The organism is Weizmannia sp. FSL W8-1119, from assembly GCF_038008605.1.
In the GTDB taxonomy this organism is placed as follows: Bacteria; Bacillota; Bacilli; order Bacillales; family Bacillaceae_C; genus Weizmannia; species Weizmannia coagulans.
In genome coordinates this window covers 2,067,254-2,297,939 of the sequence record NZ_JBBOZL010000001.1, presented here as the reverse complement: position 1 = coordinate 2,297,939, position 230,686 = coordinate 2,067,254, and the positions used below count along the sequence as shown (strand labels likewise).

Sequence of the window (230,686 nt, the reverse complement as noted above, 5' to 3'; positions counted from 1 at the left end):
CATTCACTTGCCCCCAAAAAACCCTGATCAAATTGATAAGGCACTGGCAGCCAATGAACACCAGTAATGATGGCTGTCAAAAGCCCCTTCCTGTGTAATCGCTTCATAAACGTTCAAAATATATACAAACACAAACAGGGAAAAAGGGGATATGATAGAAAGGCAGTTGTTTGTGATGTTTTTCACAATTTAACATTTTTCAGTTGGAGATGGTGTTTATGTACGAGGCCGTTGAATCTGTTGTTCAAATGGCGTTAAATAAGAAAAAATATCTGGAAGAATCCCTGCTTCGTTATGTGACAAAAGCAGTGTTGGCAAGTATGTTTATCGGTTTTGCCATTATTATTTGTTACCGTCTTGCCGAGCCATTTTTTGATGCGAAGTCTCCGGTTACTTCCTTTATGGCTTCCATATTTTTCGGTGCAGCGCTCGTGCTTATTATGTTTGGCGGCGGCGAGCTATTTACCGGCAATACGATGATGATGACGATGAGCACGGTAAAAAAAGCGACAACTTGGAAAGATGCGCTCACAAACTGGGTGGCAACGTATGCCGGAAATTTGATGGGGGCGGCGATTTTCGCACTGTTTATCCATTACAGCGGACTCTATGCAGATTCGGATAACAGCCAGTTTTTAATGTCGGTTGTGGGCGGGAAAATCAGCCTGACAACAGCCCAAATGTTTTTCCGTTCGATCCTTTGTAACTGGCTTGTTTGTTTAGGGTTCTGGGTTCCGATAAACGTAAAGGGGGACGGGGCTAAAATCGCTTCGATGATGCTGCTCGTGTTTGGCTTCGTCATTTCGGGCTACGAACACAGCATTGCCAATATGGTGCTGTTCGCGCTCGCACTTGCTGCCCCGCACCCGGATACGATTACACTCGTTGGCATTTTGCACAACCTCGGCGTGGTAACGCTCGGAAATATGATTGGCGGCGGCGTCTTTGTCGGTGCCATGTACGCCTTCTTAACGTCAAAGAAAAAAGAAAAGGTGCCGGTTGCTGTTGTGGACACACACACCGTATCCCCTTTTTCTGCTGAAAAAATCAAGTAATATTAAAAAGAGCTGCCTTTTATTCAGGCAGCTCTTTTTAATATGGGATTAACCGCTCCGGCCCGTCAGCTTTGGATCAGCTGCAGGAATTGCTTGGTCCGTGCGTTTTTTGGATGATGGAACACTTCTTCCGGTTTGCCTTGCTCCAGGATGACGCCGCCATCCATAAATATCACCTTGTCCGCAACTTCGCGGGCAAACCGCATTTCGTGTGTCACAACGGCCATTGTCATGCCTTCTTCAGCAAGCTCCTTCATCACATTCAGCACGCCGCTTACAAGTTCCGGATCCAGTGCGGATGTCGGTTCGTCAAACAGCATCACTTCCGGCTCCATGGCAAGCGCCCTCGCAATCCCGGCGCGCTGCTGCTGGCCGCCGGAAAGGCTTGCTGGATACGCCTCTTTTTTATCAAGCAGGCCCACCTTTTCCAGCAGCATTTCCGCTTTTTTTGCTGCATCCTGGCGGTTTTCCTTTTTTACAATGACCGGCCCCTCAATCACGTTTTCGAGAACCGTTTTATGCGGGAAAAGATTGTACTGTTGGAAAACCATGCCGGATTTTTGCCGCAAAGCTGCGAGTTCTTTTTTACCGGGATGCTGGGAAAAGTCAACGGATACATCATCGATCTGTATCCTGCCTTGATTTGGAATTTCAAGGGCATTCATACAGCGGAGCAGCGTGGTTTTGTCGGAACCGGACGGGCCGATGATGACGATCACTTTCCCTTTTTCAATGGTTAAGTCAATGCCTTTCAGCACTTCAAGGTTGCCGAATTGTTTATGTAACCCTTCTATTCGAATCATACAGGTCCCTCCTTACTTGCTGATGTATTTATCAAAACGGCCTTCCAATTTTTGCTGGATTATTGAGAGAATCAAACAAATCACCCAGTACAAAAAGGCGGCTTCGACATACAGCAGCATATATTGATAGGTGGTGGAGGCAATTTCCTGTGCTTTACGGAACAGATCGGCCACCAAAATTAAGGAAGCAAGAGATGTATCTTTTACAAGGCTGATAAACGTATTGGAAAGCGGCGGCACCGATACGCGGACAGCCTGCGGGAGCACAATTCTTCTTAAAGCCTGCGCATAGTTCATCCCGATCGAATACGCTGCTTCCCATTGCCCCTTTGGAATCGATAAAATCGCTGCCCTGATCACTTCTGATGCATATGCGCCGACATTGAGCGAAAAGCCGATAATGGCGGCCGGAAAAGAACCAATGGTAACATGCACGGACGACAGCCCGTAAAAAATGATAAATAATTGCACAAGCAACGGGGTCCCGCGGATTGCTGAAACATAGACGCGGGCGATCCATTCCAGTATTTTAATGCCGGAAATCCGTGCCAGCGCTGTAGCGAGCGCCAGCACAAGACCGATACAGAAAGTGATGATCGTTAATGGAATCGTATAATGCAAAGCTCCCTCCAGCATCGGCAGAAGGGAACTTTGCACCAAATGCAGCTGGTCGCTGCTGATAAACGCAAGGTTATTGGGAAACATCTTCACCAAACCATTTCTTTGAAATTTTTGTTAACGTGCCGTCTTTTTTCATATCTTTCAAAGCATCATTTACTTTGTCTGTCAGTTTCCCTGAATGTTTCCGGAACAAAAAAGCGGATTTGCTTGCCTCGTTTGCTGTAGCGGCAACTTTAATGGCAGCATTCGGTTTTTGTTTTTTGTAGTCCAGATAGGTCAGGGAATCATTGACGGTGGCATCCACACGGTTTGAAGTCAAAAGCTGGACCGCTTGGTAAAAACCTTCCACACTTACGATATTGGCGCCATTTTTCTTGGCAATAGTAGCAAAGTTGCTTGTAAGCGACTGGGCTGATTTTTTGCCTTTTAAATCAGCGAAGGACTTGATATTCGTGTTGTCTTTGCGGACAAGGACAACGGCTTTTGAAATCGTATAGGGTGTTGATAAGTCATATTTTTTCTGGCGGTCTGCACGGATCCCGACCTGGTTTGCGATCATATCAAACCGTTTGGAATTGAGCCCGGCAAACATGGCATCCCACTGGGTTTCTTTAAATTCGGCTTTTAATCCGAGCCGTTTTGCAACTTCTTTCGCCACATCGATATCATAGCCTGTTAATTTCCCGTTTTTATGGAAAGAAAATGGCGGGTACGTTCCTTCTGTTCCGATCAAAAGGACGCCTTTTGATTTGATCTGGTCGTATAAGTCATTGGATTTTGAAGCCTGCTGGTTGTCCGTATTTTTTCCGCATGCCGTTAAAGCAAACAGCAAGCTGAACACGGCCAGCCATTTGATGTATTTTCTCATGTTGCCAACTCCCTTTCATGATTTTTGCAGTCTATGCCTATGCTTTAAACAGCATTTTGTATTGTAAACAAAGGGGTAAAAATATCCAGAAAAAAAGGCTTTGTATCGTAAAATGGGTTAGCGGCAGAAAGGGGGGATAAAGCGGAACCGGCTTGAAAAAAAGCCGGCAGTTTTTCAAGATGTTTGAGCGCACGGTCAGCGGATATTGATGAGCAGATAAAGAAACCAGACGGCGTGATGCTGTTCGTCTTTTGCCGCTTCAAGAAACGCCTGCTTCATGGCAGGGCTATTTGCGGAACGCGCCAATTCTCTGTAAAAATCGACCGTGTTTTGTTCGTCTTTCACGGCAAATTCAAGCCCTCCTTTGTAAGTGGAAGGGCAGGCTTCGCTGATTTGCGACTGCGGCCTTCTGCCTGTGAGGTTCGTGTAAAACTGCGAAAATGTCTGGAAATGGCGGATCTCATCATCACGGATTTCCATAATGATGTTCCGGGCTTCAGCCGACGGGGCTCTTCTTGCGATTTGCTCGTAGCAGGCGATGGCGCTGTATTCGCCGTTTATTGCCCGGATCAGATGGGCGAGCCATACTGCCTGCTGATTTCCGACGTCAGGCTGTGTGTTTCTCAAACCGGCATGATTATCAAACGGATGGACAAACATTGGATTCCCTCCTCACTTTCAACCGGTATATCGTATGACGGGCAAAAGCGGATCGTTACGATTTTTTCTCATCCATCCGGCGGACAATGTTTAAAAATTTTCCCGAAATGTTTTATAATAGGAATGTCTATGCCAGATTTCCGTCATATTTTTTAAGAAAAGGAGCAAAGAAATGGAAAAAGTACTTGTTTTCGGCCATAAAAACCCGGATACGGATGCGATTTGTTCAGCGATTGCGTATGCAGAGTTAAAAACAAAATTAGGTGTTGATGCGGAGGCGGTCCGGTTAGGAGAATTGAGCAATGAAACGAAATTCGTATTGGAAACATTCCACAGGGAAGCCCCGCGCCTTGTCCAAACGGTTGCAAACGAAGTGGAAAATGTCATTCTCGTAGACCATAATGAACGCCAGCAAAGCGCGGACGACATTGGCAGCGTGCGTATCCTTGAAGTCATTGACCACCATCGCATCGCCAATTTTGAAACGAGCGACCCGCTCTATTACCGTGCGGAACCGGTCGGCTGCACAGCAACCATTCTAAAGAAACTTTACAAAGAGAACGGTGTGGAAATCAGCAAAGAAACAGCCGGATTAATGCTTTCTGCGATCATCTCCGACTCGCTTTTGTTCAAATCCCCGACTTGCACGGAAGAAGATGTGAAGGCAGCGAAAGAACTGGCTGAAATTGCCGGTGTGGATGCAGATACATACGGCCTTGAAATGCTGAGAGCCGGCGCGGATTTAAGTGACAAAACGGTGGAACAGCTGATTACCCTTGACTCCAAAGAATTTGATATGGCCGGCCATAAAGTGATGATCGCCCAGGTAAATGCCGTTGATACAAATGACGTGCTCGTGAAACAGGCGGAGATTGAACAGGCGATCCAGGCGCAGATTGCAGACAGAGGGCTTGATTTGTTCCTGTTTGTTGTAACAGATATTTTAACAAACGATTCCGCCGCGCTTGCACTCGGCAAATCGGCGGATATTGTGGAAAAAGCCTTTCATGTCAAGCTGGAAAACCACACGGCCACTTTAAAAGGCGTTGTATCGCGGAAAAAACAAATTGTTCCGGTCTTAACCAAAGCCTTTCAGGGCTGAAAAAAGCCGGTGCCGGCACATGGCACCGGCTTTTTTTAACCCGGAGGAAAGGAACGGGGCTTTCAGATCCCCGTATGTTCCTGGGGATTATGCTGTATTTTTAAATTCTTGCTTGCGGAATACCTGCTGTTACCGAATATGGTACCGGTTTTTTCAACCCATGGGAAAGGAACTGGATTTTAACGGCTTTCCGAAAGAAGTCTCCCATCCTCAAGGAATGTGAAGGTGCGAATAGCACCAATGGGTAGGTGGGAGATGAATTTCGGTTGGCTTTAGCCAAAGTTATTTTTCCAATCCTTTTCTCAACAATTCTAAGATTGCGGCTGTTCTAGTTGGAATCCCATTTTCTTTTTTTTCGTTGGCTAGTAAAAGCAACGATAAGTCGAGAAGCCCCCACTTCAATCAAACCGTAAGGTTGATAAGTGGAGGGTAGTTCACAATACCCGTTTGTATGGATATTGTGCCGTGTATTTCGAATTTCCATGGACCAGATTTTTTACCACCCGGGACCGGAACAGGGCTTTCGGATATCCGTATGTTCCGTATAAGGAAGCGGACTGTTTTACAGCTTCGGGAACAGGCCGTGGATGCCGCTTGCGATCATTTGAACCGCCATGACGGCAAGAATCAGCCCCATCAGCCTCGTTATAATGTTAAGGCCGCTTTGCCCGAGTTTGGAAATAATCGAAGATGAATAATAAAACAATACAAAGGTTAAAGCAAGCACAATCGTATAGCCGACTAAAACACTTGCCAAATTTGGCAGGGAATGGGAAGACGTTTGCGCCATGACGGTTGCGATCGTCCCGGGCCCGGCCAGGATCGGAAGGGCAAGCGGTGTAACGGAAATGTCATCTCGCGCTTCGACTTCTTTCCGCTCATTCGGATGCGGGCTTTGCGATCTTGCATTTTTAGCGTGCAGCAGGCTGTAGGCAATCCCGAAGATTAATATCCCCCCTGCAACGCGAAACGCATGAATCGTAATTCCGAAGACCTCGAACAATAATTTTCCAATCAAAAGAAAAACCGTTAATATGATAAAAGAAACAATGACCGCTTTGCGGGCGGTTTTCCGTTTATCCTTTAAGGAATATCCGCCAGTTAATGAAATGAAGATCGGAATATTCCCGATCGGATTCATCACTGCAAAAAAACCGAGCGTAAGTTTTATGATTTCGCCGAACAATTTCCACCCCCCTTTCCGTTTACTTTCTATAGCATTACCCTGTTGGCGGAAAATGTAACAAGGGCCAACGGTTTTTAGATCGGATCCCGCGTTTGAACGGGCGCCTTTACAGAAGCGGATGTCTTTAATATAATGTTCATATCGTTTTGATGTATGCAAGAAAGAGCGCAGTGTTTCACCCGGAAAGCGGGGGAGGATACCTGCGTTTTTGTTGTGACCATCATTTTTACATTTGCATGATGGCGCTTTTTACAATGGGCAACAAGCAGCAATACTTATTTGTTTTTTATATAGATTGTTTGTTTTTTGGGAGGTGAATTATGGATACGGCCGAATTGAAAAAAGAAATCATTGCCTTCAGCAAAAAGATCGGGATCGATAAAATCGGTTTTGCCTCTCCGGATCCGTTTACGGAGCTGAAGCAGCGCCTTATCCGCCAGCAGGAACTCGGCTACCAGTCCGGTTTTGAGGAAAAAGATATTGAAAAAAGGGTGAATCCTTCTTTGATTTTTGATTCGCCCCAGTCGATTATTGCCGTTGCGCTCGCCTATCCGTCAAAAATCAAAGATCCGCCGAAAGGGAAAAAAGGCGCACGCCGTGGGATCTTTTGCCGGGCTTCATGGGGGGAGGACTATCACACCATTTTAAGGGACAAGCTTTCGAAACTGGAAGATTTTCTTAAAGAAAAAGTGGAAGGAGCCCGCTGCAAATCAATGGTCGATACAGGGGAACTCTCCGACCGGGCGGTAGCCGAGAGGGCCGGCATAGGCTGGAGCGGAAAAAATTGTTCGATCATCACACCGGAATTTGGTTCCTATGTGTACTTAGGCGAAATGATTACCAATATTCCGTTTGAACCGGATACGCCTGTCGAGGACCAGTGCGGGGACTGCCGGAAATGCCTGGACGTCTGCCCGACCGGCGCGCTTGTTTCTGCCGGGCAGCTCAATGCGAAACGGTGCATCAGCTTTTTAACGCAGACAAAAGATTACCTGCCGGATGAGTTTAAAGGGAAGATCGGCAACCGCGTGTACGGTTGTGATTCGTGCCAGACCATCTGTCCGAAAAACAAAGGGATGGATTTTCATTTTCATGAGGAAATGGAGCCGGAACCGGAAACGGCCAAACCTCTTCTGGAACCGATTCTCCGCCTCAGCAACCGCGCGTTTAAAGAACGGTTCGGTCATATGGCAGGATCGTGGCGCGGGAAAAAGCCGATCCAGCGAAATGCGATAATCGCGCTCGCCCATTTTAAGGAAGAAAGCGCGGTACCGGAACTGATCCGGATTTTGCAGGAAGATCCGCGCCCGGTTATTCGCGGGACGGCTGGCTGGGCGCTTGGGAAAATCGGCGGGGAAGAAGCAAAAGCGGCACTTCTTTCCGCACGCGAACAGGAAGAAGATCCGGATGCCCGCAATGAAATCGAAAAAGGCCTTGCCTTTTTCGAATAGCCCATGCCGCAGTGAACGCGGCACCAGCAGGAGAATAAAAACCAGCCGGCGCATATTTTTAGGATAGACAGTGATGCTGTTTCTTTTGGTGGATGCGGGTGAAAATCCGTTGCTGCGTTAAGAAAGCCCGGGGACCGTTCCTTCGGCTGCCGCTTTTTATGTGCCAAAAGCAGAGCCAACGCAAATTTTCAGCAAAACAAAAGAGCCATTGCGCTTTCAAACTAATTTCCCCCGTTTTTTCATCATATAGTGATGAAGAGAGGGGGTTTTCTGATTGAAAGAACAAATCCAGGCACATCTTGAAAACAGGCTTGCCCACTTTACCGGGCGTGGAACAGAGCGGGAATTTGAAGACATTGAACGAAAAAAGACGGGGCTTTCAAATCGGGATGCCCGGATTGTAAAGGTGAAAGCGGAAGCAAAAGTAACCCGGGCTGACCAGGAGGGAAGCCACAACTTTCTTTATTATACGGTGCACATGCAATATATGATCAAACAAAAAGCGGCTTTTTACATCGAAGAAGCAGTGGAGGAAAGAAAAGCATCTTTTTATGATGGAAGGCTTTATGAAGATGAAGAACTTGTGCCGGATATTCCGGAATGGCGCGGCCCTCAGCCGGATGATAAAGAGCAGAAAGCTGTTTCATCCGGCGGCGAACGGATCGCATATGTGTATGACCGCATGAAAGCTGTCCAGTATGCGGAAAAGTGGTGGAACCGTTTTAATCCGACTTACAAATCGTTCACGGATGACTGCACGAACTTTATCTCGCAATGCCTTCACGCCGGCGGGGCACCGATGCGCGGATACCCGGACAGGGCAAAGGGCTGGTGGATGATGCACAATAATTGGAGTTACAGCTGGACGGTTGCGCACTCGTTTAAGACATACCTGCAGTATTCTAAAACCGGTTTGCGCGCAAAGGAAGTTTCGTCCCCGCAGGAGCTGAAGTACGGCGACGTTATTTGTATCGATTTCCAGGGGGACGGCCGGTTTGACCATACGCTCATTGTCACAGGCTATGATTATTACGGCATGCCGCTTGTGAATGCCCATACGACCAATAGCCGCAAACGGTACTGGACATATGAAGACTCTTCCGCCTATACGCCGAATATCCGGTACAAGTTTTTTACCATTGAAGATGACAGTTGAGAAACGTGTTATAATAAGTCCCGAGGTGACAAATGTTGAGCTTGCATGTTGTATTGTACCAGCCGGAAATTCCCGCCAACACAGGCAATATTGCACGCACTTGCGCGGGGACCGGGACAACGCTCCATCTGATCCGCCCGCTCGGCTTTTCAACGGATGATAAAATGCTGAAAAGAGCCGGGCTGGATTATTGGAAGCATGTGAATATTGTCTATTATGATTCACTGGAAGAATTTTTTGAAAAAAATGCGGACGGCGAGATTTACTACATTGAGACGTTTGGCGAAAAGCCGTTTACGGATTTTGACTTCAGCGATCCGGACAAAAATTTATATTTCATGTTCGGCCGGGAAACCTCGGGGCTGCCGAATGACTTGATTGAAAAAAATAAGGACCGCTGCCTGCGTATCCCGATGACAGACAAAGTGCGGTCGCTTAACCTTTCCAATACTGCCGCCATCCTTGTGTATGAAGCATTGCGGCAGCAGCATTATCCGGGATTAAAATGACAAAGGGCCGGGCTGGTTTATCTCCCGGCCTTTCGTTTGCGGAAAAGCTCCAATGCCGAAAATGGTTCGGGAACATCCGGCCTTTTGCCCATGGAAGATGCCCGATACAAAAAAATCTTTCGAACGTTAAGCTTGCACTTAATACTCCGGTTCTTGCTCGCGAAAGTTTTCCCCTTTTTCTTCGTATCCGGCCGTAAAAATGGCAGACAGGAATGAAATCGCTACCAATATAATAAGGAACGTTTTCAATTGGACATTCCCCCTGTTTTTCCTTCTTTGAACCCCATTATAGCCCATTTCACTGAAAGATGCACCTATTTTCAATTTTTGAACGTATCGGTTTCATCAGGATCCACCGGCTCTAAACCAAGTTTTCCCATCTCTGTCTTTCGCCGCCATCCGATGTCCTCCCGCTCCGAATGAGGTTGTCTCTTTTTATCATGTTCCCTCGCTTGGGGGCATAGATTATATAAACGTCTCTTCAACAAGACTAAGGGGAGGTACGAAATGGATATTCTGAGGAAACTCACAAACTACCGTGAAGAAGAGGAAAAACTGAGATGGGAAGGAACGTTCAGGGATTATCTTGACTTGCTGAAAGAAAAGCCATGGGTTGCACAATCCGCTCATTCCCGAGTTTACAATATGATTAAGGATGCCGGTGTGGAGGAAGTAGACGGAGTAAAAAAATACCGTTTTTTCAGCCATCAATTATTCGGTTTGGAAGAGGCGCTTGAAAAATTGGTGGAAGAATATTTCCACCCGGCTGCGAAAAGGCTGGATGTCAGAAAACGGATTTTATTATTGATGGGACCTGTAAGCGGCGGGAAATCCACGCTTGTGACGATGTTAAAACGGGGCCTTGAAGCGTATTCGCGGACTGAACAGGGTGCTGTTTTTGCCATCAAAGGCTGCCCGATGCATGAAGATCCGCTCCACTTGATTCCGCAACATTTGCGGGCGGATTTTTACGGGGAATACGGCATCCGGATTGAAGGTAATTTGTCCCCTTTGAATATGCTGCGGCTAGAGGAAGAGTATGGCGGAAGGATTGAAGACGTGCTCGTTGAAAGGGTCTTTTTTTCCGAAGACAAGCGCACGGGGATCGGCACATTCAGCCCGTCGGATCCGAAATCGCAGGATATCGCGGATCTGACCGGCAGCATTGATTTTTCGACCATTGCTGAGTACGGTTCCGAATCGGATCCGCGCGCTTACCGCTTCGACGGCGAACTGAACAAGGCCAACCGCGGCATTATGGAATTTCAGGAAATGCTCAAATGCGATGAGAAATTTCTCTGGCACTTGTTGTCGCTGACGCAGGAAGGAAATTTCAAAGCAGGCCGGTTTGCGCTGATTTCTGCCGATGAATTGATCATCGCGCACACGAATGAGACTGAATACCGCTCTTTTATTGCCAATAAGAAAAACGAAGCTCTGCACTCGCGGATTATTGTCATGCCGGTTCCGTATAACTTGCGGGTAACCGAGGAAGAGAAAATTTATGAAAAAATGATCCGGGAAAGCGACGTGGCGGATATTCATATTGCTCCGCATACGCTGAAAGTTGCGGCCATGTTCACTATTTTAACAAGGCTGCGCGAACCGAAGCGGGCGGATATCGATTTGCTCAAGAAAATGCGCTTGTATGACGGGATGGCAGTAGAGGGGTACAATTCACAGGATGTAAAGGAACTGAAAAATGAATATCAGGATGAAGGCATGTTCGGGATTGATCCGCGCTATGTCATCAACCGTATTTCCTCTACGATCATCAAAAAAGAAATGAAATCCATCAATGCCCTCGATGTGCTTCTGTCTTTGAAGGAAGGGCTTGACCAGCATCCGTCGATTACCCCGGAATTGAAAGAGAAGTATTTGAATTTCATTTCTTTAGCGCGGAAAGAATACGATGAAATTGCCAAAAAAGAAGTGCAGAAAGCATTTGTATATTCGTATGAAGAGTCGGCGAAAACGCTGATGGACAATTATCTCGACAATGTAGAAGCATTCTGCAACAAAGTGAAGCTGCATGATCCTTTGACAGGAGAAGAAATTAACCCGGATGAAAAACTGATGCGGTCGATCGAAGAACAGATCGGCATTTCGGAAAATGCAAAGAAAGCGTTCCGGGAGGAAATTCTCATCCGCATTTCGGCTTATGCGAGGAAAGGGAAACGGTTTGATTATAATTCACACGACCGTCTCCGTGAAGCGATCCAGAAAAAATTGTTTGCGGATTTAAAAGACGTTGTCAAGATTACAACATCTACAAAAACGCCGGATGAACAACAGTTGAAGAAAATCAATGAAGTGGTGGCACGTTTAATTGATGATTACGGCTATAACTCCACATCGGCCAATGAACTGCTGCGCTATGTCGGGAGCTTGCTGAACCGGTAATCCGGCAGCCGGGCGATATCAGCCCGGTTTTTTCTTACCCGGTAGTGGCCTGTTTTTCAAAGAAAAATGTCAAATATTCTGCTTTATTGCATAAGATGATGTAATCTTAAATGTTATAATCCAATCTGGTTTTTAAACGCCAAAATAGCATATGAATTGATTTCCGGTATGGTGACGGCGCAAGCATTTTCAAAAAAGGGAGGATGAGCATGGATAAACAGGATCAGAAGCATTTTGTTCTTTCACAGGAAGACTGGTCGCTCCACCGCAAAGGGCATGATGACCAGGTCCGCCATCAGGAAAAGGTCCAGGAAGCCATCCGCAACAATCTGCCCGACTTAATTACAGAAGAAAGCATTATCATGTCAGACGGCCGGGATGTTGTCAAAATACCGATCCGGTCATTGGACGAATATAAAATCCGCTATAATTATGATAAAAATAAACATGTCGGCCAGGGGCAGGGCGATTCCAAAGTCGGGGATATCATTGCACGCGACGGTTCCCCGCAGGAAGGCCCGGGCAAAGGCCAGGGAGCAGGCGACCAGCCGGGAGAAGACTATTATGAAGCGGAAGTATCTCTGATGGAGATCGAGGAAGCATTGTTCAGCCAATTGGAACTGCCGAATCTTCAAAGGAAAGAGCGGGATGAGAACACAGTTGAAGCGATTGAATTTAACGATATCCGAAAGACGGGGCTGATGGGCAATATCGATAAAAAACGGACGATGATGTCGGCGTTTAAAAGAAATGCGATGAATGGCAAACCGGCCTTTCACCCGATCGTGCCGGAAGATCTCAAATTCCGCACATGGAATGAAGTGGAAAAACCGGAATCAAAAGCGGTTGTCCTTGCGATGATGGATACAAGTGGAAGTATGGGGATATGGGAAAAGTATATGGCGCGCAGCTTTTTCTTCTGGATGACGCGTTTTTTGCGGACGAAATACGAGACCGTGGAAATTGAATTTATCGCCCACCATACAGAGGCAAAAGTTGTATCGGAGGAAGATTTCTTTTCAAAAGGGGAGTCCGGCGGCACCATCTGTTCATCGGCTTACCGGAAAGCACTCAGCCTGATCAATGAAAAATATGACCCGTACCGCTTTAATATTTATCCTTTCCATTTCTCGGACGGCGACAACCTGACATCAGACAATGCGCGCTGCGTGAAACTTGTCCAGGAAATCATGAAAGTCTCGAATATGTTCTACTACGGGGAAGTGAACCAGTACAACCGCCACAGCACGCTCATGTCGGCCTATAAAAATATTAAAGATGAAAAATTTAAATATTACGTGCTGAAGCAAAAAGCGGATGTATTCCATGCGATGAAAAGCTTTTTTTCAAAGGAAGCGGACAAAGCTTTGGCATAAGAAAAAAGGGGCTGCACAACGGCTGGTGCGGGCCCCTTTTTTGCGGGTGCTGAAACATGGATGATTCGCCTGAGTCGGTATGCGCCGCGCGCTGTGAGCTCATAAGTTTTCTACCCATATCTTATATTTAAGGATGCCATCTTCCCGAAATTCTTCTGTATGAACAAGGTATGTTACATCCGGTAATCCACATAGAGCGTAGGAAAGGACACTTGCAACTTTCAAATCAGGCGTAATGAATCCTCTTCCTTCCCCCATATCACTAACACTAGAGAATCCTACTTCCTCAGCTTCCCAAAATGTATCATAAATTCTGTCATCTATTGTCCATTCCATAGGGATATCTCCTTTCCTTCATGCTATGGCCGTTAAAAATGCTCTTCTCTTAAAATGGAATAGATTTTGATATCCCAATGTTTTCCTTTTCTATAAACGGCTTTGCGCAAAGTGCCTTCATAGGTCATGCCGGATTTTTCCATGACGCGGGCGGAAGCAATATTTTCTGCAAAACAGCGGGCCTGGATGCGGATCAGATACATGCGTTCAAACCCGAAAGCAATCAGCTTTTTAGCGGCTTCTGTCATGATGCCTTTTCCCCAGTACTCAGGAGAAAGGGCATAGCCAATCTCGGCTGTTCCTTCTTCCGGCTTCCACCATACAAAATCGACCGTCCCGATCAGCTTCCGTGTCTTTTTGTCTTCAATTCCCCAGGGGGCAATCCTGTGTTCGCGGTACTGGCCGAGCACAAAATTAATGAAATTTTTCGAATCGCGGACAGACCGGTGTGCATCCCATGTCACGTATTTTGATACTTCACTTCTTGATGCATAGGAAAATAAATCGAGCACGTCATCCCGCTTCAGCTTTCTTAAAACAAGCCGGTCCGTTTCAAGCAGCGGCAAGTTCCGGTATATGTCTTCGATTCTCACGTCTATCCCCCGCAGTTCTGATTGGTTTATTAAAAATGTATCATAAAATGGAAATTCTTCAATTGTTTATGTAAATTTCTTTCGTATAAAAAAAGAGCACGCTGAACGCTGCTCTTTTTTAACCCCGTTTTACCAAAAAAGGCTTACAATATGATAAATCGCACCGGACAAAACGGCTGAAATCGGAAGGGTAATGACCCAAGTGATCACCATTCTTTTTGCAGTATCCCACTTGACCCCTTTAATCCGGTGGGCCGAACCAACCCCGAGAATGGAGGAAGAAATGACATGGGTGGTGCTGACCGGCAAGTGGATAAATGTCGCGCCAAAAATGATGAAAGCTGAACTCAGGTCGGCTGCAACCCCGTTAATCGGCCGGATCTTCATAATATTGCCGCCAACCGTTTTAATGATCCGCCAGCCGCCGATCGAAGTGCCAAGCCCCATTGCCGCCGCACAACCGAACTGGACCCAGAACGGAATATGGTTATCAGCGATATAATGGTTGGCAATCAAAGCCATTGTGATAATCCCCATCGATTTCTGGGCATCGTTTGTCCCATGGGAGAAAGACTGGAGGGCGGCGGTGAAAATTTGAATCAGCCGGAAGTGCCGGTTTGTTTTTGCAAGCTTAAAATTCTGGAATGCAACTTTAAAAATGCTGTAAACCGTAAAACCGACCGTAAAAGCGAGGATCGGGGATAAAAGTAAGGCTTCGATAATGCTGATAAAACCACGGTATTCGATCACATGAAATCCTGACGAGGCGATCGCCGCGCCGGCAATGGATCCGATAATCGCATGGGAAGAACTGCTTGGAATGCCGAAATACCATGTAATCAAATTCCAAATAATCGCTGAAATCAATGAGGACAAAATGACAATCTGCCCGTTTGCAAGGGTGAACGGGTTCACAATACTTTCTGTAATCGTCTCTGCAACACCTGTAAATGAAATGGCGCCGAGAAAATTCATAAGCGCGGCCATTATAATCGCATGCCGGGGTTTTAATGCTTTTGTCGAAACGGCCGTTGCAATCGCGTTCGCCGTGTCATGGAATCCATTGATGAAATCGAATCCAAATGCAAAAATCACAATTAAGACAGTTAATACTAAAATGCTATCCATTCAGCAGACTCCTCACGCATTTTTCATGATAATCGTCTCTAAAATGTTTGCCACCGTCTGGCAGTAGTCGGCCACATCTTCCATCTTTTCATACAAATCTTTATATTTGATCAGGCGGATCGGATCTTTTTCGTTTTGAAAGAGGTGGATTAATGATTTTCTTAAAATTTCGTCACAATGGAATTCAAATTCTTTAATTTTAATGGCATGCGGGCGAATCTTGTCGAGTTTTTTCGAAAAAAGGATGTCGATTGCTTTTTCAATTTCTTCGGTACAGCGGCGGATCATTTCAACGAATTCGACCATAAAATCGTCTGCCTGGTAAATATTGTACAGTTCAAACAATCCGGAAACTTCTTCAATGCCGTCCAACACGTCATCGAGGCTGTTCGTCAGTGACAAAAGGTCTTCCCGTTCAATCGGGGTGATAAAGGCATCGTTCAGTTCCAGAATCATGTCATGGACGTAAGTATCCCCTGTCGTTTCATACTCTTTCATTTTTTCAGTAAAAATTTTTAAATCGTCTTTATTACGGATTTTATAGTCGGCAAAGTAATTGGTGGCTTCCCGGAGGTTGGTCGAAATATGGTCAAACAGCACTGTAAACTTGTCTTTCTTGTTTTTAAATACCATGTAAGAGCCCCCTCATATCCTTTTCATTATCAAACGTCTTTATTTTATCTGATTTCATGCGAAGATAAAAGAAGAATGTCGAAAATAAAATTTTGTATCCGGTTCCAATTTTCGACTTTCATCAAAAATCCGGAACAGGGTGCTTTTATTGGAGGAAAGTCCGGCCATGAGGCTTCAGCTTTTCCGGAAAAAATCCCATCCTTTTGGGGTGCAGGCCATGGTCACATTTACCATACTTTTTTCCTGTTTTCCTATGCTATGCTGTACTTAAATATTGCGCCGGCGATTTGGCTTACATATGGATTTTTTCACAAAGGGTGGGACTGCTGTGAAGATCGTTTATGCTGCTACGGAAGAACAGATGGATAAGATCGCGGAACTGGTCCGCCATATGTTTACGGAAGTATTTCCTGATTACTTTACGGATGAGGAGATCATCGCATTCCAGCGCGACAGGGTGCTTGCCCTGTCGGATGACCTAACAGAACAAATCGGCACTTTAAAAGCAGGGTATCAGATGATTGCCAGCCTGCAGACAATCATTTCTATTTTGGAAACGGAAGAGCATAAGCGGGACGAGCATTACGCCGGCCTGTTTGAATTTAATAAATTTACGCTTGAACAGTTTGGCTTGCACTTTCCTTTTTCGTTTTCCCATTTTCAGAAGAAGCATACGGATACGTTTAGCATGTTTAAAAAAGCAGCCAATCGCCTGCTTGTGTAAGAAATAATGCCCGGAAAACCGGGCATTATTTTTTTGGGGATTTTTACTTCGCAAGCACGCAGCCTTATTTTTTGACATGCGTTTTAAACCATTGGCGGAACTCCTGTTTTGAATGCTCTCCGACAATGCGTGCGGCTTCTTTGCCGTTTTTGTAATGGACGATCGTCGGTGTCGCTTTGATTTTGTAGTCATCCCAGCCGCTTTCAAATTCAGTCAGGTTAAATTCCTTCAAATCGATGCCCATATCTTTCGCGAGCGGTGATACAACAGGCGTAGTCCGTTTGCAATGCGGGCAGGTCGGCATGAAATAATAAACGGTGACCGCTTTGCCGGATTTTAAATCATGATTCAATTCTTTTGGCAAAATAATATTCTGGTAAAGGGGGTCATCCAGCTGGTCGCGCGTTTCCGCCGATAATTTGCCCACACTTTTTGCAGGTGCATACGGGTTGTTTTTCGCCTGCCTGGATTGCTTGTACTTTGTGATTCCGGCAATCCCGCCAAAAACAATGAGAACAATGGCCAAAAAAAGGATGATTTTTTTCATTATAATCCTCCAGTTGTGTTTAATGGGAAGCGCGAGCCTGCTTCCAAACGATGAGACTTGAAATAAAAATCAGCACAAACGCTGTGAGAGCCAAAAAGGGGATGGTGATAAAGCCGAACCAGTTGATGTATTCCGCCGTACAGGGGATGCGGCCGCATGCAGGAAGCCTGTCCGAAAAAAAGGCAAGTTTTTGCAGACAGTAATGGTAAAGTGACACACACATGCCGATTCCGGACAAAACAGCGGTATAAAGCGACATGCGGTAATCTTTCCTGGCAACGGCAATCCCGATCAAGACCGTCATCGGATACATGAGAATGCGCTGGTACCAGCACAGTTCACACGGTTCATACCCTTTAATTTCTGAAAAATAAAGACTGCCGAGCGTGGCAACCACCGAAACCGCCCAGGCAAAAAACCAAACCTCTTCCCTCCGTCCTCTACTCAACCCCTTACCTCCTTTTCATCAATCCCTTCCTTGTAAATTATAGTATCCAACCCAAAAAATGAAAAGCGGAGGCGACTGTTTAGCCCCGGCCGGCGAATGTTTCGGCCGGAATGAAGCCCCTACTTCATGACGGACGGATTATTCGACCCTAGGGGCTAGGAGCCACAGCTGGACAAAGAAAAGCGGAGGGCGTTTGCCCGTGGACGGTGCAATCACTTGTCGAATCAGCCCGGCAAGTTTACAATAAATGATGTCTATCGTTCTGACTTTTTGCATGATTATGCATTCAAGGGAGGGCCTCAAATGAAAATTGTTTGTTTCGGGGATAGTATTACAAGAGGTGTAACTTGTATAAAAGGAAGGCTCCGGATTTTAAAAGACAATTATCCCGCAGTGCTTCAGCAGTATTTTGGCGACAGCAGCACAGAGATTGTCAATAAAGGGGTGTTCAATGATAATTCCGACCTGCTTGTCCAGCGTCTCGGCAAAGATGTAATCGGCGAGCATCCCGATGTCGTGCTGATCTGTATTGGCGGTAATGACTGCAATTTCAAATGGAACGAAGTAGCAGAGAGACCAGATGATACGCATGTCCCGGTTGTGCCCCTTGAGCGTTATGCGGACAATATCAGGCATTTAGTCAAAAATGTAAAAGAACAGGGCATTACGCCCGTTTTGCTAACGCTGCCGCCGCTTGACCCGAAACGCTACTACCAGTCCATCAGCGCCCGCTTTGGGAAAAGCATCGGCCACTGGATTGGATTGTCGGGCGGCATTGAACACTGGCACGGCCAATATAACAGGTGCCTGAAAAAACTCATCAAACAGTTGAACGTCCCGGCCATTGATGTTCGGACAGCGATCAAAAAAGCCGGTGACCTGAAGGGCCTCATCAGTGATGATGGCATCCATTTAACAGCAGAAGGTTATAAAGTAATGGCGAAAAAAATTTATACGGACTTAACTGCACAATTTGCCGGGCAAAAAGCCGGGAGCGGAATTTAAGAAATACAAGCAGGCAGGAGGGGTTCCTGGCCGGCCGTTCCAGAGCGTCACAGATGCTGCCCACCCCTTGCACAAAACAAACCAACCATATTTGCGATCAAAAAGGCCGGTACCGGCCTTTTTGCAATGCTGTTAAAAATCATCTTGGTTTAAATGAATTTTTACCGTTTTGTAATATAAAGTTTGTATAATAGGAACCGCAGGGATTCCTGCATGAATATTGATTCATTTTGCCGTGCAGGGGGTATAGAAAACGGAAGGCGTCGACATCTCGGCACTTGCTGTACAACAGGAACGGAGGATGGCAGATGTCAGCAGCAAAAAGAAATTCGTATTTTGACAATGCAAAATTTATTCTGATTTATCTTGTCGTTCTCGGGCACCTGATCAGCCCGTTTAAAACCGAAGACAATTTCCTCTTTACGCTGTATACCGTCATTTTCCTGTTTCATATGCCGGCATTTATTCTTATTTCAGGTTATTTTTCAAAAGGATACCGAAACAAAGGACATATTTCAAAATCTTTTAAAAAGATTTTGGTTCCGTATTTCATTTTTCAATGTATTTATTCCGTTTATTATTACTATACAGGCGAAGAATCGCACCTGACGGTAAACTTTCTGGAACCGCACTGGACATTATGGTTTTTGCTGAGTTTGTTTTTTTGGAACCTTATGCTCCATTTGTTTGCCCGTTTCCACTTTTTCGGTCTTGCGGCTGCGGCAGCGCTTGGCATTGGGATTGGCTACTGGGATGAGGCCGGAAGTTTTCTGAGCCTCTCCCGCACATTCGTATTTTTTCCGTATTTTTTGCTCGGCTTTTTGCTGGAAGGAAGGCATTTGCAAAAAATTCGCAATATTCCTTACGCGCCGGCAGCTGGCATTTTGATTCTGTGTGCGGTTACGCTTGCAACCAGCCAATTTTTCCCGAAAGATGCCGTGCCGTGGCTCCTTGGCGATACTTCTTACGCAGGCATGGGGATGGAATACTGGTTTAGCGGGCTGATCCGGCTGGTACAATATGCTGTCACGCTGCTTGTTATTCTCGGGTTCTTCCTGTTAATTCCGAGCAAAGGGTACAAGTGGACAAAGATCGGCGAGCGCACGCTCTATGTGTATTTGCTGCACGGTTTTATCATAAAGACAATAGAAGCAGCCGCTTCCCCCAATGTGCTTGACTGGCTGGCGGGCAATTACCTGCTGCTGATTGTCTTTTCACTTGGCATCTGTTTATTTCTTGGCAGTTATTATATCCGGAAATTTACAAGGCCAATTATTGAGCTCCGGTTGTAGAAAAATAAAACATCTGAAAAGCGGCGGAAAATCAAATGGTTTTTCGCCGCTTTTTTACAGGCTGCCCCCAGGCATGAAACGGGGCCCGTGCCTTTTTACAAATATTTTCGTTGCACGCTTCTTCCGTCATAAGAGAAGACAATCGGCTTTTCTTCCACAACCGTTTCGAGGTGGACATTTCTGCCCCATAACTGGTAAAGGTAGGGCAGCACTTTTTCCAGGTATTTTAAATCAAGTTCAATGCCTTCATACCAGTGCTGAATATACAACTCCCCGTTTTTCCGGTAGTCTCCGTCCGTCACGGTTAAATAAGGGAACCCGCCGTTTACGCGCATATTGACAAGCTGGTCGCGTACATGCTCCCACTCTTTGTCCACCACTTTATAGTCCCGCCCCTGTTTTTGGAACAAGTACATATCTTCCCTTGTAGCCAGTTCTTTTGTCAAGTAATTGCGCAGAAATGAAATATCGCTTTCAATTTCGCGCACTTCGAATATTTTTTCACGCCCGGTCCCAGGCCGTACGCCCCGTTTTTTCATTTCTTCTGTCGGGTTGTTCCAGCGTTCTTCAATATCTTCAAAAATTTTGATCCCCAAATAATAGGGGTTGATGCCGGTTTTGGACGGCTGGACAACGCCTGCATTCAGTTTTGCATATTCAATTGCTTCATCTGTCGTCAAATCAAGTTCGCGCATGATCCGCTGATGCCAGAAAGAGGCCCACCCTTCATTCATGATTTTTGTCTCGAGTTGCGGCCAGAAATAGAGCATTTCTTCGCGGATCATGGTCATAATGTCACGCTGCCATTCCGTCAATTCCCGGCTGTATTGTTCAATAAAAAGGACAATATCTTTTTCCGGCTGCGGCGGAAACTTTCTGGTTTTTTTCGCCGCTTTCTGTTCTTGCTTTTTGTCATCAAGCGACCATAATTCATCATACGGCCCTTCTTTGCGTTTCGGTTCCTCATCCCATTCTTCCGCGTCTTCCATCGTCCAGTTTAATTTCGGCCGCATGAGCGACGGATCGATATGTTCTTCAATTGCCAGCACGGCATCAATAAATTGTTCCACTTCCTTTTTGCCGTATTTCAGCTCATATGCCCGGATTCTTTCCGCTGTTGCGGACATGCTCTCCACCATATCCCGCTTCGTATTTTGAAAGCGGACATTGTTTTTGAAAAAATCGCAATGCGCCAAAACATGCGCCACAATCAATTTATTTTGGACAAGCGTGTTGGAATCCAGCAAAAAGGCGTAGCACGGATCAGAATTAATGACAAGCTCATAAATTTTACTCAGCCCGAGATCATACTGTAACTTCATTTTGAAAAACTGCTTGCCGAAACTCCAGTGCGAAAATCTGGTCGGCATGCCGTAAGCGCCAAAAGTATAAATAATATCCGCCGGGCAGATTTCGTAGCGCATCGGGTAAAAATCAAGCCCGAAACCGGACGCGATTTCCGTTATCTCATCAATCGCATATTGCAGGCTTTCATGATCATGCATGAAATGTTCCTCCCCTTTAAAAGTCACCCTTTTTTCCAATGTATGAACGGAAGGGAAAAAACATGAGGACACGAAGAAGGATTTTTCGCATGATCCGCGAAATGAAAACATCCTGCGCACGAGCAGGCACCGCCATTTCCGGGACTGTGAGATCCAAATGATTCGTCCGGCTGCATGGAAGCTTGCCGCGGGCTGAAAACCGGAAAAATACGTTCCAAATGATAACAGCCTTTCGTTTCCCGCAAGGCAAGTTTTTCAACGCGCAAAATCAATAAAAACACATACAATAATGCTGACTCCTTTTATTAGGGTTTGCTTTTTAATAAAGCAAATGCACAAGAAAGGGGGAGCCGGGATGAATCCCATTGATTATGACCGCGCTTTATATTACACACACCGCTCGCAATGGGATAATTTGCTGATTTTGATGGTGCGGACGAAAGATGATTTTCTTTCCAAAAAAATTGAGCATGTTTTACATGCTTATCATTATTCGCATGATTATAACGTCATTGAAAGATGCCTGTTTGCATTGCACCGCTATATTGATCATGCCAACGAAATGGCGGACCGGAGCGGGGCGGCGGAACCGGGTTTTCTGTACCAAAGCGGGGGCCATGCCTGAAGAAGGCGCCTCCGCTTTTTTGCTTCCCCATTGTCCTAGTGCCCGGCTTCATTCCGGGCGGATGCGGGGTATTCAGCTGCCCTCATTTCAGCCAGCCTTTTTTGTAAAACCAGTAAGTCATGCCGACGCCGATCAGAAACATCACAATAAGAGTGACGAAATAGCCGTATTTCCATTCCAGTTCGGGCATATATTTGAAATTCATGCCGTACACCCCTGCAATAAAAGTCAAAGGCATAAAAATCGTGGTGAAAATGGTGAGAATCTTCATTACCCGGTTCGTTTGGTGCGAGTTTAAAGACAAATAACTGTCACGGATATCGGTCGTAAACTCACGATTAGACTCCACCATCCCGGATAGTTTTAGCAAATGGTCATGGATGTCATGGAAGTACGCGAGCTTTTTCTGAATGCCGGGAACCGAATGGGAATTCAGCATCCGGTAGACAAGATCCGTCATCGGCATAATTGTGTTCCTCAACACAAGCAAATCATGCCTTGTTGCATACAGGCTTGCAAGCAGTTCCTCCATCGATTCATTTTTTGAATTGTCTTCAATTTCATTCAGACGGTCTTCTATCTTATACAAATAAGGAAAATAATGATCAACAATCTTGTCCAGCACTTCATAAAGAATAATCGCAGGCCCCCATCTGCCCGGTTCATCCGTTTTTTTCAGTTTATCCCGCACTTCGCTGATTTCTTTTGACGGGAGATGGTGAAAGGTCACGGCAAAATGCTCCCCGAGAAACATGTTCAATTCTTCTTTCTGCAGCCTGTTGGGATTAAGGCTTTGGAACACAAAAAAGACATGGTCTTCGTAATCATTCAGTTTCGGCCGTTGCAGCTTATGCATACAGTCCTCGATGGCCAGCGGATGGAAACCGAGCGGATTGCGCAGTTTTAAAATTTCTTCTTCCGAAGGCTGGTCGAAATCAATCCAATACCATTTCCAGCCGCTCCCTTCCAATTCTTCAATGGAAGCCGGGGCTTTCAGTACATTTTCTTTTGTCATCGCCATAATATGTATCATAAACAGGCACATCCTTTTCACATGGGGTTTGCCAATCTTCCGTTTAGCATTATTTTACTATGCCGCAGACGGCCTTGCATTAAATCAAAATGAAAGGCGGTTCGCCCGTCCTTTTGCCGGGATAACGGGCGCAAAAAAGATGGGCATCCGCTGCGCCGAAAGCGGCAAGAACATAAACGTCACGGCCATTTATGCCGGGCCCGGCAGAAAAGCCAGCCGCAAAGACAGGCGCCCGTGCTGTTAAAACAAGAAAAAGCGAAAGGATGATGAAAAATGAAACCGGTGATCGGTATTACATGCAGCGCCAATCAAACTTCCCAGTATTTGGCCGATGACTACATCAAGGCTGTCCGCATGGCGGGCGGCGTCCCGGTATTGCTTCCGGCCGGCGGGGAAGAAGACATCCCTTTATTATTGTCCAAAACGGACGGAATCCTGCTTTCAGGGGGAGGGGATGTAGATCCATCCTGGTTCGGGGAAGAGCCGGTTCCGGGGCTCGGTGAAATTGAGCCCGGCCGCGACGCATTTGAGATTGCGCTATGCCGGTTTGTGGTCCAGGCGGATATGCCGCTTTTTGCTATTTGCAGGGGCATCCAGATTCTCGCTGTTGCATCCGGCGGGGATATGTTCCAGGATATTTATAGCCAGGGAAAACCCCCGCTATTACAGCACAAACAGCGGGCTGCCCGCTCCCATCTTTCCCACACAGTCCATGTTTTGCCGGGAAGTTTACTGGAAAAGTGGGCAAAAAGCGCAACAATTAAAGTGAACTCCTTCCATCACCAGGCAGTCCGGACCGTGAAAGCGCCGCTTGCGGTTTCCGGCCGTGCGCCTGACGGGATCATTGAAGCGGTGGAAAATCGCAACGCCCGTTTTATGCTTGGTGTCCAGTGGCACCCTGAAGCTTTGGCCACCATACAGGATCCTGTTTCCTTGAACCTTTTTTCCGCTTTTATCGCTTCCTGTAAAAACATTTAGTCCGCTTTATTGTAATCGCGCTTTCCTTATCGCTTTTTGCAAACCGGAAAAATTTGCAGGCTCTTGCTTAACTCCTGACTTCTGCCGGTGGCGGACAAGAAAAAAATAAAAGCGATTTCCATATTCCGAAAATATTACTATTGTAGAATTAAAATAAATATTGAATGCTATTGAATTTTTCGCCTATTTAGTATATAAATAAAAATATAAACACAACAGTATGCCCATTTTAAACATGAGAAGGTGTCTGCATATGGCAAAGTATGTACTCAAAAGGCTCGCCGCCATGGTTGTCACACTGTGGGTGATCACCACCTTGACTTTTATCATGATGCAGGCTATTCCGGGATCGCCTTTTAACCAGGAACGCAACACATCGGAAGCCGTGCAAAGAAATATGGAAACGCAATACCATCTGGATAAGCCGGTTTATATACAGTATTTGTATTATGTGAAATCCATTGTTTTATTTGATTACGGCCCGTCCATCAAACAGCCGTCCCAGACGGTAAACGATATGCTGGGAAGGGGGTTTCCGGTTTCATTTGAACTTGGCATGACAGCACTTCTGGTTGCGGTTTTATCCGGCATCGTGCTTGGCGTTTTTGCCGCTTTGAACCATAACGGCATCATCGACTATCTGGCGATGACCATTGCCGTGCTTGGCATCTCGATTCCGAACTTCATCCTGGCAACGATGTTAATCCAGGAGTTTGCGGTCAATCTGAAAATCCTGCCGGCTGCAACCTGGACATCCCCGGCGCATATGATCCTGCCAACTGCCGCCCTGGCCGTCAGCCCGATGGCCATTATCGCCCGCCTGACAAGGTCAAGCCTATTGGAAGTGCTGACGCAGGATTACATCAAAACCGCCCGTGCAAAAGGGCTTTCTCCAATAAAAATTATCATCAAACATGCCCTCAGAAATGCGCTGATGCCGGTGATTACCATTTTAGGGACATTGACGGCGAGCATTTTGACGGGAAGCTTTGTCATTGAAAAAATATTCTCCATTCCGGGCATGGGAAAGTATTTTGTCGAAAGCATCAATAATCGGGATTATCCTGTCATCATGGGGACAACCGTATTTTACAGCATTTTTTTGATTATCATGCTGTTTCTCGTTGATATTGCGTACGGCATTCTCGATCCGCGGATCAAGTTACATAAAAAGGAACAATGAGCACTGGTTCCGAAAAGAAGCAGCCCGGCTCTGCATAGAGATAGGGCATCAGGCCCCGGCTTTTCGTAACATCCGGCGCCAATGGCCTGCAAAATCATATTTAAAAAGAGCCATCGTCCCGATTCCGCAAAATCTGGTGCATAAAAATAGAGCAGTAAGGGGTGGACATCTTGCAAATAGCCAATCAGGATAAAGTGGATACCGTTTCAGAGATTCCGGATGAATGGTTTGTCCCGAAAAAGAAAGAAGCCGGAATGCAGGAAGCCGTTGTCAGGCCGGGCATATCGTACTGGCATGATGTATGGAACCGGCTTGCCAAAAATAAGCTGGCGATGCTCGGCCTTGTGGTGCTGATTCTTTTGATCATTATGGCCACAATCGGCCCGCTGATTGCGCCTGAGAGCGTGACGAAGCTGTCACTGACGAACCAGAATCTGCCGCCTTCCAAGGAGCATTGGTTCGGGACCGACCAGCTCGGGCGCGATATGTTTTCAAGAACATGGTATGGCGCGCGTATTTCACTGTTTGTCGGGTTTATGGCGGCCATCATTGAATTTTTCATTGGGGTGATATACGGCGGCATTGCGGGTTACAAAGGCGGTCGCATCGACCAGATGATGATGCGGATTATTGAAGTGCTGTACGGCCTTCCTTATCTGCTTGTTGTGATCCTGTTGATGGTTGTGATGGGGCCGGGGCTCGGCACGATTATTGTTGCGCTTACCGTAACGGGCTGGGTCGGTATGGCCAGAATTGTCCGCGGCCAGGTATTGCAGATTAAAAACTATGAATTTGTAATGGCCTCTAAAACGTTCGGCACCAAAACGTCACGGATTATTCGCAAACATCTGCTCCCCAATACAATGGGCCCAATTATTGTCCAGATGACGCTAACCGTGCCAAGTGCCATTTTCAGTGAAGCTTTCCTCAGTTTTTTAGGATTGGGGGTTCAGGCGCCGCATGCGAGCTGGGGCGTGATGGCGGATGACGGGTTGTCAGCGATTTTAACGGGCGAGTGGTGGCGCTTATTTTTCCCGGCGTTCTTTATTTCGCTGACGATGTTTGCGTTTAATGTGCTTGGCGACGGGCTGCAGGATGCGCTCGATCCGAAGCTGAGGAGGTGACGGAATTGAACAAGATTCTCGAAGTGGAAGACCTGCACGTTTCTTTTTCGACATACGGCGGAACGGTGCAGGCCGTGCGCGGGGTGAACTTTTATTTAAACAAAGGCGAGACGCTTGCCATTGTCGGTGAATCCGGATGCGGCAAAAGCGTGACATCGCAAGCGATCCTCAAGCTTCTTCCCAATACCAATGTGAAGAAGTTAAGCGGCTCGATCCGCTTTAAAGGCACGGATATTTTAAAATACAGCGAAAAGCAAATGCGGAAAATGCGCGGGGCGGAAATCTCCATGATCTTCCAGGATCCGATGACAGGGCTGAACCCGACCTTGTCCATCGGGAACCAGTTGCTCGAAGCGGTACAGGAGCATCAAAATCTTTCCCGCGAGGCAGCGAAAAAAACGGTCATTGAAATGTTGCACATGGTCGGCATTCCGGACCCGCACGAACGGTTAAAACAATATCCGCACCAGTTCAGCGGCGGAATGCGCCAGCGGATCATGATTGCGATGGCTTTGATTTGCAATCCGGAGATCATTATCGCGGACGAACCGACTACTGCTTTGGACGTCACCATTCAGGCACAGATTTTTGAACTGTTTAAGAAAATCCAGCGGGAGACGGGCGTATCCATCATTTTGATCACGCACGACCTCGGTGTTGTGGCCCAGGTTGCCGACCGGATTGCGGTGATGTATGCCGGTAAGATTGCCGAAACCGGCACAAGAGAAGAAATTTTTTATCATCCGGAACACCCTTATACAAAAGGGTTGCTAAACTCGGTTCCAAGGCTCGATATGGAAGAGGAAGAACTTATTCCGATTCCCGGCACGCCGCCGGATTTGTTTGCGCCGCCTCCCGGTTGCCCGTTTACGGCGAGATGCCCGATGGCAATGGAAGTATGCAGCCGTGTGGAGCCTTTTCGCGCGAAAAAATCAGCTTCCCATCAGGTTTACTGCTGGCTGCAGGACGAACGGGCCAAATTTGCGGTTTCAACTACGGGTGTACGCCTGTAGATGAAATAGAAAGCAGGCATTGACGGCGCCCGGATACTGCAAGGGGGACAAACGGGTCAGGGCTGCCCGCAATGCGGAAAAGAAAAGGGGGAAATGTATGAAGAAATTTTGGAGTATGGTTATCAGTTTTGCGCTTATTGCTTCGCTTGCTGCCTGTACGAGCCAGTCAAGCTCAAAAGACAGCCCGGGCGGAAGCAGCAAAGAAAAGGTATTAAATTTAAACAACGGGTCTGAGCCCACCTCATTTGACCCGCCAATCGGGTTCGATTCCGTTTCATGGAATGCACTGAACAATTTAATGGAAGGGCTTGTGCGCCTTGGCAAAGACAATAAGCCGCACCCTGCGATTGCAAAAAGCTGGGATGTCACAAATGGAGGCAAGACGTATACATTCCACCTCCGGGACAATGCAAAATGGTCAAACGGGGATCCGGTGACAGCGGGTGATTTTGAATATGCGTGGAAAAGAATGCTCGACCCGAAAACTGCTTCGCCTGCCGCATTTTTAGGATACTTTATTGCAGGCGGGGAGGCGTATAACACCGGAAAAGGATCAAAAGACGGCGTCAAAGTGAAAGCGGCCGACGACAAAACACTGGAAGTCACGTTAACCGGGCCGCAGTCCTATTTTCTGAACGTCATCGCAAATCCTGCTTTCTTCCCGATTAACGAGAAAGTGGCCGAAAAAAATCCGAAATGGTTTGCAGAAGCGAAAACGTATGTTTCAGACGGGCCATTTAAACTCACAGAATGGAAACACGATGACCATTTCATCATGGAAAAAAATGAAAACTATTGGGATGCCAAAAATGTAAAACTTGATAAAGTGAAATGGGCAGAGGTTGACGATCCGAACACTGAATATCAAATGTACCAAAACGGGGAACTGGATGTTTCAGATGTCCCGGCAGATATGGCAGCCCGGCTGTTTAAGGAAGGAAAAGTGAAAGTAGAGGATCAGGCCGGCACCTATTTTTACCGGTTTAATGTCAATAAAGAACCGTTCCAGAATAAAAATATCCGGAAAGCATTCGCAATGGCTATTGACCAGAAGCAAATTGTCAAATATGTCACGAAAAATGATGAAAAACCGGCTTACGGGTTTGTTTCTTACGGGTTTACCGAACCGGACGGCAGCGACTTCCGGAAAAAAGGCGGCAATTTGTATACTTCAAATGCAAAAGAAGCGAAAACCCTCCTGAAAAAAGGAATGCAGGAAGAGGGGTATACAAAACTGCCTGAGGTCACACTCACTTACAGCACGGACCCGGTCCATAAAAAAATTGCGGAAACAATCCAACAGATGCTAAAAGAAAACCTGGGCATCCATGTGAAGCTTGCCAATATGGAATGGAATGTCTTCCAGGCTGAGCAGAAAAAATTGAAATTCCAATTGTCCCGCAGTTCATTCCTGGCTGATTACGGGGATCCGATTAACTTCCTCGAAAGCTTCACAACCGGGCAAGCGATGAACAGGACAGGATGGAGCAATAAGCAATATGACCAATTGATCCAGCAAGCAAAAAATGAAACCAATGAAACGAAACGTTATGAGTTGATGCACGAGGCAGAAAAAATTCTCATTGACGACATGCCGATCTTCCCGCTCTATTTTTACAACCAGGTATTTTTGCAAAAAGATCATGTAACAGGCATCGTCCGCCATCCTGTCGGCTATCTTGAGCTGAAATGGGCCAATGTAAAATAATGCTCTGTTTTTGGCAGGGGGCTGTTTGCCCGGGAAAGCATTTGGTGGGCATTGTCAGCGGCCTGGCTGCCCGGACGAATGGAAAAGAATAGGCACTATCAGCGGGGAAACTCCCCGCCTGATAGTGCCAAAAATGGAAATCTGAGGGAAAGGGGGCGGAACATGGGAAAGCAGGTTTATTTGGTGGATACCCCTGTCGCCACCGTTTGGACTTCCGCACAATCGCCGGGTGCCGGAGACGAAGAAGCCCTCCGGAACCCGGCGAATATGAAGCAATGGCTCACCGGCCTTTCATTGGAACAGCGGCACGAACTTTGGCGGAAAAATAAAATCCAGACACAGGTGCTCTACGGCCGAAAAGTCATTGTCCATAAAACAGAGGGGAAGTGGGCGTATATTTCCGTTCCGGAACAGCCTTCCAGCAAACATCCGGACGGCTATCCCGGCTGGGTCCCCCGCTGCCAGCTGAGGCAGGGAGAAGAATGGCCGCAAGATACTGCTGTTTGTGCCATTAAAAAGCCATTTGCAATGCTCTATGATGAAAATCAACTCCCTTTATTTGAAGTGAGCTTTCAAACACGCTTTTCTGTAGTGGATGAAACAAAGGACCGGTTCGTTGTAAAAACGGTACGGGGGAAAACGGCATCGCTTAAAAAACAGGATGTGCAGTTGAAGGGGAGCAGTCCCGGCAGCCAGGGCAGGCATATGCTTGACGCCGGAAAAATGTTTCTCGGCCTCCCGTATTTATGGGGCGGCATGAGCGGATATGGATATGACTGCTCAGGATTTTCCTATACAATGGTGCTTGCTGCAACAGGCAGGGCCATTGCCCGTGATGCCCATGAACAGGCAAAAGGAGGAACGACCGTCCCGCTCGGAAGCATCGCACCCGGCGATCTTTTATTTTTTGCCCATGAGGAAGGAAAAGGCGCCATCCACCATGTCGGAATTTATGCGGGGGAGGGGAAGCTGCTCCACTCGCCGAAAACAGGCCGGCCTGTTGAACTGCTGGATATGGAAGGAACGATTTACGAAAAAGAACTATGCGGTGCGCGGCGTTACTGGATGTAAAGTCGCGCATAAGATGGGAATCCGCAACGCAACGGGTTGCGAAAGGAATGCAGCGCGGCGTTGGTGGCCGGGAGTATGCGGCAAACCGGCTGCAAAAGCAATACGGGTTGCGGCAGCCGGGTGAAGGGAGTGCGCCATGATGGAAAAACTGTTGGAAGTCAAGCATGTCAAAAAATACTTTGAGATTGGAAAGAAACAATTTTTAAAAGCAGTGGACGATCTTACTTTTGATATTTATAAAGGGGAAACGTTCGGGCTTGTCGGGGAATCGGGATGCGGAAAGTCGACGGCAGGGCGGCTGATGATGGGGATCTACACCCCAACCGAAGGGCAAATCCTTTATGGCGGAAAAGATATCCATGCACTGAATGAGCGGGAGCGTTTTCTGATGAAAAGAAATGTCCAAATGATTTTTCAGGATCCGTATGCTTCCCTGAATCCCCGTTCCACTGTCCGCGAGATCCTTGCTGAACCGCTTGAAGTCCATGGCATTTTTAAAAATAAACGGGAAGAGCTTGAAAGAATATATGAATTGCTCGAAGAAGTCGGGCTAAACAGAGAGCATGCAGGCCGGTACCCGCATGAATTCAGCGGGGGGCAGCGGCAGCGGATCGGGATTGCAAGGGCGCTCGCGCTTGACCCGGAGTTTGTGATTTGCGATGAGCCGATTTCCGCACTGGATGTTTCTGTCCAGGCCCAGGTTGTCAATGTATTGAAAAAACTGCAAAGGGAAAAAAATCTCACCTATTTGTTTATTGCCCATGATTTATCAATGGTAAAGCATATCAGCAACCGGATCGGCGTCATGTATCTCGGCCATCTTGTTGAATTGACGGAGAGCAAGAGCCTGTACCGCAAACCGCTGCATCCTTACACGGAAGCGTTGCTGTCGGCCATTCCGATTCCGGATCCGAAAATTGAAGATAAACGGGAAAGAATTATTTTAAAAGGGGAAATCCCAAGCCCGGTCACGCCGCCGAGCGGGTGCGTATTCCGGACAAGATGCCCGAAAGCAATGGACATATGTGCTCGTGTAAAACCGGAATGGCTGGAGATTGAAGACCGCCATTATGTCGCATGCCATCTTTACGATGGGAAGGGCAGTCCGGCAGCAACCGTTTCTTCCGGCGCAAATCAGGTTGGAAAAGTTTGATTGCTTGAAAAGGCATGCAGCTGCGGCAAGCCGGTGGAACAGCGGGCGGGCAATGGTATGTAGAAGCCGTACGAATGGTTTTCTTGTAAGCGTTTGGAAAAAAGAAGCCGGGCCCGTGCCCAATAAGGCCGGGCCCCGGTTCTTAGAACAGGTAAGCGGCACCGACAATAATCAACAGAATAAACAGCACAACAATCAGCGCAAAGCTGTTGCCGTATCCGCAGCCATAGCCACCGCCATAGCCGCCGTATCCGCCGTATCCGCAGCCCCAAAAGCCCATATTTTTCACCTCCGTCTTTCCGTCGTGCAATGTTAATGTATGCAAGATGGAAGGCAGAAGTTTGGACGTTTATCAAGGAATAGAAAAAAAGCATTCTGATCCGGGCGGCCCTGGCACTGCTTTCCTGCACGTCCGCCCCGGTTTTCCGCCAGAATGCGGCCATGTTTGCCAGTCCGGGATTGTTCGCCGGCAAACAAGTTTTTTTGTCTATTTGAATTGCTTTTCCTACAGTTTTTCCCATGAGCGGTGCCGGTGGCTTATTTTACGACAAGCACATCCACATCCGCATTTTTTACAAGGCTTTTGCTTACACTTCCAATGAACAAACTTTTTACAGCATTTTTTCCGCTGCTTCCGGTAATGATGCAGTCTACATTCTCGTTGCGGGCGAAATCAATGATGCTGTCGGCCACCTTGCCTTCTAAAATATGGGTATCGGCTTTGACCCCTTTTGCATCCAATAATTTGCGGGCATGATTCATGACTTCCTCCGCATCGTTCAGGATGAATTGCTGTGTGGAAGGTTCATCAACAGGCGGCGGGTCAACCGGGTAAACCCGCCCGTCCAGCCCCGGAACGGAAATGGTTGGCGGCACGCCGATGTTTTCATCCGGTACCGGTGCTGCCACTTCACTTTCCTGGTTCACGTGGACAACGGATAATTTTATATCTCTTAAGGCAAGGGCAAATGAACAGGCCCTGTCCAGCGCTTTCCGGCTCCCCTCCGAGTCATCGTATGCAATGGCAATATGCTGATACATGTACCATCATCCTCTCATGTATGGCTTGGAACACCCTCTTTTCTTTACCCGGAACGAGAAGAAAAAAACGGTTTCAGCATATTTTTTTGGTTTTTAAGAACTGCATTTTCTACAGGGGTCATTGATTTTTCCGGCCATTCATAATATCCTTTTGCTTAAGGGCCAATCAGCCGGGTGTTTGAGATAGCAGTTTCACAGATTGGGGAAAGATGAGGACATCGACAGATATGAACAAATTCAAACCTTATATAGATAAATTCAGACCTTATTTCTGGGGATTTTGGAACGGTTTCAAAAAAGTTTGGAAAAGAGCCCATATGACTCAAATTATCATTCTGGCCGCCTCTCTTTCATTGCTTGGCTTTTTAGCTTTTTTTGCTTATTACGCAAAAAGCGCGAATGTCGGGCAGTTAAAAAAAGGGCTGGAACAGACGACCGTTATTTATGACAAAGACGGGGACACAGCAAGCAGAATTTCTGCAAACCGCTCGGAAGGCGTATCGATTAAAAAAATGCCGGAAGACCTGCAAAATGCGGTAGTAGCAATCGAAGACCACCGTTTCTACAAACACCACGGGTTTGATATCATCGGTACCTTGAGCGCTCTTTTAAAAGATATCCGGATCGGCGGGGCGGCTGCCGGGGGAAGCACCATTACCCAGCAATTAACGAAAAATGCGCTACTTTCCCCGGAACGGACATTAAAAAGGAAAATTCAGGAGCTTTTTTTGGCGATTGAAATTGAGAAGCATTACACAAAAAAAGAAATTTTGGAGATGTATTTAAACCAGGTCTATTTCGGGGAAGGCGCCTGGGGTGTTGAAAAAGCGGCCAATAAATATTTTGGAAAAGACGTGGAAGATCTGGACTTATCCGAATCGGCAACTTTGGCGGGCCTTGTTAATTCACCGAATGCACTCGACCCGTACCGCCATTATAACCGTGCCATTCACCGCCGCAATGTCGTGCTTTTCGCAATGAAAGAGTACGGGATGATCACGAAATCCCAGTATGAACAGGCAAAAAGCGAAAAGCTTGCGCTAAAAGATAAAAAAACAGATGCGCTGACGGTCAAATACCCATATTACGTCGATGCGGTGCTGGACGAGGCAATCGATCAATATGGCCTGACACAGGAAGAGATCTTAACAAGAGGGTATAAAATTTATACGGCAATGGATCAAAATATTCAAACGGCATTGGAAAATGTTTACCGGCAATCATCACTCTTTCCGTCCGGCACATCCGGCCAGATCATCCAAAGCGGGGCAATCCTTGTAGATCCGTCAACCGGCGGCGTCCGCGGTCTTGTCGGGGGAAGGGGAGAAAAAGTATTCCGCGGCTTCAACAGGGCAACGCAGCTGAAACGGCAGCCTGGATCGATCATGAAGCCGATTACCGTCTATACGCCGGCACTTGAAGAAGGGTACAACCCCGAATCGATGCTGCAAGATAGAGTAATGACGTTTAAAGGCGGTTATGCGCCGAAAAACTATAACAACCAATATCTCGGTAAAGTGCCGATGTACATGGCTGTCGAAAAATCGCTCAATCTTCCTGCCGTCTGGCTGTTGAATAAAATCGGGGTGGAAAAAGGGTACGAATCGGCGAAAAAATTCGGCATCCCGGTCACCAAGAAGGACAAGCAGCTCGGCATTGCGCTCGGGAATATTCAAAACGGCGTTTCCCCCGAAGACATTGCCGAAGCCTACACCACGTTTCCAAACAACGGGAAACGGTCGGAAGTGCATATCATTACAAAAATCGTGAGCCCGACCGGAAAAGTTTTGGTAGCATATAAAGACAAGCAGGAAAGGGTCATATCGAAAAAAGTTTCCCAGGAAATGACATCCATGCTGCTGAATGTTGTGGAATCCGGAACCGGCAAAGGGGTAGCGGTCCCCGGTTATAAAATTGCTGGAAAAACAGGCTCCACCCAATTGCCGTTCAGCGGGGTTGACGGTACAATGGACCAATGGTTTGCGGGCTATACGCCTAATCTTGTCGGGGTGGTCTGGATGGGATATGACCATACAGACCGGAACCATTATTTATACGGCCTGAGCGAACAGGGCATTGTGCCGGTTTTCAACAGCGTGATGAATGCCACGCTAAAATATACAAAGCCGGGTGACCTCGGGGTGGAATCTATCAATGACCAGAAGGAAAACGGCAACCCGTTAAAAGAAAAACTGCAAAACATCGATGAAACGATAAAAGAACAAGTTGATAAATTGCAGAAAAAAATCGAGGATAACCAGGGATTCTGGAAAGGTGCAGCAGATAAGTTGAAAGAGCAGCTGAAAGGAATTCTTGGCCAGTAAACATACTCATTTATAAAGCCGGAATGTCTTTCAATCAGGGGAGGCGTTTCGGCTTTAATTGTTGATTGCCTTTCAAAAAGGTTGCGGGGGACTGCATGCTTTCCCCCGTATGCTGCTTCATTCCGCAACCTGGGAGAGTGAAAAGCACTTGAAGAACGGACATTTGTCCTATTAAATAAAACTGAAAAATAAGAAAATAATTGGATGCTGGCCCGGTTGGAACTTGACCCGGCAAAAATGAGGCTGTTGTATGGTTTCTTTGATTTTTATTTAAAAGTGAACGAAGAAGAGGAGGCGGAAGTAATGAAAACATTAAAATGCTGGACACGGACGAAGCAGAACAAGTACTGAAGCTGCCAAATTCCTACTTTGACCGCGGGTATAGGAAGGAAAGAAGAGAGAAAAACGATTGTTTCCAGGATGCTCAAGAATGGCCTGGAACTACAATTGATTGTTAAAATGACCGACCTGAGCCGGACAGAAGTGGAAAAAATAAAACAGCAACTGGAGCATTCCTAAGGCGCAACACAATGCAGCGGGAATCTGAAAAATTCCCGCTTTTTAACAGGAGCTGTCCATGAAATTTATCGCAAGGCAAGATAGGCAATCAAGTTTAAAACAAACGGGGCCATCACGATGCCCAAAGCGATGGCAACGATTGCCATAGGCAAATATTGTTTTTTCATAAACCCGTTCATAAATTCCCCACCCTTAGCTGTTTAATCCTCTCTTACAGGGTAGCATCCACAGCCGGTTTATGCAAGCCTCCATCCATGTTTTTTCATTTTTTCGAACCCGCTTTGCCGGATGCAGGGAGCGGGACAAGTCAAGGCAAAGAATAGATGTCCGCGCGCGGCGGCCCCTACAGTTTGGATTTCTTCAGTTTTCCTTGCTCAACCAATTCCCTGATGGCCTTCTCTATTTCACGAGGGTCCGTGTCAAATAAATCGGCCAGCTTGACAGCAGACAGTGCAGTATATTTCGGTTCTTTTGTGGATGATATGATCATGTTTTTGATTCGTTCATACAATTTCGCTTGTTCCATGGTTTAATCCCCTTTTTTAAAAAACTGCTTTTATTATGCACAAAACGGCAAAGAAACAATCCCAAAGCAGTTATAGAAGAAAGCCAATTGGCAATCCTAATAAAAAAGGCATGAAATGGGGGCCGATGATGGAAGAAACAACCTTTTCGATTCGAATAAACGGGCAAGAACTGGCGGCGCGTAAAGGGCAAACGATTTTGGAAGTGGCCAATGCCCACGATATATACATCCCCGCCATCTGTTACCACCCGAATCTCGGATCAATTCAAACTTGTGATACCTGTTTTGTGAACGTGGACGGGAATTTGGTACGGGCATGTGCAACCAAGGCAAAGCCGGGAATGGACGTGGAGTCCGTTTCCAAACCTGTAAAAGATGCCCAATATGAAGCAATGTCACGGATTCTGAAAAACCACGAGCTTTATTGCACTGTGTGTGACAACAATAATGGCAATTGCGTTGTCCATAACACGGCCGAGCATCTTGAAATCGAGCATCAGAAATACCAGTTTGAAGCCAAACCCTACCCGCCGGACCAATCCCATCCTTTTTACCGCTATGAACCGGACCAGTGCATTCTTTGCGGAAGGTGTGTGGAGGCCTGCCAGGATCTGCAAGTCAATGAAACATTGACGATTGACTGGGACCGGGAAGTGCCAAGAGTGATCTGGGATCAGGATGTTCCTATTGATGAGTCCTCATGTGTATCTTGCGGCCATTGCGTCACGGTCTGCCCGTGCAATGCGCTTATGGAAAAGTCCATGCTCGGGGAAGCAGGGTATTTAACCGGCATCCCGCCAAAAGTGCTGGAGCCGATGATTGATCTCACAAAAGAAGTCGAACCGGGGTATAAAGAAATTTTCGCCATATCCGAAATGGAGTCGGCGATGCGGAAATCGAGAATCAAAAGAACGAAAACCGTTTGTACCTATTGCGGGGTCGGCTGCAGTTTTGAAATTTGGACAAAAGGGCGCCATATTTTAAAAGTTGAGCCGCAGGAACATGCGCCGGTAAACGGCATCTCGACATGTATCAAAGGAAAGTTCGGGTGGGACTTCGTCAACAGCGAAGAGCGTTTGACAAAGCCGCTTATCCGCAAAGGGGAAGAATTTGTTGAAGCAAGCTGGGATGAAGCCCTGAATCTGATCGCAAGCAAATTGCAGGAAATAAAAGAACAGCACGGGCCGGACGCGCTTGGCTTTATCGCTTCATCCAAATGTTCGAACGAAGAAAACTATCTCTTTCAAAAATTTGCCCGCGCGATCATCGGTACCAATAATTTGGATAATTGCTCGCGTTACTGCCAGTCGCCGGCAACGTCAGGGCTCTTGCGGACCGTAGGCATCGGCGGGGACTCCGGCACCATCCGGGATATCCAGCAGGCGGATTTGGTGGTTACGGTGGGCGCGAATCCGGCCGAATCCCATCCTGTCCTTGCGACACGCATAAAACGGGCGCACAAATTGCACGGGCAAAAACTTATGGTCGTCGATTTAAGGGAAAACGAACTGGCCAGCCGCGCCAATTTATTTATCCATTCGAAGCCAAGCACGGATTTGATTTGGCTTAATGCTGTGACAAAATACATTCTCGATCAGGGCTGGGAAGACAAAGCATTTCTTGAAGCCAGGGTCAAAGGGTTAGACCGGTTCAGAGCTTCACTGGAAAAATACACGCTGGCATTTGCCGAAGAAAAAACCGGCATTTCCAAAGAGAACTTAATCAAAATGGCAACGATGATCCATGAAGCCAAATCCGTTTGCATTCTTTGGGCGATGGGCATCACCCAGCACATATGCGGGACTGATGCAAGCACGGCCATTTCCAACTTGTTGCTGGTTACCGGCAATTACGGCCGCCCTGGGACGGGGGCATATCCGCTCAGAGGGCACAATAATGTGCAAGGCGCCTGTGATTTTGGAACGATGCCCGCCTGGTTCCCGGGCTACGAACCGGTAGAAGATAACGAAGTAAGGGAACGATACGAAAAAGCTTGGGGGGTTAAACTTCCGGAAAACCCGGGGCTTGACAATCATCAAATGATCGGCGGGATAGAAAGCGGCAAGCTCCGGGGGCTCTACCTGTTCGGTGAAGAAATGGCGATCGTTGATTCCAATATTAATTTTGTGGAAGAACATCTGGAAAAGCTCGACTTTTTTGTTGTGCAAGATATGTTTTTCAGCAAAACGGCCCAATTTGCCGATGTGATCCTGCCGGCTGCGCCGAGCCTTGAGAAAGAAGGAACGTTTACCAATACGGAACGGCGCATCCAGCGCTTTTACCAGGTATTTGAACCGATGGGCGAATCGAAGCCGGATTGGGTCATCTTCCAGGAGCTCGCGAACAAAATGGGCGCCCAGTGGCATTACCAGCATCCCGGCGAAATCATGGCGGAAGCGGCAAGCCTGGCAAAGTACTTTGCCGGCATCAGCTACGAGAGACTGGAAGGCTTTAACAGCCAAATTTGGCCGGTTAAAAAAGACGGTACGAGCACGCCGCTTCTGTATCAAGACCGTTTTGCCTTTCCGGACGGCAAAGCCCGGCTTGTGCCGGTTGACTGGGAACCGCCTTTTTCAGCCGGAGAGGGATTCGATTACCATCTTAACAATGGCCGCCTGCTAGAACAGTTCCATGAAGGAAATTTGACGGACCGTTCCCCGGGCATTCATCACAAAGTGCCGGAGCCGTGGCTTGAAATTTCACCGGAGGCGGCGGAAGAACGGGGGATAAAAGACGGGGCGCTTGTACGGCTGACATCGCCTTACGGAAAGGTGAAAGTGCGGGCTGTTGTGACCGGGCGGGTTCAAGGAAAAGAATTGTACTTAACGATGAACGCCCGGAAAGAGAATGAAATGGTGAACCGGCTGACGAGCAGCTATCATGACCGGGTGACCCATACCCCGAACTACAAAGAAATAGGCGTAAAAATGGAGATTTTGGAAGAAAAAGGAAAAACGCCACTGCCAAAGGTGAACCACCGTTACGGCAACCGGATTCCGCAAATCAGTGTAAGAGTGGAAGAAAAATGGAAGCGGGATGACTTTATCCCGATCACGGCACTATTTTCACCGGGAGGAAAAGCAGATGGCGAAGGTGACCAGGCAAACGGGACGGGCCGGTAATCGGAAAGAATACCGCGGGCGGGAAGGCTCTGTCCCGGCCGTGAAATTAATAAAGCCGGGAGGGAAAGCGTATGGCGAAGGCGATCAGGCAAATTAAACAAGTGGATCCGGCCCCAGAAGAATGGCAGGCAGCGTCTATGTCGGCGGTTGTAAAGGCAGCCGCTGAAAACGGGGAATCACTGATTAAATTGTTGGAGATCATCAAACAGCTGGATGGCATGGGCGTGCTCAACGCGATGGAAGGCCTGCTCCAAAACCGCGTTGATGTTGCCGAAATTGCTTTAGGGCAACTGAACCAGCCCGCCATGTACCATGTCATCAAAAACGGGATGAACGTATTTAAATTTTTAGGTTCCATCGATCCGGAACAACTGCAAACGATCCTTTCAGGCATCACGAGCGGATTTGAAAAAGCAGCTCAATCCGGGGGGCAGGAGAGCCTGTGGAAGCTCGGAAAAAGCATGCGCTCCCCGGAAGTGAAACGGTCGCTTGCTATGATGGCTGGCGTTTTGGCGGGGATGGGGGAAGCCATGGAGCAAAACCATTCGCTTCCTAAAGGAGGAACCGACATTGGCTAAAGGGATGTTGAAAGTAAGTGATATGGTAAATGAAGAAGATGCCGCCAAAGTCCGACGCGCCCTGAATGAAGTCTGGGGCGTCCGCGAAATTGAAATAAGCTTGGCAAGAAAAGAAGCGACGTTTACCTATAATGACCAATCGGCATCCTGCCACGACATGGTGCAAGCCGTGACGGAGCAGGGATACCGTGCCGAAATGATGGAACCATAAAAGGAGGAAGGCACTTGAAAGTATGCGAAATCTGCGGTTCCCAAGCACCGGAAGAAAACGAAGCGGAATCAAGAAGAGTGCTTTATGTCTGTGAAAACTGCCGGACCGACCGGAAATTCGATTTTGAAGATGAAAATTAAGCAAATGGCGTTGCGGCATCGCAACGCCATTTATATGCGCATATTTTCCGAAAAAATAGCGCCTTTATTGCCGGCTGCCCATATCCCCGAAAGCATGGGACTTCTTGCCATTGCATATACTAAAACACAAAAATGTTGTAAAATAAAAAACAAAAGCAAGAGAAGCCTTCTATCATTGCCAAGGGGGGAATGTTATGGATCTTCAAGTCGGATTGTGGCAAAAGCAATCAATGAAACTGGCAATGACCCAGGAATTAAAGCAAGCAATAGAGGTTCTTCAGTTCTCGTCCCAGGAGCTCGCATCTTTTTTGGAAGAAAAAGCTGCAGAAAATCCTCTTATCGAACTGTCCAGCACCAATATTAAACTGGTCGATTCCCGTTTTTCCGGCTTGAGCCGTGCAAAGGGGCAGAAAAAAAGCCAGGACAAAAACTGGATTGAACAAATTCCTGCACAGACGGAAACACTCCCGGATTTTTTGATCAGCCAATTGGATATGAAAGCGTTGCCAAACGCAATCGTGAAAGCGGTCCAACTTTATGCGCGCCATCTTGATGCAAACGGCTATCTTACAATCCAGGTTCAGGAAGCGGCAAAAATGGCTGCCATTTCCGAAGAAGATGCCGAAAAAGCGCTTGGCATTCTCCAGTCGCTGGATCCGGCCGGAATCGGCGCAAGATCGCTTCAGGAATGCCTGCTGATCCAGATAAAAAGGGATCCGGATGCGCCCGGGCATGCGGAAGAATTGATCAGTCGCCATTTTCTCGATTTTGCCGAAAAAAAATGGAGAGGCATTGCGAAAAAACTCGATATCTCCCTGCAGGAAATTCAGCGGGTATCTGATTATGTGCAGACATTAAACCCGCGTCCGGGATCCGGTTTTATGGCGGATCGGCCGCAATACATCGTTCCTGATCTTTTGGTCAAAAATCACGCGGGAAAGCTCGAATTGTATCTTGTAGAAAACCAGGTTCCAAAGCTCCGCTTGAATGAAAGCTATGCAAGCATGAATCCGTCCGGAGATGCCAGCGTCACCCGCTATTTAAAAGAAAAAACGCAGGAATACTACTGGATCCGAAAAAGCATCGAAAGTCGGAAAGAAACGCTGCTGAAAGTCGGTGCAGCACTGCTTGAAAAACAGCGGGATTTCTTTTTATATGGAAAAGGGCATTTAAAGCCGCTTACGATGAAAGAAATTTCGGATGAAATCGGGATGCATGAGTCGACAGTGAGCCGCGCAGTGAGGGAAAAGTATATGGAAACGCCGTTTGGGACTTTTCCATTGAAAACATTTTTCACGACCGCCTTGCCGATCCGTTCTGCCGGCGGGGAAGAAGCGGCATCGAGCGCCGAGGTCAAAAATGAAATTTCAGCACTTGTAAGCAGGGAAGACAAGCGGAAGCCGCTTTCCGACCAGGCAATTGTGGCTGTATTAAATGAAAAAGGGTTTGAAATCTCGCGCCGAACAGTGGCAAAATACCGCGAACAGCTCGGCATTCCGTCATCTTCCAAAAGAAAAAGGTACGAATAAGCAGGAAAAAATTTTTCAAACCGGAAGTTGCGCGTTTCTTCTGCCGGAAAAAAAGGGTGAACCGGACGGGAACGGGCAAACGCGCGCCTTGCGAAAACAAATAACCGAACGGTGCATTTAAAACCATTCCTGTTTGTGTATGCCGGGAGCACAGCCCATGCTCCTGCCACGAATGGCCGGAAAGGGAGATGATTTTAAAATGGAACTGGTGCTGTATACAAGAAAACAATGCCCGCTTTGTGCGGAAGCAAAAGAACAGCTGCAACGCCTGCAAAAGGAAATCCCGTTCCGGCTGATTGAAAAAGACATCGAATCATGCGATGCGTGGACGGAAAAATACGGCCTTATGATCCCGGTTGTCGAGTATAAAGGGGAAATGCTCGGATATGGGCGAATTCACCTTTTTGCCATAAAGGAGCGCTTACATGAAATTCATGAGCAATAATAGTTGAAATGCAAAATTTATCCTGCTAGAATGAAACATGTAGCGAGGGTAATTTTTTTTGAGGCAGGCGGGACAAAAAATGTCTCTATGGGACTCAACACGACCTACATAATTATTTAAGGGAGTACATCGTCTATGCGATCGTTGATAGAGGTTCAAAAAAAATTATACCCCGATATCCTCGCTGTCATGCAAAAACGATACCGGATCCTTCGTTCCATTTCTTTTGCGGAACCGGTCGGAAGAAGAACATTGGCGCAAATGCTCGGCATGTCAGAACGCGTACTGAGGAGCGAAACGGATTTTTTGAAAAATCAAAAGCTCATTGACGTAAAACCCTCGGGCATGTCGGTGACAAATGACGGTGCTGCCTTATTACAAAATATGGAAAGCATGATGAGAGAAATATCGGGTATAAATGAAACGGAAGAAAAGCTGAAACAAGCTTTGGGCCTCGAAGACGTGGTCGTGGTTCAAGGGGACAGCGATAAAGAACCGTGGGTAAAAAACGAGCTTGGAAGGGCTTGTGCTGTAAGAATGAAAGCCGCCTTAACGGGAAACAATATAATCGCTGTAACCGGAGGATCGACAATGGCCGCAGTCGCAGATGTGTTAACTCCCGATATCAGTGCCAAGAGGCAGCTGCTGTTCGTGCCGGCCAGAGGCGGGATCGGTGAAGATGTCGCAAACCAGGCCAACACGATCTGCGCAAAAATGGCGGAAAGGACCGGCGGAAAACACAGGGTATTATATGTGCCTGACCAGGTCAGCCCGGAAGTGTACAAATCGGTCGTAAATGAGCCGTCCATTAAAGAAGTTCTTACCCTTATTAAACAAGCGGATATTGTGCTGCACGGCATTGGCGAAGCCATGACGATGGCAGAGCGCCGCAAGACCGGAAAAGAAGAGATGGAGAAAATCATCCGCGGGCATGCAGTCGGCGAAGCGTTCGGGTACTATTTTAATGAACATGGTGAAATTGTTCACAAGGTCCGGACGATCGGCCTGCAACTTGAAGATTTACACCAGATCCGCCATATTTTTGCGGTTGCCGGCGGGGCATCCAAGGCAAAGGCCATTAAAGCCTACATGAACACGAAGCCGGAATCCACTGTTCTGATTACGGACGAAGGGGCGGCAAAACAAATTCTCGCTTGGCGCTAACCTGTTTTTAAAAGGGATAACCCTTTTGAAATATAAAATTTTTACGACTCAAGGAGGAAATACAAATGGCAGTTAAAGTTGGTATTAACGGATTTGGACGTATCGGACGTAACGTATTCCGTGCTGCTCTAGGCAATCCTAATGTTGAAATCGTCGCAATCAATGACCTGACAGATGCAAAAATGCTTGCACACTTGTTAAAATACGATTCTGTTCATGGAAATCTTGAAGAAGAAGTAACAGTTGACGGCGATTACATCGTTGTAGGCGGCCATAAAGTGAAAGTGCTTGCTGAACGCGAACCTGCAAATCTCGGGTGGGGCGACCTCGGCGTAGAAGTTGTTGTTGAATCAACAGGCCGTTTCACAAACCGTGATGCTGCAGCAAAACACTTGGAAGCAGGCGCGAAAAAAGTTGTAATTTCTGCTCCGGCTAAAAACGAAGATATCACGATCGTTATGGGTGTTAACGAAGACAAATACGATCCTGCAAAACATAATGTCATTTCGAATGCATCCTGCACAACAAACTGCCTGGCGCCATTTGCAAAAGTGCTGCATGAAAAATTTGAAATCAAACGTGGTATGATGACAACTGTTCACTCTTACACAAACGACCAACAAATCCTTGACTTGCCGCACAAAGACTACCGCCGTGCTCGTGCAGCAGCACAAAGCATCATTCCTACAACAACTGGTGCTGCAAAGGCTGTTGCCCTTGTATTGCCTGAATTGAAAGGCAAATTAAACGGTATGGCAATGCGCGTTCCGACTCCAAACGTTTCTGTTGTTGACCTTGTTGCTGAACTTGGCAAAGACGTAACGGTTGAAGAAGTAAACGCAGCATTGAAGGCAGCAGCTGAAGGTGAATTGAAAGGCATCCTGGCTTACACTGAAGAACCGCTTGTATCCCGTGACTTCAACCATACAACGGTTTCTTCCACAATCGATGCGCTTTCCACAATGGTTATCGAAGGGAACATGGTAAAAGTTGTTTCCTGGTATGACAACGAATTCGGTTACTCCAACCGTGTTGTTGACCTTGTTGAATACATCGCTTCTAAAGGCCTTTAATTTGAACGATAAAACGTTGCAGGGGGGTGGGGAAGAATCCCCTCTCCCTTTTTTCAATGCTCGTGAATAAAAAGGAGGTTCGTTTTGCCATGAACAAAAAATCGATTAAAGATGTTGAATTGCAAGGCAAACGCGTTTTCTGCCGCGTCGACTTCAATGTTCCGTTAAAAGACGGCTATGTAACGGATGACACAAGGATCCGCGCTGCCCTTCCAACGATCAAATATTTGGTGGAAAACGGCGCGAAAGTCATTCTTGCCAGCCACCTCGGCCGTCCTAAGGGCCAGGTTGTTGAAGAACTGCGCCTTACGCCGGTTGCAAAACGCCTGAGTGAACTGCTTGGAAAAGACGTCAAAAAAGCAAATGAAGCTTACGGCGAATCGGTTAAGGCGGAAATCAGCAAAATGAATAATGGCGACATATTGTTGCTTGAAAACGTCCGTTTCTACCCGGGTGAAGAAAAAAATGACCCGGAACTGGCAAAGGAATTTGCATCTTTGGCTGAGCTGTATGTAAACGACGCATTCGGCGCTGCCCACCGTGCTCATGCATCAACAGAAGGGATTGCCCATCACTTGCCTGCAGTATGCGGCTTTTTAATGCAAAAAGAACTGGATGTGCTCGGCAAAGCATTGTCCAATCCGGAACGCCCTTTTACTGCCATTATCGGCGGCGCGAAAGTCAAAGACAAAATCGGCGTCATCGACAATTTGCTGGATAAAGTCGACAACCTGATCATCGGCGGCGGCCTTGCTTATACGTTCGTCAAAGCAAAAGGTCATGAAATCGGCAAATCGCTGCTTGAAGAAGACAAAATTGATCTTGCAAATTCTTTTATGGCAAAGGCGAAAGAAAAAGGCGTCAACTTCTATATGCCGGTTGATGCGGTCGTAGCAGACGAATTCTCCGAAACGGCCAACAAAAAAGAAGTATCAATTGAAGAAATTCCGGCTGACTGGCAGGCACTTGACATCGGCCCGAAAACGGTTGAACTGTATGCCAAAGTCATCAAAGAATCGAAACTCGTCATTTGGAACGGACCGATGGGCGTATTCGAAATGGACGCGTATGCCAACGGGACAAAAGGCGTTGCAGAAGCGCTCGCGGCTGCAACCGGCACTTACAGCATCATCGGCGGCGGCGACTCTGCGGCAGCTGTTGAAAAATTCCATCTGGCAGAAAAAATGGACCATATTTCAACGGGCGGCGGCGCATCGCTTGAATTTATGGAAGGGAAAACACTTCCAGGCGTTGCAGCTTTAAATGACAAATAATTTTATCAGGAAAGGGAGTGTCCTTATTGCGTAAACCGATCATTGCGGGGAACTGGAAAATGAATAAAACCTTGCCGGAAGCGCTGGCTTTTGTCGAAGAGGTAAAACATTCGGTACCTGGCGAATCTGTTGTCGACAGCGTCATCTGTGCGCCTGCGCTCTTTTTGGAACGCCTGGTGGAAGCAACAAAAGGCACCCGCGTAAAAATTGGCGCCCAAAACATGCACTATGAAGAAAGCGGTGCTTTTACAGGCGAGATCAGCCCGGTTGCACTCGCGGATTTGCATGTTGAATATGTCATCCTGGGACACTCTGAACGCCGTGAAATGTTTAATGAAACGGATGAAGCAGTCAATAAGAAAGTGAAAGCTGCTTTTGCCCATCATTTAACACCAATCGTATGCGTGGGAGAAACACTGGTACAACGGGAAAACAATGAAACAAAACAAATCGTCGGTTCACAGGTAAAAGCTGCTTTTTCCGGGCTTTCCGGCGACGAGGCAAAACAGGTTGTCGTTGCCTATGAACCAATCTGGGCAATCGGAACAGGCAAATCTTCGACTGCCGAAGATGCCAACGAAGTTTGTGCCTATATCCGCAGTGCCATCGCGGACCAATTCAGCCAGGATGTTGCTGACAGTGTCCGAATTCAATACGGCGGCAGTGTAAAACCCGGCAACATTAAAGAATTCATGGAACAACCAGATATTGACGGTGCATTAGTGGGCGGCGCAAGCCTTGACCCGCAATCTTATTTGCAATTATTGGAGGCGGTAAGCCATGAGTAAAGCACCTGTAGCATTAATCATCTTAGACGGCTTCGGCTGCCGGAAAGAAACATACGGCAATGCTGTAGCCCAAGCAAAAAAACCAAATTTTGACCGTTACTGGAAAGAGTTCCCGCACAATCAGCTCAGCGCAAGCGGCGAATCCGTCGGCCTTCCTGATGGCCAGATGGGGAACTCGGAAGTCGGCCATACAAACATCGGTGCAGGGCGTATCGTTTACCAAAATCTGACGCGCGTAGACATGTCGATCAAAGAAGGCGAGTTTGAAAAGAACGAAACCTTCCTCGGCGCGGTTGAAAATGTGAAAAAACACGGGACAAGCCTCCACTTATTCGGCTTGTTGTCGGACGGCGGCGTGCACAGCCATATCCGCCATATGTTCGCACTGTTGAAATTCGCAGCCGATCAAGGTGTGAAAAAAGTATACGTCCATGCATTCCTTGATGGCCGTGACGTGGGCCCGAAAACAGCGGAAAAATATATCAAAGCAACGGAAGAAAAATTTAAAGAGTACGGCGTTGGCGAATTTGCAACGATTACCGGCCGTTACTATTCCATGGACCGTGACAAGCGCTGGGACCGTGTGGAAAAAGCGTACCGTGCCATGGTATACGGCGAAGGCCCGAAATATCCAAACCCAATGGCGGTGATTGAAGATTCCTATAAAAACGGGATCTTTGATGAATTCGTTATTCCTTCTGTGATTACAAAAGAAGACGGCTCACCGGTGGCAACGGTTCAGGACCATGATTCGGTCATTTTCTACAACTTCCGCCCGGACCGTGCCATCCAAATTTCAAATGCTTTTACGAATGAAGATTACCGTGCATTTGACCGCGGCCCGAATCATCCGAAAGATTTGTACTTCGTCTGCATGACACATTTTTCGGAAACGGTCAAAGGCTATGTTGCCTTCAAACCGGTCAGCCTTGACAATACAATCGGCGAAGTATTGGCACAGCACGGGTTAAAACAGCTGCGGATTGCAGAAACTGAAAAATATCCGCATGTGACGTTCTTTATGAACGGCGGGCGTGAAGAACCATTTCCGGGGGAAGAAAGAATTTTAATCCATTCCCCTAAAGTGGCAACATATGACTTGAAACCGGAAATGAGCGCCTATGAAGTAACGGATGCTTTGCTGGAGCAAATCCGGAATGACAAACAAGATGCCATCATTTTGAACTTTGCAAACCCGGATATGGTTGGCCACTCCGGCAAGCTGGAACCAACCATTAAAGCGATCGAAGCTGTCGATGAATGCCTCGGCAAAGTAGTGGACCTGATCCTTGAAAAAGGCGGCTATGCTATTATCACGGCTGACCACGGTAACTCAGATGAAGTGCTGACACCGGAAGGCAAGCCGATGACAGCCCATACGACAAATCCGGTTCCGGTCATCATCACGAAAAAAGGCGTTGAAGTGCGTGACGGCGGCATCCTTGCCGACCTGGCACCGACCATGCTTGATCTGTTGAACATTGAAAAACCGAAAGAAATGACAGGCACAAGCCTGATTAAAAAATGACCCTGGGAAGCCTGATAAAAGGAAAATCCGGCCAAATGCGGTGAAAGTGACGCCCTGAAAACGGGAGCGCCATGCCTGAATGGTGCTTGGGGCATGGAAAGGGATGACACCCGGGGGCATGCCGGGAAAATTTGCCGCGGACATGCCCTTAGCGCCATGCCTGGAAAGTACCGCTTTGTACGATTTGAATGACGAATGGTGCAATGAATATCTGCAAAAAGCATCTGAATGAGCTAAAGGTTCAATCAGTAGTGGTGTTGGACATGCCAACAGTGTATACGTTCAACGGACATCTGTTCATTGCGTAGAACTGGAAACTTGACATTTTAATAGCGGGTAGTTCACAAAGTGATGAAAACCCCCATTTATGCATTGAAAAAGGAGAGATAAGAAGATGTCTTTAATATCTGATGTTTATGCACGCGAAGTATTGGATTCGCGCGGCAACCCAACTGTTGAAGTAGAAGTTTACACAGAAGACGGCGGTTTCGGCCGCGCATTGGTGCCAAGCGGTGCCTCTACAGGTGAATACGAAGCTGTTGAACTCCGTGACAACGACAAAAGCCGTTTCCTCGGTAAAGGTGTCGAAACAGCTGTTAAAAATGTAAACGACACGATCGCTGAAGCCATTATCGGCCGTTACGATGTGTTTGACCAAGTCGGCATTGACAAAGCAATGATCGAACTGGACGGCACACCGAACAAAGGCAAACTTGGCGCAAATGCCATCCTTGGCGTTTCCCTTGCTGTTGCCCGTGCTGCAGCAAACGAATTGGATTTGCCTTTGTACAAATACCTTGGTGGATTCAACGCAAAACAACTGCCTGTTCCAATGATGAACATCTTAAACGGCGGTGCGCATGCTGACAACAACGTGGACATTCAAGAATTCATGATCATGCCTGCCGGCGCTTCGACTTTCAAAGAAGCGTTGCGCATGGGTGCTGAAATTTTCCACAACCTGCGTTCTGTTTTGAAAGCAAAAGGTTATAATACTGCTGTCGGGGACGAAGGCGGTTTTGCACCAAACTTGAAATCGAATGAAGAAGCCCTTTCTACCATTATTGAAGCCATCGAAAAAGCCGGCTACAAACCAGGCGAACAAGTTTTGCTTGCAATGGACGTTGCCTCTTCCGAAATTTACAGCGACGAAGACCATAAATACCATTTAGCCGGCGAAGGCAAAGTTTTGACTGCTGAAGAAATGGTCAACTGGTATGAAGAATTAATTTCGAAATACCCAATCATCTCCATTGAAGACGGTTTGGATGAAAATGACTGGGAAGGCTTCAAAATGTTAACAGAACGCCTTGGCAAGAAAGTCCAATTGGTGGGCGACGACCTGTTCGTAACCAATACTGAAAAACTTGCCCGTGGTATTGAAGAAGGCATTAGCAACTCCATTCTGATCAAAGTAAACCAAATTGGTACTTTGACGGAAACTTTCAATGCGATTGAAATGGCAAAACGTGCAGGCTATACTGCAATTGTTTCCCACCGTTCTGGCGAAACAGAAGACAGCACCATTGCGGACATCGCCGTTGCAACAAACGCCGGCCAAATCAAAACAGGTGCGCCATCCCGTACCGACCGCGTAGCAAAATACAACCAATTGCTCCGCATCGAAGACGAACTGGCTGAAACAGCCGAGTTCCTTGGCAAAAAAACTTTCTACAACTTGAAAAAATAATTGGTTTTGGTACGCTGCCCGGTGAGAGCCGGGCAGTTTTTGATTGTATGGGAAAACCCGGAACCCAAAAAACGTCCTTCATCACCGGACCCCTAAAAGACAAAACGGGGGCCGGATCAGAAAGACGCTGTTCCTTTTCGGACAATTGTTCCAATGTAGTTGAACCCCGCTCCCCAATATGGTACACTCAAGATTAGGTATTGCCCGTCTCAGGAGGTGTGCAGTTGTGCATACATTGTTATTAACGTTACTAATCATCGATTCAATTCTGTTGATTGCAGTCATTCTGCTCCAGCCCGGGAAAAGCACGGGATTGTCCGGCGCCATTTCCGGCGGTGCTGAACAGCTTTTCGGGAAACAAAAAGTGCGCGGTATTGACCTGATCTTACACAGGATTACAATTGTGCTCGCTGTTTTATTTTTCCTGCTGGCCATCGGACTTGCATATGTAAACCTATAAGGGTATGCAAATCAGGCAACTTTTCAGAAGCCTTATCCGCACATGCCTGTAAACTTTAAGACACCCATCCCGGTCCCAAAATCCAGGCCGGGTATTTTTATGCGGATTGCTGGCAATTCCGAAACGTCTTTGTTACAAATAAAATGAACAAAGGCCCCAAAGAAAAACAGCAGGAAAGAGGCGTTTTTTACGGATGATGAGAATAGTACCACCCAAACCGTTTTTATTTGAAGCCGGCAAGAGGGCTGTACTGCTTTTGCACGGATTTACCGGAAACAGCGCCGATGTCAGGATGCTCGGGCGCTTCCTTGAAAAAAAAGGATACACTTGCCATGCGCCGCAATATAAAGGGCATGGGGTACCGCCTGAAAATCTTTTGCATACGGGCCCAAGCGACTGGTGGCAGGATGTCATGAACGGCTACCAGTTATTGAAAGAAAAAGGGTATCATGAAATTGCAGTGGCCGGATTGTCACTGGGCGGGGTATTTTCCTTAAAATTAGGTTACACTGTACCTGTAAAGGGAATTATCACCATGTGCGCGCCCATGTACATAAAAAGCGAGCAAACGATGTATGAAGGCGTGGTTGCGTATGCCCGCAAATATAAACAGTTCGAAGGGAAAAGCGAAGCGCAGATCGAACAGGAAATGCGGGAATTTAAAAAAACGCCGATGCATACGCTGCAATCGCTGCAAGAGCTTATTCAGGATGTGCGCAACCATGTCGATCACATTTATGCGCCTGTTTTTGTTGTACAAGCGCGCCATGATGAAATGATCCGCCCGGAAAGCGCCAATATTATTTATTCAGAAGTGGAAACAGACCATAAGCAACTCAAATGGTATGAGAACTCCGGCCATGTCATTACACTCGATGGCGAAAAAGACCAACTTCACGAAGATGTATACACATTTCTGGAGTCGCTTGACTGGTCGGTTTAAAATTTTCCCGAAAAAGGAGGGAAATAAATGGAACAAGACCAACTACAGCAAGATGTTGAAAAAATTTTATCATATATGAAAGAAGAGACGTACAAGCCGCTGACGGTTCAGGAACTGGAAAAAGCGTTCGGCATTGACGATTCTTCCGAGTTCAAAGCATTTGTAAAAGTGCTCGTTTATATGGAGGAAAAGGGCCTCATTGTCCGCACGCGAAGCAACCGTTACGGCCTGCCGGAAAAAATGAATCTCGTACGCGGGAAACTGATCGGCCACCCGAAAGGCTTTGCTTTTGTCGCACCCGATGAACCCGGGATGGACGACATTTTTATCCCGCCGCATGAAACGAACCATGCATTAAATGGAGACACCGTTATTGTCCGTGTGTCCACCAAAAGCTCAGGCCAGCGCCAGGAAGGAACCGTTGTGCGCATTCTTGAGCGCGGCCAGACAGAACTTGTCGGCACATACGTCGAAAGCAAACATTTCGGATTTGTCGTACCCGATGACAAACGGTTCGGCAGCGATATTTTTATTCCGAAAACAGCAAACGGCGGTGCTGTCGAAGGCCATAAAGTGATTGTCCATATTACCGCCTATCCGGAAGGCACGAAAAATGCGGAAGGCGAAATCATCAAAATTCTCGGCCATAAAAATGATCCCGGTGTCGATATTTTGTCGATTATCCATCAGTACGGGCTGCCCCAGGCATTTCCGGATGAAGTGCTCGAACAGGCAAACCGGGTGCCGGAAGTAATTGATGAGAACGAGATTGGCAGCCGCCGTGATTTGCGCGGGGAAATGATTGTGACGATTGACGGGGCCGATGCAAAAGACCTCGATGATGCCGTTACCGTGAAAAAACTGGCAAACGGCCATTACAAGCTCGGCGTCCATATCGCAGATGTTAGCCATTATGTACGGGAAGGATCACCGATTGACCGTGAAGCATTTGAACGCGGGACGAGCGTGTACCTTGTTGACCGCGTCATCCCGATGATCCCGCACCGTTTATCAAACGGCATCTGTTCCCTGAATCCGCAAGTCAACCGGTTTACGCTGTCATGCGAAATGGAAATTGATGAAACAGGCCACGTTGTCCATCATGAAATTTTTGAAAGCATCATCAAAACGACCGCGCGGATGACGTATGCGGACGTTAACAAAATCCTTGTTGACCGCGACGAAGCGCTCAGAAAACATTATGAACCACTCGTTCCAATGTTTGAGCAAATGGCCGAACTTGCGGAGATTTTGCGCAAAAAAAGGATGGAGCGCGGCGCCATTGATTTTGATTTTAAAGAAGCAAAAGTCATTGTCGATAAAAATGGCAAACCGACGGATGTTGTGCTGCGGGAGCGGTCGGTTGCGGAAAAACTGATCGAAGAATTTATGCTCGCTGCCAACGAAACGGTTGCCGAACATTTTTACTGGCTGGACGTGCCGTTTATTTATCGGATCCACGAAGAGCCGAAAGCGGAGAAACTGCAGCGGTTCTTTGAATTTATTACCAACTTCGGCCTGATTGTGCGCGGCACAGCCAATTCAGTGCATCCGCGCGCGCTGCAGGAAATCATTGATACGGTTTCCGGGCGGCCTGAGGAAATGGTCGTGTCGACGGTCATGCTGCGGTCGATGCAGCAGGCGAAGTACGATCCGGAATGCATTGGCCACTTCGGCTTATCAACGAAATTTTACACACATTTCACCTCGCCGATCCGCCGTTATCCGGACCTGATTGTCCACCGGTTGATCCGCGCTTATTTGATCAGCGGAAAATTGGATGAAAAGACAAAAGAAAAATGGAAAGCATTGCTGCCGGAAATTGCGGACCATGCCTCGAAAATGGAACGCCGGGCAGTAGAAGCTGAACGGGATACGGATGAGCTGAAAAAGGCCGAATTTATGGAAGACAAAATTGGGGAAGAGTTCGACGGGATTATCAGCTCGGTTACGAATTTCGGCATGTTTGTCGAACTGCCGAACACCATTGAAGGGCTTGTCCATGTCAGCTATATGACAGATGACTATTACCATTACAATGAGCGGCAATATGCCATGATCGGCGAGCGGACAGGAAATGTATTCCGCATTGGCGATGAAATCCGCGTCCGCGTGCTCAATGTGAACAAAGACGAACACAATATTGATTTTGAAATTGTCGGCATGAAAAACAACCGCCGCGAAAAAACGGAAGAACGCCCGAAAAAGATCGTCAAAGTGCGCGGCGCCCATTCTGCCCGGCCGCAAAAAACGCGCCATGCCGGCGAAGACTGGGCGACAAGGCCGCCGAAAAAGAAAAAGAAAAAAGTAAATCGAAGGTAATCGGATTTTTCCGGGAACCTTCACCGGAGGGGAAACGAAATGCCAAAAGGCGAAGGGAAAGTGCTGGCGCAAAATAAGAAAGCAAGCCACGATTATTTTATCGAAGAAACATATGAAGCAGGCATTGTCCTGCAGGGGACAGAAATCAAATCGATCCGGGCCGGCCGCGTAAATTTGCGCGACTCGTTTGCCCGTGTGGAAAAAGGGGAAGTCTTTGTCTACGGGATGCACATTAGCCCGTATGAGCAGGGGAACCGGTACAATCATGACCCGCTTCGCCCGCGGAAAATTTTGCTGCACAAGAAAGAAATTGACCGGCTGGCCGGTGTGACAAAAGAAAAGGGTTATGCTTTAATCCCACTCAAAATCTATATTAAAAATGGGTATGCAAAAGTGCTGCTCGGCGTCGCCCGCGGGAAAAAGAATTATGACAAGCGCGAATCCTTGAAGAGGAAAGAAGCCGCCCGCGAGATTGAACGCGCCTTTAAAGCCCGCCAGCACTAAAAAAACAGTATGGCGGCTCCTCTGAACGAAAAAAAGGGAAGGCGCCGGATAGAAGATTTGCGCGCTTCCCTTAAGAAATGGCTTTTTTCAATCGTGGGAGAGAGGCCTGCCGGGTTCCGCCTTGCCAATGCTCCAACCGTTGCGTTCATTTGTTATTTCTGTCTGGTGCGGGCCGGCCATCCTTCAATCAATGGCGGCTCCGATTCTCTCGGCTATTGTTCGCTATCATTCTTCCCGCCCTTTTTCCAATCCTGTTTTATACCCGCGATCAAAGTAGGAATTTGGCAGCTTCAATACTTGTTCCGCTTCATCCGGGTCCAGCATTTTAATGTTTTCCATTACTTTCGCCTCCTCTTTTTCGTTCAGTTTTAAATAGAAATCAAAGAAACCAAATCGCATACTTCCTTTATTTCAATTCTTTTTGTTCTTGTCCGGTATTATGAAATGCTAAAAAAATTGCTTTTTAACGGCTTTCCGAAAGAAGTCTCCCATCCTCAAGGAATGTGAAGGTGCGAATCGCACCAATGAGTAGGTGGGAGATGAATTTCGGTTGGCTTTAGCCAAAGTTATTTTTCCAATCCTTTTCTCAACAATTCTAAGATTGCGGCTGTTCTAGTTGGAATCCCATTTTCTTTTTGATATTGCTCCAATTTTTCTAATATCGTCTTAGGCATACGAATTTCTACACGTTCTTTCTCTTCTCTCATGATTATCACCTCATATTGATTGTACGGATTTTTTACGATATAATCAATATATACGAAATTTTTCCGCACAAAGTGAGGTGAATTGATATGGCCAAGCAAAACAAAGCTTTCAAGTTTCGTTTGTTACCAAACAAAGAACAATCCGCATTATTAGCTAAGACATTTGGTTGTGTTCGCTTTGTCTACAATAAGATGTTAGCTGAACGCAAAGAAACGTATGAAAAGTTCAAGGATGATAAAGAATTGCTTAAAAAGCAAAAGTTTCCGACCCCTGCAAAATATAAAAGTGAATTTCCATTCCTAAAAGAAGTGGATTCTTTCGCTTTGGCAAATGCACAAATGAACTTACAGACTGCTTATAAGAATTTCTTTGAAGGAAATGCGGATTTTCCAAAGTTCAAAAATCGTAAAGCAAAACAATCCTATACAACTAATATGGTCAACGGAAATATTAAGCTAGAAAATGGTCATATCAAACTGCCAAAAATCAAAAAGCCAATAAAAATGAAACAGCATAGAGAGATACCTGCTGATTATAAAATCAAATCTTGCACTATTTCTAAAACAAAGACAGGCAAATACTACATTTCAATTTTGACAGAATATGAGAAAGATATTCGTCCAGTTAAAATACAGAAAGTTGTTGGTTTGGATTTTGCTATGGATGGTCTATATGTCGAGAGTGAACAGGGTAAGAAAGCCAATTACCCACGTTACTATCGGCAAGCCTTAGATAAATTAGCAAAAGCACAACGAATTCTTTCTCGAAGAAAGAAAGGTTCTGCACGTTGGAACAAGCAACGACTAGTAGTGGCTAAGTTACATGAGAAAGTGGCGAACCAACGCATGAATTTTCTTCATCATAAGTCAAAAGAATTAGCTTCTAACTTTGATGCTGTCGTGATTGAGGACTTGAACATGAAAGGGATGTCTCAAGCCCTTCACTTTGGGAAAAGCGTTCATGATAACGGCTGGGGTATGTTCACTACTTTCTTAGCGTATAAGCTAAAAGAACAGGGGAAACAACTTGTGAAAATTGATAAGTGGTTTCCCTCCACTAAGAAGTGTTCATGTTGCGGCAAGGAAAAAGAAATGCCATTATCTGAACGTGTATATAAATGTTCTTGCGGCTTTGTATTAGATCGCGATCACAATTCAGCAATCAATATCAAAAATGAGGGATTACGCTTATTAGCGTTATCATAAGTAACAAAACTCTTGGAACAAGAGGGTTAGCTCGGTCAGTTTTCGTTGGCTAGTAAAAGCAACGATAAGTCGAGAAGCCCCCACTTCAATCAAACCGTAAGGTTGATAAGTGGAGGGTAGTTCACCATGTTTATCACAAAGAGACTCGATCCGATGGCCCAAAGCAGCACAAATGGAGCCAACCACCAGCCCGTTAATTACAGGCAAATCCAGAACGTCCAAAAATCCAAAAAACCGGAAAAAAGGGAAATGCCAGAAGAGGCCAAAGTTGAAACCTGCCAACATGCCGAAAAAGAAACCAGTTAAATGTGTTGCTTTTTTTGGCTTTTTCAACCCCAATGATGCCAATCTCCGGTTAATGGATACCGACTTGTTAAAGGCTTGCCAGAGGGAGAAGCAGTAAACGGCAGGAAAAAAATCCCCCACTCGGGATGGAACAGTTCACCGGCTAGGCTGAAATTTCCTTTGAACGCAATTTAAGCCGACAGATTGAGGTTCGAACCGAAATTGATGGCTGCAATCCAAAGCATGATCAAAAGCCCGATGAAATAATCACCGTTGTAAAGCTGTCCGAATCCGGGAAAAGCAACCGACCACAGCACGGCAGAAAAAGGGGACTTATACAGTTTTCTTTCATCCATTCTTTTCACCTATGAGGTATTGTATGTGTTTTCTTCTTCTGCCATACTGCCGGGAAAAACTTGACACATACCGGAAAAACTGAACAATTGCATCTTGCAGGATTCATGTTATAATAGTATGTGCAGACCAGTTATATGTAAAATCTGCAGCGCCCTTTTTATATCGGGGACGTTACGGATTCGACAGGGATAGATCGAGCTCAGGCTGCGAGCCGGGGGGTCGTCCCCGTAAAAACGCAACGCCTAAAAATAACTGGCAAATCTAACACTAAACTCGCTTTAGCTGCCTAATAAGCACTAAGCGGATCCTCCCTCCATCGCCCATGTGGTAGGGTAAGGGTCTCAAATTCAGTGGGATACGCCGGCTGTCCTCCGCCTGGGGACGAAGGAAGAGACCAATCAGGCTAGCGCACCGGACGCCCGCTGGCAGGCAGATGGCTGCGCGAAACGCAAATATGCCGGCTACGCTCGTAGACGCCTGAGTGGCGATATTTCTGGACGTGGGTTCGACTCCCACCGTCTCCATAAAACGAAATCAATGGATTTCAAACTGATCCAAAGCCCTTGTATATCAAGGGTTTTTTTATTTTTACCATTTCATTTGATTTTATTGAATATCAAACATCCGTAGTCAAAAACGTATTCAAGAAATCATTAGATGTTAGATTAAATTAGATTGATGGGCAGCAAAATCGGTGTGGTAAAATTGAGAAAGACAATGATATTTTACTCTAATATTTTGGGGTCTTGGAGGTATTTAGAAATATGGAAGAAACAGTTAGCTATCAAGTGAAAAGCCATTCATTAGATGATATTATCTCCAATTTAGAACGGGAAGACATGGCACAACGTGATTGGATTTAAGTCAATATTTTGGACACCAATAAGTGAAATTTAATTTTGATCTCATGCCATATTTTTCATGACATCGCTGGTCGCTTGACATGGAGCCTCTGCGGGCGTGGTGTTATGCGAAGGGCGAAAGGGGCAATGATTTCTTTCGCATGGCAAACAAGCCTGCCACACCCGCCACTCCATGTAAAGCGGATGCTTGTAAAATTGTGAAGAGCACTACGCTGCCCCTTTGATACTGTCTTCTGTCTCTTGTGGCGTCATATAGCCCAAGCAGCTATGAATCCGTTTCCGATTGTACCAGCCTTCTATAAATTCGAATAAGGCTCTTTTGGCAGCTTGAAAGTTCAAATAGTTGACTCTGTAGATCTCTTCCTTTTTCAGAATTGCATGGAAAGACTCAATGCAGGCGTTATCGTATGGGCAACCTTTTTTACTGAAGGAGTGTTTGAACTGCTTCTTTTCCATGTATTCTGCAAATTTCTCGCTTGTATACTGGGATCCCAAATCAGAATGCAAGATCAATCCCGGACCTGGACGTTGTGCCTGATAAGCGTTTTCTACTGCCTTTAAAGCCAGTTCAGTCGTCATGTGGCGGTCAAAAGCGTAACCGACAATCTTTCTGGAATGTAAATCCATTACGGAAGCCAGGTAGCACCAACCGTCTCTCAAAGTATGAATGTACGTAATATCCGTAACCCATTTCTCGTTGATGGTTGTCGTTGAGAAGTCCTGGTTCAGCAGGTTATCGTGTTCTTCCATCTTGCCCTTATTGGAATGGGGACGGTACTTTTTTCTGATAATGGAATAAATGCCTGCAGCCTTCATCAAACGCTGAACCCGTTTCAGGCTGACTTTGAGCCCTTCTTTTTCAAGCATATGGCGGATCTTCGGCGCTCCGTACCTCTGCTTGCTTTCCGTATGGATTTTTCGTATTCTGTCTGTCAACTCCCGGTTTTCCCGTTTTGTTTTTGACTCTTTTTTTTGTTTGGATTGATAGTAGGTACTTCTCGGCACGCCAAGGACCGTACACATGGTTTTAAGGTCATAATGGTGTTTGGCTCTTATCTCGTCAATCATGGATATAACAGTGGTTTGATCTACTTCTTTGCGAATATGGCCATAGCTTTTTTTAAGATTTCGTTTTCCTCTTTCAGCCGGTGCAATTCTTTTTGCAGGTTCAGAAATTCTTCCGGGGTAAAAGAGCTCCCGTCATCCAGCTTAACCGGTTTTTGTTTTCTGATCCATTTGTAGATTGTCGTTTCAGACAGGCCATATTCGCTGCAGATCTGTTTTACTGGTGTTCCAGTTTGATAAAGCTCAACCACCATTTCTTTAAATTCAGCATGATAACTTTTACGTTTTTCGCTTGTGTTACCCATATCAGGACACATCCCTTCGTTAATATTATATTTCACTAAAGGGTGTCCATGAAACTATACTAGCATCATTTGATGCTGTCGTGATTGAGGACTTGAACATGAAAGGGATGTCTCAAGCCCTTCACTTTGGGAAAAGCGTTCATGATAACGGCTGGGGTATGTTCACTACTTTCTTAGCGTATAAGCTAAAAGAACAGGGGAAACAACTTGTGAAAATTGATAAGTGGTTTCCCTCCACTAAGAAGTGTTCATGTTGCGGCAAGGAAAAAGAAATGCCATTATCTGAACGTGTATATAAATGTTCTTGCGGCTTTGTATTAGATCGCGATCACAATTCAGCAATCAATATCAAAAATGAGGGATTACGCTTATTAGCGTTATCATAAGTAACAAAACTCTTGGAACAAGAGGGTTAGCTCGGTCAGTTTTCGTTGGCTAGTAAAAGCAGCGATAAGTCGAGAAGCCCCCACTTCAATCAAACCGTAAGGTTGATAAGTGGTGGGTAGTTCACTGCAGGGCAATGCGATCTGCTCCATTCAGATGCAAAGCCTCGGGGACAATGACGGCCTGCCGACGCGGGCAGCATTGGACGCATTTATGAAATCGATCTCCCTGGTATCGGCGAGGTAAAAAATCCGGCATTTCCGCTTTTTCCGGAGCCGCAATAAAATACACGATAATGGCGAAAAAAGCCCGGCACACTTGTTTTTCCTGGTGTGTGCCGGGCTTTTTGTTTTGGGATGTATCTCTGCGGCATGATCGTTTTACATGCCAAAGTGGTTTGGGGCGGACAAGTGAAATGCCGCATCCCTTTCCAAACCTTTTTGTGTGAAAAATACAAAAAATACTTGACCAAAATTTTAACTGTCATATAATTTTAAATGTAAACCATAAATTAATTTAGGTTGACAAATAAAAAGGGGTGACTTTCGTGGATTGGACGAATTTGGCAGAAAAGGTGATTGAAGGTTATGTGATAAGAGAAGAAGAGGCCAGGGAAATTTTAACGGTTAGTGATCATGAAGTATTAGCACTTGTCCATGGAGCCTATCAGATCCGCCGGCATTTTTATGGAAAAAAGGTAAAGCTGAATTTGATTATTAACGCCAAAAGCGGTCTTTGTCCAGAAGATTGCGGCTACTGTGCACAGTCAATTAAGGCGGCAACAAAAATCGACCGGTATCCATTAGTCAGCAAACAAACGATTGTGGAAGGGGCAAAGGAAGCGAAAAAGAATAAAATTGGTACATATTGCATTGTGATGAGTGGACGAAGACCAACCAACCGTGAAGTGAACACAGTAATTGGGGCGGTTGAGGAAATTAAGCGGGATGTGGAACAATTAAAAATTTGTGCCTGTTTAGGGCTCGTTACTGAAGAGCAGGCGTTCAAGCTGAAGGCAGCGGGTGTGGACCGGTTTAATCACAATATTAATACAAGTGCAAACCACCATGCGAATATCACAACCACACATGGTTATGAAGACAGAGTCAACACAATCGAAAACGTAAAAAAGGCAGGCATCTCCCCTTGCTCCGGTGTGATTTGCGGAATGGGGGAAACGGATAAGGACATTATCGATATGGCATTCGCGCTCAAGGATCTGGACGCTGATTCTATTCCGGTCAACTTTCTGCATCCTGTTAAGGGAACAAAGCTTGAAAATATGGACGAATTGACACCGATTCGTTGTTTAAAAATTTTGTCCTTGTTCCGGTTTGTCAACCCCACAAAGGAAATTCGGATTGCTGGCGGGCGGGAATATCATTTGCGTTCTTTGCAGAATTTGGGGTTATTTGTTGCCAACTCTATTTTTATAGGTGATTATTTAACGACAGATGGTCAGGACGCAAAAGAAGACTACCAGTTAATTAAAGATCTCGGATTTGAAATAGAAGAAAATCCGTTCGAAACAGAAGGCCAGCAGTTCACTTTGTATCATTCATAGATACTTTACTCAAGTTTTACACTTAAACATCACCCATTCATGCTTGGCGTACTTGCTTTTTCATAGGGAATGATTTAAAAAAGCATTCTTTTTTTGGTGCTGAACAACTTGCAGTCAAAGGAAAGGAATGCTTTTTAGCTATGGAATGGCAAAAACTGTTGCGTCCCCCAAACCTTTCTCTCGTGATCTCGCGGAAATGTTCCGGTACAAATTGTTTCATTCTCCGGTTGCAGCGGATAAATATCTTCTCTCCATCCAGTCAATCCCAATTGTCCGGTAAAACTTTGGACTTTGGAGCGGTATTTGGCAATTTTGCTTTGATCGATCCCTTTCAAACAGGCAAACTAGAACCCGGTATAGGTATATAGACTCATTATGAAAGATTGTTCACTATTTTTTTCAAATTCGGGATAAAATTTACTGGATTTATTGATTATAATTGTGTTTGATACATAGAACAAAAGGAGGAGACAGATTGCGAAGATTGATTTTTTTCGGGGGTGCGGGCTTTCTGTTGCTGTTCGTGCTAAGTTTTGCGAAGCCTGCTTCAGCCGCCTCGTCCACCATGTATACGTGGACGCCGTCAAAGCTCTATAAAACGGCGTCTGGCGCGGCTTACTCCGGCAATGTGAACAGCGGCACAGCGGTAACTGTCTACAGCAAATCGGGCAAGCGCTATAAGGTGAAGACAGGTGGGAAAACAGGTTACATTTATGCTGATAACCTGACAAGCAGCAAAGTGAAAAAAGAGGACTATTTTGGTTCGAAAATTTATAAACAGGCGGCAGGCGGCCCGTACGTTGCTTCCGTGCCGGCTGGGAAGATGATGTATATCAAAATGGAAGCAACGAAAAACGGCATGTATCTGGTCCACGTAATCGGAACCGGGTACAGCGGCTATGTTGACAAAACCCATTTTATCAAGCCGGTTGTAAAATATACGTGGATGCCGTCTAAATTATACACATCCGCAACCGGCAATTCGTATAAAAAGACGATTAAAGATGGGCAAAAAGTATCGGTTTTTAACGGGTCGCACGGCCGTTACCAAGTAAAAGCAGGCAGCAGTTCCGGATATATTTACGCGAATAACTTAACCGGCACGCTGGCGAAGAAAACGGTCTATGTTTCTTCCAAACTGTATACCACTTCGTCCCATACAAAGTATACGGCTGTCATCAGGCCGAATAAGCAGGTATATGTGAAAGAAAGCACCCAAAATATGTCCCATGTCTGCGTTGTTGGGACAGCCCAAAGCGGCTGGATTTATACGAGCCACTTCACAAAACCTGCACCGGCAGCGGGCGGAACAACCAGCACGCCGAAGGCAACGGCAGGGACAAGCCAAACGGGGTCTTCCACAGCGGGCGGGACAACGACGGGAACAGCAACCGGCAGCACGTCTGGATCTGCGTCCAGCATAACAGGGGCTGCCGCAGCAACAAGCGGCACAACCGCAACGACCACAACAGGCAACACTGGATCGGGTTCCGCATCCGCAACGGGCAACACTGGATCGGGTTCCGCATCCGCAACGGGCAACACTGGATCGGGTTCCGCATCCGCAACGGGCAAGACCGTATCGGGTTCCGCGTCCGGGACGACTGCAACGAGCAACACTGGATCGGGTTCCGCGTCCGGGACGACTGCAACGAGCAACACTGGATCGGGTTCCGCGTCCGGGACGACTGCAACGGGCAACACTGGATCAGGTTCCGCATCCGGGACGGCTGCAACAGGCAGTACCGGAGCAGCCGCTGCGTCTGCCACGACGGCAAAGGGACTGGATGTCAGCCATTATCAAACATTGACACAGAGTAGTTTTAACCTTATGAAAAGACAGGGCTACAGTTTTGTCATCCTGAAAGCAACGGAAGGAACCGGGTATACGGACTCTAAGTTTTATACATATTATAAGTATGCCAGAAACGCCGGCTTGTCGGTCCATGCTTATCATATGATCGGCAATTCCACCACCACTTCCGCACAGCATATTGCAGAAGCCAAGCATTTTTATCAAGTGCTGGCCCAAACAAAGGCGAAAACCGGCTATGCGTTTACGGGCTACGCTTTCGAAGATATAGAACCTACCGGGACGAATAGCATTACAACAACTTGGTGGGCAAATGCGGCCCCGGCTTGTGCTGGCTATTTCTTAAATGAAATGCAGACGCTCGGGCAGACGAAAGTGGGCATTTATGCCGGCTACTTTAATTGGAAAAGCTATCTTGAGGGCCATACAGATTCTTGGCCTAGCAATACCAAAATCTGGCTGGCACGGTATAACATCACGCTCGGTACGAATGCAGACGTTTGGCAGTACACCGAAACCGGAACGATCGATGGCATCACCGGCCATTTTGACCTTGATATCAGCTATGATCCTGATTTTTAAAAGATGTTCTCAAAAAAAAACGGCGAGAAACTGCTCTCGCCGTTTTGATTTGGCTTCCATCAGCATTGGAACATCCGGGCCAGCGCGCGGTATGATCGCAGAAATTTTCCCCGCCCGCTGGTTCAGGCCTCCACAAGCTTCCCGTTTGTTGCCGGCTCAGGTCTTTCGCATCTGCCAACTTTTCTATTGATCAAGCGCCGGGCTGCCAAACGGCTCAAGCGGGTGATCAGGCATCCACAAATTCGCGGATTTTTTTAGCTGCTTTTCTGCTTGCCCCTCCCGGCAGGACAGTAAGCCCATAGAGTAAAAGCATAAAGAAAGCACATCCAAACAGCCATCTGTACAGGTGCCGGTTTATATGGGGACCGGTAATCTGTTTTGATACGGTAAACGTAAGGTCTGTTTTTGCCATCGGTTTGCCGTTTTGGTAAAATTGGCCCCCTCCGTACAAATCCATCTGCTCAAAATGTCCGCCCTGGCCGTTCGCATGAAGGAACATCCGGGCATGCGCCGGTCCGTGGAGCTGTTCGATCCGGAGCGAATAATGCCTGTTTTCGCCGGGCAAGGCTTTTTTCAAAAGAAATGCCTCATAGCCGTTTGTTTTTCGCTTATGGTTTGTAAATTTTCGTTCAAACACCATTTTTTGCCGCCCGCCGCTTTTATGCCATAAAGAAACGCGGTATGCGGCTTTACCGTGGAATCGGGCAGGCATAAAAGCGACTCGGTCGAAAGCTTTGTCTGCGATAAACGTTTGGGTAACGGTATGATGCCGGTCAACAAGCGCAACAGGTTTTCCTCTGGCCGCCTGCTGGTTGACGATATAATCCTCGTATTTTTCGGTTGTCCCTGTGAATGCTTTTTCATTCCATTTGGCGCAAACGGCGAGCAGGACAATAAGGCTTAAAACGAGCAGCCAGTTTCCTGCTGTTTGCAGTTTCCATCTTTTTTGTGCCGGCAGCCATTTTTTTGCTTCCAAGAACTGATGCATCTTTTCAAGACCCCGTGCAGCGCAAAAAATCATCAATGGCGTGAACAGGAGGGAGTAGCGCGGTTCTGCTTCCCAAATCAAAATGAAAAACAAATAGCTGCCAAATAAGCAAATTTGCATGAGTAATTGAACATCAAATCTTATTTTACGGAAGAACGTTAAGCCGGAAACGGCCAGCAAAAAGAGCGTTGCGATATGAAATACCTGGATGATAAACAACAGCACTTTATTCTGGTCTCCGTAAACATAGCGGTATGCGGCGTTGTAATGGTCCATCCGCTGATTGTACTTGGCGTAGGCCTGATCGCCTTGTGAAAATGTGCGGAAGGCTTTTACCGCCCAAAGCTTGAGTAGACCGGATGGCCCCCTCGTTTCGATCCGCTGTTTGATCAGTGCATAATCCGCCTGTTTTTTTGCCTGTTGGGTGGGAAGACTTTCTGACAATCTCGTATCCGCGACATTGTATCGGCCTTCATTTGAAAGGCCAAGCGCCAGCCAGTGGGTTACCGGCGCCTTGATGGTTGCGTTTTCCCGGTAGCCGAGATGGTGGTAATACGCCTCTGCCCCAAAAGTGACAGGCAAAAAAACAAGCATAATGAACGCTATTCGCAGCACGGTTTGTTTCAGCCGGAGCGTGTAGAGCATGTAGATCAGAAGGGCAGGCAAAAGTAATACCATATTTTCCCTTAATTGGCATCCAACAGCAAGCGCTGCACCGAGCAGAAAAAGGTATACCGGGCGCCCCGTACGGCTGTGGCAGTACCAAAAATACACCGCCATGGACGGAAAGGCGATCGCAAGGCTTTCTGTATAAAAATACGGGATATAAAGAAAGAGCGGCAGCCATGTAATCGTAAAAACAAGCAGCAAATTTCCCGTTTTGCGGCCGGATGTTTTCACCGCTAGCAGCCAGAGAAAAAAGATCCCGATATTCAGGAATAAAGCCGCTGCCAGCTTATCTACAATCAAAAACCAGTCTGGATTTCCAAACGCTAGGTAGCGGTAAAGCAGGTAACGGGCAATGGTAATCGGTACATTGTTCGGGTAGAGCTGCAAATAGTACTCATTTCCGAGCAATGTCCCGTGCTTTAATAAATACAAAGCTTCCAGATAAATATGGCCACCATCCACCTTGGGCGGCTGCACCCCGTGAAACAGGATAAGAATCGCCGTTTCAATAGACAAAATAACGGCAAACAAAAAGGCTGCCATTCTTTTCAGCCCTTTGTCTGAAAGCCTTGCAAAAATGCGGAAACAGCCAAGATAAAACAGGATGGCGACTACAGCAAAGAGGAACAGCGCTGCCATCTGCCCGGTTGAAATATTCCATTTTCCATCAAGCAGCACGAAATGCGGGTCATTTTTTTCCGCCCACAGCGGCGCGATGAAAAAGCTGCCGATCGTGATAAGAGCGCATGATACGGTAAAAATGACACTGAAAAGACTGATGGTTATCTTTTTCACGAACATGGAGGGCTCACCTCATGGATTATCTTTCCGCGCAATCTCCATTCTCATTGCGCAAGTTGTGTGTTTGGTTAGTGGTGCATGAAAACATTCTTTTTTATCATGCCCCGCCGCCTGCACTTCGTATTCTTGCATAATTTTCCAGATTTCTCAAGGGACCAGTATAGCAGCTTATTCTGAATAAACCGTGAGAATTCAATGAAAAAACCCGCAGTTTTTTCAGCGGTACGCGGGAAATTGCGGCCAGCCGGCAGGTGTTTACGTGAAGGGTTTTCCGGGCGAAATGCCGCGCAGCACGGTTTTATCCTGAACCATCCTTTTGCCGGATTGGCCGTTTTTAAGGCGGTGAAATTCCGGCCGAAAAATGCCCGCAAAAACCCTGCAGGCGGCTTGCTGCTCAAAATACGGCCAATATTGGCAAAATACTTGTTGGAAAACACCCATCCGGTATACAATTCAATTGTTTAAAATCTGCTTTTTTGGTAAAAATCAGAATGAACTTCCCGGCAATTGCGGAAGTCTATTTATTATAAAAAGAACAGGCTTCCGGAAAAGGAGGAAGACAGCTTGGCTAAAGTGCTCATATTACCGCTTTTAAAAATGCCGTCCGGCCATCACCAGGTCGCAGAGACGTTAATGCATAAATTGAAATGTATGGACAGTACCATTGAAATGAAAAAAGTTGATTTGATTTCCTATACGAGCGGGATGCTGGAAAAAATCGTCACGAAAATGTATTTGAATTGGATTCAAAAAGCACCGCGGACATACCAATGGGTGTACAAACATTTTATTTATGCGGATGCCGACCAGACCGCATTAATGAAACTCTATGAACTCTCTTTTATTAAGCAAATGGAAAAACTGATTGCCGAGGAAAATCCGGATCTCGTCATTTGCACGCACAGTTTTCCGTCGATGCTGCTCAGCCGGCTGAAATCAAAAGGAAAAATCGATGTCCCGGTTATCAATGCGTACACCGATTTTTTCGTCAACGGTTTGTGGGGAAAAAAAGAAATTGACATCCATTTTGTGCCGAACCAAACGATCAAAACGACGCTCATCTGTAACGGCGTGCCTGAACAAAACATTTTTGTCACCGGCATTCCGATTCATGAAGCGTTTAAAGAAAGAACGGCTTTGCGCCATACATCCCGGAAAAAAATCTTAATATCCGGCGGCAGCAGCGGCCTCGGTGATCTGTACCGCCTTCTGAAGGCATTGAAACGGGAACAGCCGGGCAGGGCCGATTATTATGTGTTATGCGGAAAAAACGAAAAATTGTATCACAAGCTGAACGGATGGGGGATGAAACATATCATCCCGGTTCCGTATATCCAGTCCAGAAAGGAAATGAGCCGGCTGTACGATGAAGCGGATGCGATCATTACAAAGCCGGGCGGTGTCACGATCAGCGAAGTGATTCAAAAAAAACTGCCGATTTTTATCCACTCCGTCCTCCCCGGCCAGGAAGAAATCAATCTTGCTTTTTTGAAACAACACGGGCTTGTCTTTGAATTGGACTTCACCAAACCGGTAGAGGAACAGGTGATGGAAATTTTGGAAGACGGGAAGCAGCTGGCCCGGTTTTACCGGCGGCTGCGCCAATACGGGAGCGAAATCGAACTCCGGGGGAAAGAATTTGATGTATTGATCCGCGGTCTGCTCGGCCGCAAAGCAAACCAAACGCCGGATAAAGTGCTGAAGGACCAGTACTTTGTTTCAACCTCTTATTGATTTTTTGCGGGCGTCTATGTTCCTGGAAGGGGCTACCGTTCGTTTCCGGGGACTTTTATCATCATTTCCTGCCGGTGAAAACCGGGCACATGTTTCAGTCCGGCCCAAAGCTTGCATCGGCATTTTGCCGCCCGTCTTTCCGGCCGGTACGGGGAAACTTCTATCCAAATGGGGCGCTAAGTGGATGATAAAAAAACTTCCTGATGGCGGAAAGGAAAATATGCCATAATGAACATGGAATGAAATGGGCGTGTGCACCTGCAATTTCCTTGCCGCTTTTGCACATGCCCGGGCAACGGCAAAAGACCGCGTTGCTTAAGCAGGGAGTTGAAAATGGTGGAGCAGGATTTAACACAGTTGATCCGGCAGGCAAAAGCAGGAGATACAGATGCGTTTGCCGTGCTGGTGGCCCAGTTTAAAGGGGAGGTGTTCCGGCATGCATACGCCATGACAGGCGACCGGATGGAAGCGGAAGATATCGCCCAGGAAGCGTTTGTGAAAGCCTGGTACGCCCTGGATAAACTGGAACATGCCTATGCTTTTGCTTCTTGGATGTCGAAGATCGTCTCTCATTTATGCTATGACCGGCTGAAAAAATTGCGAAAAAAAGCGGCACTTCAGGCGGAAATAGAAGAGGAGCCGCTGAGGAGGGCAACTTCCAATATCGACAGTGCCAATTTGAGATTTGACATCCGCGGCGCGATGGAAAAATTGTCGCCGGAACACCGGGCAGCGATCGTGCTGCGCGATATCCAGGGCTATTCCTATGAAGAGATCGCAGACATCTTGAACATCCCGCTTGGTACCGTCAAGTCGCGCATCAACACAGCGAGAAATATTTTGAAAAAAGAACTTTCAAGAGGGTGATCACATGGAAACACACGTCCGGGATTTATTGCCGGCCTTCATGGATGATGCGTTAAGTGAAACGGACCGAAAAAAGGTTGAAGCCCATCTTGCCCTTTGCCCGGATTGCCGCCGCGAACTGGAAGAATTGGAGGCGGTCCAGGCGGAAATCAGCCGTTTTTACCATTCGGTTGAGGTGCCGGGAATCCAGTTTGAAAAGGCGGTTCTGGCTAAAATTATGCCGCAGGAAAAATTGGCGATGCATTACCGCGTGTTTGCCTGGTTCTTTGCGGTTTGCTGTGCCGCTTTTGTGCTTGCCACCTACCCGGTGATGAGAAAACCGTTTTATGTCGGCATGAATATTTTTCAGGCCCTCTTCAATATTCTTTCAAGCGGCTTTCATATTGCGCTTTCCATTCTTTCCGCGCTCCCGGCTTTGTCTGCGGGGATCATGGTGGTGATGGCGGTGATTTTGGCTGTCTGTATCTGGATTTTGTTCGGCCTTCTCACCATGAAGCCGGTGAAGGATTAGGGGATGGAGAAAAAAATGAAAGCCACAAAAACATTGATTTGCTTATTGTCCTTGCTCCTGCTTTTTCTGAGCGCAGGGGCGGGTTTCCACCCTGCGTTTGCAAAGGAAAAAAGAATGAGAATCATCATCCACGACCGGCATACGGTCATCCCGAAAAATGAAAAAGTTGAAAATGTCGTTGTGATCGGGAATAACGCGACCGTCGGCGGATATGTCAAAACAGCCGTCATTGTGATCAACGGGAATTTGAATATTCGAAAGTCAGCGGATATCCGCGGCTCTGTATTTGTGCTCGGCGGAAATATCAAACAGCAGCCGGGTGCCCGTGTAGCGAAACATGTCCTGTCTATCAATATGAACAATAAAACGCTTGACAGTATGATTTTTGCCGCTGTCATGCTTCTTGCCCTCTGGTTTTTCCGGCTTTCCGCAAGCCTGCTGTTGATTGTGTGCACTGTTTTGTTCGGCTTAGTCGCGCAAAAACCGCTTTTTTCCGGGATCCGGTCCTTCTACACGCGGCCCGGAAGGATGATCATTACCGGCTGCCTGCTGTCGCTTGTCGTCCTTGCGCTCAGTCTGTTTTTGACGATTACGGTGGTATTAATACCGGTTGTCCTTCTGTTATCCCTTGCTGTTTTTGTATCCCTCCTGGCAGGGCTCGTGTTTCTTGGCAGGGAAATCGGCAGCACCTTTGACGTTTTAAACGGCAGGCAGGAATGGCTGAAATTGTTAACGGGCGTGACCATCCTGGTTGCCCTTTGCAGCATCCCGCTGGTCGGGGAAGTCATTTTCCTGATTTTGTTCTGGTACTCGCTCGGGATTTCGGTCACATGGCTATTTCAAAAATGGAGAAACAGGAAAAAACGTGCGGCCGCAAAATAAGCGGCCGCATGTTTTTTCGTGAGTACCCGGCTACGTTTTTTCATCCGGGAACCGGGCAGATCCCGATGAAAAAACAGGGAAATGCCAAAACGGTGTTTTTGTTTCCGGAAAAAAGTCTTGCATTGTTTCAATTTTTCGCAACAAATTTTTACAGTATTTTTCAAAATACGTTTAAATGGAAGAGCAGGAAAACAATGGCCGCAAATTTTTATCGCCTGTAAATGAACTTTTCTTTTTCCCTCAAAGTCTATTGTATTGTATCGAAAGGAAGCCGCATGAGAAAGAGAAGCGGCGCGTTTCCTGTAAACAGACCGAAAAGCAGAGGGGAAAAGAAAATGGCCAACAAGAAAAAAGACAAAGTGTTGATATTAACAGGCGCTTTTGGGGAAGGGCATTTGCAGGCCGCCCGGGCAATTGAACAGGCGATGAAAATTCGTTCCCCAAAAGCAGACCCGGTTGTCGTCGATTTCATGGAATGGGTCCATCCCGCATTATGCCCGGTCAGCCACTATGTTTATATGAAAGGTATTGAAAAATTCCCGAATCTTTACGGGTATCTGTACCGTAAAACGTATGGAAGGAATGCCCTGTCGAAAACATTGACCGGCTTATTTTCTACAGGGATGAGAAAGACACTACGGATGCTCGAAACGATACGCCCGTCCGTCATTGTCAGCACCTATCCTTTTGCGTCTGCCATGATTTCAAAATTAAAGGAATACGGGCTGTCCGATATCCCGCTCGTCACCGTCATTACTGACCATACACACCACAGTTCGTGGCTGCATCCGTACACAGATCATTATGTCGTCGGTTCGCATATGTTGCGCCGGCAGCTGATCAGGCTCGGCATTCCTGGCCAGAAAATTTCCTGTACAGGGATCCCGATCAAACCGAGTTTCCTGAAACCAGTGAACAAGCAGGCTTTATACAAAAAATACAGCCTCGATCCGGCGTTGCCGGTTGTGCTTGTCATGGGCGGCGGGGAAGGCCTGTTCGGGGACGGGCTGTTCACGGCTGAAAAACTGGACGCGGTGCCTTTCCGCATGCAGCTGTTGATCGTGTGCGGGCATAATGAAAAACTGCGCGCCCACCTGATGGATGATCTGAAAGGGACGAAACACAAGGTTTTCGTGCTCGGCTATATTGATTATGTGTGTGATTTAATGGCCGTCTCGGACGTCATGATTACGAAACCGGGCGGCGTGACAACTGCGGAAGCATTGGCCATGGAACTGCCGATGATTTTATACAAAGCGTTGCCGGGCCAGGAAGAAGATAACGCAGCCTTTTTAACACAAGCAGGCGCAGCAGTTGAGGCACCAGATGAAGGAACGTTAATCCGGTGTTTAGCCCACCTGAATGAAAACAGGGCACAGCTTGCGAAGATGAAAAGAAATACGCTTTCGATTCAGAACAGGGAAGCCGCTTTTCGGGTGCTTTCCGTTATTGACCAGGCAAAATATGCGCGGCTCATTCACTCGCCTGATCCGGAAATGCCGGATACCGCGCACGGAAAGTATGCAAGGATGCGAAAAAAGGCTTTGCTTGTGCATCACCCGCATGAATCTCTGGATGAAAGGAGCGGCACGGTGTGGAAGTCATCATCTGGGTATTGATTTTATTGCTTTTCATATATGCTATTATTCCATATTTTTTAGCGGCCAAACTCGGTTTCTGGGTATGTTGGAAAGGAAAAAAAGATGCGGAGATTGCGCTCACCTTTGATGACGGGCCGGACCCGGTATATACGCCGGTACTGCTTGATCTTTTAAAGCGGGAAAGAATTAAGGCCACTTTCTTTCTCGTCGGGGAAAGGGCGGCCCGGTACCCGGAAATCGTTTTGCGCATGTCGCGTGAGGGGCATTGTATCGGCCTTCATAATTATAAGCACCAGTGCAACTGGCTGATCAGCCCTTGGAAAAATGCACGCACGCTTGAGCAGTCGGCACAAATTATTGAAAATATCACCGGGGAGAGGCCGGTTTTTTACCGCCCGCCGTGGGGGATGATGCATCTGCTGGACTTTTTTCTGCACAAGCAGTTCTGCATGGTGCACTGGTCGAAAATGTTCCGTGATTGGAAGAGAAAAGGCGGTTCGGAAAAAGTTTCAAACGGCCTGATCACCCGGGTGGAAAGCGGTGATGTGATTTTGCTGCATGATTGCGGCGTCACGCCGGGCGCAGATGAAGATGCCCCGCAGTATACAATTGAAGGTTTGCGGGTTGCCATCCCGGCATTAAAAGCGCGCGGCTTCCGGTTCGTGCGGATGGACGAGATGTTTGACAAACATTCTTCTATCAAAACCAGCCATAGAAGAAAGGAAAGAAAATAGAGCCATGAATGAGAATGCCAGATTGTTTTTTATGGTCCACAACTTGTCAGGGCATGACAAATTACTGGATGGCATCATGATTTTTTTTACACAGGATGCCTTGCCGCTTTTTGCCGCTGTTTTATTGATTGTGTGGTTTTTGGGCAATGATAAAATGAAAAATATGGTGCTTTATGCCGGGATTGCCGGGATTGCCGCTTTGCTGGTCAATTTTTTGATTACGCTTGTTTATTATGAACCACGGCCATTTGCCACGTATCATACCAGCATTTTAATTCCGCATGCGGCCGATGACTCGTTTCCGAGCGACCATGCGACAGGCACGTTTGCAATGGCTTTCGCCTTATGGGTGCGGAACCGGAAACTCGGGTCAGCGATGATTCTCTGTGCCGTTTTGACCGGCATTTCCCGTGTATGGGTCGGGCACCATTATCCGGGGGATATTGCGGCAAGCATCATTGTTGCCTTGTTCACCGTATGGGCCATTCAAAAAATGAAAGGGTTGTTTGATCCGGCTTTTAGCATGCTGATCGGCTGGTATCATGACATATGCGCAAAATTTACAAAAAAAGGATATAAATGAACAATCACTCGAAAAGAGGGCGGGACACCATTTGGCACTGTGTCCCGCCCTTACCCTAAATCAATTAAAATGACGTTTGGGCACCGTTACTATTTGCGCCTCAACGTCTTTTTACATTTTATATCTATATAAGTGAACAAAATATTGCCGCGCTTTTGCCTGCTGCAAAAAGTCATCATCAGGCAAATTGGTGCCCGGGCTTTGCAAAAACTTAAGATCATTTTGTATCATGTGCATTTTAGCGTCACCGCAAACCTTTATCTGCCGGCTATTTTCTCGAAACAGCCGCCTCGACTTCGCTCATCGGAATACCAAGTGCGCGCGCGACGCCCTCGCCGTATGCCGGATCTGCATAATAACAGTTCGCAATATGGCGGAGCTGGACTTCTTTTGTCGTTCCCTGCATGCTACGTGCCGTGTTTGCAAACAGCCTGTGCTGTTCTTCCGCCGTCATCAGCCTGAACAATTTGCCGGGCTGTTCGTAATATTTGTCATCATCTTCACGGAAATTGTGATAGTCGGCTGTACCTAAAATATCGAGTGCCGGTTCTGCGTGTTCCTTGCTGTCTTCCCATTCGCCATAACTATTCGGGCTGTAGGAGACGGAGCCGCCTTCAGCCGGATTGAAAACCCGCATTGCGCCATCGCGGTGGTACGGATGGAAGTGTTCCGCTTTTTTCGGATAGTTGACAGGGATTTGCCAGTGGTTGACGCCTAACCGGTAACGTTGCGCATCGCCGTAAGAGAAAAGGCGGCCCTGCAGCATTTTATCCGGCGAGAACCCAATGCCTGGTACAATATTGGTCGGGGCGAATGCGGCCTGTTCGACTTCCGCAAAATAGTTTTCCGGGTTGCGGTTCAGTTCGACGACACCCACTTCAATGAGCGGAAAGTCTTTATGGTACCACACTTTTGTCAAGTCAAACGGATTATACGGCAGGTTTCTTGCCTCTTCTTCCGTCATCACCTGTATGTACATCGTCCAGCGCGGATAGTCGCCGTTTTCAATCGCTTCGTACAAATCGCGCTGATGGCTGTCACGGTCGCGGCCGATCATTTCCTGCGCTTCTTCGTCCGTGAGGTTTTTGATGCCCTGCTGTGTTTTAAAATGGAATTTGACCCAGACACGTTCGTTGTTGGCGTTGAACATGCTGTACGTATGGCTTCCGAACATATGCATATTCCGGTAGCTTGCCGGGATGCCGCGGTCGCTCATCGTAATCGTCACCTGGTGGAGCGCTTCAGGCAGCAGCGTCCAAAAATCCCAGTTTGCCTGCGCGCTGTGCATATTGGTGCGCGGGTTGCGTTTGACGACATGGTTCAAATCCGGGAAACGTTTCGGGTCTCTGAGGAAAAATACAGGCGTGTTGTTCCCGACAAGGTCCCAATTGCCTTCTTCTGTGTAAAATTTCATCGCTGTCCCGCGGATATCGCGTTCGGCATCCGCCGCGCCGCGTTCACCGGCAACGGTTGAGAAGCGGATGAACATATCGGTTTTTTTGCCGACTTCTGAGAAGAGTTTTGCCTTCGTATATTGCGTTATATCGTTTGTCACTGTGAACGTCCCGTACGCGCCGGAACCTTTTGCATGCATCCGCCGCTCCGGGATCACTTCCCGGTCGAAATGGGCCAGCTTTTCAATAAACCAGACATCTTCCATCAATAACGGGCCTCTTTTGCCGGCGGTTTTTGAATCTGTGTCATTCGGAACCGGGGCACCGAATGCAGTTGTCATTTTTTTGTTGTCTTTTTGATCACTCATCATGTTCCCACCTTTTGCTATTTGATATCTATATTATAACTGGTTCATTATAAAAATCAATATTTATTTATAATAAATTTAAAGTAAAGATGATCATATCAAAGGAGGACTAATAGAAGTGTGAGGGAAATGTGCTATTCATAGTAGCTTTGCCGGGCATTTTTTGGTATAAATAAGTTAAACGACTGGATGAGGATGAATCACATGCTGAATGAGAAGCCAAACCTGGAGAACGATGCATCTTTTCATATTCCGGAAAGCGGTGTATTATACATACAAAAAACGCAGGCTGTCATTGAATATATGACGCAGAAATCCTGTGTATACGAAGTTCTTTCGGAGTATTTAATGATTCCGTTTGAAGCAAAGGATACTTTATTTGATATCATAAAAGATATGCCCGAAACGGTTGATCTTTTCACCAGTGTCCATCCGTCCGGATCCGGATTTTCGACGCTCTCCCTGCCGCTTTCTCAATTGAAAGAGCGCATCCGCTATGAGATGCTTGTGAAAGTGATTATTTCCGACAGCCTGACAAGTTATTTTCAGCCGATCATCCGCATTCAGGACAACCAAATATACGGCTATGAATCTTTGCTACGCACCCGTTTGCCGAACCGGAACATTCCCCCAGGCCTGTTATTTGATGCCGCCCATAAAACCGGGCTGCATTCGTTATTGGATTTGCGCGCCAGGGAAGCGGCACTGAAAGCCCGTGCTGAGAAACTGTCCCGCGGCGTGAAGAGCTTTATCAATTTTTTGCCCGCTTCGATTTATGATTACAAGTTTTGCTTGCGGCATACGTTCACTTTGATTGAACAGTACGATATTTCCCCCGAGGACCTTGTCTTTGAAGTCGTGGAAACCGAGAAGATCAACGATATCCACTTTTTAAAAATGATACTCGGGATTTACCGTGATCTTGGCGTCAGCGTGGCGCTCGATGATCTCGGTTCGGGGTACGCAACGCTTGAAACTTTGAAAATCTTAAATCCGAACTATGTGAAAATCGACCGTTTTTTTATTTCCCATTGCGACGAGAATAAGGTCAAACAGCGCTTTTTGCAGGAAGTCATGAAAATTGCGGGAGAAACCGGCATTTATGTGCTGGCGGAAGGAATTGAACGCGAAGAGGAACTGCTCTATTGCAAATCGATCGGCATGCATTTGGCGCAAGGGTACTATATTGGAAAACCTGCCCCTGAACCTGCTGCGGTCATTCCTGGAGGAAATTAGGGGCTTTCGGGTTTTGCAATGGCCGTTTTTGTAGCGTTTGCTAAAAAATGAATCTTCATTGCGTTTACGAGGCTGGACCTGAAAGATAGGTCGGCTTTTTTAATTGCTTCAGCAAGGATGCGAATCAGCGGACCTGGCAAAAAAAGAGAAACAAGCCGTACAGTGAGGTCAAATTGTTCTTTTGCGTGATGTAAAAGGACCAAAAGGAGTCGCGTTTGGGTCCGAAATGTCTTTTTGAAGCTGTCAAAAGGACAAAACACGTTGCATCCGGGTCTGAAATGTCCTTTTGAAGCCGTCAAAAGGACAAATTGACCTCCACCCGGGCCCAAAATGTCTTTTTGAAGCTGTCAAAAGGACAAAACACGTTGCATCCGGGTCTGAAATGTCCTTTTGAAGCCGTCAAAAGGACAAATTGACCTCCACCCGGGCCCAAAATGTCTTTTTGAAGCTGTCAAAAGGACAAAACACGTTGCATCCAGGCCCGAAATGTCCTTTTGAATCTGCCAAAAGGACAAAAGGAGCTGCATCCGGGCTCGAAATGTCCTACTTGGGGCTTGCTGAACGAATCCGATTCTGAGTTTGTACCCAATTTGTTAGCAAGCTCTTTCTCAAAATATAGAAGAATCCATCTTTAACCCTTGCACCTTGTATTAAGTTTTTCCAAATCTAGGAAGTTTGGTGATTCAGCAAGCCCTATGTTAAGGAAGCGTGGAAAAAAGTCGTTGTTCCTTCGCATAGAGCGCGTCTACGTTAAGGAAGCGTGGAAAAACGAAGGTCTTCCTTCACATAGGGTCCGTCTACGTTAAAGAAGCACGAAAAAAAGCCGGCCTCCAGCATTTTTACCAAATCTAAGAATTTTGCTTATTCAGCCCTACTTGAAAGAAGCTAAATCGAACAGGAACGGGGGTTTGAAGATAAATCCCGGCTTTCCCAAGTTTTGCCGGCTCCGACGCAAGCGCCGGTGCTGCTTCCGTTCATGCAGAAAAAAGAGGCTGCCCGGGGGCAACCTCTTTTTTCATGCTTCTTCCGGATGTTTTTCTTTTTTCCTGAACTTCATTAAAAATTCGTAGACAACCGGGACGATGATCAAAGTCAGTAAAGTGGAGCTGGTCAAGCCGCCAATTACTGTGATGCCGACCCCTTTCGAAATGAGTCCGCCGCCGCCGTAGCCCAGAGCAAGCGGGATCAGGGCAAAGATTGTTGCGAAGGCGGTCATTAAAATCGGCCGCAGCCTTGTTGCGCCTGCTTCAAGCAATGCTTCGCGGGTGGACAGCCCCGCCTTTTCTTTATGCACCACCCGGTCGATCAGCACGATGGCATTCGTCACCACGATGCCGATCAGCATCAAGGCGCCGATCATGGCGGTGACGCTGATCGTTTCATGCGCCAGGAACAGGGCTATGAGTGCACCGATCACGGCAAACGGCAGCGAGAAAAGGATGGTAAACGGCGCGAGAGCCCCGCCGAATGTAATCACGAGCACAAGATAAACGATCGCGACAGCAACCAGCATCGCGTAACCGAGCTTTGTAAACGAGTCATTGATGTCTTCCGTTACGCCGCCGGTTTCGACATGGATGTATTTTGGAATATCGAGTTTATCCACTTTGTTTTGGACTTGTTGTGTCACTTTCGCAACGTCAGCTGTCTTGATCTTGCCGGTTACACTGGCATAGATTTTGCCGTCCCGTTTCGTAACCGCATCCGGTGTTTCGCCTTTTTTCACGTCCACGACATCTTTTAGCGCTACTTTTGTGCCGAGCGGCGATGTGACTTTTTGATTGGTCAGGTCGCCAATATTGCCGTAATGCCCGGTTTTGTTCTGTTCATATACGTTTAATTCCTCTCCGCCTTTTTCAATGGTTGTCAGCACGGTCCGGTTGCCGGTTTGCGCAAGGCCGGTTCCGAGCTGGCCGGCTGTTAACCCGAGGGCGGCCAGTTTGTCCTGGTTGGCGACAAGCGTGTATTGCTGATACGTTTCGGAAAGGCTGGTTTCAACATTTTTCAAGTTGTCATTGTTTTTCATGACTTTTTCAATTTTATGGATGACCGGTTTGATTTCATCCAGATCATTGCCATAGACATACATCGTTAATTCATCATTCGACATGGACGCGAAGTCCTGTGATTTCCATGTCCCCTGGTCCGTTCTTTGTTGCAGAGCTTTGATGACCTTTTCCGGTTCGCGGTCGAAATTTTTGGTGCCCTGGTCATATTCGACAACAAAGATGGCGGAGTTGCTGTTTGTGCTGAAAGCCGACTCCCCAATGGAATACTGCACATTTTTTACATTTTTACGGTGGATTAAGTAATCCTCCGCTTTTCCTGTAATCTTCTTCACGTCGGAAAGGGTTTCCCCCGGTTCCGGCGCATAGGTGGCATACACGACTTTCTGGCCTTCGTTTTCAATAAAGCTGACGCCGATAAGCGGGATTAAAAACAGACTGCCGATCAGAAGCAGGCATGCGGTGCCGAACGTGGCCAGCTTATGGTTGAGCGACCAGTTCAGAATCCTTTTATAAAACAAAGCGAGCTTGCCGTGGCCTTCGTTCGTGGTCCGCGTGTTTTTCTTCAGCCCGTTCTTAAATAACGAATGGGCAAACATCGGCACCACCGTGATGGCCACAAGAAGCGATGCCAGCAGGGCAAAAATCAGCGTCAGGGCAAACGGCATGAACAGCTCCCCGACCATTCCTTTCACAAGTGCAAGCGGGAGAAAGACGATGACCGTTACGATCGTGGAAGACATGACCGGTTTAAAAACTTCAACCGTCGCTTCACGGATCAGCGCTTTTCCGCGCAGTTTTTCTTCCCGCAGCGTCAAGCGCCTGTAAATATTTTCAATGACGACAATCGAGTCATCAATAACGCGCCCGATTGCCACCGTCATGGCCCCAAGTGTCATCACGTTTAATGTGATGCCAAGCTGGTGCAAAATAATAAAAGCAACCAGCACTGACAGCGGAATCGAAATGACTGCGATAATGGTTGAACGCACATTCCGCAAAGACAGCAGGATGACCACAATCGCAAACACGGCCCCGATGATTGCTTTTTCAAACATCGTTTTGACGGAGTCTTTGATAGGTGTTGCCTGGTCTAAAATGGTGGAAATTTGCGTGCCTTTATAGTCCGCTTTAAACTGTGCGGCTTTTTTATTTACTGCATCGGCAACATTCACCGTGTTTGCATCCGGAGCTTTTGTAATCTGGATGCCGATTGAATCTTTCCCGTTCGTTTTTGAAATCGATTCATGCTTGCCGACAACTTTGATATCGGCGATTTCTTTTAACGCAACGGCCGGCATACCGGTGTTGGCTTGCGTTCCTGAAGCCTGTGCACCCGAGGCCTGTGTCCCTGAGGCTTGTGCAGCACCCGGGGATTGTGTCCCTGAAGCCTGTGCGGCTGCGGACGAAGCGGAAGCTGCACCCGTTTTCGGGGTGTACGGGATTTTCAGATTCTCAAAATGCTTCAGCGATTTCACGTTTCCATCGATTTCTACTGATTTGTTTTCTTTCCCGAAGTTGATGAGGCCGAGCGGTACCGAAACGTTTGAGCCCTGGATGGCCTTTTTGACTGTATCCTCATCGAGCCCCAATGCATTCAATTTGTCCTGTTTAAAGGCCAGCTGGACTTCCTGCACATACTGGCCGGAAGCCTGAACATCGGATACGCCGTCAATGCTCTGCAGTTTTGGAACAAGATCTTCTTCGACAATTTTCGTTAAGTGCTGGAAAGACCGGCTTTTGTCCGAGACACTTAAAGACAGGATCGGAAAATCATTGATGCTGATCCTTGTTACGGACGGCTTGTCAATATTATCCGGCAGGTCCACTTTTTCCAGCGCGTCCTGGATGTCTTTTTTCGCTTGATCCATATCCGTGCCATATTTATACTCAAGCTGGATCTGGGAATTGCTTTCCGTCGAGGAAGTGGAGACCGTATTGACGCCGGTGAGGTTTTTCAGCCGTTGTTCGATCGGTTGCGTTATTTTATTTTCGACTTCTTCCGGTGTGGCACCCGGATCAGAGGCTGTCACCAGCATGTATGGCGCGTCGATATTCGGAATGGTTTCCATTTTCATATTCATGCCGGCATAAATGCCCGCACCAGCCACAATGAGGGTCATCAGCCAAATGGCAAATTTGTTGTTCAGGCAAAACTGGATGGTCTTCTTCACAGTGTTTACAACACTCCTTTGTCTGTTCGTTACAGGTCCGGAGAAAAATGGGCGACCTATCTCCATAATAGTTATACCTTTAAACCCGGAAATGCGCCAGTATTTTCCGGTATGTTTTATCAATACAGGAGAGAATGGCAGTACTTGATGCATCGCTTAAGAAAAAATATTGGAAATGAAGGACTGCCTAAAAAAAGAAGGTTGAAGCCTTTGCGCCTCAACCTTCTTCCTATGTCATTAGCCTTTTACCGGCTGTTATTTCCACGCATGCCTGAAAAAATTTTAAACAGCAGCACAATTGCGGCGATGACAAGCAGAAGATGCACAAAGGCACCGGCAATGTGAAAAACGATGCCCAAAATCCAAAGTACGAGCAAAATCCCGATGATTGTCCAGATCATATAGCCTTTTCCTTTCTAAATTAAAGTACTTTTATGTTACCCGTTCCGTTGCTTTTCAAACTTTTGCTTGCATGTTTGCCGGGCATGCGGGTGGGGAAAGATACTGGGAAACGGGGGGATTGTAATGAAAAAAAGCGGAAAGAAATGGCTGTTATGCGGGTTCCTTGTCCTGCTTGCCATTTATGCGGCTGTGATGTTGTACCATACATATAAGCCGCTGCCAAAAGGGATTTCCTATGAAGGCAAAACATATACCGTCCATGATCAAGACATCCGTTTTCTTTCGGATTTAACATACCGGGAAAAGGGGACGGGAAAAAGAAAGGTGGAGCAGGCCGTCTATCCTGAAATTTACCGGATGATTGACCAGGCCCATCAATTTATCGTCGCGGATTTATTCCTTTTTAATGGCTACCATGATCAAAAGATGAAAGTGCCGCCGCTGGCTGAAAGGCTTGCAGACCGGCTGATTGCCAAAAAAGAAAAAGAACCCGGTGTCCGCATCATCGTGATCACCGACCCGATCAATACCTCCTACGGGTCCCATGAAGCCGGCATTTTAAAACGGCTCAAGGAACATGGCATTCGTGTGGTCTTTACGCATTTGGACCCGTTACGTGACCCGACGCCGCTTTATTCCGGTATTTGGCATATGTTTTTCCAGTCGTTTGGCCAGGGCGGGACCGGCTGGCTGCCGAACGCTTTCGGGGACAATGCACCGAAAATGACGCTCCGTTCGTACCTTGAACTTTTCAATATTAAGGCGAACCACCGCAAAACGTTTACGACCGAAAACGGCACGGTCATTGCATCCGGCAACCCGCATGACGCAAGCGGCTGGCATTCCAATATCGCTTTTCTTGTTAAGGGGCCGGTCATCCGTGATGTTCTGGAATCGGAGCAGGCGGCTTCCAATATGTCGGGCGGCCCGGAACTGCCGCAATATAAAGGGAAAGAGAGGGGAAAAGGCAGGATTGCCGTCCAGCTGTTAACAGAGGGGAAAGTTTACGGCCGGATCATGAAAGAAATCAAAGCGGCAAAAAATGGTGATTCGATTTCAATGGCAATGTTTTATCTGGCTGACCGGAAAGTGGTCCGTGCGCTTGAGGAGGCATCTTCCCGCGGCGTCCGCATCCGGCTTATCCTCGACCCGAATTTAAATGCGTTCGGGCATAAAAAAATCGGGCTGCCCAACCAGCCTGTTGCACAGGAACTCGTAAAGAAAACGGATGGAAAGATCAAAATCCGCTGGTACAACACCGGGATCGAGCAATTCCATCCGAAGCTGGTCTGGATTGAAAAGCCCGGCCGTTCGCTCTTTTTCGGCGGGTCGACCAATTTAACGCTGCGCAACCTGGGCGATTATAATTTGGAGACCGATTTATTTGTGAAGGCACCGAATGATGCGGCCATCACAAAAGATATCCGCCAGTACTTCGGGCGGCTGTGGAACAATGAAGATGGCACCTTCACTGTCTCCTACAAAAAACACGAAGGCTTCTCCACTTATTTGTTAAAAGGCCTTTACCGCCTTCAGGAAGTGCTGAAACTGACAACGTATTAAAAAAGCCCGGAAAGCCTTCCCCGGCTTCGGGCCCTTTTTTTACAATACAACATCATTTAAAAATTCGCGTACCTCTTCCGGCGACTTTGCATTTGCACTGTGTAGATGCGCTTTTTTCTCGCCGTTTTGGAAAACGAGCAGGCTCGGAATCCCCATCACCTGGTTTTTATCCGCAATCGCACGGAACTCGTCACTGTTGATTTCATACCATTTATATTGCGGATAGTCTTTGATCACATCACCAATAAACATATCCATCACTTTGCAATCCGGACACCAGTCTGCATAAAATTTCACGATAACCGGCGCTTCTCCTCCCGTTACCGTGTTAAATTCTTCCGCACTTTTAATCGCTTCCACTTCCAGACCATCTCCATCCTTTATCATTTCTTTCTTATTGTATAAAGAGCGGCAGGCGGATTTCAACATTTTTCAACCTGCCAAAGAAATATTTCCAAAACGAAAAGGATTGTGCTTCGTCATGTATGATGTATAATAAAGCTTGTATGAAAAAATGATGGGGGCCGGTTGTTTTGGATCCGTATCATTTATTTTATTTTACGGCCGGCGGTTCCGGCATTGAGAAGTCAGGTGATGGAATTGTCTTCGCGGGATGAAGGTTCTAAAATTGATTACGGGCTGGTTTTAACGCTGATGTTGTTCTGCATTGTCAGCCTTGTTGCCATTTATACGGCTAACAGCAGTTATCTGATAAAACAAGTCATCAACTATGTGGTCGGAGCAATCATAATAGCATTGGTGATCCGCCTTGACTCCGACCAGCTGAAAAAAATATCGTGGTACGGTTACGGGTTCGGGATTTTGCTGCTGATCTTGCTGATTCTGGCGCCAGCCAGCATTGCTCCGGAGCGTAATGGCGCGAAAAACTGGTTTGTGCTCCCGGTGATTGGGACATTCCAGCCTTCTGAAATCATGAAGCCATTTTTAATTTTAGCAATGGCACGCCTTATTTCGGATCATAATGAAAAAGTGCTGAACCGGTCAGTGAAATCGGACTTCTGGCTGTTTGTGAAACTTGGCATCTGCTTGTTCGTGCCGCTCATGTTGACCATTCAACAGGATTTAGGGACGTCACTTGTGTTTATTGCCATTTTTTTCGGGCTTGTATTTGTGTCGGGCATCACATGGAAACTGATGCTTCCAATTTTCGGCAGCGGCGCGGCACTGGCGGGACTGATTTTTTATCTCGTCCTCTGGCAGCCGGCACTTCTCGAAAAATATCTTGGTGTCCGTTCGTACCAGTTTGGCCGGATCTATGCCTGGATTGATCCTTATAACTATTCCAATACGGACGGCTACCACTTGATTCAGTCTCTTTTGGCCATTGGTTCCGGCCAGACGTTTGGAAAAGGGCTTGGCACAACCGAAGTGAGCCTTCCGGAAAACCAGACGGACTTTATTTTCAGCGTGATCGGCGAGCAGTTCGGCTTTATCGGCGGTAGCATTGTCATCGGCTTGTTTTTTATGCTTATTTACCATATCATAAAAGCAGGGCTTGAGACGAAAAATGATTTTTATTCCTACATTTGCGCGGGTGTCATTGCGATGATTACGTTCCACGTGTTTGAAAATATCGGCATGACGATACAGGTGCTGCCGATTACCGGGATCCCGCTGCCGTTTATCAGCTACGGGGGGAGTTCGCTGATAGGGAATATGCTTGCGGTCGGATTTATTTTTTCAATCCGTTACCATTACAGAAAATATATGTTTTCCAACGAAAAATAAAAAAACAGGCGGCCCCGTGCCGCCTGTTTTTTGCGGCTATTGCACCTTCCCGCCGTACGGGAACTGCGAAGCATAGCCCTGGTGCTGCTGGTAAGACTGCTGCAGTTTTTGCTGTTCTGCTGCTTCCATACTGTACCAGCCTTTTTGGAACATCGTCTCATACAATTTGCGCTGCTCATTCTGTGTTTCCGTAAAAATGGCCAGGAGATCGCGATACAGTTTTTCGTGGCTCGCTTCGTTCATGGCGGTATGATAAGAAGCAGTCATGTATTTTTCCATCGAAAGCAGGTCATTGGCAAGATCGCGGTCGTTCATTTCCGGTGTTTCAGGAAATTGTGTTTTCGGGTTTTGAATTTTTTGCTGCTGCTGTTGGGAATCCATATGTTGTACCTCCTTTTTAAAATGGTCGTATGACGCGCGCTCCGCATTCAGGTATCTCTGCCGCCAAACCCGGGCAGGGATTGGGCTGGCGAGCTCCCGTTTTCCGTTAAGCCCGGCTGCCGGAGCAGTCAGTGCTTGCTTCAGGCTGGGAAGTGCGGTTGCCCCGGACGGACAGCCTCCCTTCATGCAGGCTTTTTTCTAGGGATCGGGCTGTGCGCGCATTCCGGGGCGGGCTGCGAACGCCTGCTTTTCATGAACTGGAAAAGCGGGTTTCGCTTTTTGTGGCGGGCCGGCATTCTTTTTTGTTATTGCAAGTGGCTTTTCAAATGCCCCAAAATCTGGTTGTAGTGGCGCTGGTGCATTTGCCCGCACGCTTCAAAAACGGCTTTCAATTCATTGTCCTGGCAGCGTGTTGCCGCATCATGCGCTTTTTTCATCGCCAGCAGATTCCAGGCCAGCATATCATCCACATAGGCCAAATCTTTTGTTGACATACGATCGGGCGGAGCGTTGTAAACCGTTTGCCCGCTTTGCTGCTGTGAAAAAGGCTGTTGTTGCATTCCATTTCCTCCTTTATCCAAGTCTCCCTTTATTGTTTGAAGGAGCTGCGGATCCTATGCAGCCGCCTGCTTATTTTTTGTACTGGTTGTTTTGGCTGTTTACTTTTCCGCCGCCGTCACGCTCCACTGTCGGGCCGGCATTTCCTTTTACGCTTGCCGCGCTCACACCCGCTTTTGACGGGTTTTTCTTCAGCTTCGCCATTGGTTCACCTCCCCGCGATTTTCGTTTAGCTTGCCCAAAATGGTATGGGCATATAAAAAATTTTAAAAAAATGGCGATTTTTTGAGATGAAGTGATTGATAGAATGAAAAAATTCGTATATATTATTATTAAAGATGAAAGCGTTATTTTTTTAAGCGCTTAATGAATGAGCATTCATTCAAAAGAAAGGGGATGCACTATGCGGTATACCATTCAAAAAGCGGCTGTCATCGGTTCCGGCGTGATGGGATCGGGCATCGCCGCACATCTGGCAAACATCGGGATTCCGGTATTTTTGCTTGACATCGTCCCGAACGCACTCACGGAAGCGGAGAAAGCAAAGGGGTACACATTGGAGGACAAAGCCGTCCGAAACCGCTTCAGCCAGTCTGCGCTGCAGAAGCTGTTAAAACAAAAACCGGCCCCGCTCACATCGAAAAAAAGCCTCGCGCTCATCGAAGCGGGCAACCTGGAAGACGACCTTGAACGGCTGAAAGAAGCAGACTGGATAATTGAAGTGGTCACAGAACGTTTGGATATTAAAAAATCAGTATTTGAAAAAGTGGAACGCTTCCGCCGGCCGGGGACCATTGTAAGTTCAAACACATCCGGCATTTCGATCGAAGCGATGGCAGAAGGGCGGAGCGAAGATTTCAGAAAGCATTTTCTCGGGACCCACTTTTTTAACCCGCCGCGCTATTTGAAACTGCTCGAAGTGATCCCGACCGCTGACACCGACCCGGACGTCACTTCATTTATGAAGCAGTTCGGCGAGGACGTGCTCGGAAAAGGCGTCGTGCTTGCAAAAGATACGCCAAACTTTATTGGCAACCGCATCGGTACATACGGCCTGCTTGTCACCGTGCGGGAGATGATGAAAGGCGGCTACACGGTCGGCGAAGTCGATTCCGTGACAGGCCCGGTGATCGGCCGGCCAAAAAGCGCAACATTTCGGACGCTCGATGTGGTCGGGATCGATACGTTCGTCCATGTTGCGAATAACGTGTATGAAAAAACGGAAGGCGAAGAAAAAGAAGTTTTTAAAGTGCCGGCATTCATGCACAAACTCGTTGAAAACGGCTGGCTTGGCAGCAAAACCGGCAAAGGCTTTTATGAAAAAAAAGGAAAAGAAATCTATGAATTAAATCCGGAAACATTGGAATACGGCGAACGCACGAAAATGAAAGCGGCTTCTTTGGAAGCGGCCCGGCAGGCAAAAGGAACCGCCAATAAAATCAAAACGATTGTGTATGCGGATGACCGTGCCGGACAGCTGCTCTGGAATATTCTCGCGCCTTGCCTTGTGTATTCGGCAGAACTGGCCGGCGTGATTGCCGACGATATTCTCGCCATCGACCAGGCGATGAAATGGGGCTTCGGCTGGAAATTCGGCCCGTTTGAAACATGGGATGCAATCGGCGTTGAAAAATCCGTGCAAAAAATGGAGCAGGACGGCCTTCAAGTGCCCGGCTGGGTGAAAGGCATGCTGGAAAAAGGCTTTACGTCTTTTTACAAAGAAGAAAACGGCGCCGTCTCGTACTATGACAACGGAGCATACAAGCCGGTTCCAGCCAATCCGAAAGAAATCAATCTCAAAACTTTGAAAACGCAGGGCAAAGTGCTGAAAGAAAATGCCGGCGCAAGCTTAATCGACATCGGCGACGGGGTGCTGCTGCTTGAATTCCATTCAAAAAGCAACGCAATCGGGCTCGACATTTTGCAAATGATCAATTATGCCGTGGACGAAGCAGAGAATCATTACAAAGGGATTGTGATCGGCAACCAGGGCAAAAACTTCTGTGTCGGCGCAAACCTTGCTTTGATGCTGATGGAAGCGCAGGATGACAATATCTTTGAACTTGACATGGTCGTCCGCCAGTTCCAGAACACGATGATGAAGATCAAATACAGCCAAAAACCGGTTGTTGCAGCACCGTTTGCGATGACTTTGGGCGGCGGCGCGGAGGTGTGCCTGCATACGGCGCATATCCAGGCGGCAAGCGAAACGTATATGGGCCTTGTCGAAACGGGCGTCGGCCTGCTTCCGGGCGGAGGCGGCAACAAAGAGCTGTACATCAAGCATTTGAAAAACATTCCGGAAGGCGTACAGTTCGACTTGCAAAATGTCGTGAACAAAGTCTTTGAAACGATTGCGATGGCGAAAGTGTCCACTTCTGCTGAAGAAGCGCGCGAGTACGGCTTCCTTGACCGGACGGACGGGGTCAGCTTTAACCAAGACCATCTGATTTATGATGCAAAACAGGCTGTGCTGCGCCTTGCTGACGCAGGGTACAAACCGCCTGTCCGCGAAAAAGTGCCGGTCACAGGCGAATCCGGTTATGCAGCGTTGTTGCTTGGGGCCCAGCAATTGCATCTGTCGGGCTATATTTCCGACTATGACTTTGAAATCGCGAAAAAGATCGCCTTTGTGCTTTCAGGCGGGAAAGTGCCGTTCGGGACAAAAGTGGATGAACAATACCTGCTTGATTTGGAAAGGGAAGCGTTCCTGAGTCTGATTGCACAGCCAAAAACACAGCAGCGGATGCAGCACATGCTGTTAAAAGGAAAACCGTTACGGAATTAGAGCCCCGCGGATTGGCGAATGCCGGTCCCCTGGCAGGAAAAGATTCCGCCCGAATTTTTCATATACAACATAAAGGGGTTTTCCCGGGGAATGCAACTGTATATGGGAAAACCCCGATCCATCACCCCGGGCGGTGATGGAAGGGCCTTTTACAAAAACACGGAAAGAGGGGAATGTGATGAGGGAAGCTGTCATTGTTGCAGGGGCGAGAACGCCGGTCGGCAAAGCGAAAAAAGGGACGCTCGCACAAACACGGCCGGATGATCTAGGTGCACTTGTCGTAAAAGAAACGTTGAAACGAGCCGGCAACTATGAAGGAAATATTGATGATTTGATTATCGGCTGCGCCATGCCGGAAGCGGAGCAGGGGCTCAATATGGCGCGCAATATCGGGGCCCTGGCAGGATTGCCGGATACGGTGCCGGCCATTACGATCAACCGGTACTGCTCGTCCGGGCTGCAGGCGATTGCCTACGGCGCCGAAAGGATCATGCTCGGCCACGCTGACACGATCATTGCCGGAGGTGCGGAATCGATGAGCCTTGTCCCGATGATGGGCCATGTCGTCCGCCCGAATGTGCGCCTCGCAGAAACTGCGCCGGAATACTATATGGGCATGGGGCATACGGCCGAAGAAGTCGCCAAAAAATTCGGCGTCAGCCGCGAAGACCAGGATGCCTTCAGCGTGCGCAGCCACCAAAAAGCGGCAAAAGCGATTGCAGAAGGCAAATTCAAAGACGAAATTGTGCCGGTTGAGGTCACATTGCGTTCGGTCGGCGAAGACAACAAACTTGTTGAAAAGAAAGTCGTCTTTTCGCAGGATGAAGGGGTCCGGCCGGATACAAATGTGGAAACGCTCGGAAAACTGCGCCCGGCATTCTCGGTAACCGGAACCGTTACGGCCGGGAACTCGTCGCAAACAAGCGACGGCGCGGCTGCGGTGATGCTGATGGATAAAGAAAAAGCTGAATCGCTTGGGCTCAAAGCACTGTTGAAATTCCGCTCGTTCGCGGTTGCCGGGGTGCCGCCTGAAATCATGGGGATCGGCCCGGTGGAAGCTGTGCCGAAAGCTTTGAAACTGGCAGGGTTGGAACTTGAGGATATCGGGTTGTTCGAACTGAATGAAGCCTTTGCTTCCCAGTCCATCCAGGTGATCCGCCAGCTCGGCCTGAATGAAGACATCGTCAATGTCAACGGCGGCGCAATTGCCCTCGGCCACCCGCTCGGCTGCACTGGCGCCAAGCTGACGTTAACGCTTGCCCATGAAATGAAGCGCAGAAACGTGCAGTTCGGCGTCGTCACGATGTGTATCGGCGGCGGTATGGGTGCAGCTGGTGTATTTGAACTCGTGTCTTGATGGCAATGGACCAAAGCAGGCGGCCAGCCGGTTTCAAATGGAAACGTGCAGGTACCGGACCATGGCAAGGTTTTGAAATGGATGGATACCAGGGCTAAAAGCAGAGCAGCAGGTTCCAAGCGGCAAGAGACCGGACCAGGGTAAAAAGCGGATCAGCTGTCTCTATCCTAAAAATATACGCTGGATGATTTTCATTTTTCCGCTGGTGCCGCGTTCACTGCAGAATGGGCGTTTAAAGGCAAAACGCCGGAGCCGGACCTGGCCTGTTGAATTGTTTTTAATGGAGATAAGAGCCGCGGAGCACATCTGCGGCCGCTCATTACAGATAAAAGGGAGAGGAATTGTAAATGGCGAACAAAACGGATGCATTTGTAAAAGGCGGCAGTTTTTTAATTGATGACATTACACCGGATCAAGTATTTACGCTGGAAGAGCTGACAGAAGAACAAAAAATGATCGCCAAAACGGCGGAAGACTATACGAACAATGAAGTGGTCCCGCAAATTGAATATCTGGAAAACCATGAATTTGACCGCTCTGTTAAATTGCTGAAAAAAGCAGGCGAACTCGGGCTTTTGAGCGCCGATGTGCCGGAAGAATACGGCGGCCTCGCCCTTGATAAAGTAAGCTCCGCCCTGATTTCCGAAAGGCTCGCAAAAGTCGGCGGCTTTGCCATCTCCCACGGCGCGCACGTCGGCATCGGCTCGCTTCCGATCGTTTTGTTCGGCAACGAAGAACAAAAGAAAAAATATTTGCCGAAACTCGCAACCGGCGAATGGCTTGCGGCTTATGCCTTAACGGAACCAAGCTCGGGGTCGGACGCACGGAGCGCCAAAACCGTTGCAAGATTAAACGAAGCCGGCACGCATTATATTTTAAACGGGGAAAAACAATGGATCACGAACGCCGGCTTTGCTGATGTTTTCACCGTGTATGCGCAGATTGACGGCGACAAGTTCACGGCCTTTATCGTGGAACGCACATTCCCGGGCGTTTCAACGGGCGCGGAAGAAAAGAAAATGGGGATTAAATCTTCTTCCACAAGGACGCTTATCCTGGAAGACGTGCCGGTGCCGGTTGAAAACGTGCTTGGGGAAATCGGCAAAGGGCATAAAATTGCATTTAACATTTTGAACATCGGCCGTTATAAACTGGGCGTCGGCGCGGTCGGCTCCAGCAAGCACGTGCTCGAAATCGCCGTCAAATACGCGAACGGCCGCCAGCAGTTCAAAACGCCGATCTCGCAGTTTAACCTGACAAAAGAAAAATTCGGCACGATGGCATCCAAACTGTACGCAGCCGAAAGTTCCGTCTACCGGACAGTCGGATTGTTTGATGAAAGAATGAGCCATTTTACGCCGGAAGAAGAAAAAGACGGGCGGGCAGTGGCCAATGCGATCGCCGAGTATGCGATTGAATGCTCGCTGAACAAGTTCTTTGCTTCCGAAGTGCTGGACTATGTCGTCGATGAAGCGGTGCAAATCCACGGCGGTTACGGCTTTATGGATGAATACGAAGTCTCGCGTGCCTATCGCGATTCCCGGATTAACCGGATTTTTGAAGGGACAAACGAAATCAATCGCCTGATCGTGCCGGGCACATACGTGAAAAAAGCGTTCAGCGGGGAACTGCCGCTGTTGCAAAAAGCGCAAAGCCTGCAGGAAGAGCTCATGATGATGATGCCGGAACAAGTCGGCGACGCGCCGCTCGAGCAGGAAAAATATCTCGTCCGCAACATGAAGAAGGTTACCCTGCTTGTTGCCGGTACCGCCCTGCAAACGTACGGCAAAAAATTCGAAAACGAACAGGAACTGCTTGCCAACGTGGCAGATCTCGTTTCGAATGTATATGCCGCAGAGTCATGCGTGCTCCGGACGGAAAAAGCAATCAACAAAGACGGTGCCGAAAAACATAACCAAAAGCTGCTCTATACCCAAATTTTCACTCAGGAAGCGTTCAATCAATGCGAACAAATTGCAAAAGAATCGCTCGCAGCCTGCCTTGAAGGCGACCAGCTGCAAATGACGCTTTCCGCCCTCCGCAAGCTGGCACGCCATACGCCAACCAACGTCATTGCGAAAAAACGCGAAGCCGCGGATAGAATTATCGAAGCAGAACGCTATGTGCTGTAATGCAAAAAGGGATTTCCGGCCCGCCGGAGTCCCTTTTCTTTTGCATCGCCGGGGAAAATCGGCTAACATACAGATAAGACAAGATGATGACAGGAGTGGACAAAATGGCCCTTACTTTCTATTGGTATCCGAAATGTGGGACTTGCCGGAAAGCGAAAAAATGGCTGGACGAACATGGCATTGCCTATGAAGCGGTGCACATTGTCGAAAATCCGCCTTCAAAAGCGCTTCTTAAGGACTTTTATGAAAAAAGCGGGCTGCCGATCAAAAGGCTGTTCAACACAAGCGGGCAGAAGTACCGCGAACTCGGTTTGAAAGATAAGATCCCGGAAATGAGCGATGAAGAAGCGCTTGAACTGCTGGCTTCCGACGGCATGCTGATCAAACGGCCGGTTCTTGCGGGCGATGCCTTTGCCATGTTCGGCTTTAAAGAAGATGCCTATGAAAAATTATTGAAAAAGTGATTGATTTAAGTGCTTGTTTTCGGTAATTTAAAACTGAAGGCTATTACGGATACATAACGGAGGGATTGAGATGGCGGTACCTGAAGAACTGCGGTATACGGATGATCATGAGTGGGTGAAAGAAGAAGACGGCCATGTCCGGATCGGCATCACTGATTTTGCCCAGGCCGAACTCGGCGATATCGTATTTGTTGAACTGCCAGAAGAAGGCGATGAAGTTTCGGCGAAAGAACCGTTTGGCAGTGTCGAATCCGTGAAAACGGTATCGGAACTGTACGCGCCGGTCAGCGGCAAAGTCGTTGCGGTTAATGCCGACTTGAGCGATAACCCGGAATTCGTCAACGAATCCCCGTATGAAAAAGCGTGGATGATTGTCGTTGAACCGGCCGACTCTGCTGAACTGGATGATTTGCTGACGGCGGAACAGTACGAGGAAATGATCAACGAAGCATAAAATAACTGGCACTGCACTCCAAGCTGCGGTGCCTTTTTGTGTAAAGGATGGATTGCCATGCAGGACTGGACAAGGGAAAAACAACTGGAGGAACGGATTTTGCAGGAAGAAAAACTCGCCCTGTACTTTTACACGCCATTATGTGGCACATGCCAGCTGGCGGGGAGGATGCTGGAGATTGCAGAACAGGCCGTCCCCCGCTTTCCTTATGCCAAAGCCAATCTGAATTACGTGCCACAAATGGCGGAAAAATACAAGATCGAAAGCGTACCGTGCCTGCTCCTCCTTGAAAACGGGAAAGCAATAGACAAAGTGTACGCTTTTCAATCCGTCCCGGCATTATTTGAAAAATTGTCTTCTTTTTAATGAGAAAACGGCGGAACATCCGATTTGGGCATTCATAAACGGAAACACCGCTTGCATGGCGGAAAAAAACGGGCAGGCTTTTGCGCAAAAACGCCGTTCAAACCGCAGAAAAAACTTTTTTCAGACACTGTTCGAGCATTGCCGCCAAAACCGGCCGGAAAAGCGCGCGATTTGTTGAACGATTCCGGCAGGATCAGCGCTACCCGTGCAGAATAGGTAAAGGAAATGAGGATTGGAGCGTGTTGCCATGAAACGGACCATCCAGTTTTTCCTGAACAGCCTGGCACGGAAAAAACAATTGCGGATGCTGCTGCCGGCGGTGCCTGTTACCGTATCGTTCCGCACAGGGGAAGAATGCTTGCTCGTTGCTTTTTCCAAGGAGTGTTGCGTGCAGCTTGAAACCGGCAAAGCGGATTTTGAACTGGAAATGGCGCTCCGGCAATTCGAACAGCTTCTGTCCCGCCGTGCGCGCCTCGGGACATTTCTGAAAATGGGCGAACTCCGGTACAGGGGAACGTATCGCCATTTTTTATTGCTGGAATCTTTATTCTGGCTTGCGGGAACTCCGCAACCTGTGCCAAAAAGCAAAGCCAGATCCGCCTGATTATCAAATAACAGACTGAAAATGAGAATCACAGCATAACCGGGATTGCAAAACAAATCCCGGCTTTTTTATGCCGTTTCAGGCGGCTGCCCGGATTCCCAATGCGCAATCCAGGGAAATTCAAGAAATCTGTATCAGGAATTTTATACCGGCTCTATTTTGTGCTATTATTAATGAATAAACAAGACCGGAAAACCGCGGAAAAAAGATGGCATGCCATGGTTATCCACAGGTTTTTACTAGTTGCGCATAGTTTTCATTTGTTATAAAATAATAATGAGAATAAATTAAGAATAAATTGGATCTGAATATACAAACAACGGAGGAATTTTTTATGGCAGGATCAAAACTCGTAATAAAAGATCTTCACGTCGAAGTAGAGGGAAAAGAAATTTTAAAAGGGGTCAATCTGGAAGTAAACAGCGGTGAATTTCATGCGATCATGGGCCCGAACGGAACAGGGAAATCGACGCTGTCTTCTGCCATTATGGGGCACCCGAAATACATCGTTACCCAAGGGACCATCACGCTTGACGGAAAAAATGTGCTGGAAATGGAAGTCGATGAACGTGCGAAAGCCGGCCTGTTTCTCGCGATGCAATATCCAAGCGAAATCAGCGGCGTGACAAATGCGGAATTTTTGCGCTCGGCGATCAATGCGCGCCGCGGCGAAGGCAATGAAATCCCGCTGATGAAATTTATCCGCGAGCTCGACAAAAAGATGGAATTTCTTGAAATGGATACGAACATGGCGCAACGCTATTTGAATGAAGGTTTTTCCGGCGGCGAGAAAAAACGGAACGAGATTTTGCAGCTTATGATGATTGAACCGAAAATTGCGATTCTCGATGAAATCGACTCCGGCCTTGACATCGATGCATTGAAAGTTGTCGCAAAAGGGATCAACTCGATGCGCAGCGAAGATTTCGGCTGCATTATCATTACCCACTACCAACGATTGTTAAACTATATTACACCGGATGCCGTCCACATCATGATGCAGGGGCGCATCGTCAAATCAGGCGGCCCTGAACTGGCAAACCGCCTTGAAGCGGAAGGCTACGAATGGATCAAACAGGAACTTGGCATCGAAGACGAAACGGTCGGCCAGGAAGCTTAAGCAGGGGGCGAGAGACTTGATGACAGAAACGAAATTAGCAATGAATGAGCAAGATGTCCGCACCTTTTCCGAACAAAATGGTGAACCGGAATGGCTGAAGGAGTTCCGCCTCCAGGCATTAGCCCGGGCCCAGGTCCTGCCGCTTCCGGAAGTGGACAAGACGAAACTGAATAAATGGAACTTTACGCAATTTACCGATTTCAGCATGGAAAGCGCAGCCTACAGCACTTTGAATGAACTGCCGGAAAAAGTAAAGGTACTCGTGGATCTTGAAAACGCGAAGCAAAACTTGTATATCCAGCATAATCAGACACCGGCTTATCTGTCCTTGTCGGAAAGCGCGAAAGCACAAGGCGTCATTTTGGCCGATATTTTGACAGCAGTGAGGACACATCCTGAGCTCGTCCAAAAATATTTGATGACAGAGGCGGTTAAGCCTGATGAACATCGTTTGACGGCGCTCCATGCTGCGCTGATGAACGGCGGGACATTCTTATATGTGCCAAAAAACGTTGTGCTCGAAGAACCGGTTCAGGCCATTTATGTACACGACCATGAAACAGCACCGCTTTTCAACCATGTGCTGGTGGTCGCTGAAGAAAATAGTGCCGTCACCTATGTGGAAAACTATATTTCGGCAAACGATGGTGCAAAAGGCATTGTGAACATCATAACGGAAGTCATTGCCGGCCCCAATGCAAAGATCGAATACGGCGCGGTTGATGCGCTTGCAAAAGGGGTCACCACATATGTGAACCGCCGCGGTTACACCGGGCGCGATGCCCAAATTGAATGGTCGCTCGGCATGATGAATGACGGCAATACGATTTCAGACAATACGACCAATCTTGTGGGCGACGGATCCGTTTCCCATTCCAAAACCGTTGTGGTCAGCCGCGGCAAACAGACGCAAAACTTTACAACGCGCATTACCCACTTCGGGAAAAATACAGAAAGCTTCATTTTAAAACATGGCGTTGTCAAAGACGCGTCCACGATGATTTTTAACGGGATCGGCAAAATCGAGCACGGCGCGAGCAAGTCGGACGCCGAGCAGGAATCGCGTGTCCTCATGCTAAGCGAAAAAGCGCGCGGCGATGCAAACCCGATGCTGCTCATTGATGAAGACGACGTCATGGCCGGCCACGCTGCATCTGTCGGCCGTGTCGACCCGGTCCAGCTTTACTATTTGATGAGCCGCGGAATTTCAAAAACTGAAGCGGAAAGGCTGATCATCCACGGCTTCCTTGCACCGGTTGTCACACAGCTCCCGATCGAAAGTGTAAAAAAACAATTGACGGAAGTCATTGAAAGGAAAGTCAGATAATGGATATCAAAGAAGTTCGCCGGCAGTTTCCCATATTGGACCAGGAAGTAAACGGCCACCCGCTTGTTTATTTAGACAGTGCTGCGACTTCACAAAAGCCGCTCCGTGTCATTGAGGCCGTCAACCAATATTACCGGGAATATAATTCGAATGTCCATCGCGGCGTCCATACGCTTGGGACAAAAGCGACCGACCATTACGAAGGCGCGCGCGAAAAAGTCCGCAAATTTATCAGCGCCGAATCAACGGAAGAAATAATTTTTACAAAAGGGACGACAGCCGGGCTGAACCTTGTTGCCCGCAGTTTCGGTGATGCACAAGTACAGGAAGGCGATGAGATCGTCATTACCTACATGGAGCACCACAGCAACCTGATTCCGTGGCAGCAGCTCGCCAAAAGAAAAGGCGCCGTTTTGAAATATGTGCCGATGCAAAAAAACGGCACGTTGCGGCTTGAAGATGTGGAAAAAACGGTCACGGAGCGGACAAAGATAGTGGCAGCAGCACTTGTCTCCAACGTGCTCGGCACGATTAACCCGGTAAAAGAGATGGCGAAAATTGCACACAGCCGTGGTGCTTACATGGTCGTGGATGCCGCCCAGGGTGCGCCGCATATGAAAGTGGACGTAAGGGATCTTGACTGCGACTTTCTTGCATTTTCCGGCCACAAAATGTGCGGTCCGACCGGCATCGGCGTCCTGTACGGCAAAAAGGCGCTGCTTGAAGAGATGGAACCGCTCGAGTACGGCGGCGAAATGATTGATTTTGTCGGCCTGTACGATTCCACCTGGAAAGAACTTCCGTGGAAGTTTGAAGGCGGCACCCCGATCATTGCCGGTGCAATCGGCCTCGGGGAAGCCATCGATTTTCTCGAAGAAATCGGGCTTGATGAAATCACCGCGCATGAACAGGATTTAAGTGCTTATTGCCTCGGGCAGCTTTCTGAATTAGAAGGGATTACGGTGTACGGCCCGGAAAGCGCAGACGAACGCGCCGGCCTTGTGACATTTAATCTGGAAAACGTGCATCCTCATGATGCCGCGACCATTCTCGATGCGGAAGGAATTGCGATCCGCGCGGGGCACCACTGTGCGCAGCCGTTGATGAAATGGCTGGACGTGACAGCGACCGCACGCGCAAGCTTTTATTTATATAATACGAAAGAAGATATTGACAAACTTGTTGCCGGTATCGTCAAAGCAAAGGAGTATTTCACAAATGTCTTCTAATCTTGATGCGCTTTACCGCAGTGTGATTATGGACCATTATAAAAATCCGCGGAACAGGGGCAGTTTGGAAGATGGAAGCCTGACAGTCGACATGAATAACCCGACTTGCGGCGACCGGATCCATTTGACGATGAAAGTGGAGGGCGGCCTCATCCGGGATGCGAAATTTACCGGTGAAGGCTGTTCCATCTCGATGGCGTCGGCCTCCATGATGACACAGGCCGTCAAGGGAAAGACAGTCGATGAAGCGCTGAAACTTTCCCACATTTTCTCGGAAATGGTGCAGGGAAAAGACTATGAAGAGTCGGAAGATCTTGGCGATATTGAAGCATTACACGGCGTATCCAAATTCCCCGCCCGGATCAAATGTGCAACTTTGGCATGGAAAGCAATGGAAAAAGGGGTAAGAAGCGAAAAAGGATTGGAGGAATGATGGCTGATGGCTAAAAAAATGCCGGAAATCGGCGATTACAAATACGGCTTTCATGATAAAGACGTTTCCATTTTCCGTGCAAAACGCGGATTGACGAAAGAAATTGTGGAAGAAATTTCAAAAATGAAAGAAGAACCGCAATGGATGCTTGATTTTCGCCTGAAGTCTCTTGAACATTTTTACAATAAACCGATGCCGCAATGGGGCGGCGATCTGTCCGCGTTAAATTTCGACGACATAACGTATTACGTCAAACCGACGGAACATGCCGGCCGCTCGTGGGATGAAGTGCCGCAGGAAATCAAAAACACATTTGATAAGCTGGGCATTCCGGAAGCGGAACAAAAATATCTGGCCGGCGTTTCTGCACAGTACGAATCGGAAGTTGTCTACCATAACATGAAGCAGGATCTCGAAAAACTCGGGATTGTGTTCAAAGATACGGACTCCGCTTTAAAAGAAAATGAAGATATTTTCCGCAAATACTGGGCAACCGTCATTCCGCCGACGGACAATAAATTTGCGGCTTTAAACTCGGCTGTCTGGTCGGGGGGATCTTTCATTTACGTTCCGCCGGGTGTAAAAGTGGATACCCCGCTGCAAGCTTACTTCCGGATCAATTCGGAAAATATGGGGCAGTTTGAAAGGACGCTTATCATCGTTGACGAAGGTGCCTCTGTCCACTATGTCGAAGGTTGCACGGCGCCGGTTTACACGACAAACTCCCTCCACAGCGCAGTCGTTGAAATTATTGTCAAGAAAAATGCCTATTGCCGTTATACGACGATCCAAAACTGGGCGAACAACGTTTATAATCTTGTAACGAAACGTGCTGTTTGTGAAGAGAATGCGACAATGGAATGGATTGACGGCAACATCGGTTCGAAACTGACGATGAAGTATCCTTCCGTGCTGCTGAAAGGCGCAGGGGCACGCGGCATGACGCTGTCGATCGCGATCGCCGGAAAAGGCCAGCACCAGGATGCCGGCGCAAAAATGTACCACCTGGCGCCGAATACGTCGTCTACGATCGTATCCAAATCGATTTCAAAACACGGCGGAAAAGTCACATACCGTGGCATGGTGCATTTCGGCCGGAAAGCGGACGGCGCACGTTCCAATGTCGAATGCGACACGCTGATTATGGATCACCTGTCCACATCAGACACCGTGCCTTACAACGAAATTTTAAACAACAATATTTCGTTGGAACACGAAGCAAAAGTCTCAAAAGTGTCGGAAGAACAGCTCTTTTACCTGATGAGCCGCGGCATTTCCGAACAGGAAGCAACGGAAATGATTGTGATGGGCTTCATCGAACCGTTCACAAAAGAACTTCCGATGGAATACGCCGTTGAAATGAACCGTTTGATCAAGTTCGAGATGGAAGGCTCGATTGGATAACCTTGATATATCAACGTTTATAAAGGGTGAACGTAGGGTTGCGATTGACCCCGCGAATCGCTCCTGCTGATATCCTGCTGTAAAGCACGGTTTTAAACGTGATGGCAGAAAAAACAGCCGCTTGCGGATTCCGCGCGGCTGTTTTTTTCATGGGGCGCCGATTTGAAAATCGTGGTAAAATAAACTGCATAAGCATAAAGGATAAAAAGCGGCCGTATGAAACGGCATGACGAGATTACCCTCATAACGATAAGGGGACCAAACATGAACGAAATTTTACATATATACCATACAAATGATATCCACAGCCATTTTGAAAACTGGCCGAAAATCCGCCATTTTCTTGAGCGGAAACAGGTGCAGCATGCCCGGCAACATGAAGAGATGCTACTGTTTGATCTTGGCGACCATGTCGACAGATGGCATCCGTATACAGAAGGGACCATGGGCAAAGCAAATGTCCGGCTTTTAAATCAACTGGGGTATTTGGCTGCAACCATCGGCAATAATGAAGGAATTACGATGCCGCACGAGGCGCTTGACACATTGTATGGGGAAGCGCAATTTGACGTGATTCTTGCCAACCTGTATAGAGAAAACGGGAAACGGCCACAGTGGGCAGCGCCGCGGAAATTGTACATGACAAAAAGCGGTGTCAAGATCGGGGTAACCGGTGTGACGGCAGGATTTTATAAACTGTACCGGCTGCTTGGCTGGCAGCTCTCCAATCCGCTGGAAGAACTTGGGAAACAAATGGATATTTTAAAAAACGAGGCGGATATCCTTATCGTCTTGTCGCATCTCGGCATTCATGACGACCGCCTTATTGCAAAGCTGTACCCGGAAGTGGACCTTGTTTTGGGCGGGCATACGCACCATGTGCTGGCAAAAGGCGAAATGGACGGACGGACGCTGCTTGCTGCAGCCGGTAAATACGGCTATTATATCGGTCATGTCAAGCTTGAAATCGATCCGGCTGCCAAAAAAATAGTCTATCAGTCCGCCCGTGCTTTACCGACCGGAAACTTCCAGGAACCGCCCGGAGAAACGGCCGAGATTGAACATTACTATTTTGAAGGAAAAAAATTATTGAATCAAGAACTTGTGTATTTACCGGAAAAATTGGAATCGGACTGGTTCAGGGAAAACCGGCTTGCGGGCTTGCTTTGCGATGCGGTAATGGAATGGTGCGATGCCGATTGCGCGTTTTTAAATGCCGGCCTTGTGCTTGACAGTCTGGAACACGGGCCGGTCACGAAATTTGATCTCCACCGTATTCTCCCGCACCCGATCAACCCATGCCTGGTCGAGCTGACAGGCGAAAAACTTCAGGAAGTGCTTCTTTCCACGCTCGACCCGAAATGGCCGCATCTGGAGCTGAAAGGGCTCGGTTTCCGCGGGAAAATCATGGGCCGGTTTATTTACCGGAATATCGGCTTTAATCATGCTTTGCAGAAAATAGAGGTGGGGGGCAGGCCGCTGGAGCCGGACCGCATCTACAGGCTTGGAACGATTGATATGTACACATTTGGCGACTTTTTCCCGCATATCCGTGAGGCGAAAATCCATTATTTTATGCCGGAATTTTTGCGTGACGTAATGGAATGGAAGTTATTGAAGGAATACGGCCAGCAGGATTAAATACCCAGACGCAAAGCAAGGCAGCAATGCATCAATCGAAGTTTCCTGGCCCCGAGAATCAGTGATGCCAACGGAGTTTCCAAGGGCCTTTTTGCGGAATGGGGATATGGCAGCACAGCGGCTGGCAGGAACTTTTCACCGCCCTTTTCATAAAGTATAAAAGAAAGGGGTGGATGGAAATGGTAACCGTAACGCCTGTTGAGATCGGGGGACATACGTTTATCGCGACAACTGTCCGGCTGCCGAAAACAACCTTGCTGGCCGTATCGTGCGACAAGGGCTATATTATGTGCGGTGCGCTTGATGTGAGCTTGTTGAATGATCAACTAAAAGACCGCCAAATTATCGCCGGCAGGGCAGTCGGTGTGAAGACGATCGAACAATTGCTGGAAGCACCGCTCGAGTCGGTCACCCATGAAGCGGAAAAACTCGGTATTACCGCCGGCATGATCGGGAAAAAGGCACTGTTAAAAATGATCTAAACGTTCGATCAGACTGAAGCACAAAAAAAGGTGTTGCATGCGTCTTTCCCGGGCGATGAAGGACAAAAAGCAGGGCCCTAAGTGTCGAAATGTCCTTCATCGGGGTGATGAAGGACAAAATGGAGACCCGGGAACAGCGAAATGTCCTTCATCGGGGTGATGAAGGACAAAACATGTGCCGGGAACAGCGAAATGTCCTTCATAGGGGTGATGAAGGACAAACCGCATTGCCGGAACCGCCGAAATGTCTGTCATTCACAGATTAGGAAAGACAAACCGCACCGCAGCCGGAAAACATAAAAATATCCTTCAGCACACCAACCAGGACCGCGTTTTTTGATCATAATCCCTCCTGTACAGACATATATTTGCTTTCAGGGGGGATTTTTTATGCGAAAATTCCGCACCTCAAAACGGCGGGGACCATTGCCGGCGCGGTATGTGCTTTTGCTTTCCATCGCATTTTTTACGGTGACTACCATTATCAGCATTATCATTATTGACGAAGGCATAAAACCAACATTAATGCGGTACGCCGAGTCGGAAATGAAAAAAATCGCCTCGTATGTCACGAACGAAGCAATTAAAGACCATGTGAGCGGCGGAAAAAACAGCAAGTTGGATACGATTGACCCGCGGGAATTGGCCGCCACCCAGTCTGAAATTGAAAACCAAATTACCCGCCAATTTAAAGAAGTGGAAGAAGGAGACATTACGTCTCTTGAAGAAATATCAAACGACGGCATGCTCGGCAAAAAGAAAAAATCAAAACCCGAAATTTTTTCCGTTCCGCTCGGGAAAGTAACCAATATCGCCCTGCTTGGGAACATGGGGCCGGATATTCCCGTGACCTTTCAAATGGTGGGGGATGTTGAAAGCTCCAATATTAAAGTAAAAAAAGAAGAATACGGCATTAACAACGCATTTTTTTATATTTATGTTCAAATCAAAATCAAAATGCAGGTCATTATCCCGTTTGCCTCGGATGTCATCACTTACACTCATGATGTCCCGCTTGCAATGGGCAACTATAATGGCGATGTCCCGCAATTTTATAACGGAAACGGCGGCGGTGCGCAGCCGCTCATCGAACTGCCGAAAAGCACGAAATAAGGAGCGCCACATTCGCATTGTAGTGCTCCTTATTTCCGCTGTTTCTCAAGCGATTCCCATCTCCTTAAGTACGGGTAAGGATCAAAAGACCATTCGTTTCGGCCGTTGTCTTTGTATATGCCGTAGTGCAAATGCGGCGGGAATTTTCCGGATGTGCCGGGCGGGCCGTAACCGGTGCTGCCGACGCTGCCGATCAGCATGCCCGGTTTGACGACCTGGCCGACATGCAAATTTTTGGCATAACCGCTTAAATGGGCAAAATAATGATACGAATTGTTCAAATCACGGATGCCGATGCGCCAGCCGCCGTACTTGTTCCACCCTTTCAATTCAATGACCCCGTAACAAGTCGCGCGTACCGGAACGCCGTAATCGGCAAAAATATCCGTCCCTTCGTGGATGCGGCGCCCGCCCCAGCCGCGCCGGTCGCCCCATGTGCTCCGGTAGCTGTAATTGTATCCGGGCGGGATCGGGAACGCCTGGTCTGTCAGCTGAATGGTGCCGAATGTCTTGTAAATCTTCGCCTTTTCCGTAATCAGCTGCACGGCTTTATCCCGTTTGTAATAATGCCACAGCGCAATTTCAAAGCCGTCGTCGTCCGTTCCATACTGCAGCAAATAGTCGCTCATCGTAAAAAGCACGTCCAGATCATGGTTGCGGTCAGCTTTCCCATCTCCGTTCCCGTCCTTGCCGATCCCGCCGAAAAACGCAATCGAAAGCGGGCGGGTATCATTGTGGTTCGGATTGGAAAGCCCGGACCACTTTTCAGGGGGAAAATAAATGGAAATAAGGCCGGCCGGTTTCGGCAGGTCGGAACGGACAAACCGGATGCTCCGTTCATACTGGTCGATAGCTGCCAAATTGTACCACGGAATCTGGGTAAATGCCTCCATATGCTGATAAAGTTCCATCCGTTTTTTGTACATTTCTTTATCGGGCATTTCTTTTGCTTGGGCATGAATGGCAGAAAATGAAAGCCCCGTTACAAGGCAGAAAAGCAAAGCAAACCGCAATGTGAAAACCCTCTTTCTGTCAATGTTGTCGATTTGGCACCGTACAAACAGAAAATCGCAATATGAAAATCTTCTTATGCTTATTGTGGAAAGAGCAGCGGATTTTCATCAATATTAAATATTGGAAAAACCGGTGGCGTTTTCTTTTCAAAGAAGTGCCGAATGTGGTAAAGTGAGAGAGAACAAACCCGGGAAAATGGTGGGAGAGATGGAAAATGAACAAACAGGAAGAGATTTTACGCAAACCAGAATGGCTGAAAATCAAGCTTAATACGAATGAAAATTATACAGGATTAAAAAAATTAATGCGCACGGAAAACTTACATACTGTTTGCGAAGAAGCGAGATGCCCGAATATCCATGAATGCTGGGGAACAAGGCGGACTGCAACTTTCATGATTCTGGGCGATACGTGCACACGCGCCTGCCGTTTTTGCGCCGTAAAAACAGGGCTGCCGTCCGAACTTGACTGGCAGGAACCGGAACGGGTTGCTGAATCGGTGCAAAAAATGAACTTGAAGCATGTGGTTGTGACGATGGTGGCCCGTGATGATTTGAAAGACGGCGGGGCAGCGGTAATGGCTGAAACGATCCGTGCGATCCGCCGCATAAATCCATTTACGACCATTGAAGTGCTGCCTTCCGATTTGCAGGGCCGGTACGAAAGTTTAAAAACATTGATGGATGCAAAACCGGATATTTTAAACCATAATATCGAAACGGTCCGGAGGCTGACAAGAAGGGTCCGCGCCCGCGCCACGTACGACAGGTCGCTTGAATTTTTGCATCGGGCAAAGGAAATGCAGCCGGAGATTCCGACAAAATCAAGCATCATGGTCGGCCTCGGCGAAACGATGGAAGAACTGGCGGAAGCAATGGATGATCTGCGCGCCAATAATGTGGACATCGTGACGTTCGGGCAGTATTTGCAGCCGACGAAAAAACATATGAAAGTGGTCAAATATTACCACCCGGATGAATTTGCCGAATTAAAACGAATAGCGCTTGAAAAGGGATTCAGCCACTGCGAATCCGGCCCGCTTGTCCGCTCTTCATACCATGCGGATGAACAGGTAGGTGCCGCTGCAAAAGCAAAGCATATTTTAGGGAACATGGAACAAACGCAACAAATTTGAGAAACAGGCTGCGCACTTGATGGGCGCAGTTTTTTTCACGGAAAATTCCGCTCAATGGAGTTGAAAAAATTTTTCGCGTTCCGCTTAGAATTTGGGCGTTTTTTCGCTATAATAAAATTAGGCAGGAAGGCACACGGGGAAAATGGAGGGATTGAACTTGGTCACCATCCACCGCCATACGTACGAGATTATTGACAATTACCGGAATGGCTACAATGAAGAAGCATTCCGATGCAGATATAGTGAAATACTGGAAAAGTACGACTATATTGTCGGCGACTGGGGTTACGGACAGCTGCGGCTGCGCGGCTTTTTTGATGACCGCAATCCGAAATCCACTTTTGACACCAGAATCAGTACACTCACGGAATATCTTTATGAATACTGCAATTTCGGCTGTGCCTATTTTGTCGCAAAGAAAGTCGTTGCCAAATAAGTGTTGCCCGGCACCGCCAGTTGATAAATTTTAGGCAGAAGGTGACAGGATGTATTTTGTGGATCGTGAAAAAATAAACGGGATATTGTCATTTATGGAAAAGCGGCTTGCCTTGTTTCAAGCGCAACCGGCCTGGCAGACCGAAATCGAAAAGGCTGCTTTGGAAAGAATTGCAGAAACAGTCATCGAATCGGTCCTTGATGCCGGAAACGCGATCATTGACGGGTTTATTATGCGCGATCCGGGGAGCTACGAAGACATCATTGACATTTTGGAAGATGAAAATGTGGTTTCAGCCGAATCGGCAAAGCAGCTGACGGCTGTCATCGCGCTCAGGAAGCAGCTTGTCCGGGAATATACGGATCCGGATTACGCCACTTTTCAGGAAGTGCTTGCGGCTAACTTCAAGGCGCTCGAACGGTTTCCGAAAGATGTGCGCACTTACCTGGCAAACGAACTCGGCCCGGTTAACGCTTTTAAAGGGGAATAAGCAACGAAACAGAGAGGAATTTCAGCATGAAAAAGTATAAAGCCTATTTGATTGATTTGGACGGCACTATGTACCGCGGAACGGAAAAAATAGAAGAAGCCGGCGATTTTGTCAGCCGGTTGCAGGAAAAAGGGATCCCGTATTTATTTGTTACAAACAATTCTTCGAGGACACCAGCCCAGGTTGCCGAAAAACTGCGCGGATTCGATATACCGGCAAAAACGGAGCAGGTCTTTACGACATCCATGGCAACCGCCCGCTATATTTATGAGGAAAAACCGGATGCTTCTGTATATGTGATTGGCGAAGAAGGCATTAAAACGGCCATCAAAGAAAAAGGTTTTACGGTCACATCCGATCACCCCGATTATGTGGTGCTCGGCATCGACCGGGAGATTACTTACGAAAAGCTAGCCCTCGGCGCCATTGCGATCCGTAATGGGGCAAAATTTGTTTCCACGAACGCCGATATTGCGCTTCCAACTGAACGCGGGCTGCTCCCGGGAAACGGGGCTTTAACCTCGGTGCTTGCGGTTGCGACCCAAACCAAGCCGGTCTTTATCGGCAAACCGGAACCGATCATTACCGAGCAGGCACTTGAATATCTAGGTTCGAAAAAAGAAGAGACGATCATGGTTGGGGACAATTACGATACGGATATTCTGGCGGGCATCCGCACGGGCATTGACACCCTGCTCGTCCATACCGGCGTAACGACAAAGGAAATGTTGAAAACAAAAGAAGTCCAGCCAACCTATACGGTTGATACCCTTGACCAGTGGGAAGTGTGACAAGCGCGGGGCAAAAGGAGGAGCCATATGCCCGCCTCGGCAAAGTCCGCGTTATTTGGAAAACGAAGACCGAAAAAACGGCAAGATACAATAAAACGTATCTTGCCGTTTTTTCTGTTTTTACGGCTGCACACGCGCCACTCTGTGTGCATGGCGGCTTGCGGCTGCAGCGGCAATGGCCCCGACGATATCATCGAGAAACGTATTGCATGAGCCGTCGGAATGGTTATTAAGCTTTGCCAAAATGCCCGGTTTTTGTTTGTCAATATACCCGTAGTTGGTAAAGCCGATCGAACCGTACACGTTCACAATCGACAAAGCCATAATTTCATCAATGCCGTAAAGGGAATCATCGACCGCAATCGTGCTTTGCAGCGGTTCGTCAAGCATCCCTTTTTCCGCCAGCACATCCAGCTGGATCCCGGTTAAAATGGCGTTTTGCACTTCGCGTTTGGACAGAACGGCGTTGACACTTTCCATGCAATCCTCCAGTGTCATTTCCGGAAAGTACTTTTCTTGCAAATACAGGACGAGTTTCGCAATATCTTCCACTTCTACGCCCCGTTCTTTCAACCTCTGCCTTGCAATTTGTTCTGACACATCCATATTTTTCTTGTTTTCCATGTTCTCACCTCAACTATTCGACATTTTCTTTAGCATGATCATTCTAATGGATTTTATGAGATCAAGCAAGAATACACGTTCCTTCACATATAATGTAGAAAGTGCAATGTATTTTTTGGGGGAGGGAAGATGATGGCACAGGCCATTTTGAAAAAATATTACGGCATTGACGCCGGGCAGCCTTTTTTTGACGGAAAACGGGTCCACTATGAAGCAAACGGTAATCTTTATACGCTCGTTCCTGTGACAAATGTTCCTGAAAATGTGCTTGTTGAATTATATGAAATGTCCCGGCACCTCGTGACGAATGGCGACCGCTATGCCTCCGCCTTTTATCCATCTAAAGAAAAGAAGTTTCTCGTAACGGACGGGGATAGCGATTATGTTTTACTGGAAAACCGCTATAAAAAAGCGCCCGGAAATATGCGCACGGGCAGGAAGCTTGCGAAATTCCACCTGCGCGGCCGCACGCTTTCCGCCACGATAACGGAAACAAACCGGATGGGCGAATGGAAAAATTACTGGGAAATGCGCCTTGAACAAATGGAAAAGGCATGGTACCGGACAGTGGAAGAGCACCCCGACCGCCCGTTTGAACGCCTGTTTGCCGAAACGTTTCCCTATTACATGGGGCTTTGTGAAAATGCGATCCAGTATGTCGTCGATACGGAAATAGATGAGGCGCCTGCCCCGGGGGATGCCGGCACCATTTGCCATGAACGGTTTTCAAACGAAACATGGGGCCGGAAATTTATCATCCACCACCCGTTTGACTGGGTGTTTGACCACGCAGGCAGGGACATTGCCGAGTGGATCCGCGCGCAGTATTTTAAGAAAACACACACGTTCCGGCCTGATGTCCGCGCGTTTTTGCAGCAATATGTTTCGCTTTCGCCGCTTTCGCCTTTTTCGTGGCGGCTGATTTTCGCGCGCCTGCTGTTTCCCCTTCATTATTTTGAATGTGTGGAAACCTATTTTCTCACCCGGTCCGAAAAGGAACAAAACATGCATGAGGAACAGCTTTGGAAAATTGTACGGGGGATAGAGGCATACGAAGCATTTCTGGGTGAATTTTATGAGCTCTCGGAAGTCCCGATAAGAAAATACCATATTCCCCGGGTGGCATGGCTAAAAGCCCGATAAAAGAAAGAACGGCAAGCACCTGAACCGCACCGCCGGCCATGCCCGTCCGTCGTGAAGGCAAGCGGGGATGCCGGGCATAGTGTGAATGGCCCCGGAGAATCGCCCACGCCAAGAATCATTTTATCCCAGCAAAAAAGCGGCTCCTTGATAGGAAACCGCGTACTGCCCGTTAAAAAACCTGTTCAACTTCCACAACGCCGGGAACCTCTTCAAACAATGCGCGTTCTATCCCGGCTTTCAACGTGATCGTGGAACTCGGGCAGCTGCCGCATGCCCCTAAAAGGCGGAGTTTGACAATGCCGTCTTCCACGTCGATCAGCTCGCAATCGCCGCCATCACGGAGCAAAAACGGGCGCAATTTATCCAATACTTCCTGAACTTGTTCTGTAATTGTATCTGCAGGCATATGATCGCTCCTTTCTTACCTCTCATTATATACAGGATTACGAGAAAAATCTATTATAAAAAAGGGATATAGTGTTTTCCTTTTTGCAGGCTGTTGTGTACAATATGAATAAGAAATCCACGGAAGAGGTGCGGGTTTGATGGAGAAAAAAGTGACGATTCAAGTTTACGGGGCGGAGCAAATATGCGCAAGCTGCGTCGGCGCGCCGTCTTCTAAAGATACATTCGAATGGCTCAAAGCAGCACTTTCGCGGAAATACCCGGGCCAGCCGTTTGACATCCAGTATATCGATATTTTTGCACCCAGTAATGATCAAAAAGTGCGTGCTTTTGCGCAAAAAGTGATGGATGAAGATCTGTTTTACCCGGTTGTTGTCATTGAAGGCGAGCCGGTGGCAGAAGGCAATCCAAGGCTAAAGAAAATTTATGCGGTTATGGAACAATACGGTTATATCCCGGAAAATGCGTTTGCAGCGCACGATTAAAAATTTTTCATTAAAAAACGTTTACAACAGCGGCTTTGTTGAATTTTTCGAGATGCACTGCAATTTTAAAATAAAGCAGCCCGCATTTTAAGACTGCCCGGCGCCCGGAAGATACGCAATCATTGTTTTGCACGGTGTAAATGGTTATAATCAAGGAAAGGAGGTTCGGAAAATGAGTGAAGTGATTCATCTTACAGAAGCAGCTGCGTTTCAAATTAAAGACATGATGGAGCAAAACGATGAGCAGGACGCATATTTTCGTGTGTCTGTAAACGGCGGGGGCTGCAGCGGCCTGTCGTACGGCCTGTCGCTTGACCACGAAATCAAAGAAGGCGATGCGGTCGGCGAACAGCACGGCATCCGGATTCTCGTCGATCATGAGAGCGCCCCGATTTTAACCGGCACGGTTATCGATTATAAGCAGTCGCTTTTAGGGGGCGGGTTCACGATCGATAATCCGAATGCGATTGTCACTTGCGGCTGCGGCTCCTCATTTAAAACCAAAACAAAAGCCGGCACACCGGAAAAATGCTGAAGCATTTAAAGTGATGCTGCAAAAACAGGATATTTATACGCCAGCAAGGTTCCCATTTCATTGCAGCAGCGCAGGATATCCCGCCAATGACAGGCGGGGGTTTTGCGCTGCTGAAGTGATTTTTGCTTGACTTTTTTCGGCAAGGAACTAAAAAGTTGAAAAAAACGTTTACATCCGTCCTCAATTATGTTATAATTAAAAATAAATAGATAAAAGGTGGTAGGAGAAATGGTTGGAAAAAAGAAGACTTTTTTTAAAGGAGCCCTTTTAGCGTTAACAGTAATTTTATTGGTGAGTTTGACTATTCCATTTGAAGCTAGTGCAGAAAGTAATAGTAACACCTCAACGAAAATTAATACGGATGCTACAAATTTACAAGATGATTCGGTCAACTCTCCGGCAGGTTTGAATAGCAATGATAGTACAGAGGCTAAATTTGATTTGAATTCAAATGAAACTCAAGTACAAAATGTAACTTTACCTGATGGTAAGCAAGGGACATTTGTTGTTGAACCAGAGGAACAAGCTACTAATCCAAAAACTTCTGTAGTACGAGCATCATCTGTAAAAGCTACATCAGGAGTGCATAAAGTTTCTTTTTATTCTGGACCTGTAAACGCTAGCTTTAAAGTTAAAATTTCTAATTACAAAATAACTAAAGCATATGGTAAATGGTATTTAATAATCGGTTCTTCAGTAAAATCAAGTAAACTGAAAATAGATAATTCTAAACAAGCAACTTTGTACTTTACCTTTGGAACTCCAATTTGGGATTTTGGTGGTTGGAATGGTTGGCTAAGGGCAAAGATTAAGGGAAAAACGCTGTACACCTCTATAAAGTAAAGGAGATAACACGATGATAATTACAGGGATAGTATCTGTATTATTTTTTGCAACAGTAATATTTGGAATAATTAAGATTACTAAATTAATTAGTGGTAAAAAAATCTAATACCATAATGAGAGATTGAAGAGGACTCCTACAGGTATGGGAATCCTCTTTTTGTGTGCGCCCAGCCTGGGCGTAGTCTATAGGATGCAAGTCCAGAGCTGTGATGGCAGAAGTAACGGTTAGCCTAACGCAAGGGTGTCCGCGGTGACGCGGAATCTGAAGGAGGCGGGAGGCAAACCTCCTGTCCGAGGAACACGAACTTCATATAAGGCTGGATATGACTGGGTGAGTCTGTATAACAAGGCAAAGCCCATTCTGCCGAAGGTCATACCAAGTAAATGGAGCGGATAGATAGAGGGAAAGACTGCTTTCTTACCTGTAGAACACACGAAAAAGCAGGCCACCGGGTCAGGAACTCTCTTACCTCATTTATCGAGGGAAAACTCAGGCTGAAGGTGATCGGACAAAATCCGCCGTCGACCTCCCATGGAAGAGAAAGTTCCTTGGATTCAGCTTCACTTTTCACCAGAAACCGCAGATACGGATTGCCATAGAAAGTGTGAAACGGGTGAAAAATAAAATCTGTGATATCACTTCAAGAAAGAAGCCCTATCCGATAGAATATAGGATAGAGAAACTAAACCAATACCTGATGGGCTGGTGCGGTTATTTCGCGCTGGCAGACTCGCCCAGCGTATTTAAGAAATTTGATTCATGGATCATAAGAAGACTCCGGATGTGCATGTGAAAGAATTGGAAGAAGCCAAAAACGAAGATAAGAAAACTTATCGGTTTAGGTGTTCCGCTAGAAAAAACATACGAATGAGGCAACTCACGCAAAGCTTACTGGCGTATATCCTAAAGCCCCATACTGCTCAGAACCCTTAGAAACCCCTACTGGAGTTCCCAAGGGCTCAAAAGTCTTTCATCACGTTATGAAACTTTGTGTCACTTATCCTAATTGAATCGCCGTATACCGAACGATACGTATGGTGGTGTTATCCCTACTTCTGGATTAGTCCGGCTTCCTCTTTGTATCAATATTTTTCTTTTGGGCTATCTGATAATAGATTTGGTTAAAAAACAAATCTATTATCAGTGGAGGTAAATATTTTATGAATGAAGTAGCAATCCAAGAATTAATTGAGTTGGCTACCGCAAGGTTGTTCGAACTTCAGTTGTATGATGGAAGCAACGGCTCCTATCGTCGCCTTGCTTTTCATCCCATTTCAGGTTTTTACAGTAAGAAATCTGAAACATACTATCGTGTTGGACTGATGGATGAATTCAGCCGTCATTACCAGGAAATTTTCCATAGTGGTAATATTTCACGAAAGGCTTTACGTTGGCGCTTGTGAGGTCTTGGAATTCTTCATGAGCTAAGCAAAACTGGCAGCTTTGAGTGGAAAGTCTTTATAGCCAAAAATGAATCTCTACTTTCCCGCTATTATGAGCATATCCTGAAGAGGTTTCTTTCAAGTCTCAGTGATATACGCCGAATCAGTATATATAGATCTATTGCAAAAAGGTACTTACTTTTTCTGATGACACAAGGGTGCCAAACTATTGAGGGTGTCTCACCAGTAGAAATTTGCCTCTTCATTGTTGGTATGTTAGGGTCCGAGACTTTTTAGAAACATATAAGAGGATTCTGACATTGGTCTGCCTTTAAGGATATAATCATTATGGCATTGCTAGCATATTCTTCCAAAGGAAGTGATAGCGGCTGTTTTTTTTCCTTGTATCAGATGAATCTCATTGTTTTTCCAGTCAACATCCGTCAGCTTTAGTTTGTGATGTCATGTCACCTGCACGGAGTCCATGGGGATACCAAGTTGGATAATGGCGTAATCCCTTTTTCCTGCCACAGTACGTGTATACGATCTACGTTACATATTCGCATCGGCAGCTGAAGAGTTAGAAGGTATTTCATAGCTCTAGATACCTATTGCATTCAGATATTTTCCGAATCCCCTTAAAGTGGAAAGTCTTCTGCGGAATCCTGAATGACTTTCTGTTCGCCGCCTTATTCCCCACGTAAGGACAAATTCCATGGTCAGTCTGTCCCTTCCGGATGTCCTCTTCCGGAATTTGCCCTGCAGTAACTGCTGAAATCTCGAAGAAACCAAAAGTTATTCTGTTTTTTTAACCTACGAGTCATCAAAAACATACAGAAATCCTGTGTTTTTTTGAAGGCTACCTAATAAAAGTCGGGATAATTAAGAAGTAGGGATAAGTGGTGTGAGAGGTTGGGGGTTAGTCCACCTCCTCCTACTCGATTTTTTTTGCCGGGAGAAAGCAAATTATGGGGAAGTGCCAACGGTAAATCGGACTGAGCTAGAGACGTGCGTGGCAAACCCCACAAAAATCTTTTCAAAAAATCCAGCCAGCGCCTGTCTTCCGGTTTTCTTCCTGTCCGGGCACGCCAATTTCCTTTGCTGTTTGCACATTAAGAGCGATATTTAATCAAAAATCCCGGTTGGGCAGCCATCCGGGATTTTGATTTTTCCTTATTCAAACAGCGAAGTGCTGTGCATCGGCTGGACGCGGGCTTTCGGGTCAAGATATGTTTTCGCGTTGCTGACCGCGGTGGTGGCTTCCCCGAACCCCGTTACAATTAACTTCACTTTGCCTTCAAACGTGCAAACATCGCCGGCCGCATAAACGCCTGGGATGTTTGTTTCCATTTTGGAGTTGACGACAATGGAATTTTTTTGAATCTCTAGGCCCCAGTTTTTAATCGGGCCAAGTGACGAAATAAAGCCGTAATTGCAAATAAGGGCATCAATATCAAGCGTTTCTTTCGCCTCGCCTTTTACTTCTTCAATCACAAGCCGGGAAATGTTTTCCCCGTCGCCAATCACTTCGCTCGCGACAAACGGTGTTTTAATCTCCACGCGCGATTGCTTCAACTGTTCCACCGTGCGTTCATGGGCACGGAATTTGTCACGGCGGTGGATGAGCGTCACTTTTTCGGCGACCGGTTCCAGCATAAGTGCCCAGTCGACCGCGGAATCGCCGCCGCCAAGGATGGCAACGCTTTTGCCGGCAAACTGGTCCATATCATTTACAAAATAAAACAGATTGTTTCCTTCGTATTGTGCAGCATTTTCCACTTCAAGGCGGCGCGGCTGGAATGCGCCGACACCGGCAGTGATGATGACTGCTCTGGAATGGTGGATTTCTTTATCAGTTGTCAGCGTAAAAATGCCGTCTTCACTCTTTTCAAGCTTTTCTGCGGACTGGCCCGTGCAGATCACCGGCTGGAACATGGAGGCCTGCGCTTCTAATTGATGCACGAGATCAGCTGCCTTCACTTTTGGAAAACCGGCGACATCGTATATATACTTTTCAGGGTAAAGCGCAGCCAGCTGCCCGCCAAGCTGTGGCAGGCTTTCAATGATTTTTACAGACATTTTCCGCAATCCGGCGTAAAAAGCTGTAAACAAGCCGGTCGGCCCGCCCCCGATAACAGTTATATCATAAATGGTTTGATCTTCCTTCAACGAAACCCCTCCAATACGCTTCATTCTCCTTCATCATAGCACATTTTGACACAAGCGCACAGGCTAAAAACCTCTGCGGGCAAGGCAGGCAGGTGTTCCTGCGTCCGGAAAAAATTTTAGGCACCATGTTATATATTAGAATATTTTTATTATTATTTTAGTACAGTTTTCAATTGAAAATAGCGGGTAAAAAGCATATGATTGAAGTGGAGATATGTATTTTTTGTGACAATTTGATGGAGATCATGTGACAAATTTGGCGTGCCAATTGTCGTGAATAAAATCACAAATAATGGATGATGTTGCCATACAGGCGCCGGCCTGTCCAAAATAAAGAGATGGAAGTGAGAAAAATGGAGAAACCGAAAGTGGTTATACTGGGTGCCGGTTACGGCGGGCTCATGACCGTGACGCGTCTGCAAAAACAGCTTGCAAAAGGGGAAGCGGACATCACACTCGTGAACAAAAATGATTACCATTACGAAACAACATGGCTTCATGAAGCTTCCGCCGGCACATTGCACCATGACCGGGTCCGCTACCCGATTCAAAACGTCTTAAATAAGAATAAAGTGCAATTTAAACAGGCGGAAGTCAAGCGGATAAACAAAGACGCGAACATAGTAGTTTTAAAAGACGGGGAAGAATTGCCATATGACTATCTCGTCATTGCGCTCGGTTCCAACGTGGAAACATTCGGAATCGAAGGTTTGAAAGAGCATACTTTTTCGATTACAGATGTAAGCGCTGCCCAAAAAATCCGGGAACATATTGAGCGCCAGTTCGATGCCTACCGGAGGGAAAACGATAAAGATGACAACCGGCTCACCATTGTGGTCGTCGGTGCGGGTTTTACCGGCATCGAGTTTCTTGGCGAGCTGGTGAACCGGATTCCGGCGCTTTGCAAGGAATACGGGATTCCACGCGATAAAGTGCGGATCGTTTCGATTGAATCCAATCCTATCGTTCTCCCGCAATTTGACCGTGAACTTGTCGATTACGCCCTTTCGTATTTGGAAAGCAAAGGCGTCGAGTTCCATATTGGCACGGCGGTCAAAAAAGCGACAAAAGACGGGGTATGGGCCTGCAAAAAAGGCGGAGAGCCGTACGAAATCAAGTCTGGCACCGTCATCTGGTCCGCGGGTGTGCGCGGGAATAGCGTGATTGATGCGTCCGGGTTTGAAACGGTGCGCGGCCGGGTGAAAGTCAAACCGGATTTGACCGTTCCGGGGCATGAAAATGTTTTTGTAATTGGGGACTGTGCGCTGATCATCAATAAGGACACAAACCGCCCGTACCCGCCGACAGCGCAGATGGCGATGCAGCATGGGGAAGTATGCGCACGGAACCTCCTGAAAAAGATCCACGGTGAAGAAAGCCTGGAAGCTTTCACTTTTAATGACAAAGGCACCGTCTGCTCCCTCGGGGAAGACAATGCGATCGGCATTGTGTTTGGCAAAAAGCTGAAAGGCACTTCTGCTTCTGTTATGAAAAAAGTCGTGGATGACCGTGCCCTGTTTATGATCGGCGGCACGAGGCTTGTTTTAAAGAAAGGAAAATTTAATTTTATATAGCAAAAATATGATCGCGTTACTTTTGACGAAATTCAGTTTTTTCAGTAAACTGGATGTACAACGGGGATGCGGAGGGGCTCATGAGTATACCGGTATTGATTATTTCGATGGTCCTTTTTCTTGTTTTGTTTTTCGGTATCGGTTTTATTGCCAATATGCTTTTGCGGATGACCTGGATTCTCTGTTTTATTTACCCGGTCATTGCGCTTTCGATGATTGACCGGATCGCTTTTTCCCGGTATTTTACCGATCCTGGGACGGCTTTCCGGAAACTTGGGGAGCATCTTAGCTCCATCCATTTATCTGATGCCCTCGTGTTATCGAGCGGCCTTGCGGGGGCACTTTTGGCTGGTGTTGCGATAAAAGCGCTCCGGAAAAACGGATACCGGATGTTTTAAAACTGCCTTGAGGGCAGCTTTTTTTTGCCTTTAAATCGGAGGCGGGCCGGCCGGCAAAAGCCGGCGCAAATTTTCCGGATAAAACAACCAGTGCTTTTTGGAAGCGCCATTTGCAGAACAGGAGAATGGGCGGCGCGAAAAAGGGCAGACGGATCAGCTGTTTTTTTGCCAATATGCCCGCATATTTTGGAACGGCGTGGGAGACAATAGCCCTAAGAGGAGTGAGACCAATTGAACATGAAAAAATGGATGATCCGCTTATTGATGGCCATTTTGTTCATATGGGCAATGATTTCCACTTTCCAGGCCATTTCGGGGATAAAAGCAGCAGCTGCAAAAGCGGCACCTGCCCGGGCATTGGAAAAAGGATTGGCCGCCATTGCCGCGAGCCAGCCGCAGCCATCCCTTGATGCCTATGACTGGAGCAATTACCCGAAAAAGAAAGTGACAGCAACGGGGTATACGGCAGGGGCCGAATCGACCGGGAAAAGTCCAGACCATCCCGGCTACGGCATCACCTATTCCGGGGTGAAAGTGAAACGGGATTTATATTCAACGATTGCCGCTGATACATCCATTTTTCCAATCGGGACGGTCCTTTATATCCCGGGCTATGATTTCGGTGTTGTTGCCGATACAGGATCTGCCATAAAAGGGAACCGGCTCGATCTGTATTTTGAAACGGTTTCGGATGTTTACAAGAAATGGGGAAAACAGACGCTTGATGTGTATATTATTAAAATGGGGGACGGGTCCCTGACGGAAAAAGAACTGGCTGAACTGAACGAAAACAAAACGATGCAAGTGTTCCGGCAGCAATATATCAAGCCGGAAACGAAAGAATAGCGCAAAATCGCCGGTTGCGCTTTTTTTGTGCGTTTTTTTCAAGCTGGCGGCTATAATGGAACAGAGGTGGTTGTATGTTTGAACTGGGGAAAGGAGATCCGCTTGAATGCCTTGAAGACTGCCTTGTGATTGGCTTGCAGCAAGTTCCTAAAAAGTTTGGCGGCCTGCTTGGCGGCCTGGACAACCGTTTCGGCGGGGCATTGACGGAACTGGTAAAATCCGGCGACCTGTCCGCACGCGCCGGCAGCCTTTCTGTCATTCACACCCTCGGGAAACTGCCAGTAAAACGGCTTTTGTTTATCGGGCTTGGCAACCCGAAAGAACTTAGAAAAGAACATTTGAAAAAGATGTTTGGAAAAGCAGTGAAACACATCCGGAAAATGAGATGGCCTACGGCAGCAGTTTTCCTCGATACGTTTTGCGCCGGCACAGTCAGCGTGAAGGAAGCCGCGCAAATGCTTGGCGAAGCCGTTCCGATGGCCACATACCGGTTTGCCGGTTACAAAGGGCAACCAAATATTCCGGAAGTGCAGCTCGAAAAAGTAGCGGTTTACATCCAGGCTGCCGGGAAAAAACCGGAACCGGCGGAACACGCCACGCCGGTCCATTCCAGTGTCGCCGAGGAAGCAGAGATCCGGCCGGGGAATGCCGAGCATGTTAATGCCGCCGGGAAAACAGAGGGCCAACCGGTTAAAAACGCCAATCTTCAAACGGGTACATACCGTAAAAATAACGGTTCCCCCGAAGAAACAACAGGCGCTGCCCTGCACCGCGGGTACGTGTATGGCAAAGCCGTGAATACGGCACGGACGTTTGCCAATATGCCGGTGAATATATGGACGCCGGCCCGTCTCGCGGAATATGCCGCATCACTTGAAAAAAAATACCCTTTTGAAGTGGAAATCCTTGAAAAAATGGAGATGGAGAAGCTTGGAATGGGTGCGGTTTTGGCTGCGGCGGGGGAATCCAAAGAGCCGCCGATCCTGGTCATCCTGAAATACGCGGGCAAACGGGAATGGGGCAATGTGCTCGCACTTGTCGGACCCGGTGCCGCAGCCGATTGTTGCACACCAGGTGAGAACACCGGCATGGCAGGGGCGGCAGCTGTTCTGGGCGCCATGGAAGTGATCGGGGAACAAAAGCCGGCCCGAAACGTCGTGGCGGTGATTCCTGTGGCCGGCAATCGCATCACCGGCACTGCAACCAATGGGCAGGACAACATGCGCACTGAAACGGCTGTGATCACAAGCATGAACGGTAAAACGATTGAAATGCGGGATACCGGTGCTGCCGGTTTGCTGATGCTCGCGGATGCCGTAACGTATGCGAAGCAATATGGTGCAAGTCAAATTGTAGATGTTGCAACCTTGACTGCGGACGTGATCCCGGCGCTCGGCCGCGATAAAACGGGCGCTGTCGCCAATTGCGATGTTTTTTTTGAACGGGTGCTGGAATCCGCAAAAGAAGCAGGAGAATTCATCTGGCGCCTCCCGGTAACGGAAGCGGACAAAGAAAACGCACGAAGCAGCAAGATCGCCGACTTGAACGGTTCACCAGGCAGAGAGGGCGGCGTGATGGTGAACGGGGCTTTTATCGGGGAATTTGTGGAAGACACCTCGTGGGCCCATCTGGAGATTACAGGAACAGCCATAACAGGGAAAGAAACCGATCTTGGCCCGGCCGGTGCAACCGGCGTAATGGTACGGACACTGGCCTTGCTGGCTGAGAAGATGGCAGAACAGGATTAAAGGGGGGCGCGCTACTCCAAGCGAAATGAATGTGCTGAAAGGCGTGCCGCCCCCACGACCGCAGTTTTAATGAAGCGCTGTAACGAAGGAGCGCCCTCCGGCTGCCTGCAGATACACGCGAATGAAGACGAAACGGCAAATGGTGCAGGCCGGATCTTGCCCGGCCTTCCGCTAAAAAGCTGAAATTAAAAATAAGGCAAAAAAGAGCACTACGCTCTTCTTTGCCTTATTTTTGTGTCCGTCCTTTCTGTTTCAACACCTCGATTGCTATTTTAAAAATAAGCACCATGATGCATATCAGGAGTACGCCTTTTTCGACACCATAAAAGGTATCGAGGATGCCGATCGGATGATGGACAGATCCCATAAAGTCCCTTGTCATATAAAAATCGATTCCGGCAATGAAGGCATAGAGGACCAGTGCGGCAATGCCGGTTAAAAAAGCGATTTTCATGCGTGCCAATTCCTTTCATATTTTTTTCGAATCGAAACATACTAACAACAAGATATCTTCATCAGTAGTTTGCGCTCCGTTACAAACAGCCATGCACGGGCGAAAAGGAGGATCGGTATGCCATATTGGTGGAAAAAGCAGAGAAACGCTGCAAAAACTGATAACAAAAATGAAAAGAAAAGCGGGGGCGTGCAGAAAACACCTGTGCGCGGAGACGATACGAGCGGGACTGTAACGGATATCCCGTTTTTGACCATGGGCACCGATTTAAAAACGCGCCTCGGGCAGTTGAAAAAAACAACCGGGAACAGTTCCGACATTGTCATCCATCAAATCATGCTTGGAAGCGGCAATGATTTTCCGGCTGCCGTTATTTCCGTCGATGGCCTGGATGATCCGAAAATGATCAATGAAAACCTGCTTGAAGTCTTGATGGGCAATCCGGAAATCGACGGGTATTTGGGAAGTGAAAATATACTCGACAGCATCATGAAGCACGTCATTAAAATTGACGGTGTAAAAAAGGTCATGAATTGGAATGACTTGTTTTCGGAGCTGTTGAGTGGCCAGTCCATTTTACTGATTGACGGGGTATACGGCGGATTAAGCATCAGCACAAGGGGCGGGCAACAGCGGGCGATTGAAGAGCCTGCAACCGAAGTGACTATACGCGGGCCGCGTGATGGTTTTACTGAATCATTGCGCGTCAACACCTCATTGATCCGCAAACGGATTAAAGATCCGAATCTGTGGATGGAGAACTTTAAAATCGGGGAAGTGACCCGGACCGATGTTGCGCTCATGTACATAAAAGGAATCGCAAACGATAAAGTCCTTGAGGAAGCCCGTAAACGGTTAAACATGATTAAAATCGATGCCATTCTGGACTCGGGCCATATTGAACAGCTTATTGAAGATAAAACGTATACCATTTTCCCGACGATATACCATTCGGAAAGGCCGGATGTGGTGGCGGGCAATTTATTGGAAGGCCGTTTCGCCATTATTGTGGACGGTTCGCCGTTCGTTTTGCTCGCACCTGCTGTTTTTATCCAATTTTTCCAGTCGGCGGATGACTATTATACACGGTTTGATATTGCGACAGCGCTCCGCCTTTTGCGGGTGCTCAGCTACTTAATCTCGCTTGTTGGGCCTGCTGTATATGTCGCCGTGACCACTTTTCATCAGGAACTCATCCCGACACAGTTTGTTTTTGCACTTGCGGCGCAGCGGGAGACGATTCCTTTTCCGGCTGTTGTCGAGGCAATTGCGATGGAGATTGCATTTGAAATTCTGCGGGAAGCCGGACTCCGTCTGCCGCGCCCGATCGGCCAGACGGTGTCGATTGTCGGGGCGCTTGTCATCGGTCAGGCGGCAGTGCAGGCCGGGATTATTTCGCCCGCAATGGTCATTGTCGTCTCGATTACGGCTATTGCCAGTTTTGCCACCCCGTCTTTTTTCATTGCCATTTCAGCCAGATTATACCGTTTTGTTTTTATGTTTCTGGCGGCCACTTTCGGTTTTTTTGGCATCATTATCGGAATGATTACGCTTGCTGTCCATTTGACCAGCTTGCGGTCGTTCGGCGTGCCATACACGGCGCCGATTGCCCCTTTCATCCGTTCTAACTCCGGTGATACAGTGATCCGGGTGCCGATTTGGTCGATGAGCGCCAGGCCGCGGCTCTTCAGCCAGAAAAATATCATCCGCCAGGCCGAAAACCAAAAGCCGATGCCGCCGAAACAAAAAAGTGTGAAAAATGGGGAGCAACCATGAGAAGAAGACGATGGAAAACGGCCGTTGCCCTTTTTACGGTATCTTTTTTGCTGGCAGGCTGCTGGAGCCATAAAGAATTAACGGATATTGCTTTGGTAAGCGCCATCGGCATTGACCGGCTTGAAAACGGGAATTATTTGCTGACCTATCAAATTGTCAATTCCTTAAATATTCCAAGCGGCATGCAAACAAGCGGCGGGCAGGGCACCACTGTCACCATCTTCCAAACGGAAGGCAAAACGGTTGAGGACGCATTTCTCGCTGCAGGCCGGGGATTTTCGAGGAGGTTATATTTTTCCCATACAAGCGTTCTCCTGATTGGCAAAAGCACGGCGGAAAATGGGATTTATCCGATTATTGATATTTTTGACAGAAATAAAGAATTCCGCAACACTGCTTCCGTTCTGATTGCCCGCAACGGCAAGGCAGAGGATGTCCTTAAAGTGCTGACTCCGATTGACCGTATTCCTACCAATAAAATCAATAAAACATTGGAATATGCACAAGAAGATGTCGGCGGGCGGGTAAAAACAGATCTTTCAGATCTCCTATATGATCTTACAACGGAAGGAAAAGAAGCAGTAGTAGGAAGCTTCAAGCTGATAGGGGATAAGAAAAAAGGAGAGATGCAGGAAAGCCAGAATCAGACAGAACTGGACGCATACTTAACGAGCGGGGGGATCGGGATCCTAAAGCATGGAAAACTGATTGACTGGGTAGGCGGACAGGATGCGCTTACGATTACATGGCTATTGAAAAAAACAAAAATGACTTATCTTGATTTAGACTGGGCGCATCATCCAAATGCGCTCGGGCTGCAGGTAAGAAAAACGATTATCGGTATGAAACCGGCCATGAAAAACGGAAAGCCGGAAATGCATATCCACATCAGCCTTGTGGGCCAGCTGCAAGAAATCAATGTACCGCTTGATGTAATGGATTCAAAGGAAATGGCCCGGATTGAAAAAGCATACGAAAAAAATGTGGAGCAGCAAATTAACCATGGCATTCGCCATATGCAGCACGACCAATGTGATGTGTTCGGCTTCGGGGAAATGATTTACCGCCAGTACCCGAAAGAGTGGCACAGTTTAAGGCACCATTGGAATGAAAAGGGCTTTGCCCATTTAAATGTGAAGGTGCATGCAAACGTCGTCATCGCCAATTCTGGAATACGGACAAATCCATTCCATTCAAATTTAAAATAACAGGGCCTGGTGATATATGGAAAAGGCAAAAATTTCCTCGTACCAATTATTTGTGTTAATCTTTATGTTTGAACTTGGCAGTGCCCTTTTGCTGGGAATCGGAAGCGGCGCAAAACAGGATGCATGGCTTGCAATTTTAAGCGGTCTGAGCGTCGGGTTTTTCCTGTTTTACGTTTATTACAAAATATTTTCCTTTTATCCTGGCATTTCGCCGGTCGAATGGTTGCGGGCGATTTACGGAAAAGGTATTGGCTGGTTTTTCGGCTTTGCGATGGGCATTTACTTCCTGTACCTTTCTGCCAGGGTGCTGCGCGACTTTGGAGAAATGCTGATCATATCGGCTTATCCGGAAACACCGCTGTTTATTATCACGGTGATTATGGCTTTGTGCGTCATGTATGCAGTAAAAAAAGGAATGGAAGTGATGGCCAGAACCGGGGAGATCTTTATTATCTTCTTTTATTTTCTGGCGATTGCGAGTTTCGTATTGATTACTTCATCAGGGCTCGTCAAGCTCAATTATTTGAAACCAGTACTGGAAAACGGGCCCATGCCTGTCCTAAAAACAATGGGGAAGGAGACGATTTATATTCCTTTTGGCGAAACGATTGCGTTTTTGTCCATTTTTCCGCTTGTAGATAAGATAAAAAGTGTAAAAGTAGCCGGGCTGTCAGCTATGTGGCTAAGCGGCACAAATTTGGCGATTTCGATGCTGATCAATATTTGTGTGCTTGGCGTGGATGCGATGATGCGATCCCCGTTTCCGCTGCTTGCGACCATCCAGGAAATTCAAATTGCCCATTTTCTGGAGCGGCTGGATGTGTTTTTTATGGTGGCTTTAATCGTTGGCGGGTTTTTTAAAGTGGGGATTTTCTTATATGCGGCTTGTATTACGTTTACGGAGCTGTTCCATGTAAGCAGCTATAGGAAAACGGTCTATCCGCTCGGCCTGATTATGTTGTGCGCATCGGCAATGATTGCCTCAACATATGCGGAACATATCGATGAGGGCATCAAAGTGGTGCCTGTTCTGCTTCACTCCCCTATACAAGTGGTTTTTCCGGTTGTAACGCTCCTAATGATTTTATGGAAAGAGCGGCGCAAAAAAAAGAACAGGAAAAAGCCAGCGTCTGCGTAACGCCCAGTCCGGTACGGGCGGGATGTATACACTAAAAATAGAAGGAGAGGAGGTTATTTGATGTATCCGCATGCACATTACCCGGCACGTTCACCATTTTTTGTCGGACCGCTTTTGGGCGGTTTTCTCGGCGGCTTGCTTGGCGGCGCACTGGTAAGGCCGCGCCCGTATTTCCCATATCCTCCGGTGCCATACCCGCCGGTTCCGTACGGAGGATATCCGCCATTCCCGTATTATTAAAAAATAACCCCCCGCTTTTAAGCGGGGGTTATTTTTTCGGGCGGCAGGATCCCGGGGCAATGGACAAGCCGCAAGTTATGACCAGCACATTTTCAACCGGAGCTCGCAGCAAGGTGCCTGGTTGCCCGCGGCCTGGCAGACAAACTGCAATACAAGGCCGTCCGGTGTATAAAAAACACGCGGAATATGCTGGATACCGGTTCCCGCCAGCATGCGGCCGACACCAGCTGAATCTGATTTTTGTGCGGCAGACATGAGTTGTCCGGCAAAAGCCGCAGAGCGGGAAATCCGGTTAAGCAAAAGCTGTGCATCTGCCAAGAGTTCGTGCGTGTGTATGGCCGAATCCATAAATTTTTTCGGGTGGACGGCAGGATATTGGCGGTAAGGCATGGAATAGTATGGAAAGGAAGGAACAACATAATACGGATTGTAGTACAATATTCTCACCTTCTTTCTCAGGTGGGAAACATCATTTTTTACATAGTATGAAAGAAAGGCTTGAAAGATGTATGGGCAATCCGGACCGGGGGGGAAAGAGATGGAACTGGAACATACAATGATCGGCGCGCTTGGCATAAAACTTGTCCAAATGGAGCCCGGGAAAGTGGTGGCGACCATGCCGGTGAATGAAAAAACGATACAGCCGCTCGGATACCTGCACGGCGGCGCATCCGTCGCACTCGCGGAAACCGCTGCAAGCCTAGGGGCTGCGATGCTGATCGATTTAGAAAAAGAAGTCTGCTTCGGGCTTGAAATCAATGCCAACCATATCCGTTCAAAACGGAACGGCACCGTAACCGCAGTTGCCGAAGCCGTGCACCGGGGCAAAAGTACCCAGGTTTGGGAGATCAAAATCAAAGACGAAGACGAAAACTTAATTTGCCTGTCGCGCTGTACGATTGCGGTCGTACCGAAAAAAAGCTAAAAGTTTCACGGCCCGGCAAGAAAAAGTAAAAACAGCAAGATACCACCAAACTGGTATCTTGCCGTTTTAGCTTTCCCGGACGGTGCGTCGCTGTTCTGATTTTACACTGTAAAGAAGGAGCGCAAATGCGAACAGGAACAAAACTCCGGTTACATAAAACACAGATGAAATGCCGGAGATGACGGATACGTAACCGCCAATCAGCGGCCCTGTTACATTCCCGAGAAACCGGAAACTTTGGTTATAACCGAGCACTTCGCCTTGCATGCTGAGCGGCGCTTCGAGGCGGATAAACGCCACAATGCTCGGGTTCATCCCGCCGATCACCATGCCGAACAAAAACCGCAAAATAATCAGTTGCCATAAATGGCTTACGAGAGCTTGCGGCACCATGAAGGCACAGGCAAGCACAAGCAAAATCAAAAGAATCCTTGCATGCCCGTATTTATCGCCAAGCATGCCCCACTGCCTTGCCAAAAGCAGGTTGCCGAAGCCGGTGGCGGAAAAAGCAAGCCCAGATAAAAATGCAATATTGCCTGAACTTGTCAAATGGCTGACATACAGTGCCAAAAGCGGCTGAACACAAAAGTTCGCCATTTGGATCAAGAGTGCAATCACCATAACAGTAATCAAAATCCGGCGGCTGACAATTTGTTTCACAACAGCGAGGGGAGAAACAGGTTTCCCTTTTCGCCGGGCAGGATCGGCACGTTTTTCTTTAATGCCGAAAACAACGCCAAGCGCGGCAATCGAAATGGCAACGGCTGTAATCATAAAAGTGTATTTAAAACCAAAATTGTCCGCAATCGATCCGCCAATCAGCGGCCCGAATAAGTTTCCGGAAACATTGCCCATTTGCAAAGTGCCGAGCACCTTGCCGGCTTCCTCCTTCGAGGTCTGCTTGGAAATGAGCGCCATGGAAGTCGGGATAAACCCGGTCACGATCCCCATGAAAATCCGGGTCAAAAATAAAGTGGCGACATTGTCCGCAAGTCCCATAAACAACAGGCTCGCGGCAATGCCGAACCCGGTAATAATAAGCGTCGGTTTAAAGCCGTATTTGTCGCCGATGCGCCCCCAGATTGGTGACATAAAAAAAGCAACCAGAAAGGTCACGCCAAAAATATATCCGGCCCAGCGCTGGACATAGCTGTCGCTGAAGTGGCCGAATGTTTGAATATATAACGATAAAAACGGAACGACCATCGTTAAGCTGGCACCTACTAAAAAGTTACAGACGAACATAATATACAAATTGCGTTTTTCCTGGCTCATCAGATGAGAAAATCGCCTCCTTGCGCAATAAAAAAAGATAAAAGTATATAGAGTAAATATTTCGTTGACCTAAATATTATTATAAAACTTATCACCGAAACTTCAACAAAACCGGCTTGTAAAAAAGGTGTCCGTTTTTTGACGGAGGAACTTTACCCTTGCATCGTATGCTTGAAACGCACTTTTGTATAGGATGGCCCGCACATCTAGTATATGTTTGAAATCCGAACCCCATTTTGGAAAAGTTTGGATCCCGACCGTTTTGCCACAAACAGTTCCGGCCGGTCCATGTACGCGCAATTTATCAAGTAAAACGGCAGAGAAATGTTGGATCGTGTTTGAAAGGGAATGATGAAGGAGGATATCCTATCATTTTCAAAGTAAACGAATACAAAGGCATCCGGCTGATTTAAGGCTGGTATATCAGAACATGGAAGGCAAAATCCGGATCCACGGATTTGGGCATCGGCATTTGGCACTGGATATTTACACGCGGCTTACAGGAAGGAAGTAAAAAGAAGCATTCCCCGATTCCCTTTTTGCTGCAGAAAAAAGGGGATATCACGTTTTCCCTAACAGTATCATTGCCCCTGCCATCAGAAAACCCGCTGGGAAAATCATCCAACGGGTGATATGCCATATTCTTTCATCAAACTTTTTAACGCGGCGATGCTTTTCCGGCTGTAAAGTGTGTCCTCTTTTTCAAGCTTTTCCATCAGTTCGCAGACAGCGGTTTTCAATGACGCGTCATAATCCGGAATCTCGCCGTTGTACGGTTTTGCCGTTTTTCGCGGAATATTCGCCTGTTCCCCGAAGGCCAAAGCTTTCCGCTCGTGAAAAAACGGCACATCCCCTTCATTCGGGTGGTGCAAATCCCCTTGGGCGGGATGCTTTAACACGGCCAGCACCTTAAATACATAATGGTCGGGAAACACTTGCGTAATTTCGCCAATATATTTCCCGGTTTTTTTCGTTGTCACAATCTTATCGCCAATTTCCAAACTGATTCCCCCTTGCGCTTTTACTACCATTATGGTGAAAAAGCCGAAAAGAAGCAAAAGAAAACGTTTGGACTTTTTGCCCGGATTTTAGTAAAGTAGACAAGAATAGTGAAACAAATGGAGGTTTCAAACATATGGCAGAAGACACAATGTATCCGCAGCTTCAAGCGGAAGTGCATGAAAACGAAACGGTTGCAGACATGCAGACAAATATGGGCACCATCACGATCAAGCTGTTTCCGGCCTTTGCGCCGAAAACGGTCGAAAATTTTGTCACGCACAGCAAAAACGGTTATTATGACGGCTTGACGTTCCACCGTGTGATCGACGGGTTCATGATCCAGGGCGGGGACCCGAGCGGAAACGGGACCGGCGGCGAAAGCATCTACGGCGCCCCGTTCGAAGACGAATTTTCAGAGCGGCTTTTCAATTTCCGCGGGGCTTTGTCCATGGCCAACGCCGGCCCGAACACAAACGGCAGCCAGTTTTTCATCGTCCAAAGCAAAACGGTCGATCCCAGCATGAAGGGGCAGATGGAACAGGCGGGTTACCCGGCTGAAGTCGTGGAAGCTTATATGGAAAAAGGCGGGACCCCGTGGCTTGATTTCCGCCACACCGTATTTGGCCAGGTCATTGAAGGCATGGAGGTTGTCGATGAAATCGCCGGCGTCCGGACAGGCCTGCAGGATAAACCGGTGCATGATGTCATCATTGAAAAAATCACCATCCGTTAATCATGGTTCTATGGCGGCCTTCCCTGCGGCTCTTTTCGGAAACCTGACCATCAGCACCGCATGAAAAATGCGGTGCTGTATCCGTTTTCTTTGTGGCTTTCGGCTGTTATGATCGATTAAAAGGGGGAGATACCATTGTTTCCATACCTCATCGGATTTCTGGTTCAATTTCCGCAGGAGAAAAAGTATTATATCCCGGCTTTGATTTCACTTTCATTTTTTGTGCTGCTTGCGGTACTCGTGTTTTTCATTTTCCGGAAAATCAATGAAAAGCAGGCAAAAAAACTGGAAGAAGAAATCATGAAGAAAAATCGCTTTCCACATTCGGAGTAGCGTTTCTTTTTTTATAGGCGGCAGATGCCCGGCGTTTCCGGTAAAAAGGCAGGAAAGGGTGTCATGTTGCTTCCCCGATGAGTTGTGAACGTTGGATGAAATGAAATAAATGGCTTGTATAACCGGGCGGATTCATATATCTTATATGTAAATGATGTAATCTTTTTGTAACATAAACTACTTTATTGGGGTGATCGGCCATAACCAGGAAGAAAGGTCTTCTCATTGGCATCATTGCGGCAGTTGTCATCATTCTTTTAGGCGGTGCCGGCTATTACCAGGCTACCCGTTTTAACCCGCATGTCAAAATCAACAGCGTCAAAGTCGGCGGCATGACCACTGAACAGGCGATGGAAAAATTAAAGTCTATGACATTAACAAATAAAGTTTATGTCGGAAACAAAGTTTTGGTGGACGGAAAAGATACAAAGGTCCGTTTTACAGACGGCGATATGGCGAAGGTTAAACGCGTTTTCAAAACCCAGCGCACATGGATTCCGTCTTTTAAAGAGAAAGATTATATGATCATGCCGGGGCGGACGGACCACTACCGCAATGTGACACTGAAGCAGGAAGTTTCCAAAAAACTGGAACAGCAAAATAAAAATCTGCAGGCGCCAAAAGATGCACAGGCTTATATGAAGGACGGAAAAATCGGCGTATCGAAAAGCAAAAACGGCAATCAATACGACATTTCCGCCATGTTAAAGGCATATGACAAGCAAAAATACAACAGTGAAATTCATTTGCGCCCGGTGAAACTTCAGCCGGTCCGGGAAAACAGCAGGATTGTAAAGCAGGAAAAGCAAAAGCTTGAAGAACTCTCAAACAAGACGGTCAACTATCTCCTGCAGGAAAAGAAATACCCGTTCAAGGCAAGCGAACTGATTCAAAATGCATCCATCTCCAAAGATATGAAACTGGCAATTGACCCGTCCGGCATCCAGTCGCGGCTGGAAGAGTTGAACAAGGAGAAATCGACGCTCCATAAAAACTTCAGTTTCAAAACGCATGCGGGCTCCGTCATTTCCGTAAAAGGCCAGTCGTATGGCTGGGCGATCGATACGAAAGCGGAAGCGAAACGGATTGCGGACGCCTTCCAAAACGGCAAGGACACCGTCAAGGCCTACAATATTTACGGCGAAGGGTACAGCACGATCGGCGTCGGCTACCATGTCCTGGCCAAAAACGGGATTGGCGATACGTATGCGGAAGTGTCGATTTCCGACCAGCGCATCTGGATTTATAAGGATGGCAAGCTGAAAGTCACAACCCGGGTTGTAACGGGAAGGCATGACACAAATGAAGATACGCCAAAAGGGGTCTGGTATATCGAATACAAAGAGTCCCCGTCTGTACTGGAGGGCAGTGAAGCGGGCAACCCGAATTATTCCGTCAAGGTAAAATATTGGGCACCTTTCACGCTCGGCGGTGTCGGTTTCCATGATGCGGGCTGGCGGAAGAACTGGGCCATGGACGCCTATCTCCACCACGGCTCCGGCGGATGTGTGAACACGCCGCCAAGTGTCATGAAAACCGTCTATGACAACCTGGAACAGAATGAACCGGTCATCGTTTATTAATGGCCGGGACGGCTTCTATACGGGCCGGTTACTGTTTTAGATAAAGGGGCTGTCCCTAAAGCCCCTTTATTTGGATCATAAAATTCATGAAGCTCTTGTGGGCATAGTGACGGAAATTCATAAACGCTTGTATCAAAAAAGGGGGCTCCCATCAGCCGTTTAACGGTTTTTGGGGCAGCCCCTTTTTTACATGGGTTTAAAATTCTTCATAGGTTGCCGGATCCTGCCCAAAAGTCCTGCCGTCCGGGTGGCTTAATCCGGATATGGTGCGCATCTCTTCTTCAGAAAGCGAAAAATCAAAGATGGACAAGTTTTCCAGCTGCCTTTCCGGGGAAGCCGATTTCGGGAGCGGAATGGCGCCAAGCTGTGTATGCCAGCGCAAAATCACTTGTGGAACGGATTTCTGATGGGCCGCAGCAATTTTTTGAATCGCCGGATCTTCAAGCAGATGGTTCGCTCTTCCAAGCGGGCTCCATGATTCCGTTACAATTCCGTGTTCTTCATGCCAGGCGCGCTGCTCCTCCTGTGCGAAATAAGGGTGAAGTTCCACCTGGTTTATGCTCGGCGCAACCCCGGTTTCTTTTATGATCCTTTGCAAATGCTCCGGCAAAAAGTTGGAAACGCCGATCGAGCGGACAAGCCCCCATTTTTGCGCATCGACAAGCGCCTGCCACGCTTCCACATATAAATCTTTGCTTGGGTTCGGCCAGTGGATGAGGTAAAGGTCAAAGTAATCGAGGCCGGACCTGTACAATGATTCCTGAATGGTCTGGACCGCTTCTTTATAAGCATGGTGCCGCCCCGGGAGTTTCGAAGTGATGCGCAGCTGTTCACGCGGAACGGAAGAGCGCCGGACCGCTTCGCCGACCGCTCCTTCGTTTTCATAATTAAATGCCGAATCAATCAGGCGGTAACCCGCATCAATGGCGCTTACGATCGCCTGGACGCCTGCCGCCCCGTTCAGTTTGTATGTGCCGAATCCGACGGCCGGAACGGTCATCCCGTCGTTCAGTTTGATTTCAGGAATGGAAATGGACAATTTCTATCGCTCCTTTCGTATTTTGTAATCAGTATACCATTGGCTGGAAAATGCATCCATTTTGATGATTGATCTTGCTGCCTTGGGGCAGAGAAAAACCAGCGTAAAATTTAAACCAGCGGGTTCAGGCGAAAAGATCCAAAACAACAGGCACAGCCCCCCGCGAAACGGCGGGCATGAACCTCCCATGGTGGCTTCGCATTCGCTGAAAAAAAAGCAGCCGGCATGAAAGGTACAGCAAAACCAAAGGGGATCTCTGGAAAAATCAATCAATCGCCGGAAAGCCGCAAGAAATTGGCGATGGGAGGCGCTCCGGGAGAAACCGGTATCATTTCCGGAAAAGCAATTAAAAAAGCAGCTGCCCAGAGGACAGCTGCCCGTCTTTATTCTGGCCTTACGGAAGTTTGTGCTAAAAATTCTTCGTCATCCGGATTCCTTCCGTACCGTTTCCCGGTGTTCAATGAAGCGATTTTTTCCATGTCTTCCGGGGTTAACGAGAAATCGAAAATCTCGCTGTTTTCTTTAATCCGGCTCGGGGTCACCGATTTTGGAATGACGACAATGCCTCGTTCCACGTGCCAGCGCAGCACAATTTGCGCCGGGGTTTTGCCGTATTTTTTCCCAAGCTCAACCAAAACAGGCTGCTCAAGCAGGTTGTTTTTGCCCTGGCCGAGCGGGCCCCATGCTTCATGTAAAATATGATGCTGTTTCAGAAATGCATGCAGTTCATTTTGCGGAAATTCCGGATGTGTCTCAATTTGGTTGATCACCGGCACCACTTCGCTATGGGCCAGCAAATCTTCCAAATGGTGGATTTGGAAATTCGATACGCCGATCGCTTTTACTTTGCCTTCATGGTAAAGTTCTTCCATTGCTTTCCATGTTTCAATATATTTCGGTGACGGCCAGTGGATCAAGTAAAGATCCAAATAATCGGTGCCAAGACGGTCGAGGCTCGCCTGGAAAGCGGCTTTTGTTTCTTCATAGCCGTGGTCGTAGTTCCACACTTTCGACGTAATGAAGATTTCTTTCCGGTCTACGCCGCTTTCCCGGATTGCATCGCCGACATATGTTTCATTCCCGTAAATCATCGCAGTATCAATATGGCGGTAGCCGGTTTCCAGCGCGGCTTTCACAGCGTTTTTCAACTCATTTTCTTCTTTTACAAGAAAAACGCCGAGGCCGAGTTGCGGGATTTCAACGCCGTTATTGAATGTTAATTTTGGAATCGTTTGAGCCATCCTTCATTCCTTCTTTCGCTTAGATATGTAAGTGTATGAGGATTTTAACACAATCAGGCAGAATTTTGCACGCACAAGGACTGTGAGCGCAAGTTTTGACGGTTGGAACACCGGTTTGTTATATTTGGAACGAACTTTTCCGCCATTTACATAGCGGTTCAGGTGCAAAAATATCAGGCGTAAGGAGTAGTTTTGCAATGAATGATTTATTTACCCCGTACAAGCTGAAATCGCTTGAAGTGAAAAACCGTATTGTCATGCCCCCTATGTGCCAATACTCCGTTGAGAAAAAAGATGGCGTTGCCACTGACTGGCATTATGTCCATTACGTCAGCCGTGCCATCGGGGGTGCCGGCCTGATCATTATTGAGATGACCGATGTGGAGCCGGACGGCAGAATTACCGACAACGATCTCGGCTTATGGTCTGATGAACAGATCGCCCCGCTTGCCAAAATTGTGGAAGCGTGCCATCAGTACGGCGCCAAAGTCGGGATTCAAATCGGACATGCCGGCAGAAAAGCACAGGACGCAAAACAGCCGGTTGCCCCTTCCCCTATCCCTTTTGATGACAATGCAAAAACACCGAAGGCATTAACGAAGGAAGAAATCAAAGAAGTCGTCCGCAAATTTGGCGAATCTGTCCGCCGCGCCGTCCAGGCCGGCTTTGACACGATCGAACTCCACGGCGCGCACGGTTATCTGATCCATGAATTCCAGTCGCGCTATACAAACAAACGGTCAGATGAATACGGACAGGATTTGGCATTATTCGGAAAAGAAGTCATCGCCGCTGCCAAAAAAGAAATGCCTGCTGACATGCCGCTTATTATGCGCATTTCAGCCCGTGAATATGTCGATGGCGGGTATGGCATTGAAGAAAGCATTGCATTTTCGAAGGCGTATAAGGAAGCGGGTGTTGACCTGTTTCATATCAGTTCCGGAGGCGAGGGCCCTATCGGTGCAGACGGGCGCCCGGGGACGCACGCTGCTTACCAGGTGCCGCTTGCACGCCGGATCAAAGAGGCTTTAAACGTTCCGGTCATTGCTGTCGGCCGGCTGGAAGACCCGGTTCTTGCCAATGCGGTAATCGGAAACGAAGAAGCAGATCTTGTTGCGGTCGGCAGAGGCATGCTGCGCAACCCGTACTGGGCGCTCGAAGCCGGTATCGTGCTCCGCAAAGACGCAGGTATTCCGGTCCAATATACAAGAGGATTTCCAAAAAGATAAGGAAGGCTGTTTGCAGCGGCCGCCCGTAGAAGTTCCCGAAGCGAACACTTGAAGCCGGTACCGCGCTGGAAAAACGGTCCAATATACAAGGGAATTTTCAAAACGGTAAGGAAGTCTGTTTGCAGCGGCCGCCCGTGCATTCTGGCTGAAAGGATAAAAAGCGAATCCAAAAAACAGGAAAACAGCGCTCTAAACGAGGCGCTGTTTTTTCTCTTTACAGCATACAAAAAACGGGGCCGGAAAACGGGACCCGCAAAAATAAAAAAAGGGGGAATACTTATGATAGTGCGGCTTCCCGAAAGTCGCCCTCACTAAGGAAAGCATTGTAGTATTAGGATAGCCGTTGTGAATGAAATTTAAACCTCTTATAAAATTATTTTTTTCCGAGCGCTTCCAAAAATACGGAAGCGGCTACATCAAGAACAGTGGAGAGTTTTAATATTGTCTGTGTGGTCGGAATTTGTTCCCCGGTTTCGTACTGTTCGAGTGTATGTTTGCCAATCCGGGCTTTCACGGCCAGTTCTTCGATGCTCATCCCGTTTAATTCACGGTAAAATTTCAACTTCTCGCCAAAGCTATTCATGAGACGCCCTCCCTTAACGAGTATTTTAAATAAAAATACTTCCTTTCCATATTCATTTCTTTATTTTATTGTAGCATATGGGCGGGTGGCAGGCTGAAGCAAATTTTTGAACTTTTTTAAACACGGGCAAGATAAAAATGATAAATAAAGGTTCCGGGTGCCTGCCGGGGCTAGGCCTGAAAAATATGTATGTGTAAAATTTTACTCGACGGGGCATATGAGTGGAAAAAAATGGGAAGACGCTCTATCATCTAATTGTACACTTCAAGATGAACATCTAGAGAGAGAGGTCTTCCCATGGATATTATATCAATAATTGCTGGATTATTAAAGGATACAAAGAGTCTTATCGAATTTGAAGAACAGCTTAAACTTCTGATGCAGAAGGCTTTTACACAATGGGTTGGGGAAATATTTGAAGAGTTAGATAAAACAATTAAACAGGAGAAGTTAGAGGAGGGCTGGGTGTACTGCCGGAGTGATAACAGAAACATTCAGTTTCTATTTGGAAGTGTGACCTTTAAACGCTCATTAATGCATGACAAGAGAGGAAATTCCCATTATCCTCTGGATGAATGGTTAGGGCTGGTACCACACCAACGATACAGCCCGTTAGTGGAATTAAAGGTGGCAGAGTTGGCAAGTGAGAACACCTATCGGGAAGTAGCTGATATTTTAAAAGAGTGGACAGCAGTGAGTCTTAGTCACACAACTGTAGGGAACATGGTAAAACACGTAGGGAAAACTCAGGCGGAAGCCGATAAGGCACTTGTAGAAGAGCTAGAAATAGCTGTTTCCCTGCCTGAGGGGAAGAAGGTAGACTACCTGTTTTCTGAAGCAGATGGTGTATTCGTTCGGGGACTAAAAAAGAAACAGAGTATGGAAGTCCACCACGCCATTCTCTATGAGGGATGGCAAACCAATGGTAAAAGGGTCTCCCTGCGTCAGCCCACAGTCATCATGACAACGGAAGCCATCCAGACATTTTGGGATGAAGTCCAAGCCACAGCTGCCAACACCTACTCCCTCGAAAAAACGCATGTCATTACAAACAGTGATGGAGGTGCGGGATACACAGCTGAACGGTTTCAAACAGCTTTCTCACAGTCGGAATTTCCGGTGCTCAACCAGCTGGATACCTACCACGTTGCACAAGCCATCATAAGGACATTTGGGGGCGGAAAGAGCGAGATCAAGGAGCAAATTAGAAAAGCGATTAGAACGCATGACCTGGACCAATTCACGTTATATTTGGATACGCACGAAAGCACCTTGACGGATAAAAAGGCTCTCAAGAAAATCAAGGAATTCCGTTCGTATATCTTGAAAAACTGGGACCGCATTTTTGACTGGAGAGACAGGGTGAAAAACGTGCCGGAAGGTGCGAGAGGCCTAGGAGCGATGGAATCGAATCAAAGGCATATCTCCTTCAGGATGAAAAAAAGGGGCATGCATTGGAGTGAACTTGGCGCAGAAGCCATGGTGAAAATCAAACAAGGCATACTCAATGGGACATTGAGAGAAGTCTATCTGAAACACCGTTCAAGAAGCGAGAGAAAGCAACGGAACTTGAAACAATTAATCAGGATGTCTCAACTACTCAAGCAGCCTGTACGCCCGTCAGTGGGCGTAAAGCACGGATCAGTTGCCCTGCATTCAAGCAGTTCATCGGCAATGGGACATTTAAGCAAAATATTAGAGCTTTCGTTTTAAGCTTGGCTCAGTGGGGACTGATCGTTGAGGCGCGCGAAATTTACGAGACTCCTGCGGGAAAAGCGAGCCAGGAGAGACCCCGCAGCGAGGTACGAGCGAGGAGGCTCGCCGGCCGCCCGCGGAAAGCGAGTGAATTTCGCGCGCCTCAACATCCCCGTTATCCATCTTTATACGGAAATATTACATCTTTTCCGAAAATTACACCGAGCAAGTAAAGCACGGTAGCCGAAAGTGTACAAAAAGAGTGTCTTGGAATACCCGATATTTAAACCTTGTCGAGAAAAACTTGACACATACGAAAAATATTTGGGGAATGACATGCACTCGTGACTATGATATAATATTTTATTGCGTATAACAGGAAAAAACAATACTAGGAGTGTTTTCATGTCAAATTATGAAGCAGGAAATGTATACACCGGAAAAGTGACTGGAATTAAGCCGTTCGGCGCGTTTGTAGCGCTTGATGAAGAGACACAAGGCCTTGTCCATATTTCCGAAATTAAACACGGGTATGTCAAAGATATTCACGATTATCTCCACATCGGGGATGAAGTCAAAGTAAAAGTGTTGTCGGTAGACGAAGAAAGCGGCAAAATCAGTCTTTCCATGAAAGCAACGGAAGAAGCGCCGCATCAAGACACAAGGAAACCGCGCCGGCGCCAAGGTGCCGTGAAAGCCGCCGAAGAGTCCGGAGAAGGTTTCAACACGCTGCGCGATAAGTTAAAAGAATGGATTGAAAAATCAAAACGTGAAGATTTGATTAAAAAATAATCGGGCGATTCCGGGCATACAGATTGTCCGGATTTTTTTTATCCGAAAAACGCCGGGTCTGCGGGGGATAAATCCGGTGTATGGATCTCAGTTCCGCCGTGAGCTGGCTACAAATCCCACTTACGCCGCTGCCCAATTTAAAGTGCGATGCAAACCGCTTGTACGCGCAAGCCCGCCGGATGAATGGCGGGCGCCGCCGTTTCTATGCAGAATAGTTTCTTACCACGATTTGCCGGGTGAATCCGTCTGAAACCACGTGCCATGTTGCTATGCAGAATAGTTTGCCTAACGCGGGGAAATCTGCCCGCGTATTATTCTATATATAGCGGGATATAAATGGTCAATTCCGGTTCATCGCTTAAAGGTTCGTATGTTGCCGGATAATCTTCACGGTGCTCAAGCTGCCCCTGAAAGACGGTATAGCCGTTTTTCCTGATCCATTTATACAATTCGGCATACGCTTTTTGCACGCCTTTGCCTTTATATTTCGCAGCCGCAAATGTATACGAAGGAACAGTCAGGGCTGTCATGCCTTCCGGAACCGCTTCTATGTAGGCCACTTCGCGGACAAGGTAAAAGGAAAACAAGCCATCATCATCCTGCGGGTGGTAGGAAAGCCCGATCACAACACCGGGATCGGTGCAATGACGGATTTCCCCCATTTTTTGCTTAAATTGATGGAAAAATCTTTTGATATCACCGTTTGCCGCCTGCTCGAAGGTACCGGTCCATTTGCTCCCGACCGCGTTAAATGCGTGTTTCTGAACAATTTGAATTTCCAAGCTGCACACTTCCCTGCTAATCTTTATAGCTTCATTTTAAATGAAAAAAGAAGCGGGCGTAAAGGGAAAAAAGATAAAAAAACACCAAAAAAGGCAGGCATGCTGCACTGCCTTTGCTACAATGAATACGGTTTCCCACGGCCGGATCACTTATCTCGTCGGTTTTGCCTGGGTAGTACGTTCCACTTCGGCATCCGGTTTGAAAAGCAGGCCGAGGTTAATCAGGCCGCAAATGCCGACAATGCTATAAATGACCCGGGAGATCGCGGAATTGTCCCCAAAAATGGCCGCTACCAGATCAAAGTTGAAAAAACCGATAAGGCCCCAATTGATCGCGCCGATAATCGTGAAAATTAACGCAATTCTTTGTACAATGCTCATTTTTTTACCTCCTTGTTCAATGTACAGGAATAGCATGGCAAGAATCCGCAAACATTATGCATGCAGGAAATGTGAGAAATTCGTTACATTCCTTGCGAAAAGGGTAAAGATTCGATAAAGTGGAGATGGTAAATCGATAACAGGAGGATCTGGACAATGACGCATATTCAGTTTGATTATTCAAAAGCGCTCGCGTTTTTTAACGAACATGAAATTACATACTTAAGCGAACCGATTCGATTGGCCCATAAGCTTTTACATGAAAAAACCGGTGTCGGCAATGATTTTACCGGCTGGCTGACATTGCCAAAAGATTATGATAAAGAAGAATTCGCCCGTATCCAAAAAGCAGCGGCAAAAATCCAAAGTGATTCCGACGTGCTGCTTGTGATCGGCATCGGCGGTTCTTATCTTGGTGCCCGTGCCGCAATTGAAATGCTCAACCACAGCTTTATGAACGTGCTGCCGAAAGAAAAACGCAAAAACCCGCAAATTTTCTTCGTCGGCAACAGCATCAGCTCCACCTATATGAAAGATTTAATGGACGTTCTGGAAGGCAAAGATTTCTCCATCAATGTCATTTCCAAATCCGGAACAACGACAGAACCGGCGATTGCTTTCCGTATTTTCAACAAACTGCTCATTGAAAAATACGGCGAAAAAGAAGCAAAAGGCCGCGTCTATGCGACAACGGACCGCGCAAAAGGAGCATTGAAAACGCTGGCTGATGCGGAAGGCTACGAAACATTCGTGATTCCGGATGATGTCGGCGGCCGTTACTCTGTTTTAACGCCTGTCGGTCTGCTGCCGATCGCAGTAAGCGGCGTCGATATCCAAGCGATGATGGACGGGGCGGCAAAAGCCGTTGATGATTTCTCGAACCCTGAAGTAGCGGAAAACATTGCCTACCAATATGCGGCTGTCCGTAATATCCTGTACCGCAAAGGCAAAACGATCGAAATGCTGATCAACTACGAACCGGGGCTGCAATATTTCTCCGAATGGTGGAAACAATTATTCGGCGAAAGTGAAGGGAAAGACCAAAAAGGCATCTATCCTTCTTCCGCAAACTTCTCGACCGACTTGCATTCCCTTGGCCAGTATGTCCAGGAAGGTCGCCGCGACTTGTTTGAAACGGTCGTAAAAGTAGAGCAGGCGCGCGAAGAACTGACAATTGAAAAAGAAGAAAACGATTTGGATGGTTTGAACTACTTGGCCGGCCGTACCGTTGACTTTGTGAATAACAAAGCATTTGAAGGTACATTGCTTGCCCATACAGACGGCGGCGTACCGAACCTGGTGGTCTCCATTCCGAAAACCGATGCATACACATTCGGCTACCTCGTTTACTTCTTTGAAAAAGCCTGTGCGGTAAGCGGCTATTTGAACGGCGTCAACCCGTTCGACCAGCCTGGTGTGGAAGCATATAAGAAAAACATGTTCGCACTCCTCGGCAAACCGGGCTATGAAGATTTGAAAGCAGAACTCGAAAAACGTTTGAAATAATGCAGAAAAAAAGCAGGGCAATGCCAGCCCTGCTTTTTTCTTGGATAAGGCAAACGCAAGCCAAAACTTCCAGCTGATTCAGATGAAGCCGCTTCTCAAAACGAAGCAATCTTCGTAGTGCAGCATATCAGATGTAGCATAAGGTGCAAGCCGCTTTATAAAAATGCGCAATCTGCAAGGCACGGGATCAGCTGCCTTACCAATTTGGCCGTCCACTGCTGAACATCCGCCTGCACCGGTTCTCGGTTATTTTATCGCCAATTCGCTGGAAAATTTTCCCGGCAAACTTTTGAATGGTTACTTGCCTTTTTCCAAAACGACAAATAAATGCTCTTCATCCGTAATGGTATAATCCAAGGGCGGATTGATCATGGTGTCATCCCTCGATTGGATGCCGATTAAAATTTTTCGCTCTTTCTGCAGCTGCCGGCTCAAATCTTTTACCGTCAAATTCCGCCACTTCGGCTTCACCGGAATAAAGTCAAGATGGTTTTTTTCCTGCTGGTTCAATAACGACAAAAGCGTATCGGACATCCCGTTTGAAATCAGGCTGTTCAGCATGACAAAGCTTGCCTGTATATTTGCCTGGATCACTTCATCCGCGCCCGCCCGCTTGGCATTTACTACCTGGTCGGCTGTCTGGATTTCCACAATACAATATGCATCCGGGTTCAAGCCTTTGACAGCAAGCAGTGTCAGGACTGCGCCCATGTCTGCTTCCGTCTCCGTTTTATGCTGGTCGGACGTGATCAGCACTGCCTTCGCCGCCCGGACATTTGCTTTTTTCAGCGTCTCGTCCTGATACGGCTTTCCTTTTATAAAATACACATTATCATAAGGATAAGGGTTGGATTCAAGTGTTTCATCCACCAATACAATGGGCTGCCGCTCTTTTAATTCCATGAGCTGCCCGATTACTTTTCTGGCGCGTTCGTTCCAGCCGATAATGACCATTTGTTTTCCTCCCGTAAACGCCGCTTTTCCTTCCAAAAAAGCGTTTTGCCGTTTAGCCGTTGCACCGGCCAGCGCCACGAAATAGGCAGACAGAATGCCGGCACCCGATAAAATGAGGATGATGCCGATCACCCGGCCCGCAAAAGTGACCGGGTACAAATCCCCGTAACCGACTGTTGCTGTCGTGATGACTGCCCACCAAACACCATCAAACACCGTCGGGAAAGTTTTCGGTTCGACAAAATGGATGGCCAGCCCGAATACAAAGATCACAGCAAGGGCCAGGTTCAATATCCGGACAATGATCGGCCAGCGTAAAAAACGGTAATAAAAGAAATGAAACATACCGTCCACTTCCTTTTTTAGTATCTTCATTAGTATTCCCCGGCCGCAATGCGAAAAAACAAGGCGGCAAACGGGAAACTATTTTTTTAAAGTATGTGTAAAATTTTACTCGAAGGGCAGATGAGTGGAAAAAAATGGGAAGACGCTCTATCATTTAAATGTACGCTTGTGGGCGAATACATTTAGAAAGAGGTCTTCCTATGGATATTATATCAATAATTGCTAGATTATTAAAGGATACAAAAAGTCTTATTGAATTTGAAGAACAAGTTAAAATTCTGATCCAGAATGCCTTTACGCAATGGGTTGGGGAAATATTTGAGACGTTAGATAAAACAATTAAGCAAAAAAAGCTGGAGGATGGCTGGGAGTACTGCCGGAGTGATAACAGAAGCATTCAGTTTTTATTTGGAAATGTGACCTTTAAACGTTCACTAATGCATGACCAGAAAGGGAATTCACATTATCCTCTGGATGAATGGTTAGGGCTTTTACCATACCAACGATACAGCCCGTTAGTGGAGTTAAAGGTGGCAGAGTTGGCAAGTGAGAACACCTATCGGGAGGTAGCTGATATTTTAAAAGAATGGACAGCAGTGAGCCTTAGTCACACAACTGTAGGGAACATGGTGAAACACGTAGGGAAAACGCAAGCTGAAGCCGACAAGGCACTTGTAGAAGAGCTAGAAATAGCTGATTCACTACCTGAGGGAAAGAAGGTAGATTACCTGTTTTCCGAAGCTGATGGTATATTCGTCCGGGGACTAGAAAAGAAACAGGGTTTGGAAGTCCACCACGCCATTCTCTATGAAGGATGGGAAACCAATGGCAAAAGAGTCTCTCTACACCATCCCGTTGTTATCATGACGACGAAATCCATCCAGACATTTTGGGATGAAGTCCAAGCTGTAGCAGCCAACACCTATTCCCTAGAAAAAGCTCGTGTCATTACAAATAGTGATGGAGGTGCGGGATACACAGCTGAAAGGTTTCAAACAGCTTTCTCACAGTCGGAATTTCCGGTGCTCAACCAGCTGGATACCTACCACGTTGCACAAGCCATCGTAAGGACATTCGGGGGCGGAAAGAGCGAGATCAAAGAGCAAATTAGAAAAGCGATTAGAACGCATGACCTGGACCAATTCACGTTATATTTGGATACGCATGAAAGCACATTGACGGATGAAAAGAGCCTTAAGAAAGTCAAGGAGTTTCGTTCGTACATCCTAAAAAACTGGGACCGCATTTTTGACTGGAGGGACAAGGTAGAGAACGTACCGGAAGGTGCGAGAGGCCTGGGGGCAATGGAATCAAATCAAAGGCATATCTCATTCAGAATGAAGAAAAGGGGGATGCATTGGAGTAAAGCTGGCGCCGAAGCCATGGTAAAGGTGAAACAGGGCATGCTTAACGGGACATTGCAGGAAACCTATCTGAAACACCGTTCAAGAAGCGCGAGAAAGCAACGGAGCTTGCAACAATCCATCAGGATGTCTCAACTATTCAAGCAGCCTGTACGCCCGTCAGTGGGCGTAAAGCACGGATCAGTTGCCCTGCATTCAAGCCGTTCATCGGCAATGGGACATTTAAGCAAAATATTAGAGCTTTCGTTTTAAGCTTGGCTCAGTGGGGACTGATCGTTGAGGCGCGCGAAATTTACGAGACTCCTGCGGGAAAAGCGAGCCAGGAGAGACCCCGCAGCGAGGTACGAGCGAGGAGGCTCGCCGGCCGCCCGCGGAAAGCGAGTGAATTTCGCGCGCCTCAACATCCCCGTTATCCATCTTTATACGGAAATATTACATCTTTTCCGAAAATTACACCGAGCAAGTAAAGCACGGTAGCCGAAAGTGTACAAAAAGAGTGTCTTGGAATACCCGATATTTAAACCTTGTCGAGAAAAACTTGACACATACTTTTTAAAAAAATAGTTGCACAATCATTTTTTGCATTGTATAATAACATTGTCGCTGATGAAAAACGGTGATCATGACAAAACGGGGCATTAGCTCAGTTGGGAGAGCGCTACATTCGCATTGTAGAGGTCGGCGGTTCGAATCCGCTATGCTCCATTCCCAACTTTATATCACGGGGCATTAGCTCAGCTGGGAGAGCGCTTGCATGGCATGCAAGAGGTCAGCGGTTCGAACCCGCTATGCTCCATCACACAAAACGTCCACCCTGTTACAGGTTTGGGCGTTTTTTCGTATATGCGCCCCTGAGGAAAAATAAAATTAACCCCTGTGAAACTGTCACGTTATAGCCCCCAATCCGACAAAGCTTGAGGTCCGGGACCCAAAGCTGCTTCCCCGGCTGCCAAATCCTTTTTTATCATGATCCTGCTTTGCCTCACATATATTTTTACCAAATCCCTGAAGTAAGGAGGTGCGGCCTTGCTTGTCCTTAACGGAAGTGATGTCCTCAAATCGGCCTCCATGCAGGAAATGGTTGCAGCTGTAGAAGAAGCATACCGCATCTATGAAGAAAACGGTTATCAAATGCCACTGCGCACGCATTTTACCATCCGGAACCACTCCGTCCTTTTTATGCCGTGCAGCACAAATGAGGCAGCCGGCGCAAAAATCGTCTCGGTTTTCCCGGGCAACAAGGACCGGCCGGTGACACAGGGCGCTGTCATTTTGGTTGACAGCAGGAATGGATCCATGAAAACGCTTATGGACGGCACGGTTTTAACCGGGCTCCGGACCGGGGCAATCGGCGGGGCGGCGGCAAAATATCTTGCGCCTGGCGATGCCAAAACGGCCGGGCTTATCGGCACGGGTTATCAAGGGCTGTATCAGCTTGCCGGCGTTTGCACCGCACGCAACATCGAAAACATTTTTTTATTCAACCGGACACCTTCCCACATTCCCCCATTTATTCGCCGGTTCAAAACGCTCATTCCAAATATCCCGGTCCATACAGCCAAATCCGCCCGCGAACTTGCCGAAAACGCCGATATCCTCATTACGGCAACATCATCTGCCACACCTGTACTGCCGGAAGAAGACCTTTACGACGGAAAGCTTGTCATTGGCATCGGTTCATACCAGCCGCATATGCGCGAATTTCCTGATGCGCTTTTGAAAAACTTGAAATCGATATATATCGACTCGCACGATGCCGCAAAGGAAAGTGGGGATGTGGACAGCCGGCTTGAAACCATTCCGTTTTCCAAAATTGTCACGCAAAAAGTAAAGCCGGATCCAAACACGCTACAGGTTTTTAAATCAACGGGCATGGCCCTGTTTGACCTGGTGGCTGCAGAAACGGTTTACGAAAAAGCCATACAGCTCGGGATCGGGCAAATGCTCGATTTTTAAAGGGGGAACAGCGCATGGAAAAATATTTGAATTACATTGACGGCGAGTGGTGCAAACCGTCAACGGGAAAATTTGCCCCGGTTGTAAATCCTGCAAACAGGAAAACATTGGGCGAAGTGGCGCAGTCCGAAGCACCGGACCTTGACCGCGCCGTCCAGGCTGCCAAAAGCGCGCAAAGCATGTGGCGGCTCGTTCCGGCACCTGAGCGCGCAAACTATTTATACAAAGTCGGAGAACTGTTAAAACAAAGAAAAGAACAGATCGCGCGCACGCTTACAAGCGAAATGGGCAAGGTGATCGATGAAGCGCGCGGGGAAGTGCAGGAAGCGATCGACATGGCCTTTTACATGGCAGGGGAAGGGAGACGCCAATTCGGTGATACCGTGCCATCTGAGCTGCAAAATAAATTTGCGATGAGCATCCGTGTGCCGGTTGGCGTTGCCGGGCTGATCACGCCGTGGAATTTTCCGATCGCCATTGCTTCCTGGAAATCACTGCCGGCGCTTGTAACGGGGAATGCGGTGATTTGGAAGCCAGCTACGGAAACGCCGGCCACAGCATGCGCATTTGTAAAAATTTATGAAGAAGCGGGACTCCCAAAAGGGCTTGTCAATCTTGTCCACGGCTCCGGTTCCGTGATTGGCGGAGCGATGGTGGAACATCCGGGCATCGGCCTCATCTCTTTTACCGGCTCGAATGAAGTCGGGCGTAAAATCAATGAACGGGCAGGCGGCCTTCTGAAACGGACTTCGCTTGAAATGGGCGGGAAGAACGCAGTGATTGTCATGGACGATGCGGATCTTGATCTAGCGGTGGACGGCATCCTTTGGGGTGCATTTGGCACGAGCGGGCAAAGATGCACGGCTACAAGCCGGGTCATTGTCCATGAAAAGATCAAAGATGCACTAGAAGAAAAGCTGATCCGGCGAACGGCGGAATTGAAAATCGGCGACGGCCTAGATGAAACGGTGGCAGTCGGCCCGGTTATCAATGCAGAAGCGCTCGACCGCATCCACCAGTATGTTGAAACCGGCAAAAAAGAAGGGGCAAGGCTGCTTACAGGCGGGCGCATTTTGCCGGGAAAAGGATATTACTATGCGCCGACCGTTTTTACGGATGTCAGCCCGGAAATGGTCATTGCACAGGAAGAAATTTTCGGCCCGGTTGTTTCGATCATTCCGGTAGCAGGCCTTGAAGAAGCGATTGCCGTTAACAACAGCGTCACTTTTGGGCTGTCGAGCGGCATTTTTACAAAAGATGTGAATAAAGCTTTTCAGGCGATGCGTGATTTGGATACCGGGATTGTCTACATCAATGCCGGGACGACGGGGGCTGAAATCCATCTCCCGTTCGGCGGGACAAAAGGAACGGGCAACGGGCACCGCGACTCGGGGCCGGCAGCGCTTGATGTATACACGGAATGGAAAGCCGTGTATGTCGATTTCAGCGGGAAACTGCAGCGCGCCCAGATCGACAATCATTAAAGGGGGGATGGGATGAAAAACAAGGCGGATGTGATCATTGTTGGCGGCGGGATTATCGGTTCGAGTGTGGCGTACCATTTGCTCGCGGACGGGTTTACCGGCAGGATCATTGTGTTTGAAAAGGACCCCTCCTATGCATATGCGTCAACCCCGCGGAGCGCAGGCGGCATCCGGCAGCTTTTTACAACGGGGATTAATATTAAAATGAGCCGGTACAGCCTTAAAGCCTATCAAAATTTCACCCGTAACATGGCCATCGGGAACGAAACTTTTGAAATCGATTTGAAACAGCGCGGATACTTATTTCTAGCGGCAGAAAAAATGAGGCCGCTTTTTGAAAAGCAGTTAAAGCTCCAGCACCAAAACGGCGTCTTATCTGAATGGCTTGGGAAAACAGAGCTTGTGGCGCTCATTCCCGAATTAATCACGCGTGATCTTGCAGGCGGGCTGTACTGTGCGGAAAGCGGGTATTTGGACCCGTACACGGCGATGCAAGGGTTTATAAAAAATGCGAAACATCTCGGCGCGGAATATATTTATGAAGAAGCGGACTGCTTTTTGGCGGAAGAGGGCCGGATAAAAGGCGTGCGGCTCAAAGATGGCCGGGCGTTTTTTGCGCCTGTTGTCGTGAACTGTGCGGGCGCCTGGGCTTCCGGATTGAGCAGCAAAGCCGGATTGCCGCTTCCGATTATACCAGTACCGCGGCGGATTTTTATGTTTGATGTGAAAAAACCGCTTACAAAACCGTTGCCGCTGACAATGGATCCGACTGGTGTCTATTTCCGGCACGAGGGGCGCAAAATCATTGCCGGATACGGGGAAGAGGAAAAGCCGGCGATCGACTTCAGCTGGAAGCGGTCCGAATTTGAAGAGCAGATTTGGCCTGTTCTTGCGCAGCGCATCCCGAATTTTGAAAAGGTAAAAGTCGAACGCGGCTGGGCCGGCCTTTATGACTACAATACTGCCGACCATAATGCCATCATCGGCGAGCATCCGGAAATGAAAGGGTATTTTGCCGCGTTCGGGTTCAGCGGGCACGGTATGCAGCAGGCGCCGGCCGTCGGAAAGGGGCTGTCGGAGCTGATCCGGACCGGAAAGTATGAAACCATTGATCTTACACCGCTCCGGGTCGAACGGTTTGCGGAAAACGACCTTGTTACAGAAGATGCCATTTATTAAAAGGGCATCTTCTGTTTTTGCCAAATTTTCCAAACCACATGTTATAGTTATAATAACGGAGAGGGAGGGAATACAATGGAGAAACATTACGATGTTATTGTCGTTGGTACCGGTTCAATGGGAATGGCAGCCGGTTATTTTCTGGTAAGCCAGGGTGTAAAAACGCTTTTGCTGGATGCTTTTGACCCGCCGCATACATCCGGCAGCCACCACGGCGAAACGAGAATCATCCGCCATGCCTACGGGGAAGGGCGGGATTACGTGCCGCTCGTGTTGCGGGCGCAAACGCTTTGGGATGAACTGGAAAAGGCCTCCGGAGAAAAGATTTTTGCCAAAACCGGCGTCCTCAGTTTCAGCCCGGAGGATCATGCGGCCTTTTTAAACGAAGCAGTCGAAAGCGCAAATACATACAACCTCCCGATTGAAACGATGGCCGGCGCGGAAGTGGAAAAACGCTGGCCCGGCATTTCGCTTCCCGCGGGCTACCGTGCCATTTATGAACCGGATGCCGGCGTCCTGTTTCCGGAAAACTGCATCCGCGCCTGCCGTAAACTGGCGGAAGCAAAGGGTGCGCGCCTGCTTGCCAATACCCAGGTTACAGATCTGAAAACCGACGGCCGGACTGTCACTGTTGTAACAGAAAGCGGCACATTCACCGCTGAAAAATGCATTGTCAGCGGCGGTGCGTGGAACGGGAAACTGCTTGAAAACTTAGGGCTCAATTTGCCGCTTCAGCCGGTCCGGAAAACGGTCGGCTGGTTTGAAGCGGACGAAGCGCTGTTCAATGCAGATGTGTTTCCGGCTTTTACAATGGACGGATACGAAGGAACATACTACGGTTTTCCAAGTTTTAATGGAAGCGGCGTGAAAGTCGGGCGCCATGACGGCGGGCAGGCGGCAGACCCTGATACAATGAACCGGGAATTTGGCGCATACCGTGAAGACGAAGGAGATATCCGGGCCTTTTTGAAAACATACATGCGGGGGGGGGGCAGCCGGCCGCTTAAAAAAGGGAAAAGTATGCTTGTACACCAATACGCCGGATGAACATTTCATCATCGATACCCTTCCTGTATATCCCAATGTGGCCATAGCCGCAGGATTTTCAGGACACGGCTTTAAATTTGCAAGCAGTGTCGGAGAGATGCTCAGCCAAATGGTGTTAAAAGAAAATGCCGAAAGCCCATTGCCGCTTTTTTCAATTAACCGGGTGGCTCTTGCATGATCATCATCGCAGCGTACACAGCCGGACAGAAAAAATAGTTTTTTTCATGAAGGAGGAAAAATGTTTTTATCGTATCCGATTTTATCCGCTTTACTTGGAATGCTTGTAGCACAAATCATAAAAGTGCCCATTCATTTCATCACATCAGGGAAATTTGACTGGAGAATGGCGTTCAGTACAGGCGGAATGCCCAGTTCGCATACCTCGATGGTCATTGCCCTTACAACGGCGATCGGGCTGACTTCCGGATTCGGTTCCAATGCCTTTGCCATCAGCATCGTGTTTTCATCCATTGTCATTTACGATGCCACCGGTGTGCGCAGGCAGGCCGGCTTCCATGCAGAAGTGCTGAACCGCCTGCTCGCCGACTTTAACCGCCTCATGGAGACAATGAAAGATCCGGAGACAACAAATGCGGAATCCCGGCAGAAACTGAAAGAACTTTTAGGGCATAAACCGGCAGAAGTATTTTTCGGGATCATTACGGGCATCCTCACTGCCGTGTTGGCATTCATATTTTATCCGTTTTAAAATCGCAAAAAAAGAAAGGCGGCGAAAAGAGACAACGCCATTAAAAAAGTGATTTTGTATTACCGTGCATACAACATATAGAATGCAAAAAGACGTTGAAACACAAATAGCAGGAGTGTGTCAACGTCTTTTTTATTTTTGCAGTGCTTTTTCAGTGGCTTCAAAGAGACAACGCCGCCTTTTAAATTGGGCTTGGAAAGGATGCCAAACATGATTTTAGGAAAAGCTCTGCGCACCTTCAACATGCGGATGGCCGGGGCCGGATGCGTCAATAAACGTTATCCCCGCAGCAGCGATTCCGTCCCGTCGATATAGATGTCTGTGCCGCTAATATGGCTGGAATCGTCCGATGCAAGGAACAAAACGAGATCGGCAACTTGTTCCGGTTTTCCCGGCCCTTCGGAAAGCGGCTGGTCGCCCTCCGGAAATTCAACCGGAATTTGCACTTTCTCGAGCGCTTCCGTACGGTTCGTGTTTTGCTCGATTTTTGTTTCAATCGCCCCCGGGCAAACAGCATTGACCCGGATTTTATAGCGGGCAAGTTCCAAAGCGGCCATTTTCATAAATGCTACCTGCCCGGCTTTTGAACTGCTGTAGGCGGACATGCCGATGTTGGAAAAAATACGGTTGCCGTTGATCGAGCTTGTGATGATAATGCTGCCGCCGCTATTTTTCATATGCGGGATTGCATATTTTGTCAGGAGAAAAGTCCCTTTTAAATTGGTCGACAACGTTTGATCCCAGTCATCCGGGGACAAATCTTCAATCGGTGTCACTGTCCCGTTAATGCCGGCATTGGAGAACACGATATCCAGCCGGTCCCATTCTCCGACTGTCTTGTCAATGGCCGCTTTCACCCGTTCCGGATCAGCGACGTCGACTTCCAAAGCCATTGCCTCCCCGCCATTTTGTTCAATCCGTCTTTTCACCTCATCCGCCCGTTCCTGTTCAATATCCATTACGCAAACTTTTGCGCCTTCTGCAGCCAGTTTCAAAGCGGACGCTTCCCCGATGCCGGAACCGCCGCCGGTTATAATCGCTACTTTATCTTTCAATCTCATCTTCACTTACTCCTCTCCGATGGAATACGACAGTAGTTTACCCGTTCTTCAACTGTTTGTAACAGACAGGATAGAAAAGAGAAGCCGGGCTTTGCCGGAAAAGCATGACGAAGGGGTCAAAATGGAAGAAGGGGACCATTCGATTGGGTGTTTTCCCGGGGCAAATGGGCACGCGCTGCCGTTTATGAATAAGACATTAGCGTTCGGAAAAACGGCCGTTTCCATGCACCGGAGCAATATCACCTCATATTGATTGTACGGATTTTTACGATATAATCAATATATACGAAATTTTTCCGCACAAAGTGAGGTGAATGGATATGGCCAAGCAAAACAAAGCTTTCAAGTTTCGTTTGTTACCAAACAAAGAACAATCCGCATGATTAGCTAAGACATTTGGTTGTGTTCGCTTTGTCTACAATAAGATGTTAGCTGAACGCAAAGAAACGTATGAAAAGTTCAAGGATGATAAAGTCCGGCCTGCAAGTAAGAACAGATGATGAATTCGGCATTTTCAATGAAAACTGCCGGATTTTTTTTTCATACATGTTAAAATAGAAGGTGTATTTAGTTGAAAACAAGGCAGGTGTCCGTTTTGTTTCCATTTTTCCACCGAAAAAGAAAGGAAGAGCATATTTTTGCGCCAATGGGAGGAGAGGTGACGCCGATTGAGGATGTGCCCGATCCCATCTTTTCCAAAAAAATGATTGGAGACGGCGTGGCAATCAGGCCGTTAGAGGGGCGTGCCGTTTCCCCGTTTGACGGCGAGGTGATCCAAGTATTTCCGACAAAGCATGCAATCGGGTTGCGCGGGGAATCAGGGCTGGAAATTCTGATTCATATCGGACTGGAAACGGCTTCGCTTGAAGGAAAGGGTTTTGAAACGATTGTGCAGGCGGGGGACACAGTTAAAAAAGGCGATCCGTTGATTCGCTTTAATCTGGAATTTATCAAAGCCAATGCAGCGGATACGATTACAGCGATCATCATTACAAACGGAGAGCTTGTAAAATCGCTCGAAAAAAGCACCGGGGTTGAGGCGGTTGCCGGGCAGACGGAAATCATGCGGGCTTGTCTGTGAAACCAAAAAGCAGGCTCGAAGCAAGCGGCGGGGAAGGTGGTGCAAGCCGGGGTGCCCTGCGCCGCAAAAAGAAAAAACAGGCTTGTGCAAGCCTGCTTCTTACTTGTATGGTTCGCATGCGTATCCGTCCTTGTCGCCGTCCATATAGGAGCGATAAGCAGGGTTTGAACGCGGCACGCCGTCTGGATATTGTTTGCGCAGTTCCGTACAGTTTTGGAAACCGCTGCTCCCGCTGCTGGAACGGCTCTCCCCGCCGGTAGCACTGGATGCGGAACTGCCTTTTTCGCACCCGTTAAAACCGCGGTCTGTTGCATACCCGGGTTGCGACCAGACCCTGAGCTTTTCGTTTTTAGCCCGCTGTTCGGCTTTTTTGAAAGTGCCCAAATATTGATAGGGCGGTTCATACACATAGGCCACGCGCGCGTACCCTTCTTTCAGCAGCTTTTCCTGCACGGACTTGCCGTTTACGAATACATAAGCGAGGAGCCGCCCGTATTTGTCGCGTTTTGCCCCGTGATCAAATTCGATCGTCAGTTTGCCGCTTGAAACGAGCTGCTTGTTCCGGTAATAGGCCGCTTTTGCATACGGCTGTACGCACATACCCGGTTTTTTTGATTCCGGCGTGTCAACGAGCAAATAGCGGACCGTCTCTTCTTTTCCATGATAATAAATCTTAATCGTGTCCCCATCGGTAACACCGGCAAGTTTAACAGCAATTTGCTTGCCTGCCGTTTGCCGGTTTTCTCCCGGCCCGGTATTTGTTTGTTGCGCTGTTTTTGGTTCTGTGCCCGTTTTTGTGCTGTTTTGATGCAGCCCGCACCCTGCAACGGCGAGCATCATAGCCAAAAAGAGCGTGAACCAGCCTGCTGTTTTTGTCTTCATTTCCCCTTCTCCTTGCTTTTAAAAAATGTAGCGCCCTTATTTTACCATTTCAAGCGGGTTTCTTTAAGCAATCCATTTGACAATAATACCACCTGGGGTATATGATGGGGATTGTAACCGAACTACGGGCAGGAGGTCATCCGTATAAATGTATATTGTTTTGCTCGTTCTTGCGCTCATTCTCACGAAAACCGGCTATACACGTTACGTTCCCGTTCGCGGTACCGTGCGGGCGGATTTAAGAAAAGATGTGATTGAAAATAAAGTGGTGGTCGATGTGAGGGATTACCAGCATGCCGGAAGCGGTACCGGGGATGCCATTGTGATTCCGACGGCTTATTTAAAGCGGTTTTCCGGCGAAATTCCAAAAGGCAGTCTTCACCTCATTGCTTCCAGCCGGCTTGAAGCCAATTTCAGCATCCGTTTATTACGCAGAAAAGGATTTCATATTCATTCTTATACTATCTTGGAACCGGGGAGGGAAAAAGGTGGAATACGATGCGCAAATCAAAAACCGTGTCAAAAGAATCGAAGGGCAATTGCGGGGAGTACTGCGGATGATGGAAGAAAAGGACAACTGCAAAGCGGTCATTGCCCAATTGTCTGCCGCCCGGACGGCAATTGACCGCACGATCGGCGTCATTGTCAGCACCAATCTGGTGGAATGTGTGAAAAATGCCGAACAAAACGGGGAAGACGCGGGAAGCCTTGTAAAAGAAGCGGTCAACCTGCTTGTGAAAAGCCGCTGACATCGGATTTTCCGCAAAATCATCGCTGGCAAGGCCTGCGCTTTTCGAAAAAGAGGGGATTTTGTTTTACGAGGGAGGAATTTTGATGAAAGAAATTTCTGCGAAGGAAGTCGAGGAAAAACTGAACAAGGGTGAAAAACTCAATATTATCGATGTGCGCGAAACGGAGGAAGTGGCGGAAGGGAAAATTCCGGGCGCGCTGCATATTCCGCTCGGTTTGCTGGGATTCCGCCTAGAGGATCTTGACCGTTCCAAAGACTATATTGTCGTTTGCCATTCCGGCGGGCGGAGCTATATGGCATGCCAGTTTCTCGAAAGCCAGGGTTTTGATGTCACAAACCTGGAAGGCGGCATGATGGCCTGGACCGGTGAAACGGAATGAAAAATTTTCCTCTTGATCTTGCGGTGCATAAAGCGTAGTATAAGAGTACAAGCTGCGTTGTACGTAATATTAATAAAGTTTTAACCTTTAAAATGTTATAGGGAGTTTAACATTATTGCGGGAATGCCGAGCCTTTTGCCGTTTGGCAGGGAGGATGGCAGGAACGCTTTTGCGGACACCCACTTTGAGGAGTGTGGTTCTAAAACTTTCTTAGTTTAATTACGGCAACTGCGGCACATACATAATCTGTTAAACCCCGTCCTTCTTAGAAGGGCGGGGTTTTCCCATTCAAGAACCGGATATTCCAAGCAAACCGGAGGCATTAGCTGAGCCTGTTATCCTTGCGCCCCGGATGCAGTGCCCGGTCCATTTTTTTCACGTTTATCTGCGCTCGGTATTACGGGGTGTATAATAAAACTAACAATGTTTTGACATGCAGGAGTGGGAAAACGTGAACCAAATGAAATACATTGAGCCTGCCGTGATGTTTATTACCATGATCGTCTATGTCGCTATAGCCGTACTGATTGGCATTGTGGCCGGAACCACGGTCGGTTTGTTTTTGAAATCTTTAAATTTTTTAAGCGGAAAAACAGGTGCGCTGCCCGTGCCTTATAAGATGCTGCTGCTTCCGGTCGGCGGCCTGTTGAATGGCCTGTTGCTGTATAAAATGAAACCAGGGGCGCTCTATATAAAGGAAGCCTGCCAAGTTTTCCGCCTATCTTGACATAGGAGTGTTCTGCACAGAGGAAGGGTACTATATATTTACGCACAGACGCCCTAAGAAAAGAAAGGCCGCTGAAATGCGCGTCTTCTTAACAGATTCTGCGTAAAAGAAGCGTGCCAAAATCGCGCCAATCTTAACGTTGGGCAGTTTTGCGTAAAAGAACTTCGCGGACCGGCTGATCTTTTGCAAGAAGCGTTCAAAAAACCGTTGAGGATCGTCTCAACGGTTTTTGCGGCAGCCTTCTCGCTTTACTCGGTTTCCCCGAGTCCGGTGACTTTGTTCATCACATTTTGAATGGTATCAGCCAGCCCTTTTTCCTCTTCGCTGCCGGTATTTTGCGACTGGACATTTCCTTCGAGCTGGTTATTGTACGAGTAAGTATTGGATTTGTAACTTTTTTCTTCTTCCATTTTTATCACCTCCCAAACATAGGGTGTGTTAATCGGAAGTTTTTTAACCAATTTATGGCTTAACCGGTTTTCTATCCAGCCTATTAAAAATGCGATATAGCGGAACATTTATTCACTAAGTACGTAGACAACGCCATATTGCCCTCATCGGCTCTGCTCCGAATCATTGTGCCAACTGCTTTTTATCCTTTTTTGGTGTGCTTTCATCATGGCATGGATCTTTTTGTCAATGACAAAGCAAATAAAAAAGAAGCGTAATGATACGCTTCAAAATGGAGGCTGCCTGAGTGGAGGGGGACTTTTTTCTCTCTAGTTTGCTGATTATGCTTAATATCCGGAGCCACCCATATAAAACGCTCCTACAATAATAAGCAGGATAAAGAGAACGACAATCAGGGCAAAAGATGTGCCCGTGCTGTAACCACCATCTGTCATTGACTTTCACCTCCTTTCCTTAAGATATCTTGTATTTAAAATATGATGTTTCGAAGAAAGGTGTAAAGGACAAACGTGAAAGGGATGAAGAAAAGGCGAAGTGGCTTTGCTGGCACTACCAAAAATGCCGGCATGGAAAAGGACGATTGTGATAGACCACTTCATTTTTTCTGATCGGTTTCAACATATGCCTAGGAACTGTAACGACATTTGTACGGTTCACTTCCACGAGTGGATGGATGATGGGTTGGAAACGCGGGACAAAACAATTGTGAATTATGTATCTTGGGGTAGCAATTATTGGTCTGCAATACAATTGACACACCTCCTCATCGTAAATTCTCTACATTAAATGAATGAATCACTGGATTGGAATGGACAAACATCTTAATGAAAAAGAAATATACGTTTATGGATGGATGGAAGGACAGAGACAGGGGGCATTCCATCCGGACAAGCAGCAAGAAGTTAATACGCATAAAGCATGAAGGAATGATGGGCCATAATGGGTGAAGAAAAAAGTGGCTTTTTATCCCCACTGGAATTTTAATCAAAGGGGCATTCAGTTTTAATGCTGAATTGTTGACGGAATGCGTAAACAACGGGCAAATCACCCCGGCTGAAAACGAAAAAAACCTTGATGCATCCGCGATACATCAAGGTTTTTAGTAGTCGGGAAGACAGGATTTGAACCTGCGACCCCTACGTCCCGAACGTAGTGCTCTACCAAGCTGAGCTACTTCCCGATTATTTTATTTTTGCTTGCCAGCTCCTTAGCTCTTGCTGACAAATATTATTCTACGACAATAAATTTCGTTTGTCAAAGCCTTTTTTTATTTTTTTTAAAGAAATTTTTTCCGGCTTGGTTTCGGGCCGGCAGCCATTCCTTTTTCAACTGGAAAATAAGAAGGTTTTGCCGCTTGGGAAAAGCTTAAAGGTTTTTTTAGGGGGAATATCATCGGGAATCACCGCCGCCGGTATGATGTCGATTCCCGTATTTTCCAGCGAAGCCAACATTGTTTCTTCATTCGGCATTTCTTTATGTTTGATGGCGCGGTCCAGTAAAATTCATGCAGCTAACGCCGGGCAATCCGGAAACTGAAAGGCCATAAAAAATCACGCATCGTGCTTTTAAAATGACCTTCATTTTCATCACCTTCAGCTTTATCATTCGCCATGAGTGGGTTGTGCTGCCTTTTACAAACAGGCAGGGGGAAAGGCGGGAGGGTTCAGGAATAAGGGAAGGTGCTTAAGTGGAACGTTTTTTCAAAAATTCTAAGGGAATAAAAACAAAAAAACGGCCATAGCAGGGATAAGCACGCTATTCGCGTTTCACTCTGTCGAAATTTGACTGCAGCAAGATGTAGAATAAAATGATCAAACAATTAAGATTTTGTAGAGTATGGTAAAATTGTGGATATTCGTGTATACTGAATCATATATGTTTGACAGTTTTTGCGGATGATGTCGGAAGATGGCAGCAAATGAAAAATACGGTGAGCCTTTGAGCAGGGGAGAGAGATATGCGCGGCAGGAAATTAAATTTCAAGGGAAAAGTTGTGTCGGCGCTCTTATTTACGTTGATTGTTGTTGTTTTGGCCGGACTCGTTGGCAAAGGGGAAAAGATGTCAGCGAAAGACAAAGGAAAAGATGCGCATGCTGTATCACTGCGCACTTTATCTTTTTCGCCTGCGCCAATGACAGTGTTTGCGGGTTCTCCTTTGTACAAATCGATGATCGGGCAACAGCGGCAGAAAAAAGAAGCGGAGAGACAGAAAGAAGTGGCGAAGCAAAACGAGAAAGATTTGAAAGAAAATGCCATTTACTTAACATTTGATGACGGCCCGTCGAGTGCGGCCAACCAGTTATTGGATCTGTTGGAAGCTTATCAGATGAAAGCGACCTTTTTCATGCTCGGGCCAAGAATAAAAGAGCATCCGGCAGTCGTAAAACGCATGTACAAAAATGGAAACGGGCTTGCCTTGCACGGGATCACACATAAAGCAAGAGCGATCTACAGCAATACATCCGCGCCATTACACGAAATGGCTGAGGATCAAAGAATATTGGAAAACGTCACGGGTGTAAAATCTTATATGGTACGCCTCCCGTATGGAAGTATTCCGTATTTAACAGATGAAATGCGCGATTTACTGGATAAAAATGGGTTCCATATTTGGGATTGGAATGTGGACAGCAGCGACTGGGAGTTAAAAGATGCACGGTATGTCCAGTATACGATTCAGCAAATCCGGCAAAAAAAACAGGCAGGGGAAACGCCGGTCATCCTTTTGCATGACAAACCGGAAACCGTTAAATATTTGCCGAAGTTACTAAAGTTTATCAAGAAGCAGGGCTATAAAACAAAAGTACTGACCAATAAAACGCCCGCGGTAACGTTTCCGTGTGAAGGCCGCTGTCATCCAATCCGTCATCCAGTTGAAACGGGGAGAAGATGAGGGTGAAAAGATTTATTGTATTCGGAATGATGTTGCCGGGGCTTCTTTTGCTTCTTGCCGGGTGCCATTCAGACAAAAAACAAGCGGACAGCATATACGAAGAATTAAAGAAATCCGCATCCTATGAAAAAGATTTTGTCGCGAACCAGGAGAAGCTGGACCAATATAAAGAAAAAGTGGCGTCCATTTATGCTGATTTAAACCAACTTGAACTGAATGACGAAAACCGCCCGGAAGTGAAGCGGAAATTAAAAACGGCGGACAGCTATACCGAAAAGCAGTGGAAAGAGCTGAGGAAATCCAAAAAGAATTTCCAAAAGGCATATGAACAATCGACATCCATAAAAGAAAATGTGGAAAAAATTAAAGACGGCGGGCAGCGGAAACAGGCGCAGAAGCTGCTTACCATCATGGATGAGCGCAAAAAATATATGAACACTTTTTTTGGTGATTATAAAAAACAATTGGCATTACAAGGCAAATTTTATAAAAATCTGGAGAAGTTCAGCCCGGACGAGTTAGATAATCAAATAAAAAAAATAAATGAATACAATGGGGAAATGGAACAAACGATTCGCCAATTCAACCAGGATACGAAACGGTATAACCGCGAAAAAGACAAGTATTTTAAAAAAGCAGGGCTTTATTAAATTGGGCGTTTTTTTAAAGAGGCCCGGGACCGGCATTATGCCGGTCCCGGGCTTCTTTTTTTGGGACAGGAAAACGGCTGGAAAATTGGGTGATACGATGAGATTGGCAACCCGGTCAGGCGTAATGCCATATTGCTCATACAGTGCCGTCATGCCTTGTGATGTATTTTTATCCGTGATCGTTTCCAGCAATTCCGTGTTAATGGTCGCCGGATAAATTGTCGCAGTCCGGATGTTGGTCCCTTCCTGTGCGGATTCCATGCGCAATACTTCCATTAAATCGCGTACCGCCCATTTCGTTGCGCCGTAAACTGCCCCGCCCGGGTAAGCTTTAAGCCCGGCTACGGAAGAAGTTGTAATGATATGCCCTGATTTTTGCGCGATAAACGTTGGCAATACTGCCGCAATCCCGTTTAAAACCCCTTTAATGTTAATGCCGATCATGCTGTTCCATTCGTCCGTTTTTAATGCGGAAAGCGGGGAATCCGGCATAATGCCGGCGTTCAGGAAAATCACAACTACACCGCCGAAAGCATCTTTGGCAAGCCGGACAAGCTCCCGGGAATCTTCCGGTTTGGTCACATCTGTTACCCGGTAAACCGCCTGGTCGCCATTCGATTTGATGAAACCCTATTCAGATGTATTTGAAAGCCATATTGAAAACAGCGTTGAGTCCTGGAGTAAGCCGTGAAACTACCGTATTCACGCAATATTTTTCTTGTGTAAACAGTAAAATGCACAATTTCTGCACAAATGCCGGGTATCTTTAAAAGAAAGGATAAGCGACAAGGGGGACGTAAGATCATGAAAAAAGTATTAGCAGGCATTTTTTCTCTCGCAATTCTCTTTTCTTTAGGGGCATGCGGCAACAGTGAAACAAAATCTGCGGATAGCAAAAGCGCGGATTCCCATTCACACATGGAAATGAATCATTCCGGCTCGAGCGAAGTACCAAAAGGAATGAAAAAAGAAAGTAACCCAAAATATAAAACAGGCAGCCAGGTTGTCATCCACGCTGACCATATGGAAGGGATGAATGGCGCGAAAGCAACTGTAAAAGCTGCATACGCCACAACCGTTTATGCGGTGAATTATAAGCCCGTAACAGGCGGAGCCGAAGTAAAAAACCATAAATGGGTTGTTCAGGAAGAAATTAAAGGGGCGGGGAATAAAGCGTTAAAGCCAGGAACAAAAGTGACATTGGAAGCAAATCATATGGAAGGCATGAAAGGGGCATCTGCTGAAATTGTTTCGTCAAAGAAAACAACAGTCTATATGGTGGATTACACGCCGGCGAATGGCGGAGAAAAGGTAACCAATCATAAATGGGTAACAGAAGATGAACTTTCCGCCAAGTAATTTTAAATAGGATTAAAAGGGGCTCTTCAGGCAGCCCCTTTTTTGCCGTGTTCAACGTTAAATTTCATTTTTCACCATACCCACTTATATCCAACGCCCCAAACCGTCTGCAAATGGCTGTCAACCGGGAATCCCGCATTTCTTAATTTATCCCGTACATTGCGGATATGAGAGTCAATGGTCCGGTCTTCTGTTTCCACTTCATATCCCCAGATAGAAGTTAATAATTGCTCGCGGGAGAAAACCTGATTCGGATGCTGCAGAAACAGCCCAAGCATCGCAAACTCTTTCGGTGTCACGCTGACAGGCTGATTCTGGCAGAATACTTGAAAAGATACCGGATCCCATTTTAATCCGTTTTTTTCAATGGTTTCATTCTGATTTTGGTTGGAACGCCGTAAGACTGCATCAATTCTGGCGAGAAGTTCTTTTTCGTCAAAAGGTTTGGATATATAATCATCAGCACCGATTTTCAGCCCTTTGACAACATCCGGTTTATCTGTACGCGCCGTTAGCATGATCACCGGCACCTGGCTCATTTTCCGGATCTGTCTGCAAACTTCCCAGCCGTCCGTTTCTGGCATCATGATATCCAGAAGAATAAGATCGTAAGTTTCCTCCTGAATATACCTGATTGCCTCCGGTCCCCGTGTTACCTTGTCGCAGGCATATCCTGCCGGTTCCAAATACAACGCAAGCAAATCCAGCATCCTTTCTTCATCATCTACGAGCAGCAGCTTCTTCAATGATATCTCCTCCTTGAAACCGGATTTCCATAGTGGTCCCAATACCTTCCCGGCTGTCAGCGTGAATATGCCAATTGTGAGCCTCTACAATTTCTTTTACAATCGCAAGGCCTAACCCCGTACCGCCGAAAGACCTTGATCTGGACTTATCAACCCGGTAAAATCTTTCAAAAATATAGGGAAGATCCTCTTCGGGTATCCCTTTTCCATGATCCTGCACAATGAGTTTCCATGCTCCATCTGCTTTTTTTACGGTAAGAAAGATATTCGTATGTGGCTCTGAATATTTATAAGCGTTATCCAGCAGGTTGATGACGACTTGTTCAAAACGGACCGGGTCTGCAATCAGCAGGATGGAAGGATGACACTTCACTGTCAGGATGATCCTTTTGTTTTGGAAAGCCGGGCTTAATTTATGTTCAATTTGCTTTAGCATTTGAAACAGCGGGAAGTTTTGCTTTTGGATTTGAAATGAATTCCGGTCCATTTTCGCCAAATCAAACAGATTTTGAATCATATCTGACAATTTCGCGGCTTCTTCATAAATAATATTTAAATAGGTTTCGTTATCCGCACAGTTGTTTTTCCGCGCAATATCTGCATAACCTTTGATGTAAGTTAATGGCGTGCGGAGTTCATGAGAAATGGAAGCCAAAAATTCGCTTCTTTCCTCGCGAAGATGGTTCCACTCGCGGGCCAACGTGCGGATCGATTCAGCAAGCTGTCCGAGTTCATCTTTACTGTAAACCGGGATTTCAACAGATAAGTCACCTTTCGCAATTTTCTTTGTCGCTACTTTCATATTAATCAGCGGCCTCGCCAGAATGCGGGATAAAAGGATGATCAAAATCAGCGTAATGCCGAATGCGAGAAGGCCGGCGATCCAGAAGTGGTGGTTCATTTGTGAGATCAGCTGCTGAACTTGTTTTGTATCCTTAAACATGTAGACATAGCCGTTTTTAAACGGGCTGACGGATGCAATGTACTTTTCATCTTCCCAATGCTTTTCTATGATTTTTCCCTTGTGTGTGATTTTGCCAACGGGCTTTGAAATGATGTTTCGCATTCCCCGGTCGAGCGGGCGTGAAGCAATGATGGATTTTTTATTGCCATTTAATACAATCACGATGAGATCGGATTTGGATTCCATTACAGCAACACGGTGGATGGAATCCGGGTCATTGTATTGTTCCAGCACATCCCGGTGGCTGTTGCTTCTCACTAAAAGCGAATTGAATTCATCTTTTACACGCTCTTTGACTATATTTTGGTGCAAAAAGTAAATCACGAATCCTTCCAAATCAATCATAATCACAAAGAAAATCAAGCCAATTTTAAAAGAAATATGATTTAAATGCTTCAGCTTCGTCACCCCCGCCCGTTTGGAATTCTCTGCAAAAAATTAACTTGCTTTTGAGGATGTGTTGACCCGGACATAAGTTTGCCCGTCTTTTCCCGGTATGACAGTCACTCTTTCCCCAATATTATAGCACCGATAATATTTCATATTATGTGGCGTAATCACCTTCATCACGCTTTCATCCGCCAACTTGATTTTCGATTTACAGCGGCTCACGCCTTTGATGTCCGCAGTGCAGTCTGTATCCGTCAGTACTTTTCCGGTTGTTTTTGTGCCGAGCTTTCCGGATACTAAGTTGACAGCATAGAGATTATTTTTGCCGTTTTGCTGGACGTTGATTTTGGCTTCCACTTGTTTTTCGCTCAGCCCGGGGTCTTTGTTAGGGCTGGCATCTTTCCCCTGGCTGGTTTTGCTTTGGCAGCTTGCAAGAATGAGTATGCAACTCAAAATGGCTGCCAATCCTGCCAACCTTTTGCTCATGCTTTTCATCTCCTGTAACTTTATAATTTGCCGTCTGCAAAAAATGATCAAAGATAGTATAAATCATAAATTTGAAGAAAGTATGCATATTCGTGTGCTTTTATAAAAGATATAAGGGGTTGTGAACAAAGCGTGAAGAGGGGGCGTTCCTCGAAAATCTCCACATTTTCTGCACAGGAAAATTTTACGATTGATGCAAAGAAGGGGGAAGTACAAATGGAATGGTTAAATGCTTTGCTGTTTCTTGCATGCCCGCTCATGATGATCTTCATGATGTTAGGGGGACATGGCCATGGAGGCGGGCACGGAAAAAAAGCCCATCTGGAACATAGCCATGGGATGCATAAGAGGATTCAGAAGTTGGAAGAGGAAAATCAAAGATTGAAAAAAAGGCTGGATGCATTTGATAAATATGATCAGAAGAAAACATCATGAAGATAAAGTGGCAGGAGAAAAATGATCCTGCCTTTTTAGTTAAGCGAGGAATGCAGGAAATACAGCCATGACCATTGTCAAAAATGCGCCGAAGCATGCTTGCGCTGTGCGGAAGCTTGCCGGAAAATGGCCTGACACAAAGCCGGTTCCCTTATCAAAAAGGGAACCGGTTTTTGGCAAAATCAATAAAACGGGAATGATGTGTTTAAGTTTAAGCGAACGGAAGAAAATAAAAATTGGATCGCCGGTTTAAATCAAGGTAAAAACCAATTTTTCTCGTGGCGCTCCTAACATCATGAAATGGATGGCCGGCAGAAAACAATTCGATGTATTTGTTTTATATTTCTTGGTCTCCGGAACAATGCGGCAGGAAATTTAATATCAACATAAAAAAGCAAGGATCCCAGCCATAAACTGAAATCCTTGCTTTTTGTGATGCGGATGAAGGGACTTGAACCCATACGGTGTTTCCACCACTAGAACCTGAATCTAGCGCGTCTGCCGATTCCGCCACATCCGCATTGTTTTGTTTTTGTTTTTGTTTTTGTTCGCCTCATCAGCGACAAATTTATTATATAATGCCCGGTAGAAAAAAGCAATACCTTTTTTAAAATTTTTTTGGATCCCTGGAAAGCTTGTTAAAAAAGGAGCCGTGCATGCACGGCTCCTTTTTGGGAAATAGTTTACGCAGCCATTTCAACGCTTTTTTGTCTGTCTCTTGTAAAAGCACTCACGGCAAAGGTTACAATCAAGTTCAAAACCATGGCGATGATCCCGGTATTTAAGTCTTTGACTGCTTGCGGCATAAACGGCAACAGCGTCGCAACCGTCTGATTCGTGATCGTCACATAGGAAACGACAAGTTCGCCCGCAACAATTCCAGCAAATGCGCCTGCTTTTGAAATCGGGTTATTTTTCATAAAGCTGAATACGATCGCCGGGAAAAATTGCGTAACCATGCTGTACCCCATCAACAGCAGGGCAACAATGGTTTGCCCGCCGTTAAATGTGAAGTAGAGGGCAATTAAAGATACGACCGGAACCAAATATTTGGCAACATTGGCCACTTGTGTTTCATTGGCGGTCGGTTTAAATACTTTAAACAAGTTTTTCGAAATCATTGTGGATGCGCTCATCAACAGCATCGACCCCGGTACCAGCGCACATAACAGACCGGCAGCGCCGATGACACCGACAAACCAGTGCGGGAAGCTTTCAATAGAAAGAACGAGCAGGGCATTGTCGGTTGCTGCTCCTTCAAGTGCCGGCTTTACAGTCAGAATCGCCGCAAAACCGGCAAAGAATACGAACAACAGGATCAACTGATACAGCGGAAAAATCACCGCATTGCGGCGGAACGTTTTTTCATTTTTCGCTGTAAAGGAGGCGGCAAAAGAATGCGGCCACGTGTAAAAACCGAGTGCCGTCAGCAAAACGGTCGAAATGAACCAATATACACTCATCCCTTGGTGCGGGAGCGCAAGAAAGCCGGGTTTTGCCTGGTCAATAGCATGAAACATATCTGAAAAGCCGCCAAAATAATGAACGGGGAGATAAATGCCGAGAAAAACGACGACGGCCAAAACCAATGCATCTTTCATGACGGATGTCCAGGCTGTTCCGTGTACGCCTGAAATCGTGGTGTAAATGGTTACCGCAATCACGCCGATCCAGATGGCGACGCCGGAAGAAATCGAGCCGTAAGAAGTAATGCTGACGATACTGCCGAGCCCTTTTAACTGCAAAACAAGGTACGGGATCATGGCAATGATGCCGATAATCGAAACAAGGACACCGAGTGCGGGACTATTGTATTTTTTCGCGAAAAAGTCGGATTGGGACAACAGCTTATGTTCTTTTGCATAACGCCAAATGGCCGGAAGCAGCCAATAGGAAAGAACATAAGCCAATGAGCCGTACCAGAGTATATAAAGCGTCGGCCCCCCTTTGCCGTAAGCCCATCCGCTGCCGCCGAGAAAAGTGAAAGTCGTGTAAATTTCACCGGCGCTTAGCAAGAATACAAACAATGTTCCAAAACTTCTGCCGCCGGTTGCCCACTGTTCAAGGTTCATTTGCTTGCCCCGGCGCGCCCGGATGCCGAGATAGAGTGACACCAGCAAAAAGATGAGGATAACAAGAAGTGCGCTGTTCATTCGGCATCCCCCCTTTGGTTTTTCGGATCGGTTTTATAGATAATGAACATTACAACCGTCGATAAAACAACCCACAACACGGTCCAGAACATGATAAAAGGCATTCCGAGAATCATCGGATTGGTACGGTTTGCAAAAAACATGCCAATGATTAAAGCAAGAAATGGGAGTGATGCAAGGACGAATTTCATTTGAAAACCTCACTTTTTTTAGTGTAAAAGGCCAACCGGTGAAAAAGCGGCTGATCCTTTTCAGGCAGTTAACGTCAGGCTGGCGGCGACGAACGCTTTCACCCCGTAAGGCAATACATCCTCATCCACAGTAAAGCGGGCGTGATGGTGGGGATAAACGATGCCTTTGTCCGCATTTCCGGCTCCAATAAAAAAGAATGTGCCGGGTGCCTTTTGCTGGAATCCGGAAAAATCTTCCCCGCCCATGGTTGGAACGCCGTCTTGAATGGCATCTTCACCAAACGTCTCAACCAGTACTTCACGCAGCTTTGCCGTGACTTCCGGATCGTTAATAACGGGACGATAACCTTTCACGTATTGAAAATCATAAGTCGCCCCGTGCGCTTCTGTTACGCCTTTCACGACGCGTTCCATCAGCCGGATCACTTCTTCCTGCAACGCCGGCTTAAACGTCCGGACGGTGCCGCTGATGAAAACCGAACCGGGAATGACGTTATGCGCAGTACCGGCTATAAACTGGGTCACGGAAAGAACAACGGGATCTAAGGGATCAATATTTCTTGAAACAATATGTTGAAGGTTTGTTACAACTTGTGCGCCAATTGCAATGCTGTCTATTGCTAAATGCGGCTGTGCCCCGTGTCCGCCTTTTCCGTTAATCGTGATATAGAAAGCATCTGGTGCCGCCATCATCGGTCCTGACACCAACTCGATTTTTCCAGCTTCAAGCGGTGACCATAAATGAGCGCCAATCACCTGGTCCACGCCGTCCATGACACCGGCTTGGACCATTTCTTCGGCACCGCCTGGCAATTGTTCTTCGGCATGTTGAAACAGAAAACGGATTTCACCGGCGATTTGGTCTTTTAAGCCGGCCAGAATTTTCGCGGCCCCAAGCAGCATCGCGGTATGCCCGTCATGACCGCAAGCATGCATCACACCGTCATGCTTTGAGACGAAATCAAATGCATTTTCTTCTTGAATGGGGAGCGCGTCCATATCGGCGCGAATGGCTAAAACACGGCCGGGCTTTGCTCCTTTCAGCCGGGCTACCACACTCGTTTTTGTCGGGCGGGACAACGCCAAACCCCCGAAAGACGCAAGCGTATCGTAAATAAATTGCGATGTTTCGACTTCCTGGAAAGAAAGCTCCGGGTTTTGGTGCAAATGCCTCCGCCAATGGATTACATCTTCCCTGACTTGTTCGACCAATGCATCGATTTTTTCAACTTCCAAAGATAATGCCATATCAGAATCCCTTTCTTATCCTATATTTCTATTTTCTTTATCTATTTAAAGAATTTAGAGTATTATAACATCACACAGTCTTATATTGCAATAACAAGTTGGTTTCATGTTTAGCTTTTTTCCAAGAAAGTATAAAATGAACGGAATATTTTGGCTCTGTTGCCTGCTGCAAAAAATAGTCACCGCGCAAATAGAAGTTTGGTTTTGGAAAGATTACGTACAATGCATGTCTTCTAATAACCATTGGTTCCATCAGCGGGACTTCCCACTGATGGAAATTTCACTTATCTTGGCGCTCCCCCAGCTGCATGAGGGCGCCAAAATATTGGGATGCTGTTGTAAAGCAAATAAAAGCAATCAGCTCACTTATTTCCGCATCTGTTAAATACTCCTTCAAAACCGCTGTTACATTTGGAGAGGTTTGCCCTTTGCCCGCAAGAAAAGCTTCTGCAAATCCGGTACATACCGCTGTTTTTTCATCATAATCAACGGGGTTCGGTTTGCCTTTTGCTTTACAATACAGGCAGCCATTTTTTTGTGCAAGTGTACGCCGGACTTCTTCTTTTAACTTCGCTGGCAACCGGCCATCCTTTTCAAATTCATGGCTGAGTTTGTTCCAGTATTTCAGAATGGACGCGTTATATCCCAGCAATTGTTGAAAAGGCGTATTCCCTCTTTCATGTAATGGTATCAGTGTCATGCTCATCCCTCCCAAAAATAGTGTAAAATAAAGCATGCAGCTTTTACATATCGATTAAAAGGTATTTGATTGATTTGAATTTAAAAATGGAAAGGAATTTCAAGAAATGGATTTCATTGATGAACAAATCATACATGAATTGAAAGAAGACAGCCGCTTATCAATGAGCGAGCTCAGCAGGCGTGTTCATCTATCTGCCCCGGCTGTGAGAGAACGGGTACGGCAATTAGAAGAACAGGACATCATTAAACGCTATACAATTGAACTGAACCAAAAAAAGCTGGGATATCCCATTGAAGCCATCATTGAAGCGACAATTAAAAATAATCGTTACGAGGATTTTAAAAAGCAAATATGCCAGTACTCGAATGTCGATTTTTGTTATCGTATTGCTGGCGAGGCATGCTTTATGTTAAAAGCCCGCTTCCACTCATTTGAAGACGCAGAGCAATTCATTGATGAATTGCAGTTATTTGCACATTCTAAAACGAACTTTATTTTTTCAAAAGTAATTTAGGCCTTACTGAACGAATCCGATTCTGCGTAAGCTCTAGAAGAATCCATCTTTAAAAATTCGATTTTGTTTTCTCTATAATTGAATCAGCTTCAAGTGCAAATTTTATAACACCCTTGCATTTAAATTTTTGCCAAGGCTGTCAGCATCCTTGCAGTGTTTTGTCTTAAAAGGACATTTCGGGTTCGGATGCCGCGTGTTTTGTCCTTTTGGCATGTTCAAAAAGACATTTCGAGCTCGGATGCAACGTGTTTTGTCTTTTTGACAGGTTCAAAAAGACATTTCGGGTTCGGATGCAACGTGTTTTGTCTTTTTGGCAGGTTCAAAAGGACATTTCGAGCCTAGGTGCGGCTTGTTTTGTCCTTTTGGCAGGTTCAAAAAGACATTTCGGGCCCGGATGCCGCGTGTTTTGTCCTTTTGGCATGTTCAAAAAGACATTTCGAGCTCGGATGCAACGTGTTTTGTCTTTTTGGCAGGTTCAAAAGGACATTTCGAGCCTAGGTGCGGCTTGTTTTGTCCTTTTGACAGGTTCAAAAAGACATTTCGAGCTCGGATGCAACGTGTTTTGTCTTTTTGGCAGGTTCAAAAGGACATTTCGAGCCTAGGTGCGGCTTGTTTTGTCCTTTTGGCAGGTTCAAAAAGACATTTCGGGCCCGGATGCAGCGTGTTTTGTCTTTTTGGCCGGTTCAAAAGGACATTTCGAGCCTAGGTGCGGCTTGTTTTGAGTCTACGTTAAGGAAGCACGCAAAAACGAAGACCTTCCTTCACATAGGGTACGTCTACGTTAAGGAAGCGCGGAAAAAAGGCGGCCTTCCTTAACATAGAGCCCGTCTATGTTAAGAAAACGCGGAAAAACGAAGACCTTTCTTCACATAGGGCGCGTTTCGAGTGCAAGCTTTTCCCTGCATTTTTAAAAAACTTGCATTAAATTGATGCCAAAGCTGTCAGCATCCTTGCCAAATTTAGGAATTTGGCTTATTCAGCAAGTTCCAATTTAAAACAAGATCGCTTATTTGAAAAGGTGATCAACATTTCCGTATGTGTCAAGTTTTTCTCGACAAGGTTTAAATATCGGGTATTCCAAGACACTCTTTTTGTACACTTTCGGCTACCGTGCTTTACTTGCTCGGTGTAATTTTCGGAAAAGATGTAATATTTCCGTATAAAGATGGATAACGGGGATGTTGAGGCGCGCGAAATTCACTCGCTTTCCGCGGGCGGCCGGCGAGCCTCCTCGCTCGTACCTCGCTGCGGGGTCTCTCCTGGCTCGCTTTTCCCGCAGGAGTCTCGTAAATTTCGCGCGCCTCAACGATCAGTCCCCACTGAGCCAAGCTTAAAACGAAAGCTCTAATATTTTGCTTAAATGTCCCATTGCCGATGAACGGCTTGAATGCAGGGCAACTGATCCGTGCTTTACGCCCACTGACGGGCGTACAGGCTGCTTGAATAGTTGAGACATCCTGATGGATTGTTGCAAGCTCCGTTGCTTTCTCGCGCTTCTTGAACGGTGTTTCAGATAGGTTTCCTGCAATGTCCCGTTAAGCATGCCCTGTTTCACCTTTACCATGGCTTCGGCGCCAGCTTTACTCCAATGCATCCCCCTTTTCTTCATTCTGAATGAGATATGCCTTTGATTTGATTCCATTGCCCCCAGGCCTCTCGCACCTTCCGGTACGTTCTCTACCTTGTCCCTCCAGTCAAAAATGCGGTCCCAGTTTTTTAGGATGTACGAACGAAACTCCTTGACTTTCTTAAGGCTCTTTTCATCCGTCAATGTGCTTTCATGCGTATCCAAATATAACGTGAATTGGTCCAGGTCATGCGTTCTAATCGCTTTTCTAATTTGCTCTTTGATCTCGCTCTTTCCGCCCCCGAATGTCCTTACGATGGCTTGTGCAACGTGGTAGGTATCCAGCTGGTTGAGCACCGGAAATTCCGACTGTGAGAAAGCTGTTTGAAACCTTTCAGCTGTGTATCCCGCACCTCCATCACTATTTGTAATGACACGAGCTTTTTCTAGGGAATAGGTGTTGGCTGCTACAGCTTGGACTTCATCCCAAAATGTCTGGATGGATTTCGTCGTCATGATAACAACGGGATGGTGTAGAGAGACTCTTTTGCCATTGGTTTCCCATCCTTCATAGAGAATGGCGTGGTGGACTTCCAAACCCTGTTTCTTTTCTAGTCCCCGGACGAATATACCATCAGCTTCGGAAAACAGGTAATCTACCTTCTTTCCCTCAGGTAGTGAATCAGCTATTTCTAGCTCTTCTACAAGTGCCTTGTCGGCTTCAGCTTGCGTTTTCCCTACGTGTTTCACCATGTTCCCTACAGTTGTGTGACTAAGGCTCACTGCTGTCCATTCTTTTAAAATATCAGCTACCTCCCGATAGGTGTTCTCACTTGCCAACTCTGCCACCTTTAACTCCACTAACGGGCTGTATCGTTGGTATGGTAAAAGCCCTAACCATTCATCCAGAGGATAATGTGAATTCCCTTTCTGGTCATGCATTAGTGAACGTTTAAAGGTCACATTTCCAAATAAAAACTGAATGCTTCTGTTATCACTCCGGCAGTACTCCCAGCCATCCTCCAGCTTTTTTTGCTTAATTGTTTTATCTAACGTCTCAAATATTTCCCCAACCCATTGCGTAAAGGCATTCTGGATCAGAATTTTAACTTGTTCTTCAAATTCAATAAGACTTTTTGTATCCTTTAATAATCTAGCAATTATTGATATAATATCCATAGGAAGACCTCTTTCTAAATGTATTCGCCCACAAGCGTACATTTAAATGATAGAGCGTCTTCCCATTTTTTTCCACTCATCTGCCCTTCGAGTAAAATTTTACACATACAACATTTCCGGGCCATTTGACGTACGCTTCAGAAATAGGAGCATCTCTATTGACATAGTATACCGGGGAGAGGTATATTTTACATATACAAGGAGGCCAGGATATGGAGGAATTGGATATCATGATGGATGCCGCCCGGGATGAAGCTTCCGTTTGCCCCGCCCACAGTGAACGTAAAAGCCACCATTCGGAAAAAGTGAAAAAGAACCTGGTCAGCAGGTTGAACCGTATTGAAGGGCAGGTAAGAGGGGTAAAAGGCCTCATCGAAAAAGATACCTATTGCGATGATGTCATTACCCAAATCGCTGCCATCCAATCTGCCTTAAACAGCGTGTCGAAGATCCTGCTCGAGGGCCACTTGAAAAATTGTGTCTTGGAACGGATTCAAGAAGGGGACCTTGATGTGCTGGATGAATTTTTAGTAACCATACAAAAAACAATGCGAAAATAAAGGAGCGAATGGATCATGGAAAAAGTAACCTTAAATGTACAAGGCATGTCATGCGAACATTGTGTAAAAGCGGTTAAAGGAAGCGTCGGCGAATTGTCAGGCGTGAAAAATGTAGACGTTCATTTGGCAGAAGGAAAAGTGGATGTTGAATTCGATCCGAATAAAGTTACGCTTGATAAGGTAAAAGAAGCCATTGAAGACCAAGGCTATGAAGTAGCGTAAATCCGGACAAAACGGGCTGTGCTTTCGGGCACGCTCTCTTTTTTCAAAAAAATATACCTATAGAGGGTATAAAAGGCGTCAGGAGGAATGGATATGGCCGCATCACTACAGGAAAAAAAGGACGCCAGCGTCACGCTTGGCATTACCGGCATGACGTGTGCAGCTTGCGCCAACCGGATTGAAAAGAATTTATCAAAAGTGGAAGGCGTCAAAAAAGTAAGTGTGAACCTGGCAACAGAAAAAGCTGCCATTCAATACGATACGAAACAGGCGACCGTCGAAAATTTGATCGAAAAAGTGGAGAAAACGGGTTATGGCGTATTAGAAGAAAAAGCGCAGCTCAATATTATAGGCATGACATGTGCGGCATGCGCCAACCGCGTGGAGCGGGCGCTGAAAAAAACCCCCGGTGTTGTGAGTGCCGCCGTCAACCTGGCAACGGAAACGGCAAGTGTTACATACCTGCCGGGGCAGGCAAGCGCTGAACAAATGATTGCCGCTGTAAAAAAGGCCGGCTATGACGCAAAAGTAAAAGGCGAACTCGATCCGGACTATGAAAAGAAGATGCGTGAGAAAGCATATAAAAAGCAAAAAATAAAATTTGCAGTTGGTGCTGTTATCTCAGTCTTTTTCCTGTTGCAAATGATTTCGGATATCGCTATGCATTACGGCGGCAGTTTTTCATTCCATATGAACCCGTGGCTGCAGCTTTTGCTTGCTACAATCGTGCAAATCTTTGTCGGCGGCCATTACTACAGGGATGCTTACCATGCAATCCGGGGCGGGAGTGCCAATATGGCCGTTTTGGTTGTGCTTGGGACGTCTACGGCCTATTTATACAGCCTTGTCCTCACCATCCTCGGTTCCGGGCGCATGCTTTACTTTGAGGCATCCGCCATTGTGATGACGCTGATCGTTCTTGGCAAACTGATGGAAACGAGGGCAAAAGGCCAAACATCAGAAGCGATGAAAAAACTGATGGGCCTGCAGGCAAAAACGGCTCGAGTCAACCGGGGCGGAAAAGAAATTGAAGTACCGGTTGAAGAAGTCGTCCCCGGCGATATTCTTTTTGTCCGCGCCGGAGAAAAAATTCCGGTTGACGGCGTCATCACAGAAGGGGCTTCTTCTGTCGATGAGTCCATGCTGACCGGCGAAAGCATGCCTGTTTCAAAAAAAGCGGGCGATGCCGTCATCGGTGCGACATTGAATAAAACCGGTTCGTTCCGTTTTAAAGCCACAAAAGTCGGGAAAAATACGGCGCTCAGCCAGATCATTAAACTGGTGGAAGAGGCGCAAGGTTCAAAAGCGCCGATCCAGCATCTGGCAGACCAGATTTCGGGTATTTTTGTGCCGATCGTCATATTGATTGCACTGGCGACATTTGCGGTGACGTATTTTGCGGCCGGATTCACCCCGGCGATCATCAGCATGGTTGCTGTGCTCGTCATCGCCTGCCCTTGCGCCCTCGGGCTTGCTACCCCGACAGCTGTTATGGTCGGAACCGGCCTCGGTGCCGAAAACGGCGTGCTGATTAAGAGCGCCGAGCATTTGCAAAGCGCCCATCGCATTACGACTGTTGTACTCGATAAAACCGGCACGATTACAAAAGGAGAGCCGGAAGTAACGGATCTCATCCCATACGGCGGTTTTTCAGAGGAAGCACTGCTCGCCATTTCCGCTGCAGCCGAAAAAGGATCGGAACACCCGCTTGGTGCAGCCATTGTAAAAAAAGCGGCTGAAAAAGACCTGCAACTGCCGAATGTTGCGGAATTCGAAGCGGTACCAGGCCATGGCATCCGGGTTAAAATAGAGGATAGAGAAGTTTTGATCGGAAATAAAAAAATGATGCAGGATGCACGTATCCGGATTGATGATGTGATCAGCCAAATGGAAAGACTTGAGGAAGACGGCAAAACGGCCATGCTGGTTGCAATGGATGGCGCGCTTTCCGGGCTGATTGCCGTTGCTGACACGGTGAAAGAAACATCGGCAAAAGCCATTCGCATGTTGAAAGAAATGGGCATTGAAACGGTCATGATTACAGGCGATAACCGCCGCACTGCCGAAGCGATTGCCCGGCAGGTCGGCGTAGACCATGTGCTTGCGGAAGTGCTACCGGAAGATAAATCTAAAGAAGTTGAAAAATTAAAGCGTGCCGGCAACATCACCGCAATGGTCGGCGACGGGATCAATGATGCCCCAGCTCTTGCTGCAGCCGATGTCGGGATTGCGATTGGAACCGGGACGGATGTTGCGATGGAGGCCGCTGATATTACATTAATGCGCGGCGACCTGATGGGGATTGTCAACACAATCCGCTTGTCGAAGGCAACGATGCGGAAAATCCGCCAGAACCTGTTCTGGGCTTTTGCTTACAATGTGGTTCTGATCCCGGTGGCAGCATTCGGGCTGTTAAATCCGATCCTGGCCGGAGCTGCCATGGCCTTCAGTTCTGTGTCAGTTGTGGGCAATACCCTGTTCTTGCGCAAATGGCAGCCGGTATAAAACGACATATAGAAAATAAATAAGCCGTTATTTTGGTCGATCAAAATAACGGCTTTTTTGTTTCATTGCTGATGACAGAATGGACATGTCCAAATGGATTAACAATGTTTGTTTTAACCGCGGCCCTCGTTGTGGAGAAGATTGCATACGGGCAAGCAATCATAGCGGGCATCGGCGGTTTCTCATATGATATTGGATATCCTGGGAGTGGTGAATGAAACTTGAATAGGATTCAAAGAATTAAAAACACCTATTATGCGTTCAATATTTTGTATAACATGGGGATTATGGTGTTTGGCGAGACGTTATATTTATATATGAAGTCCATCCATGATAGTTATGCTGATATTAATCTGTTTTTATCCATTTTTTGGATTGTTGGTTTTATTACGGAAATCCCGTCCAACGTGATTGCGGATACTTTTGGAAGGAAAAAACGCTGATTAGCAGTTGCGTGATCAGGAGTATTGGCCTGTTCCTGCTGTTTTTTGATTGGGGAAATATGGTTTTTCTTATTCTAAGTGCGATTTTTACCTTGCCTGGCGAATCTTTAAGATCGGGCACAGTGGATTCATGGATGATAGATAGCATTCGTGAGGAAGAATAGGATTATCCGTTTGAAAAAGTATTTTCTAATAACCAAGTATTCGGGACAACTTTCACCTTATTAGCTGGATATGTTGGTACACAAGTTTTAGGGAATATCGATTTAAGCTATCCTGTTTTAGCGGGGGCTATTTTACTTTTATGTCCCATGGCCGTAGCCGTATTCTTTATGAAAGAACTGGCGCCGGTGGAACAAAAACAAGCAGGCACTTGAAAGCTGATTCAGCATCACCATGCATTTTCGCAGATGCCTGATTTTAAATATTGAGGCAAAGCTTGCTGGCAAATCGGATTCGTTCAGCAAACCCTAATGATTGGGAAATGAATCATTCGTATCATCAATCCGTTAAGATAAAAGAAGATCAAATTTTTTGCAATTGATGGAATGTACACCATTGCGCCAATGCGGGATAGATGTTATCATAGATAGAGCATTACCGTGAAACGCGAATGGTTTTGACAATGGAATAGATTGTCTTAAAGGAGGAGCCTGTCACCAAGGGATACGTATGTCCCGCGGTGGCAGGCTTTTTTGCTTTCCAGAGAAAAGAAAGGGAGTGGTTTGATGGTAATGGGATTGTCGGTTATTTTGTTATTGGTGCTGTGCCTGCCGTTTACAAAAATAGTGGAAAGGAATCTGGAAGCCTTTTTGTTCGTAATGGGCGTGGCAGCTTGTATTGTCAGCCGGTCATTTTCCTGGCATCTAGTGCAGGAAGCGCTACTGCACCCGCTCAATATCACGATTGCTGTGCTTGCGATGGGGCTTTTGTTCCGCTGGTTTGAGAAACCGATCGAAAAAGGGATCAGGCGGATCAGCCATGCGATGCCGTTTCGTTTGTTTATTGCGCTCTTTGTCATCATACTCGGTTTGCTGTCGAGCGTCATCACTGCCATTGTTGCCGCCATCATTCTTGTAGCGGTCATCCGTTTTTTGCGGCTTGACCGGAAGACGGAAGTCCGTTTGGTTGTCCTTGCCTGTTTAGCCATTGGCCTCGGGGCTGTGCTCACGCCGATCGGGGAGCCGCTTTCCACCATTGTCGTGAGCAAACTGGATGCAGACTTTTTTTACTTGCTGAGACTTACCGGCACTTCAGTGATCCCGGCTGTCATTGTTTTCGGCGTGCTGGCTGCTTTGATCGTCAAACCGGGGCAGTATTCAAGCGCCATGGAAACCGCGGCGGGAAAAGAACCGGGCATGGCCACCACGGAGGATGGAGGGTTAAAAGCTGAAACGGCTTCAGAATCATACAAGGAAATTGTCATCCGCAGTTTCAAGATTTACTTGTTTGTAATGGCGCTCACTTTGCTCGGGGCAGGATTTGAACCATTTATTGAAGCCTATTTGCTGGATCTCAGCCCGCGTGTCCTGTATTGGATCAATATGGTTTCCGCTGTTTTGGATAATGCCACCCTTGCCGCAGCCGAAATCAGCCCGGCGATGAATGATAAGGCGATTCAAGATATTTTGATGGGCCTGCTGATAAGCGGCGGAATGCTTGTGCCGGGGAATATTCCGAATATCATTGCCGCGGGAAAATTAAAAATCTCAAGCCTTGAATATGCGCGCTTTGCATTCCCGCTTGGCCTGGCAGCAATGGTCGTTTATTTTGTGATCATCCTTTTCCTGGTTTAAAATAAGGGTTTCGTAACGAAGTCCTTATTTGCCGGCAGGGGCAAAGATGGAGAAAATCCGGCTGCTGCTGAATATCCGGAACCCTTGGGCCTGGCCGGGAAAAGCAAGCGGTTTTTGCCCAGTAAAAAGCTCAATTCAGCTCTCTACTTCTGCAGCCGCAACTTCATCCATGCCGGAAATATGGCGGTATACATCCACCGTTGTATGTTTGTAGCTCGCCCGCGCCTTTAAATCGACTAAATGGGTTTGATCTTTTAAATCTTTGATCCGGATATTTTCAATTGTAATTTGCTGCTTCTCAATCGCATCGAGGACGCATGGTATGGCATCCCTGTTGCGGACGATAACTTTTATAATCAGGTCTTTATTGCGCAACTTTGTTTGCGCTGCTTTGCCCATTAAATAAGGGATGATTTCCACGCTGATGATAATGAGCACGACGCCGGCAATCGCCTCCATATAAAAACCGGCCCCGACAGCAATCCCGATGCCGCTCGCCCCCCAAATCATGGCGGCGGTGGTCAGGCCTGTAATGGTGTCATTGTCTTTTTTTAAAATCACCCCTGCCCCGAGAAAACCGATCCCGGAAACGATTTGTGCGGCAAGCCGGAGCGGGTCCATTGTAATCTGCACACTATGGGCATGGTTGAAAAGATAGGCAGACTGAATGGAAACAATGGTAAGGAGGCAACTGATAATTGAGATGACAAGGCTGGTTTTCAGTCCGAGCGGTTTCCGTTTTAATTCTCTTTCCAGCCCGATAATCAGCCCCAGCACGGCTGTAATTCCCAGTTTATATAAAATTTCCAAATCCCCAAAAACCATCCGGCTTCCCCCCTTGTAAAAAATACTGTTCAATGCTGCTTCTGCGCTATAAAATAAAAGTAAATAATCAAAAAAAGGAGAATTCGCAATTTGAATCCTTATATTGCTTTAATCGCGGGCGTACTTGCTGTCACATCCTCCGCCATTTTGGTAAAATACAGCACGGCGGATGCCGGTGTGATTGCTTTTTACCGGTTATTCTTTACCACCATCATCATGCTGCCAATCTTTCTGGCAGCCAGAAAGAAAGCGAAAATGCGCATGCTGAAAAAAGATTTGCTCTTTTCCATCAGTTCCGGGGCATTGCTCGCTTTCCATTTTATTTTATGGTTTGAATCGCTGGATTTGACATCGGTTGCAAGTTCGACTGTCCTTGTGACATTGCAGCCGGTTTTTGCATTTGCCGGCAGCTATTTTATTTTCCGGGAACCGCTCTCTCTTAAGGCGATTGTTTGTGCTGCATTTTCCATTTTTGGGAGCATCCTGATCAGCTGGGGCGATTTTTTCATCAGCGGAAAAGCGCTATACGGCGATGTTTTGGCGCTCGTCTCCTGCCTTTTTGTGACAGCTTATATGATGATCGGCCAGTACGTGCGGAAAAGGGCAGATGTAGTTCCATACACATTTATCGTCTACCTCGCATCAACGATGGTGCTGTTTTTCTATGTGCTTTTTGCAGGAGAAGCTTTTTACCCGTATTCCGCCCGCAACTGGATCTGTTTTCTCCTATTGGCCGTTTTGCCAACGCTTGCCGGGCACTCTGTTTTTAGCTGGGTTATCAAATGGATCAGTGCATCGGTTGTTTCTGTCGCGATCTTATTTGAACCGGTAGGCGCAGCCATTTTGGCATATTTGCTTTTTGGTGAAAAAATATCCTGGTTCCAGGCAATTGGCGGGATCATCATTTTGCTGAGCATTGCCTATTTTTTGGCCCGGGATCATGCTGAAAACCGCCGCGCTGTCAGGCTGAATGAAAAAAGCGAACCGGCCCGTTAGCCCCGGAACGCTTAAGACTTCGCCGCACTTGCGAGCGTTGAAACGCTTCGTGCACCCCGTGATAAAGCGAAGAACACAAAAACGCAAGAAAGTTTTGTATATAAAAATAGTATACCGTGCCGGGTACTTGGCCTACAACTGATACACTTGCAGCAGCTAAAGGCTGTTTTGGGGATTTACTTGTGCACCCCGGGATTTGGCCGGCAAACGATTATTCCCAATGGATGCTGGCGAATTTCTGGCATTCAATCAAGAAGGCGAATGGAAAAAAGGGAGCAGCGCAACAAGAACGAAAAAAAGAAGTTCCGCGTCTTAATCGGGGGTTGCAAGTCTCTTTCGGAGAGGAAAGGATGGAGAATGAGCAAGAAAAACCAAATTTTTTTAGCGATCCTTTTAATTTTGAGTGCGGCAGGTTTCATTGCCAATATGATCCTTAGCCCTGTCCCCCGCTGGCTTAAGGCTTACAACTTGTTAGTGGTCCTTGCCTGGGGTATGTTGATTTTCCGCACAGGAAAAGAAAAGGGCCGTTATTGGTAAAACTAAATCGATAAAGCCGCATGGTATGTTTGTCCTGTTTTATACAGAAAGGAAATGGAGGCGCCGGGTTTAAAATTTGCCCGCGAATTTCAAAAAAACTATTGCACAAATGCTCACGGCATGATATATTAATACTCGTCCGATAGCGAGCAAACAACATAACGTTGACAAGCTGTCTGGCATTTGATATAATAGAAAAGTCGCAGTCATAAAGATGTGACACAGATTGTTCCTTGAAAACTGGACAAAACGAAACGTCAAATTCTTTTTGAGCTTTTATCAAACATCTTTACTGAGAGTTTGATCCTGGCTCAGGACGAACGCTGGCGGCGTGCCTAATACATGCAAGTCGTGCGGACCTTTTAAAAGCTTGCTTTTAAAAGGTTAGCGGCGGACGGGTGAGTAACACGTGGGCAACCTGCCTGTAAGACTGGGATAACGCCGGGAAACCGGGGCTAATACCGGATAGTTTTTTCCTCCGCATGGAGGAAAAAGGAAAGGCGGCTTCGGCTGCCACTTACAGATGGGCCCGCGGCGCATTAGCTAGTTGGCGGGGTAATGGCCCACCAAGGCAACGATGCGTAGCCGACCTGAGAGGGTGATCGGCCACATTGGGACTGAGACACGGCCCAAACTCCTACGGGAGGCAGCAGTAGGGAATCTTCCGCAATGGACGAAAGTCTGACGGAGCAACGCCGCGTGAGTGAAGAAGGCCTTCGGGTCGTAAAACTCTGTTGCCGGGGAAGAACAAGTGCCGTTCGAACAGGGCGGCGCCTTGACGGTACCCGGCCAGAAAGCCACGGCTAACTACGTGCCAGCAGCCGCGGTAATACGTAGGTGGCAAGCGTTGTCCGGAATTATTGGGCGTAAAGCGCGCGCAGGCGGCTTCTTAAGTCTGATGTGAAATCTTGCGGCTCAACCGCAAGCGGTCATTGGAAACTGGGAGGCTTGAGTGCAGAAGAGGAGAGTGGAATTCCACGTGTAGCGGTGAAATGCGTAGAGATGTGGAGGAACACCAGTGGCGAAGGCGGCTCTCTGGTCTGTAACTGACGCTGAGGCGCGAAAGCGTGGGGAGCAAACAGGATTAGATACCCTGGTAGTCCACGCCGTAAACGATGAGTGCTAAGTGTTAGAGGGTTTCCGCCCTTTAGTGCTGCAGCTAACGCATTAAGCACTCCGCCTGGGGAGTACGGCCGCAAGGCTGAAACTCAAAGGAATTGACGGGGGCCCGCACAAGCGGTGGAGCATGTGGTTTAATTCGAAGCAACGCGAAGAACCTTACCAGGTCTTGACATCCTCTGACCTCCCTGGAGACAGGGCCTTCCCCTTCGGGGGACAGAGTGACAGGTGGTGCATGGTTGTCGTCAGCTCGTGTCGTGAGATGTTGGGTTAAGTCCCGCAACGAGCGCAACCCTTGACCTTAGTTGCCAGCATTGAGTTGGGCACTCTAAGGTGACTGCCGGTGACAAACCGGAGGAAGGTGGGGATGACGTCAAATCATCATGCCCCTTATGACCTGGGCTACACACGTGCTACAATGGATGGTACAAAGGGCTGCGAGACCGCGAGGTTAAGCCAATCCCAGAAAACCATTCCCAGTTCGGATTGCAGGCTGCAACCCGCCTGCATGAAGCCGGAATCGCTAGTAATCGCGGATCAGCATGCCGCGGTGAATACGTTCCCGGGCCTTGTACACACCGCCCGTCACACCACGAGAGTTTGTAACACCCGAAGTCGGTGAGGTAACCTTTACGGAGCCAGCCGCCGAAGGTGGGACAGATGATTGGGGTGAAGTCGTAACAAGGTAGCCGTATCGGAAGGTGCGGCTGGATCACCTCCTTTCTAAGGGGAAAAGCGTAGGGCGCTCGTTCATCGGCGTACGGATTTCGAAGTCTTCGACTGAGATAAAGGAAACACGATGAGCCTTAAAGGCGAATCGATGCCCGCTTATCGTAGGGAGAAGACGTAGAAATACGCTAGCCGATAGCGCCCGGAGCTAGACATAAAAGGAAAACCTTCGGTTTTCCGAAATTAAGTTTGGCGTTTCCGTTTTGTTCAGTTTTGAAGGTCCAATCCTTCAGTATGTGTTCTTTGAAAACCGGATAGGAGAAATAAACCAAGTAAACCGAGAATCGCTTATTTTTGGATTTAAACCTTTTATGGTTAAGTTAGAAAGGGCGCACGGCGGATGCCTTGGCACTAGGAGCCGATGAAGGACGGTACAAACACCGATATGCTCCGGGGAGCTGTACGTAAGCTTTGATCCGGAGATTTCCGAATGGGGAAACCCCCTGTCTTTAATCGGACAGGATTCCTGCCTGAATCCATAGGGCAGGAAGGGCACACCCGGGGAACTGAAACATCTCAGTACCCGGAGGAAGAGAAAGCAATTGCGATTTCCCAAGTAGCGGCGAGCGAACAGGAAACAGCCCAAACCGGAAGGCTTGCCTTCCGGGGTTGTAGGACACTCATATGGGAGTTACAAAAGAACGGGGTAAGTGAAGCGGCCTGGAAAGGCCTGCCGGAGAAGGTAAAAGCCCTGTAACTGAAACTTCGTTCTCTCCCGAGTGGATCCTGAGTACGGCGGGACACGAGGAATCCCGCCGGAATCCGGGAGGACCATCTCCCAAGGCTAAATACTCCCTAGTGACCGATAGTGAACCAGTACCGTGAGGGAAAGGTGAAAAGCACCCCGGGAGGGGAGTGAAAGAGATCCTGAAACCGTGTGCCTACAAGTAGTCAGAGCCCGTTAACGGGTGATGGCGTGCCTTTTGTAGAATGAACCGGCGAGTTACGGTCTCATGCAAGGTTAAGCTGAAGAAGCGGAGCCGCAGCGAAAGCGAGTCTGAACAGGGCGAAAGAGTATGAGGCCGCAGACCCGAAACCAGGTGATCTACCCATGTCCAGGGTGAAGGCAAGGTAACACTTGCTGGAGGCCCGAACCCACGCACGTTGAAAAGTGCGGGGATGAGGTGTGGGTAGCGGAGAAATTCCAATCGAACTTGGAGATAGCTGGTTCTCTCCGAAATAGCTTTAGGGCTAGCCTCAAGCGGAGAGTTTTGGAGGTAGAGCACTGTTTGGACGAGGGGCCCTCATCGGGTTACCGAATTCAGACAAACTCCGAATGCCAAAAACTTATGCTTGGGAGTCAGACTGTGAGTGATAAGATCCATGGTCGAAAGGGAAACAGCCCAGACCGCCAGCTAAGGTCCCAAAGTATACGTTAAGTGGAAAAGGATGTGGCGTTGCTTAGACAACCAGGATGTTGGCTTAGAAGCAGCCATCATTCAAAGAGTGCGTAATAGCTCACTGGTCGAGTGACGCTGCGCCGAAAATGTACCGGGGCTAAACGTATCACCGAAGCTGCGGATGGACACCGTTTGGTGTCCGTGGTAGGAGAGCGTTCTAAGGGCGTTGAAGCCGGACCGGAAGGACCGGTGGAGCGCTTAGAAGTGAGAATGCCGGTATGAGTAGCGAAAGAAGGGTGAGAATCCCTTCCACCGAATGCCTAAGGTTTCCTGAGGAAGGCTCGTCCGCTCAGGGTTAGTCGGGGCCTAAGCCGAGGCCGAAAGGCGTAGGCGATGGACAACAGGTTGATATTCCTGTACCGCCTCTTCACCGTTTGAACGATGGGGGGACGCAGGAGGATAGGGCAAGCGCGACACTGGTTGATCGCGTCCAAGCAGTTAGGCCGGTGCGGAGGCAAATCCTTCGCGCCAAGGCGGAGCTGTGATGGCGAGGGAAATTAAAGTACCGAAGTTCCTGATTCCACACTGCCAAGAAAAGCCTCTAGTGAGGTGAAAGGCGCCCGTACCGCAAACCGACACAGGTAGGCGAGGAGAGAATCCTAAGGTGAGCGAGAGAACTCTCGTTAAGGAACTCGGCAAAATGACCCCGTAACTTCGGGAGAAGGGGTGCTTTTTGGGGTGTATGCCCCGGGAAGCCGCAGTGAATAGGCCCAGGCGACTGTTTAGCAAAAACACAGGTCTCTGCGAAGCCGCAAGGCGAAGTATAGGGGCTGACACCTGCCCGGTGCTGGAAGGTTAAGGAGAGGGGTTAGCCGCAAGGCGAAGCTCTGAACTGAAGCCCCAGTAAACGGCGGCCGTAACTATAACGGTCCTAAGGTAGCGAAATTCCTTGTCAGGTAAGTTCTGACCCGCACGAAAGGTGTAACGATCTGGGCACTGTCTCAACGAGAGACTCGGTGAAATTATAGTACCTGTGAAGATGCAGGTTACCCGCGACAGGACGGAAAGACCCCATGGAGCTTTACTGCAGCCTGATATTGAATTTTGGTACAGCTTGTACAGGATAGGTAGGAGCCTTGGAAACCGGAGCGCCAGCTTCGGCGGAGGCATCGGTGGGATACTACCCTGGCTGTATTGAAATTCTAACCCGCACCCCTTACCGGGGTGGGAGACAGTGTCAGGCAGGCAGTTTGACTGGGGCGGTCGCCTCCTAAAAGGTAACGGAGGCGCCCAAAGGTTCCCTCAGAATGGTTGGAAATCATTCGCAGAGTGTAAAGGCATAAGGGAGCTTGACTGCGAGACTTACAAGTCGGGCAGGGACGAAAGTCGGGCTTAGTGATCCGGTGGTTCCGCATGGAAGGGCCATCGCTCAACGGATAAAAGCTACCCTGGGGATAACAGGCTGATCTCCCCCAAGAGTCCACATCGACGGGGAGGTTTGGCACCTCGATGTCGGCTCATCGCATCCTGGGGCTGTAGTCGGTCCCAAGGGTTGGGCTGTTCGCCCATTAAAGCGGTACGCGAGCTGGGTTCAGAACGTCGTGAGACAGTTCGGTCCCTATCCGTCGCGGGCGCAGGAAATTTGAGAGGAGCTGTCCTTAGTACGAGAGGACCGGGATGGACGCACCGCTGGTGTACCAGTTGTCTTGCCAAAGGCATCGCTGGGTAGCTATGTGCGGAAGGGATAAGTGCTGAAAGCATCTAAGCATGAAGCCCCCCTCAAGATGAGATTTCCCACAGTTTAACTGGTAAGATCCCTGAAAGATGATCAGGTTGATAGGTCCGGGGTGGAAGCGCGGCGACGCGTGCAGCTGACGGATACTAATCGATCGAGGACTTAACCACGAAAAGCGGAGGTGCCTTGTTTAGCCTCGACAAGCGAATGTTCTGACCGGCATGGAGCCGTCTTTTGGCTCCGTGGCGGGCAGGTGATTCGACCTCGAGGGGCTAGGCACCGAAGCTGGACAATTCTCAAAGTTAGAAGCAGAAACGCATTCTCCGTTTACAGTTTTTTCTCCCATCCGGTTTTCAGGGAACACATCCCAAAATTATACAGGTCCGGTGATGATGGCGGAAAGGACACACCCGAACACATCCCGAACTCGGAAGTTAAGCTTTCCAGCGCCGATGGTAGTTGGGGGTTTCCCCCTGCGAGAGTAGGACGTTGCCGGGCCATAATACGGAGGATTAGCTCAGCTGGGAGAGCGTCTGCCTTACAAGCAGAGGGTCGGCGGTTCGATCCCGTCATCCTCCATTTTTATGCCATCCCGGTTCAGGGGCAACCGGCTTTCTATCGGGAGGCCGGGGATACTGCCTTGTGACCGGCACATACTTGCGGGAATCCTGAAAGAAAATAGATATGTACATATTTAACCCAATATAGTATAATTTTCTTTGTGACAAGTAATGTCGTTATCGGAATATGAGCCATTAGCTCAGTTGGTAGAGCATCTGACTTTTAATCAGAGGGTCGCAGGTTCGAATCCTGCATGGCTCACCATTTATCTTATCTGCGGGTGTGGCGGAATTGGCAGACGCACCAGACTTAGGATCTGGCGCCGCAAGGCGTGGGGGTTCGACTCCCTTCACCCGCACTGTTTAGCACGATATGCGGAAGTAGTTCAGTGGTAGAACATCACCTTGCCAAGGTGGGGGTCGCGGGTTCGAATCCCGTCTTCCGCTCCATTTTATCCCGCCGGGGTGGCGGAATTGGCAGACGCACAGGACTTAAAATCCTGCGGTAGGTGACTACCGTACCGGTTCGACTCCGGTCCTCGGCATCAGTACCATGACAAATGCGCCCATAGCTCAATTGGATAGAGCGTTTGACTACGGATCAAAAGGTTAGGGGTTCGACTCCTCTTGGGCGCGCTTATTCCTCTTTCGGGAAGTAGCTCAGCTTGGCAGAGCACATGGTTAGGGACCATGGGGTCGCAGGTTCAAATCCTGTCTTCCCGACCATGAAGATGATCATAGTGGGGCCTTAGCTCAGCTGGGAGAGCGCCTGCTTTGCACGCAGGAGGTCAGCGGTTCGATCCCGCTAGGCTCCACCAAACAGGTCAAATAACGGCGGCGTAGCTCAGCTGGCTAGAGCGTACGGTTCATACCCGTGAGGTCGGGGGTTCGATCCCCTCCGCCGCTATATTTCGTATATCGGACCTTTAGCTCAGCTGGTTAGAGCAGACGGCTCATAACCGTCCGGTCGTAGGTTCGAGTCCTACAAGGTCCACCATTTTTTATTTTTTGCTTATCATACGGAGGAATACCCAAGTCTGGCTGAAGGGATCGGTCTTGAAAACCGACAGGCGGGTTACACCGCGCGGGGGTTCGAATCCCTCTTCCTCCGCCATTTCATTATTTATCATCGCGGGGTGGAGCAGTCTGGTAGCTCGTCGGGCTCATAACCCGAAGGTCGCAGGTTCAAATCCTGCCCCCGCAATTGGTCCCGTGGTGTAGCGGTTATCACGCCTGCCTGTCACGCAGGAGATCGCGGGTTCGATTCCCGTCGGGACCGCTTATTTTGGCTCGGTAGCTCAGTCGGTAGAGCAAAGGACTGAAAATCCTTGTGTCGGCGGTTCGATTCCGTCCCGAGCCACCATTGGTTTTCAATGAAAAATATATGGCGGTTGTGGCGAAGTGGTTAACGCACCGGATTGTGGCTCCGGCATTCATGGGTTCGATTCCCATCATCCGCCCTTTGATGCGGGTGTAGTTTAGTGGTAAAACCACAGCCTTCCAAGCTGTTGTCGTGGGTTCGATTCCCATCACCCGCTCCACTTTGGGCCTATAGCTCAGCTGGTTAGAGCGCACGCCTGATAAGCGTGAGGTCGATGGTTCAAGTCCATTTAGGCCCATCTATTCCGCAGTAGCTCAGTGGTAGAGCAATCGGCTGTTAACCGATCGGTCGTAGGTTCGAATCCTACCTGCGGAGCCATATGGAGAAGTACTCAAGTGGCTGAAGAGGCGCCCCTGCTAAGGGTGTAGGTCGCGATTAGCGGCGCGAGGGTTCAAATCCCTCCTTCTCCGCCATTTCTGGCCCGTTGGTCAAGCGGTTAAGACACCGCCCTTTCACGGCGGTAACACGGGTTCGAATCCCGTACGGGTCATACTGGTCACGAAGCTGTTCCGAAAACTGCCGGAGCAGCTTTTTTTTGCGTGTTTTTTCACTTCTGCAAACCTCTTTGCATCCCGCCAGAGGCTCCGGGCCCCGGTGCGGGAAAAGCGCAAAAAAACGGAGGAGTGCAACACTCCGCCGTTTTTTCAAATAAAATGATCAATTAAAAAACTGATGGATAATAGCAAACCAAAAATCGTGTTTGTCTGTGCGGTTGCTTTCATGGCAGGCAACATTTGCAACGGTTCACTTTTTCCAATAAAGCCTTTAATGGCCCGGACCGGCTTCGGTGTGCTGACAAAAACGAGCAGTACCCACGGGGTTACAACACCGAACAAAACGAGCCCGGCCATCCAGAGATAGGAAAGGGCAAACATTGCGGCCAGAAGCAGGATGGCTCCTTTCCGGCCGAGCAGAATGGCGATCGTTTTTCTGCCATTTGCTTTATCGCCGTCCAGATCGCGGATATTATTCGACAGCATAATGGCACCGATTAAAATCATAATCGGAATCGAAATAAATACAATCGGCCATGTGATCGTTTTTGTCTGGATAAAAAACGATATTAATATAATAATTACACCCATAAAAAAGCCGGAAATCAGTTCGCCAAGCGGCGTTGATGAAATTGGAAAAGGCCCTGCAGTGTAAAGATAAGCAACAAGCATGCAGACAGTGCCGATTACAGCAATCCACCAGGAACTTTGCGAGCAAATGTAAACGCCGATCAGCATGGCTGCACCGAAAAAAGCAAAGGCGAGGTGGAGCACCGTTTTCGGTTTGATGCCGTTTCTGACAATTGCCCCGCCGATCCCGACGGAATGCTCGGTATCAAGGCCGCGTTTGTAATCGTAATATTCATTAAACATATTGGTTGCTGCCTGAATTAACAGGGTTGCAACCAGCATTGCAGCAAACAGCAGCAGATTGATGCGGGCAATGCCCAAAGCCAGTACTGTCCCGAGAATGACAGGCACAAAACCGGCCGTTAAGGTATGGGGCCGTGTTAATTGCCACCAGATCCGCCAGCCTTTGTCAGGGCCGATTGCTGGAGAAGATTGCGCATTCATCTTCTTACTCTCCTTTTATGCTATTCTTATAGAAATATGGCGAAATTAGTACATTTAAAGTTTAGGGAAATCAGGCCTATGTGTCAATGTATTTGGTTGACAATCTCCTGAATCCGTGACGAAATTTCCGCTTAAAGGCAAACAAATCGCATAAAATTTAGTATAATTGGTATATCAGACAAATTAAATTCATTCCACATTCAGGTGATCTAGGGAAATTTTTACATACTGAATCACTAAAAGTGCATTTATCGAATAGTCGGACACCACTATATCCTTACTCTTGGGAAATCTACCTATTAACGGCGTTTGTTATATTTTCGTCACGGATTCAGGAATCTTATTTTAAGCCGTTTTGCTGAATTTAACCGGCAAATTTTATATAATAGATGAGGTATGTTCATAAAAATGTTAAGTTTTCATACGAAAACTGTGATAGATGGCTCGGCAAAAAGCAAGAGAGGTTTGGAGGAGATCTTTTGGCTAATGAGGATATATTAATGAAAGAAAAAACGGCGCCGGCATTAAAACTGGCAAGCAGGATTATAAAATGCCGCACTGCACCGGATCCGCTCCGCCTTTTTACAGCGGGTGCCGCACGTTTTTACGGCAGCCGGTTTTTTTGGCAGGATAAGAATCGCGAAACTGTATTTGTCGGTTTTGGCCGCGTCTGGTCCTGTACGGTCACAGCCTCTGACGGTTTTGCCCAAATGGAAGACGAATGGCGAAATTTGAAGGGGGCGGGCGAAGTTTATCCGGAAACCGCGGAAACCGGAACAGGGCCTGTGCTTTTCGGCGGTTTTGCGTTTGACGGGACGGTTGCCAAGCAGGAGTGGAAAACATTTGGCCAAGGCATTTTCCGCGTGCCGCAGATTCTTTTCACGTTTAAAAAAGATGCCGTCTTTCTTACGGTAAACGGATGCGGCGGAACAGAGAGCGTGCAGGAAGCGGAGAAAACTGCACGAAGCCTTTTAAACGGCAGTACAGCTTTCCCTGCACTTCCGCCTTTAAAAGCTGTACAGGAAATGGGTGCGGACGAATGGAAAAAAAGTGTCGCAACAGCCGTGCAGTTCATCCGGGAAGGGAGAATGGACAAAGTTGTCCTGGCAAGAAAACTGGAGCTTGCTTTTGACGGCGTGACAAGCCCGGATGCGGTGCTTGCGGCGCTTTCCGCCCAGCAAAATGACAGCTACTTATTTGTACTGGAAGAAGGCAGTGAAAGTTTTATCGGGGCTTCGCCGGAAAGGCTGGTAAAAAAAACGGGCCGGCATATTTTATCGACGTGCCTTGCCGGTTCGATCAAACGCGGCCGCAATGAGGCGGAGGATTTGGAACTTGGAAAAGCGCTGCTTTCGGATCAGAAAAATTTAAGCGAGCATGGTTTTGTCGTATCCATGATTCGGCAGGTGCTTGAACCTTTTTGCAACGGGCTGAATGTGCCGGGTGCGCCTGTTTTAATGCGGATGCGCGATATCCAGCATCTGTACACCCCGGTTACCGGGACAGTGAAAGACAAGAACACCACCCTTTTTCAGTTGGTCAAGGCGCTCCATCCGACGCCGGCACTTGGCGGTATTCCGCGGCAGCCGGCCATGGAAGCGATCCGGCTTCTTGAAAAAATGGACCGCGGTTTATACGGCGCGCCGATCGGCTGGGTGGATTACAGGGGAAGCGGCGAATTTTGCGTCGGCATCCGCTCCGGGCTGTTAAAGGGGGACCATGCATCCCTTTATGCCGGATGCGGTGTCGTTAAGGAATCGGAACCTGAAGAAGAATATAAAGAAACAAGCGTCAAATTTACCCCGATGCTGCGCGCTTTAGGAGGCAAATAGAGTGGGACACCAGGAGATCATGACAACTTATTTGGCAGCTTTTATCCGGCAATTGTCCGCAATGGGGATCCGCTATGCGGTGGTAAGCCCCGGGTCAAGGTCGACGCCGATTGCGATGTTGTTAGCAGAACACCCGGATTTTCAAATTTACATGGATATTGATGAACGGTCAGCCGCTTTTTTTGCGCTCGGGCTTGCAAAAGAAAAACGCAAACCGGTTGTGCTTTTGTGCACGTCTGGCACGGCTGCCGCCAACTATTATCCGGCGGTTGCGGAAGCCAATATTTCACGCGTGCCGCTCATTGTGCTGACGGCAGACCGGCCGCATGAACTACGCAATGTCGGTGCCCCGCAGGCCATTGACCAGATCCGTCTGTACGGCACCCATGTCAAGTGGTTTGAGGAAATGCCGCTTCCGGAAGCAGGGGAAGAAATGCTTCAATTTGTCCGGCAGACAGCGGCCAGGGCAGTAGTAACGTCTCTTCAGCAGCCGGCGGGCCCCGTGCATCTTAATTTTCCGTTGCGCGAGCCGCTTGTTCCGGTTCTTAAGCCGTCTCCTTTTGCCGGCGAAGTACCGGTAGCGGCAATTGAAAATTTTTCCGGCACCCTGCAGCTTTCAGAAGAAACGGTTGAAATCGCGGCAAAAGAGATCCGGGAAAAGGACCGGGGCCTGATCATTTGTGGGCCGATGGATATTCCTGGCTTTGCGGAGGCGGTTGTGGCGCTCAGCGAAAAAACGGGTTACCCGGTGCTGGCAGATCCGTTGTCACAACTGCGGAGCGGCCGGCACGGGAAAGAAAGGATCATTGAAAATTATGATTCCTTGCTGAAAGATCCGAAATGGTCCGGCCGCCTTGCACCGGATGTTGTGATTCGTTTCGGCGCCATGCCGGTTTCCAAACCGCTGACCCTTCTGCTGAAAAAAGTGAAAACAGCCGCCCATTATATTGTTGATGGCGGAAACGGCTGGAGAGATCCCGTGAAGCGGGGAACAACGGTTGTTTATTCGGATGAAATTGAGTTTTGTAAAAAATTATCAAATGCAATTGTGATGAACCCGTTTTCGGAATGGTTTGCCATGTGGCGAAAATTGAATCAGCAAGCGCGGCAGATTGTTACAGCTTCGCTGGAGGCGGAAGAAACCTTTGATGAAGGAAAAACGGTAACCGAACTTGCTGCTGCTTTGCCGGATGGCAGCACGCTTTTTGTCGGCAACAGCATGCCAATCCGGGATGTCGACACATTTTTCCAGGCAACAGATAAAAAGATCCGGATTCTGGCAAACCGTGGCGCGAACGGCATTGACGGCGTTGTGTCTAGTGCGGCCGGCGTGAGCGCGGGATGCGGCAAAGCCTTTTTGCTGATCGGCGACTTGTCCTTTTTCCATGATTTAAACGGCCTGTTGATGACGAAGATGCACAAGCTCAATCTTTGTGTGATTTTGATCAACAATAACGGCGGGGGCATTTTTTCTTTCCTGCCCCAGGCGGATGAGCCGGAAAAATTTGAGCAGCTGTTCGGCACGCCGACGGACCTCGCATTTGAATATGCGGTTAAAATGTATGGCGGGAGCTACGTCCAGCCGCAAAACTGGGATCAATTCCGGGCGGCGCTTTCTGCTTATAAAGGCGGGCTGCAGGTGATTGAAGTCCGGACAAACCGGGCGAAAAATGTCGAAAGCCACCGGAAAATCTGGTTACAGGTTTCCCGGGAAATGGAACGGTATTTTCAAGGTGAGCAACAATGAGAATTAACGGATTGGAATACCATGTAGAAACGGCTGGTGACGAGGAACCGTTGCTGCTGCTTCATGGTTTTACAGGAAATGGGAATACCTGGAATGATACGGTTGCGATGCTGCGGGACGAATTCCGCTGCATTGTGGTGGATATCATCGGCCACGGCAAAACCGAAAAACCGGATGATCCCGGCCGCTATGACATTACAAAAGCTGCCGCTGATTTGCGTGCGGTGCTTCAGGCGCTTGGCATCCGCCGGGCGTCTGTCCTCGGCTATTCGATGGGCGGGCGGCTGGCGCTTACGTTTGCCGTCCGGTATCCGCAAATGGTAGATAAACTTGTACTGGAAAGCGCGTCTCCCGGCTTGAAAACGGAAGCGGAACGGCTGGCGCGGCGAGAGCGGGATGAACAGCTGGCGGAACGGATTTTGGCCGGGGGCATTGAAGCATTTGTCAGCCATTGGGAAAATCTCCCGCTGTTTGCATCACAGAAACAGCTGCCGGCTGGGGTGCGGGGGAAAATCCGCAAACAGCGCCTTGAAAATGACCCGGCTGGTTTGGCGAACAGCCTGCGCGGCATGGGGACAGGCGCGCAGCCATCATGGTGGGGAAGACTCTCTGAACTTCATTTCCCCGTCTTGCTTGCAACTGGCGAATGGGATGCCAAGTTTTGCCGGATTGCCGGAGAGATGGAAGAGCGGCTCCCGAATGCCAAAAAAATTATTTTTCCGCATGCCGGCCATGCAATTCATGTGGAAGATCCGAAAAAGTTTGGTACAATGGTAAAGGGATTTTTAAAAAATTGTTGATAAATTGTCGTAAAATGTACATAAAAAAGGAGGAATCATCATGGCAGTTGAATGGAAAACTGAGCATGAGTATGAAGATATTTTATACGAATCCTATAACGGCATTGCCAAAATTACGATTAACCGTCCCCATGTGCGCAATGCTTTCCGGCCGGAAACGGTAACCGAGATGTATGATGCGTTTTCCCGGGCGCGCGATGATGCCAATATCGGGGTCATTATTTTAACCGGTATGGGGGAAAAGGCCTTTTGTTCCGGCGGCGACCAAAAAGTGCGCGGCAATGGCGGCTATGTGGGCAGCGACAATATTCCGCGCCTGAACGTGCTTGATTTGCAGCGTTTGATCCGTGTGATTCCGAAACCGGTCATTGCCATGGTAGCAGGTTATGCGATCGGCGGCGGGCATGTGCTGCATGTGGTTTGTGATTTGACGATTGCGGCCGACAATGCCATTTTCGGCCAGACCGGACCGAAAGTTGGCAGCTTCGACGGCGGTTACGGCGCAGGTTACCTTGCAAGGATCGTCGGCCATAAAAAAGCGCGCGAAATCTGGTATTTGTGCCGCCAGTACAACGCGCAGGAAGCGTTGGAAATGGGGCTTGTCAACGCAGTCGTGCCTTATGAAAAACTGGAAGAAGAAACGATCAAATGGGCGGAGGAAATCCTTGAGAAAAGCCCAATGGCGATCCGTTTCCTGAAAGCCGCATTCAATGCTGATACGGACGGGCTTGCCGGCCTCCAGCAATTTGCGGGCGATGCAACCCTTTTGTATTACACAACGGACGAAGCAAAAGAAGGCCGCGATGCATTCAAGGAAAAACGCAAACCAGACTTCGGCCAGTTCCCGCGTTTCCCGTGATTGGAAAATGGGCTGTCTCGATTGAGGCAGCCTGAATTTTTTCACGGGGAAATTTTTGCTGAATGGTCCATGATTCAAAAAGGCAATTCAGCAAGTGGTTGAGATGTTCTTTAACGTATTTCAAAGAGACGTTTTAACGACTGACAAAGGTAGAAATGTCTTTTAACGGGTTACAAAAAGACAATTCAGGGAGAAACGAAGCGCAGATTGTCCTTTAGAGGGATTCAAAAGGACATTTCGGCAACTGACAAAGATTGAACTGTCTTTTAGCGTGTTCCAAAAGGACAATTCAGGTAGAAATGAAGCGCAGATTGTCCTTTAAAGAGGTTCAAAAGGACAATTCGGGGAAAGCCGAAGAGCAAATTGTTCTTTAGAGAGGTTCAAAAGGACATTTCGGCAAGTGACAAAGGTCAAACTGTCTTTTAGCGTGTTCCAAAAGGACAATTCCGGGAGAGACAAAAAGCAAAATGTCCTTTAGAAGGGTTCAAAAGGACAATTTCGCAAATAAAGAAGCCCGTAATGTCCTTTAAGGCGCTTTTAAAAGACGATCTTGCAATGGATAGGGATAAACTGTCCTGTTGAAAAAGCAAAAGTGGCATGTTCAAAATAGATTTTTATCAGGTGATGTTATGCTACCCAATTTTTTAAAACAGCGCGCGTATTTAACGCCGAACCGGATTGCGCTCATCAGTCAAGGTACAAGCCTGACGTTTGCCGGGCTGTACGAAAAGGCGAAAGAAACGGCGCGGAAGCTGTCCGGCTGCGGCATGCAGGCGGAAGATACGGCAGCGGTCCTTTTAAACAGCCGCGCGGAAACGGCGGTCATTCTCCATGCGCTGCAGCAGCTCCGTGTCCGCACCCTTTTTCTCAACCACCGTTTAACGACGGCGGAAATGCAGTACCAGCTCACCGACAGCGGCGCGAAATGGCTGATTACAGAAAAAGCGTTCCGAGAAAAAACAGAAGTGTTAAACGAAACAGCAACCGTGATTCAAAGCGAAGCACTTGGCGATTTGCCGGCTGCGGGCTACGAAGAACGTGCGGAGTTTGCACTCGGGGATGTCTGCTCGATCATGTACACATCCGGCACAACTGGCAAACCAAAAGGCGTCCTGCAAACATACGGCAACCACTGGTGGAGCGCCGCCGGTTCTGCGCTCAATCTCGGCGTGCGGGAAGACGATACGTGGCTGTGCGCAGTGCCGCTTTTTCATATCAGCGGTTTTTCGATCCTGATGCGTTCTGTTTTTTATGGCATGACGGTTTATTTAATGGAAAAATTTGATGAAAAAGAGACGGCCAAACTGCTGAAGTCCGGCCGCATTACAACGATGTCGGTTGTGGCCAACATGCTGCAGCGTTTGCTTCGTGAACTCGGACACGACAGCCTTCATCCGAACTTCCGCTGCCTCCTGCTCGGCGGGGGGCCGGCGCCGCGCCCGCTGCTTGAAGCGTGTGCCGAAAAGAATATCCCGGTTTTTCAGTCATACGGCATGACCGAAACGGCCTCGCAAACCGTGACGCTTGCCCCGGAAGACAGTCTGCGAAAAATCGGGTCGGCGGGGAAACCGTTATTCCCGGCGCAAATTCGGATTGTTTCCGATGGCAAAGTGTGCGGGCCGTTTGAACACGGGGAAATTGCGGTAAAAGGGCCGAACGTGACAATCGGTTATCTGAACCGCCCGGATGCGAACCGGAAAAGTTTCCGGGAAGGCTGGTTTTTCACCGGCGATATCGGTTATCTGGATGATGAAGGCTTTTTATACGTACTGGACAGGCGCTCCGATCTGATTATCTCCGGCGGCGAAAATATCTATCCGGCTGAAATTGAAGAGGTGCTCCTTGCCCATCCGGATATTCTTGAAGCCGGGGTCATCGGCGTGGAGGACGAAAAGTGGGGCCAGGTGCCGGCTGCGTTTATTGTCACAAAAAGGGCAGTCCGGGAGAGGGAGCTGCAGGCTTTTTGCGAAACGCGGCTCGCAAAATTTAAAATTCCGAAAAAAGTGTATGCCGTTCCCGCGCTGCCTCGGAATGCATCGAATAAGCTGGTGCGCAGGAAGCTGCTGGAGCTGCTGCCGTCATGATCGGGATTGAAAAAGTATCGCTTTCTGTGATCAAAATGCCGCTTAAGTCCCCGTTTGAAAATGCGCTCGAAAAAGTAACGGAGCGGGAAGCAATCCTGCTTGAAGTATTAGATAAGGAAGGGGTGGCCGGTTTCGGGGAAGCTGTTGCATTTTCAACCCCGTGGTACACAGAAGAGACGGTGCAGACATGCTTTCACATGCTGAAAGATGTGCTCGTCCCGCTTCTTCGGGAAAAGCCGGTTGCACACCCAAAAGAAGTGAGCGGCCGGTTCCGGTCCGTCCGGCGCAATCATATGGCAAAGGCGGCAATCGAAACGGCTATCTGGGATTTGTACGCGAAAAAGAAGCAAAAGCCGCTTTGGCGGTTAATCGGGGGCGCACGGGACCGCGTGGCTGCCGGCGTTGCGGTCGGCAGCCATGATACAGCGGATGCGCTCCGGCAAATCGGGGCGTTTGTTGATGAGGGCTATAAAAGGGTGAAAGTCAAAATCAAGCCCGGCCATGATGAAGCGTTTGTCCGCGAAATCCGGGATGCATTTCCTGATCTCACGCTGATGGCGGATGCGAACTCCACGTACACGCTGGCGGATGCGCCGCGTTTGAAAAGGCTCGACCGGTACGGGCTCCTGATGATTGAACAGCCGCTTGCCGCCGATGATATTGTGGAGCACGCGGCATTGCAAAAGCAGCTGGAGACGCCGGTTTGTCTGGATGAAAGCATCGTAACATATCATGATGCGGAAAGCGCGCTCCGGCTCGGCAGCTTCCGGGCGCTCAATATTAAAATTGGGCGGGTCGGCGGGCTCTATCCGGCGATCCGGCTCCATGACCTTTGTGCATCCCGTGGCATTCCGGTCTGGTGCGGCGGCATGATCGAATTTGGCGTATCGCGCGCCTTTAACCTCGCGCTCGCCTCTTTGCCGGGCTTTACGATTCCGGGCGATATTTCTTCATCCAGCCGGTTTTGGGAAAAAGATATCATTGAACCGGAAATCACGGCGGAAAACGGGCAAATCCGCCTGCTGGACAGACCGGGAACCGGGTTTGAGATCGACCGCGCCTATGTAAAAAAAATCCGGACATATACCGAAACGATATGAAAAAACTGCCGCACAAGACGGCAGTTTTTTCGTGAAAACATCGATTCGAATGTCTTATAAGTGCCTTTACGGCTGGACGTTCGAGACCTTTTCATGAAGACATTCGATTCAAATGACCGATAAGTGAAATTGGCCTTTACAGGTGAACGCTTGGTTTTTTTTTATAAAACATCGATTTTGAAAATGAAATCAGCCCACACGGCTGGAAGCTCGAGGTTTTTTCATTCAAGTGTCTGATCAGTGAAATGGCCCTTCATGCCAGGTTTCATGAAAACATCGATTCAAACGTTTTACAATCGGTTTCCTGCTGGTTTTCAGCCTGGGTTCCTGTATGGCTCACGATGTAAATTTCCTCGGCAGAACAAAGATTGCCCTCCTCCCAGAACACACAGTTCCTGACTTCGCATAACACATCTTTTGCCATGCGGGACACCCCCTTAAAACATGCCGTACGCTTTTAGTTTCTGCAGCGTGCGGCAAACCATTACTGCAAAGCTTTTTCCAATCCTTTTAAATTGTCGTCCATCAATGTAAAGTAATCTTTATGCGCTTTGATTTCTTCGTTCGTCCGGACGCCGAGATGGTGGATGTAAACCGCTTTTGTATTCGTTTCCTGTTGGACCACTTTCGCAATTTTGGAAGGCACATTTTTTTCAAACACGATGTAGGAAATATGGTCCTGTTTTACTTTTTGGATAATGTTCTCCAGCTGTTTTTGCGACGGTTCATCCGAAGTGGAAAGCCCGGCGATCGGAATTTGTTTGATGCCGTACCGTTTTACCCAGTAGCCGTATGCTGCGTGGGAAACGACAACTTCTTTGTTGTCTGACTTTAATACCGCCTGTTTGTATGCTGCATTGACCCGGTCCAGTTTCTTTGCCAGCTGATCGTAATTTTTCTTAAAATACGCTTTTTGCTCCGGCATTTTTTTTGAAAGCTGTGTTGTAATCATGCCGGCCATTTGCTTGACGTAAATGGGGTCGAGCCAGACATGCGGATCGGCTTTTGCATTTGTTTTATCCGGAACAGGAAGCCGGTCTCCGAGTGCCATCATTTTCACATTCTGGCCTTCGAGCACTTGTTTTGCCTTGCTCGCAAAGCCTTCAAGCCCGAGCCCGATGTAAAAGAAAAAGTCGGAATCGGCGAGCTTCAGGATATCTTTCTGTGACGGTTCGTATGTATGTTCATCCGTGCCCGGCGGATAAATCGTTTTTACCGCCACATACTTTCCGCCAATTTGCTGTGTAACATATTCCAGTGGATAGACGGTGGTATAAACCGAAATTTTATGATCCTGCTTGCTTTCCTGTTTGTTTGCACATGCCGTAACAAACAGTATGGTAAAAGCGAGCAGTACGGGAAAAAGTTTTTTCAAAGCGGACGATTCCTTTCTTTGTTTAATTCGTAATGATTACGATTTACTCACAAAAAATATATTACTAAAATCCGCTTTATATGACAAGAAAAATTTTTAAGGGACAGCAAATGCTGCCCCTTAATCTTTTTTATCTTCTTCTTCGGTTTCAAGTATGCCGTAAGCGCCGTTCATGGCCTGTTCGTCGGGGTCAGCGCCGAAATCGCCGCCCTTTTTTTGCTGCTCTTTTTTCTCTTCCATACAAAACACCTCCACCTGTAGCGTTTTCCCGAAATGGGAAACGTATACGGGGGAGGCTTGCGGTTTGAATGCAAAATGGTTTGTTTTTTCACCGGCCCGGAGGAATTAACCAGACGTTCAATGTTTTTTCACCGGCCACTGGTCCGGAACGGGATCATACCCGCCGGCGTGAAATGGGTGGCATTTTAAAATTCTTCTGATTGCCAGGTAGCCGCCGCGGAGTGCGCCGAACCGTTTGACCGCTTCAAGCCCGTAATTCGAGCAGGTCGGCTGAAACCGGCAGCTTGGCGGAAACAGCGGGGAAATCGCAAGTTGATACAAACGGATCAGTTTAATGAAAATGAACTTCAGCATCGTTCTGCCCCTTTCTTCGTTTATTTTAGCATGTTTTCAAAAAAGATGTGCAACATATGATTGGGTGTTTGAAGGCCCGGAAAAAGGGTACAAACAAAGCAGGAGGTTGATCAAACATGGCAGAAAACGAACAATTAATGGAAATCTTAAATAAGCAGGTTGCCAATTGGACAGTACTTTATACCAAATTGCACAACTACCATTGGTATGTGAAAGGGCCGAACTTTTTAAGCCTTCACGCCAAATTTGAAGAATTGTACAATCTTGCAAATGACTATCTCGATGAACTGGCTGAACGTCTTCTCGCTTTAAACGGCAATCCGGTGGCGACATTGAAAGGAAGCCTTGAATTGTCCTCGGTACAGGAAGCAAGCGGCAATGAGAGCACAGAGGAAATGGTGCAGGCGACTGCCAACGACTTTGCGATGATCGCGAAAGAACTAGAGGAAGCGATCGGGCTCGCCAACAGAATTGGCGATGACGCAACCGCCGACATGCTTACCAACATCCAGGAAACGCTTGATAAAAACATTTGGATGTTGAACGCCTTTCTTGGAAAGCGGTAATTAAAAGCGGGGTGCGAAACTGGCCGGCCCCCGCCATAAAGGCTGTCCCGCCAAAGCGGAACAGCCTTTATTACTGCAAATATTTTGTTGTCGGGTAAGCGTCAAAGCCTGCGTAATCGGAAAATTTATCTTTTAGTGTCTCCAGTATGTATAATCCGATAAAATGTTCCAGTTCGGCTGTGCTCATTTCGCGCACAATCCCAAGCAGGTCTTTCCGGTTGTAATTTTCGACGACCGCTGCAGAAATGGCGTCCAAGTCTTCTTCATCCCCCGTCAGCCGGTCCCGGTACAGCTCAAACAATTCATCGACTAGCCTCATGCCGTCTCCTCCTTTATTTATTTCTTATTCACTATCCGCAATGGGGCCTTTTTAAACATTTTATGATTATTTTTACGCGATGTACCTCGAAAAATACAAGAGGTTTCAATAAAAATTTCGCCAATTTTTGCACCCGCTTGCGTATAATGAAGAACAGGAGGGATTTGATGTGTACCGGTTTACAGATTTGAACGGCAACCCAGTTACACTTATTTTTGAAAAAAATGCTTTTTCCATAGAGCCGCAGCATGTGCTCGTGCTCGCACGCTACCGCGGAAACTGGCTTTTGACAAGGCATCCGAAGCGGGGGCTTGAGTTTCCCGGCGGAAAAAGGGAAGCGGGCGAGACGGTCCGGGAAGCGGCTCGACGCGAGCTGTATGAAGAAACGGGCGGTATTCCGGAAAACCTTCAATATATCGGGGAGTATTGCGTCTGTGATCAGGCGCGCGGGCCGTTTGTAAAGGCAGTTTTTTACGCGGGCATCGGCCGGCTTGAACCCAAACACGACTATTTGGAAACGGATGGGCCTGTTGTTGTGGAAGGGAATCTTGTTGAAAAATTGCAGTCCCCGTCATTCAGTTTTCTCATGAAAGACGGGGTTGTCGAAACAGCGCTCAGGCATCTTGAAAAATAAGAATGGGGGGAACCCTCATCTGTCTTTTGCCAGCTTTTTCTCCAGCCAGCCGACAAGCTGGTACATCATGGTTGCCACAATGGCAATCAGGATCATCGAAAGCATGACGAGCGTAAAATTAAACACCTGGAAACCATAGATGATCATGTAGCCGAGCCCTTTTGAAGATACGAGATACTCGCCGACAATGACCCCGACCCATGCAAGCCCGACATTGACTTTCAGCGTGGAAATGATCACAGGAATCGATGCCGGGAAAATGGCTTCCCGGAACACCTGTAAACGGGAGGCGCCGAACGAGTGCAACACTTTCGTGTAATTCGGGTCCACATCCCGGAACGCCGTATAAATGACGATGGTTGTCACAATGACGGAGATAATGACGCCCATGGCAACAATAGAAGAGAATCCCGGGCCCATGCTGACAATTAAAATCGGACCGAGCGCTACTTTCGGCATGGCGTTAAGGATGACGAGATACGGATCAAGAATCTTTGATAAAAACGGCGACCACCAAAGAACGGCGGCAAGTGCCGCGCCGAGCACAGTCCCGAGGATAAAGCCCATGATGGTTTCAAAAACGGTAATCCCCAAATGGACGTAAAGCGAGCCGTCTTCCAACTTTGCCACCAATAACGCCCACACTTTGGACGGGGAGCTGAAAATGAGCGGGTCAATCCAATGGAGACGGCTCGCCAGTTCCCAAAGGCAGAAAAAGACAATTAAAATGAAAAGCTGGAAAAAGCGGACCCGGCGTTTTTCTTTGCGTATCGCGGCAAGGTAATCTTCATGCCGGAGCGTTGTATTTTCAGCTGTTTTCAAGGGACTCCAGCTCCTTCCATATGTCGTTGAAAAGTTCGGAATAGGTTTGCCGGCTCCGCGCTTCAAACGGGCGGAGGCGGCGCAGCTCTTCTGGCACATCAAAAATTTTATGGAGCCTGCCGGGTTTTGACGCCAACAGCAGGATCCGGTCGCTCATCGCAATGGCTTCACCGATATCGTGCGTGACAAGCACCGCTGTTTTATGGAATTGCTTCAGCGTGTCAAATACCAGGTCCTCCAGTTTTAATTTTGTCTGAAAATCAAGGGCGGAAAACGGTTCATCCAGCAGCAGGATTTTCGGATCGACCGCGAGCGTCCGCACAAGTGCCGCCCGCTGCCGCATTCCGCCCGAAAGTTGGCGCGGGTATTGGTTTTCGGTGCCGGCAAGGCCGATCGTTTGTAAAAGCCGGAGTGTATGTTTTCTTGACGCCGGATTCAGCTGTTTCTCCAATTTCAGCCCGATCATGATGTTTTCTTCAATTGTTTTCCACGGAAACAAATAGTCCTGCTGAAGCATATAGCCGATGGAAGATTGCCGGGAACCTGGCAATTTGCCGTCAATCTGCACAATCCCCGCAGTCGGTTGCAGTAGCCCTGCAAGAATCGAAAGCAGCGTTGTTTTTCCGCAGCCGCTCGGACCCAAAAGCGAGACAAACTCGCCTTCTTCCATTTGAAACGAAATGTTTTCAAGCGCCTTTGTGGCCTGTTTAGCCGTAAAATAGGTGTGATTGACGTTTTGAACGGTCAAAAAACGCATATGTGCTGCCCGCCTGAAGGGGCGCACCCCCTTTCCGTTATTTTGCTTTTTTCACAATGGATGCGTTGACCAGTTTGTCGTACGGCACAGTATGGTCGAGTTCGCCGGCTTCTTTCATGATGTCCTGGAGCGTGTTCCAGCCGCTTTTGGTTAAAATCATATCGCTGCTAAACGAGCCCTGGCTGCGGTACCGTTCAATAGAGGAGGCGAGCATATCGGTATTCGTGTCTTTAAAATAAGGCTGGACTGTTTTTGCGACCGTTTCCGCATCGGTTTTTTGCACCCATTTTCCGGCCTTCAGCAGGGCGCGGACAAATTTCACCGCTGTTTTTTCATGCTCTTTCAAATAGCTTTGCTTTGCCATGAAGGTCGTGTACGGCACTTTTCCGGACTCTTTGCCGAAAGAAGCCACAATATAACCCTTTCCTTCTTTTTCCATTGTGGATGCGGTCGGTTCAAACAGCTGGACAAAATCCCCCGTGCCGGATGCATAAGCATTGGCGACATTGGCAAAATCGATGTTTTGGATCAGCTTTGTGTCTTTGTGCGGGTCAATACCGTGCTTTTTCAGGACATACTCGCCGACCATTTGCGGCATTCCACCTTTCCTTTGGCCGAGAAAAGTGGTGCCTTTCAGCATATCCCACGAAAAATGGTCGATTTTTTTGCGCGAGACGAGAAATGTTCCGTCTGTCGCCGTCAGCTGCGCGAAATTGATAACCGGGTCTGCCGCTTTTTGTTTGTATACATAGATGGACGTTTCCGATCCGACAAGCGCAATATCGGTTCCCCCTGAAAGCAGGGCAGTCATCGTTTTATCCCCGCCCCATGTGGTCGCCAGCTTAATATCAAGCCCTTCCTCTTTGAAATAGCCTTTCGCAAGCGCGACATAAAGCGGGGTGTAAAAGACGGAACGCGTCACTTCGGCAACCCGCACTTTTTGCAATGCTTTTTTCTTTGAACCTTTACTCCCGCACGCGCTTAAACTGAATGCAAGCAATACGGCAAGCAGAAGCGTGAATCCGGATTTGAGCCACTTTTTCATCATGCAACCTCCTCATTGGGCTTTTTTACAGCCTATGCCGCGTGAGTTGATTGTGTGAACGCCTAATCAATTAAAAATCTATTTTGCCGGGTTGGGGGAGAAAAGATAAAACGAGAACGGTGCCGGAGACCAGCCGGATCGGGATGTTGCGTTTGAACCTGTTCCTGGCTGGGGCCGGGAAAGCACATTTCTGTCCGCGATCGGGGGCAATATTCAAAAAGGCTGCACCCTTTAAACAGCTAAAGGGGCAGCCTTTTTTATGAGCAGGATACCATCGCTTGCCGCGTGTCCATGGCCAGTTGAAACGCCGGTCCTTCGCAAATTTTAAAGCGGAATGGCCGTGTTCCATCCATCCCTGTCTGTATCTTCTAAATTGTTCCATGCGCAAAGCGGACGACCTGGTTTTGCGAAAAGCGCCGCGATTTCAAATCGGCCCAAAAGCAAATGGCACAGCTCCATTGTCTCCCGTCAAATCCATGCGTGTCCGTTGTTTTTGCCCTTCACGCCATTGTTATTTCACCCATTTCCGCTGAAATGCGGCAATGTTGGTGTATTCCCCTTCAAGCAGGCGGGAGATCCGGATGTAAATCGGGAGGATCTCTTCGTATACCGCAGTATTTTCCGGAATCGGGCGATGGGTGTGCGTGGCGCCGATCCAGTCTGAGACGGCCGAGAAATCATCTATTTCGCCGAGCGCATACATGCCAAGGACGATCGCCCCGAGGCAGGAGCTTTCAAAACTTTCCGGCACGACGACTTCCTGGTTGAAAATATCAGCGAGCATTTGCCGCCACAAATCGGAGCGGGCAAAGCCGCCGGTCGCCTGGATTTTTTTCGGGATGCCGATCATTTCCTGAAGCGCCAGCATAACCGTATAGAGATTATAAATCACGCCTTCCAGCACGGCGCGGACCATATGCTCGCGTTTATGGTGCAGGCCGAGGCCGAAAAACGATCCCCTTGCATCCGCGTTCCAAATCGGCGCGCGCTCGCCGGCCAGGTACGGATGAAAGATGAGCCCGTACGATCCCGGGGCAACACGGGCGGCAATTTTCGTCAGTACTTCATACGGATCAATGCCGAGCCGTTTTGCCGTCTCGACTTCGGCTGCGGCCAGTTCATCGCGCACCCACCGGAACGTCATGCCGCCGTTATTGACCGGCCCGCCGACGACCCAGTGGTTTTCCGTTAACGCATAGCAGAAAATCCTTCCCTTTGGATCGGTCACAGGTTTATCCGTAACGGTCCGGATCGCGCCGCTTGTCCCGATCGTGATCGCGACAACACCGGGGTCGATCGCATTCACGCCGAGATTCGAAAGCACCCCGTCACTTGCGCCGGCAACAAACGGCGTGTCTTGCGGAATGCCGGTTTCGGCCGCATATTCCGGCGCAAGCCCGGTGAGGTAAAAGGTTGTCGGCACAGGTTTTGACAGCTGTTCTGCCGTAATGCCGGCCACATCCAGCGCCTCTTTGTCCCAGTCCAGGCCGTGGAGATTAAAAAGGCCGGTCGCAGAGGCAAGCGAATAATCGACGATATACTGCCCGAAAAAGCGATAAAAAATATACTCTTTAATGCCGATAAACTTGAACGTTTTTTTGAACAGCTCCGGTACATCGTGGCGGAGCCATGTCATTTTGGAAAGGGGGGACATCGGATGGATAGGGGTGCCGGTCCGCCTGTAAATGTCCTGGCCGTGCCATTCATCCTTTATTTTTTTCGCCCATTTTGCCGCGCGCGCGTCAGCCCAGGTGATGCAGTTGGTTAGCGGTTTGCCGCCTTTGTCCACTGCAATCAGGCTGTGCATTGCGGAACTGAACGAAACGAGTTTTATTTCGGAAGGATCAACGCCGCTTTTGGCGATCGCTGTTTTCATCGAGTCAATGACGGCGCGGAAAATTTCATCCGGATGCTGCTCGGCGACCTGGGGGGACGGGCTGTAAAGCGGATAGCCTGCATGGTGCATGCTGATGACTTTTCCTTTTTCGCCGAATAAAACAGATTTTGTTGATGTTGTACCGATATCTACGCCTAAATAATAGGTCATCGAAAGTCAATCTCCTTTATGAACCTGCTGCTTCAAAATAATTTTTACAGTTCAGTGTTTTTTAAAAATTTTTTCCAATACCTTTATTTTAACTGAAAGCGCACGGTTTTTAAAAGTTTTTTGGAAAACCGCCGGAATCCGAATTGCTTGACAGGCGCCGGCTGTGGCCGACATACTGGCATAGAAAGTAAAAAGTAAATGGATAAAAGAGGTTACAGCCATGACGATTGCAGTGATTTACGGAAGTTCGCGCCCGCGCGGCAATACAGAGCTGCTCGCGGAACGCGCAGTGGAAGGCATGCATGTGGAGCGCTTTTATTTAAAAGATGCGCGTATTCTTCCGGTCGAAGACAAACGCCACACGGATTCAGGGTTTTCGAAAGTGGAGGATGATTATAGCATTCTCATCCAGCATATTTTAATGTGCGATACGATTATCTTTGCAACGCCGATTTACTGGTACGGGATGTCGGGGCTGATGAAAAACTTCATCGATCGCTGGTCACAAACATTGCGGGATCCGCAGTTTCCGGACTTTAAAAAAAGAATGTCGGAGAAAAAAATTTATGTGATTGCAGCCGGCGGGGATATGCCGCGTGTCAAAGGGCTGCCGCTGATCCAGCAGTTTGCATATATTTTCGGCTTTTTAGGCATGCGTTTTGACGGTTACATTCTTGGAGAGGGCAATAAACCCGGCGATATTGTACATGATAAAGAGGCAATCTTTGCAGCGGATCAATTAAACGAAACACTGAAAAGGTGATGCAATTTGAAGACCGTGATCGAAAAGCAGCTTTTTCCGTCCCCGAATCCGCATGTGCGCATGTATCTGGTGACATACTGGTCGGACGGCCTGAAAGTGAAAGGGTTGCTGGCAGAGCCGGATGACGGGCGCATTTATGACGGGTTTTTATATTTGCGCGGCGGCATCAAAAGCGTCGGCATGGTGCGGCCTGCAAGGATCGGCGAGTTTGCGTCGGAAGGGTTTATCGTTTTCGCGCCTTTTTACCGCGGCAACCGGGGCGGGGAAGGCGATGAAGACTTTGGCGGAGATGATATGCATGATGCGTATTTTGGCTTTGACGTATTGATGGAGCATGAGCGGGTAAGCGGGCGTGTCCACGTTTTCGGATTTTCCCGCGGCGGCATCATGGCACTCGGCACCGCGCAAGCCCGGCCGGCCGCGTCTCTTGTCACGTGGGGCGGCGTTTCGGATGTTGCGCTTTGTTATGCGGAACGGGTCGATTTGCGAAAAATGATGAAGCGCGTGATCGGGGGCACGCCGGAAAAATATCCAGAACGGTACCGGGTGCGGACGCCGCTGTATAAGCTCGGGCAAATTGGTTGCCCCGTTCTCGTCATCCACGGGGAGCAGGATCAAAATGTGTCCGTGGAACACGCCATTCGTCTCGAACGCGGGCTCAAACAGCTTGGAAAACCGGTTGAAACATGGTATTTCCCGGAGCTTGGCCACCATTTCCCGCCGCCTGTAAACCGGCGGGTTGTCCATGATGCCAGCGTTTGGATGAAAAGGCATTCCGCACATGATACAATAGAAGCAACGACGGAGGTGAGCCGAATGGGAATGCCGATGGAACTCGATACGATGCTCGTGACGAACGGGAAAGAAGAGCGTATTGAGCAAAACCTCTTTTTGCTGAAGCAACCGGGTTACTGCGTGTATCCGCTTGATACGCCAGTTGAAATCCGGAAAAAGAAGGAACACGGGCCGAGCGGGAGCGCTGTCATCCGCAAACTGGAATGGGAAAACAATACAACGATCGTTCATTATGAACTGGTTTCTTTGAACACGCCGAATTAAACAGGCGCCGCACCATGATCCGCGGCGCCTGTTTGGTTTATCAGGACGGGCGGACGGGAATTTTACAAGTGCAATGCCCGGCTGATTTTACCGGAGAACGCCGGGATCCGGCCAAAGGGCAATGCCTGGTGAACGGAACTGGATCAGCTTGCGAGTAGCGCGGAGAAAAAACGGATCCGGCGGCGGAATATTGGCAGACGCAACACACGCCTTGCAAGTGCGCCGCCAGCCTGGTTTTTCGGGATGAAATGGGCAAGATTGAAAATACTAATCGTAAGAGAAAAGGCCGGCTTCTGAAGCTGGAAAAAGGAACAGGCCGAAGCGATTTAAAAAGGGCCGGCCCAAGCATCCGCCATAATGGATACTTGAAGGAAAAGGGGCCGGCTTTTGCATTTGCTAAAAAAGGAGGAGGAATGCCAAAGATGGAAACGGGCTACAAAAAAGCTTGCGGCGCATATGCCGTCATTTTTGATGCGAAAAAAGAAAAAGTCGGGGTGGTGCCGTCGGGCAGCGGCTACAGGCTGCCGGGCGGGGAAATCAGCCGCGGGGAGTCTGAACTTGCCTGCCTGATGCGGACAGTCGGCGCGGATCTTGAAATCGCGGGCTTTTTAGGCAAAGCGGCACAGGAAACGGGCGCGCGGTCCATGGATGAAGGCCTGTTTTATTTGGGAAAATGGGGACAGCCCCGCAAAGGAAGCCATAACCTGGAATGGCTCAACCTTCACGAGGCTGCGGAAAAAATGGCCGGCGCCCACCACCAATGGGCAGTGCAGGAAGGAATCAGCGCCGTCCAGGCAAGTACCTGGTTTTAGCCGGGCTCCCGCTTATGCTTAAATAAGCGGGCCGCCGAGTTTTTCAATATCATCCGGCACTGATGAAAATTGCCGGAAATTTTCTTTGAACCGGGCTGCAAGTTCGAACGCTTTTTCACGGTAAGCCCGCTTGTCCACCCATGTATCTTGCGGATAAAGGACTTTCTCCGGCACCCCTTCAATACGGGCCGGGATGTGCAGCCCGAAAATATCATCCTGCCGCGTTTCCACATTTTTCAGTTTGCCGTTTATCGCAGCCCGGACCATGGCCCTCGTATAGCTTAATTTCATGCGGGAACCGGTTCCGTACGGGCCGCCTGTCCAGCCGGTATTGACAAGAAATACCTGGACGTTGTGCCTGCCAATTTTCTCTCCGAGCATTTCCGCATAAACGGCGGGCTCAAGCGGCAAAAACGGCGCGCCGAAGCAAGTGGAGAACACAGCTTCCGGGCGCGTGACGCCGCGTTCGGTGCCGGCCAGTTTGGAAGTGTAACCGCTTAAGAAATGGTACATGGCCTGCTCTTTTGTCAGCCTGCTGATCGGCGGCAGGACACCGGACGCATCAGCCGTCAGGAATATAATGGTTGACGGATGGCCGGCCATGCCGGAACGGGCAATATTGCCGATGTTTTCAATCGGGTAAGCAGCCCTTGTATTTTCCGTCAGTGCATTGTTGCCATATTGCGGCCTACGGGACACCGGATCTACGACTACATTTTCAAGTACGGTCCCAAACCGGATTGCCCGGTAAATTTGCGGTTCTTTTTCTTCTGTAAGCCCGATGCACTTTGCATAGCATCCGCCTTCAATATTGAAGACGCCGCTGTCGGACCAGCCGTGCTCATCGTCCCCTATAAGCGCGCGCTCCGGATCGGCGGAAAGTGTCGTTTTCCCGGTCCCGGACAAGCCGAAAAACAGGGCCGTATCGCCGTTTTTCCCGGTATTGGCGGAGCAGTGCATGGGAAGGATGCTTTTTTGCGGCAGCAAATAATTCATGATGGAAAAAATGCTTTTTTTCATTTCGCCTGCATATTCCGTTCCGCCGATCAGAATCATCCGGCGTTCAAGTGAAATCATGATGAACGCTTCGGAATTCGTGCCGTCAAGCGCCGGGTCTGCTTTAAACAGCGGCGCGGAAAGAATGGTAAATTGCGCATCGTGTTGATTGAGTTCCTCCGCATCCGGCCGGATAAACAATTGATGCGCGAATAAATTATGCCAGGCGAACTCATTCACGGTCTGGATCGGAAGGCGGCTTTTTGGATCGGCACCCGCAAAACCTTTAAACACAAAAATTTCGTCTTTCCCTTTTAAATGCCGGACCATTTTTTCATAGAGCCTGTTGAACACGCCGGGAGATACCGGCTGGTTGATTTTGCCCCAGTCGACACGGTCTTTTGATTCGGAGTCGACGACAATAAATTTATCTTTCGGCGACCTTCCTGTGTATTTTCCTGTTGTAGCAGAAATGGCCCCTTCCGTTGTCAGCACAGCTTCTTTCCGTTCAATAATTTTTTCCATTAATTGCGGCACGGAAAGCTGCATGCGCACATTTTCCCCCGACAACAAAAACTTTAAATCGTCAGAAGCGCCAATCAGATCCATTTTCATAAACCGCCCCTTTGAATAACTTATTTCGCTTTAAACGATATCAGTATAACATATTCATCCGTTTATTACATACTTTTTTCCGGGAAAAATGCAGGGGGCAAAAGGGCAAATGGTGAAAAAAGCATTGACAGCGCCTGCTAAATTGCGTATGATTTTACTTTGAACGGATACTCTTATCCCGAGCTGGTGGAGGGACGGGCCCGATGAAACCCAGCAACCCGCCTCTGGAACAGGCAATGCGCTCGCAACGCAGCTGCCGCTTGACTTCCAGGCAAAGGTGCTAACCTGCAGCAAGGAATGTTTCCTTGAACGATAAGAGTGAAAGGCGCGATTGATTGAAGTCAAAACCTTTCCACTCATATGAATGGGAAAGGTTTTTATTTTTGGCTTTGTACTTAAAATGAATCGAGTTTAGGGTATGAGTACCGTTTCCAATATGTAACCATATAAGGAGGAAAAGCGGATGTTAAAAGGACGGCATTTGTTCACATCGGAATCGGTGACGGAAGGCCATCCGGACAAAATTTGCGACCAGATTTCCGATGCCATTTTGGATGCCATTTTAGAAAAAGACCCGAATGCCCGCGTTGCCTGCGAAACTTCCGTCACGACAGGGCTCGTGCTCGTCACGGGGGAAATTTCCACCAATACATATGTGGATATTCCGAAAGTGGTGCGCAAGACCATTAAAGAGATCGGCTATACGCGCGCGAAATACGGGTTTGATGCGGAAACCTGCGCTGTTTTGACATCGATTGACGAACAGTCCGAAGATATTGCGCGCGGCGTTAACCAGGCTTTGGAAGCCCGCGAAGGCGGGATGAGCGACGAAGAGATTGAGGCAATCGGAGCCGGCGACCAGGGCCTGATGTTCGGGTTTGCCTGCAATGAGACAGAAGAGCTGATGCCGCTTCCCATTTCGCTTGCCCACAAGCTTGCCCGCCGTCTTGCTGAACTCCGCAAACATGAAGTGATCCCGTATTTGCGCCCGGATGCGAAGACACAGGTGACAGTTGAATATGATGAGAACAACCAGCCTGCCCGGATTGATACGATTGTCATTTCAACGCAGCATAATCCTGACATCAGTGCCGGGCAAATTCAGGAGGATATGAAAAAATACGTCATTGAACCGGTTGTGCCGGCAGACTTACTCGATGCGGATACAAAGTATTTGATTAATCCGACCGGCCGCTTTGTTATCGGCGGCCCTCAAGGGGATGCCGGGCTGACCGGCCGCAAAATCATTGTCGACACGTACGGCGGCTATGCACGCCACGGCGGCGGCGCATTTTCCGGGAAAGACCCGACGAAAGTGGACCGTTCCGCTGCTTATGCCGCCCGCTATGTTGCGAAAAATATTGTTGCGGCCGGCCTTGCGGAAAAATGTGAGGTACAGCTTGCGTATGCGATCGGGGTGGCGAAGCCCGTTTCCATTTCCATCGATACGTTTGGGACTGGAAAAGTTCCGGAAGAAGTGCTGATCGAGGCGGTTGAAGCCCATTTTGACCTGCGCCCGGCCGGCATTATCAAAATGCTCGACTTGCGCCGCCCGATTTACAGACAGACCGCTGCGTACGGGCATTTCGGCCGCGATGATTTGGATGTGCCTTGGGAAAAAACGGACAAAGCCGGGGCGTTGAATGAATTCGTCCGCAATCATATCGGAAAATAATGGGAAAAAGAGCGTGCCTGGTATACAGGCCGCTCTTTTTCATGCAGCGGGGGGAATAAGGGAGGCATTCGGAGGATAAAACGCCGGTGACGGGAAGCGCCCACATGCGGGGGCAGAGAATACAACGGATGGGGCTGTTTGACAGAAAGACCGGGAACAGAACCGGGGCGCTTATGATGAGCGTCTGCAACGCGGGCATAAGAACCGACCGGCGCAAAGTTTGGATGATGCGGTCCGGCCCATTTATTAGAAATCCTGTATGTCCCTTTTTTAACAAAATCCCTGCAAACTGCCGGAAAACATGCTAAACTATATTACATGTGCAGATTTTGGCCGTCAAATTTTGGCGGAAATGGATTTGTTTTTTCAAGAAATAAATTTACAATAGAAGTATATCGAAATGATTAAAGTAGGTGACTTTTTACATGTGCGGATTTATTGGCTGCGTCCATGACCATCCCGTTACATTATCAGACGAAGACAGGCAACGGTTTAAACAGATGAACCATATGATCGAGCACCGTGGCCCGGATGATGAAGGCTTTTATGAAGACGAACATATCCAGTTCGGTTTCAGGCGCCTGAGCATTATCGACATCGAGGCGGGGCACCAGCCTTTAACATACGAAAACGAACGGTACTGGATCATTTTTAATGGCGAAATTTATAATTATGTTGAATTGCGTGAAGAATTATTAAAAGAAGGGATGGCATTCGAAACGAATTCGGATACGGAAGTCATCCTTGCCATGTACAGCCGTTACGGCGAAAAAGCAATCGGGCGCCTGCGCGGGATGTTCGGATTTGCGATCTGGGATAAGCAGGAACAAACGCTGTGCGGCGCGCGCGACCCGTTCGGCATTAAACCGTTTTTCTATTATGAAGACGGCGATAAAATGTATTTCGGTTCCGAAAAGAAAAGCATTTTGCTTGCCATGGAAAAACCGGAACTCAATTATGATGCTGTCCAATACTATTTAACCTATCAATTTGTGCCGGAACCTTTCAGCATGACGAGTGGCATCCGAAAACTCGAACCGGGCCATTATTTTATGAAAAAAATCGGCAAACCGATGGAAATCAAACAGTTCTGGAAAGCTTCCTTCCACCCGGTCCATAAGAGCGAGGACGAATTTGTAAAAGAAGTACGCGATGTGCTTATCGATTCCGTAAAGGTACATATGCGCAGCGATGTACCGGTTGGCGCGTTCCTGTCGGGCGGGATCGATTCCTCGATTACGGCATCGATTGCAAAACAGTTCCACCCGGGCATTAAAACATTCTCCGTCGGATTCGAACGTGATGGCTACAGCGAGATCGATGTTGCCAAAGAAACGGCGGAAAAACTCGGTGTTGAAAATATCAGCTATGTGATCACGCCGGAGGAATATATGAAAGAACTGCCAAAAATTATTTGGCATATGGACGATCCGCTCGCAGATCCTGCTTGTGTTCCCCTTTATTTTGTGGCGCGCGAAGCAAGAAAGCATGTGACCGTTGTCCTGTCCGGCGAAGGCGCGGATGAATTGTTCGGCGGCTATAATATTTACCGTGAACCGCAGTCGCTTGAAGTTTTTGATAAAATTCCGGCTGCCGGAAAATCAATTTTGAAGGCTTTGGCGAAAGTGCTGCCGGAAGGGGTAAAAGGAAAGAGCTTTATCGAACGCGGTGTCACGCCAATGGAAGACCGTTATATCGGCAATGCGAAAATGTACACGGAAGAAGAAAAACGCGACTTGCTGTTGACTTATAACAACAGCCTTGACTACCGCGATATCACAAAGCCGCTGTACGATGAAACGAAAGGCTACGACCCGGTTGACCGGATGCAATATATCGATATCCATACGTGGATGCGCGGCGATATTTTGCTGAAGGCGGACCGGATGACGATGGCCCATTCGCTTGAACTGCGTGTGCCGTTTTTGGATAAAGAAGTGTTCCGGGTCGCTTCACAAATTCCGGCGGGCTTAAAAACGTCCCATAACACAACGAAGTATATTTTGCGAAAAGCAGTGGAAGGCATCGTGCCGGACCATGTGCTGAACCGGAAAAAACTCGGGTTCCCGGTTCCGATCCGCCACTGGCTGAAAGATGAAATGCATGATTGGGCGGTAGAGATCATCAAAACGAGCCCGACGGACGATATCATCAACAAACAATATGTATTAAGACTGCTGGAAGACCATTGTGCAGGCAAGCTGGATTACAGCCGGAAAATCTGGACCGTGCTGATTTTCATGCTGTGGCATGCCGTGTATATGGAAGACAAGTACGGTTTTCAAAAAGGAGCACAAGGGCGGCCTACGGGTGCTTCTCTGTAACAGAAAAAAGGGGGTCTGGCCCCGCTTCCGTAATCAATCGGAAACGGGGGCAGGCCCTTTATCGTATAACGCTTTTTTTCGCACATGCCCGCAAGCTTTGCATCGCGGCGGTTTTTAAACCCGGTTAGCAGTATGGCCCTATTTTTATCATGCTTTTTTCGCCTGTTTGCGGCTTAAAGCAATGCGGCTGCCGGTGCCCGCCGTTAACCTTTGTCAGCGCCCGGCGGCATTTTTATAGTACTGCGCTTTTTCAGCATATTCACGGACGATGCGGCGCATATCCTGGATATCTTTTTCGGTAAGCGCGCGGATCACTTTTGCCGGGCGGCCGAATGCAAGCGTATGCGGCGGGATCTTTTTCCCGGGCGTGACAAGGCTGCCGGCGCCAATAAAAGCGCCTTCCCCGATTTCGGCGCCGTCAAGGATGATTGAACCCATGCCGATCAAAGCTTTTGTCCGGACATGGCAGCTATGTAAAATCACCTGGTGGCCGACCGTCACTTCATCTTCCAGTATGAGCGGCGTTTGCGGGCTTTCGTGCAGGACGCAGTTATCCTGGACATTCACTTTTTGCCCGATTTTTACCGGTGCGACATCGCCGCGGATGACGGTCCCGAACCAGATGCCGGACTGGCCGCCGATTTCAACGTCCCCCGTAATGGCCACATTGTCTGCGATATAAGCAGTCGGCGCAATCAAAGGGGTTTTTCCATTGTAAGCATAGATCATTTCGTACCCTCCTATTTTTGATCTTTTCTTTTATCTTAAAGAATTGGGAACAAATTGTGAATAAATCGAGTTAAAAATGGCATATGTTTTTCAGAACAGAAGGATTATGGGTAAAATAAAAGCAGGATGGTTTCGCAGGTTTTGAAGGAGGCAGGAACATGTGGAAATGGGAAGCAGATGAAAACCCAAAAGCAGTCATCGTTATGGTCCATGGCGCGATGGAACATCACCGCCGCTACAGCTGGCTGATTGAGATGTGGAGATCAAGCGGCTATCATGTCGTGATGGGCGATCTTCCCGGCCATGGGATGACGTCGAGAGCAAAAAGGGGGCATATTGATTCCTTTGATGAATATACAACAGAGATAAAAGAGTGGGTGACGGCAGCATACCAGTTCGACCTCCCGATTTTTCTCCTCGGCCACAGCATGGGCGGGCTGGCGGTCATCCGGCTGCTTGAGAAGGAACATCTGAAAATTGCGGGGGTTATGCTTTCCTCGCCGTGCCTCGGGCTTGTCCAGTATCCTTCAAAGCTGCTCGGCCTGCTTTCAATCGGGTTAAACCGGATTGCCCCGGGCCTCCGCTTTAACAGCCCGCTGACCGTGCAAATGGCAACACGGAATAAGGATATTCAAATGCAGGCGGTCAACGATTCATTGATGCTGACAAAAGTGTCTGTCCGCTGGTACCGCGAGCTGCTCGCAGCCATGCGGCAGGCACACATGGATACCGTGCGGCTGCCGGACGTCCCGTTTCTTGTCATGCAGGCCGGAAGTGATAAAATTGTGGACAAGGGAGCTGTCGTGAATTGGTTTAACCAAACTTCCGTGTCCGAAAAATTATACAAAGAATGGCCGAAATGCTACCATGAAATTTTCAATGAACCGGAGAGGGAAGATGTTTTCCTTTATGCGAAAAATTTTGTGGAAAACCGGCTCCGCACGTTAGGCTATATATTAGAATGAGGTGACGCTTGTGACAATCCCATCCTATCCGATCTCATTAATGGCGCAAGTTTACCGCCGGGTGATGCCGGCTGTCCACCATGAACTCCATTACTGGCGGGAAAAGGCACGCCGGATTCCCAATGATGAATTAAAGACACAGGCGCTCGCCAGCATTCAGCATAAAACGTTCCACTGCGAAGGCGGGTCGATTCTCGGCCTTTTGGCAATGGAAGAGCGGACAGCGGCTTTCCGGTTTATTGTCGCATACCAGACGATCAGCGACTATCTTGATAATTTATGCGACCGCAGCACATCGCTTGACCCGGTTGATTTCCGGGCGCTTCACGAGTCCATGTCCGATGCGCTTACGGTCGGCGCACCGTTGAAAAATTATTACCGGCACAGGCAGGACCAGGATGACGGCGGTTATTTGCATGAACTCGTGCGGACATGCCAGGTTGTGTTGAGCCGCATCCCCCAATATAAAGCCATTCAGCCTTATTTGCTGGAACTTTGCCGTTATTATTCGGATCTGCAGGTACATAAACATGTGCGCGTAGAGGAACGGGTGCCGCGGCTAAAGGAATGGTTTTTGCACTACAAGGCGGATTTTCCGGATATGGAATGGTATGAATTTTCCGCCTGTTCCGGCTCGACCCTCGGGATTTTCTGCCTTGTTTCCTATGCGCTCCGGGATGATTTCCGCCCTGAATATGCGAAAATTATCCGTGACGGGTATTTTCCTTATATTCAGGGGCTGCATATTTTGCTGGATTATTTTATCGACCAGGACGAAGACAAAAAAGGCGGGGATTTGAATTTTTGTTTTTATTACCCGGGAGAAGAAGAGCTGTTTAAGCGGCTGAAGCATTTCTTGCAGGAGGCGGATAAACATACGGCCCGGCTTCCGAATGAAAAATTCCATAAGCTGATTAACCGGGGGCTTTTGGCTGTTTATTTGTCAGATGAAAAGGTGAGGAAGCAGCGGAGCGTTCAGAAATTGTCGCGGAAAATGATCAAATTTGCCGGCTCGATCAGTTTATTCTTTTATGTTAACGGAAAAATGTACCGCGCCATCAAAAACATGATCCCGGCCAGCCTGGCAAAAACAATTGTAAAATAAGCCGGCGGATGGAAACGGGAAAGGGCGGATGGTTTGCCTGGTTACAGAATTCATACCGGAGCACATGCATTTTTTCCGTCCGGGCTTTTTGCTAACCAGGAGCCGGCCGTGTTTATACGCGATTGAAAAAAGGGATTCGTACCCGTCCGCTTTGTTACCGTTTTTGGACGGCAATGAGAAAAGGCGGATGGTTTGCCTGGTTAAGGAATTCATACCGGAGCACATGCGCCTTTTTCTGGTCGAGCTGTTTTACATAATCGAGGAGCCGGTCACGTTCGTATGCGCCGCCTTCATGCCCGTGGTAAACCACAACTGCGATGATCCCGCCGGTTTCAAGCATGGGGAAAATCTGCCCGAGTGCGGCAATGGTTGACTCCGGCCGGGTAATGACCGTTTTGTCGCTGTCCGGCAAGTAGCCAAGATTGAACACCGCTCCGCTGATTTTGCCGTGCAGCGATGCCGGGATGCATTCGCCGGCATGTTCATGGCCGGTGCAGAAAAGTTCGGCGCGCGTAACGAGGCCTTCTTTCTCCAGGCGTTCCTTTGTCCGTTTTACCGCTTCCGGCTGGATATCAAAAGCAAACACTTTTCCGCTTTTTCCAACCCGTTTGGCGAGAAAAACGGTATCATGCCCGTTCCCGGCCGTGGCATCAATGGCAAAACTGCCTTCTTTCACGGCTTTTTCCAACAGTGAATGGGCAAATGGAAGAACAGGAAGCATATTCATCTTTGCAACATCTCCATTTTTTGATTGGTCTACAGGCGGAAGTTGAACGCCTGTTTCTTTTTTACCGTAAAAAGGCATAAGTGACACGTTAAAAATCATGTTTTACATCAAATTTCCATTCTAACAGGAATGCCGGAATGAAAACGGCAAAATCGTTCTTATTCTTCAGACATGCAGGCTCGCGCGCCAAAATGGTAATAAACCGTCTTTCTGCAGCGCGCTCTTTTACATTTTACCATGTACGGATGCAGGTGCAAAGGCGGCACGGATTCGGGTATGTGTCAAGTTTTTCTCGACAAGGTTTAAATATCGGGTATTCCAAGACACTCTTTTTGTACACTTTCGGCTACCGTGCTTTACTTGCTCGGTGTAATTTTCGGAAAAGATGTAATATTTCCGTATAAAGATGGATAACGGGGATGTTGAGGCGCGCGAAATTCACTCGCTTTCCGCGGGCGGCCGGCGAGCCTCCTCGCTCGTACCTCGCTGCGGGGTCTCTCCTGGCTCGCTTTTCCCGCAGGAGTCTCGTAAATTTCGCGCGCCTCAACGATCAGTCCCCACTGAGCCAAGCTTAAAACGAAAGCTCTAATATTTTGCTTAAATGTCCCATTGCCGATGAACGGCTTGAATGCAGGGCAACTGATCCGTGCTTTACGCCCACTGACGGGCGTACAGGCTGCTTGAATAGTTGAGACATCCTGATGGATTGTTGCAAGCTCCGTTGCTTTCTCGCGCTTCTTGAACGGTGTTTCAGATAGGTTTCCTGCAATGTCCCGTTAAGCATGCCCTGTTTCACCTTTACCATGGCTTCGGCGCCAGCTTTACTCCAATGCATCCCCCTTTTCTTCATTCTGAATGAGATATGCCTTTGATTTGATTCCATTGCCCCCAGGCCTCTCGCACCTTCCGGTACGTTCTCTACCTTGTCCCTCCAGTCAAAAATGCGGTCCCAGTTTTTTAGGATGTACGAACGAAACTCCTTGACTTTCTTAAGGCTCTTTTCATCCGTCAATGTGCTTTCATGCGTATCCAAATATAACGTGAATTGGTCCAGGTCATGCGTTCTAATCGCTTTTCTAATTTGCTCTTTGATCTCGCTCTTTCCGCCCCCGAATGTCCTTACGATGGCTTGTGCAACGTGGTAGGTATCCAGCTGGTTGAGCACCGGAAATTCCGACTGTGAGAAAGCTGTTTGAAACCTTTCAGCTGTGTATCCCGCACCTCCATCACTATTTGTAATGACACGAGCTTTTTCTAGGGAATAGGTGTTGGCTGCTACAGCTTGGACTTCATCCCAAAATGTCTGGATGGATTTCGTCGTCATGATAACAACGGGATGGTGTAGAGAGACTCTTTTGCCATTGGTTTCCCATCCTTCATAGAGAATGGCGTGGTGGACTTCCAAACCCTGTTTCTTTTCTAGTCCCCGGACGAATATACCATCAGCTTCGGAAAACAGGTAATCTACCTTCTTTCCCTCAGGTAGTGAATCAGCTATTTCTAGCTCTTCTACAAGTGCCTTGTCGGCTTCAGCTTGCGTTTTCCCTACGTGTTTCACCATGTTCCCTACAGTTGTGTGACTAAGGCTCACTGCTGTCCATTCTTTTAAAATATCAGCTACCTCCCGATAGGTGTTCTCACTTGCCAACTCTGCCACCTTTAACTCCACTAACGGGCTGTATCGTTGGTATGGTAAAAGCCCTAACCATTCATCCAGAGGATAATGTGAATTCCCTTTCTGGTCATGCATTAGTGAACGTTTAAAGGTCACATTTCCAAATAAAAACTGAATGCTTCTGTTATCACTCCGGCAGTACTCCCAGCCATCCTCCAGCTTTTTTTGCTTAATTGTTTTATCTAACGTCTCAAATATTTCCCCAACCCATTGCGTAAAGGCATTCTGGATCAGAATTTTAACTTGTTCTTCAAATTCAATAAGACTTTTTGTATCCTTTAATAATCTAGCAATTATTGATATAATATCCATAGGAAGACCTCTTTCTAAATGTATTCGCCCACAAGCGTACATTTAAATGATAGAGCGTCTTCCCATTTTTTTCCACTCATCTGCCCTTCGAGTAAAATTTTACACATACCGGATTCGGAATTGCTGTCCGGAAGAAACTCCCAATGCGCAGGGGAAACAATTTTTCTGCACGGGGCATCATACAAATGAAGCTTGTACGCTTCAAAGCATAAAGGGGGAATCGTGATGGCCACACGGGAAGCAGTCGAAAATTGTATCAACCGCTGCGAGCAAGCCGTTCAATCGGCACGTGAGCAATTTGCGGAAGGCAACCGCCAGGAAAACTACGGCTATTATGATTTTTCGGAGCCGTTAACAGAGCTGGAAGACGCTTATAACGAGCTTTGCAAACTGGCGATCAGTGCCAATTCCCAGCAGCGCGAGCGCCTCCACCGTATGCGCCTTGTGATTCAGCAGCTGCAAAACGAGATGATTTTGCAGGAACATGAACCGACCATGTAATTGCCGGCAAAAACGAAGCTTGCGGGAGCAAAATTGCCGATAAGCAAAACAGAAAAGCCAGGCAAGATACTCCTGCGAAAAATCTGGCGTGAACAACGGGAATATGGGAACGGTTTCAGCACGGCAACTTGGGAAAAACAGCAAGTAAAGCCGGCCGGATTCATGAAAGCGGGATAAGGCACGGGCCTTATCCCGCTTTCCATGCAAATGGCGGCGCAAACAGAGGGCGGGAATTGCCATAATATTTATATTTTGCAAGAATGCTTGTAACTGCCGGGAAAAATCCCTACAATTTCCTTTGACCGATTCATTAGCAGGGGGGCATTCATTTTGCCAAAAACTGTGTGGCTGCTCGTCATTGGCATGGCTGTCAATATGACTGGCGCTTCTTTTTTGTGGCCGTTAAATTCAATCTATATTCACGATCATCTCGGCAAATCGCTGTTTATCGCCGGGCTCGTGCTCATGCTGAATCATTTTACAAGCGTCATCGGCAGTCTTTTGGGCGGCTATTTGCATGATAAAATCGGGGGTTATCGTTCCGTGCTGCTTGGCGGCCTGATTTCCGCCGTTGCGCTTGCCGGCTTGACATGGAACCACGCTTGGCCGGATTATGTATTTTTCCTCGGCGCAATCGGGCTCGGTTCCGGCATGATCGGCCCGGCGATCCTTGCAATGGTGGGCGCGGCTTGGAAAGGCGGAGGGAGAAAAGCGTTCAATGCCATCTATGTCGCCAACAACATCGGGGTTGCACTCGGTGCCGCGCTGGGAGGTGTGATTGCCTCTTATTCCATTGACCTTATTTTTGCAGCGAATCTTGCACTTTTTCTCGTTTTTATGGCGATTGCCATCTTCGGCTACCGGAATATTGCCGAAAAACATGCTGGGTATGCGGGAGCAGCCGCTGTTTCTGCCAAAAGTGCAGGAAGGGCGCAAGTGGCATCCCTCATCATATTATGCTTTGCTTATTTCCTGGCATGGACGGCGTACACGCAATGGACGGCTACGATTTCCACTTATACGCAGACGCTTCATATATCGCTGAACAAGTACAGCTTTCTTTGGACATTGAACGGCGCGATCATCGTGCTCGGCCAGCCGCTCCTTTTGCCGTTTTTAAAGCGGTTCTTGCCGGAAGTCAAACAGCAAATTGTTGCTGGGACGGCCATTTTTATGCTGTCATTCGCTGTCGTTGCCTTTGCCGGGCATTTTCCCGGTTTTGCAGTGGCAATGGGCATTTTAACGGTCGGGGAAATGCTTGTCTGGCCGGCTGTGCCCGCAGTTGCCAATACGCTTTCGCCGAAAGGGCGGGAAGGGTTTTACCAGGGCATCATTAACAGTGTCGCAACATGCGGCAGAATGATTGGCCCTGTTGTAGGCGGGTTTGTCGCAGATGCATTCGGCATGAAGGCATTGTTCGGATTGCTCATTTTCTTTCTCGCCGTTTCCCTTTTACTGGCCTTGTTGTATGACCGCCCGCTCGCAAAAAAACCGTATTCTGAGGTGGCAGGAAAATAATGTTGAAACCGGGAATGAATTTCTGTAAAATAGGTTATAAATTGAATAAACGATAGAAGAACGTTGACAAGGAGCAGTAACGGCGGCACTGAAACAAGAGAATTGGCGGGAGGTGCAAGCCAATCAGGGAACCCCGTGAACTCGCCTTTGAGTTGCAAATATGAACCCGTTTTAGTATTTGCCGTATTCCGCGTTAAGGACTTAAAGTGAGTGCTTGCACTAATTTGGGTGGTACCGCGGGAGAACCCTCTCGTCCCTTTTTCCTGGGATGGGAGGTTTTTTGTGTTGCTTTGTTGTCAATGTCGATACATAAAAAAGGAGGAGTCTGTCATGAGTTTTGACCACCGGAAAATCGAAAAGAAATGGCAGCATTACTGGGAAGAATATCAAACGTTCCGTGCCGGTGAAGACGAAAATAAACCAAAATTTTACTGCCTGGATATGTTTCCGTACCCGTCGGGGGCGGGCCTCCACGTCGGACACCCGGAAGGATATACGGCGACCGACATCATCTCGCGGGCGAAACGGATGCAAGGGTATAATGTGCTCCATCCGATGGGCTGGGATGCATTCGGGCTTCCGGCTGAGCAGTATGCGATTGATACCGGCAATGATCCGGCTGCTTTCACGATTCAAAATATCCATACATTCCGCCGCCAGATCAAAGCGCTCGGGTTTTCCTATGATTGGGACAGGGAAATCAACACATCTGATCCGGAATATTATAAATGGACGCAGTGGATTTTTCTGCAGCTGTGGAAAAACGGGCTTGCTTATATTGATGAAGTGCCGGTCAACTGGTGCCCTGCGCTCGGAACCGTGCTTGCAAACGAAGAAGTCATTGACGGCAAGAGCGAACGCGGCGGGCATCCGGTCATCCGCAAACCGATGCGCCAGTGGATGCTGAAAATTACCGCCTACGCGGACCGCCTTCTTGAAGACCTCGAGGAACTGGACTGGCCGGAAAGCATTAAGGATATGCAGCGCAACTGGATCGGCCGTTCGGAAGGGGCGGAAGTGACATTCCAGGTTGAAGGCACAAATGAAACGTTCACCGTCTTCACGACCCGCCCGGATACGCTGTTCGGGGCGACCTACGCCGTGCTTGCGCCGGAACACCCGCTTGTGGATAAAATTAAAACGAAAGAGCAGGCCGAAGCGGTCCAGGCTTACATTGCCCAGGTGCAGTCAAAAAGCGACCTCGAACGGACCGACCTTGCGAAAGAAAAAACCGGCGTATTTACAGGGGCGTATGCCGTGAACCCTGCCAACGGCGAAAAAATGCCAATCTGGATTGCCGATTATGTATTAATGAGCTACGGGACAGGCGCAATCATGGCGGTGCCGGCCCATGACGAACGCGACTATGAATTTGCCCGCAAATTCAATTTGCCGATAAAAGAAGTCGTCGCAGGCGGCAATGTTGAAAAAGAAGCCTATACCGGCGACGGCGAACACGTCCATTCCGGGTTTTTAAACGGGCTGGGCAAGCAGGCAGCCATTAAACGCATGATCGAATGGCTTGAAGAAAAAGGGATTGGGCAGAAAAAAGTGACATACCGCCTGCGTGACTGGCTGTTCAGCCGCCAGCGTTACTGGGGCGAGCCGATCCCGGTCATCCACTGGGAAGACGGGACCATAACTGCCGTGCCGGAAGAAGAGCTGCCGCTCATGCTTCCGAAAATGACGGAAATCAAACCGAGCGGAACAGGCGAATCACCGCTTGCAAATGTTGAAGAATGGGTCAATGTTGTGGATCCGGAAACAGGGAAAAAAGGCCGGCGCGAAACAAACACGATGCCGCAATGGGCAGGAAGCTGCTGGTACTTCCTCCGTTTCATCGATCCGAAAAACCGCAAAGCGATTGCCGATCCGGAAAAACTGAAAAAATGGCTGCCGGTTGACCTTTACATCGGCGGGGCTGAGCATGCGGTGCTTCACTTGCTGTATGCCCGCTTCTGGCATAAATTTTTGTACGATATCGGCGTTGTGCCGACGAAAGAGCCATTCCAAAGATTGTTCAACCAGGGCATGATCCTTGGCGAGAACCATGAAAAGATGAGCAAATCGCGCGGCAATGTCGTCAATCCGGATGACATTCTTGAGTCGCACGGGGCAGATACGCTCAGGCTGTACGAAATGTTCATGGGCCCTTTGGATGCTTCGATTCCATGGTCGACAAACGGCCTTGACGGTTCCCGCCGCTTCCTTGACAGGATCTGGCGCCTGTTTGTGAATGAAGACGGCAGCCTGTCAGAAAAAATCCAGGACAAGGCCAATCCGGCACTTGAAAAAACGTATCATCTGACGGTCAAAAAAGTGACGGAAGATATCGATGCCCTTCATTTTAACACGGCCATTTCGCAATTAATGGTGTTTATCAACGATGCCTATAAAGCGGAAGTCATACCGAAAACGTATGTGGAAGGCTTCGTCAAGCTGCTGTCGCCGTTTTGCCCGCATATTGCCGAAGAACTGTGGGAAAAACTTGGCCACAGCTGCACGATCACATATGAAGCATGGCCTTCTTTTGATGCTTCAAAACTCGTCGACAATGAAGTGGAAATTGTCCTCCAGGTGAACGGCAAAGTCCGCAATAAAGTGAAGATCGACCGCAACATGAGCCGCGAGGACATGGAAAAACTCGCGCTTGCGGATGAAAAAATCAAAGAGTTTACGGAAGGAAAAACGATTCGCAAGATCATTGCCGTGCCGGGCAAACTTGTCAACATTGTGGCAAACTAATGGATTTCCGGAAAACGGGGCTTTACGGTGAAATGGCCGTAAGCCCCATTTTTTATGCGTGAAATTCATAATTTGTTTGTGAAATGGCAAACTAGGACTATCAACCACAAAAAAGGGGAAAAAAGATGGTTCTTTTATTTTCACTTTTGGCAGGGGCGGGACTGGCATATTTATCCCGCGCGCTGTTTCAGGCAGAAAAAATGAAATCATTGCTGCTTTACTTATGGTTATATTACTGGACAATCAATTTTTTAAGGATATTGGAAATGAACCTGCACTTTGTTCATGATCACCATACACCGATGTTCTATATTTCCAGGTTGCTTGTTCTGTTTCAGGTTCCCCTTTTGTTTTTGCTGTATTTGCACGTATTTCACATATCACGGACGTCCGGCCGGAAAACCCTGGCCGCTGTATGTTTTTTCCTTGTTTTTACGGGTTATGTCGCCATCCTCGATTTTTTACAAATTCTGTATACCTACGAATGGTCATGGCGGTATGCCCTTGCTTTCTTCTTCACTGATCTTGCGGTGGTACACGTGGGCGATGCGCTCTATAGATGGTTGGACAGGAAAAAGGAGGTGCGCCGGCATACTTCCGAAAAAATTTGACGAGAATGAAATCTTTACCCTTGTTGCTTTGGCAGGTTTGATGCTGGCACTGTATCTTCTTCCAAAAGCCGTTTCATGGAAAGCAGGGCTTGCGACCGGGCTGTTTTTTACAGCAATGGCCTGCTTTGCGGATGAAGTGCTTAGCGGGATGTATCCTTTAAACTTATACAATACATTTGATTCCAAAGATATCGAACTATTCGACTTTATTATTTATATTCCGGTTTTTACTTTGTACGGCTATTTGTTTATTACGGTACAGAGTTTATTCCGGGCGCGGCTTCGCTCTGTGTGCATCGTGCTGTTTTATTTGCTTGTCTGGATTGGATTCACATTATTGATGGAATCCATTTCCGTTCGGTTCGGGGTATTTCATTACTTGGAAGGGTGGGACAATCTCCATTCACTGGTTGCCTATTGCTTCCTTTTCCCGGTATTTTATACTTATGCCAATTGGATTTTAAAAATCGAAGCGCCTGATTAAAATGTTCTGAAATTGGAGATAATAGAAATAAATAAAACAGGGAGGGGCCACAATGGTACAGGTTAAACTTTTTGATTGTGAACATGAGAAAGACCTTGAGGAGAGCATGAATACGTTTTTGGAAAAAATCAGCGAAGACCAGCTCATTGATGTCAAATATAATATTGCCGCCATGGTGGAGCCGGAGGACGACGACCAGATTTACTGTTTTTCGGCGATGATTTTATACCATAAATAAAGCGGGGTTGCCCGGCCCGGATTTTTTTCGTCCACACGATTGTAAAATATGATCCATGGCAGCTGCAGCCCCAACTGCCATCCATCCCGCCGCCTGTCCGCGAAAAAAATTCTTCATAAAAAAATTGTCAAGCGGGTATGTTCGCGGTACACTACATTATAGTGTGTGAAAAAAGGCCCGTCCGCATCAGGGGCGGCCGGAAGATCATTTCGGGCGGGAAGGGATTTTATGTCTTCAAAATTATTGCGCGGCACGTTTATTTTAACACTTGGGACGATCATCTCGAAAATTCTCGGGGTATTCTATGTGATTCCGTTTGATGCGATCATCGGCGGATCGGGACCGGAGGCACTCTATCAGTTCGGATATGTCCCTTACAATATTTTTATCAGCATTTCCACGGCAGGCGTCCCGCTTGCTGTCGCAAAATATGTGGCAAAATACAATGCGCTGGAAGAATATGCGGTCAGCCGGAAGCTGTTCAGGTCGAGCATGTATTTAATGATTGTGACCGGTATTGCCGGCTTTCTTGTGATGTATGTTTTTGCCCCGTATTTTACGGATTTGGCGATGGCCGGCAAGCAGGAAGCGCAGGTTTTCTCAAAAGCCGATGTGACGGTGGTGATCCGGGCGGTCAGTTTTGCGCTGATCATTATTCCGGTGATGAGCCTGATTCGCGGTTTTTTCCAGGGGCACCAGTCAATGGGGCCTTCTGCTGTTTCCCAGGTTGTGGAGCAGGTTGTCCGGATTTTATTTATGCTGATCGGTGCTTACGTGATTTTGCATATCCTTCACGGCAGCATCGTGTCCGCCATCAGCGCGGCAACATTTGCGGCTTTTGTCGGCGGGATGGCGAGCCTGTTTGTGCTCATTTGGTACTGGTTCAAACGAAAACCGCATCTTGACCGGCTGCTTGAACAGGACAAAGGCACAATGCATGTTTCGATCCCCACGCTGTATAAAGAAATCATCCTTTCTGCTTTGCCGTTTGTATTTGTCGGGATCGCCAATTCGCTTTACCAAATGGTTGACCAGCTGACAGTGAAGCGCGGTATGGAAGCGGTCGGGCTCGGGAAAATGTGGCAGACGCAGCTCGGGATGTTGAATTTCCAGTCGCACAAGCTTGTCATCATTCCGGTCTCCCTTGCGACCGCCTTTTCCATGACACTTGTTCCGATGATTACGGAAGCTTTCGCAAAAAGGGAGCGCGATATGCTCGTCCGATCTGTTGACCAGACATTGCAGGTGCTGCTTTTTATTACGGTGCCGGCTGCGCTTGGGATGTCGCTTTTGGCCAAGCCTATTTTTGCGATTTTTTATAATACGGATAACGCCGTCTCGGTCAGCGTGCTGATGCATTATGCACCGGTTGCCATTTTGTTCTCGCTTTATTCCGTGACAGCGGCGATCATGCAGGGGATCAATGAGCAGCGCTGGACGATTTTAAGCTTGCTCGTCGGGCTTTTGTTAAAATTAAGCCTGAATATCCCGCTGATCAAAATGTTTGGGATTCTCGGCGCAATCTACGCCACGGCAATCGGTTATACAGCGTCGATTCTGATCAGCTTTATTGTGATCAAACTTTTCGCAGCCTATCCGTATCGGACAGTGATCCGGCGCACGATCTTGATTCTGATTTTTAATGCCGTCATGCTGGCGGTGACCGGTGCCGTATATAAAGGGCTCACGCTTGTGCTTTCGCCTTCTTCAAGGTGGCAGGCATTGCTGATTGTCACGATTTGCGCCGCGGCCGGTGCGGTTGTTTATGCCTACCTTGGCCTGAAATCGAAACTTGCGGACAAGCTGTTCGGCGTAAGGATTCAACGCGTGAAGGCCAGGTTGCATATGCGGTAAGGAAACGGGGTGTGTGCGGCAGGAAGCTGGCTTGCGGGCAAGACGCGGGATAAAGTTGTGTATCTGGCTGTTTTATCGTGACAGCGGGATTGCAAGCTGCGGTAAAAAGCTGGACTTCCTGGCGTTTTCGGTTGTTCAACCGTTTAGCCGTGGGCTACAAACGGGCGTAAAAAGCTGCCCCCTCTTTAGCGGATAGGTTTCCGGTGTCAGGGTTTAATGCGTGGAGGCGGGTTTTCAAGCGGGAGTAAAAGCTGAATCCCACTTTAGCGGATAGGTGCCCGGTGTCAGGGTTTAATAGATGGAGGCAGGATTTCATATTTGGGTAAAAAGTTGGTGCAGGGAAGGCAAAACGGATATAAGGGTGAGGCGCATTTAACTTGTGAGATGGCGTTGTGGTAAAAGAAAATGGCGGGGATAAAAGGCTCTTAAACATGCTAAAAGCGGCACTGCATGTCTCCGCTGCCGCTTTCCAAAAAAACAATTTGTTTCTTTCTCTAAGATGACATCTTAACTTTTTTGCTGGTTGTTGTCCAAATCCCCCTGTGTGTGCTTTTGACCAAGTCGTTGTATGCCAGCACATTCAAATCTCTTTGAATGGTGCGAGGAGTGATGCCGAACTCATCTACCAGTTCCTGGGTTGTCACAGTCCCTTTCTCTTTAATAAACATATAAATCGACTTAATACGAGTAAGCATACGGTCTGTTGATGGTTTCAAAATACCACTCCCTCATCTTTTTTCCAAAGACAAAGACGACAAACAGCTTTACAACATGTGTTTAGCTTACAGGAATATGCGTGCCGTTCGGACAACTCCTTTTTCTAAAATTTTTTCTAAGATGTCAGACAATTATATTGTACATCTTTTTGCCTGAATTGACAAATATATCAGCTCTTGTTTACACCATATGTTGTGCCTGCTAAGTTTATAACCACTAATGATAGCGCTTTCTTCTCACCACCCTTTTCCCTGGGTTGCTGTAATCCGGCTAAAGGTATGGCCTTTGCCAGCCCGATGAAAGACATTTTGCTGTTTGCTTTTCTGATTAGGCGTGCTAATGGAACAATTGGCGTGTAGTGACTGGCAATTTTGTCTAATTGGGCGCCCGTTCCAATCGGACAGGTCGGATTGGCTGGTATTTTGTTTTTTACCACGCCAATGAAGGACGTTTCGGCAGTCCAGGCACCACGTTTTGTCTTTCATCGCGGTTATGAAGGACAATTCGCCGTTTGCCTTCAACTGTTTTGTCTTTCATCGCGGTTATGAAGGACAATATTTTGATTTCCGGTTCGTGATGTGTCCTTCACCACGCCAATGAAGGACATTTCGACGGTTCCGGCACCACGTTTTGTCCTTCATCCCTCCGATGAAGGACAAAATGCCGTTTGCCGGCCAAAGTTTTGTCTTTCATCCCCCGCCCGCAAAAGATATCAATTCATTTTGTAATCAATGGAAAAAGAAGTAAAATAAAGAACGAATGACAACATAAAGGAGCGACAAAAATGGCCGATATCCACTGGATGGAAGAAGTATTAAAAAGGAAAGAGGATTTGATCCGCGATCTGAAAGGGATTTTGCAGATCAGGAGCGTTCTCGATGAAGCGAATGCAACGGAAGAAGCACCACTCGGGCAAGGCGTCAGGGAGGCGCTCCAATATATGCTCGATCTCGGTGAAAAAGACGGGTTCAAAACGAAAAATGTGCAAAATCTCGCCGGCCACCTTGAAATGGGGGAAGGAGAAGACATTCTCGGGATCCTCGGGCATGTCGATGTAGTGCCGGAGGGGGACGGCTGGACAGTTGACCCGTACAGCGGCACAGTCAAAGACGGGAAAATTTATGCGCGCGGCTCAAGCGACGACAAAGGCCCGACAATGGCGGCTTATTACGGCATGAAAATTGTAAAAGAACTCGGGGTGCCACTTGAAAAAAGGGTGCGCCTCATTGTCGGGACAGATGAAGAAAGCAACTGGAGATGCATGGACGCCTATTTTGCAAACGAGGAAATGCCGGCCATCGGGTTTTCGCCGGATGCCGACTTCCCGATCATTTATGCGGAAAAAGGGATTGCCGATTTTGACATTATCCAGGATCCGGAAAAAACGGAAGACCCGCAGCAGGCGGAACTGCTTTCTTTTGAATCGGGGCGCCGCTACAATATGGTGCCGGACTATGCGGAGGCACGCCTTGTCGCGCACGGCGAGCAGACGGAACTTTTGCAAAAATTCCAGGATTATCAGAAGGAAACCGGGCTTGCCGGGCAGGATTTCGTGGACGGCGGCGTTTTGATTTTAAAGCTGGAAGGCGTTTCGGCCCATGGCGCGGAACCGGAAAACGGAAAAAGCGCGGGGCTTTATCTGGCAAAATTTTTAAACAGTGTGGCGCTTGACCGTGCCGGGGCAAAATTCATCAAAACGCTCAACCAGTTCTTCGGCCGTTCACGCGGTGAATATTTCGGCATCGGGTACAAAGATGAAGTTTCCGGGGAATTGACGATCAATATCGGGATCATGTCCTATCATCAGGAAAAAGGCGGCCGCATAGGATTAAATATGCGTTATCCCGTTACTTTCGATCTTGAAGCAGGAAAAACAAAAATTGTGTCGAAATTAAAAAAAGACGGCTTGCGTTTCGATCATTTTTCCGATCAGAAACCGCATTATGTTGACAAAAATGACCCGCTGATTACGACGCTTGCGAAAGTGTACGAGGAGCAGACCGGAGAGGAAGCGAAGCTATTGGCAATCGGCGGTGGTACATATGCACGTACCCTTAAAAAAGGTGTGGCATTTGGGGCGCTTTTCCCGGGACGCGAAGATGTCATGCACCAAAAAGATGAGTACATGTATGTGGAAGATTTGCTCAAAGCAACGGCGATTTATGCACAGTCCATTTATGAACTGGCCGGGAAGCACGCGTGACTTCAGCTGTGAGCGTCAATGCCGGCGGGATGCAAGCAAGCACAGAAATGGTCGGGAAAGCCGCAATAAAATGAAGAAAGGCAAAGGGGTTACATCATGGAGAAACTGATTTTAAACGGCACCCTGGTCGACAGGGGAGAAGCAAGTGTTGATATTGAAGACCGCGGTTATCAGTTCGGGGATGGCATTTACGAAGTGGTCCGCGTATACGGGGGCAGGCTGTTTACAAGCGAAATGCATTTAAAACGGCTCTATTCAAGCGCGGAAAAACTTTCGCTCCACATTCCGTATACAATGGAGCAGCTGACGGCGCAATTGGAAGCACTGGTTGCGGCAAACCAGCTCCATACAGGGATTGTCTATTTGCAATTTACGCGCGGCGTCGCAAAACGGAAACACCATTTTCCGGAAACAAGCGAAACGACGTTTGTTGCATACACGAGTGAAATGGAAAGGCCGCTGGAAAAAATGAGAAAAGGCGTAAAAGCGGTGCTTGCGGAAGACATCCGCTGGCTGCGCTGCGACATCAAAAGCCTGAACCTGCTCGGCAATGTGCTCGCCAAACAAAAAGCTGCGGAAAATGGCGCTTATGAGGCAATCCAGCACCGCGGCGAAACAGTGACAGAAGGTTCATCGTCGAATGTATTTATTGTGAAAGACGGCGTGCTATTGACACACCCGGCAACGAACCTCATTTTAAACGGAATTACAAGACAAGTGGTCTTTGGCATTTGCGGGAAAGAAGGCATTCCTTTCCGGGAAGAGCCATTTACGGTAGAGGATTTGTGCACGGCGGATGAAGTCCTGATTACAAGCACGACATCCGAAGTGATGCCGGTTGTGGACATTGACGGTAAACCCGTTGCAGGCGGCACACCGGGCACGGTAACGTTAAAACTGCAGCATGCTTTTGATAGGGAGATTCATGCCCTTTCGGCTCAAGCGGTTCCGGGGGCGCCAAACTAAAAGAAGGGGCATTCCTTTAGCCGGAGAAACGGTTAAAGGAAGCCCCTGCTATTTTTGGAGCCTGGCCTCTTCTTCTCCTGCCGGTTCAAGCTCCGACATGCGGGCAAGCACAATCTGATGAAGAAACGGCTTTTTCAGTTCACAATACCCGCTTTTGTAAATAAATACGATTTCACAATTCTCTCCTTTGTACATGACATGGTCGCCAATCTTCACTCCAGCTCCCCCCCCTTAACATATTTATATACCCGATTTTGAAAAATAAAAACATGGAAAATGGCAGAAACCAAGTTTTGCACAGTATACCAGCAGGGCGGTTTTTGTTAAAATAAACACAAAACCATGATGGACAGGGGCGAAAAAAGCGATGGCAAACCATTATTTTTATGCCGTCATGCTGCCGGAAGCGCTCAAACAAAAATTGCAGCAGGCAACTGCCGGCATGAAAAGCAGCCTGCCGTTCCAGCGATGGGTGCACCGCGATGATGCCCATATTACCCTTGCTTTTTTGGGAGCGGCAGAAGAGGCGCAATTGGAAAAAGCGAACCGGCTGATTGCAGATAAAATCAGCACATTCCGCGTGCTGCCGCTTGTGTTCGACCACTTCGGCACTTTTGGAAAAAAAGACGAACCGCGCGTGCTCTGGGCAGGCATACAGGAATCGCAGCCGCTTTTTGATCTCGAAAGAATGGTGGCCGGCTGTTGCCTTGAAGCAGGATTTTCACTTGATCGAAGACCGTTTCACCCGCATATTACGCTGGCGCGGAAATGGGGCGGCGACAGGCCTTTTGCTGCCGGCATGCTGGACAGGTATTTGCCTGAACCGGTGCCTTTTTCGGCAGACCGGATCGTGCTCTACCGGACGAATCTCCATAAAACGCCAAAATACGAAATCGTGCAGTCTTTCAGGCTGGCTGATGCACAGAATTTGAAGTAAGGGAAAAGGAAAATGGGACAGTTATTAAAAATGCAAGACTTTGTATCACGTTATGAAACAGACTTAATCCGTTACACCAACCAGTTTATCCGGCTGAAAAAACAACAGTGGGAAAAATTCCGGGAAAACTGGGAAAACGGGCCGGAGGAAGAAGAGGAAGCGCCTGCGCCGGAAGAATCGCGCCAGGTCCTTTCCCGCATGAAACACTGGCTAAAAAGAAAAGATACGGCTGAAATAGAGGAGCAAGCCGCGCCGGTTTCCCCCGCGCCTCCCGGGGAATTGGATTTTGCCCCGCAGCTTGCCTTTTTGCCGGAGACGGAAGACCAGTTAAAAAAATTATTTCTCGACCAGCTGTTCCGTTTCCAGCTGAAATGGGCCAGTTCCACTTTGCTGCAACAGTCCGAAATCCCGGCTGTCCTTTATTTTGACCCGGATTTAAAATACTTTTTGCAAAGATTTCCGGATACATTTTTATTGATGTACCGGCCAGTTTTTTCATTCAAAAAAGCTGTTTTGGAAATGGAACATCTTTTGATTTCGCCAATGGCGGTGTGGTGTATTGCCTTTGTGGAAAAAGAAAAAGATGCCGTCTTTTTCGGGTCGAACGGCCGTTTCTGGAAGAAGCGGACAGCCAGGAACGAAGAAAAGATTTTAAATCCGGCCATTGCCCTCGCGCGGACGGAAAAAATCGTGCGCAGCATCCTGAAACGGCATGATATCACGTTTCCGGTCGAAAGGGCGCTCATTTGCCGGAACGGGTTTATCCAATGGCCGGATGCGCCGGACGGCCTCCATATTCTTGACAAACGCCCGCATGCCGAATGGTTCCGGCATCAGCGGAATTTGCGCTCGCCGTTTAAATATATGCAGCTGAAGGCGGCGCAAGTGCTGCTTAACGAATGCCTGGCTACAAATACAAGTTCCGGAAACAGCGGGGCTGCCCGTGGCGGGGGCGGGGAATAAAGCGGGTTGTCCCTTGCAAAAATTTGTTCTGCAGCATTGGAAAATTATTGGCATACAAAAAGCCGCCTTACCGGCATTTCAACACTTTCGGGAAACCCGGGCCCGTGCCAAACCAAAATTGCGCTTGACGAAAAAAGTCAAAAAGCGATAAAATTTACTGAAAGGTGGCTATTGTGAATGATACTTGCCAATAGCTGTCTTTTTTTGTTTTTGTCTCCGTTTGCCGCGTTGAAAAATCGGCAGCTGCGGATTTTTCAGCTTTACAAATCCTGCTTTTCCTGGCTTTATAACAGGGACGCAAAGTTTCGTCCATTTTATATCGCTGTTTTTTCATCGGTGTGAGGTTGACTTACTGAATTTGAAGGTGAATATGTTGGAAGATATATTAGGAAAAGGCTGGGAGATCATGCCGGCAGGGGGGGCGACAGGAGAAGCCTTCTATGCCAAATACCAGGAACAATCCCTCTTTTTAAAACGGAATTCATCGCCGTTTCTGGCTGTGTTATCCGCTGAAGGCATTGTCCCGAAGCTTGTCTGGACGAAAAGGCTTGAAAACGGCGACACCATCACTGCCCAGCAGTGGGTGGAGGGCAGGGAACTAAAGCCTTACGAAATGGAAGAAGAACGCGTTGCTAGGATGCTGAAAAAAATTCACGACTCAAAACCGCTTTTAACGATGCTGCAAAGGCTCGGGCTGGAATCGATGGAGCCCGAAAACATGTTGCATGATCTCAAATCCGGCGCAAAAGGGGAATGGCCCGATGCACCGGGTGTTTTGGATGCCCTTGAATTTCTCGAACGCGAACAGCCGAACGTTGCATACGGGGATTGTGTCGTCTGCCATGGCGATATCAATCATAATAACTGGCTTTTATCAAACGAAAATGAATTGTTTCTGATCGATTGGGACGGACCGCTGATCGGCGATCCGGCAATGGACATCGGCATGCTTCTGTACGCTTACATTCCGCCCGAAAATTGGGGAAGGTGGCTGCGCCAATACGGCACGGAAATGACCGCGAGTCTTTCGCTCCGGATGAAATGGCATACCATTTACCAGGCGATCGTGATGATTTGCTGGCATAAAGAAAAAGGCCGGTACGAAGAAATGCAGCACTGGCTTGATTTTTTGCAGAGTGTGCATGGCGGCGTGAAAAAATAAGAGAAGGCTCATCCGCGTTTGCCCGGGACTGCTTTTACAGGGGCTTTAGAGAACGCTGGCTGCGGGCTTATTGCTTTCAAAAAAAGAGTGCCTTGTGTTTCCCGGTTTCGAATGAAAAAGAAGAGAAACCGGGTGATGGTTTCTCTTCTTTTTGCCGCTCCTCATTCTTTAAAAATAGGTGTTCAGCTGGTCAACCCATTCCTCAAGCTTGTTTTGGTGGGCTTCAATATGGTCGTCCAAATGCTGTGCATATTTTCCCGCCTGGCTGTAGCTGTAAACATCTGTCAGCGTTTGTTTCATATCATTTGCGACAGCCGGATTGACGAGCAATGATTTGACCAGCCTTTCCAATTGTTCACATTCTGAAACAGATCCACAGCAGTCTGTTTGATGATCGTACAAAATATCCGTCAATAAGGTTAACTGGTCGCGATGGCTGAGTGCCAAGTGGAACACATCCTTCACTTGAGATATGCAGCTGTTGACATGTGCATGAAGGTCTTGCGCCGGTGCCTCCATACATACTCTATTGTTTAACCTGCCTCTTTTTTTATGCAGGCAGGCCTGGCTTTTGTCAAAAAATATAAGTTGGGGTGTTTTTATGAGATTACGGAATAAGCCGTGGGCGGAAGAAAAATTAAAGAAGTACCCGCAATTCGTCGTACCGGACCCGGAAAAATGGCGCGGCCATTGGCAAGCGCTGTTTGGAAACGGCAACCCGCTCCATATTGAAATCGGAACAGGGAAAGGCCGGTTCATTTCCGAAATGGCGGAACAGCATCCCGAAATCAATTTTCTCGGGATCGAAAAACAGCCGAGCGTGATCGTGTCTGCGCTCGATAAGCTGATTGAAAAGAACAGCCCGAATGTAAAACTGTTGAATGCAGACGGTGCACGGTTGCGGGAATTTTTTGCAAAAGGCGATGTCGAACGGATTTATTTGAATTTTTCCGACCCGTGGCCGAAAAAACGCCATGAAAAACGGCGGCTCACATACCGCACTTTTTTGCAGCTGTATGAAGACATTTTGGCGGACGGCGGGGAAATTCATTTAAAAACCGACAACCAGGGCCTGTTCGAATACTCGCTGCAAAGTTTTTCTGAATATGGCCTGCTGTTAAAAAATATCAGCCTTGATTTGCATCGCAGTGATTTTTCCGGCAATGTCATGACGGAATATGAAGAAAAGTTTTCCGCACAAGGGCAGCGCATTTACCGCTGTGAGGCAAAATACCGCAACGCGCCCGGTGCACTGCAAGGATAATGGCAGTGCGGGGCGCTTTTTTTGCATCGCGGCAGGGGAAAACGCAACGTTATTTTCAATTTTTTGCACGAGGAACAGGCTGGGAAAACGCAATGGCATTTTCAGTTTTTTGCACCGTGCAGCAGGCTGGGGAAAACGCAACAGCATTTTCAGTTTTTGGCATTACGGAACTGGCGGGGGAAAGCCGCAGGGCAAAGCGAGCAGGGAGGATTGCCTTTTTTCGTCCCGGCACAGGCAGGAAAATGGGAAATGGCGGCGAATCCTTTTAAATGAAATCGATTACAGGAGGGAAAAGAATGGAACATTTAACAGTCGGTGAAATGACCCTTTACTGGCTCGATGGCGGCGTCACGCATCTGGACGGCGGGGCAATGTTCGGCGTTGTCCCGAAACCGCTTTGGTCGCGGAAATATCCATACAATGAAAAAAACCAGATCGAACTTCGGACAGACCCGATATTTTTTCAGCTGAACGGGAAAAACATCCTCATTGAGTCCGGCATTGGGAACGGAAAACTGACAGCAAAGCAGAAGCGGAATTACGGCGTCACAGAGGAGTCGCAGATTGACCGCGCATTAAGCGCATTCGGGCTGGCACGTGAGAATATCGACATTGTCCTGATGACGCATTTGCATTTTGACCATGCATGCGGCCTGACCATGCCGGATGATACAAAGGGATATGTCCCTTCATTTCCAAATGCGGCCATCTATGTATCTGAAACGGAATGGGACGAAATGCGCCACCCGAATATCCGTTCAAAAAGCACGTATTGGAAGGAAAACTGGGAAGCGATCCAGCATCAGGTACAAACGTTTAAAGAAGAAGTTACTATTGAAGGCAAAGTCCGGATGGTACATACAGGCGGGCACAGTGACGGGCATGCGATTGTCATGGCGGAGTCCGGCGGCGAAAAATGGATCCATATGGCAGATCTTTTGCCGACGCATGCGCACCGCAACCCGCTTTGGGTGATGGCTTATGATGATTACCCTATGACCTCCATTTTTCAAAAACAGAAATGGATTGAAGAGGCGATCCGGGACAATGCCTGGTTTGTATTTTACCACGACGCTGTCTACCGGGCGCTAAAGTGGGATACGGACGGGAATATGGCAGAAAAAGTGGAGCGTGAAAAAACGCCCGTATAAAGCAGCAAAAAAAACGGTGAACAAAAGGTCCGCCGTTTTTTACTGCCGCGTATGGAAAACGATCTATGCACATATTTTTCTTGCATGGCCATAACCCCCTGCGGCTTCCTGCTAAACTGGCCGGTATTGAGAAGGGCGGCATGAAACCCCGCCCTTAAACCGATTCTGCTTACTGTCCGGTACAGAGCCGGCATGAAAAACCAGCCCTAAACCGGGATATCCGGAACAGAGCCGGGTTTAAATTAAGAAACCCGTG

212 protein-coding genes, 24 tRNA genes, 3 rRNA genes, 2 other RNA genes, 8 pseudogenes, 1 riboswitch and 1 other annotated feature (1 of these 251 only partly in view) are annotated in these 230,686 nt (G+C 47.8%); of the genes and pseudogenes, 172 read left to right on the top strand and 77 right to left on the bottom strand.

What is annotated here, in order from left to right:
* Positions 1–61 carry the beginning of a DUF2705 family protein gene (locus NSQ19_RS15775; RefSeq protein WP_367587342.1) on the bottom strand. It extends 350 nt beyond the left edge of the window, so only the first 61 of its 411 coding nucleotides appear in the window; its start codon is at positions 59–61; the stop codon falls past the left edge of the window.
* A gap of 157 nt (positions 62–218) precedes the next feature.
* Between NSQ19_RS15775 and NSQ19_RS11385 the strand changes: the two genes are divergently transcribed.
* Positions 219–1,055 (top strand): formate/nitrite transporter family protein, encoded by an 837-nt coding sequence (locus NSQ19_RS11385; RefSeq protein WP_013860230.1) that lies wholly within the window; start codon positions 219–221, stop codon positions 1,053–1,055.
* Between the two features lie 65 nt (positions 1,056–1,120).
* Here NSQ19_RS11385 and NSQ19_RS11380 read toward each other — a convergent pair whose 3' ends face one another.
* The 4 genes from NSQ19_RS11380 to NSQ19_RS11365 all read right to left on the bottom strand — a co-directional run bounded on the left by NSQ19_RS11380 (position 1,121) and on the right by NSQ19_RS11365 (position 4,007).
* Positions 1,121–1,858: an amino acid ABC transporter ATP-binding protein gene (locus tag NSQ19_RS11380; protein WP_340702868.1), complete on the bottom strand. Its 738-nt coding sequence runs from the start codon at positions 1,856–1,858 to the stop codon at positions 1,121–1,123.
* Between the two features lie 12 nt (positions 1,859–1,870).
* Positions 1,871–2,563, bottom strand: coding sequence for an amino acid ABC transporter permease (locus NSQ19_RS11375; protein ID WP_340703182.1), 693 nt, complete (start codon positions 2,561–2,563; stop codon positions 1,871–1,873).
* On the bottom strand, positions 2,550–3,347 hold the full coding sequence (locus NSQ19_RS11370; RefSeq protein ID WP_340702867.1) for an amino acid ABC transporter substrate-binding protein: 798 nt from the start codon (positions 3,345–3,347) through the stop codon (positions 2,550–2,552). Before NSQ19_RS11370 ends, NSQ19_RS11375 begins: the two co-directional genes overlap by 14 nt.
* A gap of 195 nt (positions 3,348–3,542) precedes the next feature.
* On the bottom strand, positions 3,543–4,007 hold the full coding sequence (locus NSQ19_RS11365; protein WP_340702866.1) for a ferritin-like domain-containing protein: 465 nt from the start codon (positions 4,005–4,007) through the stop codon (positions 3,543–3,545).
* Positions 4,008–4,179: 172 nt separating this feature from the next.
* On the opposite strand from NSQ19_RS11365, the gene NSQ19_RS11360 reads away from it, so the two are divergent.
* Entirely contained in the window at positions 4,180–5,109 is a 930-nt protein-coding gene (locus NSQ19_RS11360; RefSeq protein ID WP_340702865.1) for a manganese-dependent inorganic pyrophosphatase, read from the top strand.
* A gap of 562 nt (positions 5,110–5,671) precedes the next feature.
* Here NSQ19_RS11360 and NSQ19_RS11355 read toward each other — a convergent pair.
* Positions 5,672–6,295 (bottom strand): MarC family protein, encoded by a 624-nt coding sequence (locus tag NSQ19_RS11355; protein WP_017554411.1) that lies wholly within the window; start codon positions 6,293–6,295, stop codon positions 5,672–5,674.
* Positions 6,296–6,615: 320 nt separating this feature from the next.
* Between NSQ19_RS11355 and queG the strand changes: the two genes are divergently transcribed.
* The 5 genes from queG (at position 6,616) to yhbH (ending at position 13,190) form a co-directional block, all read left to right on the top strand.
* Positions 6,616–7,746 carry a tRNA epoxyqueuosine(34) reductase QueG gene (gene queG / locus NSQ19_RS11350; RefSeq protein WP_340702864.1) on the top strand — a complete coding sequence of 377 codons (1,131 nt, stop codon included), beginning with the start codon at positions 6,616–6,618 and terminating at the stop codon, positions 7,744–7,746.
* A gap of 274 nt (positions 7,747–8,020) precedes the next feature.
* Positions 8,021–8,902, top strand: coding sequence for an amidase domain-containing protein (locus NSQ19_RS11345; protein ID WP_340702863.1), 882 nt, complete (start codon positions 8,021–8,023; stop codon positions 8,900–8,902).
* 35 nt (positions 8,903–8,937) lie between these two features.
* Entirely contained in the window at positions 8,938–9,411 is a 474-nt protein-coding gene (gene trmL, locus NSQ19_RS11340) for a tRNA (uridine(34)/cytosine(34)/5-carboxymethylaminomethyluridine(34)-2'-O)-methyltransferase TrmL (protein ID WP_026104866.1), read from the top strand.
* 507 nt (positions 9,412–9,918) lie between these two features.
* Entirely contained in the window at positions 9,919–11,814 is a 1,896-nt protein-coding gene (locus tag NSQ19_RS11335) for a PrkA family serine protein kinase (protein WP_017554414.1), read from the top strand.
* A 209-nt stretch (positions 11,815–12,023) separates the two neighbouring features.
* Positions 12,024–13,190 carry a sporulation protein YhbH gene (gene yhbH, locus NSQ19_RS11330; RefSeq protein ID WP_013860219.1) on the top strand — a complete coding sequence of 389 codons (1,167 nt, stop codon included), beginning with the start codon at positions 12,024–12,026 and terminating at the stop codon, positions 13,188–13,190.
* Between the two features lie 99 nt (positions 13,191–13,289).
* On the opposite strand, the gene NSQ19_RS11325 is transcribed toward yhbH, so the two are convergent.
* The 4 genes from NSQ19_RS11325 to NSQ19_RS11310 all read right to left on the bottom strand — a co-directional run bounded on the left by NSQ19_RS11325 (position 13,290) and on the right by NSQ19_RS11310 (position 15,880).
* Positions 13,290–13,526: a hypothetical protein gene (locus tag NSQ19_RS11325; protein ID WP_061566479.1), complete on the bottom strand. Its 237-nt coding sequence runs from the start codon at positions 13,524–13,526 to the stop codon at positions 13,290–13,292.
* A gap of 32 nt (positions 13,527–13,558) precedes the next feature.
* On the bottom strand, positions 13,559–14,119 hold the full coding sequence (locus tag NSQ19_RS11320; RefSeq protein ID WP_340702862.1) for a GNAT family N-acetyltransferase: 561 nt from the start codon (positions 14,117–14,119) through the stop codon (positions 13,559–13,561).
* 129 nt (positions 14,120–14,248) lie between these two features.
* Positions 14,249–15,247: an inorganic phosphate transporter gene (locus NSQ19_RS11315; RefSeq protein ID WP_340702861.1), complete on the bottom strand. Its 999-nt coding sequence runs from the start codon at positions 15,245–15,247 to the stop codon at positions 14,249–14,251.
* A gap of 12 nt (positions 15,248–15,259) precedes the next feature.
* Positions 15,260–15,880: a DUF47 domain-containing protein gene (locus tag NSQ19_RS11310; protein WP_340702860.1), complete on the bottom strand. Its 621-nt coding sequence runs from the start codon at positions 15,878–15,880 to the stop codon at positions 15,260–15,262.
* A 328-nt stretch (positions 15,881–16,208) separates the two neighbouring features.
* On the opposite strand from NSQ19_RS11310, the gene NSQ19_RS11305 reads away from it, so the two are divergent.
* Complete coding sequence (locus tag NSQ19_RS11305; protein WP_029142217.1) at positions 16,209–16,604, top strand: YhcU family protein; 396 nt, start codon at positions 16,209–16,211, stop codon at positions 16,602–16,604.
* Between the two features lie 64 nt (positions 16,605–16,668).
* On the opposite strand, the gene NSQ19_RS11300 is transcribed toward NSQ19_RS11305, so the two are convergent.
* Both NSQ19_RS11300 and NSQ19_RS11295 read right to left on the bottom strand, forming a co-directional pair.
* Entirely contained in the window at positions 16,669–17,151 is a 483-nt protein-coding gene (locus NSQ19_RS11300) for a thioredoxin family protein (RefSeq protein ID WP_237348414.1), read from the bottom strand.
* Between the two features lie 19 nt (positions 17,152–17,170).
* Entirely contained in the window at positions 17,171–17,599 is a 429-nt protein-coding gene (locus NSQ19_RS11295) for a disulfide oxidoreductase (RefSeq protein ID WP_035184051.1), read from the bottom strand.
* A gap of 303 nt (positions 17,600–17,902) precedes the next feature.
* Here NSQ19_RS11295 and NSQ19_RS11290 point away from each other — a divergent pair, with 303 nt between their 5' ends.
* Both NSQ19_RS11290 and NSQ19_RS11285 read left to right on the top strand, forming a co-directional pair.
* Positions 17,903–18,604, top strand: coding sequence for an SGNH/GDSL hydrolase family protein (locus tag NSQ19_RS11290; RefSeq protein WP_327076414.1), 702 nt, complete (start codon positions 17,903–17,905; stop codon positions 18,602–18,604).
* A gap of 308 nt (positions 18,605–18,912) precedes the next feature.
* A complete protein-coding gene (locus NSQ19_RS11285) occupies positions 18,913–19,896 on the top strand; it encodes an acyltransferase family protein (protein WP_340702859.1) in 984 nt (327 codons plus the stop codon).
* 95 nt (positions 19,897–19,991) lie between these two features.
* On the opposite strand, the gene NSQ19_RS11280 is transcribed toward NSQ19_RS11285, so the two are convergent.
* On the bottom strand, positions 19,992–21,401 hold the full coding sequence (locus NSQ19_RS11280; RefSeq protein ID WP_340702858.1) for a SpoVR family protein: 1,410 nt from the start codon (positions 21,399–21,401) through the stop codon (positions 19,992–19,994).
* A gap of 355 nt (positions 21,402–21,756) precedes the next feature.
* On the opposite strand from NSQ19_RS11280, the gene NSQ19_RS11275 reads away from it, so the two are divergent.
* Entirely contained in the window at positions 21,757–22,026 is a 270-nt protein-coding gene (locus NSQ19_RS11275) for a YhdB family protein (protein ID WP_013860210.1), read from the top strand.
* A gap of 82 nt (positions 22,027–22,108) precedes the next feature.
* On the opposite strand, the gene corA is transcribed toward NSQ19_RS11275, so the two are convergent.
* Positions 22,109–23,059: a magnesium/cobalt transporter CorA gene (gene corA, locus NSQ19_RS11270; RefSeq protein ID WP_017553687.1), complete on the bottom strand. Its 951-nt coding sequence runs from the start codon at positions 23,057–23,059 to the stop codon at positions 22,109–22,111.
* 273 nt (positions 23,060–23,332) lie between these two features.
* On the opposite strand from corA, the gene NSQ19_RS11265 reads away from it, so the two are divergent.
* The 7 genes from NSQ19_RS11265 (at position 23,333) to NSQ19_RS11235 (ending at position 31,289) form a co-directional block, all read left to right on the top strand.
* On the top strand, positions 23,333–24,037 hold the full coding sequence (locus NSQ19_RS11265) for a gamma-glutamyl-gamma-aminobutyrate hydrolase family protein (RefSeq protein WP_019721259.1): 705 nt from the start codon (positions 23,333–23,335) through the stop codon (positions 24,035–24,037).
* Between the two features lie 253 nt (positions 24,038–24,290).
* Entirely contained in the window at positions 24,291–25,220 is a 930-nt protein-coding gene (locus NSQ19_RS11260) for an ABC transporter permease (protein ID WP_029142223.1), read from the top strand.
* Between the two features lie 170 nt (positions 25,221–25,390).
* Complete coding sequence (locus NSQ19_RS11255) at positions 25,391–26,344, top strand: ABC transporter permease (protein ID WP_302469445.1); 954 nt, start codon at positions 25,391–25,393, stop codon at positions 26,342–26,344.
* 5 nt (positions 26,345–26,349) lie between these two features.
* Positions 26,350–27,357 carry an ABC transporter ATP-binding protein gene (locus NSQ19_RS11250; protein WP_017553692.1) on the top strand — a complete coding sequence of 336 codons (1,008 nt, stop codon included), beginning with the start codon at positions 26,350–26,352 and terminating at the stop codon, positions 27,355–27,357.
* 97 nt (positions 27,358–27,454) lie between these two features.
* The gene (locus NSQ19_RS11245) at positions 27,455–29,065 is read left to right on the top strand and encodes a peptide ABC transporter substrate-binding protein (RefSeq protein WP_013860204.1); all 1,611 of its coding nucleotides are present in this window, start codon (positions 27,455–27,457) and stop codon (positions 29,063–29,065) included.
* 162 nt (positions 29,066–29,227) lie between these two features.
* Positions 29,228–30,136, top strand: coding sequence for a C40 family peptidase (locus NSQ19_RS11240; protein WP_118498937.1), 909 nt, complete (start codon positions 29,228–29,230; stop codon positions 30,134–30,136).
* Between the two features lie 136 nt (positions 30,137–30,272).
* On the top strand, positions 30,273–31,289 hold the full coding sequence (locus NSQ19_RS11235; protein WP_061566471.1) for an ABC transporter ATP-binding protein: 1,017 nt from the start codon (positions 30,273–30,275) through the stop codon (positions 31,287–31,289).
* A 142-nt stretch (positions 31,290–31,431) separates the two neighbouring features.
* On the opposite strand, the pseudogene NSQ19_RS11230 reads toward NSQ19_RS11235, so the two are convergent.
* A pseudogene (locus tag NSQ19_RS11230) lies at positions 31,432–31,509 on the bottom strand (YjcZ family sporulation protein); the annotation flags it as partial.
* Positions 31,510–31,826: 317 nt separating this feature from the next.
* Complete coding sequence (locus NSQ19_RS11225; RefSeq protein ID WP_017553697.1) at positions 31,827–32,330, bottom strand: universal stress protein; 504 nt, start codon at positions 32,328–32,330, stop codon at positions 31,827–31,829.
* 227 nt (positions 32,331–32,557) lie between these two features.
* Between NSQ19_RS11225 and NSQ19_RS11220 the strand changes: the two genes are divergently transcribed.
* Both NSQ19_RS11220 and NSQ19_RS15770 read left to right on the top strand, forming a co-directional pair.
* Complete coding sequence (locus tag NSQ19_RS11220; RefSeq protein ID WP_340702857.1) at positions 32,558–34,654, top strand: transglycosylase domain-containing protein; 2,097 nt, start codon at positions 32,558–32,560, stop codon at positions 34,652–34,654.
* Positions 34,655–34,858: 204 nt separating this feature from the next.
* Positions 34,859–35,173 (top strand): annotated as a pseudogene (locus NSQ19_RS15770) (DUF4351 domain-containing protein); the annotation flags it as partial.
* 343 nt (positions 35,174–35,516) lie between these two features.
* Here the strand turns inward: NSQ19_RS15770 and NSQ19_RS11205 are convergent.
* On the bottom strand, positions 35,517–35,699 hold the full coding sequence (locus NSQ19_RS11205) for a PCI domain-containing protein (protein ID WP_340702855.1): 183 nt from the start codon (positions 35,697–35,699) through the stop codon (positions 35,517–35,519).
* A 128-nt stretch (positions 35,700–35,827) separates the two neighbouring features.
* Here NSQ19_RS11205 and fdhF point away from each other — a divergent pair, with 128 nt between their 5' ends.
* From fdhF to smpB, 16 genes are all read left to right on the top strand, one after another.
* Positions 35,828–38,821 carry a formate dehydrogenase subunit alpha gene (gene fdhF, locus NSQ19_RS11200; RefSeq protein ID WP_340702854.1) on the top strand — a complete coding sequence of 998 codons (2,994 nt, stop codon included), beginning with the start codon at positions 35,828–35,830 and terminating at the stop codon, positions 38,819–38,821.
* 71 nt (positions 38,822–38,892) lie between these two features.
* On the top strand, positions 38,893–39,399 hold the full coding sequence (locus NSQ19_RS11195) for a DUF1641 domain-containing protein (RefSeq protein ID WP_285958805.1): 507 nt from the start codon (positions 38,893–38,895) through the stop codon (positions 39,397–39,399).
* Positions 39,392–39,610 carry a heavy-metal-associated domain-containing protein gene (locus NSQ19_RS11190; RefSeq protein ID WP_013860194.1) on the top strand — a complete coding sequence of 73 codons (219 nt, stop codon included), beginning with the start codon at positions 39,392–39,394 and terminating at the stop codon, positions 39,608–39,610. The genes NSQ19_RS11195 and NSQ19_RS11190 overlap by 8 nt, the downstream gene beginning before the upstream one ends.
* Positions 39,611–39,624: 14 nt before the next feature.
* Complete coding sequence (locus tag NSQ19_RS11185; RefSeq protein WP_013860193.1) at positions 39,625–39,750, top strand: hypothetical protein; 126 nt, start codon at positions 39,625–39,627, stop codon at positions 39,748–39,750.
* A 194-nt stretch (positions 39,751–39,944) separates the two neighbouring features.
* Positions 39,945–41,279, top strand: a complete 1,335-nt coding sequence (gene rpoN, locus NSQ19_RS11180; RefSeq protein ID WP_340702853.1) for an RNA polymerase factor sigma-54 — start codon at positions 39,945–39,947, stop codon at positions 41,277–41,279.
* Positions 41,280–41,478: 199 nt separating this feature from the next.
* On the top strand, positions 41,479–41,724 hold the full coding sequence (locus tag NSQ19_RS11175; protein WP_328013511.1) for a glutaredoxin family protein: 246 nt from the start codon (positions 41,479–41,481) through the stop codon (positions 41,722–41,724).
* Between the two features lie 135 nt (positions 41,725–41,859).
* A complete protein-coding gene (locus tag NSQ19_RS11170; RefSeq protein ID WP_017551321.1) occupies positions 41,860–42,888 on the top strand; it encodes a sugar-binding transcriptional regulator in 1,029 nt (342 codons plus the stop codon).
* Positions 42,889–42,953: 65 nt separating this feature from the next.
* Positions 42,954–43,961: a type I glyceraldehyde-3-phosphate dehydrogenase gene (gap, locus tag NSQ19_RS11165; protein WP_340702852.1), complete on the top strand. Its 1,008-nt coding sequence runs from the start codon at positions 42,954–42,956 to the stop codon at positions 43,959–43,961.
* Between the two features lie 89 nt (positions 43,962–44,050).
* Complete coding sequence (locus NSQ19_RS11160) at positions 44,051–45,235, top strand: phosphoglycerate kinase (protein WP_340702851.1); 1,185 nt, start codon at positions 44,051–44,053, stop codon at positions 45,233–45,235.
* A 26-nt stretch (positions 45,236–45,261) separates the two neighbouring features.
* Positions 45,262–46,023: a triose-phosphate isomerase gene (gene tpiA / locus NSQ19_RS11155; protein WP_340702850.1), complete on the top strand. Its 762-nt coding sequence runs from the start codon at positions 45,262–45,264 to the stop codon at positions 46,021–46,023.
* A complete protein-coding gene (gene gpmI / locus NSQ19_RS11150) occupies positions 46,016–47,551 on the top strand; it encodes a 2,3-bisphosphoglycerate-independent phosphoglycerate mutase (protein WP_029142773.1) in 1,536 nt (511 codons plus the stop codon). The genes tpiA and gpmI overlap by 8 nt, the downstream gene beginning before the upstream one ends.
* A 394-nt stretch (positions 47,552–47,945) precedes the next feature.
* Complete coding sequence (gene eno / locus NSQ19_RS11145; RefSeq protein WP_029142772.1) at positions 47,946–49,241, top strand: phosphopyruvate hydratase; 1,296 nt, start codon at positions 47,946–47,948, stop codon at positions 49,239–49,241.
* 226 nt (positions 49,242–49,467) lie between these two features.
* Positions 49,468–49,701, top strand: a complete 234-nt coding sequence (gene secG / locus NSQ19_RS11140) for a preprotein translocase subunit SecG (protein WP_017551316.1) — start codon at positions 49,468–49,470, stop codon at positions 49,699–49,701.
* A 193-nt stretch (positions 49,702–49,894) separates the two neighbouring features.
* Positions 49,895–50,644, top strand: coding sequence for an alpha/beta hydrolase (locus NSQ19_RS11135; RefSeq protein ID WP_328193453.1), 750 nt, complete (start codon positions 49,895–49,897; stop codon positions 50,642–50,644).
* 27 nt (positions 50,645–50,671) lie between these two features.
* Positions 50,672–52,966, top strand: a complete 2,295-nt coding sequence (gene rnr / locus NSQ19_RS11130) for a ribonuclease R (protein WP_340702849.1) — start codon at positions 50,672–50,674, stop codon at positions 52,964–52,966.
* Between the two features lie 39 nt (positions 52,967–53,005).
* A complete protein-coding gene (smpB, locus tag NSQ19_RS11125; RefSeq protein WP_013860180.1) occupies positions 53,006–53,470 on the top strand; it encodes an SsrA-binding protein SmpB in 465 nt (154 codons plus the stop codon).
* A gap of 566 nt (positions 53,471–54,036) precedes the next feature.
* Here the strand turns inward: smpB and NSQ19_RS11120 are convergent.
* Positions 54,037–54,177, bottom strand: a complete 141-nt coding sequence (locus NSQ19_RS11120) for a ribbon-helix-helix protein, CopG family (protein ID WP_003352379.1) — start codon at positions 54,175–54,177, stop codon at positions 54,037–54,039.
* Positions 54,178–54,264: 87 nt separating this feature from the next.
* On the opposite strand from NSQ19_RS11120, the gene NSQ19_RS11115 reads away from it, so the two are divergent.
* Entirely contained in the window at positions 54,265–55,383 is a 1,119-nt protein-coding gene (locus tag NSQ19_RS11115; RefSeq protein WP_340702284.1) for an RNA-guided endonuclease TnpB family protein, read from the top strand.
* On the opposite strand, the gene NSQ19_RS11110 is transcribed toward NSQ19_RS11115, so the two are convergent.
* Together NSQ19_RS11110 and NSQ19_RS11105 are read right to left on the bottom strand one after the other, a co-directional pair.
* A complete protein-coding gene (locus NSQ19_RS11110; protein ID WP_340702848.1) occupies positions 55,378–55,722 on the bottom strand; it encodes a hypothetical protein in 345 nt (114 codons plus the stop codon). The genes NSQ19_RS11115 and NSQ19_RS11110 overlap by 6 nt on opposite strands.
* A 137-nt stretch (positions 55,723–55,859) precedes the next feature.
* Entirely contained in the window at positions 55,860–56,024 is a 165-nt protein-coding gene (locus NSQ19_RS11105) for a hypothetical protein (protein WP_013860175.1), read from the bottom strand.
* A gap of 165 nt (positions 56,025–56,189) precedes the next feature.
* Between NSQ19_RS11105 and ssrA the strand changes: the two genes are divergently transcribed.
* Positions 56,190–56,552: a transfer-messenger RNA gene (gene ssrA, locus NSQ19_RS11100) on the top strand.
* A gap of 543 nt (positions 56,553–57,095) precedes the next feature.
* Here the strand turns inward: ssrA and NSQ19_RS11095 are convergent.
* A protein-coding gene (locus NSQ19_RS11095; RefSeq protein WP_406601754.1) for an IS3 family transposase occupies positions 57,096–58,258 on the bottom strand; the annotation gives its coding sequence in 2 pieces (ribosomal slippage) (positions 57,096–58,015 and positions 58,015–58,258; 1,164 coding nt in all).
* 56 nt (positions 58,259–58,314) lie between these two features.
* Here NSQ19_RS11095 and NSQ19_RS11090 point away from each other — a divergent pair.
* The 4 genes and pseudogenes from NSQ19_RS11090 to NSQ19_RS11075 all read left to right on the top strand — a co-directional run.
* Positions 58,315–58,644, top strand: a pseudogene (locus NSQ19_RS11090) (RNA-guided endonuclease InsQ/TnpB family protein); the annotation flags it as partial.
* A 112-nt stretch (positions 58,645–58,756) separates the two neighbouring features.
* The gene (locus NSQ19_RS11085; RefSeq protein ID WP_328004554.1) at positions 58,757–58,888 is read left to right on the top strand and encodes a hypothetical protein; all 132 of its coding nucleotides are present in this window, start codon (positions 58,757–58,759) and stop codon (positions 58,886–58,888) included.
* Between the two features lie 301 nt (positions 58,889–59,189).
* Positions 59,190–60,206, top strand: a complete 1,017-nt coding sequence (bioB, locus tag NSQ19_RS11080) for a biotin synthase BioB (protein WP_340702847.1) — start codon at positions 59,190–59,192, stop codon at positions 60,204–60,206.
* A 475-nt stretch (positions 60,207–60,681) separates the two neighbouring features.
* On the top strand, positions 60,682–62,601 hold the full coding sequence (locus NSQ19_RS11075) for a glycoside hydrolase family 25 protein (RefSeq protein WP_340702846.1): 1,920 nt from the start codon (positions 60,682–60,684) through the stop codon (positions 62,599–62,601).
* Positions 62,602–62,827: 226 nt separating this feature from the next.
* Here the strand turns inward: NSQ19_RS11075 and NSQ19_RS11070 are convergent, their stop codons facing one another.
* The gene (locus tag NSQ19_RS11070) at positions 62,828–65,059 is read right to left on the bottom strand and encodes an ArnT family glycosyltransferase (RefSeq protein WP_340702845.1); all 2,232 of its coding nucleotides are present in this window, start codon (positions 65,057–65,059) and stop codon (positions 62,828–62,830) included.
* A 573-nt stretch (positions 65,060–65,632) separates the two neighbouring features.
* Here NSQ19_RS11070 and NSQ19_RS11065 point away from each other — a divergent pair.
* The 7 genes from NSQ19_RS11065 to NSQ19_RS11035 all read left to right on the top strand — a co-directional run bounded on the left by NSQ19_RS11065 (position 65,633) and on the right by NSQ19_RS11035 (position 71,971).
* Positions 65,633–66,793: an MGDG synthase family glycosyltransferase gene (locus NSQ19_RS11065; RefSeq protein ID WP_429903447.1), complete on the top strand. Its 1,161-nt coding sequence runs from the start codon at positions 65,633–65,635 to the stop codon at positions 66,791–66,793.
* A 333-nt stretch (positions 66,794–67,126) separates the two neighbouring features.
* Positions 67,127–67,660, top strand: coding sequence for an RNA polymerase sigma factor (locus tag NSQ19_RS11060; protein WP_017554867.1), 534 nt, complete (start codon positions 67,127–67,129; stop codon positions 67,658–67,660).
* 4 nt (positions 67,661–67,664) lie between these two features.
* Positions 67,665–68,171 carry an anti-sigma factor family protein gene (locus NSQ19_RS11055; protein ID WP_340702843.1) on the top strand — a complete coding sequence of 169 codons (507 nt, stop codon included), beginning with the start codon at positions 67,665–67,667 and terminating at the stop codon, positions 68,169–68,171.
* A gap of 15 nt (positions 68,172–68,186) precedes the next feature.
* A complete protein-coding gene (locus tag NSQ19_RS11050) occupies positions 68,187–69,053 on the top strand; it encodes a hypothetical protein (protein WP_340702842.1) in 867 nt (288 codons plus the stop codon).
* A 335-nt stretch (positions 69,054–69,388) separates the two neighbouring features.
* Positions 69,389–70,672: an MGDG synthase family glycosyltransferase gene (locus NSQ19_RS11045; RefSeq protein WP_340702841.1), complete on the top strand. Its 1,284-nt coding sequence runs from the start codon at positions 69,389–69,391 to the stop codon at positions 70,670–70,672.
* Positions 70,648–71,388: a polysaccharide deacetylase family protein gene (locus tag NSQ19_RS11040; RefSeq protein ID WP_029142160.1), complete on the top strand. Its 741-nt coding sequence runs from the start codon at positions 70,648–70,650 to the stop codon at positions 71,386–71,388. Before NSQ19_RS11045 ends, NSQ19_RS11040 begins: the two co-directional genes overlap by 25 nt.
* A 31-nt stretch (positions 71,389–71,419) precedes the next feature.
* The gene (locus NSQ19_RS11035) at positions 71,420–71,971 is read left to right on the top strand and encodes an undecaprenyl-diphosphatase (RefSeq protein WP_340703181.1); all 552 of its coding nucleotides are present in this window, start codon (positions 71,420–71,422) and stop codon (positions 71,969–71,971) included.
* 268 nt (positions 71,972–72,239) lie between these two features.
* On the opposite strand, the gene NSQ19_RS11030 is transcribed toward NSQ19_RS11035, so the two are convergent.
* A complete protein-coding gene (locus tag NSQ19_RS11030) occupies positions 72,240–73,733 on the bottom strand; it encodes a catalase (protein WP_029142162.1) in 1,494 nt (497 codons plus the stop codon).
* Between the two features lie 204 nt (positions 73,734–73,937).
* Between NSQ19_RS11030 and NSQ19_RS11025 the strand changes: the two genes are divergently transcribed.
* Entirely contained in the window at positions 73,938–74,969 is a 1,032-nt protein-coding gene (locus tag NSQ19_RS11025; protein WP_340702840.1) for an EAL domain-containing protein, read from the top strand.
* Positions 74,970–75,984: 1,015 nt separating this feature from the next.
* Here NSQ19_RS11025 and NSQ19_RS11020 read toward each other — a convergent pair.
* Both NSQ19_RS11020 and NSQ19_RS11015 read right to left on the bottom strand, forming a co-directional pair.
* Positions 75,985–79,149, bottom strand: a complete 3,165-nt coding sequence (locus NSQ19_RS11020) for an efflux RND transporter permease subunit (RefSeq protein ID WP_340702839.1) — start codon at positions 79,147–79,149, stop codon at positions 75,985–75,987.
* Between the two features lie 245 nt (positions 79,150–79,394).
* Complete coding sequence (locus NSQ19_RS11015) at positions 79,395–79,550, bottom strand: lmo0937 family membrane protein (RefSeq protein WP_014097513.1); 156 nt, start codon at positions 79,548–79,550, stop codon at positions 79,395–79,397.
* A gap of 124 nt (positions 79,551–79,674) precedes the next feature.
* Here NSQ19_RS11015 and NSQ19_RS11010 point away from each other — a divergent pair, with 124 nt between their 5' ends.
* Complete coding sequence (locus NSQ19_RS11010) at positions 79,675–81,114, top strand: phospholipase D family protein (protein ID WP_340702838.1); 1,440 nt, start codon at positions 79,675–79,677, stop codon at positions 81,112–81,114.
* A 39-nt stretch (positions 81,115–81,153) separates the two neighbouring features.
* Here the strand turns inward: NSQ19_RS11010 and NSQ19_RS11005 are convergent, their stop codons facing one another.
* Positions 81,154–81,474 (bottom strand): thioredoxin family protein, encoded by a 321-nt coding sequence (locus NSQ19_RS11005; protein ID WP_340703180.1) that lies wholly within the window; start codon positions 81,472–81,474, stop codon positions 81,154–81,156.
* A 168-nt stretch (positions 81,475–81,642) separates the two neighbouring features.
* Between NSQ19_RS11005 and NSQ19_RS11000 the strand changes: the two genes are divergently transcribed.
* Entirely contained in the window at positions 81,643–82,863 is a 1,221-nt protein-coding gene (locus NSQ19_RS11000; RefSeq protein WP_080588400.1) for an FtsW/RodA/SpoVE family cell cycle protein, read from the top strand.
* A 36-nt stretch (positions 82,864–82,899) separates the two neighbouring features.
* On the opposite strand, the gene NSQ19_RS10995 is transcribed toward NSQ19_RS11000, so the two are convergent.
* The 3 genes from NSQ19_RS10995 to NSQ19_RS10985 form a co-directional block, all read right to left on the bottom strand.
* Positions 82,900–83,244, bottom strand: a complete 345-nt coding sequence (locus NSQ19_RS10995) for a spore coat protein (protein ID WP_013860152.1) — start codon at positions 83,242–83,244, stop codon at positions 82,900–82,902.
* 305 nt (positions 83,245–83,549) lie between these two features.
* On the bottom strand, positions 83,550–83,804 hold the full coding sequence (locus NSQ19_RS10990) for a hypothetical protein (RefSeq protein ID WP_017554854.1): 255 nt from the start codon (positions 83,802–83,804) through the stop codon (positions 83,550–83,552).
* A gap of 70 nt (positions 83,805–83,874) precedes the next feature.
* Positions 83,875–84,006, bottom strand: a complete 132-nt coding sequence (locus NSQ19_RS10985; protein ID WP_013860151.1) for a YuzL family protein — start codon at positions 84,004–84,006, stop codon at positions 83,875–83,877.
* Between the two features lie 199 nt (positions 84,007–84,205).
* On the opposite strand from NSQ19_RS10985, the gene NSQ19_RS10980 reads away from it, so the two are divergent.
* The 15 genes from NSQ19_RS10980 to yunB all read left to right on the top strand — a co-directional run bounded on the left by NSQ19_RS10980 (position 84,206) and on the right by yunB (position 100,716).
* Complete coding sequence (locus NSQ19_RS10980; RefSeq protein ID WP_328196087.1) at positions 84,206–86,590, top strand: 3-hydroxyacyl-CoA dehydrogenase/enoyl-CoA hydratase family protein; 2,385 nt, start codon at positions 84,206–84,208, stop codon at positions 86,588–86,590.
* A gap of 178 nt (positions 86,591–86,768) precedes the next feature.
* Positions 86,769–87,947, top strand: a complete 1,179-nt coding sequence (locus tag NSQ19_RS10975; RefSeq protein ID WP_019721391.1) for an acetyl-CoA C-acetyltransferase — start codon at positions 86,769–86,771, stop codon at positions 87,945–87,947.
* 347 nt (positions 87,948–88,294) lie between these two features.
* Positions 88,295–90,079: an acyl-CoA dehydrogenase family protein gene (locus NSQ19_RS10970; protein WP_029142404.1), complete on the top strand. Its 1,785-nt coding sequence runs from the start codon at positions 88,295–88,297 to the stop codon at positions 90,077–90,079.
* A gap of 104 nt (positions 90,080–90,183) precedes the next feature.
* Positions 90,184–90,543 (top strand): arsenate reductase family protein, encoded by a 360-nt coding sequence (locus tag NSQ19_RS10965; protein WP_029142403.1) that lies wholly within the window; start codon positions 90,184–90,186, stop codon positions 90,541–90,543.
* Between the two features lie 70 nt (positions 90,544–90,613).
* On the top strand, positions 90,614–90,997 hold the full coding sequence (gene gcvH, locus NSQ19_RS10960) for a glycine cleavage system protein GcvH (RefSeq protein ID WP_017554848.1): 384 nt from the start codon (positions 90,614–90,616) through the stop codon (positions 90,995–90,997).
* Between the two features lie 57 nt (positions 90,998–91,054).
* Positions 91,055–91,363 carry a thioredoxin family protein gene (locus tag NSQ19_RS10955; RefSeq protein ID WP_017554847.1) on the top strand — a complete coding sequence of 103 codons (309 nt, stop codon included), beginning with the start codon at positions 91,055–91,057 and terminating at the stop codon, positions 91,361–91,363.
* 247 nt (positions 91,364–91,610) lie between these two features.
* Entirely contained in the window at positions 91,611–91,967 is a 357-nt protein-coding gene (locus tag NSQ19_RS10950; RefSeq protein ID WP_019721395.1) for a hypothetical protein, read from the top strand.
* A gap of 334 nt (positions 91,968–92,301) precedes the next feature.
* Complete coding sequence (sufC, locus tag NSQ19_RS10945; RefSeq protein ID WP_017553421.1) at positions 92,302–93,087, top strand: Fe-S cluster assembly ATPase SufC; 786 nt, start codon at positions 92,302–92,304, stop codon at positions 93,085–93,087.
* A gap of 16 nt (positions 93,088–93,103) precedes the next feature.
* Positions 93,104–94,414, top strand: coding sequence for a Fe-S cluster assembly protein SufD (sufD, locus tag NSQ19_RS10940; protein ID WP_340702837.1), 1,311 nt, complete (start codon positions 93,104–93,106; stop codon positions 94,412–94,414).
* Positions 94,414–95,643 (top strand): cysteine desulfurase, encoded by a 1,230-nt coding sequence (locus tag NSQ19_RS10935; RefSeq protein ID WP_013860139.1) that lies wholly within the window; start codon positions 94,414–94,416, stop codon positions 95,641–95,643. The genes sufD and NSQ19_RS10935 overlap by 1 nt, the downstream gene beginning before the upstream one ends.
* Complete coding sequence (gene sufU / locus NSQ19_RS10930) at positions 95,633–96,076, top strand: Fe-S cluster assembly sulfur transfer protein SufU (protein ID WP_017553424.1); 444 nt, start codon at positions 95,633–95,635, stop codon at positions 96,074–96,076. The genes NSQ19_RS10935 and sufU overlap by 11 nt, the downstream gene beginning before the upstream one ends.
* Positions 96,077–96,082: 6 nt before the next feature.
* Positions 96,083–97,480, top strand: coding sequence for a Fe-S cluster assembly protein SufB (gene sufB / locus NSQ19_RS10925; protein ID WP_340702836.1), 1,398 nt, complete (start codon positions 96,083–96,085; stop codon positions 97,478–97,480).
* A 264-nt stretch (positions 97,481–97,744) separates the two neighbouring features.
* Positions 97,745–99,121 (top strand): bifunctional metallophosphatase/5'-nucleotidase, encoded by a 1,377-nt coding sequence (locus NSQ19_RS10920; protein WP_328192393.1) that lies wholly within the window; start codon positions 97,745–97,747, stop codon positions 99,119–99,121.
* A 179-nt stretch (positions 99,122–99,300) separates the two neighbouring features.
* On the top strand, positions 99,301–99,603 hold the full coding sequence (locus NSQ19_RS10915; protein WP_029142400.1) for a YunC family protein: 303 nt from the start codon (positions 99,301–99,303) through the stop codon (positions 99,601–99,603).
* A gap of 390 nt (positions 99,604–99,993) precedes the next feature.
* A complete protein-coding gene (yunB, locus tag NSQ19_RS10910) occupies positions 99,994–100,716 on the top strand; it encodes a sporulation protein YunB (protein ID WP_017554582.1) in 723 nt (240 codons plus the stop codon).
* Between the two features lie 29 nt (positions 100,717–100,745).
* Here the strand turns inward: yunB and NSQ19_RS10905 are convergent, their stop codons facing one another.
* On the bottom strand, positions 100,746–101,729 hold the full coding sequence (locus NSQ19_RS10905; protein WP_035189645.1) for a M23 family metallopeptidase: 984 nt from the start codon (positions 101,727–101,729) through the stop codon (positions 100,746–100,748).
* A gap of 215 nt (positions 101,730–101,944) precedes the next feature.
* On the opposite strand from NSQ19_RS10905, the gene lipA reads away from it, so the two are divergent.
* The 4 genes from lipA (at position 101,945) to NSQ19_RS10885 (ending at position 104,582) form a co-directional block, all read left to right on the top strand.
* Positions 101,945–102,865, top strand: a complete 921-nt coding sequence (gene lipA, locus NSQ19_RS10900; protein WP_013860130.1) for a lipoyl synthase — start codon at positions 101,945–101,947, stop codon at positions 102,863–102,865.
* Between the two features lie 142 nt (positions 102,866–103,007).
* On the top strand, positions 103,008–103,301 hold the full coding sequence (locus NSQ19_RS10895) for a YutD family protein (RefSeq protein ID WP_371729386.1): 294 nt from the start codon (positions 103,008–103,010) through the stop codon (positions 103,299–103,301).
* A 49-nt stretch (positions 103,302–103,350) separates the two neighbouring features.
* Positions 103,351–103,791 carry a DUF86 domain-containing protein gene (locus tag NSQ19_RS10890; protein ID WP_029142398.1) on the top strand — a complete coding sequence of 147 codons (441 nt, stop codon included), beginning with the start codon at positions 103,351–103,353 and terminating at the stop codon, positions 103,789–103,791.
* 26 nt (positions 103,792–103,817) lie between these two features.
* Positions 103,818–104,582, top strand: a complete 765-nt coding sequence (locus NSQ19_RS10885) for a TIGR01457 family HAD-type hydrolase (protein ID WP_017554576.1) — start codon at positions 103,818–103,820, stop codon at positions 104,580–104,582.
* A gap of 120 nt (positions 104,583–104,702) precedes the next feature.
* Here the strand turns inward: NSQ19_RS10885 and NSQ19_RS10880 are convergent, their stop codons facing one another.
* Positions 104,703–105,206, bottom strand: coding sequence for a phosphatidylglycerophosphatase A family protein (locus tag NSQ19_RS10880; protein WP_328196079.1), 504 nt, complete (start codon positions 105,204–105,206; stop codon positions 104,703–104,705).
* 132 nt (positions 105,207–105,338) lie between these two features.
* Here NSQ19_RS10880 and yutH point away from each other — a divergent pair, with 132 nt between their 5' ends.
* Positions 105,339–106,349, top strand: a complete 1,011-nt coding sequence (gene yutH / locus NSQ19_RS10875; RefSeq protein ID WP_340702835.1) for a spore coat putative kinase YutH — start codon at positions 105,339–105,341, stop codon at positions 106,347–106,349.
* A 169-nt stretch (positions 106,350–106,518) separates the two neighbouring features.
* Here the strand turns inward: yutH and NSQ19_RS10870 are convergent, their stop codons facing one another.
* The gene (locus NSQ19_RS10870; protein ID WP_013860124.1) at positions 106,519–106,755 is read right to left on the bottom strand and encodes a NifU family protein; all 237 of its coding nucleotides are present in this window, start codon (positions 106,753–106,755) and stop codon (positions 106,519–106,521) included.
* A 139-nt stretch (positions 106,756–106,894) separates the two neighbouring features.
* Here NSQ19_RS10870 and NSQ19_RS10865 point away from each other — a divergent pair, with 139 nt between their 5' ends.
* The 5 genes and pseudogenes from NSQ19_RS10865 to NSQ19_RS10845 all read left to right on the top strand — a co-directional run bounded on the left by NSQ19_RS10865 (position 106,895) and on the right by NSQ19_RS10845 (position 110,024).
* Positions 106,895–107,239: a YuzD family protein gene (locus NSQ19_RS10865; protein ID WP_133537597.1), complete on the top strand. Its 345-nt coding sequence runs from the start codon at positions 106,895–106,897 to the stop codon at positions 107,237–107,239.
* A 172-nt stretch (positions 107,240–107,411) separates the two neighbouring features.
* Entirely contained in the window at positions 107,412–107,774 is a 363-nt protein-coding gene (locus NSQ19_RS10860) for a HesB/IscA family protein (protein ID WP_013860122.1), read from the top strand.
* A 228-nt stretch (positions 107,775–108,002) separates the two neighbouring features.
* Positions 108,003–108,617, top strand: coding sequence for a DUF5626 family protein (locus NSQ19_RS10855; RefSeq protein ID WP_237348389.1), 615 nt, complete (start codon positions 108,003–108,005; stop codon positions 108,615–108,617).
* 438 nt (positions 108,618–109,055) lie between these two features.
* Positions 109,056–109,627, top strand: a pseudogene (locus tag NSQ19_RS10850) (group II intron maturase-specific domain-containing protein); the annotation flags it as partial.
* A 154-nt stretch (positions 109,628–109,781) separates the two neighbouring features.
* Positions 109,782–110,024, top strand: a complete 243-nt coding sequence (locus NSQ19_RS10845; protein WP_133537601.1) for a hypothetical protein — start codon at positions 109,782–109,784, stop codon at positions 110,022–110,024.
* A 1,152-nt stretch (positions 110,025–111,176) separates the two neighbouring features.
* Here NSQ19_RS10845 and NSQ19_RS10840 read toward each other — a convergent pair.
* Positions 111,177–112,172: an NAD(P)/FAD-dependent oxidoreductase gene (locus NSQ19_RS10840; RefSeq protein WP_019721405.1), complete on the bottom strand. Its 996-nt coding sequence runs from the start codon at positions 112,170–112,172 to the stop codon at positions 111,177–111,179.
* A 353-nt stretch (positions 112,173–112,525) separates the two neighbouring features.
* On the opposite strand from NSQ19_RS10840, the gene NSQ19_RS10835 reads away from it, so the two are divergent.
* The 4 genes from NSQ19_RS10835 to NSQ19_RS10820 all read left to right on the top strand — a co-directional run bounded on the left by NSQ19_RS10835 (position 112,526) and on the right by NSQ19_RS10820 (position 116,738).
* Positions 112,526–113,746 (top strand): NAD(P)/FAD-dependent oxidoreductase, encoded by a 1,221-nt coding sequence (locus NSQ19_RS10835; RefSeq protein ID WP_340702834.1) that lies wholly within the window; start codon positions 112,526–112,528, stop codon positions 113,744–113,746.
* An 80-nt stretch (positions 113,747–113,826) separates the two neighbouring features.
* Complete coding sequence (locus NSQ19_RS10830) at positions 113,827–114,144, top strand: YuiB family protein (protein WP_340702833.1); 318 nt, start codon at positions 113,827–113,829, stop codon at positions 114,142–114,144.
* Positions 114,145–114,375: 231 nt separating this feature from the next.
* A complete protein-coding gene (locus tag NSQ19_RS10825) occupies positions 114,376–114,990 on the top strand; it encodes a 3D domain-containing protein (RefSeq protein WP_017552791.1) in 615 nt (204 codons plus the stop codon).
* Between the two features lie 74 nt (positions 114,991–115,064).
* Positions 115,065–116,738: a M17 family peptidase N-terminal domain-containing protein gene (locus NSQ19_RS10820; protein WP_340702832.1), complete on the top strand. Its 1,674-nt coding sequence runs from the start codon at positions 115,065–115,067 to the stop codon at positions 116,736–116,738.
* Between the two features lie 226 nt (positions 116,739–116,964).
* Here NSQ19_RS10820 and NSQ19_RS10815 read toward each other — a convergent pair whose 3' ends face one another.
* Complete coding sequence (locus tag NSQ19_RS10815) at positions 116,965–117,192, bottom strand: hypothetical protein (RefSeq protein ID WP_017552793.1); 228 nt, start codon at positions 117,190–117,192, stop codon at positions 116,965–116,967.
* A gap of 117 nt (positions 117,193–117,309) precedes the next feature.
* On the opposite strand from NSQ19_RS10815, the gene NSQ19_RS10810 reads away from it, so the two are divergent.
* Genes NSQ19_RS10810 through NSQ19_RS10795 form a run of 4 tightly spaced genes read left to right on the top strand, consistent with a single transcriptional unit; the run spans position 117,310 to position 121,554 of the window.
* Positions 117,310–118,968: a spore germination protein gene (locus tag NSQ19_RS10810; protein ID WP_340702831.1), complete on the top strand. Its 1,659-nt coding sequence runs from the start codon at positions 117,310–117,312 to the stop codon at positions 118,966–118,968.
* A complete protein-coding gene (locus NSQ19_RS10805; protein WP_019721411.1) occupies positions 118,965–120,176 on the top strand; it encodes a Ger(x)C family spore germination protein in 1,212 nt (403 codons plus the stop codon). Before NSQ19_RS10810 ends, NSQ19_RS10805 begins: the two co-directional genes overlap by 4 nt.
* Positions 120,177–120,192: 16 nt before the next feature.
* Positions 120,193–121,314, top strand: coding sequence for a GerAB/ArcD/ProY family transporter (locus NSQ19_RS10800; protein ID WP_340702830.1), 1,122 nt, complete (start codon positions 120,193–120,195; stop codon positions 121,312–121,314).
* Between the two features lie 60 nt (positions 121,315–121,374).
* Positions 121,375–121,554 carry a hypothetical protein gene (locus NSQ19_RS10795; RefSeq protein ID WP_133536789.1) on the top strand — a complete coding sequence of 60 codons (180 nt, stop codon included), beginning with the start codon at positions 121,375–121,377 and terminating at the stop codon, positions 121,552–121,554.
* Positions 121,555–121,629: 75 nt separating this feature from the next.
* On the opposite strand, the gene NSQ19_RS10790 is transcribed toward NSQ19_RS10795, so the two are convergent.
* A complete protein-coding gene (locus tag NSQ19_RS10790; RefSeq protein WP_235801112.1) occupies positions 121,630–122,001 on the bottom strand; it encodes a hypothetical protein in 372 nt (123 codons plus the stop codon).
* A gap of 91 nt (positions 122,002–122,092) precedes the next feature.
* Between NSQ19_RS10790 and NSQ19_RS10785 the strand changes: the two genes are divergently transcribed.
* Entirely contained in the window at positions 122,093–122,479 is a 387-nt protein-coding gene (locus tag NSQ19_RS10785) for a PaaI family thioesterase (RefSeq protein WP_013860109.1), read from the top strand.
* A 66-nt stretch (positions 122,480–122,545) separates the two neighbouring features.
* Here NSQ19_RS10785 and NSQ19_RS10780 read toward each other — a convergent pair whose 3' ends face one another.
* Together NSQ19_RS10780 and NSQ19_RS10775 are read right to left on the bottom strand one after the other, a co-directional pair.
* Positions 122,546–123,754, bottom strand: a complete 1,209-nt coding sequence (locus NSQ19_RS10780; protein WP_013860108.1) for an MFS transporter — start codon at positions 123,752–123,754, stop codon at positions 122,546–122,548.
* Positions 123,755–124,371: 617 nt separating this feature from the next.
* Complete coding sequence (locus NSQ19_RS10775; RefSeq protein WP_013860106.1) at positions 124,372–124,755, bottom strand: kinase-associated lipoprotein B; 384 nt, start codon at positions 124,753–124,755, stop codon at positions 124,372–124,374.
* Positions 124,756–124,889: 134 nt separating this feature from the next.
* Between NSQ19_RS10775 and NSQ19_RS10770 the strand changes: the two genes are divergently transcribed.
* From NSQ19_RS10770 to NSQ19_RS10760, 3 genes are all read left to right on the top strand, one after another.
* Positions 124,890–125,489 carry a peptidylprolyl isomerase gene (locus tag NSQ19_RS10770; protein WP_013860105.1) on the top strand — a complete coding sequence of 200 codons (600 nt, stop codon included), beginning with the start codon at positions 124,890–124,892 and terminating at the stop codon, positions 125,487–125,489.
* A 135-nt stretch (positions 125,490–125,624) separates the two neighbouring features.
* The gene (locus NSQ19_RS10765; RefSeq protein WP_340702829.1) at positions 125,625–125,822 is read left to right on the top strand and encodes a hypothetical protein; all 198 of its coding nucleotides are present in this window, start codon (positions 125,625–125,627) and stop codon (positions 125,820–125,822) included.
* 332 nt (positions 125,823–126,154) lie between these two features.
* A complete protein-coding gene (locus tag NSQ19_RS10760; RefSeq protein WP_340702828.1) occupies positions 126,155–127,405 on the top strand; it encodes a L,D-transpeptidase family protein in 1,251 nt (416 codons plus the stop codon).
* A gap of 196 nt (positions 127,406–127,601) precedes the next feature.
* Here NSQ19_RS10760 and NSQ19_RS10755 read toward each other — a convergent pair whose 3' ends face one another.
* On the bottom strand, positions 127,602–128,444 hold the full coding sequence (locus NSQ19_RS10755) for an aldo/keto reductase (RefSeq protein ID WP_013860102.1): 843 nt from the start codon (positions 128,442–128,444) through the stop codon (positions 127,602–127,604).
* A 383-nt stretch (positions 128,445–128,827) separates the two neighbouring features.
* Complete coding sequence (locus tag NSQ19_RS10750; protein WP_013860101.1) at positions 128,828–129,685, bottom strand: aldo/keto reductase; 858 nt, start codon at positions 129,683–129,685, stop codon at positions 128,828–128,830.
* 197 nt (positions 129,686–129,882) lie between these two features.
* Between NSQ19_RS10750 and NSQ19_RS10745 the strand changes: the two genes are divergently transcribed.
* On the top strand, positions 129,883–130,914 hold the full coding sequence (locus NSQ19_RS10745) for an NADH:flavin oxidoreductase/NADH oxidase (protein ID WP_017553439.1): 1,032 nt from the start codon (positions 129,883–129,885) through the stop codon (positions 130,912–130,914).
* A 373-nt stretch (positions 130,915–131,287) separates the two neighbouring features.
* Here NSQ19_RS10745 and NSQ19_RS10740 read toward each other — a convergent pair whose 3' ends face one another.
* Complete coding sequence (locus NSQ19_RS10740) at positions 131,288–131,497, bottom strand: helix-turn-helix domain-containing protein (protein WP_019721420.1); 210 nt, start codon at positions 131,495–131,497, stop codon at positions 131,288–131,290.
* Positions 131,498–131,794: 297 nt separating this feature from the next.
* On the opposite strand from NSQ19_RS10740, the gene NSQ19_RS10735 reads away from it, so the two are divergent.
* Both NSQ19_RS10735 and yugI read left to right on the top strand, forming a co-directional pair.
* The gene (locus NSQ19_RS10735) at positions 131,795–133,210 is read left to right on the top strand and encodes an ISLre2-like element ISBco6 family transposase (RefSeq protein WP_308928167.1); all 1,416 of its coding nucleotides are present in this window, start codon (positions 131,795–131,797) and stop codon (positions 133,208–133,210) included.
* 387 nt (positions 133,211–133,597) lie between these two features.
* Positions 133,598–133,984 (top strand): S1 domain-containing post-transcriptional regulator GSP13, encoded by a 387-nt coding sequence (yugI, locus tag NSQ19_RS10730; protein WP_133536779.1) that lies wholly within the window; start codon positions 133,598–133,600, stop codon positions 133,982–133,984.
* A 311-nt stretch (positions 133,985–134,295) separates the two neighbouring features.
* Here the strand turns inward: yugI and NSQ19_RS10725 are convergent, their stop codons facing one another.
* Both NSQ19_RS10725 and NSQ19_RS10720 read right to left on the bottom strand, forming a co-directional pair.
* Complete coding sequence (locus NSQ19_RS10725; protein WP_234969587.1) at positions 134,296–134,775, bottom strand: GyrI-like domain-containing protein; 480 nt, start codon at positions 134,773–134,775, stop codon at positions 134,296–134,298.
* A gap of 141 nt (positions 134,776–134,916) precedes the next feature.
* A complete protein-coding gene (locus NSQ19_RS10720; protein ID WP_340702827.1) occupies positions 134,917–135,147 on the bottom strand; it encodes a DUF378 domain-containing protein in 231 nt (76 codons plus the stop codon).
* A gap of 156 nt (positions 135,148–135,303) precedes the next feature.
* On the opposite strand from NSQ19_RS10720, the gene NSQ19_RS10715 reads away from it, so the two are divergent.
* Positions 135,304–136,653: a glucose-6-phosphate isomerase gene (locus NSQ19_RS10715; RefSeq protein WP_013860095.1), complete on the top strand. Its 1,350-nt coding sequence runs from the start codon at positions 135,304–135,306 to the stop codon at positions 136,651–136,653.
* Between the two features lie 297 nt (positions 136,654–136,950).
* On the opposite strand, the gene NSQ19_RS10710 is transcribed toward NSQ19_RS10715, so the two are convergent.
* Positions 136,951–137,952, bottom strand: a complete 1,002-nt coding sequence (locus NSQ19_RS10710) for a potassium channel family protein (protein ID WP_017553444.1) — start codon at positions 137,950–137,952, stop codon at positions 136,951–136,953.
* 200 nt (positions 137,953–138,152) lie between these two features.
* On the opposite strand from NSQ19_RS10710, the gene NSQ19_RS10705 reads away from it, so the two are divergent.
* The 8 genes and pseudogenes from NSQ19_RS10705 (at position 138,153) to NSQ19_RS10670 (ending at position 145,691) form a co-directional block, all read left to right on the top strand.
* Positions 138,153–139,568: an ISLre2 family transposase gene (locus NSQ19_RS10705; protein ID WP_340702407.1), complete on the top strand. Its 1,416-nt coding sequence runs from the start codon at positions 138,153–138,155 to the stop codon at positions 139,566–139,568.
* 380 nt (positions 139,569–139,948) lie between these two features.
* Positions 139,949–140,021: transfer RNA gene (locus NSQ19_RS10700), tRNA-Ala, on the top strand.
* Positions 140,022–140,039: 18 nt separating this feature from the next.
* A tRNA-Ala gene (locus NSQ19_RS10695) sits at positions 140,040–140,112 on the top strand.
* A gap of 230 nt (positions 140,113–140,342) precedes the next feature.
* On the top strand, positions 140,343–141,272 hold the full coding sequence (locus tag NSQ19_RS10690; protein WP_046722000.1) for an ornithine cyclodeaminase family protein: 930 nt from the start codon (positions 140,343–140,345) through the stop codon (positions 141,270–141,272).
* A gap of 14 nt (positions 141,273–141,286) precedes the next feature.
* Entirely contained in the window at positions 141,287–142,756 is a 1,470-nt protein-coding gene (locus tag NSQ19_RS10685; protein ID WP_258921254.1) for an aldehyde dehydrogenase family protein, read from the top strand.
* Positions 142,757–142,768: 12 nt separating this feature from the next.
* A complete protein-coding gene (locus tag NSQ19_RS10680; protein WP_340702826.1) occupies positions 142,769–143,935 on the top strand; it encodes an NAD(P)/FAD-dependent oxidoreductase in 1,167 nt (388 codons plus the stop codon).
* A gap of 75 nt (positions 143,936–144,010) precedes the next feature.
* Positions 144,011–145,160, top strand: a pseudogene (solA, locus tag NSQ19_RS10675) (N-methyl-L-tryptophan oxidase).
* Between the two features lie 60 nt (positions 145,161–145,220).
* Positions 145,221–145,691: a divergent PAP2 family protein gene (locus NSQ19_RS10670; protein ID WP_017554802.1), complete on the top strand. Its 471-nt coding sequence runs from the start codon at positions 145,221–145,223 to the stop codon at positions 145,689–145,691.
* 278 nt (positions 145,692–145,969) lie between these two features.
* Here the strand turns inward: NSQ19_RS10670 and NSQ19_RS10665 are convergent, their stop codons facing one another.
* Positions 145,970–146,752: an SDR family oxidoreductase gene (locus tag NSQ19_RS10665; protein WP_265114946.1), complete on the bottom strand. Its 783-nt coding sequence runs from the start codon at positions 146,750–146,752 to the stop codon at positions 145,970–145,972.
* A 320-nt stretch (positions 146,753–147,072) separates the two neighbouring features.
* On the opposite strand from NSQ19_RS10665, the pseudogene NSQ19_RS10660 reads away from it, so the two are divergent.
* Both NSQ19_RS10660 and NSQ19_RS10655 read left to right on the top strand, forming a co-directional pair.
* Positions 147,073–147,225: pseudogene (locus NSQ19_RS10660) on the top strand (helix-turn-helix domain-containing protein); the annotation flags it as partial.
* Between the two features lie 98 nt (positions 147,226–147,323).
* Positions 147,324–147,833 carry a PTS sugar transporter subunit IIA gene (locus tag NSQ19_RS10655; protein WP_019721441.1) on the top strand — a complete coding sequence of 170 codons (510 nt, stop codon included), beginning with the start codon at positions 147,324–147,326 and terminating at the stop codon, positions 147,831–147,833.
* Positions 147,834–147,932: 99 nt separating this feature from the next.
* Here the strand turns inward: NSQ19_RS10655 and NSQ19_RS10650 are convergent, their stop codons facing one another.
* Entirely contained in the window at positions 147,933–148,715 is a 783-nt protein-coding gene (locus tag NSQ19_RS10650) for a thermonuclease family protein (protein WP_340702825.1), read from the bottom strand.
* Positions 148,716–149,203: 488 nt separating this feature from the next.
* On the opposite strand from NSQ19_RS10650, the gene NSQ19_RS10645 reads away from it, so the two are divergent.
* From NSQ19_RS10645 to NSQ19_RS10630, 4 genes are all read left to right on the top strand, one after another.
* Positions 149,204–149,464, top strand: coding sequence for a metal-sensitive transcriptional regulator (locus NSQ19_RS10645; RefSeq protein WP_029143019.1), 261 nt, complete (start codon positions 149,204–149,206; stop codon positions 149,462–149,464).
* An 85-nt stretch (positions 149,465–149,549) separates the two neighbouring features.
* Positions 149,550–149,846 (top strand): rhodanese-like domain-containing protein, encoded by a 297-nt coding sequence (locus NSQ19_RS10640; protein WP_029143018.1) that lies wholly within the window; start codon positions 149,550–149,552, stop codon positions 149,844–149,846.
* A 46-nt stretch (positions 149,847–149,892) separates the two neighbouring features.
* A non-coding RNA gene (gene ssrS / locus NSQ19_RS10635) (6S RNA) lies at positions 149,893–150,087 on the top strand.
* 210 nt (positions 150,088–150,297) lie between these two features.
* Entirely contained in the window at positions 150,298–150,573 is a 276-nt protein-coding gene (locus NSQ19_RS10630; protein WP_340702824.1) for a hypothetical protein, read from the top strand.
* 248 nt (positions 150,574–150,821) lie between these two features.
* Here NSQ19_RS10630 and NSQ19_RS10625 read toward each other — a convergent pair whose 3' ends face one another.
* The 4 genes from NSQ19_RS10625 to NSQ19_RS10610 form a co-directional block, all read right to left on the bottom strand.
* Positions 150,822–150,983 (bottom strand): hypothetical protein, encoded by a 162-nt coding sequence (locus NSQ19_RS10625; RefSeq protein WP_340702823.1) that lies wholly within the window; start codon positions 150,981–150,983, stop codon positions 150,822–150,824.
* Positions 150,984–151,310: 327 nt separating this feature from the next.
* Positions 151,311–151,418: a YjcZ family sporulation protein gene (locus NSQ19_RS10620; RefSeq protein ID WP_073193886.1), complete on the bottom strand. Its 108-nt coding sequence runs from the start codon at positions 151,416–151,418 to the stop codon at positions 151,311–151,313.
* 672 nt (positions 151,419–152,090) lie between these two features.
* Positions 152,091–152,164 (bottom strand) — tRNA-Pro (locus NSQ19_RS10615).
* Positions 152,165–152,309: 145 nt separating this feature from the next.
* On the bottom strand, positions 152,310–152,432 hold the full coding sequence (locus tag NSQ19_RS10610; protein ID WP_259299144.1) for a hypothetical protein: 123 nt from the start codon (positions 152,430–152,432) through the stop codon (positions 152,310–152,312).
* A gap of 509 nt (positions 152,433–152,941) precedes the next feature.
* Here NSQ19_RS10610 and NSQ19_RS10605 point away from each other — a divergent pair.
* On the top strand, positions 152,942–153,877 hold the full coding sequence (locus tag NSQ19_RS10605; protein ID WP_029143011.1) for a polysaccharide deacetylase family protein: 936 nt from the start codon (positions 152,942–152,944) through the stop codon (positions 153,875–153,877).
* A complete protein-coding gene (locus NSQ19_RS10600; protein WP_029143012.1) occupies positions 153,874–154,527 on the top strand; it encodes a YkyA family protein in 654 nt (217 codons plus the stop codon). Before NSQ19_RS10605 ends, NSQ19_RS10600 begins: the two co-directional genes overlap by 4 nt.
* Before the next feature lie 96 nt (positions 154,528–154,623).
* Here NSQ19_RS10600 and NSQ19_RS10595 read toward each other — a convergent pair.
* A pseudogene (locus NSQ19_RS10595) lies at positions 154,624–155,121 on the bottom strand (SDR family oxidoreductase); the annotation flags it as partial.
* Between the two features lie 210 nt (positions 155,122–155,331).
* On the opposite strand from NSQ19_RS10595, the gene NSQ19_RS10590 reads away from it, so the two are divergent.
* Positions 155,332–155,886: a YdhK family protein gene (locus NSQ19_RS10590; RefSeq protein ID WP_013860065.1), complete on the top strand. Its 555-nt coding sequence runs from the start codon at positions 155,332–155,334 to the stop codon at positions 155,884–155,886.
* Between the two features lie 71 nt (positions 155,887–155,957).
* On the opposite strand, the gene NSQ19_RS10585 is transcribed toward NSQ19_RS10590, so the two are convergent.
* From NSQ19_RS10585 to NSQ19_RS10575, 3 genes are read right to left on the bottom strand one after another with little or no spacing between them, the layout of a single operon-like run.
* Positions 155,958–156,632, bottom strand: a complete 675-nt coding sequence (locus NSQ19_RS10585; RefSeq protein ID WP_017554156.1) for a response regulator transcription factor — start codon at positions 156,630–156,632, stop codon at positions 155,958–155,960.
* On the bottom strand, positions 156,607–158,004 hold the full coding sequence (locus tag NSQ19_RS10580) for a sensor histidine kinase (protein WP_029143013.1): 1,398 nt from the start codon (positions 158,002–158,004) through the stop codon (positions 156,607–156,609). The genes NSQ19_RS10585 and NSQ19_RS10580 overlap by 26 nt, the downstream gene beginning before the upstream one ends.
* Positions 158,005–158,034: 30 nt before the next feature.
* Positions 158,035–158,472 carry a hypothetical protein gene (locus NSQ19_RS10575; RefSeq protein ID WP_118499309.1) on the bottom strand — a complete coding sequence of 146 codons (438 nt, stop codon included), beginning with the start codon at positions 158,470–158,472 and terminating at the stop codon, positions 158,035–158,037.
* A gap of 216 nt (positions 158,473–158,688) precedes the next feature.
* Here NSQ19_RS10575 and NSQ19_RS10570 point away from each other — a divergent pair, with 216 nt between their 5' ends.
* Both NSQ19_RS10570 and NSQ19_RS10565 read left to right on the top strand, forming a co-directional pair.
* The gene (locus NSQ19_RS10570; RefSeq protein WP_013860060.1) at positions 158,689–158,907 is read left to right on the top strand and encodes a DUF2933 domain-containing protein; all 219 of its coding nucleotides are present in this window, start codon (positions 158,689–158,691) and stop codon (positions 158,905–158,907) included.
* A 45-nt stretch (positions 158,908–158,952) separates the two neighbouring features.
* Positions 158,953–159,042: pseudogene (locus NSQ19_RS10565) on the top strand (four-helix bundle copper-binding protein); the annotation flags it as partial.
* 301 nt (positions 159,043–159,343) lie between these two features.
* Here the strand turns inward: NSQ19_RS10565 and NSQ19_RS10560 are convergent.
* The 5 genes from NSQ19_RS10560 to NSQ19_RS10540 all read right to left on the bottom strand — a co-directional run bounded on the left by NSQ19_RS10560 (position 159,344) and on the right by NSQ19_RS10540 (position 163,199).
* Positions 159,344–159,427 (bottom strand) — tRNA-Leu (locus NSQ19_RS10560).
* A gap of 163 nt (positions 159,428–159,590) precedes the next feature.
* Positions 159,591–161,060 carry a sodium:solute symporter family protein gene (locus NSQ19_RS10555; RefSeq protein ID WP_340702822.1) on the bottom strand — a complete coding sequence of 490 codons (1,470 nt, stop codon included), beginning with the start codon at positions 161,058–161,060 and terminating at the stop codon, positions 159,591–159,593.
* Positions 161,057–161,251, bottom strand: a complete 195-nt coding sequence (locus NSQ19_RS10550) for a DUF3311 domain-containing protein (protein ID WP_013860056.1) — start codon at positions 161,249–161,251, stop codon at positions 161,057–161,059. The genes NSQ19_RS10555 and NSQ19_RS10550 overlap by 4 nt, the downstream gene beginning before the upstream one ends.
* A gap of 60 nt (positions 161,252–161,311) precedes the next feature.
* A complete protein-coding gene (locus NSQ19_RS10545; protein ID WP_017551014.1) occupies positions 161,312–162,499 on the bottom strand; it encodes a M20 family metallopeptidase in 1,188 nt (395 codons plus the stop codon).
* Between the two features lie 280 nt (positions 162,500–162,779).
* Positions 162,780–163,199, bottom strand: coding sequence for a carboxymuconolactone decarboxylase family protein (locus NSQ19_RS10540; RefSeq protein ID WP_019720161.1), 420 nt, complete (start codon positions 163,197–163,199; stop codon positions 162,780–162,782).
* A 106-nt stretch (positions 163,200–163,305) separates the two neighbouring features.
* Between NSQ19_RS10540 and NSQ19_RS10535 the strand changes: the two genes are divergently transcribed.
* Positions 163,306–163,716, top strand: a complete 411-nt coding sequence (locus tag NSQ19_RS10535) for an Lrp/AsnC family transcriptional regulator (RefSeq protein ID WP_328013486.1) — start codon at positions 163,306–163,308, stop codon at positions 163,714–163,716.
* Between the two features lie 1,330 nt (positions 163,717–165,046).
* Here NSQ19_RS10535 and NSQ19_RS10530 read toward each other — a convergent pair.
* The gene (locus NSQ19_RS10530; RefSeq protein WP_340702407.1) at positions 165,047–166,462 is read right to left on the bottom strand and encodes an ISLre2 family transposase; all 1,416 of its coding nucleotides are present in this window, start codon (positions 166,460–166,462) and stop codon (positions 165,047–165,049) included.
* Between the two features lie 212 nt (positions 166,463–166,674).
* Between NSQ19_RS10530 and NSQ19_RS10525 the strand changes: the two genes are divergently transcribed.
* The 5 genes from NSQ19_RS10525 (at position 166,675) to NSQ19_RS10505 (ending at position 171,988) form a co-directional block, all read left to right on the top strand.
* The gene (locus NSQ19_RS10525; protein ID WP_014097625.1) at positions 166,675–167,022 is read left to right on the top strand and encodes a metal-sensitive transcriptional regulator; all 348 of its coding nucleotides are present in this window, start codon (positions 166,675–166,677) and stop codon (positions 167,020–167,022) included.
* A gap of 15 nt (positions 167,023–167,037) precedes the next feature.
* The gene (gene copZ, locus NSQ19_RS10520) at positions 167,038–167,244 is read left to right on the top strand and encodes a copper chaperone CopZ (protein WP_014097626.1); all 207 of its coding nucleotides are present in this window, start codon (positions 167,038–167,040) and stop codon (positions 167,242–167,244) included.
* 93 nt (positions 167,245–167,337) lie between these two features.
* A complete protein-coding gene (locus NSQ19_RS10515; RefSeq protein WP_340702821.1) occupies positions 167,338–169,749 on the top strand; it encodes a heavy metal translocating P-type ATPase in 2,412 nt (803 codons plus the stop codon).
* A 221-nt stretch (positions 169,750–169,970) separates the two neighbouring features.
* Entirely contained in the window at positions 169,971–170,192 is a 222-nt protein-coding gene (locus NSQ19_RS10510; protein ID WP_340702820.1) for a hypothetical protein, read from the top strand.
* A 728-nt stretch (positions 170,193–170,920) separates the two neighbouring features.
* Positions 170,921–171,988 (top strand): DUF1646 family protein, encoded by a 1,068-nt coding sequence (locus NSQ19_RS10505; RefSeq protein ID WP_340702819.1) that lies wholly within the window; start codon positions 170,921–170,923, stop codon positions 171,986–171,988.
* Between the two features lie 135 nt (positions 171,989–172,123).
* Here NSQ19_RS10505 and NSQ19_RS10500 read toward each other — a convergent pair whose 3' ends face one another.
* Positions 172,124–172,813 carry an MgtC/SapB family protein gene (locus NSQ19_RS10500; RefSeq protein WP_029142729.1) on the bottom strand — a complete coding sequence of 230 codons (690 nt, stop codon included), beginning with the start codon at positions 172,811–172,813 and terminating at the stop codon, positions 172,124–172,126.
* Between the two features lie 90 nt (positions 172,814–172,903).
* Between NSQ19_RS10500 and NSQ19_RS10495 the strand changes: the two genes are divergently transcribed.
* From NSQ19_RS10495 to NSQ19_RS10375, 25 genes are all read left to right on the top strand, one after another.
* Positions 172,904–173,809 carry a DMT family transporter gene (locus NSQ19_RS10495; protein WP_328013482.1) on the top strand — a complete coding sequence of 302 codons (906 nt, stop codon included), beginning with the start codon at positions 172,904–172,906 and terminating at the stop codon, positions 173,807–173,809.
* A gap of 261 nt (positions 173,810–174,070) precedes the next feature.
* Positions 174,071–174,346 carry a hypothetical protein gene (locus NSQ19_RS10490; RefSeq protein ID WP_235962297.1) on the top strand — a complete coding sequence of 92 codons (276 nt, stop codon included), beginning with the start codon at positions 174,071–174,073 and terminating at the stop codon, positions 174,344–174,346.
* A gap of 288 nt (positions 174,347–174,634) precedes the next feature.
* A 16S ribosomal RNA gene (locus tag NSQ19_RS10485) occupies positions 174,635–176,188 on the top strand.
* A gap of 319 nt (positions 176,189–176,507) precedes the next feature.
* Positions 176,508–179,439 (top strand): 23S ribosomal RNA (locus NSQ19_RS10480).
* A gap of 212 nt (positions 179,440–179,651) precedes the next feature.
* Positions 179,652–179,767, top strand: a 5S ribosomal RNA gene (gene rrf, locus NSQ19_RS10475).
* The 16S, 23S and 5S rRNA genes sit together here with 20 tRNA genes alongside, the layout of an rRNA operon.
* An 8-nt stretch (positions 179,768–179,775) precedes the next feature.
* Positions 179,776–179,848, top strand: a tRNA-Val gene (locus tag NSQ19_RS10470).
* A gap of 170 nt (positions 179,849–180,018) precedes the next feature.
* Positions 180,019–180,094, top strand: a tRNA-Lys gene (locus NSQ19_RS10465).
* A 12-nt stretch (positions 180,095–180,106) separates the two neighbouring features.
* A tRNA-Leu gene (locus NSQ19_RS10460) sits at positions 180,107–180,188 on the top strand.
* 16 nt (positions 180,189–180,204) lie between these two features.
* Positions 180,205–180,279, top strand: a tRNA-Gly gene (locus NSQ19_RS10455).
* Between the two features lie 9 nt (positions 180,280–180,288).
* A tRNA-Leu gene (locus NSQ19_RS10450) sits at positions 180,289–180,374 on the top strand.
* A 17-nt stretch (positions 180,375–180,391) separates the two neighbouring features.
* Positions 180,392–180,465: transfer RNA gene (locus NSQ19_RS10445), tRNA-Arg, on the top strand.
* A gap of 13 nt (positions 180,466–180,478) precedes the next feature.
* Positions 180,479–180,555, top strand: a tRNA-Pro gene (locus NSQ19_RS10440).
* 16 nt (positions 180,556–180,571) lie between these two features.
* Positions 180,572–180,647 (top strand) — tRNA-Ala (locus NSQ19_RS10435).
* Between the two features lie 15 nt (positions 180,648–180,662).
* A tRNA-Met gene (locus tag NSQ19_RS10430) sits at positions 180,663–180,736 on the top strand.
* 13 nt (positions 180,737–180,749) lie between these two features.
* Positions 180,750–180,826: transfer RNA gene (locus tag NSQ19_RS10425), tRNA-Ile, on the top strand.
* 24 nt (positions 180,827–180,850) lie between these two features.
* Positions 180,851–180,943, top strand: a tRNA-Ser gene (locus tag NSQ19_RS10420).
* 16 nt (positions 180,944–180,959) lie between these two features.
* Positions 180,960–181,033 (top strand) — tRNA-Met (locus tag NSQ19_RS10415).
* A 2-nt stretch (positions 181,034–181,035) separates the two neighbouring features.
* Positions 181,036–181,108: transfer RNA gene (locus tag NSQ19_RS10410), tRNA-Asp, on the top strand.
* Positions 181,109–181,116: 8 nt separating this feature from the next.
* A tRNA-Phe gene (locus NSQ19_RS10405) sits at positions 181,117–181,192 on the top strand.
* Positions 181,193–181,216: 24 nt separating this feature from the next.
* Positions 181,217–181,289: transfer RNA gene (locus tag NSQ19_RS10400), tRNA-His, on the top strand.
* 7 nt (positions 181,290–181,296) lie between these two features.
* Positions 181,297–181,370: transfer RNA gene (locus tag NSQ19_RS10395), tRNA-Gly, on the top strand.
* 4 nt (positions 181,371–181,374) lie between these two features.
* Positions 181,375–181,448 (top strand) — tRNA-Ile (locus NSQ19_RS10390).
* A 5-nt stretch (positions 181,449–181,453) separates the two neighbouring features.
* Positions 181,454–181,528 (top strand) — tRNA-Asn (locus tag NSQ19_RS10385).
* Between the two features lie 3 nt (positions 181,529–181,531).
* Positions 181,532–181,623 (top strand) — tRNA-Ser (locus NSQ19_RS10380).
* 5 nt (positions 181,624–181,628) lie between these two features.
* Positions 181,629–181,700, top strand: a tRNA-Glu gene (locus tag NSQ19_RS10375).
* 154 nt (positions 181,701–181,854) lie between these two features.
* Here NSQ19_RS10375 and NSQ19_RS10370 read toward each other — a convergent pair.
* The gene (locus NSQ19_RS10370) at positions 181,855–182,778 is read right to left on the bottom strand and encodes a 1,4-dihydroxy-2-naphthoate polyprenyltransferase (protein ID WP_265114962.1); all 924 of its coding nucleotides are present in this window, start codon (positions 182,776–182,778) and stop codon (positions 181,855–181,857) included.
* Positions 182,779–183,278: 500 nt separating this feature from the next.
* Between NSQ19_RS10370 and NSQ19_RS10365 the strand changes: the two genes are divergently transcribed.
* The 6 genes from NSQ19_RS10365 to menC all read left to right on the top strand — a co-directional run bounded on the left by NSQ19_RS10365 (position 183,279) and on the right by menC (position 191,200).
* On the top strand, positions 183,279–184,610 hold the full coding sequence (locus NSQ19_RS10365) for an isochorismate synthase (protein ID WP_019720645.1): 1,332 nt from the start codon (positions 183,279–183,281) through the stop codon (positions 184,608–184,610).
* Between the two features lies 1 nt (position 184,611).
* Complete coding sequence (menD, locus tag NSQ19_RS10360) at positions 184,612–186,357, top strand: 2-succinyl-5-enolpyruvyl-6-hydroxy-3-cyclohexene-1-carboxylic-acid synthase (protein WP_340702818.1); 1,746 nt, start codon at positions 184,612–184,614, stop codon at positions 186,355–186,357.
* Entirely contained in the window at positions 186,354–187,157 is an 804-nt protein-coding gene (gene menH / locus NSQ19_RS10355; protein ID WP_013860040.1) for a 2-succinyl-6-hydroxy-2,4-cyclohexadiene-1-carboxylate synthase, read from the top strand. Before menD ends, menH begins: the two co-directional genes overlap by 4 nt.
* 40 nt (positions 187,158–187,197) lie before the next feature.
* Positions 187,198–188,016, top strand: coding sequence for a 1,4-dihydroxy-2-naphthoyl-CoA synthase (gene menB, locus NSQ19_RS10350; RefSeq protein WP_013860039.1), 819 nt, complete (start codon positions 187,198–187,200; stop codon positions 188,014–188,016).
* 629 nt (positions 188,017–188,645) lie between these two features.
* Positions 188,646–190,100: an o-succinylbenzoate--CoA ligase gene (locus tag NSQ19_RS10345; RefSeq protein ID WP_340702817.1), complete on the top strand. Its 1,455-nt coding sequence runs from the start codon at positions 188,646–188,648 to the stop codon at positions 190,098–190,100.
* Positions 190,097–191,200 carry an o-succinylbenzoate synthase gene (gene menC / locus NSQ19_RS10340; RefSeq protein ID WP_118498333.1) on the top strand — a complete coding sequence of 368 codons (1,104 nt, stop codon included), beginning with the start codon at positions 190,097–190,099 and terminating at the stop codon, positions 191,198–191,200. Before NSQ19_RS10345 ends, menC begins: the two co-directional genes overlap by 4 nt.
* A gap of 265 nt (positions 191,201–191,465) precedes the next feature.
* On the opposite strand, the gene NSQ19_RS10335 is transcribed toward menC, so the two are convergent.
* The 4 genes from NSQ19_RS10335 to yidD form a co-directional block, all read right to left on the bottom strand.
* Positions 191,466–191,624: a DUF1540 domain-containing protein gene (locus tag NSQ19_RS10335; RefSeq protein ID WP_013860036.1), complete on the bottom strand. Its 159-nt coding sequence runs from the start codon at positions 191,622–191,624 to the stop codon at positions 191,466–191,468.
* Positions 191,625–191,684: 60 nt separating this feature from the next.
* The gene (locus tag NSQ19_RS10330; RefSeq protein ID WP_340702816.1) at positions 191,685–192,575 is read right to left on the bottom strand and encodes a metal ABC transporter solute-binding protein, Zn/Mn family; all 891 of its coding nucleotides are present in this window, start codon (positions 192,573–192,575) and stop codon (positions 191,685–191,687) included.
* 120 nt (positions 192,576–192,695) lie between these two features.
* Positions 192,696–192,815: a DUF4021 domain-containing protein gene (locus NSQ19_RS10325; protein ID WP_340702815.1), complete on the bottom strand. Its 120-nt coding sequence runs from the start codon at positions 192,813–192,815 to the stop codon at positions 192,696–192,698.
* A gap of 117 nt (positions 192,816–192,932) precedes the next feature.
* Positions 192,933–193,169, bottom strand: coding sequence for a membrane protein insertion efficiency factor YidD (yidD, locus tag NSQ19_RS10320; protein WP_017554000.1), 237 nt, complete (start codon positions 193,167–193,169; stop codon positions 192,933–192,935).
* A gap of 116 nt (positions 193,170–193,285) precedes the next feature.
* Between yidD and NSQ19_RS10315 the strand changes: the two genes are divergently transcribed.
* Positions 193,286–193,735, top strand: coding sequence for a Dps family protein (locus NSQ19_RS10315; protein ID WP_061575908.1), 450 nt, complete (start codon positions 193,286–193,288; stop codon positions 193,733–193,735).
* Positions 193,736–193,805: 70 nt separating this feature from the next.
* Here NSQ19_RS10315 and NSQ19_RS10310 read toward each other — a convergent pair whose 3' ends face one another.
* On the bottom strand, positions 193,806–194,054 hold the full coding sequence (locus NSQ19_RS10310) for a DUF6154 family protein (protein WP_013860030.1): 249 nt from the start codon (positions 194,052–194,054) through the stop codon (positions 193,806–193,808).
* Between the two features lie 169 nt (positions 194,055–194,223).
* Between NSQ19_RS10310 and ytkD the strand changes: the two genes are divergently transcribed.
* Positions 194,224–194,688, top strand: coding sequence for an RNA deprotection pyrophosphohydrolase (gene ytkD, locus NSQ19_RS10305; RefSeq protein ID WP_026104708.1), 465 nt, complete (start codon positions 194,224–194,226; stop codon positions 194,686–194,688).
* 15 nt (positions 194,689–194,703) lie between these two features.
* On the opposite strand, the gene NSQ19_RS10300 is transcribed toward ytkD, so the two are convergent.
* The 4 genes from NSQ19_RS10300 to gntK form a co-directional block, all read right to left on the bottom strand.
* The gene (locus NSQ19_RS10300) at positions 194,704–195,510 is read right to left on the bottom strand and encodes an ABC transporter permease (protein ID WP_118498329.1); all 807 of its coding nucleotides are present in this window, start codon (positions 195,508–195,510) and stop codon (positions 194,704–194,706) included.
* Positions 195,497–196,267, bottom strand: a complete 771-nt coding sequence (locus NSQ19_RS10295; RefSeq protein WP_340702814.1) for an ABC transporter ATP-binding protein — start codon at positions 196,265–196,267, stop codon at positions 195,497–195,499. The genes NSQ19_RS10300 and NSQ19_RS10295 overlap by 14 nt, the downstream gene beginning before the upstream one ends.
* A gap of 37 nt (positions 196,268–196,304) precedes the next feature.
* Complete coding sequence (locus NSQ19_RS10290; protein ID WP_340702813.1) at positions 196,305–197,312, bottom strand: ABC transporter substrate-binding protein; 1,008 nt, start codon at positions 197,310–197,312, stop codon at positions 196,305–196,307.
* A 511-nt stretch (positions 197,313–197,823) separates the two neighbouring features.
* Positions 197,824–199,359 (bottom strand): gluconokinase, encoded by a 1,536-nt coding sequence (gntK, locus tag NSQ19_RS10285; protein WP_340702812.1) that lies wholly within the window; start codon positions 199,357–199,359, stop codon positions 197,824–197,826.
* A 220-nt stretch (positions 199,360–199,579) separates the two neighbouring features.
* Here gntK and NSQ19_RS10280 point away from each other — a divergent pair, with 220 nt between their 5' ends.
* From NSQ19_RS10280 to NSQ19_RS10270, 3 genes are all read left to right on the top strand, one after another.
* A complete protein-coding gene (locus tag NSQ19_RS10280) occupies positions 199,580–200,122 on the top strand; it encodes a flavodoxin family protein (protein ID WP_013860022.1) in 543 nt (180 codons plus the stop codon).
* Between the two features lie 15 nt (positions 200,123–200,137).
* Positions 200,138–201,181: a DUF2584 family protein gene (locus NSQ19_RS10275; protein ID WP_235601649.1), complete on the top strand. Its 1,044-nt coding sequence runs from the start codon at positions 200,138–200,140 to the stop codon at positions 201,179–201,181.
* A gap of 413 nt (positions 201,182–201,594) precedes the next feature.
* A complete protein-coding gene (locus tag NSQ19_RS10270; protein WP_235962371.1) occupies positions 201,595–201,993 on the top strand; it encodes a DNA mismatch repair protein MutT in 399 nt (132 codons plus the stop codon).
* Positions 201,994–202,011: 18 nt separating this feature from the next.
* Here the strand turns inward: NSQ19_RS10270 and pckA are convergent, their stop codons facing one another.
* On the bottom strand, positions 202,012–203,598 hold the full coding sequence (gene pckA, locus NSQ19_RS10265; protein WP_340703179.1) for a phosphoenolpyruvate carboxykinase (ATP): 1,587 nt from the start codon (positions 203,596–203,598) through the stop codon (positions 202,012–202,014).
* A gap of 176 nt (positions 203,599–203,774) precedes the next feature.
* A riboswitch (SAM riboswitch) is annotated at positions 203,775–203,923 on the top strand.
* A 144-nt stretch (positions 203,924–204,067) separates the two neighbouring features.
* Between pckA and metK the strand changes: the two genes are divergently transcribed.
* Complete coding sequence (gene metK, locus NSQ19_RS10260) at positions 204,068–205,279, top strand: methionine adenosyltransferase (protein ID WP_340702811.1); 1,212 nt, start codon at positions 204,068–204,070, stop codon at positions 205,277–205,279.
* Between the two features lie 425 nt (positions 205,280–205,704).
* On the top strand, positions 205,705–207,603 hold the full coding sequence (gene asnB, locus NSQ19_RS10255; protein ID WP_340702810.1) for an asparagine synthase (glutamine-hydrolyzing): 1,899 nt from the start codon (positions 205,705–205,707) through the stop codon (positions 207,601–207,603).
* A 213-nt stretch (positions 207,604–207,816) separates the two neighbouring features.
* Here the strand turns inward: asnB and NSQ19_RS10250 are convergent, their stop codons facing one another.
* Positions 207,817–208,332, bottom strand: coding sequence for a gamma carbonic anhydrase (locus tag NSQ19_RS10250; RefSeq protein WP_013860015.1), 516 nt, complete (start codon positions 208,330–208,332; stop codon positions 207,817–207,819).
* 158 nt (positions 208,333–208,490) lie between these two features.
* Here NSQ19_RS10250 and NSQ19_RS10245 point away from each other — a divergent pair, with 158 nt between their 5' ends.
* Positions 208,491–209,297 (top strand): alpha/beta hydrolase, encoded by an 807-nt coding sequence (locus NSQ19_RS10245; RefSeq protein ID WP_013860014.1) that lies wholly within the window; start codon positions 208,491–208,493, stop codon positions 209,295–209,297.
* A gap of 10 nt (positions 209,298–209,307) precedes the next feature.
* Positions 209,308–210,402 (top strand): tetraprenyl-beta-curcumene synthase family protein, encoded by a 1,095-nt coding sequence (locus NSQ19_RS10240; RefSeq protein ID WP_029141463.1) that lies wholly within the window; start codon positions 209,308–209,310, stop codon positions 210,400–210,402.
* Positions 210,403–210,556: 154 nt separating this feature from the next.
* On the opposite strand, the gene NSQ19_RS10235 is transcribed toward NSQ19_RS10240, so the two are convergent.
* Both NSQ19_RS10235 and NSQ19_RS10230 read right to left on the bottom strand, forming a co-directional pair.
* A complete protein-coding gene (locus NSQ19_RS10235) occupies positions 210,557–211,129 on the bottom strand; it encodes a class I SAM-dependent methyltransferase (RefSeq protein WP_061567104.1) in 573 nt (190 codons plus the stop codon).
* Between the two features lie 571 nt (positions 211,130–211,700).
* Complete coding sequence (locus tag NSQ19_RS10230; RefSeq protein ID WP_340702407.1) at positions 211,701–213,116, bottom strand: ISLre2 family transposase; 1,416 nt, start codon at positions 213,114–213,116, stop codon at positions 211,701–211,703.
* A 225-nt stretch (positions 213,117–213,341) separates the two neighbouring features.
* On the opposite strand from NSQ19_RS10230, the gene NSQ19_RS10225 reads away from it, so the two are divergent.
* From NSQ19_RS10225 to NSQ19_RS10195, 7 genes are all read left to right on the top strand, one after another.
* The gene (locus NSQ19_RS10225) at positions 213,342–213,617 is read left to right on the top strand and encodes a YtzC family protein (RefSeq protein ID WP_013860011.1); all 276 of its coding nucleotides are present in this window, start codon (positions 213,342–213,344) and stop codon (positions 213,615–213,617) included.
* A gap of 330 nt (positions 213,618–213,947) precedes the next feature.
* Positions 213,948–215,135: an MDR family MFS transporter gene (locus tag NSQ19_RS10220; RefSeq protein ID WP_340702809.1), complete on the top strand. Its 1,188-nt coding sequence runs from the start codon at positions 213,948–213,950 to the stop codon at positions 215,133–215,135.
* A gap of 54 nt (positions 215,136–215,189) precedes the next feature.
* Positions 215,190–215,396, top strand: a binding site (T-box leader).
* 69 nt (positions 215,397–215,465) lie between these two features.
* A complete protein-coding gene (gene leuS, locus NSQ19_RS10215) occupies positions 215,466–217,880 on the top strand; it encodes a leucine--tRNA ligase (protein WP_340702808.1) in 2,415 nt (804 codons plus the stop codon).
* 125 nt (positions 217,881–218,005) lie between these two features.
* Entirely contained in the window at positions 218,006–218,491 is a 486-nt protein-coding gene (locus NSQ19_RS10210) for a hypothetical protein (RefSeq protein WP_340702807.1), read from the top strand.
* 40 nt (positions 218,492–218,531) lie between these two features.
* Positions 218,532–218,975, top strand: a complete 444-nt coding sequence (locus NSQ19_RS10205; RefSeq protein ID WP_340702806.1) for a hypothetical protein — start codon at positions 218,532–218,534, stop codon at positions 218,973–218,975.
* A gap of 52 nt (positions 218,976–219,027) precedes the next feature.
* Positions 219,028–219,213, top strand: coding sequence for a sporulation protein Cse60 (locus tag NSQ19_RS10200; RefSeq protein ID WP_013860005.1), 186 nt, complete (start codon positions 219,028–219,030; stop codon positions 219,211–219,213).
* 228 nt (positions 219,214–219,441) lie between these two features.
* On the top strand, positions 219,442–221,067 hold the full coding sequence (locus tag NSQ19_RS10195; RefSeq protein ID WP_207369313.1) for a putative polysaccharide biosynthesis protein: 1,626 nt from the start codon (positions 219,442–219,444) through the stop codon (positions 221,065–221,067).
* Between the two features lie 494 nt (positions 221,068–221,561).
* Here NSQ19_RS10195 and NSQ19_RS10190 read toward each other — a convergent pair whose 3' ends face one another.
* Positions 221,562–221,783: a DeoR family transcriptional regulator gene (locus NSQ19_RS10190; protein ID WP_017552518.1), complete on the bottom strand. Its 222-nt coding sequence runs from the start codon at positions 221,781–221,783 to the stop codon at positions 221,562–221,564.
* 785 nt (positions 221,784–222,568) lie between these two features.
* Between NSQ19_RS10190 and pepV the strand changes: the two genes are divergently transcribed.
* Both pepV and dat read left to right on the top strand, forming a co-directional pair.
* Positions 222,569–223,987: a dipeptidase PepV gene (gene pepV / locus NSQ19_RS10185; RefSeq protein WP_133536269.1), complete on the top strand. Its 1,419-nt coding sequence runs from the start codon at positions 222,569–222,571 to the stop codon at positions 223,985–223,987.
* A gap of 96 nt (positions 223,988–224,083) precedes the next feature.
* Positions 224,084–224,953, top strand: coding sequence for a D-amino-acid transaminase (gene dat / locus NSQ19_RS10180; RefSeq protein WP_340702805.1), 870 nt, complete (start codon positions 224,084–224,086; stop codon positions 224,951–224,953).
* Between the two features lie 48 nt (positions 224,954–225,001).
* Here dat and NSQ19_RS10175 read toward each other — a convergent pair whose 3' ends face one another.
* Entirely contained in the window at positions 225,002–225,169 is a 168-nt protein-coding gene (locus tag NSQ19_RS10175) for a hypothetical protein (protein ID WP_019720672.1), read from the bottom strand.
* A gap of 151 nt (positions 225,170–225,320) precedes the next feature.
* On the opposite strand from NSQ19_RS10175, the gene thpR reads away from it, so the two are divergent.
* The 3 genes from thpR to NSQ19_RS10160 all read left to right on the top strand — a co-directional run bounded on the left by thpR (position 225,321) and on the right by NSQ19_RS10160 (position 228,015).
* On the top strand, positions 225,321–225,890 hold the full coding sequence (gene thpR / locus NSQ19_RS10170) for an RNA 2',3'-cyclic phosphodiesterase (protein WP_061567094.1): 570 nt from the start codon (positions 225,321–225,323) through the stop codon (positions 225,888–225,890).
* 12 nt (positions 225,891–225,902) lie between these two features.
* Positions 225,903–226,853, top strand: a complete 951-nt coding sequence (locus tag NSQ19_RS10165) for an NERD domain-containing protein (protein ID WP_340702804.1) — start codon at positions 225,903–225,905, stop codon at positions 226,851–226,853.
* Between the two features lie 370 nt (positions 226,854–227,223).
* Positions 227,224–228,015 carry a phosphotransferase family protein gene (locus NSQ19_RS10160; protein ID WP_315958573.1) on the top strand — a complete coding sequence of 264 codons (792 nt, stop codon included), beginning with the start codon at positions 227,224–227,226 and terminating at the stop codon, positions 228,013–228,015.
* Between the two features lie 168 nt (positions 228,016–228,183).
* Here the strand turns inward: NSQ19_RS10160 and NSQ19_RS10155 are convergent, their stop codons facing one another.
* Positions 228,184–228,462 carry a YtzH-like family protein gene (locus NSQ19_RS10155; protein WP_258921291.1) on the bottom strand — a complete coding sequence of 93 codons (279 nt, stop codon included), beginning with the start codon at positions 228,460–228,462 and terminating at the stop codon, positions 228,184–228,186.
* 154 nt (positions 228,463–228,616) lie between these two features.
* On the opposite strand from NSQ19_RS10155, the gene trmB reads away from it, so the two are divergent.
* Together trmB and NSQ19_RS10145 are read left to right on the top strand one after the other, a co-directional pair.
* On the top strand, positions 228,617–229,279 hold the full coding sequence (trmB, locus tag NSQ19_RS10150; protein ID WP_026104714.1) for a tRNA (guanosine(46)-N7)-methyltransferase TrmB: 663 nt from the start codon (positions 228,617–228,619) through the stop codon (positions 229,277–229,279).
* Positions 229,280–229,575: 296 nt separating this feature from the next.
* Positions 229,576–230,430: a YtnP family quorum-quenching lactonase gene (locus NSQ19_RS10145; RefSeq protein ID WP_061567097.1), complete on the top strand. Its 855-nt coding sequence runs from the start codon at positions 229,576–229,578 to the stop codon at positions 230,428–230,430.
* Positions 230,431–230,686 lie beyond the last annotated feature (256 nt).

Bases quoted from the DNA above. Each gene is read 5' to 3' on its own strand.
- NSQ19_RS10880 (WP_328196079.1), bottom strand. From the start codon at position 105,206: ATGGAAAACAAGAAAAATATGGATGTGTCAGAACAAATTGCAAGGCAG.
- menH (WP_013860040.1), top strand. From the start codon at position 186,354: ATGAGAATTAACGGATTGGAATACCATGTAGAAACGGCTGGTGACGAG.
- NSQ19_RS11370 (WP_340702867.1), bottom strand. From the start codon at position 3,347: ATGAGAAAATACATCAAATGGCTGGCCGTGTTCAGCTTGCTGTTTGCT.
- NSQ19_RS11225 (WP_017553697.1), bottom strand. From the start codon at position 32,330: ATGTATCAGCATATTGCCATTGCATACGATGACTCGGAGGGGAGCCGG.
- thpR (WP_061567094.1), top strand. From the start codon at position 225,321: ATGGCAAACCATTATTTTTATGCCGTCATGCTGCCGGAAGCGCTCAAA.
- NSQ19_RS10145 (WP_061567097.1), top strand. From the start codon at position 229,576: ATGGAACATTTAACAGTCGGTGAAATGACCCTTTACTGGCTCGATGGC.
- copZ (WP_014097626.1), top strand. From the start codon at position 167,038: ATGGAAAAAGTAACCTTAAATGTACAAGGCATGTCATGCGAACATTGT.
- NSQ19_RS10915 (WP_029142400.1), top strand. From the start codon at position 99,301: ATGGTAACCGTAACGCCTGTTGAGATCGGGGGACATACGTTTATCGCG.
- NSQ19_RS11175 (WP_328013511.1), top strand. From the start codon at position 41,479: ATGGAACTGGTGCTGTATACAAGAAAACAATGCCCGCTTTGTGCGGAA.
- NSQ19_RS11300 (WP_237348414.1), bottom strand. From the start codon at position 17,151: ATGAAAAAAATCATCCTTTTTTTGGCCATTGTTCTCATTGTTTTTGGC.
- yugI (WP_133536779.1), top strand. From the start codon at position 133,598: ATGTCAAATTATGAAGCAGGAAATGTATACACCGGAAAAGTGACTGGA.
- NSQ19_RS10295 (WP_340702814.1), bottom strand. From the start codon at position 196,267: ATGCGTTTTTTGACCGTTCAAAACGTCAATCACACCTATTTTACGGCT.
- NSQ19_RS11285 (WP_340702859.1), top strand. From the start codon at position 18,913: ATGTCAGCAGCAAAAAGAAATTCGTATTTTGACAATGCAAAATTTATT.
- NSQ19_RS11035 (WP_340703181.1), top strand. From the start codon at position 71,420: ATGGTCCACAACTTGTCAGGGCATGACAAATTACTGGATGGCATCATG.
- sufU (WP_017553424.1), top strand. From the start codon at position 95,633: ATGTCTTCTAATCTTGATGCGCTTTACCGCAGTGTGATTATGGACCAT.
- NSQ19_RS10245 (WP_013860014.1), top strand. From the start codon at position 208,491: ATGTGGAAATGGGAAGCAGATGAAAACCCAAAAGCAGTCATCGTTATG.
- NSQ19_RS10490 (WP_235962297.1), top strand. From the start codon at position 174,071: ATGGAAAAAAGGGAGCAGCGCAACAAGAACGAAAAAAAGAAGTTCCGC.
- NSQ19_RS10550 (WP_013860056.1), bottom strand. From the start codon at position 161,251: ATGAAATTCGTCCTTGCATCACTCCCATTTCTTGCTTTAATCATTGGC.
- yidD (WP_017554000.1), bottom strand. From the start codon at position 193,169: ATGCTGAAGTTCATTTTCATTAAACTGATCCGTTTGTATCAACTTGCG.
- NSQ19_RS10710 (WP_017553444.1), bottom strand. From the start codon at position 137,952: ATGTTTCATTTCTTTTATTACCGTTTTTTACGCTGGCCGATCATTGTC.
- NSQ19_RS10555 (WP_340702822.1), bottom strand. From the start codon at position 161,060: ATGAACAGCGCACTTCTTGTTATCCTCATCTTTTTGCTGGTGTCACTC.
- queG (WP_340702864.1), top strand. From the start codon at position 6,616: ATGGATACGGCCGAATTGAAAAAAGAAATCATTGCCTTCAGCAAAAAG.
- NSQ19_RS11315 (WP_340702861.1), bottom strand. From the start codon at position 15,247: ATGGATAGCATTTTAGTATTAACTGTCTTAATTGTGATTTTTGCATTT.
- NSQ19_RS10965 (WP_029142403.1), top strand. From the start codon at position 90,184: ATGGCCCTTACTTTCTATTGGTATCCGAAATGTGGGACTTGCCGGAAA.
- NSQ19_RS10885 (WP_017554576.1), top strand. From the start codon at position 103,818: ATGAAAAAGTATAAAGCCTATTTGATTGATTTGGACGGCACTATGTAC.
- yutH (WP_340702835.1), top strand. From the start codon at position 105,339: ATGGCACAGGCCATTTTGAAAAAATATTACGGCATTGACGCCGGGCAG.
- NSQ19_RS10985 (WP_013860151.1), bottom strand. From the start codon at position 84,006: ATGGCGAAGCTGAAGAAAAACCCGTCAAAAGCGGGTGTGAGCGCGGCA.
- NSQ19_RS11280 (WP_340702858.1), bottom strand. From the start codon at position 21,401: ATGCATGATCATGAAAGCCTGCAATATGCGATTGATGAGATAACGGAA.
- NSQ19_RS10310 (WP_013860030.1), bottom strand. From the start codon at position 194,054: ATGAGGCTAGTCGATGAATTGTTTGAGCTGTACCGGGACCGGCTGACG.
- NSQ19_RS11290 (WP_327076414.1), top strand. From the start codon at position 17,903: ATGAAAATTGTTTGTTTCGGGGATAGTATTACAAGAGGTGTAACTTGT.
- NSQ19_RS10210 (WP_340702807.1), top strand. From the start codon at position 218,006: ATGGTTCTTTTATTTTCACTTTTGGCAGGGGCGGGACTGGCATATTTA.
- NSQ19_RS10860 (WP_013860122.1), top strand. From the start codon at position 107,412: ATGAGTGAAGTGATTCATCTTACAGAAGCAGCTGCGTTTCAAATTAAA.
- NSQ19_RS11060 (WP_017554867.1), top strand. From the start codon at position 67,127: ATGGTGGAGCAGGATTTAACACAGTTGATCCGGCAGGCAAAAGCAGGA.
- NSQ19_RS11235 (WP_061566471.1), top strand. From the start codon at position 30,273: ATGATGGAAAAACTGTTGGAAGTCAAGCATGTCAAAAAATACTTTGAG.
- NSQ19_RS10805 (WP_019721411.1), top strand. From the start codon at position 118,965: ATGAGAAGAAGACGATGGAAAACGGCCGTTGCCCTTTTTACGGTATCT.
- NSQ19_RS10845 (WP_133537601.1), top strand. From the start codon at position 109,782: ATGAATGAAGTAGCAATCCAAGAATTAATTGAGTTGGCTACCGCAAGG.
- NSQ19_RS10980 (WP_328196087.1), top strand. From the start codon at position 84,206: ATGCGGTATACCATTCAAAAAGCGGCTGTCATCGGTTCCGGCGTGATG.
- NSQ19_RS10620 (WP_073193886.1), bottom strand. From the start codon at position 151,418: ATGACAGATGGTGGTTACAGCACGGGCACATCTTTTGCCCTGATTGTC.
- NSQ19_RS11045 (WP_340702841.1), top strand. From the start codon at position 69,389: ATGGCCAACAAGAAAAAAGACAAAGTGTTGATATTAACAGGCGCTTTT.
- NSQ19_RS11260 (WP_029142223.1), top strand. From the start codon at position 24,291: ATGGCAAAGTATGTACTCAAAAGGCTCGCCGCCATGGTTGTCACACTG.
- NSQ19_RS10225 (WP_013860011.1), top strand. From the start codon at position 213,342: ATGGCCACACGGGAAGCAGTCGAAAATTGTATCAACCGCTGCGAGCAA.
- NSQ19_RS11025 (WP_340702840.1), top strand. From the start codon at position 73,938: ATGCTGAATGAGAAGCCAAACCTGGAGAACGATGCATCTTTTCATATT.
- NSQ19_RS10230 (WP_340702407.1), bottom strand. From the start codon at position 213,116: ATGGATATTATATCAATAATTGCTAGATTATTAAAGGATACAAAAAGT.
- NSQ19_RS11335 (WP_017554414.1), top strand. From the start codon at position 9,919: ATGGATATTCTGAGGAAACTCACAAACTACCGTGAAGAAGAGGAAAAA.
- leuS (WP_340702808.1), top strand. From the start codon at position 215,466: ATGAGTTTTGACCACCGGAAAATCGAAAAGAAATGGCAGCATTACTGG.
- NSQ19_RS11310 (WP_340702860.1), bottom strand. From the start codon at position 15,880: ATGGTATTTAAAAACAAGAAAGACAAGTTTACAGTGCTGTTTGACCAT.
- NSQ19_RS10600 (WP_029143012.1), top strand. From the start codon at position 153,874: ATGAGGGTGAAAAGATTTATTGTATTCGGAATGATGTTGCCGGGGCTT.
- NSQ19_RS10705 (WP_340702407.1), top strand. From the start codon at position 138,153: ATGGATATTATATCAATAATTGCTAGATTATTAAAGGATACAAAAAGT.
- NSQ19_RS10370 (WP_265114962.1), bottom strand. From the start codon at position 182,778: ATGAATGCGCAATCTTCTCCAGCAATCGGCCCTGACAAAGGCTGGCGG.
- fdhF (WP_340702854.1), top strand. From the start codon at position 35,828: ATGGAAGAAACAACCTTTTCGATTCGAATAAACGGGCAAGAACTGGCG.
- NSQ19_RS10365 (WP_019720645.1), top strand. From the start codon at position 183,279: ATGAAAGAAAAAACGGCGCCGGCATTAAAACTGGCAAGCAGGATTATA.
- NSQ19_RS10935 (WP_013860139.1), top strand. From the start codon at position 94,414: ATGGATATCAAAGAAGTTCGCCGGCAGTTTCCCATATTGGACCAGGAA.
- NSQ19_RS10345 (WP_340702817.1), top strand. From the start codon at position 188,646: ATGCTACCCAATTTTTTAAAACAGCGCGCGTATTTAACGCCGAACCGG.
- NSQ19_RS11360 (WP_340702865.1), top strand. From the start codon at position 4,180: ATGGAAAAAGTACTTGTTTTCGGCCATAAAAACCCGGATACGGATGCG.
- NSQ19_RS10865 (WP_133537597.1), top strand. From the start codon at position 106,895: ATGGAGAAAAAAGTGACGATTCAAGTTTACGGGGCGGAGCAAATATGC.
- trmB (WP_026104714.1), top strand. From the start codon at position 228,617: ATGAGATTACGGAATAAGCCGTGGGCGGAAGAAAAATTAAAGAAGTAC.
- NSQ19_RS10955 (WP_017554847.1), top strand. From the start codon at position 91,055: ATGCAGGACTGGACAAGGGAAAAACAACTGGAGGAACGGATTTTGCAG.
- NSQ19_RS10205 (WP_340702806.1), top strand. From the start codon at position 218,532: ATGCTGGCACTGTATCTTCTTCCAAAAGCCGTTTCATGGAAAGCAGGG.
- NSQ19_RS11195 (WP_285958805.1), top strand. From the start codon at position 38,893: ATGGCGAAGGCGATCAGGCAAATTAAACAAGTGGATCCGGCCCCAGAA.
- NSQ19_RS11265 (WP_019721259.1), top strand. From the start codon at position 23,333: ATGAAACCGGTGATCGGTATTACATGCAGCGCCAATCAAACTTCCCAG.
- NSQ19_RS10325 (WP_340702815.1), bottom strand. From the start codon at position 192,815: ATGGAAGAGAAAAAAGAGCAGCAAAAAAAGGGCGGCGATTTCGGCGCT.
- NSQ19_RS11220 (WP_340702857.1), top strand. From the start codon at position 32,558: ATGAACAAATTCAAACCTTATATAGATAAATTCAGACCTTATTTCTGG.
- NSQ19_RS10830 (WP_340702833.1), top strand. From the start codon at position 113,827: ATGAGTATACCGGTATTGATTATTTCGATGGTCCTTTTTCTTGTTTTG.
- NSQ19_RS10820 (WP_340702832.1), top strand. From the start codon at position 115,065: ATGTTTGAACTGGGGAAAGGAGATCCGCTTGAATGCCTTGAAGACTGC.
- NSQ19_RS10950 (WP_019721395.1), top strand. From the start codon at position 91,611: ATGAAACGGACCATCCAGTTTTTCCTGAACAGCCTGGCACGGAAAAAA.
- NSQ19_RS11365 (WP_340702866.1), bottom strand. From the start codon at position 4,007: ATGTTTGTCCATCCGTTTGATAATCATGCCGGTTTGAGAAACACACAG.
- NSQ19_RS10165 (WP_340702804.1), top strand. From the start codon at position 225,903: ATGGGACAGTTATTAAAAATGCAAGACTTTGTATCACGTTATGAAACA.
- gap (WP_340702852.1), top strand. From the start codon at position 42,954: ATGGCAGTTAAAGTTGGTATTAACGGATTTGGACGTATCGGACGTAAC.
- NSQ19_RS10505 (WP_340702819.1), top strand. From the start codon at position 170,921: ATGGTAATGGGATTGTCGGTTATTTTGTTATTGGTGCTGTGCCTGCCG.
- NSQ19_RS10500 (WP_029142729.1), bottom strand. From the start codon at position 172,813: ATGGTTTTTGGGGATTTGGAAATTTTATATAAACTGGGAATTACAGCC.
- NSQ19_RS10335 (WP_013860036.1), bottom strand. From the start codon at position 191,624: ATGGCAAAAGATGTGTTATGCGAAGTCAGGAACTGTGTGTTCTGGGAG.
- NSQ19_RS10235 (WP_061567104.1), bottom strand. From the start codon at position 211,129: ATGAATATGCTTCCTGTTCTTCCATTTGCCCATTCACTGTTGGAAAAA.
- NSQ19_RS11070 (WP_340702845.1), bottom strand. From the start codon at position 65,059: ATGTTCGTGAAAAAGATAACCATCAGTCTTTTCAGTGTCATTTTTACC.
- NSQ19_RS10665 (WP_265114946.1), bottom strand. From the start codon at position 146,752: ATGAGATTGAAAGATAAAGTAGCGATTATAACCGGCGGCGGTTCCGGC.
- pepV (WP_133536269.1), top strand. From the start codon at position 222,569: ATGGCCGATATCCACTGGATGGAAGAAGTATTAAAAAGGAAAGAGGAT.
- pckA (WP_340703179.1), bottom strand. From the start codon at position 203,598: ATGGATCTGATTGGCGCTTCTGACGATTTAAAGTTTTTGTTGTCGGGG.
- NSQ19_RS10735 (WP_308928167.1), top strand. From the start codon at position 131,795: ATGGATATTATATCAATAATTGCTGGATTATTAAAGGATACAAAGAGT.
- NSQ19_RS11245 (WP_013860204.1), top strand. From the start codon at position 27,455: ATGAAGAAATTTTGGAGTATGGTTATCAGTTTTGCGCTTATTGCTTCG.
- NSQ19_RS10270 (WP_235962371.1), top strand. From the start codon at position 201,595: ATGCCAAAGATGGAAACGGGCTACAAAAAAGCTTGCGGCGCATATGCC.
- gcvH (WP_017554848.1), top strand. From the start codon at position 90,614: ATGGCGGTACCTGAAGAACTGCGGTATACGGATGATCATGAGTGGGTG.
- asnB (WP_340702810.1), top strand. From the start codon at position 205,705: ATGTGCGGATTTATTGGCTGCGTCCATGACCATCCCGTTACATTATCA.
- NSQ19_RS10810 (WP_340702831.1), top strand. From the start codon at position 117,310: ATGCCATATTGGTGGAAAAAGCAGAGAAACGCTGCAAAAACTGATAAC.
- menB (WP_013860039.1), top strand. From the start codon at position 187,198: ATGGCAGTTGAATGGAAAACTGAGCATGAGTATGAAGATATTTTATAC.
- NSQ19_RS10780 (WP_013860108.1), bottom strand. From the start codon at position 123,754: ATGAGCCAGGAAAAACGCAATTTGTATATTATGTTCGTCTGTAACTTT.
- NSQ19_RS10835 (WP_340702834.1), top strand. From the start codon at position 112,526: ATGGAGAAACCGAAAGTGGTTATACTGGGTGCCGGTTACGGCGGGCTC.
- NSQ19_RS10895 (WP_371729386.1), top strand. From the start codon at position 103,008: ATGGAGGGATTGAACTTGGTCACCATCCACCGCCATACGTACGAGATT.
- NSQ19_RS11375 (WP_340703182.1), bottom strand. From the start codon at position 2,563: ATGTTTCCCAATAACCTTGCGTTTATCAGCAGCGACCAGCTGCATTTG.
- NSQ19_RS10315 (WP_061575908.1), top strand. From the start codon at position 193,286: ATGGCAGAAAACGAACAATTAATGGAAATCTTAAATAAGCAGGTTGCC.
- yhbH (WP_013860219.1), top strand. From the start codon at position 12,024: ATGGATAAACAGGATCAGAAGCATTTTGTTCTTTCACAGGAAGACTGG.
- NSQ19_RS11050 (WP_340702842.1), top strand. From the start codon at position 68,187: ATGAAAGCCACAAAAACATTGATTTGCTTATTGTCCTTGCTCCTGCTT.
- NSQ19_RS10545 (WP_017551014.1), bottom strand. From the start codon at position 162,499: ATGGCATTATCTTTGGAAGTTGAAAAAATCGATGCATTGGTCGAACAA.
- NSQ19_RS10685 (WP_258921254.1), top strand. From the start codon at position 141,287: ATGGAAAAATATTTGAATTACATTGACGGCGAGTGGTGCAAACCGTCA.
- NSQ19_RS10250 (WP_013860015.1), bottom strand. From the start codon at position 208,332: ATGATCTATGCTTACAATGGAAAAACCCCTTTGATTGCGCCGACTGCT.
- NSQ19_RS11170 (WP_017551321.1), top strand. From the start codon at position 41,860: ATGCGATCGTTGATAGAGGTTCAAAAAAAATTATACCCCGATATCCTC.
- NSQ19_RS10720 (WP_340702827.1), bottom strand. From the start codon at position 135,147: ATGAGCATTGTACAAAGAATTGCGTTAATTTTCACGATTATCGGCGCG.
- NSQ19_RS10785 (WP_013860109.1), top strand. From the start codon at position 122,093: ATGGAACTGGAACATACAATGATCGGCGCGCTTGGCATAAAACTTGTC.
- NSQ19_RS10920 (WP_328192393.1), top strand. From the start codon at position 97,745: ATGAACGAAATTTTACATATATACCATACAAATGATATCCACAGCCAT.
- NSQ19_RS10770 (WP_013860105.1), top strand. From the start codon at position 124,890: ATGGCAGAAGACACAATGTATCCGCAGCTTCAAGCGGAAGTGCATGAA.
- smpB (WP_013860180.1), top strand. From the start codon at position 53,006: ATGCCAAAAGGCGAAGGGAAAGTGCTGGCGCAAAATAAGAAAGCAAGC.
- dat (WP_340702805.1), top strand. From the start codon at position 224,084: ATGGAGAAACTGATTTTAAACGGCACCCTGGTCGACAGGGGAGAAGCA.
- gntK (WP_340702812.1), bottom strand. From the start codon at position 199,359: ATGACCTATTATTTAGGCGTAGATATCGGTACAACATCAACAAAATCT.
- NSQ19_RS10795 (WP_133536789.1), top strand. From the start codon at position 121,375: ATGTATCCGCATGCACATTACCCGGCACGTTCACCATTTTTTGTCGGA.
- NSQ19_RS10890 (WP_029142398.1), top strand. From the start codon at position 103,351: ATGTATTTTGTGGATCGTGAAAAAATAAACGGGATATTGTCATTTATG.
- NSQ19_RS10195 (WP_207369313.1), top strand. From the start codon at position 219,442: ATGTCTTCAAAATTATTGCGCGGCACGTTTATTTTAACACTTGGGACG.
- NSQ19_RS10990 (WP_017554854.1), bottom strand. From the start codon at position 83,804: ATGCAACAACAGCCTTTTTCACAGCAGCAAAGCGGGCAAACGGTTTAC.
- NSQ19_RS11380 (WP_340702868.1), bottom strand. From the start codon at position 1,858: ATGATTCGAATAGAAGGGTTACATAAACAATTCGGCAACCTTGAAGTG.
- NSQ19_RS10605 (WP_029143011.1), top strand. From the start codon at position 152,942: ATGCGCGGCAGGAAATTAAATTTCAAGGGAAAAGTTGTGTCGGCGCTC.
- NSQ19_RS10855 (WP_237348389.1), top strand. From the start codon at position 108,003: ATGGTTGGAAAAAAGAAGACTTTTTTTAAAGGAGCCCTTTTAGCGTTA.
- NSQ19_RS10975 (WP_019721391.1), top strand. From the start codon at position 86,769: ATGAGGGAAGCTGTCATTGTTGCAGGGGCGAGAACGCCGGTCGGCAAA.
- NSQ19_RS10815 (WP_017552793.1), bottom strand. From the start codon at position 117,192: ATGAAAATCGCTTTTTTAACCGGCATTGCCGCACTGGTCCTCTATGCC.
- NSQ19_RS10515 (WP_340702821.1), top strand. From the start codon at position 167,338: ATGGCCGCATCACTACAGGAAAAAAAGGACGCCAGCGTCACGCTTGGC.
- NSQ19_RS10535 (WP_328013486.1), top strand. From the start codon at position 163,306: ATGGATTTCATTGATGAACAAATCATACATGAATTGAAAGAAGACAGC.
- lipA (WP_013860130.1), top strand. From the start codon at position 101,945: ATGAACAAACAGGAAGAGATTTTACGCAAACCAGAATGGCTGAAAATC.
- NSQ19_RS11135 (WP_328193453.1), top strand. From the start codon at position 49,895: ATGATGAGAATAGTACCACCCAAACCGTTTTTATTTGAAGCCGGCAAG.
- NSQ19_RS10160 (WP_315958573.1), top strand. From the start codon at position 227,224: ATGTTGGAAGATATATTAGGAAAAGGCTGGGAGATCATGCCGGCAGGG.
- NSQ19_RS10625 (WP_340702823.1), bottom strand. From the start codon at position 150,983: ATGGAAGAAGAAAAAAGTTACAAATCCAATACTTACTCGTACAATAAC.
- NSQ19_RS10280 (WP_013860022.1), top strand. From the start codon at position 199,580: ATGACGATTGCAGTGATTTACGGAAGTTCGCGCCCGCGCGGCAATACA.
- metK (WP_340702811.1), top strand. From the start codon at position 204,068: ATGTTAAAAGGACGGCATTTGTTCACATCGGAATCGGTGACGGAAGGC.
- NSQ19_RS10745 (WP_017553439.1), top strand. From the start codon at position 129,883: ATGAATGATTTATTTACCCCGTACAAGCTGAAATCGCTTGAAGTGAAA.
- NSQ19_RS11115 (WP_340702284.1), top strand. From the start codon at position 54,265: ATGGCCAAGCAAAACAAAGCTTTCAAGTTTCGTTTGTTACCAAACAAA.
- NSQ19_RS10530 (WP_340702407.1), bottom strand. From the start codon at position 166,462: ATGGATATTATATCAATAATTGCTAGATTATTAAAGGATACAAAAAGT.
- menC (WP_118498333.1), top strand. From the start codon at position 190,097: ATGATCGGGATTGAAAAAGTATCGCTTTCTGTGATCAAAATGCCGCTT.
- NSQ19_RS11385 (WP_013860230.1), top strand. From the start codon at position 219: ATGTACGAGGCCGTTGAATCTGTTGTTCAAATGGCGTTAAATAAGAAA.
- NSQ19_RS10800 (WP_340702830.1), top strand. From the start codon at position 120,193: ATGGAAAAGGCAAAAATTTCCTCGTACCAATTATTTGTGTTAATCTTT.
- NSQ19_RS10995 (WP_013860152.1), bottom strand. From the start codon at position 83,244: ATGGATTCCCAACAGCAGCAGCAAAAAATTCAAAACCCGAAAACACAA.
- NSQ19_RS10200 (WP_013860005.1), top strand. From the start codon at position 219,028: ATGGTACAGGTTAAACTTTTTGATTGTGAACATGAGAAAGACCTTGAG.
- NSQ19_RS10640 (WP_029143018.1), top strand. From the start codon at position 149,550: ATGAAAGAAATTTCTGCGAAGGAAGTCGAGGAAAAACTGAACAAGGGT.
- NSQ19_RS10575 (WP_118499309.1), bottom strand. From the start codon at position 158,472: ATGAGCAAAAGGTTGGCAGGATTGGCAGCCATTTTGAGTTGCATACTC.
- NSQ19_RS11275 (WP_013860210.1), top strand. From the start codon at position 21,757: ATGAATCCCATTGATTATGACCGCGCTTTATATTACACACACCGCTCG.
- yunB (WP_017554582.1), top strand. From the start codon at position 99,994: ATGCGAAAATTCCGCACCTCAAAACGGCGGGGACCATTGCCGGCGCGG.
- sufC (WP_017553421.1), top strand. From the start codon at position 92,302: ATGGCAGGATCAAAACTCGTAATAAAAGATCTTCACGTCGAAGTAGAG.
- NSQ19_RS11055 (WP_340702843.1), top strand. From the start codon at position 67,665: ATGGAAACACACGTCCGGGATTTATTGCCGGCCTTCATGGATGATGCG.
- rpoN (WP_340702853.1), top strand. From the start codon at position 39,945: ATGGATCTTCAAGTCGGATTGTGGCAAAAGCAATCAATGAAACTGGCA.
- NSQ19_RS10970 (WP_029142404.1), top strand. From the start codon at position 88,295: ATGGCGAACAAAACGGATGCATTTGTAAAAGGCGGCAGTTTTTTAATT.
- NSQ19_RS11240 (WP_118498937.1), top strand. From the start codon at position 29,228: ATGGGAAAGCAGGTTTATTTGGTGGATACCCCTGTCGCCACCGTTTGG.
- NSQ19_RS11105 (WP_013860175.1), bottom strand. From the start codon at position 56,024: ATGGATGAAAGAAAACTGTATAAGTCCCCTTTTTCTGCCGTGCTGTGG.
- NSQ19_RS10650 (WP_340702825.1), bottom strand. From the start codon at position 148,715: ATGAAGACAAAAACAGCAGGCTGGTTCACGCTCTTTTTGGCTATGATG.
- sufB (WP_340702836.1), top strand. From the start codon at position 96,083: ATGGCTAAAAAAATGCCGGAAATCGGCGATTACAAATACGGCTTTCAT.
- NSQ19_RS10760 (WP_340702828.1), top strand. From the start codon at position 126,155: ATGACCACTGAACAGGCGATGGAAAAATTAAAGTCTATGACATTAACA.
- NSQ19_RS10540 (WP_019720161.1), bottom strand. From the start codon at position 163,199: ATGACACTGATACCATTACATGAAAGAGGGAATACGCCTTTTCAACAA.
- NSQ19_RS11015 (WP_014097513.1), bottom strand. From the start codon at position 79,550: ATGATCTGGACAATCATCGGGATTTTGCTCGTACTTTGGATTTTGGGC.
- NSQ19_RS11010 (WP_340702838.1), top strand. From the start codon at position 79,675: ATGAAAAAAAGCGGAAAGAAATGGCTGTTATGCGGGTTCCTTGTCCTG.
- NSQ19_RS11030 (WP_029142162.1), bottom strand. From the start codon at position 73,733: ATGAGTGATCAAAAAGACAACAAAAAAATGACAACTGCATTCGGTGCC.
- NSQ19_RS10525 (WP_014097625.1), top strand. From the start codon at position 166,675: ATGGAGGAATTGGATATCATGATGGATGCCGCCCGGGATGAAGCTTCC.
- NSQ19_RS10290 (WP_340702813.1), bottom strand. From the start codon at position 197,312: ATGAAAAAGTGGCTCAAATCCGGATTCACGCTTCTGCTTGCCGTATTG.
- NSQ19_RS10670 (WP_017554802.1), top strand. From the start codon at position 145,221: ATGTTTTTATCGTATCCGATTTTATCCGCTTTACTTGGAATGCTTGTA.
- gpmI (WP_029142773.1), top strand. From the start codon at position 46,016: ATGAGTAAAGCACCTGTAGCATTAATCATCTTAGACGGCTTCGGCTGC.
- corA (WP_017553687.1), bottom strand. From the start codon at position 23,059: ATGATACATATTATGGCGATGACAAAAGAAAATGTACTGAAAGCCCCG.
- NSQ19_RS11120 (WP_003352379.1), bottom strand. From the start codon at position 54,177: ATGAGAGAAGAGAAAGAACGTGTAGAAATTCGTATGCCTAAGACGATA.
- rnr (WP_340702849.1), top strand. From the start codon at position 50,672: ATGGAACAAGACCAACTACAGCAAGATGTTGAAAAAATTTTATCATAT.
- NSQ19_RS10680 (WP_340702826.1), top strand. From the start codon at position 142,769: ATGAAAAACAAGGCGGATGTGATCATTGTTGGCGGCGGGATTATCGGT.
- NSQ19_RS10750 (WP_013860101.1), bottom strand. From the start codon at position 129,685: ATGGCTCAAACGATTCCAAAATTAACATTCAATAACGGCGTTGAAATC.
- eno (WP_029142772.1), top strand. From the start codon at position 47,946: ATGTCTTTAATATCTGATGTTTATGCACGCGAAGTATTGGATTCGCGC.
- NSQ19_RS10715 (WP_013860095.1), top strand. From the start codon at position 135,304: ATGACGCATATTCAGTTTGATTATTCAAAAGCGCTCGCGTTTTTTAAC.
- NSQ19_RS10870 (WP_013860124.1), bottom strand. From the start codon at position 106,755: ATGCCTGCAGATACAATTACAGAACAAGTTCAGGAAGTATTGGATAAA.
- NSQ19_RS11325 (WP_061566479.1), bottom strand. From the start codon at position 13,526: ATGGAATGGACAATAGATGACAGAATTTATGATACATTTTGGGAAGCT.
- NSQ19_RS11160 (WP_340702851.1), top strand. From the start codon at position 44,051: ATGAACAAAAAATCGATTAAAGATGTTGAATTGCAAGGCAAACGCGTT.
- NSQ19_RS11205 (WP_340702855.1), bottom strand. From the start codon at position 35,699: ATGGAACAAGCGAAATTGTATGAACGAATCAAAAACATGATCATATCA.
- NSQ19_RS10590 (WP_013860065.1), top strand. From the start codon at position 155,332: ATGAAAAAAGTATTAGCAGGCATTTTTTCTCTCGCAATTCTCTTTTCT.
- NSQ19_RS10740 (WP_019721420.1), bottom strand. From the start codon at position 131,497: ATGAATAGCTTTGGCGAGAAGTTGAAATTTTACCGTGAATTAAACGGG.
- NSQ19_RS10570 (WP_013860060.1), top strand. From the start codon at position 158,689: ATGGAATGGTTAAATGCTTTGCTGTTTCTTGCATGCCCGCTCATGATG.